We start from the raw sequence: 179,442 nt of genomic DNA, 5'->3' as shown, positions 1-179,442 counted from the left end.
TCATTTGTTACGTTGGCTTCATTTCAAAAGAAATGAATATTATTGTTTGTTGACGTTTTTGTTTGTTTAGTTTTCAAAGATCATTTTCTCTTGGTCACCCAAAAGCGACTTTATTAATATACCATTCATTCAGTACTTCGTCAACATCTTTTTTTATCTTTTTCTTTTCATAAGACAAAGTTCTTATGCCGACCTAAATGATTATATCAGGTTCTCCTCGGGGAATCAAGGATAAAATAAAAAGAGAGGAACAACTTAAGTGTTCCTCTTCGCCTCTATTATTATTCATCTTCTTCTTTAATCGGTTGAACCTCTTCAGATGTATTCTCATTCACTTCAAGGTTCCCTTCAACTGCACTTTCATTTGTATCATTTGCATCTTCATTTGTTTCTTCTTCTTCTTCTTCCTTTTCCACCTTCGCTACGGTTGCAACAAATTCATGTTCATTTTCTCTCATACTGATTAGTTTTACACCAATCGTATTTCTTCCCATTGTAGAAATTCCGCCAACATCTATACGGATTAGCACACCGCCAGTGGTAATGAGCATTAGATCTTCTTCACCGGTTACGGCCCTCATCGAGACAAGATCACCATTTTTCTCGGTAATATGGCAAGTCTTAATACCTTTCCCGCCTCTGCCTTGGATACGGTATTCAGCTGCCGGAGTACGTTTTCCATAACCATTTTTGGTTACAATCAGGACGTCGTTATTCTCTTCTAACACTTCCATGCCAACGACTTCATCATCACTTTCTAACGTAATTCCTTTTACACCTGTGGCTGTTCTGCCCATTGACCTTACATCAGTCTCTGGGAAGCGGATGAGCATCCCTTTTTGAGTTCCAATGATAATGTGCTTATTGCCATCCGTTAGGCGAGCTGAAATGAGCTCATCGCCCTCCCGTAAATTTAAGGCAATCAAGCCATTATTACGGATATGAGCGAATGACGTTAATGGTGATCGTTTTGAGATTCCTTCTTTAGTTGTAAAGAACAAGAACCAATCATCTACAAATTCCTCGACAGGGATGATTGCATTCACCCATTCTCCTTTTTCTACACCGAGCAGGTTAATAATTGGAATTCCTTTAGCCGTCCGGCTGTATTCAGGAATCTCATATCCTTTTGATCGATATACTTTCCCTTTGTTCGTAAAGAAGAGAATCGTATCATGTGTGGATGTAGTAATGAGATGTTCAACAAAATCATCTTCATTTGTTCCCATTCCCTGAATACCCCGGCCGCCCCGTTTTTGGGCACGATAAGTAGAGACAGGAAGGCGTTTGATATAACCATTATGTGTTAAGGTAATGACAATATTTTCACGCGGGATTAAATCCTCATCCTCAATATTTTCAATGCCGCCAACTGCAATTTCAGTACGGCGTTTATCATTAAACCGTTCTTTAATTTCTAGTAGTTCCTCACGAATAATTTCCAGAACCTTTTCTTCATCTGCTAAGATCGCTTTTAATTCAGCAATTAGCTTAACTAGGCTTTGATATTCATCCTCAATCTTTTCTCTTTCTAAACCTGTTAAACGCTGCAAACGCATATCTAAAATAGCTTGGGCTTGCTTTTCAGAAAGGTTAAATTGGGTCATTAAGCCTTCTCGGGCAATATCGGTTGTTTGCGAGCTGCGAATTAAGTTAATTACCGCATCCAAGTTATCTAAGGCAATACGCAATCCCTCTAAAATATGGGCTCGCGCTTCTGCCTTTCGCAATTCAAATTCAGTTCTGCGGCGAATAACTACCTTTTGGTGATCTAAGTAATAAACTAAACATTGTTTAAGATTCAATACCCTCGGATGTCCGTCAACCAGGGCCAATGTATTGATACCAAAGCTAGTTTGCAGCGCAGTTTGTTTATATAAGTTATTTAAAAGAACGTTAGCATTTGCATCCTTACGAACCTCAATAACAATACGCATCCCTCTGCGGTCGGATTCATCCCTTAGATCTGTTATCCCTTCAATTTTTTTATCACGGGCTAATTCAGCAATTTTTTCAATTAACTTTGCTTTATTTACTTGGTATGGTAACTCATTGACAATGATAACTTCTTTACCATTTGATTTTTGTTCTATTTCTACTTTTGCACGAACAGTGATAGAGCCTCTGCCGGTTTCGTATGCTTTGCGGATTCCACTTCGTCCAAGAATAATACCACCGGTTGGAAAATCTGGACCAGGAATAATTTCCATCAATTCTTGGGTCGTTATTTCCGGGTCATGACTGACAGCTAATACTCCATCAATGACTTCGCCAAGCTGGTGAGGCGGGATATTTGTTGCCATACCAACGGCGATCCCTGTTGTTCCATTGACTAATAGATTAGGAAATCTGGCTGGCAGAACAACTGGTTCTCTTTCTTCACCATCATAGTTTGGCTGATAATCAATGGTATCCTTGTTGATATCTCGTAATAATTCCATTGAGATCTTCGACATTCTTGATTCTGTATAACGCATCGCTGCCGCCGCGTCGCCGTCTACCGAACCAAAGTTTCCATGACCATCAACAAGCATATAGCGGTAGTTAAAATCCTGGGCCATCCGAACCATTGTTTCATAAACAGCTGAGTCGCCGTGGGGATGATATTTACCAATAACATCACCAACGATACGAGCCGATTTTTTATATGGTTTGTCTGAATGGATTCCTAGATCATGCATTGCATAAAGAATACGGCGATGGACAGGTTTCAGCCCATCACGTACATCTGGAAGTGCACGGGAAACAATGACACTCATTGCATAGTCAAGGAAAGATGATTTCATCTCCTGACTAATATTTATTTCTTTAATTTGAGGATTTGATGTTTCAGACATTTTTGAAAACCTCCTATTCGGGGTGAAAATAGCCTTGAAACGTTCACACTGATAGGCAGGTAAACGAAAAAAGGAGGATAGTGGTCACCCCTCTACCCTTTTAATCAATCTAGCATGTTGCTTTCTTTTCTTATTGTATTAGTTACAGCCCCTCGAGGCGCTGGAGCTTGTTTTAGATATCTAAATTCTTAACGTATTTTGCGTTTTCTTCGATAAAGTTACGGCGTGGTTCTACCTTCTCACCCATTAGCATTTCAAAGGTTTCATCCGCTTCTATCGCATCTTCTAGACTAACCTGAAGCATAGTTCTTGAAGAAGGATCCATGGTTGTTTCCCACAATTGTTCAGGATTCATCTCACCTAAACCTTTATAACGCTGAATATTAGGCTTTGGCGCACTTGGGAGCTCTGCAAAGATCTTATCAAGTTCTTTGTCATTATAGGCATACTCAACTCGTTTTCCTTGTTGGACTTTATACAAAGGAGGCTGAGCTATATAGATATAACCAGCTTCTAAAATCTGTCTCATATAACGGTAGAAGAAGGTTAAGATGAGTGTACGAATATGTGCTCCGTCAACATCGGCATCTGTCATAATGACTACTTTATGGTACCTGGCTTTTGAAATATCAAAATCTTCTCCAATGCCTGTTCCAATTGCCGTAATCATCGCTCTGACTTCGTTGTTAGATAGAATTTTGTCTAGACGTGCCTTTTCTACATTGAGAATCTTTCCTCTTAGCGGAAGAATCGCTTGGAAATGACGATCTCGGCCTTGCTTCGCTGAACCGCCCGCTGAGTCACCCTCAACGATATATATTTCACTCTCAGAAGGATCCTTTGAAGAACAATCCGCTAATTTCCCAGGTAAACTGGATACTTCTAAAGCACTTTTACGTCTCGTTAATTCCCTCGCCTTTTTTGCCGCTAGTCTTGCTCTAGCCGCCATTAAACCCTTTTCTACAATCTTCTTTGCTACTATTGGGTTTTCCAAAAGGAACTTATCAAAATGGCTTGCAAATAACGCATCTGTAATAGCTCTTACTTCAGAGTTGCCAAGCTTGGTTTTGGTTTGTCCTTCAAATTGCGGGTCAGGGTGCTTAATCGAAACGATAGCAGTTAGACCTTCCCGAACATCTTCACCTGAAAGATTGGCATCTGCCTCTTTAATTAAACCATTTTTCCGAGCATAATCATTTATAACCCTCGTCAAAGCGGTTTTAAAGCCCGACTCATGTGTTCCGCCTTCGTAAGTATGAATATTGTTTGCAAAGGAGTAGATACTCTCTGTATATCCCTCATTATATTGAAGAGCCACTTCGATACTAATTCCGTCACGTTCACCCTCGATATAAATTGGGTCTTCAAAAATGACTTCCTTTGTACGGTTTAAATGTTCAACATACGATTTAATACCGCCTTCATAATGGTACTCACTCTTTTTATTTTCAACACGTTTATCTTCAATGGTTATTCTTAAGCCCCTGTTAAGGAAAGCAAGCTCACGAATCCGTGTTGCAAGGGTATCGTAATCGTATTCCAATGTTTCGGTAAAAATTTCTCCGTCCGGTCTAAAACGTGTGATTGTACCGGTTATATCGGTTTCCCCAATGATTTTTAAATCGGCAACCGGAACTCCGCGTTCATATTTTTGATAGTGAATATGACCGTCACGATGAACAAAAACCTCAAGTTCTGTTGACAGTGCATTTACAACGGAGGCACCTACACCATGTAGCCCTCCGGATACTTTGTATCCGCCGCCGCCAAATTTCCCTCCGGCGTGAAGTACCGTCATGATAACTTCAACAGCAGGCCTTCCCATTTTTTCCTGGATTCCAACAGGGATTCCCCGGCCATTATCCTTTACGGTAATACTGTTATCTTTTTCAATGATGACATTAATTTCAGTACAATATCCTGCCAAAGCCTCATCAATACTATTATCAACGATTTCCCAAACAAGGTGGTGAAGACCTTTACCGCTTGTCGACCCAATATACATCCCCGGTCTTTTTCGAACAGCCTCAAGTCCTTCTAACACTTGTATCTGGTCGGCTTCATATGCTTGTTCTTGAACTGTGTTTTGTTCCATTGTCAAAGCTTTTCACCTGCACTTTCTTACAAAGTCAAACTATATTTCAAAAGTAGAAGATTATTTATACGTCTTTATAAATCTGATTGATTTTTTTGACTTGAACGTTTCTTTAAGGTCCCGGAAGCAATTGGGGATAAAAAAATTTTGTCGGAGGTTATCACGACCGACTTATAGGGGTTTTTTGAAAGGTTAATGACTTTATCTTCATGCTGAAGTAAAAACTCCTCTACCATCACAGAAGATTTTGCACTCTCTTTATCTAGAATCGAAATAATGTCCCTTGCCCTGATATTTAAATCCTCCCCAATATGAATATACACACTCCCACCTCAATCCACTTTCTTGATCACACCGGATTCTACTTCAAATGTTGAAGCATCTTTTAATGTTTGATGGTGAATTCCATCAACACTTGTTGTTGTTACAAATGTCTGAACCCTTCCTTGAATGGTATTAAGCAGATGTGACTGACGATAGTCATCTAATTCTGATAACACATCATCAAGGAGTAAGATTGGAAACTCGCCTATCTGTGAATGAATTAATTCAATTTCGGCAAGTTTAACAGAAAGAGCGGTTGTCCGCTGCTGCCCCTGTGATCCGAAGGTTTGCACATCCCGATTATTGACGAAAAACAATAGATCGTCACGATGGGGACCAAACAGAGTTGTCCCGCGTTCTATCTCTCTTGTTTTAACCTTGTTGAATTTTTCTTCAAAGGATGCTACCATTTTCGACAAATCTTGGCCTTCTAATACATCCACCGATGGTTTGTACTCAATTTTAAGCGATTCTACCCCTCTGGAGATGCCGCTATGGATAGGCTCTGCCCATTTTTGAAGCAGCTGCAGGAACTCAAATCGCTTATTAATGATTTTCACCGCTGTTTCAATAAACTGGTCCGTTAATATTTCGAGCATTGTTTGGTCAGACTGTTTTTTTATTTGCATCATTTTCAAAAAATGATTTCTCTGTTGAAGTATTTTTTGATATTGACTCATATCATGTAAATAGACTGGTGATACCTGACCAATTTCCATATCAATAAAGCGCCTTCTCACCTGTGGACTGCCCTTTACCAAGTTTAGATCCTCCGGCGCAAACATAACGACATTAAGGTTTCCGACATATTGACTCAATTTCTGTTGTTCAATGTGATTGCACTTTGCCTTTTTCCCCTTTTTGGAAATCACCAGTTGCAGTGGCAAAGAACTATACTGTTTTTGGATTCTACCTTCTATTTTAGCATACTCTTGATCCCAACGAATAAGATCTTTGTCATTTGAGGTCCGATGGGATTTAGCCATGGCTAAAACATAGATGGACTCCATTACATTGGTTTTCCCTTGGGCATTTTCACCCAAGATCACATTCACTTTATTTTCGAATTCAACGGATAATGTTTCATAGTTCCGATAATCTTTTAAGGCTAATTGTTCAATATACATGAACGTAACATCCTCTATTTTTCCGTAATAAGGAATTCTCCGAATCCAGGTATTTTCACCTTGTCCCCTCGACGAAGTTTTCTTCCTCTTCTTTGATCTTGTTCACCATTAATAATAATTTGATGCTCACTTAAAAACCATTTTGCCATTCCACCGGTTTGAATCACATCCGCTAGTTTAAGAAATTGCCCTAATGTAATAAATTCTGTGTCTATTTCTATTTTGGCAGACATAATTAATCACTCATTTCAAAAAATGATCTCAATACTTTATTTTACTAAAAAAATCAGTTAGATACAAAGAAATCTAAAAAAAGCTGCCATTTATTGTGGCAGCTCTATATTTTTTTATAAAAATTCATCCTGGACTTTGAGAATGACCCAGTCCAGCACTTAGGTCTTTTTAGTACGTTCTTACCGGTAAAATTAGTTGCAGGGTTGTTTCATCATGAAGCGGGCGAATAAGGAAGGGCCGCATCGCTCCGGTAAAACTGATACAAATATCAGTGCCCTCCAATGCTTTTAACGCATCCATCATATATTTTGCACTAAAGGAAATTTTTAATTCCTCGCCTTCAATCGATTGGCTTTGAATCTCTTCGACAACCTTACCAACCTCAGGTGTATTAGAAGAAACCTCGATGATTCCTCCCTCATTTGTTGTGAATTTAACAACATTATTTCTACCTTCACGAGCAAGCAAAGACGCACGATCAATAGCCTGTAAGAATGCCTTTGTATTTACAGTTACATCCGTTTTGCTTTCATTTGGAATCAATCGGGAAGTATCCGGATAGTTGCCTTCTAACAGTCTTGAGAAGAACAATAAATGTTTCGCTTTAAATAAAATTTGATTTTCTGTTATCACTATGTCAATTAATTCATTGGAATCATCAATAATCTTACTTAATTCATTCAAACTCTTTCCTGGGATTACCACATTATAGGTCTCACTATTTTCTGCTTCAATTCTTACTTTCCTTAATGCCAAGCGATGGCTATCTGTTGCAATACAGATTAACTCCCCGTTTTCGATCTTCCAGTTTACACCTGTCAAGATGGGGCGTGTTTCTGAGGTGGACACAGCGAACACCGTTTGCCTGATCATTGCTTTTAATAGATCTGTTGCAATATGGAATTTATTATTTTCCTCAATTTGCGGGAGGTGTGGATATTCCTCTGCATCAAGGCCATTTAAGTTAAATTCAGATTTTCCTGAGCGTATAACCGTTTGCAGCGAACCAAGTACTTCAATTTCAACTGTATCTGTCGGGAGTTTCTTTACAATTTCACTAAAAAACTTTGCTTGCAAAACAATGGCCCCGGTTTGTATGATCTCAACGATTTCATCCCCAGCCTCTTCTTTTGGAATAAAAGATTCAATCGATATATCCGAGTCACTTCCTGTTAGGGTAACCCCTTCCTCTGCAGCAGTAATTTTAATTCCCGTTAAAATTGGAATAGTTGTTCTGGAAGTGACTGCCTTCATCACATCTTGAACACTTTGAACGAGGCGGTCCCGTTGAATGATAAATCTCATTTTAGAAATTCCTCCGATTAAGCATATTTTTAATGACGATAACATATAATAATATTTTTTAAAAAAATAGTAGAAGTACTAGTAGGGCCTGTTGATATGTGGATAACCCTATTTTATCAAAGGAAACACAGCCTATCCACATGTGGACAGACTGTGCATGAATGGGTAAAAGTTATTCACATAATTAACCTTGTAATTTAAACCTTTAACAGTTCATTTAATTCTTTCATTTGCTTTTGCAGCTGTGAATCGCTTTGCAGCATTTTTGAAATTTTTTCATGGGCATGGATGACGGTAGTATGATCTCTGCCGCCAAACTCTTCTCCTATTTTTGGGAGGGAGTGGTCCGTTAATTCCCGTGATAAATACATCGCAATTTGCCTCGGGAAAGCAACTGACTTTGTCCGTTTTTTTGCTTTAAAATCCTCCAGCTTAACGCCAAACTGCTCACCAACAACTCTTTGAATATCAAGAATGGTAACCACCTTTGGTTTAGAGCTTGGAATGATGTCCTTCAATGCTTCTGCTGCTAAGTCTGCATTTATATCCTTATTAATTAATGATGAATAAGCGACAACCCGAATAAGCGCACCTTCGAGTTCACGGATGTTTGAATCAATTTGATTGGCGATGTACAACATGACCTCATTCGGAATATCCAATCCTTCTGCTTTTGCTTTCTTGCGGAGGATGGCAATCCTTGTTTCGAGATCAGGTGGTGTAATATCGGTAATGAGCCCCCATTCAAAACGTGAACGCAGACGGTCTTCCAAGGTTGGAATTTCTCTTGGTGGACGGTCACTTGAAATAATAATTTGTTTGCTTTCCTCGTGAAGAGCATTAAAAGTATGGAAGAATTCCTCTTGGGTCGATTCTTTTCCGGCCAAAAATTGAATATCATCTATTAGCAGGACATCAACATTTCGATATTTATTTCTAAAGCTTTCAGCTTTATTGTCACGAATCGAGTTAATAAATTCATTTGTAAATTTTTCTGATGATAAATAAACGACTTTTGCCGCTGGATTATGATCCAATACATAATGGCCAATCGCATGCATTAAGTGGGTTTTACCCAATCCTACTCCACCGTATATAAATAAAGGATTATAGGCCTTTGCCGGTGCTTCAGCTACAGCTAGCGATGCTGCATGAGCAAAACGGTTCCCTGAACCGATTACGAACGTATCAAAAAGGTACTTAGGATTTAAGATGTTTTGCGGAAAGTCATTTTGATCTTCTTCCTTTTTTGCCTTTTTTGGAGGCGCCGGTACATCCATTTCTTCCTCATTTTGATTATGCGGAATAATAAATTTCACAGATAGTTCTTCTCCGGTAATTTCATAGAGAATACCTGCGATTAACTGGGAATAGCGCTCCTCGAGCCAATCACGTGCAAATTCATTCGGTGCAGTGATTACAAGGAGATTTCCTTGTAGGGAATGAGCTTTTGTCGACTTGAGCCAGGTATCAAAGCTAGGCTTGCTAATTTTTTTCTCTATATTAGCCAGCGCTGCATTCCAAAGATCCGCAATATTTTCCAACGAGTTTCCCCTCCTTTTCAAAATGATAAATCGTGTAACTTCACTTTAGATAATAAAGTCTAGCCCCGAAAGTTCCGTGAAAAACCAAGTTATACAAGCTGTACAATCTATTAATTTATAAATATACGAAACAGTGGTTGTGGAAAAATATATAATAAGGAAATAAAGTGGAGTTTCGACAATATCCACTTCCTGTGGACAAGTTTCTGCAGTACACTTGAACAACCTATCCACAAGATATCCACAAACTGTGGATAAAGATAAATTAGGGCAAAGTTATTCAGAGTGAAAACACAAATATAATATCAAATAATAGCAAGAGGTGCAATGCTTTTTCGCAGTTTATCCACAAGAGGGGCATCCTGTGGGTAAAAATTGTCCACAAGTATTGGCTTTGTGAAAAAACTGTCGATAACTTGTGAAATGTGCAAAAAAAATGTCGATTACTTATCCACAAGCAAAAAATGAGAGGATAATCTGATCCTTGACTTTAGTTTTAAAAAAAAAAGCAAAATCATGTACGTTAAAAAAATTGGAAATAAGGAACAATAGCTCGAGAGTAGTTGACAATCTTATGTAGACGTCTTTATAATAAATAAGACTGTCAAAGGCATTAAACTTGATAGCTATTCCTCAGGGAGGTGTCATATAATGAAAAGAACATATCAACCAAATAAACGTAAGCACAGTAAAGTTCACGGTTTCCGCAGTCGTATGAGCTCAGCAAACGGACGTAAAGTTCTTGCTCGCCGTCGTCAAAAAGGAAGAAAAGTATTATCAGCTTAGACCACTGAAACGTCTCAGTGGTCTTTTTTCTAATTTAAGGGGAAAAATATTACTGAGACTATTCAGACTGAGGGTGTTTTGATGAGGAAAGAATTAAGGGTCAAAAAAAATAAAGAGTTTCAAGAAGCCTTTCAAAAGGGGTTTTCCTTTGCAAATCGACAATTTGTTGTCTACTCATTAAAAAAAGAGGGTCAGGAAAATTTTCGAATTGGCTTGTCGGTCAGCAAAAAAATTGGGAATGCCGTTACCAGAAACCAAATAAAACGATATATTCGGCAGGCAATTTTTGAATTAAAGGATCAGCTGCATGCAGAAAATGATTACATCATTATCGCGAGAAAGCCTGCAGCGGAAATGGACTTCTTTGAAGTAAAAAAGAGCTTAACGCATGTTTTAAAGGTAGGAAAGGTTTTAAAGAAACGTTAAAAGGACAATAATTTGAGTATTTCCCTTATTTACTTTGTAATAAGACTTTTTATACAAGAAAATGGTAAAATAATTTATAAGTTAAACATACATAAATAACATTTTTTACATTAAATATTTATTTTTTGGACAAGGAGGAAAATTTGGTTGAAAAAAAGAATATTACTTTTGTCGGGGATGCTTTCTTTATTCCTGTTCCTAACGGGATGCAGTCAGATTAAGCAGCCGATCACATCAGAAAGTACGGGATTTTGGAATCAATACATTGTTTATCCATTATCTTGGTTTATTAAAGAAGTGGCTCATTTGCTTGGCGGAAGCTTTGGATTATCGATTATTGTTGTTACAATCCTCATCCGCCTGGTTATTTTGCCGCTTATGATTAAGCAGACAAGAAGCTCGAAGGCGATGCAGGCGCTTCAGCCGCAGTTAACGGAACTTAGAAAAAAATACAGCTCTAAAGATCAAAAAACTCAACAAAAATTACAGCAGGAAACAATGGCACTTTTCCAAAAAAACGGTGTAAACCCAATGGCAGGATGTTTTCCATTAATCATTCAAATGCCGATTTTAATTGGTTTTTACCATGCAATCTCGAGAACAAGGGAAATCGCCCAGGACAGTTTTTTATGGTTTGACTTAGGTGAAAAGGATCCTTATTATATTTTACCGATCATTGCAGGGGTTACGACGTTTATCCAGCAAAAAATGATGATGGCCGGTACGGAAAACCAAAATCCACAAATGGCGATGATGGTTTGGATGATGCCGATTATGATTGTCATTTTTGCGTTTAACTTTCCAGCTGCACTTTCGTTGTACTGGGTAGTCGGAAATATTTTTATGATTGTTCAAACCTATTTTATTAAAGGCCCGGAACTTAAGTCGCAAGCCACGGGCAATGCGGGGGGAGCAAAGAAGTGAAACAGGTAACTGCTACAGGACAAAATGTCGAAGAAGCAGTAGAATCAGCTTTAGCTCAATTACAAACAACGAAGGACCGCGCAGAAATCGACATTATCGATGAAGGAAAAAAGGGGATTTTTGGCATTTTTGGTTCACGTCCGGCAGTGGTAAAGGTTACCGTAGTCATTGATCCAATTGAGGAAGCCCAAAATTTCCTGAAAAGCATCAGCGAACAAATGGGAGCACCGGTTGAAATTGAAGTAAAACGCGAAGGAAAACAAGTTAATTTTGTTTTAACAGGGGAAAAGATTGCTCTATTAATCGGAAAAAGAGGACAAACCTTAAATTCCTTGCAGTATTTAACTCAGCTTGTCATCAATCGCTCGTCCAATCGATATTTGACCGTTATTTTGGATGCTGAAGACTACCGAAACCGCAGGAATGAGACTTTAATTCAATTAGCTCATCGTCTTGCCCAAAAGGCTGTTAAGACTGGGAAAGATGTGGCACTGGAGCCGATGCCATCCTATGAACGCAAAGTTATTCATTCTGCGTTATCTGAAAATAAACGGGTTAAGACTTTTTCAGATGGAACTGAACCACATCGGTACATTGTGATAACTCCATCTAAATAAAAAAACAAAAAGGCACTTTATCAAATCGATAAAGTGCCTTTTTGTTTTTCGCTTATTCCTATTTCTTGTTTTTAAAAGCCTGTGCGTAACTTTTTTTGAGAAAATGTTTGTTTTATTGTTATTCACATGTGGATAAGTTAAAATATAAGATAAATACTTGTCGTTGTGGATAATTCTGATTGCTTTTTTAACTGAAACTGATGTGATATTCTAGTAATTTGGAGCAAAATATCATTTCTTCTATAGATTATTTTTTGCAAGTAAGAGAGGTGAAAACAATGGAGTTTGATACGATTGCGGCGATTTCGACACCGATGGGTGAGGGTGCAATCGCCATTGTACGATTAAGTGGTGATGATGCCTTTAACATTGCTAATAAGGTTTTTAAAAGTATCAGTGGGAAAAGGCTGGTTGATATGGCTTCCCATACGATTCATTATGGCCATCTAATTGATCCAAAAGATGGACAAGTGGTGGAGGAAGTAATGGTTTCGCTTATGAAGGGGCCAAAAACCTTTACAAAAGAGGATGTAGTTGAAATTAATTGCCACGGTGGAATCGTTTCTGTTAACCGGGTGTTGCAGCTTATATTAAATAATGGAGCACGGCTTGCTGAACCGGGTGAATTTACAAAGCGCGCTTTTTTAAATGGGCGCATCGATTTATCGCAGGCAGAAGCAGTTATGGATTTAATCCGGGCAAAAACAGACCGGGCAATGAACGTCGCATTGGGGCAGATGGAAGGAAGATTATCGCGATTGATTCGCGGTTTGCGCCAGGAAATTTTAGAAATCCTTGCCCATGTGGAAGTGAATATTGATTATCCTGAATACGATGATGTCGAGGAAATGACTCATAAAATGCTGAAGGAAAAAGCGGCTTATGTACGGGAAGAAATTAAGAAGCTTTTGCAAACCTCTCAGCAGGGGAAAATTTTACGTGAAGGCCTATCAACGGTTATTGTTGGCCGCCCAAACGTAGGGAAATCTTCGTTATTAAATAGTTTGGTTCACGAAAATAAGGCAATTGTCACGGATATCCCAGGGACAACCCGTGATGTCATTGAAGAATATGTCAACGTAAGAGGTGTACCGTTAAGACTTTTAGATACTGCGGGAATCAGGGAGACTGAAGATATTGTTGAACGGATTGGGGTTGAACGTTCCCGACAGGTTTTACGAGAGGCCGATTTAATCTTGCTCGTTTTAAATTATTCTGATGAGTTAACAATGGAGGATGAAAATCTATTTAAGGCTGTTGAAGATATGGATGTGATTGTCATTGTTAACAAAACTGACCTTTCGCAGAAAATTGATTTAGATCGGGTTAAGGACCTAGCTGCAAGGCATAGGCTCGTGACAACTTCTCTTCTCGAAGACCGTGGGGTTGACGAATTGGAAGAGGCTATCTCCTCATTATTTTTTGCCGGCTCAATTGATGCAGGGGATATGACTTATGTTTCAAACAGCCGCCATATCGCTTTATTGAATCAAGCAATACATTCGATTGAGGAAGCTATTGACGGAGTCGAGATGGGGACTCCGATTGATATTGTTCAAATCGATTTAACAAGGGTCTGGGAACTGCTTGGGGAAGTTATTGGCGATAGTGTCCATGAAAGCCTAATTGATCAGCTATTTTCACAATTCTGTTTAGGGAAATAAAATTAGAAATAAATTTTTTACATTCCGAGACATTCGGAAATTGGAGGAACCTTTAATGCAATACGAAGCAGGAAGTTACGACGTCATTGTCGTCGGTGCAGGTCATGCGGGCTGTGAGGCCGGTCTTGCGGCTGCACGGCTTGGCGCAAAAACATTAATGATTACCATTAATCTCGATATGGTGGCCTTCATGCCATGTAATCCTTCTGTTGGCGGACCAGCAAAAGGGATTGTGGTGCGTGAAATCGATGCACTTGGCGGGGAAATGGGTAAAAATATTGATAAAACCTATATTCAAATGAGGATGTTGAATACAGGGAAAGGTCCTGCAGTAAGGGCACTCAGGGCACAAGCTGATAAATTTGCCTATCAACATGAAATGAAAAATACGCTTGAAAATGAATCGAATTTAACTCTTTTACAGGGAATGGTTGAACGTCTGGTTGTCGAAGACGGAGTTGTTGTTGGTGCCGTTACCAAAACAGGTGCAACTTACCGTGCGAAAACAGTGGTAATTACGACCGGTACCTACCTTCGCGGGGAAATCATCCTTGGTGAATTAAAATATTCAAGTGGTCCAAATAACCAGCAGCCTGCTGTTAAGTTATCAGAGCATCTAGAAGAGCTTGGCTTTGAACTTGTTCGTTTTAAAACAGGGACACCACCCAGAGTTAACAGCCACACGATTGATTACAGCAAAACAGAGATTCAACCTGGGGATGAACACCCACGAGCTTTTTCATATGAAACAACCCAATACATTACTGACCAGCTCCCATGCTGGTTAACATATACGAATGAACAAACCCACCTATTAATCGACCAGAACCTCCATCGTTCACCGATGTATTCTGGAATGATTAAGGGGACAGGGCCGCGTTATTGCCCATCCATTGAGGACAAGGTCGTACGCTTTAATGACAAACCGCGCCATCAAATTTTTCTTGAGCCGGAAGGAAGAAATACACAAGAAGTATATGTTCAGGGATTATCAACAAGTCTGCCGGAAGATGTCCAACAGCAAATCCTAAAAACCATACCTGGTCTCGAAAATGTTCAAATGATGCGCTCAGGTTATGCTATCGAATATGATGCCATTGTACCAACACAGCTATGGCCGACACTCGAAACAAAGATTGTCAAAAATCTTTACACCGCTGGCCAAATTAATGGGACCTCTGGATATGAGGAAGCAGCTGGTCAAGGACTCATGGCAGGAATTAATGCCGGACTCAATGCTTTAGGCCTGGAGCAATTAGTGCTAAGCCGCTCAGATGCGTATATTGGTGTTTTAATTGATGACCTGATTACCAAGGGGACAAATGAACCCTATCGCCTGCTTACATCACGTGCAGAATATCGTCTTCTTTTACGACATGATAATGCTGACTTAAGGTTAACGGAAATTGGCCATGAAATTGGATTAATCCGTGAGGAACGATATCAGCAATTTTTAGCTAAAAAAGAAGCGATTGAACTTGAAAAGAAACGATTATGGTCATCAATCATCAAACCTTCAAAGGAAGTTCAGGATTTAATTAAAAGCCAGGGCGGCAGTGAACTAAAAGATGGCATTCGTGCATCTGACCTGTTAAAACGTCCCGAAATGTCCTATGAACATATTGAGGGTCTTACCCCTAGTGATGTTACTTTGGATACTGAAATTAAAGAACAAGTTGAAATCCAAATTAAATATGAGGGATATATTGAAAAATCACTTCAGCAGGTTGACCGCTTAAAGAAAATGGAGAATAAGAAAATTCCTGAAAATATTGATTATGATGCGATTAACGGATTAGCAACAGAGGCGAGACAAAAGTTGAAAAAAATTAAACCGTTATCGATTGCCCAAGCATCAAGAATTTCCGGGGTAAACCCTGCTGATATTTCCATTCTGCTTGTTTATTTAGAACAGGGCAGGATTGCCAGGGTAGCAAATGAATAAATAAGCGAGGAATTTCATCGATGAATGTTGAACAATTTGAATCCATGCTGGGGGAAAAGGGAATTACCCTTTCCTCAAGGCAGTTGGAGCAATTTGAAATATATTACGAAACTCTTGTTGAGTGGAACGAAAAAATGAATTTGACAGCCATCACGGATAAAGCCGATGTGTATTTAAAACATTTTTACGACTCCATAACCGCGGGCTTTTATTATGACTTTACAAAAACCTTTCATCTATGTGATGTCGGGGCGGGTGCCGGATTTCCGAGCATTCCTTTAAAAATTGCTTTTCCGCAAATAGAGATCACAATTGTTGATTCACTCAACAAGCGAATCTCATTTTTAAACCATTTAGCAAGTGTCCTAAAGTTGGAAAATGTCCAATTTATCCATGACCGCGCCGAAACATTTGGAGTGAATCCAAAATATCGAGAATCGTTTGATGTTGTTACGGCAAGAGCAGTTGCCAGAATGTCTGTTTTAAGTGAGCTATGTTTGCCGCTTGTGAAAATAGATGGTCATTTTATCGCAATGAAAGCTGCGCATGCCAAAGATGAATTAGAAGCAGGTCAAAAGGCCATTTCAACCCTCGGCGGAAAATTGGAAAAGGTGTTTACATTTACATTACCAATTGAAGAAAGTGAACGGAATATTTTGATCATTAAGAAAGAGAAACAAACTCCAAAGAAATACCCGCGTAAGCCAGGTACCCCTGGTAAAATGCCGATTGAGTAATAAAAAATGGAACAGAATCAATTTTTGAAAAATACCCTTGAATGGCAGGAAGATATTATTTGAATAGAGAATAAATAATAGGGAGTTTCGTAAAGGTGGTGTTGGGGATGAGGCATTCGTTTACACGCTTTTTTGGTCTTGGCGAAAAGGGAGAACAAGACCTAGAACTTGAGAAAGAACTTGAAATTGAAAGTGAAAGTGAAAGAAATGAAGAAATTAAGAAGATACCAATTGACAATATCTTTCCAAATCGTTTCCAGCCCCGGACGGTTTTTGATGATGAAAAAATTGAGGAATTGTCACGAACCATTCATATTCATGGAATTATCCAGCCGATTGTTGTAAGACAATTTGACAAAGATCGGTACGAAATTATTGCCGGTGAGCGGCGCTGGCGTGCCATGAAAAAGCTGGGGTGGGATGAGGTTCCTGCGATTGTTAAGAATATGTCGGATACTGAAACAGCTTCTGTTGCCTTAATTGAGAATCTGCAGCGGGAAGAACTTTCACCGATTGAAGAAGCAATTGCATATGGCAAACTGCTGGAGCTTCATAATTTAACCCAAGAGGCTTTAGCACAGCGTCTTGGAAAAGGGCAATCGACCGTAGCGAACAAGCTTCGGCTGCTCAAGTTGCCACAGGAGATTCAGGAAGCATTATTAAATAAAATTATAACGGAGCGTCATGCCCGTGCGTTGATTCCTTTGAAGAATCCTGAGAAACAGGTCCTGCTTTTACAGGAAATAATGGAGAGAAACTTAAATGTAAAGCAAACTGAGGACCGCGTTGTAAAACTGCTTGAACAAAAAAATCAAAAGCCAAAACCAAAAAGAAAAGCATTCAGTAAGGATATGCGAATTGCCGTAAATACAATTAGGCAATCCTTATCGATGGTTTCAGATAGTGGAATAGATCTTAATGCAGAGGAAGAAGAGTTTGATGAATTCTACCAATTCACCATTCGAATTCCGAAGAAAAAATAGAATAATGGACAGATGGATCAAACATTAATTGTTTGGTCCTTTTTTATGATCGATTGGATGATAATGGTATTTATTGAAATAATCCTTTGCATGAATATTTTTCGAAAAAAAACAAAAACAAATCTATTTCGTGATAAAATAGTTACCATGGCCATTTTGTTTTTGAAAATAGCAAATAGTCATTTTCTTTGTAATGGCAAATTAACAGTTTAATAGATGAATATTTGATAGAATATAAGTAAGAATTAGGATAAAAGGTAGGTGACATTGTGGGCAAAGTTATTGCAATCGCGAATCAAAAAGGCGGAGTCGGCAAAACGACTACCTCTGTCAACCTAGGCGCCTGCTTAGCATACATAGGGAAAAGAGTACTTTTAGTAGACATTGACCCGCAAGGAAATGCAACAAGCGGTATTGGAATTGAAAAGGCAGAAGTAGAACAGTGTATATATGATGTTTTAGTCGACGACGTTGAAGTGAAGAATGTCATAAAGCCATCGTCTGTTGAAAATTTATATGCTGTACCAGCAACCATTCAACTCGCAGGTGCGGAAATTGAGTTAGTACCAACCATTTCACGCGAAGTCAGACTAAAACGAGCTCTTGGTGAGGTAAAGGATCAATTTGACTATATTATTATTGATTGTCCGCCATCCCTCGGATTACTGACCATTAATGCCTTAACAGCATCTGATGCAGTGTTAATTCCCGTGCAGTGTGAGTATTATGCATTAGAAGGGCTAAGCCAACTTTTAAATACCGTTAGGCTTGTTCAAAAGCACTTAAATCAGGATTTAAAAATTGAAGGTGTTTTATTAACGATGCTGGATGCCCGCACAAATTTGGGGATTCAAGTAATTGAAGAAGTGAAGAAGTATTTTCAGGACAAGGTATATAAAACGATTATTCCGAGAAATGTACGTTTAAGTGAAGCGCCAAGCCACGGAGAACCAATTATCACCTATGATGCTAGATCCCGTGGTGCCGAAGTATATTTAGATTTGGCAAAGGAAGTGGTCTCGCATGGCTAAAGGATTAGGAAAAGGACTTGATGCATTTTTTCCTAATATGGAGGTTAATAAAGGTGAAGCGGTCCAAGAGATAAAATTGAAGGAATTGCGTCCTAATCCGTATCAACCTAGGAAAACCTTCCAACAAGAGGCCATAGATGAATTAAAGGCATCCATTTTAGAGCATGGCATCCTCCAGCCTCTTGTCGTCAGGAAAAGCATTAAAGGCTATGAAATTGTCGTGGGCGAGAGACGTTTCAGGGCGGCAAAGGAAGCAAAGCTTCAAGCGGTCCCTGCCGTTGTCCGCGAATTGTCAGAGCAGCAAATGATGGAATTGGCTGTAATTGAAAATCTTCAACGGGAAGATTTAAGCCCGATTGAAGAGGCAATCGCTTATCAAACCTTAATGGAAAAGTTAAAACTGACACAGGAAGAGGTAGCAAAGCGATTAGGAAAAAGTCGTCCGCATGTAGCGAACCATGTCCGTCTCCTCTCTCTTCCGGCTAAAATTCAAGAGTTAATTTCAAATGGGAAAATCTCCATGGGACATGGCCGTGCCTTACTTGGTCTACGTCAAAAGGAGAAGCTCCCAATTTTAGTTGAAAAGGTCATGAACGAAGGCTTAAACGTCCGCCAGCTTGAAAAACTTATTCAACAATTAAATGATAATGTTTCACGTGAAACAAAAAAGCCTGAAAAGAAAAAGGATGTCTTTTTACAGGAACGTGAGCATTTTCTCCGTGAGCGGTTTGGCACGACAGTTAATATTAAGCATTCGAAAAATAAAGGGAAAATTGAAATTGAATTCTTCTCACAAGAGGATTTGGAACGTATCCTTGAAATTCTTGACCAAGAATCCTCTGTCTAAACCATCAATAGATGGTTTATTTTTTTACCAACACAATATATTGTATGTTAGTTGTTGTTATCTTCAATATATTGTATTTGGTAATAATTTTAAAAATCTTTCATTTCAAAATAAAATATGATAATTTAATACTATTAAATACTTCGAGAGACGAATAATAGGGGAATCAGTAAATGTTTTTATTAGGAACGCTTGTAAATGGTGCATTAATTATTATTGGAAGTCTTCTTGGAAAGCTATTAAACCGGATTCCAGAGAGTATGAAAACTACCGTTATGTATGCGATTGGATTGTCTGTCATGGTTCTGGGGCTTCAGATGGGCTTAAAAAGTGAAAATTTCCTAATCGTGATCTTAAGTCTAGTTATGGGTGCTGTAATTGGGGAGCTTTTTAAATTAGAAGAAAAGCTGAATGATTTAGGGCACTGGCTGGAGAGTAAGGTGGGCTCTAATGGAAAAGGAAGTATCTCTGAAGGGTTTGTTACAGCAACCTTAATCTTTGTAATTGGGGCAATGGCGATTATCGGGGCACTTGACAGCGGAATCCGTGGGGATCACGATGTCCTGTACACCAAATCGATTATTGATGGATTTACGGCTTTGATTTTAACGACAACACTTGGAATTGGTGTTTTATTTTCGGCAGTTCCGGTCCTGCTTTATGAAGGGGTAATTGCCTTGTTTGCCACCCAAATTGACCGTTTTGTGCCGCATGCCTTAATGGATCAATTTATTGTTGAAATGACAGCTACTGGCGGGGTGATGATTTTTGCCATTGGTTTAAATCTTACCGGTATGATAAAAATTAAAGTCGCTAACCTCCTCCCTGGTATTCTCGTAACAGGAGTGATCGTTACAGTACTATATAATTATCATCATTTCTTTTAATCCATTTTAAAAAGCAATCGGCTGTTAATCACCGATTGCTTTTGTTTGTTCTTCTTCCCACTCCCAATTGACCTCATTCCAGCTTTCCTTTGGATTAGGAAGACTCGCTTGATAGATTCCACCTGCAATCGTCTTTGCCATTTTCATAACAAGGTTTAATCGTGTATTTTGCAAAACGAAAAACTCCATAAACCCGCTTACATTGACAATTCCGGTAATATGTAGCTCTCCTACTGCCGGAAGCTCTTTGTTCACGCCTGCGCCGGGCTTCACAGGTCCGTCTCCAAGCTGGATTACACCAACATTTTTAACACGGCCAAGGCAGGCATCAATTCCAATAATAAATGGGTTGTCATGCTTATTTTGAATTTCAGTTAATTTTTCTTTAAGATTTACCGCATGAATCGGTTCATCTAATGTTCCGTAAACGTAAAAGGATTGAAGGTTCTTCTCCTCTAACAGGCTTCCTACAAGAGGACCTAAGGAATCTCCTGTCGAACGATCCGTGCCGATACATACAAAAACAATAGGACGTTCAGACGAATCAGGAATTTTTAAACGTAATTCCTCAGCAAGGTTTTCCGCTGCATGGAAATCATCATAGCATATACGAGTTTTCGCTTTTCGATCAAAAAAACCTGCTTTGAGATTCATTAAGTCCCCTCCAAAATCTTGACAATATATTTTTATTAGTATACGGATTTTTTGGGAATTCTATACATGGAAGAATGCAAAACCCTTTTGAAACTCAGGACTATAATAAAAAATGAAAACTTGTTAAAATAGATGGATGATGGAAGTTAGGTAGGTGTATAGATGAGTTTTACTGAAAAAGGCATGCAAAAGATTATTGATAAATTTCAAAATGAAGATACATGGCTTACAATGGGTGAAGGCCTAATTAAAATCATTGCCATTTTAATCATTTCTAATATTTTAATTCGAATTGGTAAAGTCATGATTCATAACATCTTTAAAATTCGCAATCGTTCTCCATTCAGAACGGTTGAGCGCAGGGAAGAAACACTTTCAAGGCTTCTAGATAGCGTTCTATCCTATGTGGTTTACTTTATTTCCTTTTTGATGATCCTTTCCGTTTTAACAATCGATGTGAAGGCGTTGCTTGCCGGAGCAGGGATTGTCGGCTTAGCCGTGGGTTTTGGAGCGCAAAGTCTTGTTAAAGATATTCTTTCAGGATTTTTTATTATTTTCGAAGACCAATTTGCCGTTGGGGATCATATCCGGGTAGGAGAATTTGAAGGGAATGTCGAAACGATAGGATTAAGAACGACAAAACTTAAAAGCTGGACAGGTGAAATTCATATCCTCCCAAACGGAAGTATTACCCAGGTAACCAATTTTTCAATTAATAATAGTGTGGCTGTAGTAGACGTGGCCATTGCATATGGGGAAGATGTTGAAAAGGCGGAGAAGGTTATTGGGGAGCTGTTAGAGACATTACCGGACCATTATGAAGATTTAATTAAAACGCCAGAGCTGTTGGGAATTCAAAATATGAGTTCAACAGAGATAATTTTAAGAATAGTGGCAGAAACCCTGCCAACGAAGCAAGTCTATATCTCAAGAATGATTCGCAAGGAAATCAAGCTCCTATTGGATCAGCATGGAATTGAAATTCCTCTTCCCAAGCTTGTTGCCTATTCAAATAGTACAGAGCCTAAGAAATAAGGAAAGGAGTATAAGAACATGGAGCAAAAGGAATTTGCCCTCAATGATGTGGTCGAAATGAAAAAGCAGCATCCATGCGGAACCAATCGTTGGAAAATTATCCGAATGGGTATGGATGTGAGGATTAAATGTGAAGGCTGCGGGCACAGCGTATTAATCCCAAGAAAAGAGTTTTCCCGTAAAATGAAGAAAATTTTGGTGAAGCATGAGGAATAGTTCATGCTTCTTTTTTTTGTTATATTAAACTATAAGATAAAGATATATATTGGGGGTGGATAGTTTGGCAAAAGTTTATCAATCGGCTTGTCCGTTAAATTGCTGGGATAGCTGCGGCTTCCATGTGACAATTGAAGAAAATAAAGTCATCAAGGTGGACGGAGATCCAGCCCACCCCATTACAAAAGGGAAAATTTGCGGGCGCGGAAGGATGCTGGAAACAAGGACAAACTCACCGCAGCGCTTATTATATCCCTTGAAAAAAATAAATGGTGAATTCCAACAGATTTCTTGGAAACAGGCTCTTGATGAAATTTCAAATAAATTAAAGGATATTAAAGAAACCTATGGAGCTAAAGCTGTATTTCACAGCCATGATTACGCCAATAACGGGATTCTAAAAAACCTTGATCAACGATTTTTTAACTGCTTTGGAGGAGTTACGGAAATTGTAGGCTCTCTCTGCTGGGGGGCAGGAATTGAAGCCCAGGGCTGGGATTTTGGTGAAGCCTGGAGCCATGAACCTAATGATGTATTAAACAGTAAAAACATTGTCATTTGGGGCAGAAATGTCACACGCACCAATATGCATTTTTTTGAAAAATTGCAGGAAGCAAAAAAGCAGGGTGCGAAGGTATTTGTGATTGACCCAATTTATAACGCAACGGCTAAAATGGCAAATGAATATATTTCGATAAAACCAGGAATGGATGGCCTCCTCGCTGTCGGTATTATGAAGGAAATCCTTAGATTAAGCTTAGAGGACCGCGAATTCATCGAAAATTTCACATATGGATTTGATGATTTACTCGTGCTTCTAAATGGCATCACCTTAGAAAAACTAAGCAAAATGACCGAGGTACCAATCGAGGTGATGACCAGGTTAGCAAAGGTATTTGCGGATACACCAACAGCCGTGTTTATGGGGCTTGGGATGCAAAGGTATGAAAATGGCGGTAATTCGATTCGGTTAATAGATGCACTTGTCGCCATTAGCGGAAATATTGGAATTGCCGGGGGAGGCGCCAACTATGCGAATCGTCAAGTCGGTCAAAGCTTTGCCTTTGATGAATTGACTCTTGCTGACCGAAAACAACAACACCGACAGTTCCCAATTATGAAGCAGGCGGAGGAAATTCTAACGGCAAAAAACCCCGCTGTTCAAATGATTGTCGTTACCTGCGGGAATCCGTTGACACAGGTTCCGGATTCCAATACAGTTGCTAAAGCTTTTGCCTCTGTTCCAACACTTGTTGTGATTGAACAATTTATGACTGACACAGCTAAACTGGCGGATTATGTGTTACCGACAACAACCGTTTTTGAGGAGGAAGATCTTTATTATTCCTCTATGTACCATCATTATGTGAATTACGGTCCGAAGCTTGTTGACGCTCCCGGGGAAGCCAAGTCAGATCTTTGGATTTGGACCCAATTAGCTGAAAGACTAGGCTTCGGTGAAGAGTTTAATTTAACAAGGGATCAATATTTTGCAATGGCCCTTAAACCTTTAGAAGAAAAAGAGATTACCATCGAAAAACTAAAGGAAGACCACACGGTAGAACTGCCGGTCAAAATGATACCATGGCAGGATCGTAAATTTAAAACGCCTTCAGGTAAGTTTGAATTCACCTCAACCTTAGAGAGGTTAAAAGGTGATAGTGGCTTATTAAAGTTGTCCGTACCAGATGAGTCAAAATGGAGCAATCCAGATTTAGCTAATCGATATCCATATCATTTATTGACTATCCACCCATTGCGTTCCAATCATTCGCAAAACTATCAGGTGTGGAAGCAAACACCAAAGGTGAAAGTAGAAGTGGCTCAAAATATTGCAGCACACTTGCAGCTTGAGGAAGGAGATTATGTCCGGATTTGGAATGACCGTGGTGAAGTGAAAGGGTATGTTTCGATTTTACAAAGATCCCATCCGAATGTAATCAATATCGATGAAGGGATTTGGAAAGAATTTGGCGGGTCCGTTAATAATATGACCTCCAGCAGACCATCGGATAACGGACTAGGAAGTACGCTCTATGATTGTCTTGTCAATATTGAAAAAATTAACTAACTGCCGCTATGCCTGCGGCAGTTTTTCTTGTCCTTGTTTTTTTGCCGGTAGTTGCCTATAATTGTTAGAGGCTTTTTAATTAATTTTGAACTGATTTTTTATTATAGATAACATTTTTTGAGGAGTGACATGAATGGCTTTAACAGCTGGTATTGTTGGATTGCCGAACGTTGGTAAATCCACTTTATTTAACGCGATTACACAGGCAGGAGCGGAATCGGCAAACTATCCTTTCTGCACAATTGATCCAAATGTCGGAATTGTTGAGGTTCCAGACCACCGCTTAACAAAATTAACAGAGTTAGTACAACCTAAAAAGACGGTTCCAACGGCATTTGAATTTACCGATATTGCTGGAATTGTAAAGGGTGCGAGCAAAGGCGAAGGCTTAGGTAACAAATTCCTTTCTCACATTCGTGAAGTAGATGCCATCTGTCAGGTAGTTCGCTGCTTTGCGGATGAAAATATTACCCATGTATCCGGTAAAGTCGATCCAATTTCCGATATTGAAACGATCAATTTAGAGTTAATCCTTGCTGATATGGAAAGCGTTGAAAAGCGAATCAGCCGGGTTGAAAAATTGGCCAAGCAAAAAGATAAGGATGCGGCAGCTGAATTTGAGGTTCTTTCCATGCTTCGCGAAGCTTTTGAAGCAGAAAAACCAGCCCGCACCGTTGAATTTACGGAAGAACAAATGAAATTTGTTAAGCAATTACATCTCCTTACCATTAAGCCTGTTCTTTATGTGGCGAACGTCGGGGAAGACGATGTTGCTGATCCATCTGGAAATGAATATGTTCAAAAGGTTCGCGAATTTGCCGCTGCTGACAATGCAGAAGTGATTGTGATTTGCGCCAAAATTGAAGAAGAAATTGCGGAGCTTGAAGGGGAAGAAAAGCAAATGTTCCTTGAAGAGCTTGGTATTGAAGAGTCCGGATTAGACCAGTTAATTCGTGCAGCTTACAGTCTGCTCGGTCTAGCTACTTATTTTACAGCAGGTGTTCAGGAGGTTCGGGCCTGGACATTTAGAAATGGCATGAAGGCACCGCAATGTGCCGGAATCATCCATTCAGATTTTGAACGCGGTTTTATTCGCGCGGAAATAGTTGCGTATGAAGACCTGTTAGCAGCTGGCAGTCATAACGCAGCTAAAGAAGCAGGAAAAGTCCGCCTAGAAGGTAAAGATTACGTAGTAAAAGACGGAGATGTTATTCACTTCCGTTTTAATGTATAATTGAAGCTAGAAAATTTGACCCCGCACCTTTTGGCGGGGTTTTCTAATTCCAAATTTGGACAAACTGTGAATGCCGTTGCTTTTAATGGACAGCTATGCTATAATCTTAACTTGTGAGTAATGAATAATTGCTCCTTGCCCTATTAGGGGCCGTTTAGACCAAAAGGAGGTGACTGTGATGAATAAGTACGAAGTTATGTACATCATCCGCCCAAATATCGAAGATGAGGCTAAAAAAGCTCTTGTTGAGCGTTTTAACACAATTCTTCTTGACAATGGCGCGGAAACTGCTGAATCAAAAGATTGGGGTAAACGCCGTCTTGCGTACGAAATCAATGATTTCCGCGATGGATACTACCAAATCGTTAAAACAACATCTTCAGCTGCTGCAGTTCAAGAATTTTCTCGTCTTGCAAAGATCAGCGAAGATATCATTCGTCATATCGTAATTAAAGAAGAAGCGTAAGATTGATTTATATATATTTCTGGTACAAATGTTTCACATGAAACATAACCGGGAGAAAAGGAGTTGATACTGATGATGAATCGTGTCGTTCTTGTGGGCCGTTTAACAAAGGATCCTGATTTGCGTTATACGCCAAGTGGAGTTGCTGTTGCTACTTTTACCTTAGCTGTGAATCGTCAATTTTCAAATCAGTCAGGTGAACGTGATGCGGACTTTATTAATTGTGTTGTTTGGCGTAAACCTGCTGAAAATGTGGCCAACTTCTTGAAAAAGGGCAGCCTCGCAGGTGTTGATGGCCGTATTCAAACTCGCAACTATGAAGGACAAGACGGAAAACGTGTTTACGTTACTGAAGTTGTAGCAGAAAGTGTTCAATTCCTTGAGCCTAGAAATGCATCAGGCGGCGGTAACAGAAACGATAACGATATGTATGGAGCTCCTCCAAGGGAACCGCAAGGAAATCCTTATGGCGGCGGCAATCAGAATCAACGTCCAAACAATAACCAAGGCTTTACACGTGTGGATGATGATCCGTTCGCAGGTAATGGTCAAATTGACATTTCTGATGATGATCTTCCATTCTAGAGTAAACCTTAACGAACGATACTATAAAACATGAAGGAGGGAATTTTCATGGCAGGAGGACGCAAAGGCGGTCGTGCGAAGCGCCGTAAAGTTTGTTATTTCACAGCAAACGGCATCACTCGCATTGATTATAAAGATGTAGATTTACTTAAAAAATTCATCTCTGAGCGTGGAAAAATTTTACCACGTCGTGTAACTGGTACTAGCGCTAAATATCAACGTAAACTAACAGTTGCTATCAAACGTGCACGTCAAATGGCATTACTACCATTCGTGGCTGGAGAATAATAAATATGAAGGCAGCAGGGGTTCCTCCCTGCTGCTTTTTTTATGTCTAATTTTCCTTAAGAAAATATTAATGAAACAATGCTATGATAGAATATAATCAGATAAAGCGCTGCGAAGGAGGAGAAAAAGTTGAAAGTAAGAAAAGCCATTATTCCGGCTGCTGGCTTAGGGACAAGGTTCTTGCCGGCAACAAAAGCGCAGCCGAAGGAAATGCTGCCAATAGTAGATAAGCCAACACTTCAATATATAATTGAAGAAGCAGTAGCGTCCGGAATTGAGGAGATTTTAATTATTACCGGAAGAAATAAAAAATCGATTGAGGACCATTTTGATAAATCGGTGGAACTGGAGCTTGAATTAGAAGCAAGAGGTAAATTTGATTTGTTAGCCGAGGTTCGGCGAATTTCTGAAATGGTCAATATTCATTATATCCGTCAAAAAGAGCCAAAAGGGCTTGGGCATGCGATTTATTGCGCAAAAAGCTTCATTGGCAATGAACCTTTTGCTGTCCTCCTTGGAGATGATATTGTCTACTCTGAAAAACCGTGTTTAAAGCAAATGATTGAAAAATATGAAGAGTATAAAACGACCATTCTAGGCGTCCAAGAAGTGGCCGCGGAAGATACCGACAAATACGGCATCATTGAAGGCAAAGAAATTGAAGAGCGTATATACAAGGTTAAGGGTTTAGTAGAAAAACCTGCTTCAGATTCTGCTCCTTCAAATATTGCCATTTTAGGAAGATATATTATTAATCCGGCAATATTTGAACTTTTAGAGAAGACGAAACCAGGGAAAGGCGGCGAAATTCAGTTAACCGATGCCCTAAAAGAGCTCGCGCAAAAAGAAGCGATGTATGCTTATGTCTTTGAGGGGAAAAGATATGATGTGGGTGACAAGCAGGGATTCCTCCAGGCTACGGTTGAATTTGCCTTACGAAGAGATGACCTTCGGGAAGAATTTCTAAATTACTTAAAGAAAGAACTAAAGTATCAGGATTTACTAACAATTAAATAATTTCTTTGAAAAGGTCGGAGAAATCCAGCCTTTTTTAATTTATCTTGATTTATTGAATTGATTTGTTTTACTAGCTAAAATAAAAGGTACAGGTTTGAGAAATATTAGGGGTGAAGAAGTGAAAAATGCTCGTATTTTAACAGAGGGCGCAATCCTTTTAGCAGCCTTTACTGTTCTATTGTTATTAACAATTTATGTACCATTGCTAGCCGTCATCATCAACTTTGTTTTACCGCTGCCTTTTATCATGTTTACAGCGAAGAATCAGATTAAGTTTACGGCAGCATTCTTTGTTGCAGCCCTTTTTATTTCCTTTATTGCCGGTTCTTTAATGGGCCTGTCAATAACGCTGATATATGGAACAACTGGCGCTGTTATGGGATATTTTATTCAAAAAAATAAAGGGCGGACAAGTATCTTAATTTCAGGGACACTTACCTTTATGATTGGGGCGGTCATCCTTTATGTAATCAGCGTTGCCTTTTTCCAGTTCGATCTGTTTCATGAGATGCTGAAGGCTTTTAAACAGTCAACCATCCAATCACAGGAATTACTGAAATCAGGGATGAACAAAGAGCAATATAAAAAAATCGTAACCCAAAATGAGAACATGCTGGACATGCTTCAGGTCTTAGCCCCAAGTGTGTTAATCATGAGTTCAATTTTTTCTGTGTTTGTCATTCAACTCCTTTGCTTTCCGATTGCTAAAAGGTTTGGCATACCGACGCCGACATGGGGAAAATTCAGAGAGCTTTCTTTACCAAGAAGCCTGCTTTGGTACTATTTAATCGTGCTGGCGGCAAATTTATTATCTCATCCTCAAAAGGGTACTTATTATTATGCTGCCTTAATCAATTTAACGTACATATTAGAATTGTTCATGGTGTTACAGGGATTTGCCTTTTTATATTTTCTTTTTCATCAAAGGAATATTTCAAAAGGTGTCCGTGTGGTCGTAACTATCCTGGCGTTCATTCCAATTTTTCTTTCTATTATAAGAATTTTAGGTATAATTGATTTAGGTTTGGATTTAAGAAAGCGATTTGAGAAAAAAGAGTGATGACTACTGTTAGGAGCTGAAAAAATGCCTGCATTTTTGGAAAAGCGTTCCATTCGTTATCCCTTTTACGGGTTAATAGCCGTTACAGTGGTGCTGCTCATAATCCTGTTTTTATATAATTGGATTCTAAGTTTGGCCGGGCTGTTATTGATGCTTTTTCCGTTATACTATATGTTTGTCATTGACATTCGACAAAGAAAAGAAATAGAAGAGTATATCTCTACCCTATCGTATCGAGTGAAAAAAGTCGGCGAAGAGGCTTTGATGGAAATGCCGATTGGAATTATGCTCATTAATGAAGACTACTACATTGAGTGGGCAAATCCCTTCCTATCATCTTGTTTTGATGAAGATACACTAAATGGGCGCTCCCTATATGATATTGCCGATGCACTAGTTCCGTTAGTAAAGCAGGAAGTAGAAACTGAAATCATTACCCTTCATGATCGGAAGTTCAGGGTTATCCACCGGCATGAAGAACGTCTTCTTTATTTCTTTGATGTAACAGAACAAACAGAAATTGAGAAGAAATATCATGATGAGCGAACTGTGATTGCCGTTATCTTTTTAGACAATTATGATGATCTTACTCAAGGAATGGATGACCAGATGCGCGGCAGCATCAATAATTTGGTTACCTCTATCTTAAATAAATGGGCTCATGATAATGGGATATTCCTAAAAAGGATTTCTTCGGAACGGTTTATGGCTGTCTTTAATGAAAGTATTTTACATATCCTTGAAAAGGGAAAGTTTTCAATACTTGATGAAGTAAGAGAAATGACCTCCAAGCATAATGTATCCTTTACCTTAAGTATTGGCGTAGGTGCTGGGGTCTCCTCCCTTCCTGAACTGGGGTCGCTAGCACAATCCAGCCTTGACCTGGCACTTGGAAGAGGAGGTGACCAAGCGGCCATCAAGCAGCCAAATGGGAAGGTGAAATTCTTTGGCGGAAAGACGAATCCGATTGAAAAACGAACGAGGGTTAGAGCTCGGGTGATTTCTCATGCATTAAAGGATTTGATTCTGGCCAGTGATAAAGTCATCATTATGGGGCATAAAAATCCTGATATGGACTCGATTGGTGCCTCGATTGGTGTTTATAAAGTCGCACAGATGAATCAGAAAGATGCCTATATTGTCGTGAACACTCAGGCGTTAGAAACAGGTGTCAGCCGACTGATGGAGGAAATTCGTAACCATGAACGGCTTTCGTCCCGTTTTATCGGACCGGAAGAGTCATTAGAGATTGCAACAGATAAAACGCTTCTTGTGGTGGTTGACACCCATAAGCCTTCTCTTGTGATGGAAGAACGGCTGTTAAATAAAATCGATAATGTGGTGGTTATTGATCACCATCGCCGCGGGGAAGATTTTGTCCATAATCCAATTCTGGTCTATATGGAGCCATATGCCTCCTCTACCTCCGAGCTTGTGACGGAGTTTCTTGAATACCAGCCCAAGCAGGTCAAAATCGAAATGCTTGAGGCTACAGCATTACTTGCGGGAATCATCGTGGATACGAAGAGTTTTACCTTGAGAACAGGATCCCGAACCTTTGATGCAGCCTCTTACCTGCGGGCACACGGAGCAGATACTGTGCTGGTACAGAAGTTTTTACGAGAAAGCGTGGAAACGTATGTTAAAAGGTCCAAGCTAATTGAATCGGTATCCTTTTACAGGGATGGAATCGCCATTGCTGCCGGGGAAGAAAATGAGATCAATGATCAGGTTCTTATCGCCCAAGCTGCTGACACATTATTAGCCATGGAAGGCGTCATAGCCTCCTTTGTGATTTCCAAACGGGGTGAAGGAACGATTGGGATTAGTGCCAGATCCTTGGGAAATATAAATGTCCAAATTATTATGGAAATCATGCAGGGCGGCGGACATTTAACAAATGCAGCAACACAGTTGAACGGTGTTACAATAGAGGAAGCAGAAAAACAATTGAAACTAGCAATTGATGAATATCTTGAAGGGAGTAAGAAGGAATGAGAGTAATCTTTTTGAAAGATGTAAAAGGAAAAGGTAATAAAGGGGACGTCAAGAATGTAGCTGATGGCTATGCACAAAACTTTTTAATTAAGCAGGGGTTAGCGATTGAAGCAACACAAGCGAATGTTAGTACATTAGAAGGTCAAAAGAAAAAAGAAGCTAAGGTTGCTGCTGAAGAGCTGGCAGAAGCAAAAAGATTAAAAGAACAATTGGAAAAGGTAACGGTTGAATTAACCGCAAAGGCTGGCGAGGGCGGCAGACTGTTTGGCTCAATTACCTCCAAGCAAATTGCTGAGGAATTACAGAAAAGGCATGGAATTAAAATTGATAAACGCAAAATGGAATTGGGTGATGCAATTCGTACACTAGGCCATACAAAGGTACCTGTGAAGCTGCATCATGAAGTTTTGGCTACATTGGATGTTCATGTAAAAGAAATACACTAATTTTTGACAGTGCGAACTCATCCATAAACATGATAGAATAGAAAACGTGATGAAATGATGTGATCGGTTTTTTACTGGTCACTTTTTTCTTTGTAAGATAAAATATTGTAAAAATATCCTTCTCTAAATAGGAGGTTTAATAGATGAGTGATTTATTTGCAGATCGTCTTCCACCACAAAATATTGAAGCTGAACAGGCTGTTCTTGGGGCAATATTTCTAGAGCCTGCTGCTTTAACCTTAGCATCAGAAATTTTAATTCCAGAAGACTTCTACCGTGCCTCCCACCAAAAAATCTTTAATGTCATGTTAAAACTTAATGACCTTGGAAAAGCTGTTGACTTAGTCACGGTTTCAGAGGACCTTGCTGCTTCTAAACTTTTAGAGGATATTGGCGGGGTAATTTATTTAAGTGAATTAGCTGGTTCGGTTCCAACGGCAGCTAATATCGAATATTATGCGAGGATCGTAGAAGAAAAATCATTGCTGCGCCGGTTAATTCGCACAGCTACGACGATTGCCTCTGATGGGTATTCACGTGAGGATGAAGTGGAAACACTATTAAGTGAAGCGGAGAAAAGTATTCTTGAAGTAGCCCAGAGAAAAAATGCAGGTGCTTTTCATAATATTAAGGATGTCCTTGTACGGACGTATGACAATATTGAAATCATGCATCAACGTGCTGGTGAAATTACCGGGCTGGAGACAGGGTTCGTTGACCTTGATCAAATGACGGCAGGTTTCCAGCGAAATGACTTAATCATTGTCGGTGCCCGTCCGTCGGTAGGTAAAACGGCGTTCGCACTAAATATAGCTCAAAACGTTGCCCATAAAACGGGTGAAAATATTGCGATTTTTAGTCTTGAGATGGGTGCAGAACAGCTGGTAATGCGTCTGCTTTGTGCGGAAGGGAATATTGATGCGCAACGGCTTCGTACCGGCTCCCTGACAGAGGATGACTGGGGTAAGCTGACAATGGCAATGGGTAGCTTATCAAGCGCTGGTATTTTTATTGATGACACCCCAGGTGTCCGGGTTGGTGATATCCGTTCGAAGTGCCGCCGTTTAAAGCAGGAACATGGCTTGGGAATGATCTTGATTGATTACTTGCAGCTTATTTTAGGAAGCGGCCGCTCAGGCGAGAACCGTCAGCAGGAAGTATCGGAAATCTCACGTTCCTTGAAGCAGCTTGCCCGTGAGCTTCAAGTTCCGGTCATTGCCCTTTCTCAGTTATCCCGTGGTGTCGAACAGCGCCAGGATAAACGCCCAATGATGTCCGATATTCGTGAATCAGGTAGTATTGAGCAGGATGCGGATATTGTTGCCTTCTTGTATCGTGATGATTATTATGATAAAGAATCAGAGAATAAGAATATCATTGAAATCATTATTGCCAAGCAGCGTAACGGCCCAACTGGAACCGTTCAATTAGCCTTTGTAAAAGAATACAATAAGTTCGTAAACCTGGAGACACGCTATAATGATCCGCCAGGTGCGTAATATATGGTTAGCCTCTTTATATGGGGCTAGCCTTTTTATTTGTTACTAGATTACTATTTTATTACGAACATATTTTATTAAATATATATAAATTGTTCGTGTTTCGTTTGATTTTTCCTCGGTAAATTGTTAAACTGTGTGATGGGATAAATAAAATAATTAATGGTAGTAAATATTCGGAGGTGCCTTACATGTCATCAGTAGTAGTTGTTGGTACACAATGGGGAGACGAAGGAAAAGGTAAAATTACCGATTTCCTTTCTGAAAATGCAGAAGTAATTGCTCGTTATCAAGGAGGCAATAATGCCGGGCATACAATCCAATTTAATGGCGAAACCTACAAATTGCACTTAATTCCATCCGGAATATTTTCAAAAGAAAAAATTAGCGTGATTGGTAATGGGATGGTTGTTGACCCAAAAGCCCTTGTGACTGAACTTGCTTACTTACATGAAAGAGGGATTGCAACCGATAATCTTCGCATCAGTAACCGTGCGCATGTCATTCTTCCTTATCATATTAAATTGGATGAAGTGGAAGAGGCCAGCAAAGGCGATAATAAAATTGGAACAACAAAAAAAGGAATTGGCCCTGCTTACATGGATAAGGCTGCACGTGTAGGTATTCGGATAGCTGATCTTCTCGACCGTGAAGTTTTTGAAGAAAAGCTTGAGAGAAACCTTGCAGAAAAGAATCGCTTATTTGAAAAGATTTATGAAACAGAAGGATTCACAAAAGAAGAAATTCTTGATGAATATTTTGAATATGGACAACAGTTTAAACAGTACGTCTGCGATACTTCTGTTGTGTTAAATGATGCATTGGATGAAGGCCGCCGTGTTCTTTTTGAAGGTGCTCAAGGCGTTATGCTTGATATTGACCAAGGAACATACCCGTTTGTTACCTCTTCAAACCCTGTTGCAGGTGGAGTAACGATTGGCTCCGGTGTTGGCCCGTCTAAAATTACTCACGTAGTAGGGGTATGTAAAGCATATACTTCTCGTGTTGGTGATGGTCCATTCCCAACAGAATTATTTGATGAAATCGGTAACCAAATCCGTGAAGTCGGCCGTGAATACGGTACGACAACAGGCCGCCCACGCCGTGTAGGCTGGTTTGACAGTGTTGTTGTTCGTCACGCTCGCCGTGTTAGCGGTTTAACTGATTTGTCGCTAAACTCCATCGATGTGTTAACAGGCATTGAAACATTAAAAATTTGTACTGCTTATCGATATAAGGATGAATTAATTACAGAATATCCTGCAAGCTTAAAGGTATTGGCACAATGTGAGCCTGTATATGAAGAATTACCAGGCTGGACAGAGGACATTACAGGCTGCAAATCATTAGATGAACTTCCTGCCAATGCCCGCCACTATGTTGAGCGTGTAACGCAGTTAACAGGAATTCCTTTATCAACTTTCTCTGTGGGCCCAGATCGTAATCAAACAAATATTGTTCGCAGTCCTTGGAGACAAATCTAAATTGATTGTGAAAAGTCCTCCTCTTTAGGGGGACTTTTCAATTTTATAAAATATTTTATAAAAAAGTATTGCCTATTATATAGAGTACATGATATTATAAAAAGCGTCGTCACGAAAGATAACAAACGATATGATAAATTAGTTTGAGCCATTAGCTCAGTTGGTAGAGCATCTGACTTTTAATCAGAGGGTCGAAGGTTCGAGTCCTTCATGGCTCACCAAGGTTTTTTACGACAATAAAATAACCAGTTTTTTTACGAAAGTAAAATGGATTTCCATAATATGGCCCCTTGGTCAAGCGGTTAAGACACCGCCCTTTCACGGCGGTAACACGGGTTCGAATCCCGTAGGGGTCATCGGCATTTAGTGGTCAGTGAGTGACTGGCAAGGACAGTTTCCTTGCTGACTGCTATTAATATATATTTGGTCCGGTAGTTCAGTTGGTTAGAATGCCTGCCTGTCACGCAGGAGGTCGCGGGTTCGAGTCCCGTCCGGACCGCCATATAATTTCCTCAGTAGCTCAGTCGGTAGAGCACGATCGAATAAGCTACTTTGAATCAGCATCAGCGCACCCATCGAGCTGTTGCTTGAATAAGCTTTCTGAGATGGGGGCGAAGGACTTACAGCTATTTTGTTGTAGGGGAAAATATTAATATGGCTCAGTAGCTCAGTCGGTAGAGCAAAGGACTGAAAATCCTTGTGTCGGCGGTTCGATTCCGTCCTGAGCCATCCCAAAGAAGTTTGCTTAAGCAAGCTTCTTTTTTATTCCCTAAAAAGTAAAAAATTGCCTAATAAATACACCCCCAATGTAGGAAAATGTCAGTAATTATACAATTTTGTTACATTACCAAGAAGAATCTCCTTTATTACCTATATTATGGTAAGGTAAAGAAGTCGAAATTTGTAAGAAAATTTTTATTGAAAAATAAATTTAAATAGTGATTGTTTCTGTGATTTAGGGGGTATTACATGTTTCATCTCAATAAAAAATTCCGAATACTCAAAATGGCTGCGATATCAGCTATTGTTACATCCTCTTTGCTGCTTGCAAATGGGGCCAATACTTTTGCCGATTCCTCAAATTTAACGACCATACACTACGTATACCTAAACAATACATATATTGGTACAGTTTCAGACAAATCAATCATTGAAAAATTCATTTCAGAAAAAATAAAGGACTTGAAGAAAACCTACAAGGACCTTGATTTAAAATTCAATCCGCAAATTGAGTACATATCTGAAGAAGTTTTCCATTCAACGGCAAACGATCAGGAGACTATTAGCAATCTTGAAAATAGCAATCTATTACAGGCTGATTCCGCTGCTATTTTAGTAGAAGGAACACCTGTGGTCTATTTAGACAGCACCAAAGCAGCTGAAGATGTCATCCAAGAACTTAAACTTCAATATGTACCAAAGGATCAATTGAAAAGGTTAGAGAAAAGTAAAGCTTCAAGGGAGGCCTCTCTTTCGCCATTGAAGCAAAATGAAACTAGGTTACTCGATGTACACTTTGCCGAGAATGTCTCCATTCATTCAGAAAAGGCAACACCGGAAAAAATATTAACTGCGAAAAGGGCAGTTACCTTATTGCAAAAGGGGACCGTTGAAGAAAAAAAGTATGAAGTTAAAAAAGGCGATGTCCTCGGTTCAATTGCCAATGATCATAAGCTAAAACTTGAAGATCTTTTAGCCTTAAATCCAAAGCTGAAAGACAATCCCGTGTTAAAAATAGGTCAAAGGGTGAACATCACTGTACCTAAGCCTTATGTAAATGTGGTGGTTGAAAAAGAAGTAAGCAAGAAGGAAACCATTCCATATAAGAATGAAGTTGTTACCTCCTCCTCCCTGCCTAAAGGGGAAAAGAAGGAAAGACAAAAAGGTAAAAAAGGTTCACAAGCAGTAACGTATCAAGTTTTATTAGAAAATGGAAAGATCCTCAAAAAAGCGGTTACCAAACAAAAGGTTCTCCAAAAGCCAGTAAAGCATATTGTTGTAAAAGGGACAAAGGTAATCCCTTCCCGCGGTGAAGGCAGGTTTGCCTGGCCAACCGTTGGGGGCTATATTTCCAGCAAGGTGGGATATAGATGGGGACGTATGCATAAAGGGATTGACATTGCCCGTCCTAGCAATCGAACCATTAAAGCGGCAGATAATGGCGTAGTTATTTTCGCAGGCATGGATGGAAGCTTCGGGAATAAAATTGAAATTGATCATCGTAATGGCTTCCATACCATTTACGCGCATATGTCCTCCCTTAAGGTAAGCGCAGGTCAAACGGTTGAAAAGGGCCAAGCAATTGGCATTATGGGAGCAACAGGGGATGCAACTGGTGTCCATCTACATTTTGAAGTATATAAAAATGGTGCATTAGAAAATCCGCTATCTTATTTAAGAAGATAAATCGTGAAATGGTCTCTAGTGGTCTAGAGGCTTTTTCCATTTTGGCCATTATTGATGGCATTTGTAGCAAATACTACTAATAGATGATTTAAAACGGATTACATGATAAAGTAAAATAGAGTATATATGACTTTATTTAGATAAAGGAGCAATGGGTATGGAGAAAAAAATTCTTGTCGTGGATGATGAAAAGCCGATTGCGGATATCCTACAATTCAACTTAAAAAAGGAAGGCTACAATGTCTATTGTGCCTATGATGGTAATGAAGCAATTAAAATGGTCGAGGAAATCCAGCCGGATTTAATTCTTCTTGATATTATGATTCCTCAAAAAGATGGAATGGAAGTCTGCCGGGAAGTCCGCAAGAAATACGAAATGCCAATCATCATGCTGACAGCTAAGGACTCGGAAATTGATAAAGTACTTGGGCTTGAGCTTGGTGCAGATGATTATGTGACAAAACCTTTTAGTACAAGGGAATTAATTGCCCGTGTAAAGGCTAATTTACGCCGGCATCAGCAGTTTAACACCCCGCCGGAGGAAGAATCGGAAACAAATGAAATTGAAATTGGCTCGCTGGTAATTCATCCTGATGCCTATGTTGTTTCGAAACGCGGCGAAACCATAGAGCTGACACATCGTGAATTTGAACTGCTTTATTATTTGGCTCAGCATATTGGCCAGGTAATGACAAGAGAACATTTATTACAAACCGTTTGGGGTTACGATTATTATGGTGATGTCCGTACTGTGGACGTTACTGTCCGGCGTTTGCGGGAAAAAATTGAGGATAGCCCAAGCCATCCAACTTGGATTGTTACGCGAAGAGGAGTTGGATATTATTTGCGCAATCCTGAACAGGAGTAATGGCCTTCATGAGAAAGGTTGGTTTCTTTCGATCTATAAATGTTAAATTTGTTATCATCTATGTCCTGTTGATTTTAGTTGCGATGCAAATTATCGGGGTTTATTTTGTAAAGCAATTAGAAGAAACACTAAGGACCAACTTCCAAACCTCTTTAACAGAGCGTGTCAATTTGCTTGCTTATAATATTGTTGAAGAAATGGAAAAGGAACGGACACCTGAGGATCCAACACTTGAAGAAGATATAAAAAAGATCCTCAGGGACTTCTCAGCAGTGGATATATCAGAGGTGCGTGTCATTGATGGGCGTTCGATGAAAATCCTTGGGACCTCTGACCCCAATAATCAAGGGGTCGTTGGTCAGCGTTCGACAGAGCTTCGGGTGAAACAAACACTCACATTAGAAGAGGAACAGAGCAGTATTTTAATTGATCCGCAATCAGGGCACAGGATTTGGGTCCTCTCAAAGCCGATTAAATCGGGAAAAAAAGTCATTGGAGCCATTTATCTTGTTGCGAAAATTGAAAATGTCTTTGAACAAATGAAGACCATCAATGGTATTTTTGCAACGGGTACTGGTATTGCCTTAGCGATTACCGCTGTTTTAGGCATTTTACTGGCTCAGACCATCACAAGGCCAATTTCAGATTTGAAAAAGCAGGCCATAGCCATGACTAAAGGGAATTTCTCACGAAAGGTTAAAGTGTACGGAAATGATGAAATTGGTACTTTAGCGATGACCTTTAATAATTTAACGAAGAAACTTCAGGAAGCTCAGGCGATGACCGAAGGGGAACGCAGAAAGCTTTCCACCGTTTTATCGTATATGACAGATGGAGTAATCGCGACAGACCGGAAAGGCCGGGTTATTTTAATCAATGAACCCGCAGCTGAGATGCTGGATGTTTCACGTGAAACAGTTCTTTCGCAGCCGATTATATCACTTTTAGGGTTAAGTGACACGAATACCTTTGAAGATCTGCTTGAGGAAAAGGATTCGTTAATTTTGGATTATAGTACAAAAACAAAGCCCTATATCCTTCGGGCAAACTTTTCAGTGATTCAAAAGGAGACAGGCTTTGTTAACGGGTTAATTGCTGTACTGCATGATATCACAGAACAAGAAAAAATTAATACAGAGCGAAGGGAATTTGTGGCGAATGTGTCGCATGAGTTAAGAACTCCGCTTACAACGATGCGAAGCTACCTCGAGGCATTGGCAGATGGAGCTTGGAAGGATGAGGAGATTGCCCCAAACTTCTTAGAGGTCACACGAACAGAAACTGAAAGAATGATTCGGCTTGTGAACGATCTTCTCACATTATCGAAAATGGATAGCACGGATTATATGCTTTCTCCTGAATGGGTAAATTTTGTTAGCTTCTTCCACAGCATCATCGATCGTTTTGAAATGTCGAAGGAACAAAATGTTACCTTTAAAAGGATGCTTCCATCTAATCCAATTTTCGTGGAAATCGACGAGGATAAATTAACACAAGTACTCTATAACATTATTTCCAATGCCCTAAAGTATTCCCCTGAAGGCGGACAAGTCACGTTTTCCATTCAGGAGGAGGAAGGTAGAATTATTGTCAGCATATCCGACCAAGGGATGGGGATTCCGAAAGAAAATATCGGGAGGATATTTGACCGTTTTTATCGTGTTGATAAAGCAAGAACCCGAAAATTGGGCGGTACCGGTTTGGGCCTTGCCATTGCAAAGGAAATTATTAGTGCACATGGCGGGGGAATTTGGGCGACCAGCCAAGAAGGAAAAGGAACGGTTATCTCTTTTTCACTACCGTACGAGGGGTCCGAAGAGGATGAGTGGTCATGAGATACGAGAATATAAAGTCTGTAATATTATCGCTTTTGGTCTTAATTAGCATCGTGTTAACTTGGAATTTGTGGACATATCAGCCCAATTATGAAACGATGAAAAACACTAATACAGTTGCCGAAGTATCGTTAAGTGAGAAGCAGGAAGTTCAAAAAATCCTAAGGCCCGATCAAATTTTATATCATATCGGCGGCCATCATTATGGAACCTCTAATACAGATGCACTTGAGGAAATCATAAAGCAGTTAGGTCAGTGGACCTTTTTAAATGTTGAAAATTACACGGATAAGGCAGGAAATATAAATAATCTCGTTCATGGAAATGGTAAGGCGGAAATTATATTTCCTGGTGAGATTCCAATCTCTTTATATCGGAGTGTTCTTAATTTTGAAGAGCGTAAAATCCCATCCTTTAACTTTGACCGAATTGTGATTAATGTTGAAAATTCCAGCAAGGACTTCGGAACGGTTTACTTTGTATCTTCTGAACATCAACAGGTGTTTATCAGTCATATTTCATCTGCATTATTGAAGGGATTTCAGAAGGATTTTTATAAAAAGGCAGTGAATTTACCAAGGTATTTTGCCTATAAGCCCACAGCGAAACGGACGATTTTTTTACCTGAAAGTGAAACGGAAATGATGGAGTATCGCTATTTACCGATCACTCTAGATTCTAATGAATTTAAAGAGGCATTGTTTAGCGACCCAAGCTTTGTGCAGAAAAGCATGCTTCCGCACGGTGAAGAATATACGAATGATTCAAGTAAAATGAACGTCTATTATGACAGCAATATGCTAGTTTATGTAAATCCGACAGTAGATAGCGAATATACGTCCAATTCTTATGACTTAGTAAAAAAGAGTATTGATTTTGTGAATGAACATGGCGGCTGGACGGATCCTTATCGTTATGTTTCAAAGGATGATTATGAACAATCCGTCGTCTTTAGGTTATACAGTATGGACGGTTATCCTGTCCATAATGATCAGGGCGCATCAGAAATTAAGGAAGTTTGGGGAAAAAATGAAATTATGAAATATATAAGACCGAATATTTCCCTAGATTTGCCGCTTCGTTCTGAAACGAAGAAAATGATTCTCCCTTCCGGACGAGAAGCATTAAAATTTTTAGAAGACCGAAAGAATTTCAATCCTGATCTATTGAAGAAGATTGAGCTGGGATACAGGATGGAACGGGATTCAAAGGAAAACAAAATAATCCTCTTAGAACCTGCTTGGTTTTATCAGTATGATGATACTTGGGTGCAGATCACGATGGAAGACCAGGGAGGATTCAAGCATGGATTGGAGTAAAATAAAAACCATTTTTATTATAACCTTCTTAATTTTGGATGTTTATCTGCTCTTTCAATTCTTGAAAATCCGCGATGCGAACAAATATGAATTAATTACGGAAGCATCCTTTGAGGAAAAACTGAAGGCTGATGAAATTAAATATGGGGATTTACCGAAAGCACCCATTAAGGCGCAATATTACAGTGCAAAGCCAAAGAAATTCAAGAAGAGTGATTTAAACCGTTTAGATGGGGAAGCCGCTGTTCTAAAGGATGAGACAACGATCCAGGCGAAACTCGAAAACCCATTACAGCTGAGCTCAAAATTTGAACCAGCTGATCTTTCTGCTTTTTTAAAAAGCGATGTTCTTTACGGGGACCAGTATCAATTTTGGGAAGAAAATTATAAACAAAAAACGATTACCTATTTTCAACAATATGATAGTTACCCTTTATATCATAATATCAATGGTATGATTACGTTTCATTTGAATAAAGACAATCAAATTGTTTCCTACGAGCAGACTTATTTGGAGGGAATTGAAAAACTTACGGCTAAAGAGGAAATCCTCCCTCCTTTAAAGGCAATTGAAACCCTGCATCAAAAAGGGATTCTTAAACCAAAGAGTACGATTACAAAGGTTGAACTGGGATATTCCACCTTAATACAGCTTGCAGCCTCTCAAGTGCTGGCACCGACATGGCGTTTTGTTGTCGATGATAAAGAGAGCCTGTTTGTAAATGCATTTGAAGGACAGATTATTCAATTTAACAGCGACGAAAAAAATGTAGTGGAGTGAAATAGAATGTCATTGCGTTATAGCATATTAGCGAGTGGAAGTACGGGGAATGCACTATATGTTGAGTCCGATGAACATTCCTTTTTGGTAGATGCCGGGTTTAGCGGAAAACAGATGGAAGGACTATTTGGGCAAATTGACCGGGACATAAGTAAGCTCTCGGGGATTTTTGTTACTCATGAGCACAGTGACCATATTAAGGGTGTCGGTGTGCTTGCACGTAAATATAAGCTTCCTGTTTACGCAAATGAAAAAACCTGGCGGGCAATGGACGGTTTAGTAGGAGAGATTCCGACTGAGCAAAAATTTGTTTTTAACATGGAAACGGTAAAAAGTTTTGGGGCTGTAGACATTGAATCCTTTGGTGTTTCACATGATGCGGCAGAACCAATGTTTTATGTTTTTCACCATTCCGATCAAAAGCTTGTGTTGATTACAGATACAGGATATGTCAGCGACCGGATGAAGGGAATAATCACGAATGCGGATGCGTATATTTTTGAATCGAACCATGATGTGCAAATGCTGCGGATGGGCAGATATCCTTGGAATATTAAGCGGAGAATTTTAAGTGATGTCGGCCATGTCTCCAATGAAGATGCTGCAGTGGCAATGAGCGAAGTGATTGGTGACAAAACGCGCAGGGTCTATCTTGCCCATTTAAGCCTTGATAATAATATGAAGGACTTAGCGCGGATGTCCGTGTCGCAAACATTACAAAGCCGCGGTTTAATTGTTGGAGAGCAGTTTGACCTCTATGATACTGACCCAAAAACTCCTACTAATTTGACTGCCGTATAGAATAGCTGATTAACAAAAGAGCGGGGTGCAGTTCATCCTCGCTCTTTTTGTGTAAAAGTGAAGTCTAAATTGTGTCTAATAATGGAAGAAAACTGTAAGAAATTGCATTTTTTTATAAATCGCTGTTTAGAAGAGTATAATTGTACATATAAGCCAAAATAAACGATAGCAGCTTTTCGAAAGAGAGGGAATCGATAAATGGGTTATTATGATGATCATTCAAATGGACGTTATCGAGAAAAAAGAGGCAGAGGCGGCTTTTTCTTCTCCAGTTTGGTTGGAGCAGTTATTGGAGCCGTTTTGGTAGTTATGTTTATTCCGAACTTAGCAAATTCAGGCGTTCTCCCCTACGATATTCAACCTAAAAATCAAGTTTCAACCGAAACAGGCACGAATAACCAACAAGGTTTTGTACAGCAAAATGTGTCCTATAATGTAACAACCAATACTACAAAAGCCGTTGATCAAGCAGGTCCGGCAGTTGTAGGAATTACCAATATCCAATCGACTCAATTTTGGTCTGACAACGGGAAAAAGTCAGAAGAAGCAGCTGGGACCGGATCCGGTGTTATTTATAAAAAAGCTGGAAATAAGGCTTTTATCGTCACGAACCACCACGTGGTGGAAGGGGCTACAAAACTTGAGGTGAGTCTAACCGACGGGACAAAAATCCCTGCAGACCTTCTGGGCAGTGATATTTGGACGGATTTAGCCGTTCTTGAAATTGACGCCAGCCATGTTAAAAAAATTGCCCAATTTGGAAATTCCGATGAACTAAAAATGGGCGAACCGGTTATTGCGATTGGGAACCCACTTGGTCCTACCTTCTCCGGTTCGGTAACACAGGGAATTGTTTCAGGATTAAAACGGACAATTCCGGTAGATATCAATCAGGATGGGATTATTGATTGGCAAGCAGAGGTTTTACAAACAGATGCCGCCATCAACCCTGGTAATAGCGGCGGTGCCTTAGTCAATATTGCCGGCCAGGTGGTTGGAATCAATTCGATGAAAATATCTCAAGAGGCGGTTGAAGGAATTGGCTTATCGATTCCAATTAACTCCGCAAAACCGATTATCAATGATTTAGAGCAGTATGGAAATGTAAAACGGCCATATATGGGTGTCGATTTAAAATCCGTTTCTGAAATTCCCGCTTACTATCAAGAGGAGGCCCTCAAATTGCCGAGGGATGTAAACTATGGTGTAGCCCTTCGTGAGGTCGTACCGAATTCACCAGCCGATCAGGCAGGCCTAAAGGAACTAGATGTCATTGTAGAAATGGATGGAAAGAGGATAAATGATGTCTTAGACTTAAGGAAACATTTGTATCAAAGTAAGAAGATTGGTGAGCAAATGAAAATAAAGTTTTACCGAGGTGGGAAATTAAACGAAACAACGTTAAAACTGATCAGTGATAAAACACAGTAAGTTGTAAGGCAGGAGGTGAACGACCACCCTCCTGCTTTATTTTATGGTAACATGGATGAGGTTCAGTATGACTGATTGATTTAAAGTAAAAAATAAGGTAAGTGAAAATATTTTTCGAAGGGTGAAGTTAAGGATGATTTATTGCTGCGAGGAACATGTGGATATTGCATTGGATACGGTTGTGAACGAACATGAAACATTTCCGTTATTAACAAAACTAGATGTGGATAATTTATCAACAAGCTGTGAATATTGTCGAAATAGCGCTGTATATATAGTGGCGAACAAGTGATTCCATACAAGATGTGGATAAAAATTGTGTATATGTGGATAACTCCTGTGGATATCTTGTTTGTAAGCTGTTTGTAATCAATTTGAAAAGGGCTGTGAATTGTGAATATCTCGATTGTGACGGTTGGCAAATTAAAAGAGAAATATTTAAGGCAAGGAATTGATGAGTATTTAAAGCGATTGTCCGCCTATGCAAAGGTGGAAGTGATTGAGGTAGCGGATGAAAAGGCACCGGAGGAATTAAGTGAATCAGAAATGTTACAGGTCAAACAAAAAGAAGGCGAACGGATTTTGGCCAAAATCAGTCAGGATGCCCATGTGATTGCCTTAGCGATTAACGGAAAAATGCAATCTTCGGAGGAACTGGCAGATACATTAGATAAGTTAGCTACATACGGAAAAAGTAAAATTGCCTTTGTGATTGGTGGTTCGTTAGGGTTGAGTGACGAAGTAGTGCGGAGGTCGAATGAACAGTTGTCTTTTTCAAAGATGACTTTCCCCCATCAACTGATGAGGTTGATTTTGGTGGAGCAGATTTATCGAGCGTATCGAATAAATCGGGGGGAACCGTATCATAAATAGATGCAATTTTTAAGAATAATAATAAAGACCTTTGCCTTTATTATTATGACAGTGGTCTTTTTTTAAAATGAAAAGAATACATTATATTTTTCATTCTGAATCATGGAATCCCAATGACCTAGAGATTAGATTACTATATAATTTTATAGATTTTATTAATTCGCTTCCACCCCAATAGTGAAATGAATGCCGGAACAGGAGATATTTCTATGGATTGCAAGGAAAGATATGAGGCACTATTCAATAATATTAATCAGTATAATTCAGGTGAAGTGGGCATAACAAGAGTGGCCTATACAAATGAAGAGCAAACCTGCACCCATGCATTTATGCGTATGTGTAAGGCTGAAAACATGGATATTCGAATGGATAATTGCGGAAATGTGATTGCCAAAAGAAAAGGGAAAATAAAGGGACTGCCACCAGTTGTAATGGGATCCCATTTGGATACAGTCTATCAGGGCGGAAAATATGATGGTGTGGTAGGAGTTACAGCCGCATTGGAAGTAATTAAGCGGTTAAATGAAAAAGGTATTGAAACGGATCATCCGATTGAGGTTATTTCATTTGCTTGTGAAGAATCCGCACGTTTTGGTGTATCAACAGTAGGGAGCAAAGCGATGGCTGGTATGTTTGAAAAAGATAAATATCGGCATTTAAAAGATCGTGATGGAATATCAATGGAAAAGGCTTTTTCTTTAGTCGCACTTGATTATGATAGCGTTGATCAGGCAAGCAGGGTGAACGAAGACTTTAAGGCGTATTTTGAATTACATATCGAACAGGGGCCTGTCTTAATCAACAATGATAAAAAGATTGGCATTGTTACGGGAATAGCTGCACCAGTGAGATTTCTTATAAAAATTATCGGGAAAGCTTCACATTCCGGTACAACTCCAATGATTATGAGACAAGACGCTTTACTGGGGGCTTCTGAGATCGCATTGGAGCTTGAAAAGGCAGCTAAGAATGAACAAGATTATGAAACTGTTGCTACTGTAGGAGTAATGAACATCCAAAACGGTGCTATGAATGTGGTTCCAGGTGAAGTGGAAATGAAAATTGATATTAGGTCCACTTCGGTGGATTCAAGACAGCGAGTGGTAGATCAATTAAACGAATCAATTTCAGCAGCTAAATTGCAAAGACAATTGGAGATTGTATGTACGAAAATTATTGCTGAGGAACCAGTTTTGTTGTCTCCTGAAATTAATGATGTAGTAAAAATGAAATGCGAAGAAAAAAATCTGTCTTATCAATTTATGCAAAGTGGAGCAGGACATGATGCGATGAACATAACAAGATTATGTCCTGTAGGTCTTATCTTTGTTCCATCAATAGATGGACTTAGTCATCATCCAAATGAATATACAGAGATGGATGATATTTTAAAAGGTATTGATCTGCTTGAAGAAGTTGTTTTGCATTACGCAAATTCATAAAGAATCGCATATTAATTTTTCCAACATAATAAAAAAACAAAATGATTAAACATTGGTATCTTTAAAGTTATTTAAGCAAAAAGCCTCTCTGGAATGCAGAGAGGCAAAAAAATTAATAAATCTATACTAATATTTTACTATATTATTTTTAAGCAATTTCCTGCTGAAAACAAGGGTCATTAAAATATACAACCTCAGAGATAATTTTACTGCCCTTCATGTTTTTAAGAGCCTCTCTTGCTTCTTCTTCAGTTTCAAATTCAAACATGGAAATATTTGAATCTAAATAACGAGTTATAATCCACATAAAAATTCCTCCTATTTTTGAAATTATTTCTGTCCCCCAGACAGGACATCTATAAATATGGTTAAAGAGAAAATATGCTATGTTAAACCATAAAGGTGATTGGGTTATAATGAATCTCAATCTAGGGTAAAAAGACGATTATTAATTGCTACGGGTCAATGATAATGCAATAATGGAAATAAATAAAATGCTAAAAATTTATAATAAGATATAAAAAACTTTTATATGGCAAAAAATAGGAGGGAATCGTGGATTACCGTGATTGGGAGATACTGAAGGTCCTCTATAGTCAGAAGAACCTAACGAAAGCAGCAAGGCTTTTGTTTATTACACAGCCTGCATTAACCAATCGTTTAAAGCACATGCAGGAGGAATTAGGTGTCAAAATTGTAACCCGTGAAAGCAGAGGGATCCATTTCACCCCAGAGGGAGAATATCTTGTTCAGTGTGCCGATAATATCCTTGCTCAATATAACAAAATAGTAGAGCATGTCCGGAATATGAGTCAAACGTCTGGCAATGAAGTGGTAGGAACAATGAAATTGGGGGTATCCAACTTCTTTGCCAATTATGAACTGCCCTATATTTTGAAATTATTTAAAAGGCAGTATCCTCATGTGGAATTTAAAGTGATTACAGGCTGGAGTAAAGATGTAACAAAACTTATACACAATAAGGATGTTCATATCGGATTTGTTCGCGGTGACTATAGCTGCAGAGGACTGAAGAAGCATTTATTATTTGAAGAAACCGTTTCTGTTACGTCGAGGGAAGCGATTGATATTGCGGATTTGCCGAATCTCCCCAGAATTGACTATAACGGAGATTTCTTATTAAAATCATTAATTGATAATTGGTGGGCCGAAAATTTTTCACAGCCGCCTTTTATCAGTATTGAAGTGGACCAGGTTGATACATGTAAGGAAATGGTTATAAATGGTTTAGGCTATGGCTTCTTGTCCAGTCGTATACTTAATGAAATAGATGATTTATATAAAATAGTTTTAACCAACCAAAAAGGAAATCCTATTTTACGCAGAACATGGATGTATTACCATAAGGAATCCTTAGAATGGAATGTTGTGAAGGCTTTTGTGAACTTTATTGAGACATTGAATAATCCTGTGAATAATGAATTAAGGGAGAGCAATAGATGAATCGAAGAATAGTGGTTACTGGTATTGGGGCTGTCACTCCCTTGGGGAATGATGCGAAAACAACATGGAATAATATTAAAAATGGTGTATCTGGAATTGGCCCGGCAACGATATTGGATGCAGAAAAAGTTGATATTAAAATTGCGGCAGAAGTAAAAAACTTTGCACCAGAAGAATTTATGGATAAAAAAGAAGCAAGAAGAATGGGCCGTTATAGTCAGTTCGCTGTTGCTGCAAGTAAAATGGCTGTTAAGGATGCAGGGATTCACATCGGCGTGGACATTCAGCCCGAACGGGTAGGAGTTTGGATTGGGTCAGGAATTGGCGGTTTGGGTGAGTTCGAGGAACAACATCGGAAATTTCTCGAAAAAGGGCAAAGAAGGGTGAATCCGTTTACGATTCCGATGTTTATCCCAGACATGGCCGCTGGACAAGTTTCCATCGAACTTGGGGCAAAAGGAATTAACAATTGTTCCGTCACAGCATGTGCATCGGGCGCGAATTCAATCGGTGATGCCTTCCGCGTGATCCAAAAAGGCGATGTAGAAATGATGATTGCCGGAGGGACAGAAGCAACTATTACAGATATGACCGTGGCCGGATTTTCGAATATGACTGCTCTTTCGAAAAATCCTGATCCAACATCTGCAAGCCGGCCTTTTGATAAGAATCGTGATGGATTTGTTATCGGGGAAGGCGCTGGAATTTTGGTAATAGAAGAATTAGAGCATGCACTAGCTCGTGGTGCTCACATATATGGAGAACTGATTGGATATGGTGCTACAGGAGATGCACATCATATTACAACACCTGCACCAGAGGGAGAGGGTGCACAACGGGCCATGAAACTAGCCTTAGCGGATGCTGGAATTTCTCCGGAGCAGGTGGACTATATCAATGCTCATGGCACATCCACCTATTATAATGATTTGTATGAAACATTAGCGATCAAGGAAGTTTTCAAGGAACATGCTTATTCTCTTTCGGTAAGTTCGACCAAATCGATGACAGGACATTTGCTTGGGGCAACCGGTGCCATTGAGGCGATCTTTTCTCTATTAGCCATCAAGGAAGGGATCCTCCCTCCAACGATTAATTATGAAACACCTGATGAACAACTTGATTTAGATTATGTCCCAAATGTGGCTAAAAAGAAGGATATTCAGATCGTTCTCTCAAACTCATTAGGATTCGGCGGACATAATGCCACATTAATTTTTAAAAAGTTTAGTAAATAAGCCGAATAAATACAGATGAAAAACCAAGGACTTAAACCTGGCAAGAAGCTGGGTCTAGGCCTTGGTTTTACTATGTTTATAAGTCATGTGGATGGACTTTCCTCTTTTTACAAGCTTTTAAATACCTTAAAACCTATCAAAATATTTTAATCTTTAACTATTAGTGATACACTATATATAGGTTATAAATGAAATGATACAGAAAAGATGTGCGACTAGGTGCGCAGGCTTGCTGTAATGCCTAAGCGGAACCACCTACATCCTTTCTGCAATTCTTAGGGGATAAGGGACGGTAATAATGAGTAACAGACAAACTAATACAGACGTTATCTTAATTGGTGCCGGAATTATGAGCGCTACTTTGGGGACACTTTTGAAAGAATTAGTACCGGACTGGAAGATTACAGTGTTTGAGAAGCTCGACAAAGCGGGAGAGGAAAGCTCTAACGAGTGGAATAATGCAGGAACAGGGCACGCCGCCCTATGCGAGCTTAACTACACTGTTGAAAAACCGGACGGATCAATAGATATTAGCAAAGCCATTAGAATAAATGAACAGTTTCAACTTTCAAGACAGTTTTGGTCCTATCTTGTAAATAAAAATCTTATAGACAATCCGCATGATTTTATCATGCCATTGCCACATATGAGTTTAGTACAAGGGGAAGAAAATGTAGAGTTCTTGAAAAAACGTTTTCAAGCGCTTTCAAACATTCCACTGTTCGAAGGGATGGAATTTTCTGAGGATCCAGAGAAATTAATGGAATGGATTCCACTTATTATGGAAGGCCGTACATCGCAGGAAGCAATCGCGGCCACCAAAATCGACTCTGGAACGGATGTCAACTTTGGTGCTTTAACCCGCATATTGTTTGATCACTTAAAGAATCAAAACGTTGATATTAAATACAACCATCAGGTAAATGATATTAAACGTACTAGCGACGGCTCATGGGAATTGAAAGTGCGTAATGCTAGTGGCGAAGTTGAACGCCATACGGCAAAATTCATCTTTGTCGGCGGCGGTGGCGGATCTTTGCCGTTACTGCAAAAAACGGGTATTCCGGAAAGTAAACATATTGGAGGATTCCCTGTAAGCGGGCTATTCCTGGTTTGTAACAATCCGGAGGTTGTGAATCAGCATCATGCAAAAGTATACGGTAAGGCTAAGGTTGGTGCTCCTCCAATGTCTGTGCCGCATCTTGATACACGATTTATCGAAAACAAAAAATCGTTACTATTTGGACCGTTTGCTGGCTTCTCACCAAAATTCTTAAAAACTGGTTCAAATATGGATTTATTAAGTACGGTAAAACCGAATAATGTTTTCACGATGTTAGCCGCAGGTGCAAAAAACATTCCATTGACAAAATATCTGGTCCAGCAACTGATGTTATCGAAAGAACAACGGATCGAAGAGTTACGGGAATTTATTCCCAATGCGAAAAGTGAAGATTGGGATATCGTTGTAGCGGGCCAACGTGTACAAGTTATAAAAGATACAGAAGCTGGCGGTAAAGGGACACTTCAATTTGGTACGGAAGTGGTTAGTGCCGCTGATGGTTCTGTCGCTGCACTCCTCGGTGCTTCTCCGGGTGCTTCGACTGCCGTTCACGTCATGCTTGAGGTAATAAAAAAATGTTTCCCGCAACATCTAAAAGCGTGGGAACCGAAAATAAAAGAAATGATTCCTTCTTATGGAAAGTCACTAGTGGATAACCCAGAGCTTTTCCACGAAGTTAATAGTTTTACAGCGTGGATGCTTGGTCTAAGCAATGGTCGCTCACCTATTGACAATGAGAGAGATTTCCAGAAAGAGTTACGAGATTTAGAAAAAGAAACGGTATCAGTTTAAAACTGTTAGAAAAAGCATCTTTATAGATGCTTTTTCTTTTGTTTATAAAAGTAATCGTAAGCATTCATGTTGATACTAGATAAACAACATAATACTGTAAGGCGGCGGGGGCCATACCCCATTCTATCCTTTTATATCCACCGTTTCCCTCCTGAACCGCGGCAAGAAAGGCTTCCTCTGGACAATTAATCCCTTGTGTTTTCTCGAATGATATTCTAGTATTCCCTCACCTAATGAAACAAAGGATAACATGGATAGGGTAATAAATAACGAGCTAAATAGAGGGACCCATGGAAAGGCATCAAAATCGATTAGGACATCAAATAAAAACATCGGCCAGATCATGGCTGTGTTATCGATTAAGTAAGCACCGCTTATTTGTTGGACAAGGGCCTGGGAGATAAAAATTCCAAAGATTCCAAGCTGGCCTAGCAAAAATAACATACTCCCTAAATGCTGCACAAAGTAGGCAACCCACTGAGGATAGCAGCCGGGCCAATAATATTGTTTCCATAGTCCGAATGGTTTCGAACCGACCACAATTCCAGCCTCATAATAGGTTTCTTTTTGAATCAATAAGACCCCTTTGTAGACGACCTCTCCTACTTTTCCTAACTCAAATAGAATAAGAAAGCTAATCATCCAAATAGTGCGGTGAGGAGAAAGGATAAAAAATGGGATCGTTGACACGATAATAAAGTAAAAAAAGACAGGTATTCTTGAAAACAAATAATTCCACGCCTGTAAAAGCACCCTGAAAAAGGTCAAATGGGCAGAAGCTACACCGAATGGAATGGCAAGTAAAAAGGTGATCAAGGAAATCGTAAAAACAATACTTAAAGTCCCTCGCGTCCCCATAATGAGAGCACTATAGATATCCTTGCCAGATTTATCAGAGCCTAACAAGAATTCCTTATTTGGGGCAAAGGGCGGGAGGATAAAATCCAGATTGCTTTCGGGACCGACCACATATGTATGAGGGGTAACATTTTTATCAACATTCGGCAAATAGGGGCCAAGCATAAAAATGATGGCGAATAGACCGCAGCCTATAAGGCCAATCCACAAAGAAGGTATTTTTTGCATGATTATCTTTCCCCCTTTTTTGGATTCAGGAAAAACTCAAGGAGCTGTTGAGTCCATTGTGCGAAAAGTAAAAGAGCCATAATTAATAAACTAAAGCCGATAACGGCGGGGACATCAATCGGGAAAGCCTCCCCTGCAAAAAATTTACTTTTAATATGGATGGCCGCGATTAGGCGATACCCAATCCCATGATATGAGGTTAAAAATTCGACGATGAACATACCGGAAAATAATGTTAAAATAACAGGCATAAAATGCTGAAGCAATTTTGGATAGCAATTTTTTAGAATATGCCTCCAAAGAATCACCCGATCAGGAACCCCTTTTGCTTTTGCTGTCTTTATATAATCCTTTTCATCTTCCTCATCTAATGCTTGATAGGTGTACTTTGCGATAATAAATGCTGGATACATGCTTAAAAATAGGATGGGAAGAAAGATACTGTACCATTTGTCATTTCCATATAGGTCTACTCTTGGAAGAAGGCTGTGGCTTATGGCGAGAGATAGGAGGGTCTGAAAAAGGAAAATGAGGAAAAAGTCAGGAACAGCCTGCCCTAGCCAAGTAGATCCTCTCCCGAAGAATCGCCCTATTTTATTATTTTGAAACTGATAATCGAAGACACCTTTATAGATTCCGATCATGATACTAAGCAACATTGCGGGAAGGAGAATGGCAATGCTTCTTTTAAAATAAAGGAGAAGTTCTGTTTCGACTGGTTGATTAAACACCGTTGTTCCGAGGCTTTTCTTTGTTTTCACTTCTTTAACATAATCATAAATATTTTGTTTATAACCATCCCAAGTAAAATGGTAGGACATGACATCCTTAACACCTACTCGATGGGATTCCGTTTCCCGAGGCAATAAAACCACTAAAATGATGATAATGGCCATACATCCCCATAGTAAAAGACTGCCGAATAAGCGTAAAAAAAGATTCATCTATCCACTTACCTCCAAAATACAAGCCGTCGTTTTAAATTCTATTATTCTAGCAAGCAAAAACAACATGCATTTTCTGAAGGCAACATACTGTTTTTTGCTAAAAGTAGAACTGTTAATATCCTCCATTTTTAATCATTAATTACATAAATTTTACCATAAAATTGAAAAAACGTGCTATTTAAATTATTCTTTCTTTGTTCTTATCAAAGGTTGCTCGAGTGGTGACAGGCACTTCATTTACGGTATAGTAGGAGGAAAGAACCGATGAAATAGGAGGAATTTTTGTGGAGATAGGTTTGAGCACGTTTGTGGAAACAACTCCGGACGTTCAAACAGGTGAGGTCATCAGCCATGCCCAACGTATTCGTGAAGTAGTTGAGGAAATTGTCCTAGCCGATCAGGTTGGACTGGATGTTTTTGGAGTTGGTGAACATCACCGGAAAGATTATGCGGCTTCTTCCCCTGCCGTCGTGCTGGCTGCTGCAGCCTCACAGACAAAACGGATACGGCTGACAAGCGCCGTTACGGTGTTATCTTCAGCGGACCCGGTACGTGTGTTCCAGGACTTTGCCACGCTCGATGCTATTTCGAACGGGCGGGCTGAGATTATGGCAGGCCGGGGATCTTTTATCGAATCTTTCCCGCTGTTCGGCTATGATTTAAAAGACTATGATGAACTTTTTGAAGAAAAGCTCGAGTTATTATTGAGAATACGTGAATCTGAAAAAGTAACATGGGGCGGCGGGCATCGTCCGGCCATTCCAAATTTAGGAATCTATCCACGGCCGGTGCAAAATCCATTGCCGGTTTGGATTGGCAGCGGCGGGAATACACAATCGGCTATCCGAGCCGGAATGCTTGGACTGCCGCTTGTTCTCGCCATTATTGGCGGAAGCCCGCTGCAATTTGCACCGCTTGTAAAGCTTTATAAAAGAGCTGCAGAAAAGGCTGGTCATGATGTATCTAAGCTTCCTGTCGCATCACATTCACATGGCTTTATTGCAGAAGATACAGAGACGGCTGCAGACAAGTCTTTCCCATCCACCCAGCAGGCGATGAATGTGCTTGGGCGGGAGCGCGGCTGGGGGCATTACAGCCGGGCAAGCTTTGATGCTGCAAGAAGCTTTGAAGGGGCATTGTACGTTGGCGATCCGGAAACGGTTGCCGAAAAGATTATTCATCTCCGCAAACATGTAGGAATCACACGTTTTATGCTCCATACACCGGTTGGAACCATGCCCCATGAAGATGTCATGAAAGCAATCGAGCTGTTGGGGACAAAAGTGGCACCTCGTGTTCGAGAGAAAATTTCAAACTGGGAAAAGGAACTATAACTGGTAAAATCAAAATTTTTTAAATTAAGTAATTAATTTAGTTGATGGTTTAAAAGGAACTTGTTAAAATGGAGGAAATGAAAAGGCTATGTGTAACTGGCGAAGCGCGGAGAACCGTGAGGGAGCACATAGTATCGCAGCCGTTCGCCTGGGCAGAGGTAAGGGAATATACCCCTTGCCTCTTTCTGTTTATTAGGAGGAGATAAAAAGGAAATAACTGTTGACTAGCGTGAATATTTTTGATTATTTATAATAGTCTATAAGATTTTAAATCTAATAAAACAAAAGAGGCGAAACGTAAATGAGCACAGTAACAGTAGAAAAAATCAAAACGATTAAAACTTTAAATGCTATTGCAGAAAGCGGGCTAAAAGTTTTCAATAAGGATTCTTTTATAATCGACAATGAAAATGAAAATCCAGATGCATTTGTTGTTCGAAGCTTCAATATGCATTCATTAGAATTCGGCGATCAATTAAAGGCGATTGCTCGTGCCGGTGCAGGGGTAAATAATATTCCGGTTGATAAATGTACGGAGCAAGGAATTGTTGTTTTTAATACTCCTGGTGCCAATGCAAACGCAGTAAAAGAAATGGTCCTAACCTCTTTAATTGCTTCATCCCGTAATCTTTTTGCTGGTATTGCTTGGACAAAGGGGTTAGAAGTTGAAGGTGACCAAATTCCGAAGCTAGTGGAAGCAGGAAAGAAGCAATTTGTTGGAAAAGAAATTAAAGGGAAAACTTTAGGTGTCATTGGATTAGGTGCTATCGGTGCGCTTGTAGCAAATGATGCACTTGATTTAGACATGGATGTCATCGGCTTTGATCCGTTCATTTCTGTAGATACGGCTTGGAACCTGTCCCGCAATGTACAACGTGCTATGACAATTGAACAGTTGTACGCGGAATCTGATTATATTACAGTACATGTGCCATTTACTCCTGATACAAAAGGAATGTTTAATAAAGAAACATTTAGCATCATGAAGCCGGGTGTGCATATTTTGAACTTCTCCCGCGGTGAGCTGGTAAATGAAGTGGATATGGCGGTTGCGCTTGAAGATGGAATCGTTGGTGAGTACATCACAGACTTTCCGAATGAAAATGTATTGCAAATGAAAAATACCATTGCCATCCCGCATTTAGGTGCATCAACACAGGAATCAGAAGAAAACTGTGCGATTATGGCATCACGCCAGGTGAAAGAATTTTTGGAGACTGGAAACATTAAGAACTCTGTGAACTTTCCAAATGCATCTTTACCATACACTGGAAAGACACGAGTAACAGCTTTCCACCGAAATGTTCCGAACATGGTTGGACAAATAACTTCTGCTATTTCAAGCTATGAGTTGAACATCGCTGACATGGTAAACAGAAGCCGCGGTGACTATGCTTATACAATGATTGATATTGATAACGAAGTAAACGGTGATATTCTTCCTGCGATAGAAGAGAAAATTAATCAAATCGAAGGAATTGTAACAGCACGTATTATATAATCGGGAAAGCCTTAACTCTGTAAGTGAGTTAGGGCTTTTTTCCTTTTTTAATGCCAAATAGTGGTTCTTAATGGTTTCTTAACTTATCCTATGGTAGCATTTAATAGTATTTTAATTAAATTTTAATATAAGGGGTAAGTTTTTTATAATGAAAGATATTCTAATCAGATCGGGCATATCGCCACTTGATACATTTGATGCACCACATATGATTGTGAATAATTCCATCGGCGGAAACGTAGGGAATCTTGTTTATGCCTTTAGTGTGTTCCGTACATTAATGACAGAAGAAACAACGATTACACCGGATTATTATGATATTGACCCAGATAAGGCCGATGAAATCAATGAAAAGTATAGTTGTTACATTATTCCATTGGCTGATGCCTTCCGAAATGACTTTGTTTCATCCTTACGTAAATATACGAAATTAATCAAAAAACTGACAATCCCAGTTGTGGTGATTGGTGTAGGTTTGCGTGCTCCATTTGAACCAAAGCTAAATGAGGGCTTCCCTTTTGATGGTGATGTCAAAGCGTTTGTTAGTGCTGTACTAGAAAAGTCAGGAATGATTGGTGTCAGAGGCGAAATTACCTCTCAATATCTGTCAAAATTAGGTTTTCGCGAAGATATAGACCATACGGTTATTGGTTGCCCTTCCATGTATGCCTTTGGCAGAGAATTACAGATACGTGAAACGAATATCACAACCGATTCAATGGTTTGTGTTAATTCATCACGCCTTTCTCCAAAAAATGTACTTGATTTTATTACAAGAGGTATGGATGATTTTCCTAACCATTATTTTATTCCACAATGGCTGAAGGAAATGAGGCTTACTTTTGCCGGGGCGCCTGCTATAGCCGGATCCAGCAAAAATTACCCAGTTGCGATGTCGCATCCAACTTATATGAACAATAGGGTACGTTTCTTTTTAAATGTATCTACTTGGTTAGATTTTTTAAGGCAGGCCGATTTAAGTTTCGGGGCCAGGCTTCACGGGAATATTGCCGCAACCATTGCCGGAACGCCTAGCATTTTAATTCCAAAGGATGCTAGAATGAGAGAATTAGCTGAGTACCATAATTTAACACATGTGAATGCCAACGAAATTACAAGTAAAACAAGACTGAGCGATATAATTGAAAAAAGTGATTTTAGGGCACCTGTTAAAACACAAGCAGGAAATTTTGATAAATTCATCAGCTTTCTAAATAAAAATAAACTGGAACATATTTATAAAGATAATCAGACATCAGTTAGAGTTCCTTTGGATGAGAAATTAGCGGATATTCAGCCCCTCCCTCCTATTTCGCCAATCAGCAGTTGCGAATTGCAAGAAATAACAGAACGGTGGGAAAACCTTTATCTGCTGGAATCTGCCAATAAAGATGAAAAGTTGAAAGAACTTCAAACAAAGCTTAGTGAAAAAGATCGGACCATTAAGAAATTGCAAGGGACATTAAATCGAAAGTCTGTCCGATTCGCCCTAAAGACGGCTAATAAATTTAGTTTTAGATAAAAGGCACCCCCTTAGAGATTGAAATTCGCATCAGAAGGTTTCAAAATATATGTACACAACAAAGGGGGTTTTTTACGATGAAGGATCAGTTAAAAAAAGAATTAGAACTCTTGCGGCAAAGGTTATGGGAGATTAGTGATCACTTGTATCATCACCCCGAACTAGGAGATCAGGAATTTGAGTCGATGGAACTCTTAGTTGGTTTTCTTAAAGAGCATGGATTTACTGTTGAAAAAGGGATTGTTGGCCGCTCAACAGCTTTTAAAGCGGTGTATGACAGTAAAAAGGCTGGGCCCTCGATTGCTTATTTATCAGAATATGATGCATTACCCGGTGTCGGACATGGATGCGGCCACAATATGATTGGAACGATGAGTGCAGGGGCCGGGGTCCTCTTGAGTAAAGTGGTCAATGAAATTGGCGGTCGAATCGTGGTACTGGGAACTCCGGCGGAAGAAACGAATGGTGCAAAGGTTCCAATGGCAGAACAAGGAGTTTTTGCGGATATTGATGCGGCCATGATCCTCCATCCTGCTGATGAATCATATGAGAGCGGGGTTTCATTGGCAATGGACGCGATTCAATTTGATTTCCGGGGAAAATCAAGCCATGCTGCGGCATCTCCTGAAAAGGGGATTAACGCCCTTGATGCAGTGCTTCAATTATTCAATGGAATCAATGCTCTTCGTCAGCATGTGACGTCTGATGTCCGAATCCATGGAATTATTAAAGAAGGCGGCGTTGCGGCCAATATTGTACCCGATAAGGCCGTAGCACAATTCTATGTTCGCGCAGGCAACCGCAGCTATTTAAATGAAGTCGTTGAAAAGGTAAAAAATATCGCAAAAGGCGCTGCGCTTATGACAGGTGCGGAGGTCCATATCGATAATTACGAATTAAGCTATGATAATATGGTCACCAATCAAACATTATCACAGCTGTTTACGGAAAATCTGTTATCGGCAGGCATTAAGGAAGTCAAGAAGGCGAAGGAGTCGTACGGCTCAATTGATATGGGGAATGTTAGCCATGTCGTTCCGGCTATCCACCCTTATATTGGTTTAGATGCTCCAGGTCTTGTTGCGCATACAACGGAATTTGCAGATACAACCATTTCTGACAACTCCCATCGTATTCTTGCCAGCGGCGTTCTGGCTTTAGCTTTTACAGGATTTGACTTAATTACCGATAAAGAAGCGTTAGAAAACACGAAAAATGAATTTTTATCCAATTGTAAATAAATTTTGAGGCACCTCTATTTAATAGAGGTGCTTTTTTTGGGGATGATATTAGTATAGAAACTTTAGTGTATATTATAACGGTTTAATAAAAGTGTTTTCTGAATATTTCTATATTGGAAAAACATCTTTTCAAATAAAATAATCTGTGTTAATATTCATCTAGTTGAATAAAAATTCAAATTAAGTCAAAATAAAATAATCCATCTTCGTAGGAGGAGACATCATGAAAAAGACTTTATTATTTGCCACGATTATTTTTACATTAGTAGTTATGGCAGCTTGCGGTAAGAGCAATAATGAAGGTGCAAATAAAGAAAGTGGAAAAGAAAACAAAGTATTAACAATGGCAACATCAGCTGACTTTGCCCCATTTGAATCAAGAGATACAGCGGGAAATCCCCAAGGTTTTGATATTGATTTAGCGAATATGATTGCAAAAGAATTAGGATATAAGCTTGAAATTAAGGATATGAAGTTTGACGGTTTAATCGGAGCCCTGCAGGCTAACCGCGCAGACATGGTTCTTGCTGGTATGTCTGCTACCGAAAAACGTAAGAAAAATGTTGATTTCTCAACTGAATATAACCGCTCAGGTGAAATGTTTATTACTTTAAAGGGTTCTAATATTAAAACAGTAGATGATTTAAAAGGGAACACGGTTGGAGTTCAGCTTGGGACCATTCAAGAAGAAGGGGCAAAAGCACTTCAACAAAAGGTTAAATTTGACGTAAAGCCACTGGATAATGCGACTACATTAATCCAGGAGCTTTTATCAAAACGCATTCAAGTAGCCTATATGGATAAATCAGTAGCTACCGGTTATATTAAAAAACAAAATTTAGCAGGATTTGATGACCCAACAAGCAGTTCACCAGGAATGGCAGTTGCTTTTCCAAAAGGCAGCAAGCTTGTTGGTGATGTGAATGGTGTTCTTAAGAAATTAGAAGACAATGGAAAGCTTAAAGAATTGAAGGATAAATGGCTGAAGGATCAACAATAGTTTTCCATCAGTGTCAGACAAGCTTAGAATAAATATTGAAGTGAGGTGTAAGGCATGAATTTGGATTTTAGCCAAATTGTGCCTTATATTCCTTTTATGTTAAAAGGAATATGGGAGACGCTTAAATTCGTCATTGTAGCGATTATTTTTGGTTTTGCACTTGGTACAGTTTTTGCACTGTTTAAAATTTCACATATAAAAGCATTAAATTGGATTGGTGGTATTTATACCTCCATTTTTCGCGGCACGCCATTAATTTTACAATTAATGATTATATATTTTGCCGTTCCACAATTAACAGGCTATGATATCACTCCGTTTTTATCATCGATTTTAGCTTTCGGTTTAAATTCAGCAGCTTATGTTTCGGAAATTATTCGGGCAGGAATACAAGCAGTGGATAAAGGGCAGACAGAGGCTGCGCAGGCACTTGGTGTTCCCTATCGTCTAATGATGAAGGATATTATTCTGCCTCAGGCGATGAAAAATATTTTACCGGCACTTATGAATGAATTTGTTTCCCTTACAAAGGAATCAGCCCTTGTTTCGACGATCGGTTATTTAGACCTTATGCGCCGTGCCCAAGTGGTTGGCGCAGATATTTATCGGAATTTTGAACCGCTTATATTTGTTGGCGTTATTTATTGGGTAATGGTAATGGTGCTGACAACGCTTGGCAAACGGGTTGAAAGAAGGTTGAAATACAGTGATTAAGGTAGAAAACCTTTATAAACAATTTGGTAATACGGAAGTTTTAAAAAATATTTCGACTACGATTGAACGTGGTGAGGTGGTTTCGATTATTGGACCTTCGGGGTCTGGGAAGTCGACCTTCCTTCGTTGCTTAAACTTGTTAGAAACACCAACAAAGGGGAAGGTGTTGGTAAATAATCAAGATATTACTGATCCAAAGACAAATATTATGAAGGTACGAGAACAGATTGGGATGGTTTTTCAACACTTTTATTTGTTCCCGCATAAAACAGTTTTGAATAATCTAACGTATGCCCCAATGAAAGTAAAAGGGGAATCCCGTGAGATTGCTGAAAAAAAGGCACGGAATTTGTTAGCCAGCGTAGGGTTAACAGAAAAAGAATCGGCCTTTCCGAGTAATCTCTCCGGTGGTCAGAAACAGCGTGTGGCGATTGCTCGTGCACTGGCAATGGAACCAGAGTTAATGCTATTTGATGAGCCAACATCGGCGCTTGACCCTGAAATGGTCAAGGAAGTTCTGAATGTCATGAAAGATCTTGCTCAGTCCGGTATGACAATGGCCATTGTTACCCATGAGATGGGATTTGCAAGAGAAGTGGCCGACCGGGTTATCTTCTTAGATGAGGGGCAACTGCTTGAAGAAGGTTCCCCGCAGGAGTTTTTCAGTAATCCAAAGACAAGTAGAGCAAGGGACTTTCTAGAAAAAGTTTTGTAATAATGGAATCAACTAAAAAATCATTATACAATTGAAGCCAGCCCTTATTCTTGGGCTGGCTTCAATTGTGTATTATTATTTTTCTGCAGGCTAGAAACGTATTCAAATAAATGTGCTATGTATCTTGTAAGCTCAAACCCTTCATCACTAGTAAAATCCGTTAGCAACAACCTATTTCCCTCCATCACCAATCCCCCAATATACTGTCCTATCCTCATTCTTTCCAAACTATCATTCTCTTATACAATTAATAAAAAAAAATTATAGAGAGCGGCGTGGAACGATCTTTGTGAAACAAGAAAAATCGGGTGGTGACAGGTACCACCCGATTTTTGTCGAAAACTTTAACCCTACTGGGCTACTTGTTGGTTTTCTATTGTTTGACTTTTGACGGGACGATTAATTAAATAGATGCTTAATAGAATTAGTGCTAACCCTTTTAGTAGTGAGTAGGTAAATGGTTCATGTAAGAATAGGGTTCCAATGGCTACTGAGATGACGGGAACTAGGAAGGTGAAGGATGCAATCTTACTGGATTCACCTGTGTTCATCAGTTTGAAGTAGACGGCGGTTGCTGCGGCCATTCCAAAAATGGCACTGAATAGCAGGCAAGAAAGGTAAGGGATATTCAAGACAATCATAGAGGGGTTCTCAATCCCCAATCCGGTTCCTGTTAAGATGCTCCCCCCAATTATTCCTTGGATGGCCACAAGCCATAAACCATCTACTTGATTGTTGGTTTTCTTCACAAACACGACACTAAGTGCCCAGCCAACCCCCGTTATTAAGGCCAAAGAAATCCCCAGAATGGAGATGTCTCCTCGGATCCCTCCCAGGGATATTACAGCAACTCCCAGGAAACCTAAAATTAATCCAACTACTTTCATACTTGATAACGGCTCTTTCAGCCACATCCAGGAAAATAAAGTAACAAGAACAGGCTGTAAATAAACAATGACAGAAAATAAGCCTGAGGGTAAATATTGTAGTCCAATCGTCTGTACTCCATTGAAGATAACGGTATTTAAAAGGGCGACAATGAAATAGATGATCCAATTTTTCCGCCATTGGAGTTTTTTCCACTGTGGTAATAGGACTAGCGCTAATAGAATACCTCCTAATAGTGTGCGCATCCCTGCATATAAAAGTGGTGGCGTGTAGGGTAATGCATATTTGCTAACGGGCCAATTCATTCCCCAGATGATCACAACAAAGGAAATGGCGAGAGCTGTTTTTATTCGGAAAGGACTTTGCATTTTTCGTTATTTCCTCCTTGTCATCCTATTAAAATAAAAGCCGCTTTCCCTTCCATTCAAAGGAAAACCGGCTTTTAAGTAGAGTTGAATTTATTGCAGTCCGTAATAGTGGTCTTAACTCACTTTTTCCCTATTAGAACTCGCAGGTCCATTTTTCACAAATAAACTGCCAACCCCGTAGAAAACAGCTGCAGTTACAAGACCAACTACAGCAACTGAAATATGAGGTGCATAGAAGTTACAGTATAATGATATAGCTGCAGACAATATCCAAACAAAGAATGCCATTGGTCTCCAGCTAACTAAATTAGCGGATTCATTCTTACGTAAAACTAAGCGGTCCATAATAATAATTGCACCAATAGGCGGAATGATAACTCCAAGAAGAACAAGCCAATTGAAAAAGTGATTATATATTCCGGAAACAGCTACGATAAGACCAACGACACCGATAACAAGCGTGATAGGTCTCATTTTTTTACCAGTCATATGTGACCAGCCAACAGCGCCATTATATAAACAGTGTGTACCAACAGATCCTAAGTTAATAAAGACAAACAGGATAGATAAAATAGTTAGTAATGGACCATGTCCGGCTAATACTGACATGAAATCCCCGCCAGTTGAGGCAGGATTCGGAATAACACCAGTTGCAACAACAATTCCGCCTACAAGCTCTGCAATAAAGTTTCCAATAGGAAAAGCGAAAATGGTGGATAATAGACCTTGACGCCCATTCTTTGCCCAACGAGTAAAGTCTGCTGTCATTGTACCTGAATCTGCAAATCCAGCAAACACTAGAGTAACCGCAGCTCCAAATGACATGGCACCGGAGACATGTGGGTTGTAATGAAAAATATCTGAATTTCCATTCTTAACAGCCATAGCAATGGCAATAATCGCTATTAGAATATAAAATGGTGCTGCAATCCAACCTAATAATGACAGGGCTTTAATCCCTACATAGGTAATAGCGACATAGAGGATTCCTCCGATGATAGTCATCAATAATAGGCTGGCGCCAAAGGATCCATGCATCGTCGCACCCGTAAGTCCTACTTGAAGAGCAAACCATCCGATTACAACCGTTGAGAGTAAGCCTGAAACGATATAGTACCCAGAACGTCCAAATGTTTTTTGTGCAGTCAAGGAGAAGTTCATTCCTGTACGACCTGCATCGTAGCTAAGTAAGCCCACCATAATAAACAATAGCAAGTTACCAACCAGCATTGCGGCTGCACCAGTTTTAAAGCCAAGCTGAGCTGTGATGAGTCCGCCAATTACCGCGCTTGTTAGTACCATAGGGAAACCAAACCAAACTGCTGCTACTGAAGAAAGTTTTTTCCGGTATTCATTTGGCACAGGTGAGTGTTCAAACTCTGGGTCCAATAGTTTTTTATCTACATTATTGGTTGACATACCTTCCACCCCATTGATTATTTATTAATTTGGTTGTTCATTATCTCTAATTTTTAAAGCTGCTTCGAATCCAGCAACAATACCAAGTGCTATGTCTGTTCCGGAAGAAGATCCAATGGATAACACATTATTTAAAGATGAAATCAACTCTTGTTTATTCCCGCTTATAGCAGATTGGATTAAATGAATGATGGACTCTCTTACTTTCCCAATTGATGCTTTTTTTAAGGTCATATAGCTTATATCATTCGTTCTTGTTTTTGCCTGATTCACTACCTGCCCGCAAAATACCTTTAACGAGTAACATGGTGAATTCAGCATGTTAAATATGGTGAAAAATCCAGTCAAAAAATCGTCTCCCGAAGGAGTTAAACCAGGTCCTAGTCCAATTAGGCCAACTGCATACTCCAGTGCATATAAGATTCGCTTGTTAACTATTTCACAAACAAGGAGACGTGATCTCTCATTAAGCATTTTTGACATTTCTGCTTCAAAAATACCCATAGATTGAACATTGCTTTTCATCCCGCCACATTTACCATATTGGTCAATGTGATCTCTCATAATGGTCAAATTCATTTTTAAAATTTTATTATCCTCAGGAAATGGAGGTAACAAACCTTTCCATTGTTTGGTTTGTTCTATCTTAATGGCAAGACGATCTTCAATGAAGAGAACTCCTTTTTCCACAAAAAAGCGGTCATTCACTTTAAGATTAAAGTTTCGAAAATCAGAGACATCAATAACAAGTGAATTTGGCCCATTATCCAGCTTGCTGCAGGAGAGGGTAAATATATCACCAGTATGAGAGCACTTAATATTTACTGTTCGCTCAAAAATACTATGAATAAAACCAGTAAACTTTGAATTTCCAATTGCCTGAATAAATTCAACATCGCCAGATATAGCTTGTATCATTTTTTGTCACCTCTTGATCTGGAATGCATTGAATCTAATAAGAGCAAGTATGAAAGGCCGCCCCCTTTAATATTACTCATTATTTCCAAGTAAATCGCTTTCATTATGACCTTACACGCTTATTGTAGTGGGGTTTCCTTTGGTCGTCATTGTATAATAAGACTAAAAATTTCAGTAGTTCATTAGTTATAATGTACAATGATTAGCCAAATCAATAGGAAAGGGGGATGTAATAAATTAATAGAAAAATGCAAATAATATTGGCTCACTTTTTATTTATGAAAAAGGTCAATAAATGAAGGAGATAAAGATATGAACACAAAACATAGGATTGAAATTAAAAATGATCACCTTCATGCCACTTTCAGCAGAGACTACAAACCTATTTTAATCATTACTTCCGGTGATTCTGTGCAGTATAAAACGCCGGATATTGACTGGGGTTATACAACAAAAGAGGGGGATAGAACTCTTTTTGAATCAAGGGAAAAGGAAACAATTTGGGGCCATCCAATCATAGGTCCAATTGCTATTAAAAATGCTAAGCCGGGAATGACATTGGAAATACGAATAAATGATATTGTTCCAAGCTGGTATGGCTGGAATAGTGCCGGGGGTAATAATGACTGGCACAATGATAAGCTAGGCTTATCCGAACTAGATGCACTAAACGTGGATTGGGTTTTGGAATGGCAAAAAAATAAGGGAATTTGCACTAACAAAAATAAATCCTTTTCTGTTAAACTTAATCCCTTTATGGGGGTAATGGGAACTGCACCAAGTGAACCGGGCATTCATTCCACTATACCTCCAAGATATTGTGGAGGAAATATAGATTGTAAGGAATTAACGAAGGGAAGTATTTTATATTTGCCAATTGCAGTTGAAGGGGGATTATTCTCAGTAGGAGATGGTCATGCTGCACAGGGGGACGGAGAAGTATCGGGGACGGCAATCGAATGTCCAATGGAGCTAGTTGACCTTACCTTTATTTTAAGAAAAGACCTCTCTCTTCAATTGCCAAGGGCCTATACTCCCTCTGGCTGGGTTACATTTGGCTTTCATGAGGATTTAAATGAAGCCACCATAATGGCGCTTAATGAAATGCTGCAATTAATCCAGGAGCTCTATCATGTGGATAAACTAGAGGCAACTGCTTTAGCAAGTGTAGTTGTGGATTTAAGGATTACCCAGATTGTCAATAAAACAAAAGGAGTCCATGCTGTATTGCCACATGGCTCTATAGAGCAAAACTAATATTTCTTTACATATTTTTTTGGGATCGAAACAAGGTGTTCGATCTTTTTTGATTTATTTGAAAATTAGATATTTTCATCATTGTATAGTATGCCTAACCGTTCACTCTATTTTTTGGTTTGGTTATACAATGACGTTTTCCAGGCTCCCTTCTAGAATAATCGTGTAAGCATTTTTCAAAACAAAAGATTTTGAAAATGCAAGGCGAATATGTTTATCTCGCTCCTGCAAGAAGGAAGGGGTCTTGAACACACTTTTACTATATTGGGTTTAATTTTCAATCACTTCTTCAACGATAAAAATTGGAGGCTAGAATATGTCTATAAAAGTATTATTTAAGAAAAACACATATATTGATTCCGTATCCTTAATGACTTTATCAAACAGAGCTAATGATATTGATGGTGTAGAACAGGCCATGATTGCAATGGGTACAGATATGAATAAAGAGGTAATCAAAAATATTGGTTTGAACACACCAGAGATCGAGGGTGCAAATAGCGGCGATTTGATGATCGTGGTTAAGGCAGCTACGAATGAGCTTTGTGAGAGCGCATTCATTCAAATCGAAGAATTATTTACGAAGAAGAATAAAACAAAAGATACAAGTGAGATTAAATACTCGACCATTCCTTCTGCTGCAAAAGGCAATCCTGATGCTAACCTTGCAGTAATCTCTGTAAGTGGCGCATATGCGGCCAGAGAAGCAAAAAAGGCACTTGACAATGATCTTCATGTCATGCTGTTCAGTGATAACATCAGCCTTGACGATGAGATTAAGCTTAAAACGTTGGCACATGAAAAAGGCTTGTTGTTAATGGGACCTGACTGCGGTACGGCAATCATTGGAGATGTTGCACTATGCTTTGCTAACGCTGTTAGAAAAGGCACGATCGGAATTGTTGCGGCTTCTGGAACAGGCAGCCAAGAGGTGACCGTCCTTATTCATAACTTAGGCGGCGGAATCACGCAGTTAATTGGGACTGGAGGAAGAGACTTAAGTGAAGAAGTCGGCGGTATCATGATGCTTGATGGAATTAAGGCACTTGAGGAAGATGAAGCTACAAAGGTGATTGTCCTTGTGTCCAAGCCGCCTGCACCAAGTGTAGAGAAAAAAGTACTTGCCCAAATTAAAAATTGCTCTAAACCAGTCGTTGTTTGCTTTATGGGTGGAGAAGAAGCTGCAGCTGTTCAGGCTGGTGGGCATTTTGTTAAAACAACAGAAGAAGCTGCATATAAAGCAATCGCTCTTGCAGGCATAAACGGAACGAATAATAGCAAAAGTGAACTAGACCATTCATTGATTGAAGAGGTACGTTCAAAGTTATTACCAGAACAAAAGTATGTCCGTGGCTTATTCAGCGGCGGTACACTTTGTGATGAAGCTATGCATGCAGCAATGGAAAAATTCGATGATGTATACAGTAATATTCAAAGAGACCCTGAATTTCGTTTAAAAGACGTAAAGGTAAGTGAGGGACATACGTTTATTGATTTTGGAGACGACCAATTTACACAAGGTAAGCCCCATCCAATGATTGACCCGTCTACTCGTTTAGAAAGATTTATGCAAGAAGCAAAGGACCCATCGGTTGGTGTCATTGTCATGGACTTTGTTTTAGGCTTCGGTGCACACGAAGACCCAGCTGGTGCTTTTCTTCCTTCCATCATTGAAGCGAAGCAATTAGCTGAAGAAGAAGGACGACACTTGGAAATCATCGGCTATGTCCTTGGAACCGAATTAGATAGTCAAAATATTGAGGAACAAAAGGATAAATTATTGGCTGCAGGAGTTACGTTGGCAAGCAGCAATGCAAATGCAGGATTATTAGCAAGAGAATTTGTTGTGAAAGGAGCTTAACCATGAGTAAAATAAACGATCTTTTCAAAAGCAAACTAAATGTCATTAATGTAGGGATTGACCTATTTAAAGAGGATATGAAAAAGCAAAGTGCGACGGTCACACATTTAGAATGGACGCCTCCCGGTGGTGGAAATCCTGACCTTATCGCTGCACTTGATAAGCTTGAAAATCCCGAGATATTGGAAAAAATTGAAGCTGCAAATAAATTGGCTGTGGAGCGAATCATCAATTCACACCCTGTTCTAATCGGCTATGACCAAGCGATTAACGTGGTTCCTGGCATGACGAAGACAACCATTCTCCATGCGGGTCCTCCCATTACATGGGATCGAATGAATGGTCCTATGAAAGGTGCGGTAACAGGAGCACTTGTCTTTGAAGGCCTGGCTAAAGATGTAGCGGAAGCAGCAGAACTGGCTGCATCTGGTAAAATTACCTTCTCACCATGTCATGAGCATAACTGTGTTGGCTCAATGGCGGGTGTGACCTCTGCCTCTATGTTTATGCACGTGGTTAAAAATAAAACGTATGGCAATATTGCTTATACAAATCTATCAGAACAATTGGCGAAAATTTTAAGAATGGGTGCCAATGATGAAAGTGTTGTCAATCGTCTTATCTGGATGCGTGATGTATTTGGTCCAATGCTAAGAGATGCCATGAAAATCGCCGGTGAAATTGATTTACGCTTATTACTTGCACAAGCCCTTCACATGGGTGATGAATGTCATAACCGAAATGGCGCTGGAACTTTAGTATTACTTCAAGCGTTAGCTCCGCATCTTTTACAAACAGACTTCACAACCGAACAGAAGAAGGAAGTCTTTGACTTCATTGCCAGCAGTGATTATTTCTCAGGTCCAACTTGGATGGCTGTGGCTAAATGTGCACTTGATGCTGCACATGGAATCGAAAACAGTACTATTGTGACAACGATGTGCCGTAATGGTACAGATTTTGGTATTCGTGTAAGCGGTATGCCTGGGTTCACATGGTTTACGGGGCCTGCTCAAAAGGTAATCGGTCCATTATTTGCTGGATACAAGCCTGAAGATGCAGGGTTAGATATTGGAGACAGTGCCATCACAGAAACCTATGGTATTGGCGGATTTGCGATGGCTGCTGCTCCAGCGATTGTTCCACTGGTCGGTGGTACAGTGGATGAAGCGATTGGATATTCGAAAAAAATGACTGAAATTACTACGGCTGAAAATCCAAATATCACAATCCCATTATTAGATTTCCGTGGAATTGCAACAGGTATTGATATTCGTAAGGTTGTCCAAACGGGTATTCTTCCAGTTATCAATACAGCGATTGCCCATAAAGAAGCAGGGATTGGCATGATTGGTGCCGGTATTACGTACCCGCCAGCTGTTGCATTTGAAAAAGCCCTGCTTGCTATAACGGATAGAATAACTGAAACACAACCACAATTAGTGTAAATTATATGACATAACAAGGCCCCATTCATTGGGGTCTTGTCAATCAGGGGGAGAGTAGATTGAAAGAACTTGCGATTGTTGCAATCGGAGGCAACTCTTTGGTAAAAGAAAATGGCCGTGATACCGTTAAAGACCAATATGAAGCTGTATGTGAAACAGCGAAGCATATTGCAGATATGGTTCAAGATGGCTACGACATTGTCGTGACACATGGGAACGGCCCACAGGTAGGATTTGGGCTAAGAAGATCCGAAATTGCGAATGAAATGGCAGGAATGCCAGCTGTTCCGCTTGCCAATTGTGTGGCAGATACTCAAGGGGGAATTGGGTACCAAATTCAACAGGCATTAACCAATGAATTTGCTGTCAGGGGAGTTAAGAAGAAGGTTGCTACTGTAATAACACAAGTTGAAGTAAGTAAAAATGACCCTAACTTTAAAAATCCAACAAAGCCTGTAGGTTCATTCTTTACGCTTGAGCAGGCTGAAGAAATGAAAAAAGAACATTCAGATTGGATTTTCATTGAAGATTCGGGACGAGGGTATCGAAGAGTGGTTCCATCACCAAAACCAATTGATATTGTCGAAAAGGATGCAATTAAATCTTTGATTGATGCAGGCTTTGTTGTTATCGCTGTTGGCGGAGGCGGGGTGCCAGTCATTAAAAACGGTCCTAGTTCCTACGTTGGAGTTGATGCAGTCATTGATAAGGACTTTGCAACGAGTCTATTAGCAGAGCAAATCGATGCGTCGACGTTAATCATCACAACTGGTGTGCCACGAGTTTGTATCAATTTTGGGAAACCAAATCAAAAAGCTCTAGAAAAGATATCAGTGGAAGAAACCAAAAAGTATGTTAATGAAAACCATTTTGCAAAAGGAAGTATGTTGCCTAAGATTGAGGCCAGCTTAAGCTTTTTAGAAGGTAATGGTAAGCGGGTAATTATTACAAATCCAGAAAGTCTAAAGGAAGCAATTCATGAACAGGCAGGGACGCATATTGTAAAGTCTGACTTCCCAGGAAATGCTGCACTGGGGCGAACTGATTGTATACATGCAACTTTTTAAAAATTATAAAGGTTAAAGTTCCCCCATACTGGTTGAGTATGGGGGAATTTTATTGAGGGTGGAGATGATTTAATAATCGATAGATTTTTAAAGATAATTGGAATTGCAAAATCTCTTCTGGGTTTTTTAAATCAGTACTTAGGATTTCTTTAATTTTTTCAATTCTATAGATAAGAGTGTTTCTATGAATAAACATTGCTTTTGCCGTTTCACTCAAATTTTGATTATTATTAAAATAACTCTCTAAAGTAGTAAGGTAACTTGTGCCGTGTTCTTTATCATGGTCATAGATTTTTCCAATGCTTTTCATAAAAAAACCTTCTAACTCGGAAGTCTTGATATTTGAACTTAAAAAATGGTAGATGGAGTAGTCATCAAAATGAGAAACTCTTAAGCTGCCTCCAAATTGCTTCATCATCCTAATGGCTTCATTGGCCTCTGAAAAGCTCTTGTAAAGAGTAGTAATCGTTTTGTATTGGCTTCCAATTCCGATTGAAAAAGAAGCATTGGAGACTTCTTTATTTAGGATTTCATAAATGTGGTTTGAAAACTTTTTGGCCTCATCAATCGTGGAGGAAGGTTTGTATTCCTTTTTCCCAACGAGGGTAATAATCCGATTATTTCGGTAAAAGCAACTTATTTTTCCATTTACTTTATTGGAAGCATCATAAATCAAATGGACAGATTTCTTTGCGATATTTTCTAGTCTGTATTTTTTCGTTATCATATCGTCATCTTCTATTGATTTAATTGGTTCAGCATCAATCACAATACAGTAATACTTATAATCTGACTTTAATCCATGTAAATCACAAAGAGTTTGAATGGAGTCAATGGATGAAATTTTCCCTGTTAATAAATCATCAAAGAAGTCCTGCCTTATTTTTAATTTAACTTCCTCTATTTCCTTTGCCTTAATCCTTTCAAGTGCCAAAATGGTGGAGGCACTTTCTAAAACGACATAATCAAACGGACTCAATTCACGTACAGTCTGCCAAACCACAATATACCCATAAATATAATTGGAAACAGCTACCGGGACGACTTGGCATTTGACTTCTGAATCATTTGTATAGTAAATCCGTTTTATTGCCTTCTTAAATTCTTTAATTTTTTCTGGAATAGTGTCTGTAAAATCCTTAGAGAAGACAGGCCAATTTTTTTCAAGGCGAAGATTAGCCTTTAGTGGCAAAATATTCTCTTCAAGGTCTACGAAATGGAGTAAATTCCAATCACGATCAAGAAAGAGGATTGGATTATTGAGAGTATGGACTAATTCAGAAGCAAGCTTTTCCATGCCACCCCCTTCGAGTTCTATTCTAAACAATTTGTTATGTATGTCTAGAGATTGCCGGTTCATTAAATCATATCTTCCAGATGCTTTTTCGTTAAAGATTGAAATGACTTGTGATAGAGTGTACTTAAAAGGCAGCTCTAAAAGAGGGAAGCCATACTCATTCGCAAGATCTATCATGTTTTGCGGAATTTTATCAAAGTACCGTTTCATTTTAATACATAAACCCGAACAATTTATTTCTGCCAGCTCTTTAATAATTCGATTTTGGAGCTCCACATCATCTTTGAAAATATATCCCGTGGATAGAAGCAGTTCATTGGATGTCAACCAGTCGAAGGTATCTGGGTTTTCCATTATGTTAACAATTGATATTGGATTTTTAAGTCCCTTTTCTCCAGCAACAATTTTAATCCCTTCTATGGATTTAATCTGGAGGAGGTCTTCTACAGTCAGCATTTTGTTCACTCCTTAAAAGCTTTTTTTCATAAATGACTTTGAAGGAATTCAATTACCTGATGAAGTGCTTTTTGGACGACAGGATTATGAAAATCTTTCTCAAAGACATGCTCTCCGTTTGGAATGGTAATGAGCTTTGTTTCGATTCCTCTTTTAACTAAAGCACCTCTCATAAATACCGATTGTTCATACGGAACATCGACATCTTTCGTTCCATGTAATAATAATGTTGGCGGATAGGCGTCTGTAACAGTATGGAAGGGACAAAACGTTAGCAGTTTCTCTCTATCTGTTAAAGGACTAAAACCTGAGATCATTTGAATCCATTCACCGGTCTGTCTAGCGTATAAATAAAGGAGAAAACGTTCCTCAACTGTGCCTTCTGCAATCATTTGACTGGATAGAAGATTCATAGCATTTTCCCTAGAAACGGGTAATTTTTGACTATAGAATTTATTGGGTGTGGTTGCCCATTTGGCACTAATATCTCCATACCCATAAAAAGAAACGATGGCAAGTGGTTTATATGTAAAAGTTCCGGTACATAGTGCAAGAAATCCGCCGGCGGAACTCCCTATCACAGCAATTCGATTTGGATTAATTGAGAATTTTTTTGGTCCTTCAGATTGAATCCACATCAGTGCATCTTGGACGTCCTCTAGGATTTCTGGTAGTTTTGTTTCGGGAGCAAGCCGATAATCGATGGAAAACACTGAAAAGCCATTGTTGGTATAAAGCCGGACCATATCTTCTGTAATTTCCTCTCGTGTTCCCCAAAGCAGCCCTCCCCCATGGATATAAACAATCACTGGAGCATCATCATGCCCAGATGCATAAAAATCAGCCTTTATCATAAATTCATCATTTTGTTTATAAATAACAGTTTCTTTCACTAAAAAAACCACGTCCAATCAAAAAAAATAATGAATAGAATTAATATTTGTTTTAAAAATTAGCCCTATTCATCATAACAAATGTAGTCCACACTTTAAATAAAATAGTGTGAAACATTATTTGTGAAACAAGAAAAATCGGGTGGTGACAGGCACCACCCGATTTTTGTCGAATTTACGCTGTTGCTTTCTGTTTTTTCCCGAGTACATTCACGACGATGACGCCGGAGATGACGATGATGCCGCCGAGGATGGTGAGGTTGCTGGGCCACTCTTTTAGCCAAATCCAGGCGACGATGAGGACGACGACTGGTTCAATGTAGAGCATGCTGGTTACGGAGCCGGCTTTTCCTGCTGAGAGTGCGAGCGCCCATGTGACGTAACCGATGGCTGTTGGGAAAATTCCGATATATATGGCCGATAGATTTCCCTCCAATGATGCATGCTGAAGGTCTTGGAAAAGTCCGGGCATAAACAAAAGAAAAGGGATTGTTCCAGCCCATGAAAAATAAGCGGTTAACTCTATTGAGCTATACCGGCGTAAAAGCGGCTTTTGAAAAGCAAATAATACAGAGGTTGCCGCCGCTGCAATTACCACTAAAAAGGCCCCCTTTGAAATCGTTAAAGAAGGCCCTGCTGTTCCGATAGTAATTACAGCAATCCCAATAAAACCAATAGCTAATCCCAGCCAGCCGGCAAAACCCAAGCGCTCTTTTAATACAAACACGGCAATGAGTGCCGTAAAAATGGGTGCAGAGGCAACAAGCATCCCCGCGGTACCAGCCGAAACCGTTTGTTGACCAAAGGTAACCCCAATATGATAGATACTGATTCCAACCCATCCGAGTAATAAAATTCTTAAAAGATCCTCTTTTCGCGGCAATCGAAATCTAACACCGGGAAGCAGCGCATAAATCGCAAACAAACCGGAGGCAATTAAGTAACGAATGAGAACTAGATGACCCGCAGAATAGCCGCCATTCAAACCTGCACGGATTGCAGGAAATGTAGATCCCCAAATAGTGACTGTAATTAAGGCTAATACGAAAGCCCTGGTGTTCATATTCTCTCTCCCCCAAACACATACATAAACACAAGATTATCACGGAAGTCGAATTGTTGCAATTTTCCGGCGATGTGGTAAAAATTTGTATACTGAATAGGTATATTTAATTTAAAAAGAATGGGGAGGTAAAAGTTGACAAAGGATTTAGCTTATTAAATGTCGAATTTTCACGATATAATTGTAATTATAAATCCGAAAGGACCAATATCTATGTGGAAACGATATGCGAACCAATTACCTCTGTATCGCAAAATATTATTTTTTTCTTTTTTAATAACATTTGTGGTAGTAGTTTCAACAGCAGGATTCACATTTTATTATGTAACCAAGAACTTAGCAAATCAATTTACTGAGCGGGCAAAGGGAGTTGCTAGTCTTTGGAGTTATACGATACCCTATAAAGATGTGCTTCAAGCAATCCACTCTCATGACCCAAAAAGCCCTTCCTTAAAAAAGCTAAATCATTTGGTAGGGCTAGTACAGAGGGAAAATTCCGAATATTTACAAGGATATTTAATGGATGCAAAAATTGAGAATCGAAATGAATTGCACTTTTTAGCGGTGACGGAAACTGACCGTTTGGATGGTATCAATAATTTTAGTTCCTATCAAGCAGGAGGAGAATTTCTTCATGCCTTTAATGTTGCTATTAAGGAAAGGAAGGTAACCAGCAGCCGTCTTTATCATGATCAATACGGGGAATGGATTACCGCCTTCCATCCGATCACTGACGATAATGGCAAGGTAATTGCTGTGCTTGCAGTGGATGTTGATGCCTCTGCAATAAGCCGATTCAAAGAGAAAATTGGTTTATACGTTCTTTTCTCTTTGATTTTCATTACAATGTTAGTTTACTTTACCTTAAGATGGGGGATTCGAAGGGCTCTTGCTCCTGTAAATGAAATTATCTCTGGAATCAATGCGGTGAGTTCAGGTGATTTTAATGTAAAGCTGAATATCTCGAATCAATCTGACATGGTGAAACTTGGCGAAAAGTTTAACTATATGACCTCCCAATTAACCGTATTATTTGAACGTCTTGCAGATACCTATAAAGAATTTGGATCTATTCCAAAAAGTATTGGCAGCGTCCATCGGGTGGAAGAAGCCATTGGTGAAATGGAAAAGATTATTGAAAAGACGAAAATCCAGAAGGAATTGCAGCGAGCAGAGAAAATGAATGCAATTGGTCAGCTGGCTGCATCGGTTGCCCATGAAATACGCAATCCAATGACTGTAGTGCGTGGATTCTTGCAGATTTTTTTAACAAAGGATCATTTGGACGAAACCGAATTAAGCTATATTCAATTAATGATTGATGAATTAAACCGGGCGGAGAAAATTATTAATGATTACCTTTCGCTGGCGAAACCAGACCTTGAACATGTTGAAAAGGTTGATATAAGTGATCTATCAAAAAAAGTCGCAGATTTAATGAACACATTTGCCTTCATGTCTAAAAATATTTCTTTGAATACGATTTTAGAAAAAGAGGTTTTAGTGAAGGGGAATAAAAGTGAATTAAAACAAGTCATTATTAATATTGTGAAAAATGGTATTGAAGCAATGAGAAATGGCGGGGTTTTGACCCTAACCGTACGGAAAAATGATAGATACGGAGAAATTGTTGTAACGGATACGGGTATTGGAATGTCAGCTGAAGAAATTGAAAGATTAGGAACAGCCTTCTACTCCTTAAAAGAAAAAGGAACAGGAATGGGGTTAATGGTTTGTTATCAGATTGTTGAACGGATGAAAGGCAGAATTGATGTAGAAAGTGAAAAAGGTGTAGGTACCACCTTTAAAGTCTGCATTCCGCTTTGGGAAGAGGAAAATGGAGGATGCTAAAATAACGAAGTAAGAATTGGCAGCCGTTACTGGCTGTTTTTTTTTGACTTTTTGTATGTTTACAGAAGCGTTTACTTGTGTACTTATTGTAAACATTTGTAGACAAATTTGCACACATGTTTACAAATGCGTTTACATAGCTGTGTGAAAGTAAGTGTACGTATTTGTATTCCTTGTTTACAAAATATTAATTTTATCAAAAGGACTATTGGGACTAGTAAGTATTGATCGTAACTGAACGGAAAAATAATTAAATTATGGTATGGATTTGAGTATTGTATTGGAAAAGGTAATTTAGAAATAAAAGGAGCACCCTTCTGTTCCTTTAAGTATTAAGAACATGGGTGACCTCTATCAGTTTATGAAAGAATGAATTGCACGATTGATATAAGTCGGGAAAAGTTGTTAATACATCTATAAAGGCTACAACACACTCTGGTTAGAGGGGATGTAATTTTAGTGGAATCATATCAGGATGTCATCTTTATAGGAAAGTTCGAATGTTTACAAAATTGTTTGCTAGTGTACTATTTGTAAACAATTGTATACGACTTTGTTTACGTGTATTCAAATGTGTTTGCACGGCTATTTAACGGTTATTTGTACGGATTTATTAACATTGTTTATAAGATATTACTATTCTCTATAGGTCACATTTCAACCTCATTGTTGATATAGCCACTACACTGATTGGAGCGGAAATTGATTGGCAAGTTTAACAGAACCTTTCAAAAAAAGATAATATGCTCATTAGGAGCGGTCTGTATTACCCCTTACTGCGTAAAAAATAATCGATAAAGAAACTGCGTGGGGATGGTTAAGAAAATGGAGATGTGACCTAAGACCAAAAGGCTAGGAAGAGCATTCTACTCTTTTATATACGTACTAGGCATGAGGGGAATGGTTTGCTACCAGATTGTGTAAAAGGTGTTGGCAATACCTTTTTAATCTATATCCAATCTGGTATAAGGAAACTAACATTATTCGTTTAAAGAGTGCCGTGCTAAGCTGTCGAACTCACTAGAATTTTAGATGTTTACAAAAATGTTTACTTGTGTACTATTTGTAAACGATTGTACACATATTTGTTTACATGTCCACGATTTCGTATACATCGCTCTATAACAATATGTGTACAAAGTTGTCACCGATGTTTACAAAAATGTGTACAAGCAAGCTTTGGTTTACAGGTTGTTTACAGGTTTACAGTTTTGTATCTTTTCGCAAGATACTATTGAAGAATCTATGGTTCCCCTTTATCCTTTAAATAGGCAAACTTGAAATACATACCTTTTCATAATACTAATCTATTAACCTATAAGGAGAGAGATAAAAAGATGTCGAATGCTAGAATTGCTGCTGTGGATGTAGGAAATGATTCAATTAAGGCTATTTTTGGGGAATTAGACTTCCAATTAACGGTTCCCAACATTATTGCAAGGGATACAGAAGACCGCCCAGTAATCGGGATTGAAGAATTGGATAATAAAAACCCTCTTGATGGAATTCATATTAAGGTACACTCCCCTGCCCTGAAGGAAAACAACGCAATTTATCGTATCGGTAATTTAGCAACTAAAAGTAATAATGCTGCAGAATTAGATCCAGGCAGCAGCAAATCAGAGGAAGACCAAACATTAGTCATGCTGTTTGCAACACTTGCTTTAGATGCTGTAAGAGCAGAAAATGAAAAGATTTTTCCGCGTATGAAAAATGTGATTGATGCAAATTACAATCTTGGAACTGGTCTCCCCCTTCGTGAGGTGAAAGAGGGCAAGGATGTGGGCTACCGTTCTAAATTGATTGGTTCCGTCCATCAAGTAGAATTCCTCGTAACACCAAAATACCAAGGTTTAAAGGTAAATATTAAATTTAATGAAGTAAAGGTTTATCCAGAAGGCTTTGCTGCCTTTATTAACCTTGTTATGGATAACAACTTAAAAATTATCAATAAAGATTTAATTGATAAAAGAATATTAATTCAAGATATCGGAGGATTGTCGACAGATATCGCTGTCATCAAGAACCGTAATGTCGATGATGATAAGGCACAGGGCTTTAACCTCGGTGTGTCCGAATCATTGGAGGCCATTCGTGAGGAAATTCGGACAAAACATGGCGTTGAACTAGACAGCCGCCGCGATGTGGTTGAAATTATTACAAGAAAAAATGACCGTAATCATATTATGGTAAAAGGTAGCCGGACAAGTGTTCATGATATCACCGACCGCATTCTTGTCGAATTAGCCAAAAAGCAATATCGCTTATTGCGCAACGTTTGGCAAAGGAACTCACAAACTGAAATTTGCTATTTTGTTGGCGGGGGTTCAATTGTTCTAAAGGAGTATATTAAAACCTTAAACAATCATTTAGATGGCTATAACATTGAATTTTTTGAAGATGAGAAAGAAAGTATTTGGATGATGGCAAATGCTTATTACAAGCTCATCACTGATTTTGTCAAAAAAAGTGAAAAGCCAAAAGTGGTACAAGAACCAGTTAAAAAAGCCTAAAATAGGGTGATCCTATGAAAAAGTCCACTTTAAGTGAAATTAAGCGGGGGCAGGCCATCTCCTTTCGTATCCCTTCGGATACACCTGATCATTTAGTAAAGCAACTGCAAAGTTTAAAGGAGACCGAGAGAAGGAACTTTTCAAGTAAAATTGCTGACTTTGTTATGCAGGGTGTGGCGAGTTCTTATGCAAGGGAGAAGGAAACCATCACGATTCCCCTCCCCCATAAACTAAGTAAGTCACAGCGAGATTGGCTGAAACATGAACATTCCCTTGCCCTAATGGGAAGCATTGTTTATCATCTATTGGCCGACCCTGTAAGGTCAACAGCACTGCTTGCTTCGTTAAATAGCAGCTCATTAGATATTGACGAGGCCTTGTACCTTCAGGAAGAACCGAAAGAGGTCAAATCACCTGTCCGATCAACTTTTCCAACAATGGAAGAAACAGCAACTGCCATAGTGCTAGACCTCGAGGATGACTTAAACACCTTTGATTGGGAAAACGTATCGCAAGGTCAACCGCACGGCGCCGAAGAAGAAACAGAACAAGAAGTGGAAAGTAACCTAGACGACCTGCTCGGTGATTTCCTTGCGAGTATGAATAAATAATTCGACAAAATTCGGGTGGTGCCTGGCACCACCCGAATTTTGTCGAATATCATTTTCCAGTTGACGTTTTTCCACATGTTCTTTATGATTATGAGAGAATTATATACTCGTGTTTAACGGGAGAGGTTCATAGCGGAAACCCTCTATAAAAAACTATGGATACATGACGATTATGCCATGTCCATATAGGACATGGCTTTTTTGTTTGATATTTTTACAGGAGGTCTTTTTATGTCTGGCAGAAACCATGAAGAAGGTTTAAAGGATTTGACTTTATTAGGAAATCAGAATACACAGTATTCATTTGAATATGCACCTGAAGTATTAGAGGCAGTCGATAATCTCCATGTAAATCGGGATTACTTTGTAAAATTTAACTGTCCAGAGTTCACAAGTCTTTGTCCACTAACAAAGCAGCCCGATTTTGCAACCATGTATATTTCTTATATTCCAGATAAAAAAATCGTCGAAAGCAAATCATTGAAATTATACCTTTTCAGCTTCCGAAATCACGGTGATTTCCATGAGGACTGCGTCAATATAATTATGAACGACTTAATTAAGTTGCTTGATCCACGCTATATCGAGGTGTGGGGTAAATTCACACCGCGCGGCGGCATTTCGATTGACCCTTGGTGCAATTACGGAAAACCAGGAACGAAATATGAAGAAATGGCTCAATTCCGCTTAATGAATCATGATCTATATCCAGAAAAAGTAGATAACCGATAAAAATAAAGACAGTCACCAGTTTTAAAAGCTGGTGACTGTCTTTGTGTATATCTTGAGTTCGTTTTAAATACCATGTGCAATCATGGCGTCTGCTACTTTTATAAAACCTGCAATATTTGCACCGACAACCAAATTTCCTGGATAGCCATATTCCTCTGATGCCTTTACACTGGTATGGTAAATATTGACCATAATCTTGTGCAGCTTTTGATCGACTTCTTCAAACGTCCATGCTAGACGTGCGCTGTTTTGTGACATTTCTAATGCAGAAACAGCTACACCGCCGGCATTTGCAGCCTTTGCCGGAGCGAAAAGAACATCATTTTGAAGGAATATGTCAATCGCTGCAAGAGTCGATGGCATATTGGCTCCTTCACCGACTGCTTTAACACCATTGGAAACAAGAATATTTGCGGAAACTTCATCGATTTCATTTTGTGTCGCACATGGTAAGGCGATATCACATGGAATTGTCCAGATTCCATTGCAGCCCTCATAATAGTGGGCATGAGGATGGACATTTACATATTCACTAATTCTTTTTCTTTCGACTTCCTTTAACCGTTTTACGGTTTCAAGGTTAATTCCGCTTTCATCATAAACATAGCCGCTCGAGTCGCTGCAGGCAACAATTTTTGCACCTAATTGTGAGGCTTTTTCCATTGCATATATTGCAACATTTCCGGAGCCTGAAACAGCAACTGTACTTCCTTGTAGGCTAAGACCACGGTCTTTCAGCATCTCTTCTACAAAATAAACCAACCCGTAGCCTGTTGCTTCTGTACGCGCTAAACTTCCGCCATATCCAAGACCTTTACCGGTTAAGACACCTGCTTCAAAGCCACCGCGTATTCTTTTATATTGGCCAAAAAGGTAGCCAATTTCCCTTGCACCAACACCGATATCACCAGCTGGAACATCTACATCCGGCCCGATATGCCGATAAAGTTCGGTCATAAAGCTTTGGGTAAAACGCATAATTTCTCCATCAGATTTACCCTTAGGGTCAAAATCTGAGCCGCCTTTCCCTCCGCCAATAGGCAAACCGGTTAAGGAATTTTTTAAAATTTGCTCAAAGCCTAAGAATTTAATAATACTGGCATTTACGGAAGGATGAAAACGCAATCCGCCCTTATAAGGGCCGATGGTATTGTTAAACTGAACTCGGAAACCTCGGTTTACTTGGACTTTTCCTTTATCGTCAACCCATGGAACCCGAAAACTAATCGTGCGGTCAGGTTCAACCAGTCTTTCAAGAATGCCATGCTGCATGTATTTTGGATATTTTGCGAAAACAGGAATAAGTGATTCTGTGATTTCCTTTACCGCCTGATGAAACTCATCTTCATTTGGATTTCGCTTTTTTACCATTTCAAATACTTCTTTAACATATTCTTTTGCCAATAGGAGTTCTACCTGATTGACCTCTTCAATTGCCGCCATTCCTTTTCTCCCCCTACCACAATTTTTCTATTTATTTTTTAAATTATTGGAATTATTATTATGAAATATTTTATAATGGAGAAATAATCGAATCAATATAAATAATAGATTAGAATCATGCTGAATTGAGATGAATGGTGGTTAGTGCTGTGGAATTAAGGCAAATACAGTATTTTATCGAAGTTGCAAAGCGTGAACATATGACAGAGGCTGCGCAGAAGTTAAATGTAGCACAGTCCGCAATAAGCCGGCAAATTGTTAATTTAGAATCAGAGCTTGGGGTTGACTTGTTTTTCCGTGAAGGCAGGAATGTACGATTAACGCCAATAGGGAAAATATTTCTTGAACATATGGAACAAGCATTAACGGTGATTGAAAATGGGTTGAGAGAGGTTGAGGAGTATCTTGATCCGGAAAATGGGGTCATTCGAATTGGCTTTCCCAGCAGCCTTGCTGCCCATACACTGCCAACTGCCATTTCGGCATTTCGTGAACGTTATCCACTAGTGAAATTCCACCTGCGGCAAAGCTCCTACCATTCTTTAATTGATGGAGTGATCAAAGGAGATATTGATATGGCCTTAATTGGCCCGGTGCCAAAACATGAGGCGAAAGTAAAAGGAAGCACCTTATTCACGGATAGTATTGTCGCACTTTTGCCGGTGGATCATCGTCTTGCAGGGCAGCGTACTTTGGAGCTAAATCAACTGCGGGAGGAATCATTTGTTTTGTTCCCTCCGAAATTTATCTTAAATGAAATCATTGTAAATGCGTGCAGACAACTAGGGTTTGAGCCAAAGGTGTCATTCGAAGGAGAAGATATTGATGCAATTAAAGGCTTAGTTTCTGCCGGGTTGGGAGTGACGTTGATTCCTGAAATTACATTGGTGGACAGCCTGCCGCGCGGAACAGTTAAAATTCCTGTAATGGAACCGTCTGTGACTCGTTCCGTTGGGGTCATCATCCCCCGTGACCGTGAATTACTTCCAACAGAGAAGCTGTTTTATGAGTTTTTAAAGGAATTTTTCTCAATGTTGGAAGGATATCAAAACTAAAAAAGACCCTGTGCTTGTGCCCGATTAATTGGCCAGGGTCTTCCTTCTTACACTAGCTGGTGGTTTGTTTCGCTTACTTTTGCTCCATTCGTCGACGATAAACGGTTTCTGCCTAACTGTTTCGACTGCAGCAGCAATTGATCGGCATACACATATCCTTTTTCCATTGAGACTATTTCATTTACTTTAAAGAAATACAGTCCAAATGAAGAGGTATAGTGTATGGTGGCTGTTTCGCCCTTATACTCAACATTAACTTTACTACTTTCAAGGCTCTGCAGGATGGTTTCAATTAATGCGGCACATTGTTCAAAATGCCGATGCCGAAGAAACAACGTAAATTCTTCTCCGCCGCTCCGAAACAAATAATCGTCCATCAAAATATAGCTTTTTAATGTGGCTGCAAAATGCTGAATGACCTGATCACCGACAGCATGGTTATAGTTATCATTAATTTGCTTAAACTTATCAATATCAGCGACAACAATTCCGAGATATTCACCAGTTTGATTCAATTCCTCCATCTTTTTGTCCATAAAGGCCCGGTTAAACACCCCAGTCAAAAAGTCGGTATAGGCCATCTGCTCAAACCGATCCCTTTCAATCTTATTTTGAATATGCTGTGATTTTGAAACGAAGGAACGGCTGACTAGATAATTAAGAATAAACAGACTGATCAGCATCTCCCATTTTTGTTCCTGGAGGAATAAAAATAATAGACCGTTTGTGAACGATAATTTCCCCATATCAAGCACGCTTCTGCTTTTGAAAAAATCGATCGCTTCCTTACCCGTCTTAATATCCCCTAGGAAATAGAAGATTAAAACGAGATAAAGATCAGACAGGACTGAGGTAACTGTTACGAGTAAAAACATTAAAATCCAAAAGCCGAATGGGACTCCCTGAAATTTTGGATAGTAAGTATGGAATAAATAAAAAGCAATTGAATTATTCAATACAAAAGCACCGATATTATAAAATGTATCGGTAAATTCATGGGGATCGGCTGTTTTAGTTACTTTCTTATAAAAAAAGACAATAAAGCGGTAAAAGGTTTCAAAAATAAACAAGCCTAGTGGGCCGGTAAATAATCCAATCGATAAGCTATAGGAAATTCCATAATCAACGGAGGTACTTCCATTTTTGCTTGTAATCCTCAGGTGATGATAGAGGCAGGAAAATAACAAATACAAAAGAAAAGCCTTCATGTAGAGGTTATTTTCGATGCTAATAGGTCTGGAGCCTATTGCGGCAGCCAATGAAGCAAAAAATAGTAAAAACGTTAAGATATTGGCCTTTAACATCGTAATTTGCTTCCCCCTCCCCAGGCTATATCTCCCATTTTACCGTAAATCACCTAATGGTGCATAAGTATTTTCAGATAAATCAAACTTGCAAATTATGGAATATATCCAAAAGCCCTTCATATATATTGACGGTGCGTGCCGCCAATATATAGTCGGAATATTAATGCGAATAATGGTTTGAGGCAAGATTATTGTGCTATGATGGGTGCTAATCTTTATTTTAAGGATTTTACCTAAATAATTACAATTCTATTTTGGTTAAATTACTTTATAATAATGGAGTATCGTCATATAATATAGATGCTAAATTTTTCGAGCGTTTTTGCAAAAAGAATTATAAATCTTGTAATCTACCTCCAGATAGTGTTGATATAAATCGAATATTATAGAATGTGAGAACGGACTAGGGAACGAAGGAATGAGGAGATGGAAAAAGTGAGTAATAAGGCAGTCATTTTGGGGTGTAACTATTATATCGGGTTAAGTGTCATCCGCTGCTTGGGTGTGCACGGGATTCAAACAGTTGCGGTTGATTATTCAGAGGAAAATACGTACGGAGCCAAATCAAAATATACATCAGAGCGGCTGATCGCACCTCATTATAAAAATGAATCGGAACAATTCATTCAGTTTTTAATTGATTACGCAAAAAAACAAAATGCGAAACCGGTGTTATTTCCATGTCATGATTCTTATTTGGAAGTCATCGATGAATACTTAGATGAAATCAGAAAATACTACTTGATTCCGCAGACGGAACAAGGTTTATATACGAAGGCCATGAATAAAGAAGTATTGCACCGTATTGCGATGGAAAAAGGTGTGAATGTACCGGAAACGGTTCGGGTAAACGAAGAAAACCTTTTTGAAAAAGTAGAAAGCATCTTGAAATACCCATGTATTGTAAAACCAACCGATTCCCCTACCTTCGTGGCCAAATTTAGAAGGAAACTTTTTAAGGTCCATAATCGTCAAGAATTACAGGAAGCATTGGCCAAAGCTGAAGAAGCGGGCCTAGAAGTCATTATACAAAGGATTATTCCCGGCTTCGATGATCATATGCACACCTTTGATGCGTATTTAAACCAGGATTCGAAGGTGTCCCACTGGGCAACCTTCCAAAAGTTCCGCCAGTACCCAATCAATTTTGGCGCATCTGTTTATACCGGCCAAAAATATATTCCGGAGCTGTATGAAATTGGCGCGAAATTTTTAGAGGAAATCGGCTGGAAGGGGTTTGCCGAAATTGAATTTAAAAAGGATGCCAATACAGGTAAGTTTTATTTAATTGAAATCAATGCACGTACGACAAACTTTAATACGTTAATTAATAAAATTGGCTTGAATATGCCATACATCGCCTACCGCGAGCTAACCGGCAATCCACTGCCTCCTAAGGCAATTAAAGAAAATACCGGTCAGGTTTTCTGGTATGGCTATGAAGATATGCTTGCTGTGAAGGATTATATTAAAACAGGACAGCTGACCGTCCCGCAGGTTGTGAAATCGCTGTTTAAAAAACACGCCTACGCAATTTGGGATTGGAAGGATCCAAAACCAGGGTTATCTTATGCTGGAATCATTGCGGGAAAAGTTGCGAAGAAATTTTTAAAATAAAACTGGACCATGTGTGGTCCAGTTCATCTTTTTATTGTTTTTCTTAAAACTTACTAGAATAAAAATGGAGTTGATTACATGTTATTAACGGACGTTGTTAAAGACCTTGAATTTGAACCAATTAAGGGAGAGTTAGACAGGGAAGTAAACTCCATTGCCTATGATTCTAGGGAAGTAGTGGAAAATGGTCTCTTTGTCGCAATTTCAGGTTTTAAAGTCGACGGGCACCAATTTATTGAAAAAGCAATTGAAATGGGTGCGACAACTATTATTGTTGAAAAGGATATTTGGGTTGAAGACTATGTAACCATTCTAAAGGTGGCAGACTCCCGAAAGGCATTAGCCAGAGTTTCAGCTAACTTTTACAATAATCCAACAGAAAAATTAAATTTAATTGGGATTACGGGAACGAATGGAAAAACCTCAATCACCTATTTTCTGAAATCAATTTTTGAAGAAGCTAAAAAATCAGTGGGGCTGATCGGTACAATCGGAACAGTCATTGACAATAAACTCATGAAGAATCAAAACACAACACCGGAGTCGTTAAACCTGCAAAAAATCTTTACCGATATGGTTGAAGCAGGTACGGATGATTGCATTATGGAGGTCTCCTCCCATGCGCTCAGCCTAAACAGGGTTGCTTATAGCAACTTTAATACAGGGATTTTCACCAATCTTACCCCGGATCATTTAGAGCTTCACCACAATATGGAAGACTATTTTCAAGCGAAGGCTCTTTTATTTGATATGACGCAGGATTATAATATCATCAATAACGATGACCCTTATGGAAAGCGGCTCATTGATCAAATAAAGGATTACGATACTACCCTGATTACGTATGGCATGGATTCCGATGCCGATATCTATGCATCTGATATTCGCTATTTTGCTGATTATACTCTTTTTACAGCCAATACCCCAAGAGGAAACATCGAAGTAAGAGTGAACATTCCCGGGGATATTTATGTGTATAACAGTTTAGCTGCGATTGCTTGTGCGTACTGTCACAAGATTGATCTGCAAACTATTCAAAAAGGAATCCGCAACCTTGAAGGGATTAAGGGCCGGATGGAAGTGGTCTTTAAGGACAAGGATTATAAGATCGTGATTGATTTTGCTCATACAGAAGATGGACTGGAAAAGGCTCTCACATCGCTTAGACCTTACACAAAAGGCAAATTAATTGTGGTCTTTGGTGTCTATGCGCCAGATAGTGAAATCGGTAGATTGAAGCGTCGGGCGATGGGTAAAACAGCGGCCAAATTTGCTGATTTAGCCATTGTCACTTCCGACAATCCAAAGGATTTAGATCCGAATTTCATTATTGACGAAATTGTTGAAGCAGTTGAGGAAGAGAATGGAAACTATAAAGTTTTTGTTGACCGCTTAGAAGCTATTCAATATGCGATTCATGTAAGCACGGAAGAAGATACGATCCTGATTGCCGGAAAAGGCCATGAAACAGCCCAAATCGTCGGTAAAAAGGAAATTCCTTTTAATGAAGCGGAAATTGTAAAGGAAACGTTAAAGAATCGTAAACTATTAGTGTTTTAATAGAGATGGATAAAAAACTTTTACTATAATCCATAATTATTCAAAGCAGAACGAAAGGTGATAATTAACTATGTGTGGTTTTGTAGGCTTTGCCGATACAAGCACGACTGTAGATAAAGTAACGACAGTGAATAATATGATGGACACGATCATCCACCGCGGACCGGACAGCGGCGGTGTGTTTACCGATGAGCGTGTAGCCTTTGGCTTTAGACGACTTTCGATTATCGACTTATCTGAGGAAGCAAGTCAGCCAATGTACAATGAAGATAACAGCGTGGTGCTAATTTTTAACGGGGAAATTTATAACTTTGAAGAAATTCGCAAGGACCTCGTGGCAAAAGGACACCAATTTAGAAGCCATACCGACAGTGAGGTTATCCTACACGGCTACGAAGAGTATGGCGTTGATTTACTGCAAAAAGTGAGAGGAATGTTTGCCTTCTCGATCTGGGATCAGAAAAAACAAGAGATGTTCTTAGCACGTGACTTCTTTGGTATCAAGCCACTTTACTATACACAGAACACAACAGATAGCTCGTTTATCTTTGGTTCGGAAATTAAAGCATTTTTAAAGCATCCATCCTTTAAAAAGGAATTAAACAAGGATGCCCTTAAACCATACCTTACGTTCCAATATTCTGTACTTGATGAAACCTTCTTTAAAGGTGTATTCAAGTTAAAGCCTGGCCATTACATGATCTATAAAAATGGTAAGGCCGACATCAAGTCTTATTGGGATGTTAACTTTGATGAAAATCAAGACAGTTTAGAGCATTATGTGGAAAAAATAAAAACCACAGTCGAAGAATCCGTGAAGTACCATAAGATTAGTGATGTGAAAGTCGGCTCATTTTTATCCGGCGGGATTGATTCTAGCTACATCACTTCCCTGTTAAAGCCAAATAAAACTTTCTCTGTTGGCTTCCAGGACCATGAGGGAATCTTCAACGAAACCAATCTTGCCAAGGATTTATCAGATATTCTTGGAATTGAAAATCATAAATCTGTTATTAATGCAGATGAATGCTTTGAGAAGCTGCCAACGATCCAATACCATATGGATGAACCGCAATCCAACCCGTCCTCTGTACCGTTATATTTCTTGGCAGAGCTTGCAAGTAAGCATGTTACTGTCGTGTTGTCTGGTGAAGGTGCCGATGAAATTTTCGGTGGTTATGAGTGGTACCGCCCTACACCAGCAATGGCGAAATATGAAAAAATTCCATTTGCCCTCCGCCGCGCGGCTTCAAATGTGGCAAAGGCATTACCGCAGAACCGCATTACGGGCTTCCTTGTCAAAGGCGGCCAAACGGTTGAGGAAACCTTCATTGGCGAAGCAAAGGTTTGGGATGAAAATGATGCTTTAAAAGTATTAAAGGATGACTTTAAGAAGGGTCCTTCCGTTCGAAGCATTACACAAAAAGTCTATAATAAAGTGAAAAATAAAGATGATGTAACGAAAAAGCAATATCTTGATTTGAAGCTATGGCTTCCTGGCGATATTCTGTTAAAGGCAGATAAAATGAGCTGTGCGCACTCGATTGAGCTCCGTGTTCCGTTCTTGGATAAGGTAGTGATGGGAATGGCTTCACACATTCCTACACCGCTTCGTGTGAATCAGGAAAATACGAAATATGCACTGCGTACTGCAGCGAAGGAAGTATTGCCGGAAGAATGGGCTAATCGTCCAAAGGTCGGCTTCCCTGTGCCAATCCGCTATTGGCTGCGTGAAGAAAAGTATTATAATTTGGTCAAAGAAAGTTTTCAGTCCGATATTGCCAAAGAATTCTTTAACACTGATGAATTGGTGAAATTTTTGGACGACCATTACCATAACAGACACAACTATGCACGTTATATCTGGACAGCATATGTTTTCCTAGTTTGGTATAAAAAGTTTTTCGTAGAATTAGAGTCGGAAGCCCCTTCACAGAGCGCAAAACAAGCCGACGAGTTGGTTACGGTTTAATCTTTTTTAACGGATCGATAATTTTCAAGAAATGGAAGGTGGTTGAATGAAAAGTTTAGGTGTAATCGGTGGAATGGGTCCCAAGGCTACCTCTGTATTTTTCGATAAGGTGGTTGAAAATACAGTCGCTGATCGGGATCAAGACCATATCGATATCATGATCCTGAATCACGCCACCTTACCGGACCGTACCGAAGCCATTTTAAATGGCCGGGATGATTTATTTTTAGATGCAGTGAAAAAGGACTTCAAACTATTGGAGTTTGCCGGTGTTTCTCATATCGCGATTCCTTGTAATACTTCCCATTATTTTTACGATCAAATGCAGGCCATGACAGAGATTCCGATTATTCATATGGTTGATGAAACGCTAAAGGCGATTTATCAAAAATACGGTGAAAACGCTAAGGTGGGTCTGTTAGCAACAAAAGGAACGATCAGCAGCGGTATTTACGAAAAAGAATCCAGCAAATACAAGATGCAGATGTATGTTCCGAGTGAAGCCGTCCAAAAACAGACGATGGACATTATTTACAGCATAAAGGCGGACAAAATGATTGACCCGCTGGAGCTCGAAGAGATGATCCATCAGCTTATTTTTGATGAAGGATGTAACTGTGTCGTTCTTGCCTGTACGGAGCTATCTTGTGTAAGGATTGGTGATGAGGCAGCGCAGTACTGTGTAGATGCATTGGAGGTTCTCGTTGAACAGTCCATTACCCTTTCAGGCGGTACCTCGAAAAAACAAAATAGTGCAGCTGTGTATTCTTAATAGATTTGCATGCTACGGAGCGGAAGGTGGGATTTTCATGGCACCAACTGAAATGGAAAAATTAGAAACGTTTTTAGCAGAGTCGTTCTCGGACGGGGTAAGTTTTCGCGAGCTGCGATTATCTGACGAGGAAGTAGATTACTTACTAAGAAGGTATCCAAACGCCAGTGTTTTGAAGAGCACTGCTTTGGAATCCGAGGATAATAAAGCCTGGTATGAAGTCAATATATTGCCCACTTACGATGCTGAATCGAAGTTTGAAGACATTCAAAAGGAAAATGAACGGTTAAAGCAAGAAGTGGAAGCATTGAAAAAGGCATTGGTTACACAGGGATAATCGATATAAAAACACCTAGCCACAGGATGATGGGCTAGGTGTTTTCTTATTTATGCCAAGAGCCTGCTGATAACGAGGTTGGTTAAGTTTGGTACGACTTCTAGGGAGTAGGTCATTTCCATTCGTTCCAGTTTTTTATGGGCATCCACCCCATAAGGACCAATATTGATAACAGGAACATTTAACTCACGGATATCCTGATATTCTACATAGTGCTTGGTTCCCCAACCGGGATTATTTTTCGAAACGGCATTAATTCCCTCTTGATCATCACTTAAAGCAACAAAACTCATATCTGAAATATACGGGAAGAAGTTCCTTGTCACAATTGGGTGCTGATAGATAGGCTGTACCGCCTGCACTGCTTCATCCAAGGCGTCAATCAAGGCCTGCTCACGGCTTGTTTTCCCTGTTAATTCGATTCTCGGGGAATACAGTGAAGAGTAAAACAGAATGATGGCAGGATTTTTATCCTTCATCCATTTCCAGGCTTCCTCCACTACTCTTGCCGCAAACATCCGCGTATCAAGTTCTTGATTTTGCAACAATGTCTCTTTAAATTCATTCATATGACGAACGAACGCATCCCCATGTTCCGCTATAAGCATTTGTTCCATTTCCTCGTATGTAAACACTCGAGGTGCCCATGGCAGTTCTACATAAGGCTCGCCACTCGCCGCACTGTAACGTTTATAGCGTTCATCAAAAGATGCAAGTGCCCTTTCAAAGGCAATTAGTGCCTGCTCCTTTAACTTTTCCAGCACATCCTTTGGAGACCATGAGTGGATAAAAAAGTTGTAGTAAACATATGCAGATAGGGCGGTCTGTACGGTATAGGATGGTTTAAGGTCGGTTTGCTTTAAGGAAACAGGCGGTACCGTCGTCTCCCCAAATGCCTCGTTACAAAGCTCAGGGTTATAATTAATCTGTTTGGTTAGTTCTGCCGCAATAAAGTTCGGGTCTAAGCCCTCAAAGCAGGAGCCGACATGGGTTTCAGCGCCTGTGATAAAAAACGATGGCAGGAGCTTCCCAACCGTGCCTTTATAAATATAGCGGTTTATATCACCAGCATAGCGGGGCGATACGAAATCGGAATTAATGGCCGCAACATAATCAAAGTCATGTTCCTCCTTCCAATTTTTTAATACTTTTAAGGCAGATAAAATACCGTGGGAGCTGTCCTCCTCATCACATTCTGCTAAAAAGACAAGATTTCCGTCCAATTCCTCAGGATGCTCTGAATAGTATTGTAAAAGATAAAGATGGCTGGCGACACCGCTCTTCATATCAAGGACGCCACGTCCAAACAGCCAGTCCCCGGATTCCAAATGTTCTTTTGCAGAAACAGGGAGCTCTTCCTGCCTTAGTGCTTCCATTAACTCATCAGGAAAACACGCGCGCTCCTTTAATTGATTAAAATCATCGATTCCTACCGTATCAATATGACCCATTAAAATAACCGTTCGATTGCTTGTACCTTTTGTTCCCTTCACAAAGGCCAGCACATTGTAGCGTTCATGAATATCATTAATTGTCTTCTCTAATGTCAAGTAGGATGTGTTTTTGGAGAAATAAGGAAGATCTGCGATAATTTTATATAATGAATTGGCAATTGCCTTCTCGCCAGCTGTATTAACGATACTTTCTACATTCACGAGCTGAGTGGTTAAAGCAAGAACCGCTTCCCGGCTTTCAAGCATGGTACATTCCCCTTTTTGAATAAAATGTTTTTACAAAAATGTATACCTAAAGATTTTTGGCGTCAAGTAGTTTATTAATATAATATTTTTTGAATATTTATTATTGATTTTATCATATTATTTCGCTATACTAAAAACTGTTATTTGAAAAATAAAATAATAAATCCTCATCTTTTCAAGTTTTGAGATGGGGTAGAGGTCGCGATTTTTAAGAGTATCCTATTGGAGATTTAGTGAAATCTATGAAAATAGGAAAAAGGAATAATCGCCGAAGTCACTGAAATCACTAGTTTCAGGAGGCTGGGTCTGCACTCAAACAGGGGCAGAACTGTCACAATTTAGTGAATTGTGGAGAACTATCTTTTTCAAAGCTTAAAGATGAGGGTGTGCCAGGCACCGTCATAAGAATATGGCGGTGCCTTTTTTAATTTAAAGGAGGGAATATTGTGAAAAGAATAATGATTCTGCTAACAGTTGCGCTTGTATTTGTTTTATCAGCATGCGGAACGAAGCAAAATAACGAAACGGCTACAGCAAAAGGTTCTGACTTAAAACTAGTAAAGGATGGCTCGTTAACCTTTGCGATGAGCGGTTTATATCCGCCATTAAACTTTAAAAAGGATGGGAAATTGTCTGGATTTGATGTGGAAATTGGGAACGAAATTGCAAAAAGAATCGGTTTAAAGGCAAACCCTGTAACGAACCCATGGGAAACAATTATTCAAGGATTAAAAGCAAACAAGTATGACGCCATTATCGGAAGCATGACCGCAACACCTGAGCGGGACAAGCAGGTTGATTTTACAAACCCATACTATTTATCAGGCGCGCAAGTTTTTGTTGCAGACAGCAATAATGCTATTCAATCAAAAGACGATTTAAAAGGGAAAACCATCGGAGTGATCCAATCCAGCACATGGAAGGATATGGCGGTTAAATTATCCGATAAGGTAAAGGGCTATCCAAGTGATGTTTACGCCCTTCAAGACTTAGCGTTAGGCCGTATTGATGCAGTGATCACGGATAAAATTGTTGGTTTGAATGCCAAAAATGAAAAGCATTTAAAAATTAAAGCGGTTGGTGACCTGTTAAATGAGGACCGTGTTAGTGTAGCGGTAACGGAAGGAAACAAGGCGCTCACAGATAAAATCAACAAAGCCATTGCTGACATGCAAAAGGATGGCACCTATGAAAAGATCAGTAAGAAATGGTTCAATGAAAATCTTTTAGAAAAATAAAAAAGCTTTTTAGGGAGGCTGTAACATTGACATTTTTACACAATGTGACGGGGATCTTAAGTGAAAATGGTATGGCCTTCTTGAAGGCCACCTGGATGACCATCTCGATTACGGTTATTTCTTTAGTGTTTGCCATGATTATTGGAGTGATTTTTGCCGGATTTAAAATTTCCTCTATAAAACTGTTAAACCGCGTGGCAGACATCTATATTGGCCTTATCCGTGGTACACCGTTAATTGTTCAAATCATGTTTTTATACTATGGAATTGCCAATATGGTCACGCTGGACAGCTTTACCGCAGGCGCGTTGGCATTGAGTATTCATACCGGTGCTTATATTGCTGAAATTTTCAGGGGAGCGGTGCAGTCCATTGACCGCGGTCAAATGGAAGCGGCGAGGTCGTTAGGGATGCCGTTGCCGCTTGCAATGAGGAGAATTATTTTCCCACAAGCCTTCAAGCGTTCGATTCCTCCACTCGCCAATCAGTTTATTATCAGCTTAAAGGATTCATCATTGGTCGCCTATATTTCTGTTACAGACCTATTCAATACGGCACTGACGGTACAAGGTGAAAACTATATGCCGTTTGAAACTTATTTCGTTGTCGGTTTTTATTATTTAATCATTGTGCTAATCTTTACATGGTTAGCAAACCGGGTTGAGAGGAAGCTAGATGTCAGTAAACCGAAGGAGGCAGCAGTAGCGTGATTGAAATTAAACATTTATCCAAGTCCTTCGGTGAACTAGAAGTCTTAAAAAATATTAATTTGCAGGTTCAAGAAAAAGAGGTTGTCGTGCTGATTGGTGCTAGTGGTTCTGGAAAAAGTACACTGCTTCGTTGTATGAATTTCTTGGAGACCGCGAATAATGGCGAGATTATCATTGATTCGGAAAAGGTTGACCATGGGAAATCCAATCTCAATAAAATAAGGGAAAAAGTCGGAATGGTTTTTCAACATTTTAACCTGTTTCCTCATAAAACCGTGCTTGAAAATATCATCGAGGCGCCAATCTATGTGAAAAAAGAAACGAAGGCCCAGGCAACTTCTAAGGCATTGAATCTTTTGAAAAAGGTTGGATTATCCGATAAGGCTAATTTTTATCCGGATCAGCTGTCAGGCGGGCAAAAGCAGCGTGTTGCAATTGCCAGGGCATTGGCGATGGAACCAAAGGTGATGCTTTTTGATGAACCAACCTCTGCACTTGACCCGGAGCTGGTTGGTGAAGTCCTTCAGGTAATGAAGGAATTAGCTGAAGAAGGCATGACGATGGTGATTGTCACCCATGAAATGGGATTTGCACGCGAAGTGGCAAGCCGGATTATCATGTTGGCAGATGGGAATATCATTGAAGAAGGGTCTCCAAATGAAATTTTTTCAAATCCAAAGCATGAGCGGACCCAGCGATTTTTAAACAAGATATTATAATGAGATTGCCCCTATTGGGGGCAATTTTTTTAATTTGCATATCTAAAAAAGAACGTAATAAATATAATATGAGGTTAAATAAAAAAAAGTAATGTCAAAAATCAGAAAAATAGCACTGATCCTTCCTTTTCTACGTTAATACGATGCCGAAAGTGATGTCGTGATTAGCCATTTGAATAGTCAAAATGGAGGGTGAGAAAAGGATGATTTTTAAAGAAATGGAGAAGTTTGAAGAGTTTTTATCGAGGTCTTTTGCGGATGGAGTCAATTTCCGTGAATTAAGGCTTTCACAGGATGAAGTTTCATTAGTAAAAAAAAGATATCCCAAAGCGAATGTTAAGCAGTGTCAGCCAATGGAATCTGTAGATGGCAAGACCTGGTATGAAATCAATCTTTTATTCCCTGTCGTTTCAAAGGACGAAACAGAGATTGAAGCTGTTCAAAGGGAAAACCGAAAACTGCGCCAAGAGCTTGAAGCTTTGAGAAAATCAGTGGCTCTTTTTTAAAATGGAAAGTCCAACAAATTTGTTGGGCTTTTTTTAATGAATTGCATTTGCCTGAATAAAATGTACTAAAAGTGAGTTGGAGGAACTATGGATCGCCTTAAAAGACTAGTCCTTTCGAATGGGACGTTAAACAGTGAAAAAATCTATAAGAGTGAGAAGCTTTACCAAGGAATGAATGGCAAATTTGTTGAGCGCTTTTATCTGTCTCCGACTGAAAGTTTCATTTTTAAGCCATTAACCAATAACGAGCAGTTAGGGAAAGAGGTTTGGGTGTATAAGTATGTCCTCCCCTCTTTTCCGGAGATCTATCCTAAACTGCTGGCTCATTCGGTTGCTCCGGAGCTCGATGAGAATTGGATGATTTTTGAGGATCTTGGATCACTTCGTCATGATTTTCGGGAGGAAACAGTTTTAGAAGTGGTTAGGCTGATGGGGGGATGGCACTCCCTATCTGTTGAAGGAATGGTGGGACTTCCTGTGATGGGGCTTAAACCGAAAATGGAGGACATTGTTTTAGAACTTACTGAGAAAAAGGTTTTGGTTCAGGGCTTGGGGATGGGTGAGATTTTTCCTCTGCTTGATAGGGTTAATTTTTCAAAAAGGCTCGTGTTATCACACGGAGATCTCCATATTGGCAATATTGCAAGGGCGGGTGAGAAAGTGGTGGTGCTGGATTGGGAGCATACCCACCTGAATGCACCCTATTGGGATTTGTATCATCTGCTTGATCTAGCTCATCCTATTTTTCCGAAGCAGGTACCTCATCCGTTTCGGGAGTTGGCTTTGAAAACCTATTGTGAGCATGCGGGAATAGCGGACGATGCTTTTATAAGGGAATACTACCTATTCTCCGCTGCGTTCTCGATTTGGATGTTGTTATTAATTCGAAGTGACTTGGATTCGGGGCAGAAAAAATGGCCGAGAGAGCAGTTGGAGGAGCAGTTCGAGGAGACGTTGGCTACTTTAAGGGATTGTATCGGGGCACTGTTGAAATGAAAAAAGCTAACCCTGTTGGTTAGCTTTTTTTCTATTTATTAAGCCTTTTTCTCAAAGCTTTGCGCAATTCCAACGATTACATTTACCGATTTTTCCATGTTATCGACGGAAATAAATTCATATTTCCCGTGGAAGTTTTCACCGCCGGTAAAGATATTTGGTGTTGGCAGCCCCATATAGGACAACTGCGAGCCATCGGTGCCGCCGCGGATTGGTTTAATGAGCGGTTTGATGTCCAGTGATTCCATTACTTCCTGGGCAATATCAACGATTTGCTTAACCGGCTCAATTTTTTCTCCCATGTTGTAGTATTGGTCATTCAGTTCAAGAAGAACATTGTCCTCGCCGTATTTTGCTTTAAACTCATTGATTAGGTTTGTAATGGTTGCTTTCCGATTGTTGAATTTTTCTCGGTCATGGTCGCGAATGATGTAGTATAGCTTTGTTTGTTCAACATCCCCATTGATTGAAATGAGATGATAGAAGCCTTCGTACCCTTCTGTGTACTCAGGTGCCTCTTTTTCAGGAAGTTTGCTATGTAACTCCATCGCGATTTTGGCGGAATTGACCATTTTGCCTTTTGCCGAGCCCGGGTGAATATTGGTTCCTTTAATGGTAATCTTCGCTGCGGCTGCGTTAAAGCTTTCGTATTCTAACTCCCCTAGCGGACCGCCGTCGACGGTGTAAGCATATGTAGCGTCAAATAGGGCAACGTCAAATTTATGCGGCCCTCTGCCGATTTCTTCATCCGGGGTGAACGCAACGCGGACCTTACCGTGTTTGATTTCCGGATGTTTGATTAAGTATGCCATTGCGGTCATGATTTCTGCCACGCCGGCTTTGTTGTCGGCGCCAAGCAGGGTTGTACCGTCGGTGGAGATTAATGTATGGCCTTTGTATTCTGGAAGGCTTGGAAAGTCTTTTGGTGATAGGACAACTTTTAGGGCCTCATTTAATGTGATGTCGCCGCCATCATAGTTTTCATGGATTTGCGGGTTGACGTTTTTGCCTGTGAAGTCTGTCGCAGTGTCGACGTGGGCAAGGAACCCGATCGTTGGTACGTCTTTTTCGGTGTTGGATGGAAGCGTTGCCATTAGATAGCCGTTTTCATCGATGCTGACTTCTTGCATGCCAATTGACTTTAATTCTTCTTCAAGCATGTGGAGCAAGGTCCACTGCCCTGGTGTTGATGGACAAGTGCTGCTGCTCTCATCAGACTGGGTATCAATTTTTACATAGGAAGTAAATCTTTCAATGATTTCATTTTTCATGTTTGTTTGCACTCCCTTACTGTTTTAGTACATGTTTATAATAGCACTTTCGTGAGGAGGATACACTTTTTTAAATTAGTCGATGTGCTACTCTCGGATGGACTGGTAATACTCGTGGATGAGCGTGAGATACTCTAGGATGGGCTAAGAATACTCGTGGATAAACGTGTGATACTCTCGGATAAGCCAAATATACTCTCAAAAGTGGAAGCTACTCTCGGATGGACAGTGAATACTCGTGGATGAGTGTAAAATACTCTCGGATAAGCTAAGAATACTCTCAAAAGTGGAGGATACCCTTACCTGACTTTGCTCAAATCCATAATATATGACCTATTTTTAAATGTTCCTTCAATATCCATATTGGAGCTTTGCAAAATTCGGGTAGCAGTATGGATATTGTCAATCTGCAAGAACTCCCTGCATTCTCGATTCGTAATGGTTCTTTTAAAAAGTAGAAACCATTCCTGTAAGTTCCTCACATGGGCCAAATGATCAGTGGCCTGACAATACGGACACCACCAGGTCCGTCGGTGTTTCACCATTCCAATTCTATCGCACACCTTACAAATTACTCCTGGACGAATATCGCTAAATGGAATTTGATATGTCTCACAGATTGGTTTAGGAATATAGCGGCAATGACTTTCTAAAAGTTGAGAAGAGAGCCAATCAAACGTACCATGATCCAATTCCTTCGCTTGTTGCGGGATGCTGTTAATAAAGGCGGGAATCGAACTGGGGAATAAGATCTTAGCCTTCGATGGCGGAACCAACACAATTTGTTTAGGATAAGCAAGGACCACTGCACCGTAAATCGGAATAGAAAAACCACGCGACCTAAACCAGGCAGTCAATAATTCACGATTTCGTTCCAGCTGAACGACAGGGCTTTCAAACCCATCCTTTTGGCCATTCTCTCTTGTGCGGATTAATTGTGGCGGATTTTCCCTAAACTCCAAACTTCCGCCAATATTCTTCGTTTCAAAGACTAACCCGTAAGAAGGAGTCATAAAATAGGTATCCATTTGGAATTTCTCATCTGAGCTGGGGGATAAATCGTGGAAAATGTGGTGGTCAAATGGAAACGAGTGTTTTCTAAAAATTTCAGCTACCTTTTCTTCTCCGCCAATTCCTGCCTCCACTGATGCCTGCTTACTAGATAAAACAGGCAGAAATGGATGGTTCGCAGCTAACCGATTTTGAGCAGAAATGACACCTGCAAGAGTAAGAGATGGGTCTCTTTCTTTTAATATAAATATATCTTTTCACCTCCATATATTCAGCCTCGTAAGTATCTTAGCATAACCCTCAAACCCATACTAAGCTTACAAAGAAAAGTTCTAAAATTTGTAAAAAATATCCGTTGACCACTATTGACCAAGTTGGTCAACGGGGTTACAATGTCATTGACTGATATGGTCAACGCAATAAGAAAGAGGGCAGCCACAATGTTTTCTAAATTTCTCAACCTAGATCAAGAAAAACAAGACCGAATAATCAATGCAGCCATAAAGGAATTCGCCCAGAAGGGATATGATAACGCCTCAACAAATGAAATCGTAAAAGATGCGGGGATATCAAAGGGCTTGCTGTTTCATTATTTTGGAAATAAGAAGCAAATGTTTTTATTTTTATTTGATCACTGCTACAAAATCATTGCTGATGAATTTTACAAAAAAATCAATTTACAGGAAACGGACTTTTTTAGCAGAATTCGCGGAGCAATCTTAATTAAGACGGAATTATTAAACCAATATCCAAACCTATTTAAATTTATTGAAGAGGCTTATCTGGATGAATCATCTGAAATCAAAATTGAGATTGAAAAAAAGGTAAAGGAACTAAATAACATCAATTTTGGCAAAATCTATGAGGGTATTGATTTTTCAAAATTCCGATCAGATATGGACATCCAAAAGGTCTTAAAAATTATTACTTCTACTTTTGAAAAACTGGGTGAAGAGGAAATGAATAAGGTAAAGCTGTCCCCCTCTCACCAAATTGATTTCGAAAGAATTCAGGTGGAAATCGAAGAGTATTTTGAGATCTTAATGAAAGCTTTTTACAAATAAGGAGGTTCACGCGATGAATGTGATTGAACTGAATAACCTAACAAAGACCTATGGCAATTCGCGAGGCATTACAGATATCAGCTTTCATGTCGAGGAAGGAGAAGTATTCGGTTTTATTGGGCCGAATGGAGCCGGAAAGTCAACAACCATCCGCACACTTCTTTCACTTATCTACCCAACAAGCGGCAATGCCACGATCTTTGGCAAGGACAGCGTGAAGTGTGCTCCGGAAATCAAAAAAGAAATCGGTTATTTGCCATCAGAGGTCTTTTATTACGACAACATGAAAGTCAAAGACCTCCTGAAGTATTCGGCAAGTTTTTATAAAAAGGATTGCAGTAAACGGATGAAAGAATTAGCTGAAATCATGGACCTTGACCTTAATAAAAAAATCGATGACCTCTCATTTGGGAACAAAAAGAAAGTCGGGATTGTCCAAGGGCTCCTTCATGATCCAAAGCTTATCATCCTCGACGAGCCGACAAGCGGGCTTGACCCGTTAATGCAGCAAAAATTCTTTGATTTATTAAAAGAGGAAAATAAAAAGGGCAAGACGATTTTGTTTTCCTCCCATATCTTGAGTGAAGTGCAAAAAATGTGCGACCGCGTTGCGATTATTAAAGAGGGCCGGCTTGTAAAGGTGGAAAAAATCAGCACCTTACGTGAAAACAATCATAAGAAGTTCAAGTTAGAAACCAAGGCCCCACTTACGAATCTAACAATCGATGGGGTCACGAATTTTGAGGTGAAAGACAATATCACTAGCTTCCTATACAGCGGCAATATCAACTTAATTTTGAAAAAGCTTTCGGAGTTTGAGCTTGAGAACCTTTGGATTGACGAACCAGATCTTGAGGAAATCTTTATGCACTATTATGAAAAGGAGAGTTAAAACGATGAATATCTTTCTCCATGAACTAAAGGCATATCGGAAATCGACGGTAATCTGGACACTTTCTTTAGCAGCGTTGATTGTTTTCTTCCTATCAATGTTCCCTGGCTTAACACAGGATGCGGATCAGTTTAAAAAGCTGCTGGAGAACTATCCCGAGGCTGTGCGGAGGGCACTAGGTGTTTCTCTTGATAGCATCACATCCTTATTAGGCTTCTATTCCTACGGTTTTACCTATGTGCTTTTGTGTAGTTCCATTCAGGCTATGAATCTAGGAACCTCGATATTGTCAAAAGAGGTTCGGGAAAAAACAGCTGATTTCCTGCTCACAAAGCCTGTTACAAGGAAGCAAATTGTCACAGCTAAACTATTGGCAGTAGTAGCCTCCTTGATCATTACGAATGTTATTTACATTGCCATAGCAGTCATTACGGCATCAGCCGTTAGTGAGGATTCATTTGATATCACGACCTTTTTGCTGATTTCACTAACCGCATTTTTAATAGAATTGATGTTTGTCGCACTGGGAATCCTTATTTCTGCTGTAATCCCAAAAATTAAATCTGTTTTGCCGATTTCACTTGGTACCGTATTTGGCTTTTATATCTTAAATATGTTAGGTTCAGTGATTGGAGAAAATGCGATTCGCTACCTCACCCCATTTAAGTATTATGAAACAACTTATATTATCAAACATTCAAGCTATGAAGTTTCCTTTATTTTCATTGAAATGGTCTTTATTTTTGCAGCGGTTGCCGCTAGTTATGTGATTTATTCTAAAAAAGACATTCATGCGGTATAAGGGGGTGTGGTCATGAATTTATTTTTTCGAGAAATGAAGGCAAATCGGAAGTCATTGATTATTTGGTGTTTTGGGATACTATTCATGGTTGTAGCCGGGATGGGCAAATATGAGGGGTATTCTTCATCATCAGGTCAATCGATTAATGAACTAATGGCGAGTATGCCGAAATCCTTACAGGCGATGATGGGCGTCGGAGAGTTAGACTTTTCAACCCCAATCGGGTTTTACGGGATGCTATTTGCGTACCTTCTTTTAATGGCTGCGATTCATGCGTTAATGATTGGCGCCACTATCATTGCAAAAGAGGAGCGTGACAAAACAACGGAATTTTTAATGGTAAAACCAATCTCGCGTCGAAGGATTATCACATTTAAGCTATTGGCTGCCCTTGTGAATGTAGTTATTTTCAATTTTGTCACGTTAGTTCTTTCTGTGGGGATGGTATCCAAATTTAATAAAGCGGGTGATCCGCTGGATGTAATCTATACCTTAATGGCAGGAATGTTTATGCTGCAGTTTATTTTTCTATTATTAGGTTCGACAATGGCCGCTGTTCTCAAAAAACCAAAACGGGCTGCATCTATCGGAACGGCTATTCTTTTAATCTTGTATCTTTTATCGATTTTTATCGATCTAAACCATAAGCTGGATGGATTAAAGTACTTGACCCCCTTTAAATATTTTGAGGCTAAAAAGGTAATGGCGGATGCATCACTTGACCCTATATATATGAGTGTGTCTATCGCAGCAATAGTCTTGTTAACGGCAGTTACCTATGTTTTCTATCAAAAAAGGGATTTGAATGTTTAAAGACTAAATCCCGAGGTTATTTTTATGGAGTCATTAAATTAAGAATGAATAAAGTGCTTATCCAACAACTGAATCTAAAAAACTACTAAATTAATCATTTCTTTAACACTCGGAAGAATTTCATCCGGGTGTTTTTTTAGCATTTTAGTGGGAGAAATAGCGGAAAAGGAAGTATTATAGCTAAAAATAATATCCAAAATTTACAAATTATCCGTAAATTCGCAGAGCTGTGATGATAAAATTCTATTTGATTAAATTAAAATCTACTGCTAAAGACCTATATTTGTAGATTTTAAAAGAATAAGAAAAGGAGAGGCATTTTTATTCATTTTAAAAAATGGGGGGATAGGTAAATGGTAAAGTGGAAAAAGGTGCTCGGTTCTTCCTTACTTTCAGCCGGGCTTGCGTTTAGTTCTTTTGCACCGGCAACATTTGCAAAGGAAGTAAAGGGGAAAAACGTTCAGCTGCAGAATCCTCATAATATGGAATTTAGCCAGCCAACCGGTAATTCAGGCAAATTACCTTTTCTTGACCAACATACAGGAGGCCCATTTGACGAGGGGCTCATAAATGAAGACAAAGTACTTAAGCTATTAATTAAGCAGGGAATTGTAGACAAGAAAGCTTCCTTAGAGGAACAGCACAAACAAATGTATGATTATATTTCTAAAAGGGCTGAAAAGGCAGAAATTAAAGGAACCAATCAGCAAGAAATCAAAAGAGTCCGGGCAAAGCTACAGGAAAAGAAAAAGTTAAAACTTAAACCTGCAGGAGCGCTGATAGTCGACAAAAAAGTAAATCCAAAAGTGTCTTCCGGCAAAAAGGTAGGACCAATTCAGGAAGAAAAATGGACGGGGACGGAAAGAAAAGATAAGGTATTGGTGCTCTTAATTGACTATCCAGACTATCCGCATAATAGCATTAAACCGGAAGACGGCTCCTTTTTATACTATAAGGACTATACTCAGCAACACTATCAAGATATGATTTTTGGTGATAATGGATATAGCGGTCCTGATGGTCAAAACTTACTCTCTGTAAAACAATATTATGAGCAGCAATCAGGCGGCAGTTATACGATTGATGGCCAGGTTTCTAAATGGTATACCGCAAAGAATCCGGCAGCCTATTATGGGGGAAATGATCCAGCACAATATGACAACGATAAAAACCCGCAAGCTTTGGTGTTCGAAGCCTTAACAGCAGCGGCTCAAGACCCGGCTATTAATTTAGCTGATTATGATAAGGAAGATCAATACGATCTGGATGGGGATGGAAACTATCGGGAGCCGGATGGGATTATTGATCATTTAATGGTCATTCACTCCGGTATTGGTGAAGAAGCCGGCGGAGGGGCGCTTGGTAATGATGCGATTTGGTCCCACAGCTGGGATTTAGGCCAACCGGTTAAGATTCCAAATTCAGATTTTTATGGATACACATATACCATTGAACCGGAAGACGGAGCCTCTGGTGTCTTTGCGCACGAGTTCGGTCATGACTTGGGCTTGCCTGATGAATATGATACGGCGTATACCAAGGATGGTGTTGGTGCTCCAACCGAATATTGGACGATTATGTCCTCCGGAAGTTGGGCCGGAACCATTCCAGGGACAGAACCGACAGGCTTTAGTCCCTATGATAAGGAATATTTGCAAGGAGTCATGCCTGGGTCAAACTGGTTTAAAAATACCGAGTATAAATTAACCGATCTTAAGAGTGAAAAGAACGTTCTTTTAGATGAGGCAAGTGTCAAGGGAACAAACCAGGACGGAATCAAAATTCAATTACCAGATAAGCCGACAAAAGTCAATACACCTGCAAGCGGTAAGTATGAGTACTTTAGTGGAAGTGGAAATAATCTTTTCAATGGTATGATAACCGCTGTGGATTTAACAGGAAAAACTTCTGCACAGTTAAAATTTAAAACCTGGTATAACATTGAACAAGACTTTGACTATGCCTATGTGGGAGTATCATTAGATGGGGTTAATTTTACTCCGCTAAGTGGGAACATCACAACCACTAGCAATCCATACGGTGGTAATTTTGGAAATGGGATTACAGGCGATTCAAAGGGCTGGAAAGATGCTGTGTTTGATCTTTCTGCACTAAAAGGGCAAAAGTTTTATTTAGTTTTTGCTTATGTTGCTGACCCATACGTTGCGATGCCTGGTCTTTATGCAGATGATATCCAGGTAATTGCAAATGGCAAGACGATTTTAAGCGATAACGCAGACGGAGCACAATCGCTGTTTGAGCTTTATGGTTTTACGAAAAATAAGGGTATCACATTAACAGATAACTATTATTTATTAGAGTGGCGTAACTATGCGGCTGCAGATGAAGCGCTGAGACATTTAACGAATGCATATGGTATAACGTATGATCCAGGTGCACTGCTTTGGTATGTAGATAACAAATATACTGATAACTGGGTAGGCGATCATCCTGGGGAAGGATTCCTTGGGGTAGTGGATGCCCATCAGAGTACAGCTGATTTTTACGATAGTGCTACAAATGCAGATCTTGGAGTAGTCCCTTACTCATTATTCCAAATTCAAGATGCAGCCTTTTCCTTAAGTAATACGGATCCTACCTATATTGATCTTTCACAATATGGGGCTCCTTATTATGTTGCCTTAAATGCACAGCCGGCTGTCAATCTCTTTGATGATGCAAAGGATTACAGCAATCCAGGCCTCATTTACGCCGGTCGCAATGTACCGAAATTGGGATTAAAAATCCAAGTTACGGACCAAGCAGAAGATAAGTCTGTTGGCACCGTTAAGCTGTCAGCAAATATTTCAGAATCTGTGGCATTAAATCAATTGAGCAAATCTGTTTATTCCAATAAAGCCGGATATAACAAAGTAACCATTTCCGGTAAAATAAAAGGCTTAGTTGGAAGCAGTTTGAAGTATGAGGTTCTTAACAGCTCCGGTAAAGTAATCACTTCCTTTACTGATACATTAACAGCGATGGATCAATCCTTTAATGAAACACTGACATTGCCTGCAAATACCCCAACTGGAAACTATGCAGTGAAGGTAACGGCAGGTTCAGCTTCTAAGCAAGTGTCCTTTAAAGTTGACAACGATGCACCAAAAGTAACGGCATCACCAAACGGCAGCACGACACCTGTAAAAGAGGCTCAGACAAAGGTTACGGTTTCAGATGCCAATCTTGGCACATTGGGATATGTTTGGTCACAGAGTACAAAGGCTCCATCTTCAGGTTATAAATCATTTACGAACGGGTCCGTTCTAAAACAGCCAGGTAAAAACGGAAAATGGTACCTATATGTCCAGGCCAAAGATAAAGTAGGGAATTCAACAACCTGGAAATCAAATTCCTTCAACCTGGATAGTGCAAAGCCAACCTTAACGATTTCGCCAAACGGCAGCACGAAACCGGCAAAATCGGTATCGCCTAAGGTAACGGTTAAAGACTCGAACCTCAGCAGCTATGGATATGCCTGGACGAAGAGTGCAGCTGCACCGAAATCAGGATATAAATCATTTAAAAATGGTTCAAAGCTAACCCTTTCAAAGGTGACTGGAAAATATTATTTGCATATTTATGCAAAAGACAAAGCAGGTAACACGTTAACCTTTAATTCCAAATCATTTGCTTTAGATAACACAGCACCGGCCAAACCACAAGTTGATAAAATCATTAGTAAAAATAAATTGGTTACCGGTCATGCAGAAAAAGGTACGAAAATCACGATTAAAGCAGGAAAGACCACTGTAACTGGCTATGTTAACAGTAAAGGGAAGTATTCGATTAAACTGAAAAATGCCTTAAAAGTGGGGACGACCGTTTATGTAACAGCAACAGATACAGCAGGAAATAAGAGCTCCGCAGCAAAGACGACGGTAAAAAAGAAATAAAATTATAAAATAGAAGGCAGGAACCAACTGGTTCCGCCTTTTTATTGAGATTTTGAGAGTGAACTTTTCTTATGGTTTCAATAATGCTAAAATGGAAAAATAATCTATGCAAGGAGGAAATGATGATGACAGAAAACAATGCATTACCACCAAAGACATGTACAATTGACCGCATGATAACGGTAGCGGAAGACGTACAAAAAGTACTTTCAGGAGAAAAAACAGCAACGCGCCGTAACGGACGTTATGCCGATCCAGGGGAAATCATGACACTAGAGGGCCGTGAATTTGTCGTCGAAAAGGTCTACTCGCAATCTCTGGGTGAATTAACTGATGACGATGCACGCCGCGAGGGCTTCAATTCCCTAGAAGATTATAAGCAATCGATTCTTTCGATGCATCCGGGAATGCCATGGCTTCCACAAATGCGCGTCTGGGTTCATGAATTCCGCCCTGCAGAATAAGTACATACTAAAAGAGACAAGCAACATTCCGTATACGCGGAGTGTTGTTTTTTAATTTGAATAATAGTAAGTCCTAAAATTTGTTTAACAACCCGTGGCCTCATTATAATATACGTATCTAAATTTGATACTTCCTACATTTCCAGCAATTAGAGGTGAACAATGTCGTGAAATTTTTAGGCAAATATATAAGGAAGTATTGGAAACTCTTTTTAACCGCCGTATTATTTCTAACCTTCGAAGCCATATGTGACCTGCTGCAGCCGACCATTATGTCCAAGATCATTGACGTTGGTGTCGCCAAACGGGATATTCATTATGTATTAAAAATGGGCGGCATTATGCTATTGGTTACGGCCTTTGGTGCGGTGTCTGCCTCTACGAGAAGTATCGTGGCCAGTACGGTTTCACAAAATTTTGGCGCCGAACTCCGATCGGATTTATTTAAGAAAGTACAATCACTTTCTTTTAAAAATATCGACCGCTTTGACCGCGCGTCGTTAATCACCAGACTAACCAATGACGTAAACCAAGTCCAAATCTTTGTAAACGGGCTAATGCGGATGTTCGTAAAGGCCCCCCTCCTTGCCATTGGCGGGTTAATTATGGCCTCACGGTTAAACCTTCGCCTCACGGTGGTCCTTGCGGTCGTGGTACCAATCGTTGGAGTGTTGATTGTGATGAATATGAGGCTCGGATTCCCTCTATTCACCAAGGTGCAAAAGGCATTAGACCGGGTGAACAGTGTAATGAGGGAATATTTATCAGGAGTCCGCGTGGTAAAAGCCTTCAATCGAATGGATGTAGAAATTGCTAAATTCACGAAGGCTAATCATCAATTTCAGGACCAATCGATTTCAGCGACAAGACTAATGTCTATTTTCGGCCCCTCTATCATGCTGACGGTAAATCTGGGGATTGTCGCGGTTCTCTGGCTGGGAGGATTAGGAGTCGAATCTGGCCATATTCAAGTCGGTCATATTATTGCATTTACCAACTATATGACACAAATTTTATTTTCATTGATGATGATCTCCATGGTATTTAATATGTTCGTTCGTGCCAAGGCCTCAGCCGGTAGGATTGGCGAGGTATTTCAACAGGAAGACTTCCAGACCTGGAAGGACGAAGTGAACGAAAATCCAATAGAAAAGGGCAGAATTGACTTTGAAAACGTCTCATTTTCATATGAGGGAGCAAATGAACCTGTTTTAAAAGATATTAATCTTACCTTCCTGCCTGGGGAGACCGTTGGGATTATTGGTTCGACCGGATCGGGAAAAAGTACGCTTGTCGGCCTCATCCCACGCTTTTATGATGTCAGCTCCGGGACCATCAAGGTAGATGGTGAAAATGTTAACGAGGTTGATCCAAAAAGATTGAGAGAAAAAATCGCGATTGTACCGCAAAAGACGATTCTTTTTACCGGCAGTGTTGCTGAAAATATTAAATGGGGTAAAGAGGATGCCAGTGACGAGGAAATTGAAGCGGCAGCTGTGATTGCCGGTTCCCACGATTTTATATCGGCTTCTCCAGAAGGTTACCAAACCATCATTGGCCAGGGCGGCGTGAATTTCTCCGGTGGACAAAAACAGCGGATATCCATTGCCAGGGCATTAATTAAAAAACCAGAAATTCTTATTTTGGATGATAGTACGAGCGCCGTTGATGTGGCAACAGAGGCAAAAATAAAGGAATCCTTGAAAAAATACGCAAATGGCCTCACTTGTTTGTTAATTGCCCAGCGGATTACCTCTATTATCGATGCCGATAAAATTGTTGTGATGGAACAAGGTAAGGTAGTTGGAATCGGAACACATGAAGAACTGATTCACGAATGCAAAGTCTATCAGGAAATCTTCCAATCGCAGATTGGCAAGGAGGTGGAGTAGATGACGAAGGAAACAGAACAATCGCGTCCCACCCCGCCGCTTCCCGGTCCAGGAGGACGGCCCGGCGGCTTTGGCGGTGCCCATAGAAGAGGGCCTGTTGTGAAGCCAAAGAATTTTAAGGGAACACTGAAGCGGTTATGGCACTATGTAGGCAAAGAAAGGAAAATGCTTTCATTCATTTTTTTATTTATTGTGATTGATTCTGTCCTTACATTAATTGCCCCTTACCTAATCGGAAGAGCAATTGATGCGATGAGCCTCCATAGCAGGGTTGATTTTGGATTGTTAGAAAAGACAGTCATTATTCTAACTTCTGCATATGTCGCCGATGCTGTTTTAACCTTTTTACAGGGCTGGTTGATGGCGGGGGTATCACAGCGGATAGTCAAAAGCCTAAGGGATGCTCTTTTCAGAAAGCTGCAAAAGCTCCCTGTTGCGTTTTTTGACACCAGAACACACGGAGAATTAATGAGCAGATTGTCCAATGATGTTGATAATGTCAGCAACACAATTTCTCAATCAACGACTCAGCTTATGTCCGGGGCAATTGTCATTATTGGGTCCTTAATTATGATGCTGGTTTTGAGCCCGATTTTGACCTTGGTAAGTTTAATAACGGTTCCGTTAGTTTTTTTGCTCACCAAAACGATTGCCAAAAAGACAAGTGTGTTATTTAAGGAACAGCAGATCCAATTAGGAAAATTAAACGGTCATATTGAGGAGACTATATCTGGTCTGCATGTTGTAAAAGCTTTTAACCATGAGGATAAGGTCATCGAGGAATTTGATGAAGTCAACACCAAGCTCCGTGAGGTCGGCCTTAAGGCGCAAATTTGGTCGGGATTCCTGATGCCGATTATGAACGTAATTAACAATTTAGGTTTTACACTTGTAGCGGTTGTCGGGGGAATTCTTGCCGTTAAAAGCTTGATTACCATTGGTGCAATTGCCAGCTTTATCACGTATTCCCGGCAATTTGTTCGTCCGCTGAATGATCTTGCCAATATTTTTAATATCCTGCAGTCTGGTGTTGCAGGTGCAGAGCGGGTTTTTGAAGTTCTCGATGAACAGGAAGAGCCTGAGGATATGCCTGATGCAGTGGATTTAATTCATCCGAAGGGCCATGTTGTTTTTGAAAATGTAAGCTTCGGCTATCGGGAGGATGTCCCGATTTTAAAAAATGTTCATTTTGTATCATCTGAGGGCAGCAGTACGGCACTTGTCGGACCGACCGGTGCAGGAAAAACGACGGTGGTGAACCTGTTAACGCGATTTTATGATGTGACGAGCGGCCGGATTTTACTGGATGGCCGAGATATCCGCGAATATACGAGGGATAGTCTGCGGCGATGCTTTGGTTTTGTACTTCAGGATACCTATTTATTCTCAGGGACGATTAAGGAAAATATCAAATATGGAAAACCGGATGCGACGGATGATGAGGTGGCGGCAGCCGCAGGGATGGCCAATGCGGATGGCTTTATCAGACGCCTGCCTAAGCAATATGATACGGTGCTTGCGGAGAATGGCGGTAATTTAAGTCAAGGCCAACGCCAGTTGCTTGCAATTGCTAGGGTGATATTAGCAAAACCTTCCCTGTTGATATTGGATGAAGCAACCTCGAGTATCGATACTCGTACTGAGCTTCATATTCAGGAAGCACTGTTAACGTTAATGGAGAACCGCACAAGCTTCATCATCGCCCACCGCTTAAATACGATTCGAGATGCTGATACCATTATGGTGATCGATCAAGGGCAGATTATTGAAAAAGGCAGCCACGATGAATTAATGAAGCAAAACGGAAAATACTATCATATGTTTTTCAATCAATTTAAAAATATCGAAGGAGCACTGGACTAACAGTGCTCTTTTTTATCTTGGCTTAGTTAAAGGTCAATGTTGATTCTTGAAACAACGTTGATTGGAGCCTGTATCTTAAAAAGCACACACAGCGTACGTTTCCAATGAAGCATCAATCATATTTTTAAAAAAAATGTAGTGACTGCTGTAAAGACACCTGTTAGAATACAGTTGGACTTATTAAAAGAATGAGGTATTGGAAATAGTAAAAATAATATTTAGATCAGGAGGGTCCAAATGATTAACGAGCAGGATGTTTTTAACAGAGGCGCTGCGATGAAAAACAAGGATGTCTCCAGCCGGAAATTGCTGACCATTGCCGGTACGGGCTGGATGTTTGATGCCATGGATGTGGGGATGCTTTCCTTCATTATCGCGGCCCTAAAAGTAGAGTGGAATTTATCCGCGGAGCAAATGGGCTGGATTGGCAGCATTAACTCCATCGGTATGGCAGTCGGCGCCCTTATTTTTGGATTAATGGCGGATCGGGTGGGCCGGAAAAGTGTTTTTATAATCACGCTATTATTATTTTCAATTGGCAGTGGTGCTTCCGCCTTTACCACAACGATCACCATGTTTTTAGTATTGAGGTTTTTCATTGGGATGGGTCTTGGCGGTGAGCTTCCGGTGGCCTCCACCCTTGTTTCGGAAAGTGTCCCGGTTGAAAAGCGCGGAAGAATTGTTGTACTGCTTGAAAGCTTCTGGGCAGTCGGCTGGCTGGTTGCCGCAGTTATTTCCTATTTTGTCATTCCGAAGTTTGGATGGCAGGTAGCATTACTGATTAGTGCAATTCCTGCCATTTATACTCTCTATTTACGCATGGGCTTACCGGATTCTCCACGTTTCACCGAAGTGAAAAAGAAAGAGAAAATTTCAGTATTTCAAAGCATGGCAAAATTATTTTCCAAGGAATATGGCCGCCAAACCACAATGCTCTGGGTTGTCTGGTTCTGTGTCGTATTTTCCTATTACGGAATGTTCCTTTGGCTTCCAAGTGTTATGGTCATGAAAGGCTTTAGTCTAATTAAAAGCTTCGAATATGTACTGATTATGACTCTTGCTCAGCTGCCAGGTTATTTTACCGCAGCATGGTTTATTGAAAAATTTGGCCGGAAATTTGTATTGGCCGTCTATTTAACAGGAACGGCGATCAGCGCTTATTTCTTTGGAAATGCTGATACAACAGCTTTATTAATGATTTCAGGAATTCTGTTATCCTTCTTTAATTTAGGTGCATGGGGCGGACTTTACGCTTACACACCAGAACAGTATCCTACCATTATCCGCGGTACCGGTACTGGGATGGCAGCATCCTTTGGTCGAATCGGCGGGGTGCTTGGACCGCTGTTGGTCGGCTATCTAGTGGCAGGAAAGACGTCCGTTTCCATGATTTTCACTATTTTTTGTATTACCATACTAGTAGGGGCAGCTGCTGTAGTGTTTCTAGGAAAAGAAACGAAAAGTAAAGTATTAGAATAATTTTTTTACAAAAGGAGAATTCCATTTCAGGAGTTCTCTTTTTTTTCACTCTTTTTTTGAAAAATATTTTTGAAATGACTTACTTTTACATTCCATATAAATTTTAACGCTTCACAGTGCGAAAATCGCAATTGGACAAAGGTTAGCCTGAAATATTTATTATTTTAAAAATTATTTTAAAATAACGGACAATAGTACTAGACGAAAGGAAAATAATTTTGTACAATGTTTTCAGAATATTAATTGTTTTAGAAACAGTAAGAAAACTAATGGAAAAAATATCTAGCAGGGGGTATACCATGAGAAAGAGGAAAGTAGCAGGTGTAGTTGCATCCTTTTTAGTTGCGGCTAGCGTAATGGCAGGCTGCAGCAGCAGTTCATCAACCAGCGGCAATGCTTCAAGCAGTGACAGTAAGACGATTAAAATCGGAGCCAACCTTGAGTTATCCGGCGGCGTTGCTTCTTACGGCCAATCGATTAAAGAAGGTATTGATCTTGCCATCAACGAAATCAACAAAAAAGGAATTGACGGCAAGAAATTACAGCTAGTAAGTGTTGATAACAAATCAGATGCTGCTGAAGCAACAAACGGCGCAATCAAATTAATTACACAAGATAAAGTATCAGCGGTTATTGGTGCAGCAACAAGTACAGACACCCTTGCACAAGTACAAATTGCTAATGATAATAAAGTACCTATTTTGACTCCAACAGGAACCAACCCTACGGTTACTGTTAAAGATGGAAAATTAAATGATTATGTATTCCGTACTTGTTTCATTGACCCATTCCAAGGTACTGTAGCGGCTAACTTCGCTTCCAATGAATTAAAAGTGAAGAATGCAGCAGTCCTTATTGATAGCTCAAGTGACTATGCAAAAGGTTTAGCGGCTTCTTTCAAAGATTTCTTTAAGAAAAATGGCGGCAATGTTGTATCTGAAGAAGCATATGTTGCAAAAGATACTGATTTCCATGCTACATTAACTCGTATCAAAGCGAAAAAACCTGACTTTGTGTTTATCCCTGGATACTATGAAGAAGTAGGCTTAATCGTGAAGCAAGCGCGTGAAATTGGTCTAAATGTACCAATGATGGGTGCTGACGGCTGGGATTCTCCTAAACTAGTAGAAATCGCTGGTGCGAAAGCATTAAATAACACTTACATTACAAACCACTACTCTTCTGGTGATTCAGATACAAAAGTACAAGAGTTCGTAAAAGCATTCGAAGCGAAGTACAATGGCAAAACTCCAGATGCTTTTAACGCTTTAGGTTATGACTCAGCTTACTTTATCGCGGATGCAATTAAGCGTGCAGGCTCTGGTGACCCGCAAAAAATCCAAAAGGCTCTTGCTGAAACAAACGATTTATCACTTGTAACAGGATCAATGAAGCTTGACAAGAACCACGATCCAATCAAATCAGCTGTCATTCTTGAGTACAAAGATGGTAAGCAAACATTTAAATCAAAGGTAAATCCTCAATAAGATGAAACGAAAATGAATAGGGAGATTCATGTCTCCCTATTCCAATTTAATAGACTTGAATTTGATAGATTCAGCACTTAAATGCGTTTTTGAAGTGGAAAGTCCTTTTAAAAGGAGTGTAATACATGGAAATAATACAGCAGCTAGTCAACGGTATTTCTTTGGGCAGTATCTATGCTTTAATTGCCTTAGGGTATACAATGGTTTACGGTATTGTAAAATTAATCAACTTTGCCCATGGAGATGTCTTCATGGTAGGAGCCTTTATCGGCTTTTATTCAATCACATTTCTTCATATGAATTTTTTCCTTGCTTTAATTATATCAATGGTAGTTTGTGCGATCTTTGGAGTTCTAATTGAAAGAATTGCTTATAAACCTTTAAGAAATGCAACAAGAATTGCCGCTCTTATTACGGCAATCGGTGTATCATTATTTATTGAGTATGGAATGATTTATATTAGAGGTGCGCAGCCAGCTGCATATCCTGACAATCTTGTTCCATTTAAAAGTTTAGAAGTATTTGGCGTGGAAATTAGCGGCCAGTCCTTACTGATCTTAGCTACATCTATTTTCTTAATGATCTTACTGCAATTTATCGTTAAGAAAACTAAAATTGGGAAAGCAATGCGTGCTGTTTCACACGATATGGATGCAGCGCGGTTAATGGGTATAAATGTAAACAACACAATTTCAGCAACTTTTGCAATCGGATCAGCCCTTGCAGGTGCAGCAGGTGTAATCTTTGGTATGTACTATACAAAAATTGAACCGTTGATGGGAATTATCCCTGGTTTGAAAGCCTTCGTAGCCGCTGTATTAGGTGGAATTGGAATCATCCCGGGTGCAATGGCCGGTGGTCTTGTCTTGGGTGTAATCGAATCGCTTGTCAGTGCGTTAGGTTTCTCCTTATGGCGCGATGGCGTTGCCTTTGTTGTTCTTATTTTAATCTTAATTTTCCGTCCGGCAGGGTTATTTGGTAAAAATGTCAGGGAAAAGGTATAGGGGGTGGCTAAGCGATGAATACAATTAAACATACAAAAGGCTTCTGGAGTTCAATCGTTTTAGCCGTTGTTTTTTCAGTTGTAATCCAATTTTTAATTAATGGTGGAACACTGAATCAGTTTTATGTAAACACATTGTTTTTTATTGGAATTAATATTATATTAGCAGCAAGTTTACATTTAATTATCGGAATTACCGGCCAGTTTTCGATTGGACATGCCGGGTTCCTTGCAGTTGGTGCATATGCATCAGCGATTGTGACGATGAAATTAGGTCTTCCCTTCCCGGTAGCCATTTTAGTGGCAGGAGTAGCTGCAGCGATTACAGGACTAATCATTGGTATTCCGACCCTTAGACTTAAGGGAGACTATTTAGCGATTGCGACGCTTGGCTTTGGGGAAATTGTCAGGATTGTTTTATTAAATATCGACTATGTCGGCGGAGCAAGCGGGATGACCGTATCTCATTTCACTACATGGCCATGGCTTATAGGCTGTGTAATTTTAACCATTGTAGTAATTGTAAACTTTACGAATTCAACACACGGGCGTGCTTGCATTTCCATTCGTGAAAATGAAATAGCTGCCGATGCGATGGGAATCAATACGACGTACTATAAGGTTGCCGCATTTGCCATCGGTGCTTTTTTTGCAGGGGTTGCCGGTGCATTGTATGCTCATAACTTTTATATTATCCAGCCAACGAACTTTGGCTTCTTGAAGTCCTTTGATATCTTGATTTTCGTTGTACTTGGTGGATTAGGAAGTATGTCTGGGGCAGTCATTGCCGCGATCTTACTCACAATTATCTCAACATATTTGCAGGGCTTCCCTGAAGTTCGGATGATTGTATACAGCTTAGTTCTAGTAATCATGATGCTTTACCGTCCACAAGGATTGTTAGGAACAAAAGAAATAACCTCATTCTTTAAAGGTGGTAAATCCGTTAAAGGAGGAGTAAAAGGATGAATGCAAACACACCGTTGCTTAAAGTAGACAATGCCGGAATCCGCTTTGGCGGCTTAAAGGCCGTTTCTGATGTTAACCTTGAATTAAACCAAGGCGAGCTTGTCGGATTAATTGGACCAAACGGCGCCGGTAAAACTACATTTTTTAACCTCCTTACAGGGGTTTATGTACCAACAGAAGGAAGCATTTCTTTAGATGGGGAAAAATTAAATGGTTTGGCGCCCTATAGAATTACTAAAAAGGGAATTAGTCGTACCTTCCAAAATATTCGTTTATTTAGTGAATTATCTGTGCTTGATAATGTTAAGGTAGCCTATCATTCGCTTGCCAAGCATTCGATTTTAAGCTCAATCTTCCGTCTTCCTCCTCATTTTTCCGGTGAGAAAGAAATGGAGGAAAAGGCGATTGAATTCTTAAAGATTTTTAACCTGGATGGATTTATGCATGAAAAGGCGAAGAATCTTCCTTATGGTCAGCAGCGCCGTCTTGAGATTGCCCGTGCCCTTGCGGCCAACCCTAAATTGTTGCTTTTAGATGAGCCGGCAGCCGGGATGAATCCACAGGAAACAGAGGAATTGATGAATCTAATCGCGTTAATCCGTGAGCGTTTCTCCTTAACGATTTTGCTGATTGAACACGATATGGGACTTGTCATGGGCGTATGTGAACGAATCTATGTACTTGATTCCGGCCAACTTATTGCACAAGGAACTCCTGAGGAAATCAGAAATAATCCTAAAGTCATCAAAGCATACCTCGGCGAGGAGGTCATTTCATAATGTTAAATATTAATGATATCAATGTATACTATGGTAATATTCATGCCTTAAAAGGTGTTTCGCTTGAAATCAACCAGGGGGAAATTGTTACTTTGATTGGGGCGAATGGTGCGGGGAAGAGTACACTATTAAAAACGATTTCGGGCTTACTAAAACCGAAGAATGGTGAAATCCTTTTTGAAGGAAAGCCGATTGGCGGTAAAGTGGCCCAGTCCATCGTAAAAATGGGATTATCCCATGTTCCGGAAGGACGCCGTGTGTTTGCAAATATGTCGGTTGAGGAAAATCTTGAATTAGGTGCCTATCTTCGAAATGATAAGCAAGGAATTCGTGAGGACTTCGATAAGGTGTATCAGTTGTTCCCGCGCCTTCATGAGCGCCGCAAGCAATTATCCGGAACATTATCCGGCGGCGAGCAGCAAATGCTCGCAATGGGGCGTGCATTAATGGCTCGTCCAAAGCTGTTGTTATTGGATGAACCATCAATGGGACTTGCACCACTTTTAGTCAAAACAATTTTTAATATTATCGAGGAAATAAATAAAACAGGCACAACGATTCTCTTGATTGAACAAAACGCCAATATGGCCTTATCAATCGCCGACCGTGCCTATGTCATTGAAACAGGGAAAATTGTTGCATCAGGTTCTGCAGAAGAACTCACGGCAAGTGACCAAATTAAATCAGCCTATCTTGGGGGGCATTAGAAAAGGTATTGGGGAAACCCCATTACCTTTTCTTTAGCTGGTAAGAAAGTATAAACTTTTTCCAAGTTTATAATTTCTTCCTGCGCATAAGTGCAACTACGCCTCATGAACCGCCCTTAGGGCTCGCCAATCGGCGAGTTTTCTTTATTCTAAATCCAGATTCACTTGCTCCCTTAGTTTCGGGCTCAATTGATGTCTGATTTTAATCGCATAATCCTCACACAGCTGCTCGATCCCGACAGAGACAAGTGAAAAAATATTAGCATAATTCTTTTGGACTTCCCATTTCAATTCATTCTTCCCGCAAATACTATAATGGTTTAATTCCTCTATTTCTTTTTTTAGTTTTGCAAACTCTGCTGCTTGCAGCTCATCCGGCAGTTTAAGGATTTGATCAATTTTTTCAATATAGTTTAAAGATTGGACAATTTTTCGCTTAATATCGCAATAGGCTGCTCCGTCAATAAGGGCATATTTCAATTTAAACTCATTGAGTTGATGAGCCGCAGCGTATGTTGCGGAGACAATGTCATCTCTCGTCATCTCATTGGTCTCGTAGCTCAGCATATGCTTCCATGATGGCTGAGTGATCGCCTTGCGGTGGTCCTCAAGCGTATGACAGAGCTTTTTGTAACCGTACCTTTCCGGATGCTCAAAAGCAGGGCTTGCCGGGTCTAAAAAGGGAGCCAGCGGTGCTACAAAATAAAACAGCCTTGGGTCTCGCCCGCCGGCAAGATGAATTTGCTTGCAAAACGAGATGTTTTTTAAGGCACTTTCATACGTCTGCCCCGGTATACCTACCATGAAAAACAAATCAATTTTCTTACAGCCATGTTTTAAGGCAAAATTCAATGTGTCGATAACCTTCTGATTTGTACAGCTAAACTTTCCATTGTTCCGTCTTAGATTTTCATCATAGGTTTCAAGAGTAATTTCAATACTGTATTTTGGAACACTTGCCTGCAACTTTTCAAAAAAATACTCATCGGCATATTGGAATAATTCAAAGACGATCTCATTTTTCAGGTGGATGCTTTTCAGCAAACGAAAGAATTCATTAACATAGTCATCCCCTCCCTGGCGGATATCGTGCAGAATAAAAATGGGCGCCCGGCTGAAACGTTGAATAAATTGAATGTCACTTACGAGCTTGCCAGGTGACCTAAGCGCAAGTTGGCTGCGCTTACAATTTTCATTGTAGGCATCCCGCGATCCCCCGCAAATCAGACAATTTTGCGTGCAGCCCCGCGCTGTAAGCAAGGCCGTATTGGGGTATTGCAGCCAGCCATTATAGGGAAGCGGGTCCATAAAGTTACGGTATTTAAAAACGGAACGAATCGTATAGCGATAGCCAGGGACATCAAACTCATCTAAATCCTTTGGTACATACGTAATCGGATTAAAGCCCTTTTGGTTGTCTCTTTTCCAAGTAAGGTTCGGGATGTCTGCGTAATGGGTGTTCCCTGCCTCGAGTTTATTCATTAGGAGGAGCATCAGCTTTTCAGTTGAATCACCGCGCATCACGAAATCAATAAATGGGTATTCAATTAATTCTTTGTGGTAGTAGGTGGCAGATAATCCACCGAAAATGATGGGGGTGTCTGGATGGAGTTGTTTCACCACTTTGGCGAGTTCAATACTTCCATGGGCATGGGGCAGCCAATGCAGGTCAATCCCAAACGCTCTTGTGTTCAGGCTGCGCAATTTTTTTTTAACATTAAAGCTCGGATTCATCAGCATCCGATTGGCAATATTAATGATTCGGACTTTAAATCCGTATCGTTCTAAATAATCGGCGATACTTGTTAACCCAATTGGATACATTTCGAAAACCGGCGATGACGGAACAACATCACTAATCGGTCCAGCAAGCAAAGCATTTTCCCGAAAATCATAGACACTAGGTGCATGTAAAAGAACCAAATCGTATTTCAAACCAACCACCCTCAATCTAAATTGTCTGCAGGAATCTTGGAAGTTTTCTAATTTACTTCAGTTTACTACATCCATTGTTTTAGAGAGTGACAAACAGGTGACAGTTTTTGGATTATTTTGTGAGCGGATCCATCCGTATTTGGTATAATGGCAATAAAAAATTTTTTTAAGGATGATAATCATGGCACAAGGTAAAACAAACGCAATGCGGATTCTTGACGCAAAGAAAATTCCGTATGATATGCATACATACGAAAACAAGGACGGAAAAATCGATGGAGTATCCGTCGCCCATAAAATCGGCAGAGATCCAGAAGTAGTATATAAAACTCTTGTGGCCCAAGGGGCATCGAAAAACATCTATGTCTTTGTCATTCCCGTTGAGGCAGAATTGGATTTAAAAAAGGCTGCAAAAGTTTCCGGTGAAAAAAGGATTGAAATGATTCCGGTGAAGGACATCCAAAAATGGACAGGTTACATCCGCGGCGGCTGCTCACCGATTGGAATGAAAAAGGAATATAAAACCTTTATTGCAGAGGCCGCAAAACAGCTTGAAGTAATGGTCGTCAGCGCTGGGAAAATTGGCGTCCAAATTGTATTAAAGCCGGAGCATTTACAAGAAACGGCCAAAGCCGAATTTGCTGATCTCGTAAAATAAACCAAACAAAGATTTTAATCAAATTTTAATCTCCTCACTTCCAATAGGCATTCACCTATAAAAGACACACGCATATGATAAGGTGAAAATGTCAGAAAGAAACCTCGCCGACTGCGAATCCATAAGTGTGGTTCATGGGCGAAGTTGCACTTAATGCCAGATAGGAGGTTACATTTCCTATCGGCTGATAAAGGGAGTGTTGTTAAGTGGTAGGAAAAGTTAAAAATTATTTCGCCGGTGGAAATACAGCCAGGGGATTTCACAGTCTTTATGATTCCAACCTCCAGGGGCTTGATCGTTTATTTATTCTAAAAGGTGGGCCGGGAACAGGAAAATCCTCCTTAATGAAAAAAATCGGCAATGAATGGCTGGAAAAAGGCTACAATATTGAATTCCTCCATTGCTCCTCTGATAACAACTCGATCGACGGTGTGATCATTCCAACATTAAAAGTGGGAATTGTCGATGGAACGGCTCCGCATGTCATCGAACCGCAGGCACCGGGGGCAGTAGAAGAGTATATTAATCTTGGAGAAGCTTGGAATTCACAAAAACTCCGCTTTCATAAAAATAAAATTCAACGCCTGACAAATCAAATCAGTGAATCCTTCCAAACAGCCTATGCAACGTTTAAGCAAGCATTGGACATTCATGATGATTGGGAGAAAATTTACATCGGCAGTATGGATTTTAAAAAGGCCGATCAATTAACCAATAAACTCATTGAAAATTTCTTTGGGAAAATGAAATTGAATAAGAAATCCGATATTCGCCACCGCTTTTTAGGAGCGGCCACACCAATGGGTGCTGTTGATTTTGTACCGAATTTAACCGAAGAGATTACGAAACGTTATTTTATCAAAGGCCGGCCGGGTTCCGGAAAATCAACAACGCTGAAAAAGCTTGCGGCAGCGGCAGAAGAAAGAGGGGTCGATGCCGAAGTTTATCACTGTGGTTTTGATCCGAATAGCCTGGATATGGTCATTCTAAGGGAGCTTGGGATTGCCATCTTTGACAGCACCGCCCCGCATGAATATTTCCCAAGCCGCGATGGCGATGAAATTATTGATATGTACGAACTTTTGATTGAACCTGGAACAGATGAAATTTACGCAGATTTTATCACTGAAATTTCCGGGAAGTATAAAACGAAAATGACAGAGGCTACTTCCTATCTTGCAAAGGCAAAGGATTTGCATGATGAGCTTGAGGAAATCTATGTATCCGCTATGGATTTTACAGTAGTAGAAAAAATCCAAAGTGAAATTCGCGAAAAGATCAATGAGCTGGGGGACTTGGCAGAGGTTAATGCATAGGAAAATGGGCAGCAAGGGTAGTAAATCAGAAAAAACCATCTATATAATTCCTCAAAACAGTAAGCCAGGCGATGTCCGCCTGGCTTTTTATTGATGAGGATTGGTTTTGCTTTGCTGACTTTTTACGTTCTTTTTATTTCCCTTGCTGTTATCCCCGCTGACAAATTCACTGGCGAATTCCGCCTCAGCGTGTCCAGCCTGCGGCGAATTCTGATTGCCGCTGCCTTTATTATACTTCTTCGTCATGGTCAAGCTCCTTTCCTATTCACTAATCTATAGTTTGGCATGTGTTCAATTGTTTATACACACGATTGTTTCTTCCTAATAGTGGCAATAACTAGACTAACTATTTTAGAATGAGAGAAAGACCAATGCCAGGGGATGAGAAATTTGAACGATGCTGTCGCGTTATTAACCAATCTATTTGAACACAACCGTAATGAAGCAAATGCTGGGCCGATGGCGAAATACATGAAAAATCATTTTCCCTTCCTCGGGATTAAAACACCCCAAAGGAGAGAGCTAGAAAGGCAATTTTTCCATGAAACAGGAATTTTAAAAGAACCGTTAAATCCTGAGTTTGTCCTTGAGCTATGGAACAAACCAGAGAGAGAGTATCAATATACGGCATTAGGGTATCTGGAAAAATTACAAAAGAAACTGGGAAAAGAGGATGTAGCTTTTTTGGAAGGATTGATTACGACCAAATCATGGTGGGATTCAGTTGATGTCTTGGCACCAAAGCCGGTTGGAACGATTGCCCAAAAGTTTCCGGAAGTCATTGGTGAAACGATTGTGGGCTGGGCTGTACATGAGAATATGTGGCTGCGGCGGGCTTCGATTCTTTTTCAATTGAAATACAAACAAGAAACAAGGGAAGAAATTCTCTTTGAATACATAAGGAAAAATGCCGACAGCAAGGAGTTTTTTATCCAAAAGGCAATTGGCTGGGCCTTACGCGAATATTCGAAAACCAATCCGGAATCGGTAAGAAAGTTTATCGAAGGCCACAAGCTGGCACCATTAAGTTTCCGGGAAGGTAGTAAGTATATATAAAGGGATGTCAGCAATAACACCGACGGCAGAGGCAATCCTGGCCAAAATGACGATCCATTTTATCGTGTACGGCTAACAGTTTAAAATATCAGGCGGAAACAGTTAACAAGGCTCAAGCTTTGTTATATAATTTACCAAAAAGGCAGGGTAAGGATGAGTACAAAAAGCAATAAATTATTACATGGCTGGACCATTATTTCACATCCATCGTATCAAATTTTTTCGAATAAAAATGCTTACGTGATCATCGATGAAGACCATGACGTAGTTCTTCGCTTCTCCCTCCAGGAAAGTGAGATTGAAATTCTGGGCGGGAGCTGGAATTTAAATTACAAAATCAATCTCGGTTTTAAAACAATCAAAATCTTGAATGCACCTGAAGAATAAAAAGAAAGGCACGCTGCATATAAGTCAGCGTGCCTTCGTTGTTCCAAGGCCGTGCATGATGAACTGGATGATTCTCTCCGTCTCTACTTCATCATCCCATTCAGCATTAGGGAAAAGTAAATATTGAGCCATTAATGAACCGAAAACGGTAGTAATCGCAAGTCTTGCAGCACTTTCCGGCGGCATTTCAATCATCTGCCCCTTACCTTGGTAGTGTTGAATAACATTAACAAACCGATCAAAGGTTTGTTTCGCCACATGCTCGAAAAATTGCTCCCTTAATTCCGGCTGAAAGGGAATTTCCTGGAGCATGATTTTTAAAATAGAGATATGCTTTTTTAAAAATTCACGGCGGTTCTCCATCATGGCTCTGATAAAATCCTCTACCTGGTCAAACTCACGGTCTAAAACCTTATTTAAATCATTGATGATGAAAGGACCAATCAATTTAGCCATCATCGGGGCGACGATGGACATGAGCAGTTCCTTTTTTGTTTTATAATGGCGGAAGATGGTGCCCTCGGCAACACCCGCCTTTTTAGCAATTTCATTTGTCGAAGTACCGGCATAGCCTTTTTCCGAAAATGATTCAATTGCAGCGATGAGAATCTTCTTCTGCTTATCGGTTAGTTCATCTTTTTCAGCAAACAGCTGCTGGACTAACTCTTCTTCCTCTGACATAGGGGACTCCCTTCGGTTTTAAAGACTGTTATATTTTCCGATATTTTTTTAAAGCAAATACATTCAAGACAATAAAGACAAAAGCGAATCCGAGTAATACGAAGAGGTCGCTGCTAATGTTACTAAGTCCTTCCCCTCGATACATTACGCCCTGCAAGGCATCGCCGCCATAGTACATGGGCATGCATTTGGCAATGACCTGCAGCCAGTCTGCCATGCCCTCAACCGGAAAAATACCGGCAAAAAAGATTTGCGGAACGATGACAATCGGGATAAATTGCATCATCTGGAATTCAGAATTGGCAAAGGCGGATAATAAAATCCCAAGCGACAAGGCGACCAGCGCCAATGTTAAATTAATGAGAATCACATTCCAAATGGAGCCAACCAACATGATATCTAAAACTTTAACGGCAAAAAAGACAACAATGACCGTTTGAATGACGGCAAAAATTCCGTATCCGAGTAAATAGCCAAATACGATATCCCTTCTTTGAATCGGAGTGGCCATTAGCCGGTCCAATGTCCCGGTGGTTCTTTCCTTTAACAGGGCAATTCCGGAAATTAGAAAGACGAAAAAGAAGACGAAGAAGCCGATAAAAATCGCTCCGAGTTTATCAAAAAAGGTAGCATCCTTACTGCCATATACATAATCAGTCTGGATGGTCGGGGCCTTCGCCGAATCTAGTTTGATTGGCACACCCGGAAGCTTACTTTGGACCGTTAGGATAAATGTTTTCAGTTTTTCGGTCTGTTTTTTTGCATTTTCAGCAGCGATGGATTGCTGAATTTTTATTTGCAGCGGTTTTGCTGCAGAAGGGTCATCGTTTTTAAGCGTGAGATTGAACTCTTCATCCTTCAGCTGCAGCAGGGCGTCTAAATCATCCTTGATGACCGTGTCCTTTGGATTATTCACGTGATTATATTGTTTGATGATAAGGTCCTTACTTTTTAATTGTTTTACTAAAGAAGCGTCTGCGCCTGTTATACCGACCAAGGGCTTTACCGTGTTTCCGTTAAATAAATAATGGAGGAGGGTCATGATTAATAAAGGCGCCACCATCATTAATGCCAGTGCCCGTTTGTCACGGAGCATCTGCCGGAAAATTCTTTTTACGAGGGCTGTTACTCTCATGATTTTTTACCCCCTGCCTTTAAAAATACCTCTTCTAAACTGGTAATCCCGTATTGTTCCTTCAATTCTTTTGGGGAGCCGCTGGTAAGGATTTCTCCGTCACGGACCATGGCCAGATGGTCGCATTTTTCAGCTTCATCCATGACATGGGTTGTGACTAAAATCGTCTTGCCGGCGTCCTTTAAACGGTAAAGTTCAGACCAAATGGACAAGCGCAATTCCGGGTCAATTCCAACGGTTGGTTCATCCAAAATCAGGACATCAGGGTCTTGAATTAAGGCCACAGCAAGTGAAAGGCGGCGTTTCATTCCCCCTGAATACGCCTGGACCTTCTTTTTTAAATCTGCGGTAAGGTTGACTAGATCGGCCGCATAGGCAATCCGCTTTTTTTGATCCCGCTTTTTTACTTTAAAGAGGGCGGCAAAAAAGGCTAGATTTTCTTCACCAGTCAGGTCGTTGTAGAGGGCATCGGCTTGAGCCATATAACCAATTTTCTGTAAGAGTGTGAGATTTGGAACCGGAATGTCCAAAACACGGATCTTTCCTTGTGTTGGGCTGTCCATGCCAACAATCATCTTCACTAAAGTGGTTTTTCCCGATCCGGAAGGGCCGATTAAGCCGTAGATTTGGCCGGGTTCAATGACTAAGCTTACATCGTTTAAGACTTGTTTTTTTCCAAAGCTTTTGCTAACTTCATTCACAACAATCGAGGCTGTCATTTGTACTCCTCCTTTTTGGAAGTGAGTAATCACTCACTAATAGAATATGCGTTTTCGTTAAAAAAGTAAAGTGAGTAATCACTCACAAAATGGGTGAAGATTCGACAAATGTGAAAAACAAAAAGATAGGTTCACAATTTCACAAAGGTGCCAGGCACTGTGTGAAATAGGTAACAATGTAAAAGGCATCATGCGGACATGATGCCCTGGAATCCTATAAAATTACGATTTTTAGTGAATTAACCTGGGAAACGAGGAGGTCTTCGTATTTTTGCTGGGCCTCGTAGTATACTTCTTGGTCACCGGCTTTTGGGTTATCCTTTTTCGCCTCATCCAGCAAGTCCTCCTGTACTTGCTGGATGAGGACGATCGATTGATATTGCTTGCGCTCCTTGGCCCAAAATTTCTCCTCGCCATACTCTTTGATTAACTTTTTAGCAGATGTGTATTGGTTGTATTGATTCCGAACCTTTTGGATTTGCTGCTCTACCTTGGCGGGGTCAGCTTTATGACCTTTTTCTTCAGCCAACATCGCCATTGAGCGCATGCGAATGATTTGGGTTAAAAGCTGGTTCTTATCATCGAGCACTTTTTCCTGGGATTTCAGGTAGGTAAGCTCCTCCTCCAATTGCTTGCCGTTATATTGTTTCTTTGCTGATTCACGATTAATCTCGAGTTGAAGCTGGTTTATAAAGCGGTAAAAAGCTAAATCGTCATTTGTTATCCATTTACCATTAATGGAAGCAACACCCTGCGGCTTCTTCACATCAAAGTTGATGATCTTTTCTGTTTTCTCGCCGCCCTTTTCTAACGTAAACGCGGCTTCATATTTCCCGGGCATTTCAAGCTGAATATTTCCGGCATAAGTACCTGCTTTACCCTCTGTCAGTTTTGCTTTATAACTGCCATGGTCCATACTGGCCATCGATAATTCAACCGATACCTTTAGTCCTTTAACAGCCTTTTTGTTTTCCAATACTTTCATTTCAAATGGCATCGCTTTGTCCTTTTGGAAATAAAGCGGTTTTGTAACATCAATCTTATAATCAGGGCCGGAGCTGCAGCCCGCAAGCAGCGCTGCCAGCAAAACCAAAGCGAGCATGGTCCGCTTTATCATGATTCCATTCCTCCTAAGTTTTGTGTTTGTAAAAATTCCTTAACCGTGTATTTTTCTATTTTGCCATTGTTTAAATAGGCAACATGGGTGCAAATCTGTTTGATTTCATCCAGGTGGTGCGAAGAGAGCAGGATGGTTTTATCATGAAGTGATTTCAGCACCTCTAAAATTTCCTTTCTTCCCATCGGGTCAATCCCGCTTGTCGGCTCATCTAGGATGAGCAGGCTGGAATCCTGATATAGTGTGACCGCCAGTCCCAAACGCTGGAGCATCCCTTTTGAATATTGTTTTACCTGGATATCGCGGTCGTCCCAAAGACTGACTGACCGCAGCACTTCCTCGATTCGTATCGTATCAGCTTTTCCGGAAACGGCTTCGGCGAAAAATCTCATGTTTTCAAATCCAGTTAGCATCGGATAGAGCATGAATTTTTCCGGAAGATAAGCAATCGCTTTTTTCCATTCGTTATTTTTCTTGGATACTTCCAATCCATTTATTTTAATCGAGCCCTGTTTAACCGGGAGAAGACCTAGCAAACTGTTGATTAACGTTGATTTTCCCGCACCGTTTCGTCCTACAAGGGCACAGACCTCCCGCTCATGGATTTCAAGAGCAACTGAATCCAGGACAATTTTTTTCCCGAAGGATTGTTTTAAATTCGTAACAGAAATCATTCATAACCCTCCTTGCGATGAAAAATAACTGCCACTAATGATGAAAGGGCAAGCCAGAATACGAGATTTCCGAGAAGGAAAAAGCCCGGCTTCGTCCACATGAAGGCCTGCAGCAGTCTTGACATATGCCCAAAGGAATATACCCCTGTTCCCGTTTCGATAAACATCCTTATCGCTTGCAAAGGATTTAAAAAGTAGACAGCTGAAAATAGTTTCACATTTTCATGGGTTACATCAGGAAGAAACGATAAAAGAATAAAATCATGCAAGAAGAAAAAGTAAAACCAGATAAAGATCGTATAGCCGATAATTTGCATTCTTGAGCGGCTAAAGCTGCCAATCGCTGCCCCCATTTGCAGAAAGACGAGTGCCATACAAATAATGGCTAGTATAAAAATAAAGTACCCCTTAAAATCTAGCTGGAAATTAAATTTCAGTAAAAGTAAGTAAATGAAAAACCATACTAGTAGGGGGGCAAGAACGACCCCAGAAATTCCGATGCTTTTTTTCATCAAAAAGCTTGCGTAATGTTCCTTTTTTGTCAGCAGCATGATGAGTGTTTTTTGTTCCTTCTCCTGAAAGATTGAAAAGGCGCCGATAAACAAGCAAAGAATCGGAATAAAGTAAATAATCGTATCAAACAGGTTGATGATTAAAACATAAAAGCCATTATCGTAGGAAAGGGCAGTGGAACGAAACAAAATGCTGATTGAAATCAGTACGATAATACTAAGTGCGAGCCAAAGACCTTTTCCTCTTATATTTTCCTTCCATTCCTTCCAAATGTAATGCATAGTCGTTTTCTCCCCTTTATAAGCAGCCATAAAACAAGTAAAGCAATGGCGGTCAACCAAACTTTTGTGTGGCTGCCTTTTGCGCTCCCAACTAATGGGTGTGAATCACGAAACATCAATGCTTCCCCTGACAGCGCGGCATTTAATTTTTCATAGATTTTAATCGCCGGGCTTTTTAAAAATAAATTGGTTAATTCCTGGTCCTCAATCAGTTGGTGGAGGGAAGAATGATAGGTTACGGGAAAGTCGCCAATTCGGTCCTGATTTAAATCGGTAACCGGAAAAGCTGAGCCCCAGTCATTTCCCTTGCCATCCATGCTCCAGGAATTGTTTTCCCCTGTACCGCCAAGGGTAACAGCGGGAATCGTGTTATCAGTAATTCGATTTAACGTAAAGGTCTGATCATTGGAACTGGCCCAAAGCTCAATCCCGATTTGATTTTGGATTATGCGGTTGTGCCGAAATAGATTTCGTGTTGCTTGATCTATATATAAACCCCGTTGGTTCATGTAAAAGGTGTTATTTTCAATTTTATTATCATTGGCTTGAAGCAGCATCAAGCCAAACGATTGATTTCCATAGTTTACGATAAATTGGTTTCCATCCAATGTGAGATGGTTTGAATTCATAACAGCAGCGCCGCCCTGATTCATCGTGAAAATATTATTTTTAAAAACATTTTTGTCAGAATACATGTAATGCAATCCATAGCGGGTATGGCTGATTTTATTGGCAATGCTTCGATTTTTGTGAGCATAATCGAAAAACATCCCGTCCCGCGTGCCTTCTATGGTGTTCCCAATGAGCAGGTTTTCATGGGCGTAATAAACATGGAGCCCATTGCCCTGGGCGGCAATTTCGCCCTTGCCCATCCCTTTAATATGGTTATTTCGAATGGTATTATAGTGGGCCTTGCTTAAATAAATACCGTGAAAGGAATGTCGGATGGTAATGTGCTCGACAAGATTATGGTTACTGTAAATCTTAATGGCTGCGTATTCCTCCGCAGAATTGCGGTTCATGCTGCCGTCTGTCACGGTTAGATGACTCAGTGAAACACGCGGTGCCTTGATGGAAATAACATTTCCGCTTCCGTCTCCCTTGATCACGGTGTGCTTTGAGCCAATCAATGTAAGGGGCTTATCGATGACGATATTGCCTTCATAGGTTTGATTCTCAAGCTTTAAAACCGCTCCCTCTTTCGTGGAGTCGATCAAGGATTGCAAGTTTTCGGCTGCCATATTTTTCTCGGGTTTAATTAGAAAAAAGAGAGAAAAAACGAAAAGAAAGAGCGTCAATTTTTTCATTTTCTTTTTCGATCCTTCCATAGCGGAATGAGTAATAACACAAAGGCTGCTAATAAGAAATAAGTACCCGGTCCAAGCTGGCTGTGGGTAATAAAGTTTGCTACCTGGTTTTTCCCAACAATCGGCGGTACGAATGGTGCAATTTTAATCGGTGCATGCGGGCTTAAGTTGGTCCCAAAATCATGCAGCGCATTATGAAGGTCTAGGACACCAAGAATGCCGCCAATCACAATGACACCAATCAATATATAGAGAACAATCTTTTTTCTTAGAATCGCGGTTAAAAGGGTGATGGCCGCTAACCCCCATACAAGATAGGCGAGATAGGAAAGCTCAGGAAAGTTTTTTTCACTGAAGTTTCTCATTCCAATATAGTGGTTCAGCCCGTTCACAATATCAAGTTGTCCGTCAAGCTTGTTCGGATAAACGATAATGTTTAATCCTTCTGGATATTGTGGAGCCCAAAATACCATCTTCCACCATGGGAAAAAGATGGAGAAAACAAATAATACGGCGGCTAAAGCAATCAATAATGAAGAGGTGATCGATAATTTATTACTACTGGCATTCAAGTTAACCACTCCTTTTATAGGGGTAATGGGAAATGGATGAGGGTATCAATCGAAAAATTGATACCCATCATCAACTTTTTATTTTTTAGGCTTAACAAGGAAGTAACCATTCATTTCCTGATGCAGTGCAGAGCAGAAGTTTGTGCAATAGAGCGGGAAGGTACCTGCTTTATCAGCGGTAAACTCTAATGTATTCGTTTCACCAGGCTGAACTTCCATGTTTAAGTTATAGTCATTGATGGCAAAGCCGTGGGTAATGTCTTCATCCATATCAATATTGGTTAAGTGAATAAATACATGATCTCCTTCATTTACCTCAATCGTGTCAGGTCGTTTTGCTTTCGCGTCAAAGATAAATCTTGAGCGGAGTGCAACACCGTAGACATGGACCTCATTGCCCTCACGAACAATTCTTGTATCCGACTTTTTATAAACCGCATCCGAATTCTTTGTATCCTTTGGATACACATTAATGGACTTAATTTTGTCTGCCTTAATCATCTGTGCATAGTGTGGTTCAGGGTTTACCGGAACCGTATCCACTACCTTCATCTTGCCGCTGATATCAATTAACTGCATCGTTTCAGGGTGTGAAGGTCCCACAGATAAGAAGTTATCCTTTGCCAATTTGTTCAATGCGACAAGCCATTTTCCATCAGGTGCAACGGTGTCACCTTCAGCCGCAACAGAGTGTCCCGGTGAATACTGGACTGGTACGCGGTCTAATGTTTCACCCGTTTTAGGATTCCATTTTACGATTTCAGAAGAGATAAACATGGTTGTATAGGCCATACCCTTATTATCAAACTGGGTATGAAGCGGTCCAAGTGCATTTTCTGGGTTCACTTCTCGTTCCATAACCGATTTATAGTTTAGAATAGGAATGCCGTTTCTTTCACCAGAGAAATCCTTGTTTTCAACTGCCTTAAATGCCTTTTCAAATGAGAAAACAGTCATCGCAGGTGCTAGTTTTCCAGAAGCAATGAAATATTTGCCGTCCGGAGTTACATCCACACCGTGTGGCGACTTAGCAACAGGAATTAAATAGATTCCACCTTTTTGTTTTTCTGGGAAAATCATCTTTTGCCCGTTCACATCTGTGTATTTGCCTTCCTTGACCATTTTCGCAAGCTCTTTCCAGTTAAAAAGAACAATATAGTCGCGGTCTGCTTGGGACGCGTTGATTTCCATTGTGGTTGTTGATTCTTCTGTATTGTAAGTAGTCAACACAGCCCAATCTTTAGAGCTCTTCTTACCGGCATCGGAAAGGTCATAAGACCATGGCGGCAGAGCAACCTGATAAGCAATATTTAGCTTTTCTTTGTTTTGGTCAAAGGTGACAGCTGACATTACACCACGGTATTTTGAATGATAATCATCAAGAGATTCATATTTTTGCCCCAGCGGAACAGCAAAGCGAGTTGGTAAAAACATGTACTCGGTATTTTCCGTTACGAAGGCGGCACAGTGCGGCCCCGATGTATTTGGAACTTTAATAATGTCCCTTGTAGTCCACGTTTTTAAATCAACTGCAGCTGCACGACTGTTTCCTACATCGGTTGCAAATAGGAATTTACCATCGTAGTCCCCATTTGTTTCTGAAAGGGCTGGGTGGTGGAGATCGCCCCATGTATATCCGCCGAGCATTTTCTTTGTTCTACTGTCAAATCCATAACCTGTTGCCGGATCAGGCGAGAAAACCGGAATTGTTCGAATTTCCCGCATCGATGGAACACCATAAACAAACAGTTGTCCAGAGTGACCACCGGAATCAATCAGGTAATAATCATCTTTTTGCCCAAATGGGACATACACTTTTTCTGCATTGCTCTTTGTGCTGCTATTTGCCGCTTCGGTTGTTTTTGGACTTGATGAAAGGTCGGCAAAGGAAATGGTAGCTGCCACAAAGCCGGCAACAAGGCCGGAAGCAATTGGAATCCATTTTTTCATTTGGTTGCACCACCTTTTTTATTTAGCTTCTGAAGCTTTTTTTAGAATATCAAGAACTTGTTTTCGTTCTTCGTCTGTTAAAGGATTTTTGCCAATAACGCCTGACATAACAGCTGAGTCTGGTTTGGTTAAGAATTGTTCAATCGGCATGCCGTGTTTATCTTTTACTTCTACAAAGGCATGGGATAGATCCGGACCTACTTGGCCGCCTTTGAGGTTTAATGCTTCAACAGAGTGACAGCCTAAGCAGCCTCTTTTTGAAAGAATGTTGTCCTGGTCCACTGATGTTGTCGTTGCAGCCGTCTCTTTTGATTGTGAACCTTGATCCTTAGTGGTTGAGTTTGTGCTTGTATCTGATTGCGCCGCTACTTGAGGCTGTGATCCAGAATCCCCCGTAATCACATCAAACACTAAGTAACCAAGGCCAAATCCAATAACAAGACTAATAACGAAACTGATGATTGCCTTATTCACTTTTTTCCCTCCTTTTATGTCTAATCAACAGTTTTATCCTATGCTGTGAAGGCTTTCAAAAATGTGATGTTTCTCACATCTTTATTGGGCTGTGTGAACGTTCTGTGAAACGGCCCGTCAGGTATTGTAATGAAGCGGTTTCTGAAAAATGAACGTTTTGTGAAACCATTAGTGAAACTTGTCACTTCTTTTAAAAAAGAAATTTTATACAATGGGGGGAAGAATGGTTTCTAAGTTTTCAAACATGAAAAGGTGGTGGAAAAAAATGAATGGAAATGAATGTGTAAATGATCCACACTTAGTTGTCTTACGGACCACAAAAACGGAGGATTTTTTACGGAAAATCGGTATTTTTCAAGACTTGTCGCCAAGCTCACTGAAGCTGGTCGAGAAACGGGTTCAAACCTTTTCGTTTAAAAAAGGGGATAGGATCATGTCGGAGGATGATGTTGCACGGGGAGTTTATTTTGTTTATTCCGGTACAGTGAAGCTAACGAAGCAGGATGAAAATGGAAACGAAATCATTGTCTGCATCAAGCAAAAAGGGGATATGTTTGCGGAGGCGTGCTTATTTACGCAAAGAACACAATGCTATCCGGCAACGGCATCGATGCTTGAGGATGGGAAGATTCTCTTTTTGGATAAAAATGAGTTAGAAAGGGATTTGTACGACTATCCGGAGCTTTCGATCCAGATGATTCGTTATATGAGTGATTCGTTGCGGGAGATGACCGCTCAATTGCGTGATGTGGCCTTGCTCGATGTTTACGCAAAAACAGTTAAGACGTTAGAGCGCTTGGGGAAAAAGTTTAATACTGGTCAAAATCGCTGGGATATTGAAATTCCGCTAACCGTTCAGGAATTTGCCACGGTTGTCGGTACATCAAGGGAAAGTGTCAGTCGTGTATTTTCAAAATTAAAGAAACAGGAAATGATCGATATGAAATCAAGGAAAATCGTAATCCTTGACTGGTGCCGGTTCTGTACTTTGCTACATTCGGATTTATAAATGTTGGTAGTGGATTCGCGGATAAAATGTTTTGTACATTGGGAAATGACCTTTTTATGTTGCTGTTACAAATCAAATTTACAATAGCATTAAAAAAATAGAGGTACCCATTATGGGCAGCCTCTATTTTGTGAATTTATAAGTCCAAAATCGCTCATTGTTGATCCATGCCATAACTTGCGGGTCTTGATTTTTGAGTTTTTCAGTCATATCGCCCAGCATTTGCTCGGTTTGTGAGCGGTGCGCTCTCATGGCTGCAAGTTTTTTATCGGCAACCGCGGAAATATTATTGATAATATCGGCTTCGCCAAGCTCTTCTAAGCAATTATTGGAAAAGGCTACGCAGTGTAATTTTGGCCGTGCAGCAGCAGGAATTTTTTCGACAGCCCGAACGACGGCCGCACCGGTGGCCTCATGGTCGGGATGTACGGAATAGCCTGGATAGAACGTGATAATGAGTGATGGGTTTAACTCATCAATTAACGACGAAATAACGTTTGTCAGCTTTTCTTCATCCTCAAATTCTACGGTTTTATCACGGAAGCCAAGCATCCGTAAATCCTGAATGCCAAGGGCGTTGGCTGCGTTTTTCAGCTCTTCTTTTCTGATTTTTGGAAGATTTTCTCTGTTTGTGAAAAGGGGATTCCCCATGTTACGTCCCATTTCACCCAATGTTAGACAAGCATAGGTAACAGGGGTTCCATTTTCGACATGGGTGGCAATGGTGCCGGATACCCCAAATGCTTCGTCATCCGGATGCGGAAAAACGACTAAGACTTGACGCTCTTTTTCCATTACGGTGTTTCTCCTTTCCTTATTCAAATGGAGTGGTGCTGATTTCTAAGGCAACGGCAAGCTTTCCTTTGCTGTCGTGGCCGGCAAGCAACAGGCGGTTTTGTTCATCGATTTCAAAATGGGTGAGCCCTTCTGCATAGACCCAGCCAAGGTTGATTTTTAAGCCAATCCGATATGGGCCGTTTCCGGTGATTTTTCCTAGTTCATATTGAACAAGGGCATTGCGGATATAGGCACCAGCTGAAAAAAAGGATTGATCAAAGTGTGAGGCATAGGCACCATTGGTGGTTTCTAGGTGAAGATAGACATCTTTATGGGCATAGTGGTTGATTGCTTCCTGAACTTTGGCTACATCAATTGTTTCCATAACCTGTGGCTCCTTTCCCGATATTAAATGTATGATTTCTACTTTTCTATTGTAATTAATAATGTAACTATCATACTAAAATCAGTTGAAAAAAGCGAAGGGAACGCTTAAAAAAGTGGTGTAGCCTGGGTAAGGAAGTCAATTGTTGTTTAAGGTGCTGCGATTGCTGTATACGTGTTTTAATTGTCGTATGAAAAAAGCGAATGGCTCAAGCCATTCGCTCTACTATTTACTTGGTTCCTGCTGTTAATTAGGTACCAAGTGTATTAAAATGGGTAAAACAATTACTTATGGGGTGCACTATGAAGGCGGCGGCAATCATTTTATCCGGCGGTAAATCAAGCCGGATGGGTACAAATAAAGCCCTTTTAAAAATAAACGAAAAAACCAATATCGAGCGGTTGGTGGAGGAACTGAAGGGTTTTTTTTCAGAAATCATCCTTGTGACCAATCTTCCTGATGAATATCAGTTTTTAGGAGTAAAAATGGTTTCCGACCGATTTCCCGGACTGGGACCGTTAGCCGGTCTTCATGCGGGGCTGCAAGAGTCGACACAAGAAGTGAATGTGGCCGTGGCGTGCGATATGCCGTTTGTTTCTGGCGAACTTGCTGAAAAAATTGTAGCAAAACTTGACGGCTTTGATGCAGCTATCCCTGTCATTGAAGGAAAGAAACAACCATTATTCGCTGCCTATGGCAGACGTATTTTACCAGTGGTAGAGGCAAGTCTTGAAAAAGGAAACCTCCGGATGACGCAGCTTTTTGACGACCTTCAGGTTCTATATTTAACGGAAGAGGACCTTCCGGGATACAGCAAACCGATACTTGAGCGTACTTTTTTCAATATGAACTACCCGGAGGAATACGAAAAAGCAAAAAAATGGGCAGATGGAGATAACTGACAATTAAGATTATTTGCCGAGGCCGCTCTAAAGCAATATAATAACGATAAAATGGCGTGCAAAAGGGGTGATAAATTGAACTATAATATTTCGAAGGAGCCAATTCAAATTCAGGCAGTGATCGACAAGGTAATCCAGCGTGAGGCTGGAGCAATTACCACTTTTATCGGTACAGTCCGTGAATTAACAAAAGGCAAGAAAACCTTATTTCTTATATATGAGACCTATGAGGCAATGGCGTTGAAAAAATTAGAACAGATTGGACAAGAGATTGAACAGCGCTGGGAAGGCTCAAAGGTAGCCATCACGCACCGCGTTGGCAAGCTGGATATTACCGATGTCGCGGTCGTCATCGCTGTTTCAACGCCGCACCGTGCTGACGCCTATGAGGCGAACCGCTATGCAATTGAACGAATTAAAGAGATCGTTCCTATTTGGAAAAAGGAACATTGGGAAGATGGAGAAGAGTGGATGGGAAACCAACTTGAAACCGTTGCATACCCGTCCGGAAAACCGGAGGAGGAAGACTTACATGAATAAGGTGCTGTTTTTTGCACATTTACGTGATGTAGTGGGAGAAGAATCATTAGCATTAAACGCGGCTGGTAAAACGGTCTCCGATTTGAAAATTGAACTGACCGCAATCTACAATTTGCCGAAAATGGAAACCGTGATGACGGCCATAAATGAAGAATTTGCGTCAAATGATGAAGTCATCAGTGAAGGTGACGTTATTGCCTTTATCCCACCCGTTAGTGGCGGTTGATTTCTAGGAAGGGGTTTACAAATGAATGATCGTTATTCGCGGCAGATTCTCTTTCCAGGAATCGGACAAGATGGTCAGGAGAAGATTCGCCGTAAGCATGTGCTGATGATTGGCGCTGGAGCGCTTGGCTCAGGGAACGCCGAAATCTTGGTACGATCTGGTGTCGGGAAACTGACCATCATCGACCGTGATTATGTCGAGTCCAGTAATCTTCAGCGACAGCAGCTCTATACAGAGGAGGATGTTGCGGAAAAGCTTCCGAAGGCGGCAGCGGCTGAAAAACGCTTAAGAGCGGTTAATTCGGACGTTGAAATTGTCTCTGTAATTGGCGAAGCAACCGCCGAATGGCTTGAAGAAACAGCCCGTGAGGTCGACCTTATCATCGATGCTACGGATAATTTTGAAATCCGCATGATTATCAATGATGTTTCGCAAAAGTATAAGGTTCCGTGGATTTATGGGGCCTGCGTTGGCAGCTTCGGGATGAGTTTTTCGATTCTTCCTGGAAAAACACCTTGTTTAAATTGCTTGCTGCGTACGATTCCACTCCAGGGGATGACCTGTGATACAGGCGGGATTATTTCACCAGCTGTGCAGATGGTGATTTCCCATCAAACGGCGGAGGCATTAAAGATCCTTGTCGAGGATTGGGAAGCTGTTAGATCCTCGTTTGTCAGCTTTGATTTGTGGCGGAATCAATATACTAATATGAAAATGTCTAAGGCGAAATTTTCCGGTTGCTTGTCCTGCGGCGAGAGTCCGACCTATCCTTATTTGGATCAGGAAAATACCACGAAAACAACCGTGCTGTGTGGCAGGGATACGATACAAATCCGTCCAGCAAGTCAAAGGGAGCTTTCACTTGAAAAACTGGCGGATCAGCTTCGTTTATTAGGATATGCAGTAAAAGGAAACCCTTATTTGTTATCGGTTGAAATGGGGGAAGAGCGCATGGTGGTCTTTAAAGACGGCCGTGCCCTTATTCATGGAACAAAGGATTTGATGCACGCTAAATCCATCTATCAGCGGATTTTGGGATAGGAAGGGGAGACTGAATAATACAGTCTCTTTTTTATAGGATGCTAAAATATGACATGTTTCACGTGAAACATTAAGGATTGTGTCGTAAGATGTTAGGAAATGAGAGGTGTTAGGATTTTTGAATATTTCTGTTCAAAAGCTATTAGCGAAAATGGAAGATGAGTTGCAGTCTGCTAAGCAAAGCACCAAGGGCGAAAGCTTGCGGGAAAGGGTTTACTCTATTAAAATATTATGCGAACTCATCCTCGAAGAAAAAGCGGAAATGCGGGTGCAGGCAGCTGTAACTAATTCGCCTGTTGTTCAACAGCCGATGGTGGTGCAGCCTGCTTTTCAGCAGCCTATGTTTCAACAACAGTCCGCGATTAATCAACCAAAGAAACTAGATATGGGTGACGATGCGAACGGAGATTCACTGTTTGATTTTTAGGTGTTTGGCGTTCAATTAAAGAAAAGAGGGAAATCATATGAAGGCTTTCATTATCGTAGGGGCAATTAATGCCTTTTTGGCGGTAGCGCTGGGGGCTTTTGGGGCTCACGGACTGAAGGATAAGCTAGATGCGCATTATTTAGAAATTTGGAAAACGGGCGTTACCTATCAAATGTTCCATGCAATTGGAATTTTGGTTGTCGGTCTTCTGCTTGCAAAGGTGGCGGACAGTTCATTATTTACTTGGTCCGGCTGGCTGATGCTGATTGGCATCATTTTCTTCAGCGGCAGCTTGTATGTGTTAAGTGTAACGAAGATTGGTATTTTAGGGGCGATTACACCGATTGGCGGCGTTTGTTTTTTGGCAGCGTGGATTCTTGTAATCGTAGGGGCAGTAAAACATCTATAAAAAACAGGCATTGGGGCGGGCTCCAATGCCTGTTTTTAGGTTTATCTTGGCGGGTAGGTGCCTAGGTTCGGCGCACTACCGAATGGATATTCATATTCGATTTCCTCACTGAAGGTAATGTAGTCAACAGCTACCATTGGGATGAGGAAACGGGCGCCTGATTGTGGATCGCTAAGGATAACATGGTCACGCCCTGCGGCCTCAATGATGCCCTTAAAGCTTTTTGCGTTCCACTGGCTGTTTCCTTCAAAGGTGGCAAATACGGTGACGAGTTTGCCCTTATTTAATCGTAAAATGTTTTCGATGTATGATTGCTCAATCGGCAATTGGCCAGGCAGTTTTGGCCCTGCTGCACCGGGAGTGGTTGTTAAACCACCTCCAGGGCTGGCTGGTGGAAATGATGTAACGCCTGTTTGTGGGAAGAAGGCCTGCTGCGGAGGCTGTGCTCCCGGCTGTCCGGCTGCTCCTGTATAGGGCTGAAACCCTTGTGGATAGTATTGACTCATTATTTTCCCCTCCTAAATATGAATAAATCTAGGCTCAACATTCTATTCATACTCCACCCACCCCCATTTGGTTCCAGTGGGGCAGATGCAATTTTTATTGTCACCTCTCTTTACGAGATGGATAGAGTTTTTCTTAGACTCGCTGTTTTATAAGTATGTGGGGAGGAGAAAAAATATGACTTGCTTTAATTTATGAAAAATAAAAAAGTCCCCAGTGGCTGAGGACTTTTTTCTTATACGTGCAGGAAGCCGGATACGCGTTCTTCTTTAAGGATATTCCCGACGAAGAAGGCGCCAAATTCGCCATAGCGGGCACTGACTTCATCAAAGCGCATTTCATATATAAGCTTTTTAAATTGCAGGGCATCGTCCGCGAACAGGGTAACGCCCCATTCGAAATCATCAAAACCAACGGATCCAGTAATGATTTGTTTTACTTTGCCTGCATATGTACGGCCAATCATTCCATGGCTGCGCATTAAATTTTTGCGCTCTTCCATCGGAAGCATGTACCAGTTGTCATTGCCCTGACGGCGCTTATCCATTGGATAGAAGCAAACATGCTTAGCTTTAGGCAATTTTGGATAAAGGCGAGCTAACATTTGCGGGTTCTGGTATGGATCTTCGCCCTGTGGCAAATAGTTGCTGAGCTCAACAACGGAAACATAAGAATGAGCTGGAATCGTGAATTCAGCTAATTTTGTTTTGTTGAATTCGTTTTCAATTTCATTCAACTCTTCCATACTTGGGCGCAGGATCATCATCATAAAGTCAGCCTTTTGACCAACGATTGTATATAAGGCATGGCTGCCTTCATTGCGTTCCTGGGTGGTGTTCCACTTTTCAACTAGACTTAAAAACTCGTGGATGGCTGCTTGGCGTTCATCGCTGGAGAGCATTTTCCAAGTTGTCCAATCAATCGTGCGGAAATCATGCAGGCAATACCAGCCTTCAAGTGTTTGTGCTGCTTCACTCATTCATATCACTCCTTTAATCTCTAAACAATCTATACTATATCATAGTTTGACCAAGAGGCTTGAATAAAACACTTCATTGCATAAGAAAATGGATATTTTCATAAAAAAAGGCAAATAGTAAAAATTAGATTGTTTTGAAAACAAAAACATTTTTGTGAAAACGTTCTCTATGAGGGTGGCCCTTGAAAATTCATTTTGGTTTTGTAATTCTTAAAGAAGTAGAAGATAAAGGGAGGATTTATCGTGAGTGATTTATTTGAAGGTTTAAAACAAAAGGTTGCAGGCCGCGATTTGAAAATTGTATTTCCGGAAGGGCTTGATGAGCGGATTATCCGGGCTTGCGGCCGCCTTGCAGCGGAAAAATTAATGACACCGATTTTGGTTGGCAACATTGAACAAGTTCAAGCGAAGGCGAAAGAGCTTGGGGTTTCTTTGGATGCGGCGGAAATTTATGATCCAGCATCGTATGCCGGAATGGATGAACTTGTTTCGGCATTTGTTGACCGCCGTAAAGGTAAAGCTACCGAAGAGGATGCACGCAAGATTTTATTGGATGAAAACTATTTTGGCACAATGCTTGTGTATTTAAACAAGGCGAACGGACTTGTCAGCGGTGCGGCCCACTCTACGGCAGATACGGTGCGCCCTGCGCTGCAAATTATTAAAACAAAGGAAGGCGTTAAAAAGACTTCCGGCGTGTTCATCATGGTTCGCGGCGATGAGAAATATGTGTTTGCGGATTGTGCGATCAATATTGCCCCGGATAGCCAGGATTTAGCGGAGATTGCGATTGAAAGTGCGAAAACAGCTGCAATGTTTGATATCGACCCCCGCGTCGCGATGTTGAGCTTTTCAACAAAGGGTTCAGCGAAGTCTGAAGAGACTGAACGGGTGGTTGCTGCGGTCGAGGAAGCAAAGCGCCGTGAGCCATCGCTTGTTTTGGATGGTGAGTTCCAGTTTGATGCAGCCTTTGTACCATCTGTGGCAAAAAGTAAGGCTCCGGGTTCTGTGCTGCAGGGGGATGCGAATGTGTTTATTTTCCCAAGTCTTGAAGCAGGAAATATCGGTTATAAAATTGCGCAGCGCTTAGGCGGCTTTGAAGCAGTTGGGCCGATCTTACAAGGTTTGAATCAACCGGTAAATGATTTGTCCCGCGGCTGTAATGAAGAAGATGTCTATAAGCTTGCGCTGATTACAGCGGGGCAGGGATTATAATAGGTTGTGTGCGCTGGTCTCTATTAGGGGGCCGGCTTTTTTACGGCTTAAATGGAGAATTGTTGATATAGGTCTCAAAAGTGTTGATATCGGGGAAAAAGTGTTGATATTTGCTCAAAAAGTGTTGATATCTGTTCCAAAAGTGTTGATATCCACCAAAAAAGTGTCGATATCATCCCCAGATGGCTAATCCACCACACCATTTGATATACTAAATAAAGATTTTTGATTAAAAAGGAGTGACGTTGATGGAAAATACACTCCATTTACTGCACCAGCCGCAGTGGCGGGTCATCGATCAGTCGGCTACAGGCGTTCATTTCAATGCTTTGCAGTCATTTGGTACGGATGACACCCTTTGTGCCTCAGTTGGAACAGGTAATGCACCGGCGACTGCACGGACATGGGTCCATCATAACACCGTTGTCCTCGGAATCCAGGATACGAGGCTGCCGTTTTTGGAACAAGGCAGACAATATCTCGAGCAGGAGGGCTTCAAATCCATTGTCCGAAACTCCGGCGGCCTGGCAGTCGTCCTCGATGAAGGAGTTCTGAATATTTCTCTCATTCTTCCAGAAACAGAAAAAGGGATTGATATTAACCGCGGCTATGATACGATGTGGCATCTGATTCAGCAGATGTTTGCGGATTTCCCCGATCATCACATTGATGCAAGGGAAATCGTTGGTTCCTATTGCCCCGGCAGCTATGATTTGAGCATTGATGGGAAAAAGTTTGCCGGTATCTCACAGCGCCGTTTAAAAAAGGGTGTGGCGGTGCAAATTTACCTTTGTGTTAATGGCAGCGGCAGCAAGCGGGCCGGGATCGTTAAACAATTTTACGAGATTGCCCGAGGCGGTGAGGAGACGCGTTTCTCCTATCCAGAGATTGTTCCCGAGGTTATGGCCTCTCTATCAGAACTGCTAGATCAAAATTTTACGATTTCTGATGTGATGCTGCGGCTGTTAAACGAGTTAAAGCGGAACAGTGACTTTCTGTATGCCGGACAGTTAAATGACTATGAGCTTGAGCTCTTCCCCGGTTACTATCAACGGGTCATCGATCGAAATGAAAAAATGTAAAAAGCCGTAAACCAGATTTGGATTTACGGCTTCTTTTATAACGAGAATGTTGCACTTTTCTCCCTTTGCTTTTTCTAATTTCTACCTCCAGCGCCTAGCCCCTCGAGGGAAAAAATGAACTGCTTTTTTCCGAGGTCGCTTCGGCCCAGCCGATGAAGTCAAAGAACGACTTCACCGTCTGGGCTTCCAGCGCTTGCCTTAGGCTGACCAAGGCGCTTCCGCTTTTCGTTCTATTCCGCTACCTTTTCTAAATTACCATTACGGTCCATTTTGAATTTTGTAGCTGGGCGTTCTTCTTCTTCAAAAAGAACGAGCTTTCTGGCACGGTTCATAATTTTCATTAAGGTTTCATAATCTTCTTGAATGGTTTCGGTATTTTGCTCTAAACCTTCAATTTTCTTAGACATTTCATCGTTTTGTCGCTTCAATTCAGCGATTTCACGCTTTAATCTTTCATTCTCACTTTTTAGTGCTTCATTTTGAAGATTGGAATGATTAAAGTTTTGCAAGAAATCAATGACATGATCAATGGAAATTCCTGACGCTGATACCGGTGCGGTGCGGTAGGTTGTTTGTACCGCCGGTTTTGCATACGTCTCTTCAGCCATTTCCATGGTTAATTCCGGTAATTCCGGCAGTTCATATGACTCTGCTGCCTCAACTGGAACCTCCATGGTCACGAGCTCCTCTACTACCGGTGGATTGTAGAGCAGTTTCTTCTTACCGCCTTGGTCTTTCCCTAATATCCGCTGGCGCTGTTTGCGTTGTTTTTTCGATAATTGCAAGGCTTTTTCATAACGGTGGCGTACAACGGCATTCCATCTGAAACCACAGGCCGCAGAAGTCCGATTTAGTTTATCGCCAACCTCTTCAAATGCGTTCAACTGGGTACTGCCTTCCCTTACATGACGAAGGACCGTTTCGGCCAAAAGTAGATCATTTTCATCTGTCCATGCATCTTGACGAACTTTCATTTTTTCAACTCCCTTAAATATTTAGTACGATGAACTCGCTTGTGACGAGTTTTTAAAAGTTCTAGTCTTAGGATGGACAAGTTTTCCATGCTTTATACCAAATTGTTGCAAGGATAGTAGATTTTTTTAGAGTTTACTAAGGAGATGCACCTTGCATTCAAAAACAAGAAACTGTAAAATACCAATGGAGTTAAATGTCGATTTTTTTAATAAAAGTCTGATTTTCACTGCTAATAGTTGGTTAAAATAATATAAAGCTTTTGTTTAAAATGGAAAGAGGTTGTAAAAAATGTCCAATGAATTTCGTGTTTGCGATGACTGCCAGGCCGTAAATTTAAAGACATTAATCCCTCGTTTAAAAGAGATTGACCCGGATGCCGAGATTAAGATTGGCTGCCAATCGTATTGCGGACCAGGCCGGAAAAAGACCTTTGCGTTCGTGAACAACCGCCCGCTTGCGGCCTTATCGGAAGAGGAATTAATGGAAAAGATAAATAAAAAACTAAAATAAAATCACCTTCGACAACGTACCTGGGTGATTTTTCTTTTTAGTTGAGATTGTCGAAAAATACTGGGGGATTTTGCTGAAATTTGGGTGATTATCCCATAATTTGGAGCTATAATAGAAAGAAGAAAAGAGGAAGAGGGAATCAAATGGCATATTCGACGGAAAAACTGAGTGAAGAAAAAGTGTTTAAAGATCCAGTTCACCGCTATATCCATGTCCGCGACCGTGTGATATGGGATTTAGTCGGAACAAAGGAATTTCAGCGCCTGCGTCGAATTAAACAGCTAGGAACGACCTTTTTAACCTTTCACGGTGCAGAGCACAGCCGTTTCAATCATTCTCTCGGAGTTTATGAGATTGTCCGTCGCATCATTGATGATGTGTTTGCCGGACGTCCGGAATGGAACGACGAGGACCGCTTGCTCACGCTTTGTGCCGCACTCCTCCATGATTTGGGGCATGGCCCTTTTTCCCATTCCTTTGAAAAAGTGTTCGACTTCGACCATGAAGATTTTACCCGAGCGATTATTTTAGGAGATACAGAGGTAAATAAAGTGCTATCAAAGGCAGGAAAGGATTTTCCTGAAAAAGTGGCCGAAGTAATTGCGAAAACCTCTGAAAAAAAGCTGGTTGTTAGTTTAATATCCAGCCAGATTGATGCCGACCGGATGGATTACCTGCAAAGGGATGCCTATTTTACCGGGGTGAGCTACGGTCAATTTGATATGGAACGGATTTTGCGCGTGATGCGGCCAAGGGAAGACCAGGTCGTAATTAAAAAGAGCGGGATGCATGCGGTAGAGGATTATATTATGAGCCGCTATCAAATGTATTGGCAGGTCTATTTTCATCCTGTTTCCCGGAGCGCCGAGGTTCTTTTATCAAAAATCCTCCACCGCGCAAAGGATTTATTTGAGAGAAACTATACCTTTAAAAATAAGCCTGTTCATTTTTATTCGTTTTTTAATAATCAAGCCAAATTAGAAGACTATTTAAAATTGGATGAGGCTGTGATTTTATATTATTTTCAGATCTGGCAGGAGGAAGAGGATGCGACTTTAAGCGATCTTTGCCGCCGCTTTGTTAACCGAAATCTGTTTAAATATGCCGAATTTGATCCAGCGAAGGAATACAAAAAGCTGGCGCAGCTGACGAAGCTGTTTATCCAGGCCGATTTGGACCCGGAGTACTATTTGGTGGTCGACTCATCGTCTGATTTGCCTTATGACTTTTATCGCCCAGGCGAAGAAGGGGAGCGTCTTCCCATCCATCTATTGATGAAAAACGGGGAACTGCGCGAGCTTTCTAGAGAGTCGGAGATTGTTGATGCCATCTCTGGAAAAAGAAGAACAGACCACAAGCTCTATTATCCTGCTGATTTTCTTTTTGATGACACTGAAAATAAAGAGATAAAACAACAAATACGTGCCCTTTTAGAAATAGAGAACGATTGAGATTCGGAGTAGGAGATGTGAAGATGTTAAAAGATCACGCCAAGCTGATGCAGGCCGTTCTAGTATCCGGTGAAATTATCGGAAGAAAAAAGCTGCAAAAGATGATTTATATTGCGAAAAAAGTGTCTTTCCCATTCCATGAAAAGTTTCAATTTCATTTTTACGGCCCTTATTCGGAGGAACTGACTTTACGAGTAGAAGAATTGTGTAATATGGGATTTTTGAACGAGGTAAAGGAGAAAAAGGGAGGGTACTTCCAGTATCGCTATACGTTAACGGAAAACGGCCGCGAGTTTCTCAGCTTAAATGAAGTAGAGATGCCTTATTTGCAAGATTGCCTCGAGGATATGAACGATCAAAATGCTAGATTTTTGGAGCTTGTCTCAACGGTTTTATATTTTGATAATCTTCCAAAGGAAGAGGTTGCGAATAAAGTTTTTACGTTAAAAAGCAAGCAGCGCTATACGGAAGCGGAAATTGAGGAAGCGTATCAATATATTGAAAAACTTAAAGAAAAAGCTAAGACACAATGATGTCTTAGCTTTTTTACATGGCTTATTTATCAATTGCGCGGACGCCAGCGACTGCGTAATGATTTTTGGACATTTCCTCGATAATAATGGAAATACTCTCCTTCGGCGCACCCGCTGTTTCACTTACTGCTTCGGTAACTTTTTCTACTAGCGCGCGTTTCTGTTCATCAGAACGACCTTCAAGCATTTTTACTGTAATAATTGGCATATGTATATTCCTCCTTTTGATAGTAGTTTTTCATAAAAAATCAAAAAATTCAAGTTGGGTTGTTTTTTTCATTTTTCCAGCGGTTTCATGTATACTAAAAGGAAAATGAATACAGTGAATGGAACTATATAGACAGAGAATCGAATCGTAAAAGGAGAGGAGAAACCCAATTGAGTTTAGCTTACTCACTTAAGGAAATTCCGTATGTGGCGATTACGCTGATGATTGCCTTTACGTTCCATGAGTTTGCCCATGCCTATGTGGCTTATAAGTTCGGGGATATGACGGCAAAAAATCAGGGGAGGCTGACGTTAAACCCGCTCAAGCATCTTGACCCAATTGGAACCATCCTGATTTTTATTGCCGGGTTTGGCTGGGCTCGCCCTGTGCCGGTTAACCGCTTTTTCTTTAAGAACCCAAGGCTTGCAGGAATTCTTGTTTCGGTGGCCGGGCCGCTGAGCAATTTTATTTTGGCATCGGTAGGTTTTATCGTTTGGTATGCGCTATTACGCAGCGGGATGAATTTCCCGGACCAACTTTATGGGTTTTTTGACTTATTTGTCAGGCTTAATGTAGTCTTGTTTGTTTTTAATCTTTTACCGTTTCCACCACTGGATGGTTACCGCATTATAGAGGATTTGGCTCCAAATGGAGTACGGGCAAAAATGACGCAATATGAATCGTATGGTTCATTTATTTTTTTAATTTTAGTCATTACCCCGCTTGATCGTTATACGATTCAGCCACTCATGTATGGGGTGATCCCATCCGTATTGAAGGGGTTAAATGATTTTTATTATGGACTATTTTTCTAGGAGGACTTTTGGGATATGGAAGAAAAAAAGAAAAAAGTTGGTTTTAATATTATTAAAAGTGACCCAACAGACGGGCACCGCGGTTATGGCAAGGGGGCGCTGAGCCTTGATAATGTTTCCCCGGTAATGATTGATGTGGATGCCGGCGAGGCGGAAATTGATGTCGGTGCCATGCATGCCCGCAGTGCGGTCGAAAAGGGAATCAAGTTTCTGCCAAATAAGGATGAGGTGCCAAACGGAAAGCCTTACTGGCTTGTCTGGGTAACGATCGACCGAAACGAAGAAGGGCCATATTATGCCGGAGTGACGGCTTGTGAAATGACAGTGGACCGCGAAATCCGCCGCGGCTACAAATTGCTTCCTCTGCATGTAAACTACATGGATAAGTCACTCAAACGCCATATTATTGTTGAGCATATGGATGAAAAATCGAAAAAAGTGCTGGCTGAATTTTTGCGTAATCACAATGCGGATTTTTGGAAAAATTCATCGGAAGAACTAAAAAAAGGTTTAACGGCTGAGTAATTTTTTGTAAATCACTTGTAGTTTTACTGGAAAAAAAGTAAACTAATAGACAGCGTGAATACACGTAAAACTAGGACACGAAAAGCTCCGGAGGCATCCGGAGCTTTTCACATTGTGTTTTGTAGTAAACAGGTGAAAACTAATTCGCCCATTTAAAAATTCGTTTGTACCATGGGTCCTTGTGCTCGGTGTTCTTTTTCAAAGGATTTGATTCGGAACGGTCCATATGTTCGGTACAATATTCCGTCGGCTCGGTGCCTTTCACAAAGTAAGTGAACCTTCGCACCGGGCAGTCCTTGGTCGCGAGCTTGCCGTTTTCAGGATTGACATAGACACCAATGACGCCTTCCTTCGGAGGCTTAAAGGCCTTAACCGTCTTATCCTTCAATGCCTCCTCCATAAACTGCGCCCAAATATTTTTTGAATATGATTTTTCCGCCACATAATCAATTGGTTTACTTTCATCATAGCCTGACCAGACAGCCGTCACAAGCTGCGGTGAGAATCCAATCATCCAGCTGTCTGTTTCCGTTGAACCGGATTTACCGGCATAAGGCCGGGTCAATTCCTTGATGACCGTGCTTCCGGTCACTCTTGAATAACCGTCAAGCTTCGGATCAAAAATTCCAGTCAGCATTTGCGTCATAACGTAAGCTTTAGCAGGATCTAATACCTGTTTGTTGTCCTGCTCTTTTTCATAAAGGATCTTTCCATTATAGTCTTCAACGCGCGTAATCAAGGTTGGTTCCACCTTTTTTCCGCCATTGGCAAAAAGGCTGTAGGCACCTGCCATGTCAACCACACGAACCCCGGAAGTTCCCAGGGCAAGGGACGGCACCTTCGCCATTTTCGTGGAAATCCCAAACTTTTTTGCCGTTTTGATTAACGTTTCTTCTCCTAAAAATAAATGCGTTTTTACGGCATAAATATTATCGGATAACGCCAGTGCCTGGGCCAGAGTAATTTCCCCGCCCGCATACTTATTATTAAAATTATGCGGTGTATATTGGGAACCATCATCAAAATGAAAGGTCGTAGACTCGCTCCGCATCGTCGACGATGGTGTAAATCCATGGCTGAGCGCTGCGTAATAAAGAATCGGTTTAATCGTTGAACCCGGCTGCCGCTTTGCTTGGGTGGCACGGTTATACTGGCTCTTTTCATAATCACGGCCGCCAATCATTGCCTTAACGCCGCCCGTCTTCGGATCCATCGCCACAAGGGCGGTTTGGATTTCTGATCCGCTGGCGATGACGCTTTGTACTTGCTTTTCGGCCGCCTCCTGCTGTTTCAAGTCGAGCGTCGTATAGACCTTTAAGCCGCCAAGTGCAATCGTGCGGTCATCCAAATGCAATTGATTTTTTAACGCAATTTTAACCGCATCCTGAAAATACGGTGCAACCTTTACTTGTTGGTGCGGGTGTGCGGCAACAAAGGCAAGTGATTTCCCGGCTGCTGCCTTTGCCTGACTTTCCTTGATATAGCCGTTTTTCACCATTGTCATTAGGATGATTGACTGGCGGTGTTTTGCATTTTTAATCGAAACGAGAGGGGAGTAATACCCCGGACCCTTCGGAATACCTGCCAGCATTGAGGCCTCAGCAAGGGTTAAATCGGCTGCTTTTTTTCCAAAATAAAATTGACTGGCTGCTTCAACGCCGTAGGCACCATTGCCGTAATAGATTGTATTTAAGTAGCCTTCAAGTATTTGCCTTTTCGAATAATTCATTTCCAGGCGGATCGTATAAAATGCCTCCATCAGTTTCCTCGACCAAGTTTTATCGTGCTCGAGGAAAAGGTTCCGAGCGTATTGCTGGGTGATGGTACTGGCCCCTTGGACCTTTCCAAATGCCTGGATATCGGCCACAACTGCCCCGGCAATCCGCTTCATATCAAAGCCATGATGGTGGTAAAAATTTTTATCTTCAATTGATACGGTCGCATCCACTAAATCCGGAGAAATATCCTTTAAGGATACCCAGTAGCGCTTCTGGCCGCTGTTGCTTTCTCCAATTAATGTCCCGTCATCGGAAAAAAACAGGGTCGATTGAGGCACGGCAAGTGGCGGTGCTCCTAAAATTTTTGCATAGCCAAGAACGCCGAGAAAGAGAATGAGCATACAAACCATGCCGATCAAACTGATGATAATAATCGCACGCAAATACTTAATTGTTTTCCGAAACCCGTGATTCGTCATGATTTCCATAATATTCACCCCTTGTGCATTCAACGTTAGTCCCTGGAATTCATTCCGAGACCTTTTATCTAAAAATATTTATAGTAACAGTATGAAAAAAATGGATGCATTTTAAACATTTCCCAGAGAGAAATGAAAATTTTTCTTGAAATTTTGCTAGATTCCTCTATACTTTTTCTTGTTTGTAATTTAAGTGTTTGGGTAGGATAAAATGGAGTGGTACCTTCGTGATCAGATAAGTGAATAAATATTAGCTTTGGTGATTACTTAGTTAAAATTGAAAATAGATGAGAGGAAGATGAACATGACAATTTGGTTTACAGAAAAGCAAACCGAAAATTTTGGCATCACGATGAAAGTAAATAAGACTTTACATACAGAGCAAACAGAATTTCAAAAGCTGGATATGATTGAAACAGAAGAATGGGGTAACATGCTTCTTTTAGATGACATGGTGATGACTTCTGTTCGTGACGAATTTGTTTATCATGAAATGGTGGCGCACGTGCCTTTATTTACTCACCCAAATCCTGAAAATGTTTTGGTTGTCGGCGGCGGCGATGGCGGGGTTATTCGTGAAGTATTGAAGCACCCAAGCGTTAAAAAGGCAACGCTTGTTGATATTGATGGCAAGGTAATTGAGTATTCAAAGAAATTCCTTCCTGAAATTGCTGGCAAGTTAGACGATCCTCGTGTGGATGTTCGGGTGGACGACGGCTTTATGCATATTGCAAAAAGTGAAAATGAATATGATGTCATCATGGTTGACTCAACAGAGCCAGTTGGACCTGCTGTGAACCTGTTCACAAGAGGCTTCTACGCTGGAATTTCAAAGGCGCTAAAAGAAGATGGTATTTTCGTGGCTCAGTCTGATAATCCATGGTTTAAGGCAGATTTAATTCGCAATGTTCAACGCGATGTACGTGAAATCTTCCCGATCACCCGTTTATATGTAGCGAATATTCCTACCTACCCAAGCGGCTTATGGGCATTCACAATCGGTTCAAAAAAATATGACCCACTAGAAGTAAGCGACGACCGTTTCCACGAGATCGAAACAAAATACTACACTAAAGAACTTCACAAAGCAGCATTCGTGCTGCCTAAATTTGTGGGCGATTTAGTTAAATAATAAGTGGGGGTCTGACCCCCGCTTGATTAACCGGTAAAGTGATGGGGTGCTGACCCCATAAAAGAGGAGTGTTAAGATGCGTTTCGATGAAGCTTATTCAGGAAATGTCTTTATTAAGAGTCATCCGAATTTTGAGGAGAGTAAGGCGGTTCTGTACGGGATGCCGATGGATTGGACGGTAAGCTACCGACCTGGTTCCCGTTTTGGCCCGACTCGTATTCGTGAGGTTTCGATTGGTTTGGAAGAGTATAGTCCATACCTTGATCGGGAGCTTGAGGATGTTAAATATTTTGATGCTGGGGATATTCCACTGCCGTTTGGAAATCCACAAAAGAGCTTAGATTTAATTGAAGAATATATCGTCTCCTTGCTGGATGCCGGGAAATTCCCACTTGGCATGGGCGGCGAACATCTGGTTTCATGGCCGGTCATGAAAGCTGTCTTTAAAAAATATCCAGATTTGGCGATCATTCATTTTGATGCTCACACGGATTTACGTGAGAATTATGAAGGCGAGCCGTTATCGCATTCAACGCCGATTCGCAAAATTGCGGAATTAATTGGACCGAAAAATGTCTATTCCTTCGGGATTCGTTCTGGGATGAAGGAAGAGTTTGAATGGGCAAAGCAGGTTGGCATGCATATTTCTAAATTTGAAGTGCTTGAGCCGCTTAAGGAAATCCTTCCGACGCTTGCAGGGCGTCCGGTCTATGTAACGATTGATATCGACGTATTGGACCCTGCCCATGCACCGGGAACAGGTACCGTTGACTGCGGCGGAATTACTTCGAAAGAGCTATTGGCATCCATCCATGCAATCGCCCGCTCTGAAGTAAACGTTGTTGGCGGCGACCTCGTAGAAGTAGCACCAATCTACGACAACTCCGAACAAACCGCAAACACAGCCAGCAAACTCATCCGTGAAATGATCCTTGGCTGGGTGAAATAGGAAAAGCGGAAGCGCCCGTTTTTCGGGCGCTGGAGCTGGACAATTCTCAAAGTCGCAATCCTATATTGAGTTATAAGTGCCTGTCCTTTTGAAGGGGCAGGCTTTTTGAATCGACAAAATTCGGGTGGTGACAGGCACCGCCCGAATTTTGTCGATTTTGAATTGCCGCTTTAATATGGGTATAATAGAAAAAGTGAATTTGTGTTTAGAGGAGTGCGGTTTGTTTGTCAACGCCTGAGATACCGGTAAAGATAGTAGTGAGAACGACGATTGATCAACAGGAGACTTTTGAGTTGCAGTTGTTTGGTCAATATTTTGAAAAGGGCAATGCCTCTTATCTGAAGTATGAGGAAGCAAGGGAGGAGGGGAGCGTCCGGACAATTGTGAAAATGGCTGTTAAGGAAGGTTTGATTTTACGCGGCGGTGCCGTAAAAATGCGCCTGCCATTCGAGTTAAATCGAAAACTGAACGGCAGCTATGAGATGCCGTTTGGCCAGTTTGAGACGACTACCTTAACGAAAAACCTTGAACATTCTTTTGATAATGGCCAAGGCTTTATTGACATACTTTACGATTTTACCATGCAGGGCTCACCCGCAGGTACATACCATTTACAGATTACCTTCCAGGAGGATAAAAAATGAATATAGTGGAGCAGGTTCAAAATAAAATTAAAGAAGAAATTAAGGCAGCTGTTTTAAAGGCCGGTCTCGCCACGGAAGAGCAAATTCCTGATGTCATTCTTGAGACCCCAAAGGAAAAAGCGCACGGCGATTATTCTACTAATATGGCGATGCAGCTGGCACGCGTCGCAAAAAAGGCGCCGCGGATGATTGCTGAAGCACTCATTGAAAACTTCGACCGTTCAAAGGCATCGATTGAAAAAATTGAATTAGCAGGACCGGGCTTTATTAATTTTTATATGAACAACAGCTATTTAACCGATCTAATCCCAACGGTTCTAAAAGCGGGGGAAAAGTACGGAGAAACAACGGTAGGTAATAACCAAAAAATTCAGGTCGAGTTTGTTTCCGCAAACCCAACCGGTGACCTGCACCTTGGACATGCCCGCGGAGCCGCTGTCGGTGATTCACTCTCCAATATTTTGGCGAAGGCCGGATATGATGTGTCCCGTGAATACTATATCAATGATGCAGGTAACCAGATTAATAATCTTGCCAAATCAGTAGAAGCACGATATTTCCAAGCATTAGGTTTAGAAAAAGAAATGCCTGAAGACGGTTATCATGGTGAAGATATTATCAATATTGGAAAAACGCTTGCCGAAGAGTATGGCAATAAGTATGTCGAAGTGGATGAGGCTGAACGTTTTGAATTTTTCCGAGAATATGGTTTGACATATGAAATGGAAAAATTAAAGCGCGACCTCGAGGATTTCCGCGTCCGCTTTGATGTCTGGTTCTCGGAAACCTCTCTTTATAAAAATGGAAAAATTGACAAGGCACTCGCGGCACTGCGTAAAACCGGTTATATCTATGACGAGGACGGTGCAACCTGGCTCCGTTCAACTGATTTTGATGATGATAAGAACCGCGTACTCATTAAGCAGGACGGATCTTACACCTATTTAACGCCAGATATCGCTTATCATAAAGACAAACTGGACCGCGGCTTTGAAAAACTAATCAATATTTGGGGTGCGGACCATCACGGCTATATTCCGCGGATGAAGGCGGCCATTCAGGCCTTGGGCTATGCCCGTGATGCCCTCGAGGTCGAAATTATCCAGCTTGTTCACCTCTATAAAAACGGTGAAAAGATGAAGATGTCTAAGCGTACAGGAAAAGCGGTCACAATGCGTGATTTAGTCGATGAGGTCGGCCTCGATGCCACCCGTTACTTCTTTGCAATGCGCTCATCCGATACGCATATGGATTTTGACCTGGATTTAGCGGTTTCTGAGTCGAATGAGAACCCAGTGTATTATGCGCAATATGCCCACGCTAGGATTTCGAGCATTTTACGTCAGGGCGGAGAGGTGGATACGGAAGCCAACTTCTCTTTAATTGACTCTGAAAAGGAAATTGATTTATTGAAAAAGCTTGGCGAGTTCCCGCAGGCAGTAGGAGAAGCAGCTGTGAAACGTGTTCCGCACCGCGTCACAAACTATATCTTTGAACTGGCTTCAACGTTCCATAGTTTTTATAATGCGGAAAAAGTTCTTGATCCGGAATTTCCAGAGCGTTCCGCCGCTCGTTTGGGGCTAGTGAAAGCCGTAAAGATTACCTTACGCAATGCGCTCGCATTAATCGGTGTATCCGCTCCAGAAAAAATGTAGTTTATGTTGGCCAAGCTGAAAAGTCTAATTGGAATTTTTATCAAAAATGGATGAATATCATCCAAAAAATAGTAAATATTAAAATAGACTTTTTAGTTAGGAGTGATCTTCATGAATATAGGAAGAGCGAAGGAAATCTGCGAGTCTGCAGATGTGATACAGGTTACCTATGAGGGAACCCCGGTAATCATTCAGCATGTGGATGAAGCAACAAAAATGGCGAGAATTTATTCACGGAGTAACCCAGAAGAGGAAAGGGATGTTCCCGTCCTCAACTTAATTGAAGAACAATAGAAAAGCATCGGTGCAAATGCCGATGCTTTTCGCTTGTCCTGATTCAATTATGCTGGTTATTCGGAAGCTTTTTATCCGGATGTCCCTTTCCTTGGTGCGTTTTATTATAGTCTTGTTTCTTTTTGTCCTCAGCTAATTTTTTTACAAATTCACTTGTGTTCTCCATCATAATCCCTCCTTGATATTTGTTACTTTAACCATTCGCGGTTGAAATCATGCCCCGGAACATGTCTTATTTTTTTGCGGATAAAATCAGGAATTCCACCATACATAATGAGTAGGACAATTGAACGGATGGGGGCTTATATGTTTAAGGAGCGAATTAAAAATTATATAAATGAAAAAAGAACGGCCCATTTCTCCTTGTATAAGCGGGGTGGTGGGGTCTTAATCGGGGTTTCGCTTGTAGCGGCAGCCCTGCAGCTGCTATTAGTGAAAAATTACATTATTGATGGCGGAATTGTAGGAATTAGTATTTTGCTCGCTCATATCACCGACTATAAAGTGGGATTCTATATTTTCCTGTTAAATACGCCTTTTTTACTGCTTGGCCTACTTTATCTTGGAAAAAGGTTTTTGATTATCAGCCTCGGAGCACTTCTTTTTTTAAGCCTAGAATTGTATATGCTCGAGCCGTTTCCGGTGCTTACCAAAAACCCCATTCTCGTCATCTTCCTCGGTGGGATTTGCTTGGGAATGGGGGTGGGAATGATTATTCGCTTCGGTGGGTCCCTCGATGGTACGGAGATTTTAGCCATTATGTTAAGTCAGCGGACCCCTTTTTCGATTGGGCAATATGTGTTGTTTTTTAATTTCTTTATTTTTTTTAGTTCGATTTTTGTCTTTGGCCTACTTGAGGCGGTATACTCGTTGGCAACCTTTTGTATTGCCTGTAAAACGATTGATCTGTCCCTTAAAAATATTAGGTTATAGCAATGGCCGCCCCGCGAACCCTTTTAAAGCCGCGCAGCCTGCTCATGTCCTCCACCAGCTTTAGGCAGGCTTGGTCCTTGGCTTTTGCTTCAATCATAAAATCTACATCCCGTCCGATCCCGGTAAGTAACTTTACAAATGGCAGGATAAATTCCAAATCGACATAATCGGCATGGGAACGAAATTCCTTTTCGGATTTCGGAGACGAAATGTGAACCTTCGGCGGGAGTCCCACTCGCTCCCATGTTTGAAACAAACGCGGTAGCAATTCCTCTAAAGGATCCTCGCATAAATTCGCCATATGATGATGATAATCAAACACAAATGGAACCTGCTCCTTTTCACAGGAGGTTAAGGTTTCCGCAGTGTGATAGGTTTTATCGTCATTTTCCAAGGTCATCACCTGTTTAATCGGAAGCGGAAGGGCAGTCAAATTTTGATGAAATCGGGTCAGTGCCTCCGCTTTATTCCCATATGCACCGCCGATATGAATATTAATCAGCGACTCCTGTTCAAGCCCCATGGCCTCTAGCATCCGAAAGTGATACTCCATATCGATCACGGCATTTTCGGTAATTTTTGGATTCTTTGAAGTAAACAATGTAAATTGATTAGGATGAAAACTTACCCTTAGCTGGTTTTTACGGACAACCTCTCCAATTTCCTGCCATTCCTTTTGAAACGGAGTGACAAAATCCCAACGTACCTCCGGATGGGTGGCAAGCGGGACAAGGGAGCTGGAAAAACGGTAGAGTTCAATTTCATGGGCAATATTGTAGTGAAGCATTCGTAAGGTATGATCAAGGTTTTGCTTCGTCACTGAAAGTAGCTTTTCCAGTTGCTCCTTTTTTTGTAACTCCCTGTAACGTGTAAACGTAATCGTTTTTGATGGAGAGGCATCCCATAGGGTTGTCGCTTGCGAGACATATCCGAAACGAATCTTCATTTTTCAAACTCCTGTCGTTTGCTGCTATAAAAAATAAGAAAAAATTCCGGCGATGCCTTCTTTCACGGATCTGAAAAGGTTTGGTTTCGTTAATTCCTTCAGTGTCAATGGCCGTGAATCCTCGATATCTTTTTGCAAAACGGCCTTCAGCCGTTCAATGAATTCAGGATTATAAATATAGCAGTTAATTTCTTTGTTTAAAAATAAACTTCTTTTATCAAAATTGGCGGTGCCGATATCGCAAAGCTTATCGTCGATGACAATTGTTTTTGCATGGTAGAAACCATTTTTAAATTGGAAAACCTTTGCGCCCTCGCGCAAGAGTGTCTTAAAATAGCGATGGGATGCCTCCTGTACGAGAACATGGTCTGAGGTATAGGGAACGACAATCGCGAGTTGAACGCCTCTCTTCAAGACTGCACGTAATTCCTGAAAAAGCGGCTTGCTCGGAATAAAATAAGGGGTCCCAATAATAATTGACTCTTTTGCCATTTGAAGCAGTCCAAGATACTTTTTCTCCAGAGTAACAGCCTCTGTCGGCATCAATTGATGGCGGATCAAACCTTTTGAAACTTCAGGGAAATATTTAGAGTGATTCAATAAGTCTTCACTGGTATTTTCCCGCCAGTCAATTAGAAATTCGCTTTGTAAAAAGGTTGCGCCTTCACCGAGCAGTTTTAAATGGTAATCCCGCCACGGGCTGAGTTTTGGATCCTCGTTGATGTATTCCTTGCCAATGTTGTATCCGCCAAGATACCCAATTTTTCCATCGATAATCGTAATTTTCCGATGATTGCGTACCTGTGCCGAGTAAAAAAGATAGGGGAGCTTTACTCGGTTGCAATATGAAAAGTGGACGCCAGCTTCACGGAGTTCATTTATCGAATGTTTTTTTAAACGGATGCCGCCGATGCGATCAAGCAGAAGCCTGACTTCTACACCTTCCTTTGCCTTTTCTTTTAATAATTTTAAAAAAGTATGGCTAAACTTGTCATTTTTGATAATATAAAAGAGAATGTGAATATGCCGTTTGGCTTCTTTTATTTCTTTGAAATAATCGGCAAACAGCTCAGGCCCATGCGGGAAGATATCCAGCTGGCCATGAAGCATGGGAGTTTCACAATTTTTCATCTGTGAGTGATGTTTCTTTCTTCCTAGTCTAAAATCGAGGACTAGCCATATGATGATAAGAAGTAGTACTCCAACAAAAGTAACCGCAAATGTCATCTGGTATTTCCCTCCTCATCATATTTTTATGGTTTCCAATTGAAAACGCTTCTATGAATTTGAGTTTCTAAAATAAAGTTTGAAAAATTTCATTGACTGAATGCTCATTCATTATATAATAGAGATAAAGGATTCTGAAAATTTATTCGGTTTAAAATTTTCTTAAACAGGAAGTGAGAAAGGGGAGTTTTGATGTGACAGGTATTTTATGGGTAAACCTTATTGCCTTCTTAGTTGTAACCGCTTACGGAATTAGCCTATTCGCTTATGTAGTCAAAACGCGGATTGCCTACATTAAGCTCGGCAAAAAGGTTGAGTTTGACAATAACGTCAAAGAGAGGCTGCAAAAGATTTGGGTCAATGTGTTTGGCCAGAGTAAATTATTAAAGGACAAAAAGATGGGTGCCATCCACGTGGCCTTCTTTTACGGGTTCCTTTTGGTCCAATTTGGTGCAATTGATTTTATTTGGAAAGGAATTCATCCGGGTTCGCATCTGCCGCTTGGTCCGTTGTATCCGGCGTTTACCTTTTTCCAAGAGATTGTCACCCTTGTTATTTTAGTAGCAGTGCTTGGGGCATTTTATCGCCGTTATATTGAAAAATTGGTCCGTTTAAAGCGGGGCTTTAAATCAGGCCTTGTTTTGATTTTTATCAGCGGCTTAATGATTTCCGTTTTGCTCGGTAATGGGATGGGAATTATTTGGCACGGAGAGGACCCTTCTTGGTCTGAACCGGTTGCCTCTGTCATTTCCCTGGCGTTTTCATGGGTAGGGAAAACTGCGGCGATTGTCGTTTTCTACTTTGCATGGTGGGTACATTTAATTTTCTTATTATCCTTCTTAGTTTATGTGCCGCAAGGAAAGCACGCCCACTTAATTGCAGGTCCTGCGAATGTTTATTTTAACCGTTTAGAAAAGCCAGGTAAGTTAAAGAAAATTGATTTTGAAGATGAATCACAGGAATCATTTGGGGTTGGAAAAATTGAAGACTTTACCCAGCTGCAAATGATTGATTTTTATGCCTGTGTAGAATGCGGACGTTGTACCAATATGTGTCCGGCAACCGGAACAGGCAAAATGCTTTCACCAATGGATTTAATCGTGAAAATGCGTGATCACCTTACGAATTACGGTGCAGCGGTTACCTCGAAACAGCCGTGGGTGCCAACCTTCGCATTTGCGAATACAAAAGGAAATCAACTGGCACTTGCAGCAGCAGGTCAAGGTGCAGAAGAGGCAGCAGCAGCGGGTATTTATAGCCCAAGCCTGATCGGCGATGTCATCACGGAAGAAGAAATCTGGGCTTGTACGACCTGCCGTAACTGTGAAGATCAATGTCCAGTTATGAACGAGCACGTGGATAAAATTATCGACCTTCGCCGTTATCTTGTGTTAACAGAAGGAAAAATGGATGCGGATGCGCAGCGGGCGATGACGAATATCGAGCGCCAGGGAAATCCATGGGGACTTAACCGGAAAGAGCGCGAAAACTGGCGTGAGGTTCGCGAGGATGTTCATGTTCCTACAGTAAAGGAAATGAACAAGGCCGGTGAAGAATTCGAATACCTCTTCTGGGTTGGTTCGATGGGGTCTTACGATAACCGCAGCCAAAAGATTGCTCTTTCGTTCGCAAAATTAATGAACGAAGCTGGCGTGAAATTTGCGATCCTCGGCAATAAGGAAAAGAACTCCGGTGATACGGCACGCCGTCTCGGAAATGAATTCTTATTCCAGGAACTTGCAACGAAAAACATTGAAGAGTTTGAAAAGGCAGAGGTTAAGAAAATCGTTACGATTGACCCGCATGCCTACAATATTTTCAAAAATGAGTATCCAGATTTCGGATTAACGGCAGAGGTGTACCACCATACGGAGGTCCTTTATGAGCTTGTCCGTGATGGCAGATTGGTGCCAAAGCATTCTGTCGAGGAAACGATTACGTTCCATGACTCCTGCTATCTAGGCCGTTACAATGACGTCTATGATCCGCCACGGGAAATTTTAAAAGCAATTCCAGGCGTGAAGCTTATGGAAATGGAGAGAAACAGAGAAAAGGCGATGTGCTGTGGTGCCGGCGGCGGTCTAATGTGGATGGAAGAGGAAACAGGAAACCGCATTAACGTAGCAAGAACAGAGCAGGCCCTTGAAACGAATTCAACGGTGATCAGCTCCGCATGTCCATATTGCTTAACAATGATTTCAGATGGAACAAAGGCAAAAGAAGTGGAAGAAAAAGTGTCCACTTACGACGTTGCTGAACTTCTCGAAAAAGCAGTATGTGGAGGCCCGGCAGCTTAATGATTTAAATTTATTGAATAGTAGAGGTTGATTGTTTATTAAGAATTCATGAAATTTTAGAAATTTTGTGTAAAACAATTCAACTTCTACTGTTTTTTATGTAAAATAGAAGTAAGGATTAAAACGCTTTCATACTTAAAAACTTCATCACTTTAACCACAAAAATATCACATCAAAGAACTTCATCAAGTTCAGTACTTATTTCATTAATCTTTGCAGACTCTGATTGTCTGCGTCATTTTTTCGGCATTTTTCGAGCGAGCGTTCAGTCGCTTCCGAGAAACATATCATTATTTTTGTCAAAAACATAGGAAATGGGAGAGTGTTTGGAATGGGGAAAACAGTCATTTTAAGCGGAGTTCGTACACCTTTTGGAAAAATGGGCGGTACTTTAAGCAGCTTCACAGCATCGGAGCTTGGCGGAATCGCTGTAAAGGAAGCGTTAAACCGTGCGGATGTTAAGCCTGAAGAAGTCCAAGAGGTAATCCTTGGAAGCGTTTTGCAGGGAGGACAAGGACAAATCCCTTCACGCCAGGCAGCAAGACATGCTGGTCTGCCATGGGAAGTGAAAACGGAAACCATTAACAAAGTCTGTGCTTCAGGAATGCGCAGTGTTACTTTAGCTGACCAAATCATTCGTGCTGGTGATGAGGAACTGATTGTGGCTGGTGGTATGGAATCGATGAGTAATGCACCGTATATTCTGCCAAAAGCAAGATGGGGCTTAAAAATGGGTGACTCTTCCGTTAAGGATTTAATGATCCATGACGGCTTAAGCTGCAGCTTTACAGGCGCTCACATGGGAACGTACGGAAATGGAACCGCAAAGGAAATGGAAATCAGCCGTGAAGCGCAGGATGAATGGGCTTACCGCAGTCACGCACGGGCGATTGCTGCCATTGAAAGCGGGAAGTTTGCCGAGGAAATCGTGGCAGTTGAAGTGCCGCAGCGAAAAGGAGCGCCGGTCGTTGTTGAGCAGGATGAAGCACCGCGGAAAGATACCTCATTAGAAAGATTGTCAAAGCTTACGCCGGTATTTAATTTTGAAGGAACGATTACTGCCGGGAATGCGCCGGGCGTAAATGACGGTGCGGCGGCACTTGTGCTGATGAGCGAAGAGCGTGCAGAGCGTGAAGGCCGTAAACCGGAAGCGGTCATTTTAGGGCATGATGCGATAGCGGTGGAAGCAAAGGATTTCCCGAAAACGCCGGGACTTGTCATCAATGAAATACTACGAAAAACCGGAAAAAGCTTAGGAGAAATTGACTTGTTTGAAATCAATGAGGCCTTTGCAGCAGTTGCATTGGCGAGCAGCCAAATTGCCGGACTTGACTCGGAAAAGGTCAATGTGAACGGCGGTGCGGTTGCCCTCGGTCACCCAATTGGGGCAAGCGGCGCACGGATTATCCTGACATTAATGCATGAATTGAAGCGACGTGGCGGTGGAATTGGAATTGCTGCTATCTGCAGCGGCGGCGGCCAGGGCGATGCTGTGATGATTGAGGTTCCGAAGGCTTAACAGAAGCGGACAGTTTTTGAACGGGAATTTCGCATCGCAGATAAAATGGCGGTGTTCGCAGATAAATGGTTTCGTTACGCAGATAAATTCCTCTGTAAGGCAGATAAATCCATTTTTCCGCAGATAAAAGGCTAGTTTCATAGATCTTATATAAAAAGGGGCTGACCTAAGGAGCGGGCAGCCCCGCTTGGAGGGAAAATCATGAAGGTTGAAAAGGTAATGGTCATTGGTGCAGGGCAAATGGGCTCAGGAATTGCCCAAGTTTGTGCCCAAGCGGGATATCAAGTGTTTTTAAATGACTTGAAGTCGGAGTTCGTTGAGCGCGGTTTAGGCGTAATTAATAAAAACCTTTCAAGAAACGTGGACAAAGGCCGCTTAACGGAAGAGCAAAAGCAGGAAGTATTGGCAAGGCTGACGCCTTCTACTGACCTCCATGATGCAAGCGCTGTCGATTTGGTCATTGAAGCAGCGGTTGAAAACATGGAAATTAAGGCGAAAGTCTTTGCCCAGCTTGATGAAATTACCCCGGAACATGTCATTTTGGCCAGCAACACCTCCTCACTGCCGATTACGGAAATCGCTGCGGCAACGAAGCGTCCAGAAAAGGTCATCGGCATGCATTTCATGAATCCGGTGCCGGTGATGAAGCTTGTTGAAATTATCCGCGGATTGGCAACGGCAGATGAAGTGTATCAGGTAATTGAAGATATGACGAAAACATTGAGCAAAGTACCGGTTGAAGTGAATGACTATCCAGGATTCGTATCAAACCGCATTCTTATGCCGATGATCAATGAGGCGATTTATACGCTATATGAAGGTGTGGCAACGAAAGAAGCAATTGATGAAGTGATGAAGCTTGGTATGAACCATCCAATGGGACCGTTAACATTGGCAGATTTTATCGGCTTGGATACATGCCTGTACATTATGGAAACCTTGCATGAAGGCTTTGGCGATGACAAATACCGTCCATGTCCGCTGCTTCGTAAATATGTAAAAGCAGGCTGGCTTGGCAAGAAAACCGGACGCGGGTTTTACACATATGAATAGATAAAGGTAACACCGTAGAAATGGATTATAAAATAGAAAACATTTTAGGAAGGTCTTAACTGCAAACACCATAGGAATGGTTCGAAACATAGCCATGTAAATACAATCAAAATCCTCGGGAAGGGGAATGGACATGAACCTAACATTCACAGAAGAACAAGAAATGATGCGAAAAATGGTCAAGGATTTTGCAGCAAATGAAATTGCTCCATTTGTCGAGCGGATGGAGCAAGGTGAATTCCCGCGTGAGGTCCTCCGCAAAATGGGCGAACTAGGCTTAATGGGGATTCCGGTTCCGGAAAAATACGGGGGTGCGGCGATGGATTTCACTTCCTACATCATTGCGATTCACGAAATTTCCAAGGTGAGTGCGACTGTTGGGGTAATTCTTTCCGTTCATACTTCGGTGGGCACAAACCCAATTTTATATTTTGGCACGGAAGAACAAAAACAACGGTATATACCGAAGCTTGCAAGCGGGGAGTATTTAGGGGCGTTTTGCTTAACCGAGCCAAGCTCGGGTTCTGATGCTGCCAGCCTGAAATCGCGGGCCATCCGCGATGGTGATTACTATAAAATAAACGGCACGAAGGCGTTTATCACCAATGGCGGAGAAGCCGATGTCTATATCGTGTTTGCTTCCACGAATCCGGAAAAAGGTGCGCGTGGAATAACAGCCTTTATTGTGGAAAAAAACACCCCTGGTCTGATTATTGGTAAGGACGAAAAGAAAATGGGGCTGCACGGTTCAAGAACGGTTCAGCTTACATTTGAAGATATGTTGGTGCCGGTTGCCAATCGTCTTGGCGAAGAGGACGAAGGCTTTAAAATTGCCATGGCAAACCTAGAGGTTGGCCGTATTGGGATTGCGACCCAAGCCCTTGGAATTGCTGAGGCAGCTTTAGAAGCGGCTACAGACTACGCAAAGCAGCGTCAACAGTTCGGCAAGCCAATTGCAGCGCAGCAAGGGGTTGCTTTTAAGCTGGCCGATATGGCGACAAGTGTGGAGGCAGCAAAACTATTAATCTATCGAGCAGCGGATTTGCGCAAACGCGGTGTGAAATGCGGCTTCGAATCGTCTGTCGCTAAGCTGTTTGCTTCTCGAACGGCGGTGGAAGTGACGACTGAGGCGATTCAAGTATTTGGCGGGTACGGCTACACCGAAGATTACCCGGTTGAACGCTATTTCCGTGATGCGAAAATTACCGAGATTTATGAAGGAACAAGCGAGATTCAGCGCATTGTTGTGAGCAAGCATCTGTAAATTCTTGATAGGCAGATAAAATTTTAACTTTGTAGATATCGAACTGTATACCCAAGGAGGACTCGAAAATGAACTTTCAATTATCCGAAGAGCATGAAATGATTCGTAAAATGGTCCGGGATTTTGCCCGAAACGAGGTTGCGCCAACTGCGGCCGAGCGTGATGAGGAAGAAACCTTTGACCGCGCCATATTTGATAAAATGGCGGAGCTTGGATTAACAGGAATTCCGTGGCCGGAAGAGTACGGCGGCATTGGCAGTGATTATCTTGCTTATTGTATCGCAGTCGAAGAACTTTCCCGCGTTGACGCATCCATCGGGGTAACACTTTCTGCCCACACCTCGCTTGCGGGCTGGCCTCTATACAAGTTCGGATCTGAAGAGCAAAAACAAAAATACCTTCGTCCCATGGCAGAAGGATCAAAAATTGGCGCCTACGGCTTAACCGAGCCTGGAAGCGGTTCTGATGCTGGCGGGATGAGAACGACCGCTCGCTTGGAGGGTGACCACTACGTCCTGAACGGTTCAAAAATTTTCATTACCAATGGCGGGATTGCTGACATCTATGTCGTGTTTGCCTTAACGGACCCATCCAGCAGACAAAAAGGAACAACTGCCTTTATTATCGAAAAAGACTTCCCGGGCTTCTCCGTCGGTAAAAAGGAAAAGAAGCTTGGCATTCGTTCGTCGCCAACAACAGAAATCATTTTTGAAGATTGCAAGGTGCCGGTTGAAAACAGACTCGGCCAAGAAGGCGAAGGCTTTAAAATTGCGATGATGACGCTTGATGGCGGCCGCAATGGCATTGCAGCACAAGCGGTGGGAATTGCGCAGGGCGCACTTGATGCAGCGGTTGATTATGCAAAAGAACGCCACCAGTTTGGCAAGCCGATTGCAGCGAACCAAGGAATCAGCTTTAAGCTTGCGGATATGGCAACAGCTATTGAGGCTTCAAGACTATTAACCTATCAAGCAGCATGGCTGGAGTCAAACGGGCTGCCTTACGGAAAAGAGTCAGCGATGTCTAAATTAATGGCCGGTGACACGGCGATGAAGGTGACGACCGAAGCGGTTCAAGTGTTTGGCGGCTACGGATATACAAAGGATTACCCGGTAGAACGGTTTATGCGCGATGCAAAAATCACGCAAATCTATGAAGGTACACAAGAAATTCAACGCCTTGTCATCTCAAGGATGGTAACGAAATAGATAAGCAGAAATGCACTGAAAGACCAATATAACAGGAATTTGAAGGCTCCCCCGTTAAAGAAAGCAGGAAAACTCGAACACCTGCTTTTTTAGGAGGGCGCCGGGAACAAAAGGCGGTTTTGAACGTGACGAAAAAAAGGGAAGTACAGGCTTCGGTCAAGGATGAGCGTCTCGTTGAAAAAAGACGTGATCAAATGATTAAAGGGGCCGTTACACTTTTTAAAGAAAAGGGGTTTCATCGGACGACAACGAGAGAAATTGCGAAGGCGGCTGGATTTAGCATTGGGACGCTATATGAATATATCCGCTCGAAGGAAGATGTCCTTTATCTTGTCTGTGACAGCATTTATGAGCATGTCAGTGATCGCCTGCAGAAGGACCTCGACAATAAACAGGGGACATTGGCGAATTTAAAGCAAGGGATTGCGAACTACTTCCGGGTGGTAGATGAGATGCAGGATGAGTTTCTTGTCATGTACCAGGAAGTAAAATCGTTAACGAAGGATGCCCTTCCATATGTTCTCAACAAAGAAAAGGAAATGGCGGCGATGTTTGAAAAGCTGCTGGTCCTATGTGTGGAAAATGGAGAGCTGGATTTATCAGAAAAACAATTAAAGCTTATTTCCCACAACATAATTGTCGACGGGCATATGTGGAGCTTCCGACGCTGGTCCGTTCAGAAATTATATACCATCGATGAATATATTGAACTACAGACCGAGTTGATTTTATCCGGAATGAAGCAAAAAGGGGGAGCATGATGGAGATTTATAAGCCAAAACATCACATCCGATTTGTCACCGCATCCAGTCTCTTTGACGGACATGATGCCTCAATCAATATTATGAGAAGAATTCTTCAGTCAAGCGGGGCAGAGGTCATCCATTTAGGCCACAACCGTTCGGTAGAAGAGGTGGTAAACGCAGCGATTCAAGAGGACGTGCAAGGAATTGCCATTTCATCTTATCAAGGCGGCCATGTGGAATATTTTAAATACATGTATGATTTACTAAAGGAAAAAGGCGCACCGAACATCCGCATATATGGCGGCGGGGGCGGCGTTATTATCCCAAAAGAAATCAAGGAACTTCATGATTACGGAATTGCCTGGATTTTTTCACCGGAGGACGGCAGGAAGATGGGCCTTCAAGGGATGATTAACCGCATGCTTGAGGAATGCGATTTCCCTACCGTAACAACCAATGCGGCGGAGCAGATTGAGAAATTACAAACTGGCGATGTTAACGCCATTGCCAAGCTGATCACGCTTGCGGAGCTGCATGTGGATGACAATAAAGAAGTTGCTGCAGCGGCAGAGCTTGTTCTCGATCAAGTTAAAACGTTAACAAAAGCCATTCCGGTTGTCGGGATTACCGGTACAGGCGGTGCTGGAAAAAGCTCGCTGACAGATGAACTGATTCGTCGTTTTATTAACGAGCTTCCAGATAAAAGAATAGCGGTATTATCCGTTGATCCAACAAAACAAAAGACGGGCGGAGCGCTGCTGGGTGACAGGATTCGGATGAATGCCATATTCTCACCGAATATCTACATGCGCAGTCTTGCGACTCGATCATCGAAAACGGAATTATCCTTGGCTATCAAGGATGCCGTGTCCGTTGTTAAAGCAGCCGGATTTGATCTCGTTATTGTCGAAACGAGCGGAATCGGCCAAGGCGATGCGGAAATTACTGAGATTTGTGACCTTTCTATGTATGTGATGACAAGTGAATTCGGAGCGCCATCACAGCTTGAAAAAATTGATATGATCGACTTTGCTGATCTTATCGTGATCAATAAATTTGAACGCAAAGGCTCGGAGGATGCGAAGCGCCATGTGCAAAAGCAATACCAGCGCAGCCATATGCTTTTTGAAAAGGATCCATCCGAAATGCCGGTGTATGGAACAATTGCCAGTCAGTTTAATGACCTCGGCACCAACGCACTTTTTGCAGCATTAGTTGAAAAAATTAATGAAAAAATGGCTTCAGATTGGGAGACCTCCTTTAATAAGCAGGCAAAGGTTGAAAAACAAAGTGTCATCATTCCAACCGACCGCCGCTATTACTTACGGGAAATTTCCGATACCGTGCGCCGTTACCATAAGAAAGCGGAAGAACAGGCAGACTTGGCTCGGAAGCTGTTCCAGCTTGAAGGGGCAATTGCCGCTGTGAAGGAGCGGGAGGCTGGCAGTGAAATTGTTGCTTCTTTAGAAGCGATCAAACTAGAAACGGAAGAGAAGCTGACACCGGAATCGAAAAAAATCCTGAACGGCTGGTCGGCAACGAAGGAAGCTTATTCGAAGGATCAATTCGTAACGAGAATTCGTGATAAAGAAATTATTACGGTATTAAAATCGAAGAGTCTTTCCGGCCTCGACATTCCTAAGGTGGCCTTGCCGAAATATAAAGATTATGGAGAAATCCTTCGCTGGGTGTACCGTGAAAATGTACCTGGTTCATTTCCGTACACGGCAGGGGTATTTCCTTTCAAACGTGAAGGAGAGGATCCAAAACGGCAGTTTGCCGGGGAAGGGACACCGGAGCGCACGAACCGCCGCTTCCACTATTTATCGAAGGATGACCCGGCAAAACGCTTAAGCACAGCGTTTGACTCGGTTACCCTTTATGGGGAGGATCCGGATCACCGTCCGGATATTTATGGGAAGATTGGCACGAGTGGCGTTAGCGTTTGTACGCTTGATGATATGAAAAAGCTGTACGATGGATTTGACTTATGCCACCCATCCACATCAGTTTCGATGACGATTAATGGTCCGGCTCCGATTATTTTGGCGATGTTTATGAATACAGCGATTCACCAGCAGGTTAAGAAAAAAGAAGCGGAGCTTGGCCGCGTGTTGACGGTAGAAGAATTTGCTGAGGCTAGAGCCTATACATTGAAAACCGTCCGCGGTACGGTGCAGGCGGATATATTAAAAGAAGACCAGGGTCAAAACACCTGTATTTTCTCCACGGAATTTGCCCTAAGGATGATGGGCGATATTCAGCAGTATTTCATTGACCATCAGGTGCGCAATTATTATTCCGTTTCCATTTCAGGCTACCATATTGCTGAAGCAGGGGCGAATCCGATTTCACAATTGGCGTTCACGCTATCAAACGGGTTTACGTACGTTGAATATTATTTAAGCCGCGGTATGAAGATTGATGATTTTGCAGCAAACCTTTCGTTCTTCTTCTCGAATGGTTTGGATCCGGAATATACTGTAATAGGCCGCGTTGCCCGCCGCATTTGGGCAACGGTGATGCGCGATAAATATGGTGCAAATGAGCGCAGTCAAAAGCTGAAGTACCATGTGCAAACATCCGGGCGTTCACTGCATGCGCAGGAAATTGATTTTAATGATATCCGGACAACACTTCAGGCGTTAATGGCACTCCATGATAACTGTAACTCGCTTCATACGAATGCGTATGATGAAGCGATCACGACTCCAACCGAGGAATCTGTAAGAAGAGCGATGGCGATTCAGATGATTATCACGAAGGAGCATGGTTTAACTAAGAATGAAAATCCGCTTCAAGGTTCGTTTATCGTTGAAGAGCTGACAGATCTTGTCGAAGAGGCGGTTTTACAGGAATTCGAGCGGATTAATGACCGCGGCGGGGTGCTCGGTGCGATGGAAACGCAGTACCAGCGCGGAAAAATCCAGGATGAGTCGATGTATTACGAGATGAAAAAGCATACGGGCGAATTGCCAATTATCGGCGTCAATACGTATTTGAATCCAAATCCTCCATCTGAGGAAGAGGTAGACAATATGGAGCTGGCCCGGGCAACGGAGGAAGAAAAGGAACTGCAGATTCACAATTTGCGCGAGTTCCAAAGAGCCCATTCGGGTGCAGCAGAACAGGCATTAAAGGCATTAAAGGCATCAGCGGTCAACAATGGCAACATTTTTGCAGCATTAATGGAGACCGTCAAAGTAGCGAGTCTCGGACAGATTACAAAAGCGCTTTACGAGGTTGGCGGGCAGTACAGAAGAAATATGTGAATAGAAAAGCGGAAGCGCCTTGACCAGCCCCGACAATCGCTGGAGGGCCTGACGGTGAAGTCGTTCTTTGACTTCATTGGCAGGACCGAAGCGGTCGAGGGGCTAGGCGCTGGAGCTAGACAATTTTGGCAGACAATGGCTTATTTAGTGGCCATTGTCTATTTCTGTCAAAAAGTTTTTTTCCAAATGAAAGATTTTCTTATATAATCATAGTTGTTACATAATAAGGCTCCGGGTGGTGGAACAAATGAAGATGACGTATTTTATTGGAATTTTACTTGTTTTTGCCTGGCCCTTATATTATCTCTATGAGCTCCAGCTCGGGGCGGTTTCGTTTCTGCTGCTGGCGATTTTCTTTCTGGTGGTGTCCATCAAGGAGATGAAAAAGCTGCGATTGAATAAGGAAATGAATCCGGAACGGCAGAAAAGGCAAAAAATCAAGCGAAACAACAGATAGAACTAGCATAAACGGTAGGAATTTGTTTATAATGAAGAATATGGTTTTTTGGACAAATGCCCGTTATTCACTCGATTAGAGTGTTAAATAGTGAAAGGAAGTGCCAATATTGAGTTTAGCACAATACTCAAAAGAGGAATTAAAAGAGCTTTCCCTTATTGAAATGGCTTTTGAATTTTTAAAAAACAGCAAGCAGCCGATTTCATTTCATGAATTGGTAAAAGAAATTTCAGCTGCTGCGAGTATTTCGGAAGAAGAAATTCGGTCAAAGCTTGCGCAATTCTACACTGATATTAATATTGACGGCCGTTTTCTATCGTTAGGGGAAAACCGCTGGGGACTTCGCGTTTGGTATCCGGTTGATACGCAAGAGGAAGAAGTTGTTACCGTTGTGAAACCGAAGAAGAAAAAGGCGAAGAAGGTTGTCGACGAGGATGAACTTGACGATTACGATGAGATCGATGAAGAAGAATACGATGACCTCGACGATTATACCGATGATGAGGATGAAATTCTTGAAGATGAGGATGTCTTTGATGAGCTTGATGACGTCGATGAGATCGATGAGGATGAAGAGGTCATTGAGGACGATGAGGAATTTGAGCTCGACGATGAAGAACTCGATGATGACCTGGACGAAGATGAGGATGAGATAGCGGACGAGGAAGAAGACTTGAAATAGTCTTGACTTTTTATCTCCACCCTTGTATTATCTTTTTTGGGCTCCTTAAAAAAGGAACGATTCAATTAGTTGATGATATGCGCTCCCTTACATTATGTAAGTGGAGCGCTTTTTTGTTGTTTTTGGGGGTAAAAAAAGTTTCACTTCCCCGTCAACCAATCACCTTAGGGTAAGGCGAATTTTTTTTAAAAAATGCCTTAAACTATCTGGATAATGTACAAACTGTAAATATGAGGGGGAATCATTTATGACAAAGTATATTTTTGTAACAGGCGGCGTAGTTTCCTCGCTTGGAAAAGGGATTACCGCAGCATCTTTAGGACGTTTATTAAAAAATCGTGGATTGAACGTAACGATTCAAAAATTTGACCCGTACATCAACGTCGACCCGGGAACCATGAGTCCGTATCAGCATGGTGAAGTGTTCGTAACGGATGATGGTGCGGAAACAGATTTGGACCTAGGCCACTATGAGCGTTTTATCGATATTAACTTAAACAAATATAGCAACGTAACGACCGGAAAAATTTATTCCAGCGTGCTGCGTAAAGAGCGCCGCGGCGATTATTTAGGCGGAACGGTTCAGGTTATTCCGCATATTACCAATGAAATTAAAGACCGCGTGTTCCGTGCCGGCAACGAAACGAATGCGGATGTGGTTATTACCGAAATCGGCGGAACTGTTGGTGACATTGAATCATTGCCATTCCTTGAAGCAATTCGTCAAATTAAAAATGATGTCGGCCGTGACAATGTCTTATACGTTCATTGTACGTTAATTCCGTACATCAAAGCTGCCGGTGAAATGAAAACGAAGCCAACGCAGCACAGTGTAAAAGAACTTCGCAGCCTTGGAATTCAGCCAAATATTATTGTCGTTCGTACGGAAATGCCGGTTTCACAGGATATGAAAGATAAAATTGCCTTGTTCTGTGATATTGATTCAAAAGCAGTAATCGAGTGCCGTGATGCGGATACACTTTACTCTGTACCGCTTGCGCTTCAAGAGCAAAACATGGACCAAATTGTCTGTGACCACTTGAAATTGGTGACTCCGGAACCGGATATGACTGAGTGGAATGCATTGGTGGATAAGGTTCTTCATTTATCAAGCAAGACTCGGATTGGTCTTGTCGGAAAATATGTGGAGCTTCAAGATGCATATATTTCCGTTGTTGAAGCGATGCGCCATGCCGGCTATGCGTTTGACACGGATGTAGATATTAAGTGGATTAATGCTGAAGATGTGACAGCTGAGAATGTTGCAGAGTTATTGAGTGATGTCGATGGTGTCCTTGTTCCTGGCGGCTTCGGTGACCGTGGAATTGAAGGGAAAATCGAGGCGACTCGTTATGCGCGTGAAAATAAGAAACCATTCCTTGGCATTTGTTTAGGTATGCAGCTGGCAACGGTTGAGTTTGCCCGTAATGTTCTCGGACATAAGGGTGCGCATTCTGCTGAATTTATTCCAGAGACTGATTATCCAATTATTGATTTACTTCCTGAACAGAAGGATGTTGAGGATTTAGGCGGTACATTGCGTCTTGGTCTGTATCCGGCACGTCTTATGGAGGATACGAAGGCGTTTAGTGCTTATGAAGAGAAAGTGATTTATGAGCGTCACCGCCACCGTTATGAGTTTAATAATCAATATCGTCAGGAGATGGAGGAGGCAGGTCTTGTGTTCTCCGGTACAAGCCCTGATGGCCGTTTAGTGGAGATTATCGAACTGAAGGATCATCCTTGGTTCGTGGCGTCTCAGTTCCATCCGGAGTTTATTTCAAGACCAAATCGTCCACAGCCGCTATTCCGCGACTTTATTCGTGCGACGTTGAAATAAGTTTTTTAGACCATTCCCTTATTGTGGGGGAGTGGTCTTTTTTGTGGTTGTTGAGGGAAGATGTTGGGGGTGGGGGTAAGGGTGTTTACTTTCCAGTTTTAGAAGTTTACTTTCCGATTTTGGAAAAATACTTTCCACTTAGCTTGTTTTATGGACAAATACAATTAAAATGCCAGGCAAAAGCCTGGCACAGGTAACTCTCCATACTAATTAGAGATAGATTTAATAGATTTCGCCTAATAAATACCATTTTAAAAAAAGGGAATTCTGGTTTACTTTCCGATTTCAATAAAATACTTTCCACTTTTGCGAAAATACTTACCAGTTCCATCAAAATACTTTCCACTTTAAACGACGTGTCTCAGAAACTACTCCTCATATTCCCCTAAAATCTCGTCAATCGTAAATTTCAAACCATAATAGACGAACAATCCGGTCATCGAAGACGGATATCCGAAGCGCCCGCCAAACTCATCCGGCAATAATCCTTTTTTTAATCCCAAATCAATATGAACATCCGCCAGTTCTACAAGCGGACCCGCTTCCTCCCCAACACTTGAAACCGTGACAAACGGAATTCCTTTTTCCTGAAGCGCCCCCGCAAGCGTAACGGCCTCCTCATCTGCTGAAGTTCTTGTAAAAATCAACACACGATCCGCATCGGTTATCGAAGTCAAATCACCTAGCACTCTAGCACTCTTAAGCGGCTCCGCACCCTCCAAGGCTTCGAACTCTACCGCCTTCATCTCGCGAAATCCAACAAGATAGATGGTTCCATCGCCAACAGGTGCCTGGGCCAGCAATCGTGCCCCATCCTCGAAGGAAAACTCCTCTTTTTCATCAATTCTTTTAAACAAACCCATTAATTGAGTAGTAAACATTTTTAACATAAAAACCCTCCTTTTAGCACTTTCATTATAGACTTTTTTGCATAAATGCAAAAATAACAATTGAAATTAGCAGGAATTTCAAAATAAATGTAGAATTATATATGGAATTGAACTAATATATAATCATTTAAAAAGAAACACATCAAACGGGAAGAGGTGGAGTTATGAAAGAGAAAATATTAATCGTAGACGATCAATTTGGAATTCGAATATTACTTAATGAGGTATTCCAAAAGGAAGGGTATCAGACTTATCAGGCAGCGAATGGCATTCAAGCCCTTGATATTGTAAAAAAGCATGACCCAGATCTCGTTCTCTTAGATATGAAAATCCCTGGAATGGACGGAATTGAAATTTTAAAAAGAATGAAAGTGATTGATCCGGAAATTCGCGTCATCATCATGACCGCTTATGGTGAATTGGACATGATTCAAGAAGCGAAGGATCTTGGGGCCATCACTCATTTTGCGAAGCCCTTTGATATTGATGACATCAGGGCTGCAGTGAAGAAACACATACCTCAAAAAGCGAATTAACCCTTTTATTATACTGAAAAAACTGTACTACTATTGTTTGCGCTTTCATTATGACAGTTTTAAAAATTGGGATAGATTGATGGCAATTCCTCCTTCTTTTTGATATGATACATATGTACTTTTTCTGGTAGTTAAATCTTTTCGAAACATACATAATCCTTAAAATAGAGGGAAAACCTTTATATGGAAGTCTATTGCGAAAAGATACCAGCCTAAATTAAGGAGGAAGAAAAATGCCTTTAGTTTCTATGACCGAAATGCTCAAAAAAGCAAAAGCAGAAGGCTATGCTGTTGGGCAATTTAACATTAATAACTTAGAATTTACTCAAGCTATTCTTCAAGCTGCTGAATCAGAAAAATCACCGGTTATTCTTGGTGTTTCTGAGGGTGCAGGACGTTATATCGGCGGGTTCAAAACTGTTGTAAAAATGGTTGAAGGACTATTGGAAGATTACAATGTTACCGTTCCGGTTGCGATTCATCTTGACCACGGCTCTAGCTTTGACAAATGTAAAGAAGCAATTGATGCAGGCTTTACTTCTGTCATGATTGACGCTTCTCACGATCCATTTGAAGAAAACATCGCAACGACTTCTAAAGTGGTTGAGTATGCTCATTCAAAAGGTGTTTCGGTTGAAGCTGAACTTGGAACAGTTGGCGGTCAGGAAGATGATGTTTCCGGCAGCATTATTTATGCGGATGCAAATGAGTGTGTGGAATTAGTAAAACGTACTGGTATTGATTGCCTTGCTCCTGCTTTAGGTTCTGTTCATGGTCCTTACAAAGGCGAACCAAACCTTGGATTTAAGGAAATGGAAGAAATCGGTAATCTTACAGGTGTGCCATTAGTTCTTCATGGCGGTACTGGAATTCCAACAAAAGATATTCAAAGATCTATTTCGCTTGGAACAGCGAAAATTAATGTAAATACAGAAAACCAAATTGCTTCTGCGAAAGTTGTTCGCGAAGTATTGGCAGCAAAACCAAATGAATATGACCCACGTAAATACTTAGGACCTGCACGCGATGCCATTAAAGAAACCGTTATTGGCAAAATGCGTGAATTTGGTTCCTCTCAAAAAGCTTAATTCATGTATGCCCTTGAAATAAGCTATTGAAATAGTGTACGATTGTCAATGAAAGCGAAACCGCCCTTCCCAAAGAGGGCGGTTTCAGTGTGTTCGACAAAAACTGAAAATTTTGCCGAAATTCATCGAAAAATTGGAGGAAAACGTTGTGAAATTTTTTATTGATACAGCAAATCTAGATGAAATCCGTGAAGTACATGAGCTTGGTTTACTTTCAGGTGTAACAACAAATCCAACACTTGTCGCAAAAGAAGGAAATATTTCATTTCCCGATCGAATTAGAGAAATTGCCAGCCTTGTTCCTGGTTCAGTAAGTGCAGAAGTTATTGCCCTTGATGCAGAAGGGATGATTCGTGAGGGAAAAGAACTTGCAACCATCGCCCCAAATGTAACGATTAAAGTCCCAATGACACCAGATGGGTTAAAAGCAGTTCATGCTTTTTCACAGGAAGGCATTAAAACAAATGTAACATTGATTTTCAATGCTAATCAGGCACTTCTAGCAGCTAGAGCAGGTGCTACATATGTTTCACCATTTCTTGGAAGATTGGATGATATCGGTCAAGTAGGACTAGACCTTGTTTCACAGATTGCTGAAATCTTTGCTGTACACGGTCTTGAAACCGAAATCATTGCGGCATCCATCCGCAACCCAATTCATGTGACAGAAGCGGCTTTAAGAGGGGCACATATTGCGACAATTCCATATAAAGTATTGATGGGCTTATTCCACCATCCATTAACGGATAAAGGAATTGAAGCCTTCTTAAAGGATTGGAATGCTCGTTCTAACGCGTAATTTGGCGAAATTTCCAGTAATTTGATGTAACTTTTTTTAATATTAATACATGAAAATAGAATTTTCGTGTAAACTAGAGGATAGACAAGCTGTCGAAATATGCTTATTGCAATTGGAAAAAAATACCTGAAGCCGTTATTGGCATTAATTAAAATATGTCGACCCATGTGTAGGACGTGAGAAAGGCTTAGAAGGGAGTCGAAAATGGAAAAGCTAAAGATTGCGGGCGGTTACCCACTAAGAGGTACCGTAAGGATTAGTGGAGCCAAAAATAGTGCTGTTGCTCTTATTCCAGCGACGATTTTGGCGGAATCACCAGTAACCATTGAAGGATTGCCACATATTTCAGATGTAGATATTCTTAAAGACTTGCTCGAAGAAATTGGCGGAAAGGTTGAGCTGTCTGAAGATGAAATGACCATCGATCCTTCGAAAATGATCTCAATGCCACTGCCAAACGGGAAGGTCAAAAAGCTTCGTGCATCCTATTATTTGATGGGTGCGATGCTGGGCCGCTTTAAAAAAGCAGTCATTGGGCTTCCAGGAGGCTGCCATCTAGGCCCGCGCCCGATTGATCAGCATATTAAAGGGTTCGAAGCATTAGGTGCCAGCATCACAAATGAACAAGGCGCCATTTATTTACGGGCGGACGAGCTCCGCGGGGCACGGATTTACCTTGATGTCGTCAGTGTCGGCGCAACGATTAATATCATGCTTGCAGCCGTTCGCGCAAAAGGGCGGACCATCATTGAGAATGCGGCGAAAGAGCCGGAGATTATTGATGTTGCAACTCTTTTAACCAATATGGGGGCGAAAATTAAGGGTGCCGGAACCGATGTGATTCGGATTGATGGTGTTGACAGTCTTCACGGTTGCCGTCATACGATTATTCCTGACCGGATTGAGGCAGGAACTTATATGATTTTAGCTGCCGCAGCTGGCGACGGGGTTCTCATTGATAATGTGATTCCACAGCACTTAGAATCATTGATTGCCAAGCTTCGGGAAATGGGTGTTCAAATTGAATCCGGTGATGATCAGGTGTTTGTCTCGGGTGCTTCCAATTTGAAGACGGTGGATATTAAAACACTCGTCTATCCTGGATTCCCAACCGACTTGCAGCAGCCGTTTACTACGCTATTAACAAAGGCCGCCGGGACAAGCGTTGTAACGGATACCATTTATGGTGCCCGTTTTAAACATATTGATGAATTAAGAAGAATGAACGCCAATATTAAAGTAGAGGGTCGTTCAGCCATTATCAACGGTCCTGTCCAGCTTCAGGGAGCAAAAGTGAAGGCAAGTGACTTGAGAGCAGGGGCAGCCCTTTTTATCGCTGGTCTGATGGCGGAAGGAATCACCGAAGTAACCGGACTTGAGCACATCGACCGCGGCTATAGCGAATTGGTCGAAAAATTAAATGGCCTGGGAGCAACGGTTTGGCGCGAAGCGCTGACGAAGGAAGAATTAGAACACCTTAAGAATACTTGATTTTAAAAATATAATTTTTTTCAGCCATTGGAACAAGAAACTTACAGTACTAGTACACAACATAGGCAGCTCTCGGATGAGAGAATTGGGGGATGGAACTGATGGAAAGAAGTTTATCAATGGAACTTGTCCGTGTAACAGAAGCAGCAGCACTTGCTTCCGCTAGATGGATGGGCCGCGGAAAAAAAGACGAAGCAGATGGTGCTGCAACAACAGCAATGCGTGACGTGTTTGACACCGTACCAATGAAGGGAACCGTTGTTATTGGGGAAGGCGAAATGGACGAGGCACCGATGCTTTATATCGGAGAAAAGCTCGGAAATGGCTATGGACCCCGTGTGGATATCGCAGTCGATCCGCTTGAAGGAACCAATATTTTAGCATCAGGCGGCTGGAACGCTCTTGCCGTTCTTGCAGTTGCCGACCATGGTAACCTTCTTCATGCACCGGATATGTACATGGAGAAAATTGCGGTAGGACCGGAAGCAGTTGGTCTTGTCGATATCAATGCATCTGTTCTGGACAATTTAAAAGCAGTTGCCAAAGCGAAAAATAAAGATATTGAAGACGTGGTTGCAACGGTTTTAAATCGTCCCCGCCACGAACATATTATTCAACAGCTTCGTGAAGCTGGTGCCAGAATCAAATTGATTAACGACGGCGATGTTGCGGGAGCGATCAATACGGCTTTCGATAATACCGGCGTGGACATCCTCTTTGGTTCCGGCGGCGCACCTGAAGGGGTAATCTCTGCTGTTGCCCTAAAATGCCTTGGCGGCGAGTTAATGGGAAAATTAGTGCCGCAAAGTGACGCTGAAATCGAACGCTGTATAAAAATGGGCCTTGATGTTAACAAAGTTCTTCGCATGGAGGACCTTGTGAAGGGCGATGACGCGATTTTTGCCGCGACTGGTGTAACGGATGGTGAATTATTGCGCGGTGTTCAATTTAAAGGGTCTCATGGTTCTACTCATTCCGTTGTCATGCGGGCGAAATCAGGAACTGTCAGATTCATCGATGGCCGTCACAGCTTGAAAAAGAAACCGAATTTAGTCATTAAATAAAAATGATAGGGAGGCTGGACCTGCAAAGGTCTAGTCTCTTTTCTAAAAACTCCTCCTCTCTAAAATTTTCCAATTCCTAAATAATAGTTGATTAATTTTTTGTAAAGGGGGTACAATAGAAATTGTTTTAGACACAAAACTTTCTACAATTCTATTCATTTCTTCATTTACTTTCTCATCCTCCAATCACATATAACTCAAATTGGTGTGAAGAAAATCATAACAATCCCCCGCCGATTTTATTAATATTAATATAACCTGCGGACGAAAAAATCAAATAGAGTGGTGTACAAATGGACTTAACAATATCAAGTTTAGAAAACATGAAGCTGAAGGAGCTTTATGAGCTTGCGCGCGAATATAAAGTGACCTATTACAGCAAATTAACGAAAAAAGAATTGATTTTTGCCATCCTAAAAGCTCGTGCAGAACAGCAGGGTTATTTTTTCATGGAAGGCGTTTTGGAAATTATTCAGTCAGAAGGATTTGGATTCCTCAGGCCGATTAATTATTCTCCTAGTTCCGAGGATATCTATATTTCTGCATCACAAATCCGCCGCTTTGATCTTCGGAATGGTGATAAAGTTTCAGGTAAGGTTCGTCCTCCTAAAGAAAATGAACGTTATTACGGGTTATTACATGTAGAAGCTGTAAATGGGGAAGACCCGGAATCCGCGAAGGAACGCGTTTATTTTCCAGCGTTAACACCTCTGTATCCAAATAGACAGATGAAGCTTGAAACAACCCCAAAATCCCTTTCAACAAGAATCATGGATTTAGTTGCACCAGTTGGCTTTGGCCAAAGGGGCTTGATTGTCGCTCCGCCAAAGGCTGGTAAAACAATGCTGTTAAAAGAAATCGCTAACAGTATCACAACGAACCATCCAGATGTGGAATTAATTGTCTTGCTCATTGATGAACGTCCGGAAGAGGTAACGGACATTGAACGTTCCGTTGCCGGAGATGTTGTCAGCTCAACCTTTGATGAGGTACCGGAAAACCATATTAAAGTGGCCGAGCTTGTGTTAGACCGCGCAATGCGCCTTGTTGAACACAAACGGGATGTCGTGATTTTGATGGATAGTATCACTCGTCTTGCTCGTGCTTACAACTTGGTGATTCCGCCAAGCGGAAGAACCTTATCCGGTGGTATTGACCCGGCTGCCTTCCACCGTCCAAAGCGCTTCTTTGGTGCCGCTCGTAATATTGAAGAGGGCGGAAGCTTAACGATTTTGGCGACAGCATTGGTAGATACTGGATCACGTATGGATGACGTTATTTATGAAGAATTTAAAGGTACAGGTAATATGGAGCTGCATCTTGATCGTTCACTTGCTGAACGCCGGATTTTCCCTGCACTCGATATCCGTCGTTCCGGAACACGGAAAGAAGAGCTTATTCTTCCAAAAGATCATTTGGATAAATTATGGGCGATTCGTAAATCAATGTCTGATTCACCAGATTTTGCCGAGCGCTTCTTGAAAAAATTAAGACAAACAAAATCAAACGAGGAGTTCTTTGCGCAGTTGGGTGAGGAAATGAAGTCCCGCCGTTCATAGGTCGATTTTCTTTAACACGGTTGATTGGAGCGGAAATCAACATACAGTTTTTCCAAATAATCCTTGCTTGCAAAAATGAACACTCGTTGTTATAATGGGTACAGTGTGTTTTAAGTATTTCAGTGCCTGTTTAAGACAAGCACTTATGATAACTCTGTTTCGAAAGATTCAGGGCGGAAGGAGCTGAAAAAAATGAAAGCAGGAATTCATCCGAATTATAAAACAGTTAAGGTGACTTGCGCATGCGGTAACACGTTTGAAACTGGATCAGTAAAAAATGAGATCCGTGTTGAAACTTGTTCTGAATGTCATCCATTCTACACTGGTCGTCAAAAATTCGCTGAAGCTGGCGGACGTGTTGACCGTTTCAACAAAAAATACGGCCTTAAGTCACAACAACAGTAATTATGAACGCCCAAAACAGGCAAGAGCAACTTTACTTGCCTGTTTTTTATTGAAAAAATATAGATTTTTATTAGGTTTTGCTTTTAGGAAGGAGAGGCCGTTTTATGTATGTAATGAAACAAAGCGGATGGGTTGAGGTTATCTGTGGCAGTATGTTTTCTGGAAAGTCAGAGGAATTGATCCGTCGCGTAAGACGCGCTCAATTTGCCAAGCAAAAAATAGCTGTATTTAAACCAAAAATTGATAATCGCTACAGTGAGCAATCTGTAGTCTCCCATAATGGCTCTTCTTTTATTGCGAAGCCCATTTCCCACTCCATTGAAATTCTGCACCATATCGAGGCAGACATCGATATTATTGCGATCGACGAAGTTCAATTTTTTGATGAAGGAATTGTTCGCATTGTTCAGCAGCTTGCCGACAGCGGCCACCGTGTGATTGTCGCCGGCCTTGACATGGATTTCCGCGGCGAACCCTTTGGACAAGTACCAGCCCTCCTGGCCATCGCTGAACACGTAACAAAACTCCAAGCCGTCTGTACCGTCTGCGGTTCCCCATCAAGCCGAACCCAGCGCCTAATCGACGGCCGGCCTGCATCCTACCACGATCCCATTATCCTGGTCGGTGCATCTGAAGCCTACGAACCACGCTGCCGTCACCACCACGAAGTCCCAAAAAACGCCTATCGTGAACAGGAAGAAGCAGCTTCAAAAATGTAGATATTCGTTTCGACAAGATTCGGGTGGTGCCAGGCACCACCCGAATTTTGTCGAATGGAAAGAATTCTCTTGAGAAGTTAGTGAGGGCATGGGAATGATAGTAATGGAGGTGTAAACATTGAGAAAGTTTATTGTTCCTTCATTATTGCTTACCATGCTCTTTGCGGTGACGGGGTGTGGAAATGAAGCTGCAGATTATGATTTGCGCAAGGATCGCAGTGCCCCGAATGAGATGTCCAATAAGTATAAAAAGCCCATTGTTGGCCAGGATGTTCAGAATCAGAATCCGAATTTCCTTAACCTAGAGGGTACGAGTACCCGTGGTACTGGGGGCGGCCAGGATACCGGGATTGATGTAAGGAAGGCGAAAAAGGTCATTCGAGATACGCATGAATTCAGAACCGATTCGGTTTGGATTAATGGTGACCGAATGTGGGTGAATGTTTATAAAAACGGCATGCTGAATGATCAGCAGCGAGAGGATGCGGAAGCACGCCTTCATAAGAAATTAGTCCAGGCCTTGCCACGCTACAATATTGAAGTTCGAGTACAGGAAGACCGCAGATAACATGCTCTGATTTTTAGGGCATGTTTTTTTATTAAAATTTTTCCCGTAATATTTGGTTTTGACGCATGCATTTCACCTATACTATAATTAGAATGTTATGGACTAAAATTTGAGGTGAAGTAACTGTGTTTGATCGTCTTCAATCTGTTGAAGATCGCTACGAAAGGTTAAACGAACTTTTGAGCGATCCGGAAATTATCAATGATTCAAAAAAACTGCGTGATTATTCAAAAGAACAATCTGATATACAAGAAACCGTACAAACCTATCGTCAATATAAAGAAGCGAAGGAACAGCTTCAAGATGCGAAAGCCATGCTTGAGGATAAGCTCGATGCTGAAATGCGCGAAATGGTAAAAGAAGAAGTTCATGAGCTTGAAGCGCAAATCGAAGAATTGGAAGAGCGGCTCAAAATTCTTCTCATTCCAAAAGATCCGAACGATGACAAAAACGTAATCATGGAAGTCCGCGGTGCTGCGGGCGGTGATGAGGCAGCGTTGTTTGCCGGCACATTATATCGTATGTACAGCCGTTATGCTGAATCACAGGGCTGGAAAACAGAGGTGATTGATGCCAACGAAACTGGCCTCGGCGGCTATAAAGAAATTATCTTTATGATTACAGGGACAGGTGCCTATTCCAAACTAAAATATGAAAATGGGGCTCACCGTGTGCAACGTGTACCGGAAACCGAATCAGGCGGCCGCATCCATACCTCTACTGCAACCGTTGCTACTCTGCCGGAAGCAGAAGAGTTTGATATTGAAATCAACGATAAGGATATCCGCTTTGATACGTTCGCATCAAGCGGTGCCGGCGGACAGAGTGTTAACACGACCATGTCAGCCGTTCGTTTAACCCATATTCCGACTGGTATCGTCGCAACCAGCCAGGACGAAAGATCCCAGCATAAGAACAAGGATAAAGCCATGAAGATCTTACGTGCACGTGTATATGACAAGTTCCAACAGGAAGCTCAGGCGGAGCTTGACCAAGCGAGGAAATCTGCGGTTGG

168 protein-coding genes, 4 tRNA genes and 3 riboswitches (1 of these 175 running past the window's edge) are annotated in these 179,442 nt (G+C 40.8%); of the genes, 126 read left to right on the top strand and 46 right to left on the bottom strand.

Translation table 11 applies throughout. The annotated features are described in order from the left end of the window. Positions 1–281: 281 nt before the first annotated feature. The 7 genes from gyrA to dnaA form a co-directional block, all read right to left on the bottom strand. Positions 282–2,837, bottom strand: coding sequence for a DNA gyrase subunit A (gene gyrA / locus ACFQZ9_RS14040; protein WP_498944260.1), 2,556 nt, complete (start codon positions 2,835–2,837; stop codon positions 282–284). Between the two features lie 172 nt (positions 2,838–3,009). Then, positions 3,010–4,932: a DNA topoisomerase (ATP-hydrolyzing) subunit B gene (gene gyrB / locus ACFQZ9_RS14035; RefSeq protein ID WP_198311031.1), complete on the bottom strand. Its 1,923-nt coding sequence runs from the start codon at positions 4,930–4,932 to the stop codon at positions 3,010–3,012. Between the two features lie 74 nt (positions 4,933–5,006). Continuing rightward, positions 5,007–5,255, bottom strand: a complete 249-nt coding sequence (gene remB / locus ACFQZ9_RS14030) for an extracellular matrix regulator RemB (RefSeq protein ID WP_198311030.1) — start codon at positions 5,253–5,255, stop codon at positions 5,007–5,009. Between the two features lie 9 nt (positions 5,256–5,264). Then, on the bottom strand, positions 5,265–6,383 hold the full coding sequence (recF, locus tag ACFQZ9_RS14025) for a DNA replication/repair protein RecF (RefSeq protein ID WP_498944259.1): 1,119 nt from the start codon (positions 6,381–6,383) through the stop codon (positions 5,265–5,267). 14 nt (positions 6,384–6,397) lie between these two features. After that, on the bottom strand, positions 6,398–6,616 hold the full coding sequence (gene yaaA / locus ACFQZ9_RS14020) for an RNA-binding S4 domain-containing protein (protein ID WP_498944258.1): 219 nt from the start codon (positions 6,614–6,616) through the stop codon (positions 6,398–6,400). Between the two features lie 169 nt (positions 6,617–6,785). Continuing rightward, the gene (dnaN, locus tag ACFQZ9_RS14015) at positions 6,786–7,922 is read right to left on the bottom strand and encodes a DNA polymerase III subunit beta (RefSeq protein WP_198311027.1); all 1,137 of its coding nucleotides are present in this window, start codon (positions 7,920–7,922) and stop codon (positions 6,786–6,788) included. A gap of 197 nt (positions 7,923–8,119) precedes the next feature. Next, a complete protein-coding gene (gene dnaA / locus ACFQZ9_RS14010) occupies positions 8,120–9,466 on the bottom strand; it encodes a chromosomal replication initiator protein DnaA (protein WP_198311026.1) in 1,347 nt (448 codons plus the stop codon). A 651-nt stretch (positions 9,467–10,117) separates the two neighbouring features. On the opposite strand from dnaA, the gene rpmH reads away from it, so the two are divergent. The 11 genes from rpmH to ACFQZ9_RS13955 all read left to right on the top strand — a co-directional run bounded on the left by rpmH (position 10,118) and on the right by ACFQZ9_RS13955 (position 20,313). After that, a complete protein-coding gene (gene rpmH / locus ACFQZ9_RS14005) occupies positions 10,118–10,252 on the top strand; it encodes a 50S ribosomal protein L34 (protein WP_063255153.1) in 135 nt (44 codons plus the stop codon). A gap of 81 nt (positions 10,253–10,333) precedes the next feature. Continuing rightward, complete coding sequence (gene rnpA / locus ACFQZ9_RS14000) at positions 10,334–10,678, top strand: ribonuclease P protein component (protein WP_498944257.1); 345 nt, start codon at positions 10,334–10,336, stop codon at positions 10,676–10,678. Between the two features lie 147 nt (positions 10,679–10,825). After that, a complete protein-coding gene (spoIIIJ, locus tag ACFQZ9_RS13995; RefSeq protein WP_498944256.1) occupies positions 10,826–11,602 on the top strand; it encodes a YidC family membrane integrase SpoIIIJ in 777 nt (258 codons plus the stop codon). Then, complete coding sequence (gene jag / locus ACFQZ9_RS13990; protein ID WP_198311024.1) at positions 11,599–12,219, top strand: RNA-binding cell elongation regulator Jag/EloR; 621 nt, start codon at positions 11,599–11,601, stop codon at positions 12,217–12,219. Before spoIIIJ ends, jag begins: the two co-directional genes overlap by 4 nt. 278 nt (positions 12,220–12,497) lie before the next feature. Beyond that, entirely contained in the window at positions 12,498–13,883 is a 1,386-nt protein-coding gene (mnmE, locus tag ACFQZ9_RS13985; protein ID WP_498944255.1) for a tRNA uridine-5-carboxymethylaminomethyl(34) synthesis GTPase MnmE, read from the top strand. Between the two features lie 55 nt (positions 13,884–13,938). Then, positions 13,939–15,828, top strand: a complete 1,890-nt coding sequence (gene mnmG / locus ACFQZ9_RS13980) for a tRNA uridine-5-carboxymethylaminomethyl(34) synthesis enzyme MnmG (RefSeq protein ID WP_498944254.1) — start codon at positions 13,939–13,941, stop codon at positions 15,826–15,828. Positions 15,829–15,848: 20 nt separating this feature from the next. After that, entirely contained in the window at positions 15,849–16,565 is a 717-nt protein-coding gene (gene rsmG / locus ACFQZ9_RS13975; RefSeq protein ID WP_498944253.1) for a 16S rRNA (guanine(527)-N(7))-methyltransferase RsmG, read from the top strand. A gap of 107 nt (positions 16,566–16,672) precedes the next feature. After that, positions 16,673–17,548, top strand: a complete 876-nt coding sequence (gene noc / locus ACFQZ9_RS13970) for a nucleoid occlusion protein (protein ID WP_498944252.1) — start codon at positions 16,673–16,675, stop codon at positions 17,546–17,548. A 269-nt stretch (positions 17,549–17,817) separates the two neighbouring features. Next, positions 17,818–18,579, top strand: a complete 762-nt coding sequence (locus tag ACFQZ9_RS13965; RefSeq protein WP_026573823.1) for a ParA family protein — start codon at positions 17,818–17,820, stop codon at positions 18,577–18,579. After that, complete coding sequence (locus ACFQZ9_RS13960; RefSeq protein WP_198311018.1) at positions 18,572–19,426, top strand: ParB/RepB/Spo0J family partition protein; 855 nt, start codon at positions 18,572–18,574, stop codon at positions 19,424–19,426. Before ACFQZ9_RS13965 ends, ACFQZ9_RS13960 begins: the two co-directional genes overlap by 8 nt. A 173-nt stretch (positions 19,427–19,599) precedes the next feature. After that, positions 19,600–20,313 (top strand): DUF554 domain-containing protein, encoded by a 714-nt coding sequence (locus ACFQZ9_RS13955; RefSeq protein ID WP_498944251.1) that lies wholly within the window; start codon positions 19,600–19,602, stop codon positions 20,311–20,313. Positions 20,314–20,337: 24 nt separating this feature from the next. On the opposite strand, the gene yyaC is transcribed toward ACFQZ9_RS13955, so the two are convergent. Beyond that, positions 20,338–20,967, bottom strand: a complete 630-nt coding sequence (gene yyaC / locus ACFQZ9_RS13950; protein WP_498944250.1) for a spore protease YyaC — start codon at positions 20,965–20,967, stop codon at positions 20,338–20,340. 162 nt (positions 20,968–21,129) lie between these two features. Here yyaC and ACFQZ9_RS13945 point away from each other — a divergent pair, with 162 nt between their 5' ends. The 27 genes from ACFQZ9_RS13945 (at position 21,130) to ACFQZ9_RS13815 (ending at position 46,122) form a co-directional block, all read left to right on the top strand. Next, positions 21,130–22,002, top strand: a complete 873-nt coding sequence (locus ACFQZ9_RS13945) for a mechanosensitive ion channel family protein (protein WP_498944249.1) — start codon at positions 21,130–21,132, stop codon at positions 22,000–22,002. 18 nt (positions 22,003–22,020) lie between these two features. Next, on the top strand, positions 22,021–22,218 hold the full coding sequence (locus tag ACFQZ9_RS13940; RefSeq protein ID WP_133332798.1) for a DUF951 domain-containing protein: 198 nt from the start codon (positions 22,021–22,023) through the stop codon (positions 22,216–22,218). A 64-nt stretch (positions 22,219–22,282) separates the two neighbouring features. Then, entirely contained in the window at positions 22,283–24,289 is a 2,007-nt protein-coding gene (locus ACFQZ9_RS13935; protein WP_498944248.1) for a molybdopterin-dependent oxidoreductase, read from the top strand. 133 nt (positions 24,290–24,422) lie between these two features. Further along, positions 24,423–25,523, top strand: coding sequence for a redox-regulated ATPase YchF (ychF, locus tag ACFQZ9_RS13930; RefSeq protein WP_198311013.1), 1,101 nt, complete (start codon positions 24,423–24,425; stop codon positions 25,521–25,523). Positions 25,524–25,701: 178 nt separating this feature from the next. Next, positions 25,702–25,989 carry a 30S ribosomal protein S6 gene (rpsF, locus tag ACFQZ9_RS13925; protein ID WP_198311012.1) on the top strand — a complete coding sequence of 96 codons (288 nt, stop codon included), beginning with the start codon at positions 25,702–25,704 and terminating at the stop codon, positions 25,987–25,989. A gap of 72 nt (positions 25,990–26,061) precedes the next feature. Next, the gene (ssb, locus tag ACFQZ9_RS13920; protein ID WP_198311011.1) at positions 26,062–26,574 is read left to right on the top strand and encodes a single-stranded DNA-binding protein; all 513 of its coding nucleotides are present in this window, start codon (positions 26,062–26,064) and stop codon (positions 26,572–26,574) included. A gap of 48 nt (positions 26,575–26,622) precedes the next feature. Next, complete coding sequence (gene rpsR, locus ACFQZ9_RS13915; protein ID WP_007088219.1) at positions 26,623–26,862, top strand: 30S ribosomal protein S18; 240 nt, start codon at positions 26,623–26,625, stop codon at positions 26,860–26,862. A 129-nt stretch (positions 26,863–26,991) separates the two neighbouring features. Beyond that, complete coding sequence (gene galU / locus ACFQZ9_RS13910) at positions 26,992–27,879, top strand: UTP--glucose-1-phosphate uridylyltransferase (protein ID WP_498944247.1); 888 nt, start codon at positions 26,992–26,994, stop codon at positions 27,877–27,879. 118 nt (positions 27,880–27,997) lie between these two features. Next, a complete protein-coding gene (locus tag ACFQZ9_RS13905) occupies positions 27,998–28,939 on the top strand; it encodes a YybS family protein (RefSeq protein WP_198311009.1) in 942 nt (313 codons plus the stop codon). A 24-nt stretch (positions 28,940–28,963) separates the two neighbouring features. Next, complete coding sequence (locus tag ACFQZ9_RS13900) at positions 28,964–30,937, top strand: DHH family phosphoesterase (RefSeq protein ID WP_498944246.1); 1,974 nt, start codon at positions 28,964–28,966, stop codon at positions 30,935–30,937. Then, positions 30,934–31,383 carry a 50S ribosomal protein L9 gene (gene rplI / locus ACFQZ9_RS13895; protein ID WP_026573810.1) on the top strand — a complete coding sequence of 150 codons (450 nt, stop codon included), beginning with the start codon at positions 30,934–30,936 and terminating at the stop codon, positions 31,381–31,383. Before ACFQZ9_RS13900 ends, rplI begins: the two co-directional genes overlap by 4 nt. Before the next feature lie 143 nt (positions 31,384–31,526). Continuing rightward, positions 31,527–32,882: a replicative DNA helicase gene (dnaB, locus tag ACFQZ9_RS13890; RefSeq protein ID WP_498944245.1), complete on the top strand. Its 1,356-nt coding sequence runs from the start codon at positions 31,527–31,529 to the stop codon at positions 32,880–32,882. A gap of 191 nt (positions 32,883–33,073) precedes the next feature. Further along, complete coding sequence (locus ACFQZ9_RS13885) at positions 33,074–34,366, top strand: adenylosuccinate synthase (protein WP_198311005.1); 1,293 nt, start codon at positions 33,074–33,076, stop codon at positions 34,364–34,366. 145 nt (positions 34,367–34,511) lie between these two features. Next, positions 34,512–34,587: transfer RNA gene (locus tag ACFQZ9_RS13880), tRNA-Lys, on the top strand. A gap of 63 nt (positions 34,588–34,650) precedes the next feature. Further along, a tRNA-Glu gene (locus ACFQZ9_RS13875) sits at positions 34,651–34,722 on the top strand. Between the two features lie 69 nt (positions 34,723–34,791). Then, a tRNA-Asp gene (locus tag ACFQZ9_RS13870) sits at positions 34,792–34,868 on the top strand. Positions 34,869–35,022: 154 nt separating this feature from the next. After that, positions 35,023–35,095: transfer RNA gene (locus ACFQZ9_RS13865), tRNA-Phe, on the top strand. Between the two features lie 240 nt (positions 35,096–35,335). Continuing rightward, positions 35,336–36,772, top strand: coding sequence for a peptidoglycan DD-metalloendopeptidase family protein (locus ACFQZ9_RS13860; protein WP_498944244.1), 1,437 nt, complete (start codon positions 35,336–35,338; stop codon positions 36,770–36,772). Positions 36,773–36,929: 157 nt separating this feature from the next. Beyond that, positions 36,930–37,640, top strand: coding sequence for a response regulator YycF (gene yycF, locus ACFQZ9_RS13855; RefSeq protein ID WP_198311003.1), 711 nt, complete (start codon positions 36,930–36,932; stop codon positions 37,638–37,640). Positions 37,641–37,648: 8 nt separating this feature from the next. Then, positions 37,649–39,475 (top strand): cell wall metabolism sensor histidine kinase WalK, encoded by a 1,827-nt coding sequence (walK, locus tag ACFQZ9_RS13850; RefSeq protein ID WP_198311002.1) that lies wholly within the window; start codon positions 37,649–37,651, stop codon positions 39,473–39,475. Then, positions 39,472–40,794, top strand: coding sequence for a YycH family regulatory protein (locus tag ACFQZ9_RS13845; protein WP_498944243.1), 1,323 nt, complete (start codon positions 39,472–39,474; stop codon positions 40,792–40,794). Before walK ends, ACFQZ9_RS13845 begins: the two co-directional genes overlap by 4 nt. Continuing rightward, the gene (locus ACFQZ9_RS13840; RefSeq protein ID WP_498944242.1) at positions 40,781–41,575 is read left to right on the top strand and encodes a two-component system regulatory protein YycI; all 795 of its coding nucleotides are present in this window, start codon (positions 40,781–40,783) and stop codon (positions 41,573–41,575) included. Before ACFQZ9_RS13845 ends, ACFQZ9_RS13840 begins: the two co-directional genes overlap by 14 nt. Positions 41,576–41,581: 6 nt before the next feature. Continuing rightward, entirely contained in the window at positions 41,582–42,376 is a 795-nt protein-coding gene (locus ACFQZ9_RS13835) for an MBL fold metallo-hydrolase (RefSeq protein WP_498944241.1), read from the top strand. A gap of 198 nt (positions 42,377–42,574) precedes the next feature. Next, positions 42,575–43,807 carry a S1C family serine protease gene (locus ACFQZ9_RS13830; RefSeq protein ID WP_498944240.1) on the top strand — a complete coding sequence of 411 codons (1,233 nt, stop codon included), beginning with the start codon at positions 42,575–42,577 and terminating at the stop codon, positions 43,805–43,807. Between the two features lie 133 nt (positions 43,808–43,940). Then, on the top strand, positions 43,941–44,099 hold the full coding sequence (locus ACFQZ9_RS13825; RefSeq protein WP_081810707.1) for a CxxH/CxxC protein: 159 nt from the start codon (positions 43,941–43,943) through the stop codon (positions 44,097–44,099). Between the two features lie 101 nt (positions 44,100–44,200). Beyond that, complete coding sequence (gene rlmH, locus ACFQZ9_RS13820) at positions 44,201–44,680, top strand: 23S rRNA (pseudouridine(1915)-N(3))-methyltransferase RlmH (protein WP_198310997.1); 480 nt, start codon at positions 44,201–44,203, stop codon at positions 44,678–44,680. A gap of 209 nt (positions 44,681–44,889) precedes the next feature. Further along, positions 44,890–46,122, top strand: a complete 1,233-nt coding sequence (locus tag ACFQZ9_RS13815) for a Zn-dependent hydrolase (protein ID WP_498944239.1) — start codon at positions 44,890–44,892, stop codon at positions 46,120–46,122. Between the two features lie 148 nt (positions 46,123–46,270). Here the strand turns inward: ACFQZ9_RS13815 and ACFQZ9_RS13810 are convergent, their stop codons facing one another. Beyond that, entirely contained in the window at positions 46,271–46,429 is a 159-nt protein-coding gene (locus ACFQZ9_RS13810; protein WP_198310994.1) for a hypothetical protein, read from the bottom strand. 248 nt (positions 46,430–46,677) lie between these two features. On the opposite strand from ACFQZ9_RS13810, the gene ACFQZ9_RS13805 reads away from it, so the two are divergent. The 3 genes from ACFQZ9_RS13805 (at position 46,678) to ACFQZ9_RS13795 (ending at position 50,679) form a co-directional block, all read left to right on the top strand. Next, a complete protein-coding gene (locus ACFQZ9_RS13805; protein ID WP_498944238.1) occupies positions 46,678–47,586 on the top strand; it encodes a LysR family transcriptional regulator in 909 nt (302 codons plus the stop codon). Further along, positions 47,583–48,824 carry a beta-ketoacyl-ACP synthase II gene (gene fabF, locus ACFQZ9_RS13800; RefSeq protein ID WP_498944236.1) on the top strand — a complete coding sequence of 414 codons (1,242 nt, stop codon included), beginning with the start codon at positions 47,583–47,585 and terminating at the stop codon, positions 48,822–48,824. Before ACFQZ9_RS13805 ends, fabF begins: the two co-directional genes overlap by 4 nt. Before the next feature lie 298 nt (positions 48,825–49,122). Beyond that, positions 49,123–50,679, top strand: coding sequence for a malate:quinone oxidoreductase (locus tag ACFQZ9_RS13795; protein WP_498944235.1), 1,557 nt, complete (start codon positions 49,123–49,125; stop codon positions 50,677–50,679). A 123-nt stretch (positions 50,680–50,802) separates the two neighbouring features. Here the strand turns inward: ACFQZ9_RS13795 and ACFQZ9_RS13790 are convergent, their stop codons facing one another. Continuing rightward, on the bottom strand, positions 50,803–51,765 hold the full coding sequence (locus ACFQZ9_RS13790) for a hypothetical protein (protein ID WP_498944234.1): 963 nt from the start codon (positions 51,763–51,765) through the stop codon (positions 50,803–50,805). A gap of 2 nt (positions 51,766–51,767) precedes the next feature. Continuing rightward, positions 51,768–52,709 carry an ABC transporter permease subunit gene (locus ACFQZ9_RS13785; RefSeq protein WP_498944233.1) on the bottom strand — a complete coding sequence of 314 codons (942 nt, stop codon included), beginning with the start codon at positions 52,707–52,709 and terminating at the stop codon, positions 51,768–51,770. 287 nt (positions 52,710–52,996) lie between these two features. On the opposite strand from ACFQZ9_RS13785, the gene ACFQZ9_RS13780 reads away from it, so the two are divergent. From ACFQZ9_RS13780 to ACFQZ9_RS13750, 7 genes are all read left to right on the top strand, one after another. After that, entirely contained in the window at positions 52,997–54,046 is a 1,050-nt protein-coding gene (locus ACFQZ9_RS13780) for an LLM class flavin-dependent oxidoreductase (RefSeq protein ID WP_498944232.1), read from the top strand. Between the two features lie 82 nt (positions 54,047–54,128). Then, positions 54,129–54,207: riboswitch (ZMP/ZTP riboswitch) on the top strand. 140 nt (positions 54,208–54,347) lie between these two features. Beyond that, positions 54,348–55,547: a phosphoglycerate dehydrogenase gene (locus ACFQZ9_RS13775; protein ID WP_198310983.1), complete on the top strand. Its 1,200-nt coding sequence runs from the start codon at positions 54,348–54,350 to the stop codon at positions 55,545–55,547. 148 nt (positions 55,548–55,695) lie between these two features. Then, the gene (locus ACFQZ9_RS13770) at positions 55,696–57,069 is read left to right on the top strand and encodes a polysaccharide pyruvyl transferase family protein (protein ID WP_498944231.1); all 1,374 of its coding nucleotides are present in this window, start codon (positions 55,696–55,698) and stop codon (positions 57,067–57,069) included. Between the two features lie 77 nt (positions 57,070–57,146). Then, positions 57,147–58,310, top strand: a complete 1,164-nt coding sequence (locus tag ACFQZ9_RS13765; protein ID WP_498944230.1) for a M20 family metallopeptidase — start codon at positions 57,147–57,149, stop codon at positions 58,308–58,310. A 223-nt stretch (positions 58,311–58,533) separates the two neighbouring features. Then, positions 58,534–59,310: an ABC transporter substrate-binding protein gene (locus tag ACFQZ9_RS13760; protein WP_498944229.1), complete on the top strand. Its 777-nt coding sequence runs from the start codon at positions 58,534–58,536 to the stop codon at positions 59,308–59,310. Between the two features lie 54 nt (positions 59,311–59,364). Beyond that, positions 59,365–60,024, top strand: a complete 660-nt coding sequence (locus ACFQZ9_RS13755; protein ID WP_198310979.1) for an amino acid ABC transporter permease — start codon at positions 59,365–59,367, stop codon at positions 60,022–60,024. Then, a complete protein-coding gene (locus ACFQZ9_RS13750) occupies positions 60,017–60,739 on the top strand; it encodes an amino acid ABC transporter ATP-binding protein (protein WP_498944228.1) in 723 nt (240 codons plus the stop codon). The genes ACFQZ9_RS13755 and ACFQZ9_RS13750 overlap by 8 nt, the downstream gene beginning before the upstream one ends. A 44-nt stretch (positions 60,740–60,783) precedes the next feature. Here ACFQZ9_RS13750 and ACFQZ9_RS13745 read toward each other — a convergent pair whose 3' ends face one another. From ACFQZ9_RS13745 to ACFQZ9_RS13730, 4 genes are all read right to left on the bottom strand, one after another. Then, positions 60,784–60,924 (bottom strand): hypothetical protein, encoded by a 141-nt coding sequence (locus ACFQZ9_RS13745; protein ID WP_498944227.1) that lies wholly within the window; start codon positions 60,922–60,924, stop codon positions 60,784–60,786. 165 nt (positions 60,925–61,089) lie between these two features. After that, a complete protein-coding gene (locus ACFQZ9_RS13740; protein ID WP_498944226.1) occupies positions 61,090–61,995 on the bottom strand; it encodes a DMT family transporter in 906 nt (301 codons plus the stop codon). A 114-nt stretch (positions 61,996–62,109) separates the two neighbouring features. Beyond that, positions 62,110–63,414, bottom strand: coding sequence for a purine-cytosine permease family protein (locus ACFQZ9_RS13735; RefSeq protein WP_498944225.1), 1,305 nt, complete (start codon positions 63,412–63,414; stop codon positions 62,110–62,112). Positions 63,415–63,438: 24 nt separating this feature from the next. After that, positions 63,439–64,332, bottom strand: coding sequence for an oxamate carbamoyltransferase subunit AllH family protein (locus ACFQZ9_RS13730; RefSeq protein WP_498944224.1), 894 nt, complete (start codon positions 64,330–64,332; stop codon positions 63,439–63,441). A gap of 312 nt (positions 64,333–64,644) precedes the next feature. Here ACFQZ9_RS13730 and ACFQZ9_RS13725 point away from each other — a divergent pair, with 312 nt between their 5' ends. The 4 genes from ACFQZ9_RS13725 (at position 64,645) to arcC (ending at position 69,965) form a co-directional block, all read left to right on the top strand. After that, entirely contained in the window at positions 64,645–65,589 is a 945-nt protein-coding gene (locus tag ACFQZ9_RS13725) for an acetamidase/formamidase family protein (protein ID WP_498944223.1), read from the top strand. 316 nt (positions 65,590–65,905) lie between these two features. Then, the gene (gene fdrA, locus ACFQZ9_RS13720) at positions 65,906–67,450 is read left to right on the top strand and encodes an acyl-CoA synthetase FdrA (RefSeq protein ID WP_498944222.1); all 1,545 of its coding nucleotides are present in this window, start codon (positions 65,906–65,908) and stop codon (positions 67,448–67,450) included. Between the two features lie 2 nt (positions 67,451–67,452). After that, positions 67,453–68,898: a YlbE family protein gene (locus tag ACFQZ9_RS13715; RefSeq protein ID WP_498944221.1), complete on the top strand. Its 1,446-nt coding sequence runs from the start codon at positions 67,453–67,455 to the stop codon at positions 68,896–68,898. A 59-nt stretch (positions 68,899–68,957) separates the two neighbouring features. Continuing rightward, entirely contained in the window at positions 68,958–69,965 is a 1,008-nt protein-coding gene (arcC, locus tag ACFQZ9_RS13710; RefSeq protein ID WP_498944220.1) for a carbamate kinase family protein, read from the top strand. Positions 69,966–70,014: 49 nt separating this feature from the next. Here the strand turns inward: arcC and ACFQZ9_RS13705 are convergent, their stop codons facing one another. From ACFQZ9_RS13705 to ACFQZ9_RS13695, 3 genes are all read right to left on the bottom strand, one after another. After that, positions 70,015–71,718, bottom strand: a complete 1,704-nt coding sequence (locus ACFQZ9_RS13705; RefSeq protein WP_498944219.1) for a PucR family transcriptional regulator — start codon at positions 71,716–71,718, stop codon at positions 70,015–70,017. 26 nt (positions 71,719–71,744) lie between these two features. Further along, positions 71,745–72,611 carry an alpha/beta hydrolase gene (locus tag ACFQZ9_RS13700; RefSeq protein ID WP_498944218.1) on the bottom strand — a complete coding sequence of 289 codons (867 nt, stop codon included), beginning with the start codon at positions 72,609–72,611 and terminating at the stop codon, positions 71,745–71,747. A gap of 175 nt (positions 72,612–72,786) precedes the next feature. Continuing rightward, positions 72,787–73,674 (bottom strand): DMT family transporter, encoded by an 888-nt coding sequence (locus ACFQZ9_RS13695; protein WP_498944217.1) that lies wholly within the window; start codon positions 73,672–73,674, stop codon positions 72,787–72,789. 213 nt (positions 73,675–73,887) lie between these two features. Between ACFQZ9_RS13695 and ACFQZ9_RS13690 the strand changes: the two genes are divergently transcribed. The 4 genes from ACFQZ9_RS13690 (at position 73,888) to queF (ending at position 79,381) form a co-directional block, all read left to right on the top strand. Continuing rightward, on the top strand, positions 73,888–75,525 hold the full coding sequence (locus tag ACFQZ9_RS13690; protein WP_498944216.1) for an ATP-binding protein: 1,638 nt from the start codon (positions 73,888–73,890) through the stop codon (positions 75,523–75,525). A gap of 1,337 nt (positions 75,526–76,862) precedes the next feature. Beyond that, positions 76,863–78,038 carry a ParM/StbA family protein gene (locus tag ACFQZ9_RS13685; RefSeq protein WP_198310975.1) on the top strand — a complete coding sequence of 392 codons (1,176 nt, stop codon included), beginning with the start codon at positions 76,863–76,865 and terminating at the stop codon, positions 78,036–78,038. Between the two features lie 14 nt (positions 78,039–78,052). Next, positions 78,053–78,649 carry a hypothetical protein gene (locus ACFQZ9_RS13680; RefSeq protein ID WP_498944215.1) on the top strand — a complete coding sequence of 199 codons (597 nt, stop codon included), beginning with the start codon at positions 78,053–78,055 and terminating at the stop codon, positions 78,647–78,649. A 116-nt stretch (positions 78,650–78,765) separates the two neighbouring features. Continuing rightward, positions 78,766–78,812, top strand: a riboswitch (PreQ1 riboswitch). 68 nt (positions 78,813–78,880) lie between these two features. Then, entirely contained in the window at positions 78,881–79,381 is a 501-nt protein-coding gene (gene queF / locus ACFQZ9_RS13675; RefSeq protein WP_026573785.1) for a preQ(1) synthase, read from the top strand. A 63-nt stretch (positions 79,382–79,444) separates the two neighbouring features. Here the strand turns inward: queF and gdhA are convergent, their stop codons facing one another. Further along, entirely contained in the window at positions 79,445–80,824 is a 1,380-nt protein-coding gene (gene gdhA / locus ACFQZ9_RS13670; protein ID WP_498944214.1) for an NADP-specific glutamate dehydrogenase, read from the bottom strand. 149 nt (positions 80,825–80,973) lie between these two features. Between gdhA and gltC the strand changes: the two genes are divergently transcribed. Continuing rightward, on the top strand, positions 80,974–81,879 hold the full coding sequence (gltC, locus tag ACFQZ9_RS13665; RefSeq protein WP_198310972.1) for a glutamate biosynthesis transcriptional regulator GltC: 906 nt from the start codon (positions 80,974–80,976) through the stop codon (positions 81,877–81,879). Between the two features lie 47 nt (positions 81,880–81,926). Here gltC and ACFQZ9_RS13660 read toward each other — a convergent pair whose 3' ends face one another. Then, positions 81,927–83,183, bottom strand: coding sequence for a GGDEF domain-containing protein (locus ACFQZ9_RS13660; protein ID WP_498944213.1), 1,257 nt, complete (start codon positions 83,181–83,183; stop codon positions 81,927–81,929). Positions 83,184–83,612: 429 nt separating this feature from the next. Here ACFQZ9_RS13660 and ACFQZ9_RS13655 point away from each other — a divergent pair, with 429 nt between their 5' ends. The 5 genes from ACFQZ9_RS13655 (at position 83,613) to ACFQZ9_RS13635 (ending at position 89,444) form a co-directional block, all read left to right on the top strand. After that, positions 83,613–84,803: a carboxylate--amine ligase gene (locus ACFQZ9_RS13655; RefSeq protein WP_498944212.1), complete on the top strand. Its 1,191-nt coding sequence runs from the start codon at positions 83,613–83,615 to the stop codon at positions 84,801–84,803. Positions 84,804–84,881: 78 nt separating this feature from the next. Next, entirely contained in the window at positions 84,882–86,363 is a 1,482-nt protein-coding gene (locus ACFQZ9_RS13650; RefSeq protein ID WP_198310969.1) for a UDP-N-acetylmuramoyl-L-alanyl-D-glutamate--2,6-diaminopimelate ligase, read from the top strand. A gap of 70 nt (positions 86,364–86,433) precedes the next feature. Further along, positions 86,434–88,335, top strand: coding sequence for an asparagine synthase (glutamine-hydrolyzing) (gene asnB / locus ACFQZ9_RS13645; RefSeq protein WP_498944210.1), 1,902 nt, complete (start codon positions 86,434–86,436; stop codon positions 88,333–88,335). A 46-nt stretch (positions 88,336–88,381) separates the two neighbouring features. Beyond that, positions 88,382–89,107, top strand: a complete 726-nt coding sequence (gene cuyB, locus ACFQZ9_RS13640; RefSeq protein WP_498944209.1) for a cysteate racemase — start codon at positions 88,382–88,384, stop codon at positions 89,105–89,107. 37 nt (positions 89,108–89,144) lie between these two features. Continuing rightward, positions 89,145–89,444, top strand: a complete 300-nt coding sequence (locus tag ACFQZ9_RS13635; protein WP_498944208.1) for a hypothetical protein — start codon at positions 89,145–89,147, stop codon at positions 89,442–89,444. Positions 89,445–89,494: 50 nt separating this feature from the next. Here the strand turns inward: ACFQZ9_RS13635 and ACFQZ9_RS13630 are convergent, their stop codons facing one another. Further along, on the bottom strand, positions 89,495–91,144 hold the full coding sequence (locus tag ACFQZ9_RS13630) for a M20/M25/M40 family metallo-hydrolase (protein ID WP_498944207.1): 1,650 nt from the start codon (positions 91,142–91,144) through the stop codon (positions 89,495–89,497). Between the two features lie 185 nt (positions 91,145–91,329). After that, positions 91,330–91,511: riboswitch (Lysine riboswitch) on the top strand. Positions 91,512–91,602: 91 nt separating this feature from the next. Here ACFQZ9_RS13630 and ACFQZ9_RS13625 point away from each other — a divergent pair. The 5 genes from ACFQZ9_RS13625 to ACFQZ9_RS13605 all read left to right on the top strand — a co-directional run bounded on the left by ACFQZ9_RS13625 (position 91,603) and on the right by ACFQZ9_RS13605 (position 95,313). After that, the gene (locus tag ACFQZ9_RS13625; protein WP_498944277.1) at positions 91,603–92,382 is read left to right on the top strand and encodes an ABC transporter substrate-binding protein; all 780 of its coding nucleotides are present in this window, start codon (positions 91,603–91,605) and stop codon (positions 92,380–92,382) included. Positions 92,383–92,453: 71 nt separating this feature from the next. After that, the gene (locus tag ACFQZ9_RS13620) at positions 92,454–93,092 is read left to right on the top strand and encodes an amino acid ABC transporter permease (protein ID WP_498944276.1); all 639 of its coding nucleotides are present in this window, start codon (positions 92,454–92,456) and stop codon (positions 93,090–93,092) included. Next, positions 93,089–93,811 carry an amino acid ABC transporter ATP-binding protein gene (locus ACFQZ9_RS13615; protein ID WP_198310965.1) on the top strand — a complete coding sequence of 241 codons (723 nt, stop codon included), beginning with the start codon at positions 93,089–93,091 and terminating at the stop codon, positions 93,809–93,811. The genes ACFQZ9_RS13620 and ACFQZ9_RS13615 overlap by 4 nt, the downstream gene beginning before the upstream one ends. Before the next feature lie 203 nt (positions 93,812–94,014). After that, positions 94,015–94,317 carry a hypothetical protein gene (locus ACFQZ9_RS13610; protein ID WP_498944206.1) on the top strand — a complete coding sequence of 101 codons (303 nt, stop codon included), beginning with the start codon at positions 94,015–94,017 and terminating at the stop codon, positions 94,315–94,317. An 87-nt stretch (positions 94,318–94,404) separates the two neighbouring features. Beyond that, positions 94,405–95,313: a phosphotransferase gene (locus ACFQZ9_RS13605; RefSeq protein ID WP_498944205.1), complete on the top strand. Its 909-nt coding sequence runs from the start codon at positions 94,405–94,407 to the stop codon at positions 95,311–95,313. Positions 95,314–95,351: 38 nt separating this feature from the next. Here the strand turns inward: ACFQZ9_RS13605 and pepT are convergent, their stop codons facing one another. Together pepT and ACFQZ9_RS13595 are read right to left on the bottom strand one after the other, a co-directional pair. Next, complete coding sequence (pepT, locus tag ACFQZ9_RS13600; RefSeq protein WP_498944204.1) at positions 95,352–96,584, bottom strand: peptidase T; 1,233 nt, start codon at positions 96,582–96,584, stop codon at positions 95,352–95,354. A 299-nt stretch (positions 96,585–96,883) separates the two neighbouring features. Beyond that, the gene (locus tag ACFQZ9_RS13595; protein ID WP_498944203.1) at positions 96,884–97,729 is read right to left on the bottom strand and encodes a nuclease-related domain-containing protein; all 846 of its coding nucleotides are present in this window, start codon (positions 97,727–97,729) and stop codon (positions 96,884–96,886) included. 306 nt (positions 97,730–98,035) lie between these two features. Here ACFQZ9_RS13595 and ACFQZ9_RS13590 point away from each other — a divergent pair, with 306 nt between their 5' ends. From ACFQZ9_RS13590 to ACFQZ9_RS13525, 14 genes are all read left to right on the top strand, one after another. Then, positions 98,036–98,659, top strand: a complete 624-nt coding sequence (locus ACFQZ9_RS13590) for a TetR/AcrR family transcriptional regulator (RefSeq protein WP_498944201.1) — start codon at positions 98,036–98,038, stop codon at positions 98,657–98,659. Positions 98,660–98,672: 13 nt separating this feature from the next. Beyond that, the gene (locus tag ACFQZ9_RS13585; protein WP_498944200.1) at positions 98,673–99,551 is read left to right on the top strand and encodes an ABC transporter ATP-binding protein; all 879 of its coding nucleotides are present in this window, start codon (positions 98,673–98,675) and stop codon (positions 99,549–99,551) included. Between the two features lie 4 nt (positions 99,552–99,555). Continuing rightward, positions 99,556–100,353, top strand: coding sequence for an ABC-2 transporter permease (locus ACFQZ9_RS13580; protein WP_498944199.1), 798 nt, complete (start codon positions 99,556–99,558; stop codon positions 100,351–100,353). A 12-nt stretch (positions 100,354–100,365) separates the two neighbouring features. Next, on the top strand, positions 100,366–101,166 hold the full coding sequence (locus ACFQZ9_RS13575) for an ABC transporter permease subunit (protein WP_498944198.1): 801 nt from the start codon (positions 100,366–100,368) through the stop codon (positions 101,164–101,166). A 353-nt stretch (positions 101,167–101,519) separates the two neighbouring features. Continuing rightward, complete coding sequence (locus ACFQZ9_RS13570) at positions 101,520–105,062, top strand: immune inhibitor A domain-containing protein (RefSeq protein ID WP_498944197.1); 3,543 nt, start codon at positions 101,520–101,522, stop codon at positions 105,060–105,062. A 122-nt stretch (positions 105,063–105,184) separates the two neighbouring features. Next, entirely contained in the window at positions 105,185–105,526 is a 342-nt protein-coding gene (locus tag ACFQZ9_RS13565; protein ID WP_498944196.1) for an ASCH domain-containing protein, read from the top strand. 167 nt (positions 105,527–105,693) lie between these two features. Continuing rightward, positions 105,694–107,418: an ABC transporter ATP-binding protein gene (locus tag ACFQZ9_RS13560; protein WP_498944195.1), complete on the top strand. Its 1,725-nt coding sequence runs from the start codon at positions 105,694–105,696 to the stop codon at positions 107,416–107,418. Continuing rightward, positions 107,419–109,281 carry an ABC transporter ATP-binding protein gene (locus ACFQZ9_RS13555; protein WP_498944194.1) on the top strand — a complete coding sequence of 621 codons (1,863 nt, stop codon included), beginning with the start codon at positions 107,419–107,421 and terminating at the stop codon, positions 109,279–109,281. Between the two features lie 276 nt (positions 109,282–109,557). After that, complete coding sequence (locus tag ACFQZ9_RS13550; RefSeq protein WP_498944275.1) at positions 109,558–110,760, top strand: MFS transporter; 1,203 nt, start codon at positions 109,558–109,560, stop codon at positions 110,758–110,760. A 299-nt stretch (positions 110,761–111,059) separates the two neighbouring features. Then, positions 111,060–112,247: an ABC transporter substrate-binding protein gene (locus ACFQZ9_RS13545; protein ID WP_498944193.1), complete on the top strand. Its 1,188-nt coding sequence runs from the start codon at positions 111,060–111,062 to the stop codon at positions 112,245–112,247. A 125-nt stretch (positions 112,248–112,372) separates the two neighbouring features. Next, a complete protein-coding gene (locus ACFQZ9_RS13540; protein WP_198310953.1) occupies positions 112,373–113,251 on the top strand; it encodes a branched-chain amino acid ABC transporter permease in 879 nt (292 codons plus the stop codon). Between the two features lie 14 nt (positions 113,252–113,265). After that, a complete protein-coding gene (locus ACFQZ9_RS13535) occupies positions 113,266–114,219 on the top strand; it encodes a branched-chain amino acid ABC transporter permease (protein WP_198310952.1) in 954 nt (317 codons plus the stop codon). Further along, positions 114,216–114,998 (top strand): ABC transporter ATP-binding protein, encoded by a 783-nt coding sequence (locus tag ACFQZ9_RS13530; protein ID WP_498944192.1) that lies wholly within the window; start codon positions 114,216–114,218, stop codon positions 114,996–114,998. Before ACFQZ9_RS13535 ends, ACFQZ9_RS13530 begins: the two co-directional genes overlap by 4 nt. After that, positions 114,998–115,705 (top strand): ABC transporter ATP-binding protein, encoded by a 708-nt coding sequence (locus tag ACFQZ9_RS13525; protein ID WP_198310950.1) that lies wholly within the window; start codon positions 114,998–115,000, stop codon positions 115,703–115,705. The genes ACFQZ9_RS13530 and ACFQZ9_RS13525 overlap by 1 nt, the downstream gene beginning before the upstream one ends. A gap of 144 nt (positions 115,706–115,849) precedes the next feature. Here the strand turns inward: ACFQZ9_RS13525 and ACFQZ9_RS13520 are convergent, their stop codons facing one another. Next, positions 115,850–117,640 (bottom strand): TIGR04190 family B12-binding domain/radical SAM domain protein, encoded by a 1,791-nt coding sequence (locus ACFQZ9_RS13520; RefSeq protein ID WP_498944191.1) that lies wholly within the window; start codon positions 117,638–117,640, stop codon positions 115,850–115,852. Positions 117,641–117,821: 181 nt separating this feature from the next. On the opposite strand from ACFQZ9_RS13520, the gene ybaK reads away from it, so the two are divergent. Beyond that, positions 117,822–118,298, top strand: coding sequence for a Cys-tRNA(Pro) deacylase (gene ybaK, locus ACFQZ9_RS13515; RefSeq protein WP_198310948.1), 477 nt, complete (start codon positions 117,822–117,824; stop codon positions 118,296–118,298). Between the two features lie 206 nt (positions 118,299–118,504). Further along, on the top strand, positions 118,505–119,614 hold the full coding sequence (locus ACFQZ9_RS13510) for a PRK06851 family protein (RefSeq protein WP_498944190.1): 1,110 nt from the start codon (positions 118,505–118,507) through the stop codon (positions 119,612–119,614). Between the two features lie 87 nt (positions 119,615–119,701). On the opposite strand, the gene ACFQZ9_RS13505 is transcribed toward ACFQZ9_RS13510, so the two are convergent. Further along, positions 119,702–119,860, bottom strand: coding sequence for a hypothetical protein (locus ACFQZ9_RS13505; protein WP_197031369.1), 159 nt, complete (start codon positions 119,858–119,860; stop codon positions 119,702–119,704). A gap of 135 nt (positions 119,861–119,995) precedes the next feature. Between ACFQZ9_RS13505 and ACFQZ9_RS13500 the strand changes: the two genes are divergently transcribed. Together ACFQZ9_RS13500 and ACFQZ9_RS13495 are read left to right on the top strand one after the other, a co-directional pair. Beyond that, positions 119,996–120,670, top strand: a complete 675-nt coding sequence (locus ACFQZ9_RS13500) for a DNA alkylation repair protein (RefSeq protein WP_198310945.1) — start codon at positions 119,996–119,998, stop codon at positions 120,668–120,670. Between the two features lie 153 nt (positions 120,671–120,823). Continuing rightward, a complete protein-coding gene (locus tag ACFQZ9_RS13495) occupies positions 120,824–121,057 on the top strand; it encodes a hypothetical protein (protein ID WP_198310944.1) in 234 nt (77 codons plus the stop codon). 24 nt (positions 121,058–121,081) lie between these two features. Here the strand turns inward: ACFQZ9_RS13495 and ACFQZ9_RS13490 are convergent, their stop codons facing one another. The 10 genes from ACFQZ9_RS13490 to ACFQZ9_RS13445 form a co-directional block, all read right to left on the bottom strand. Then, positions 121,082–121,738, bottom strand: coding sequence for a TetR/AcrR family transcriptional regulator (locus tag ACFQZ9_RS13490; protein ID WP_498944189.1), 657 nt, complete (start codon positions 121,736–121,738; stop codon positions 121,082–121,084). A 28-nt stretch (positions 121,739–121,766) separates the two neighbouring features. After that, entirely contained in the window at positions 121,767–122,873 is a 1,107-nt protein-coding gene (locus ACFQZ9_RS13485; RefSeq protein WP_498944188.1) for an ABC transporter permease, read from the bottom strand. Further along, positions 122,870–123,592 (bottom strand): ABC transporter ATP-binding protein, encoded by a 723-nt coding sequence (locus tag ACFQZ9_RS13480; protein ID WP_198310941.1) that lies wholly within the window; start codon positions 123,590–123,592, stop codon positions 122,870–122,872. Before ACFQZ9_RS13480 ends, ACFQZ9_RS13485 begins: the two co-directional genes overlap by 4 nt. A gap of 214 nt (positions 123,593–123,806) precedes the next feature. Beyond that, positions 123,807–124,709: a FixH family protein gene (locus ACFQZ9_RS13475; RefSeq protein ID WP_498944186.1), complete on the bottom strand. Its 903-nt coding sequence runs from the start codon at positions 124,707–124,709 to the stop codon at positions 123,807–123,809. Beyond that, a complete protein-coding gene (locus ACFQZ9_RS13470) occupies positions 124,706–125,383 on the bottom strand; it encodes an ABC transporter ATP-binding protein (protein ID WP_498944185.1) in 678 nt (225 codons plus the stop codon). The genes ACFQZ9_RS13475 and ACFQZ9_RS13470 overlap by 4 nt, the downstream gene beginning before the upstream one ends. Continuing rightward, positions 125,380–126,177: an ABC transporter permease gene (locus ACFQZ9_RS13465; protein ID WP_498944184.1), complete on the bottom strand. Its 798-nt coding sequence runs from the start codon at positions 126,175–126,177 to the stop codon at positions 125,380–125,382. The genes ACFQZ9_RS13470 and ACFQZ9_RS13465 overlap by 4 nt, the downstream gene beginning before the upstream one ends. Further along, positions 126,141–127,484: a nitrous oxide reductase family maturation protein NosD gene (gene nosD / locus ACFQZ9_RS13460; RefSeq protein WP_498944183.1), complete on the bottom strand. Its 1,344-nt coding sequence runs from the start codon at positions 127,482–127,484 to the stop codon at positions 126,141–126,143. Before nosD ends, ACFQZ9_RS13465 begins: the two co-directional genes overlap by 37 nt. After that, a complete protein-coding gene (locus tag ACFQZ9_RS13455) occupies positions 127,481–128,056 on the bottom strand; it encodes a hypothetical protein (protein ID WP_498944182.1) in 576 nt (191 codons plus the stop codon). The genes nosD and ACFQZ9_RS13455 overlap by 4 nt, the downstream gene beginning before the upstream one ends. Before the next feature lie 78 nt (positions 128,057–128,134). Next, positions 128,135–130,006 carry a Sec-dependent nitrous-oxide reductase gene (gene nosZ / locus ACFQZ9_RS13450; protein WP_498944181.1) on the bottom strand — a complete coding sequence of 624 codons (1,872 nt, stop codon included), beginning with the start codon at positions 130,004–130,006 and terminating at the stop codon, positions 128,135–128,137. Positions 130,007–130,024: 18 nt separating this feature from the next. Further along, positions 130,025–130,480, bottom strand: coding sequence for a cytochrome C (locus tag ACFQZ9_RS13445; RefSeq protein WP_198310934.1), 456 nt, complete (start codon positions 130,478–130,480; stop codon positions 130,025–130,027). Positions 130,481–130,745: 265 nt separating this feature from the next. On the opposite strand from ACFQZ9_RS13445, the gene ACFQZ9_RS13440 reads away from it, so the two are divergent. Continuing rightward, positions 130,746–131,489, top strand: coding sequence for a Crp/Fnr family transcriptional regulator (locus tag ACFQZ9_RS13440; protein WP_498944180.1), 744 nt, complete (start codon positions 130,746–130,748; stop codon positions 131,487–131,489). Positions 131,490–131,612: 123 nt separating this feature from the next. Here the strand turns inward: ACFQZ9_RS13440 and bshB2 are convergent, their stop codons facing one another. Next, a complete protein-coding gene (gene bshB2 / locus ACFQZ9_RS13435) occupies positions 131,613–132,284 on the bottom strand; it encodes a bacillithiol biosynthesis deacetylase BshB2 (protein ID WP_198310932.1) in 672 nt (223 codons plus the stop codon). A gap of 19 nt (positions 132,285–132,303) precedes the next feature. Beyond that, on the bottom strand, positions 132,304–132,651 hold the full coding sequence (locus ACFQZ9_RS13430) for a YojF family protein (protein ID WP_133332876.1): 348 nt from the start codon (positions 132,649–132,651) through the stop codon (positions 132,304–132,306). Between the two features lie 302 nt (positions 132,652–132,953). Between ACFQZ9_RS13430 and mobA the strand changes: the two genes are divergently transcribed. From mobA to ACFQZ9_RS13400, 6 genes are all read left to right on the top strand, one after another. Continuing rightward, positions 132,954–133,553 (top strand): molybdenum cofactor guanylyltransferase, encoded by a 600-nt coding sequence (gene mobA / locus ACFQZ9_RS13425; RefSeq protein WP_498944179.1) that lies wholly within the window; start codon positions 132,954–132,956, stop codon positions 133,551–133,553. Between the two features lie 75 nt (positions 133,554–133,628). After that, positions 133,629–134,093 carry a molybdenum cofactor biosynthesis protein MoaE gene (locus ACFQZ9_RS13420; protein WP_498944177.1) on the top strand — a complete coding sequence of 155 codons (465 nt, stop codon included), beginning with the start codon at positions 133,629–133,631 and terminating at the stop codon, positions 134,091–134,093. Continuing rightward, positions 134,086–134,319, top strand: a complete 234-nt coding sequence (moaD, locus tag ACFQZ9_RS13415) for a molybdopterin converting factor subunit 1 (RefSeq protein ID WP_026572624.1) — start codon at positions 134,086–134,088, stop codon at positions 134,317–134,319. The genes ACFQZ9_RS13420 and moaD overlap by 8 nt, the downstream gene beginning before the upstream one ends. Positions 134,320–134,340: 21 nt before the next feature. Continuing rightward, the gene (locus tag ACFQZ9_RS13410; RefSeq protein ID WP_498944176.1) at positions 134,341–135,360 is read left to right on the top strand and encodes a thiazole biosynthesis adenylyltransferase ThiF; all 1,020 of its coding nucleotides are present in this window, start codon (positions 134,341–134,343) and stop codon (positions 135,358–135,360) included. Positions 135,361–135,478: 118 nt separating this feature from the next. Continuing rightward, a complete protein-coding gene (locus tag ACFQZ9_RS13405) occupies positions 135,479–135,787 on the top strand; it encodes a YwdI family protein (protein ID WP_498944175.1) in 309 nt (102 codons plus the stop codon). Positions 135,788–135,824: 37 nt separating this feature from the next. Continuing rightward, positions 135,825–136,196: a DUF423 domain-containing protein gene (locus ACFQZ9_RS13400; protein ID WP_133332881.1), complete on the top strand. Its 372-nt coding sequence runs from the start codon at positions 135,825–135,827 to the stop codon at positions 136,194–136,196. Between the two features lie 41 nt (positions 136,197–136,237). On the opposite strand, the gene gerQ is transcribed toward ACFQZ9_RS13400, so the two are convergent. Together gerQ and hemQ are read right to left on the bottom strand one after the other, a co-directional pair. After that, positions 136,238–136,702 (bottom strand): spore coat protein GerQ, encoded by a 465-nt coding sequence (gene gerQ / locus ACFQZ9_RS13395; RefSeq protein ID WP_198310927.1) that lies wholly within the window; start codon positions 136,700–136,702, stop codon positions 136,238–136,240. A 233-nt stretch (positions 136,703–136,935) separates the two neighbouring features. Then, positions 136,936–137,679, bottom strand: coding sequence for a heme-binding protein (gene hemQ, locus ACFQZ9_RS13390; protein WP_498944174.1), 744 nt, complete (start codon positions 137,677–137,679; stop codon positions 136,936–136,938). A gap of 243 nt (positions 137,680–137,922) precedes the next feature. On the opposite strand from hemQ, the gene pta reads away from it, so the two are divergent. Both pta and lipL read left to right on the top strand, forming a co-directional pair. Beyond that, positions 137,923–138,894: a phosphate acetyltransferase gene (pta, locus tag ACFQZ9_RS13385; protein WP_198310925.1), complete on the top strand. Its 972-nt coding sequence runs from the start codon at positions 137,923–137,925 to the stop codon at positions 138,892–138,894. A gap of 248 nt (positions 138,895–139,142) precedes the next feature. Continuing rightward, positions 139,143–139,976: an octanoyl-[GcvH]:protein N-octanoyltransferase gene (lipL, locus tag ACFQZ9_RS13380; protein ID WP_498944171.1), complete on the top strand. Its 834-nt coding sequence runs from the start codon at positions 139,143–139,145 to the stop codon at positions 139,974–139,976. 230 nt (positions 139,977–140,206) lie between these two features. Here lipL and ACFQZ9_RS13375 read toward each other — a convergent pair whose 3' ends face one another. After that, complete coding sequence (locus tag ACFQZ9_RS13375) at positions 140,207–140,950, bottom strand: RsfA family transcriptional regulator (protein WP_198310923.1); 744 nt, start codon at positions 140,948–140,950, stop codon at positions 140,207–140,209. A 289-nt stretch (positions 140,951–141,239) separates the two neighbouring features. Between ACFQZ9_RS13375 and ACFQZ9_RS13370 the strand changes: the two genes are divergently transcribed. From ACFQZ9_RS13370 to ACFQZ9_RS13360, 3 genes are all read left to right on the top strand, one after another. After that, positions 141,240–141,461 (top strand): YuzB family protein, encoded by a 222-nt coding sequence (locus ACFQZ9_RS13370; RefSeq protein WP_198310922.1) that lies wholly within the window; start codon positions 141,240–141,242, stop codon positions 141,459–141,461. A gap of 143 nt (positions 141,462–141,604) precedes the next feature. Further along, the gene (locus ACFQZ9_RS13365) at positions 141,605–142,912 is read left to right on the top strand and encodes an HD domain-containing protein (RefSeq protein ID WP_498944169.1); all 1,308 of its coding nucleotides are present in this window, start codon (positions 141,605–141,607) and stop codon (positions 142,910–142,912) included. A gap of 23 nt (positions 142,913–142,935) precedes the next feature. Further along, positions 142,936–143,445, top strand: a complete 510-nt coding sequence (locus ACFQZ9_RS13360) for a YwgA family protein (RefSeq protein ID WP_198310920.1) — start codon at positions 142,936–142,938, stop codon at positions 143,443–143,445. Positions 143,446–143,467: 22 nt separating this feature from the next. Here ACFQZ9_RS13360 and thmT read toward each other — a convergent pair whose 3' ends face one another. Beyond that, positions 143,468–143,659 (bottom strand): 2-hydroxymuconate tautomerase, encoded by a 192-nt coding sequence (gene thmT / locus ACFQZ9_RS13355; RefSeq protein ID WP_442852772.1) that lies wholly within the window; start codon positions 143,657–143,659, stop codon positions 143,468–143,470. Positions 143,660–143,874: 215 nt separating this feature from the next. On the opposite strand from thmT, the gene ACFQZ9_RS13350 reads away from it, so the two are divergent. Both ACFQZ9_RS13350 and ACFQZ9_RS13345 read left to right on the top strand, forming a co-directional pair. Further along, entirely contained in the window at positions 143,875–144,468 is a 594-nt protein-coding gene (locus ACFQZ9_RS13350) for a site-2 protease family protein (protein ID WP_498944274.1), read from the top strand. A gap of 15 nt (positions 144,469–144,483) precedes the next feature. After that, positions 144,484–144,993, top strand: a complete 510-nt coding sequence (locus ACFQZ9_RS13345) for a YwhD family protein (protein ID WP_498944168.1) — start codon at positions 144,484–144,486, stop codon at positions 144,991–144,993. 139 nt (positions 144,994–145,132) lie between these two features. Here the strand turns inward: ACFQZ9_RS13345 and ACFQZ9_RS13340 are convergent, their stop codons facing one another. Then, on the bottom strand, positions 145,133–147,199 hold the full coding sequence (locus ACFQZ9_RS13340) for a transglycosylase domain-containing protein (protein ID WP_498944167.1): 2,067 nt from the start codon (positions 147,197–147,199) through the stop codon (positions 145,133–145,135). A 295-nt stretch (positions 147,200–147,494) separates the two neighbouring features. Between ACFQZ9_RS13340 and speE the strand changes: the two genes are divergently transcribed. The 5 genes from speE to ACFQZ9_RS13315 all read left to right on the top strand — a co-directional run bounded on the left by speE (position 147,495) and on the right by ACFQZ9_RS13315 (position 151,864). After that, the gene (gene speE / locus ACFQZ9_RS13335; protein WP_198310917.1) at positions 147,495–148,322 is read left to right on the top strand and encodes a spermidine synthase; all 828 of its coding nucleotides are present in this window, start codon (positions 147,495–147,497) and stop codon (positions 148,320–148,322) included. 76 nt (positions 148,323–148,398) lie between these two features. Continuing rightward, positions 148,399–149,271 (top strand): agmatinase, encoded by an 873-nt coding sequence (gene speB, locus ACFQZ9_RS13330; protein ID WP_498944166.1) that lies wholly within the window; start codon positions 148,399–148,401, stop codon positions 149,269–149,271. A gap of 224 nt (positions 149,272–149,495) precedes the next feature. Next, the gene (locus ACFQZ9_RS13325) at positions 149,496–149,915 is read left to right on the top strand and encodes a YwiB family protein (RefSeq protein WP_498944165.1); all 420 of its coding nucleotides are present in this window, start codon (positions 149,496–149,498) and stop codon (positions 149,913–149,915) included. Next, positions 149,912–151,570 carry an arginine--tRNA ligase gene (gene argS, locus ACFQZ9_RS13320; protein ID WP_498944164.1) on the top strand — a complete coding sequence of 553 codons (1,659 nt, stop codon included), beginning with the start codon at positions 149,912–149,914 and terminating at the stop codon, positions 151,568–151,570. The genes ACFQZ9_RS13325 and argS overlap by 4 nt, the downstream gene beginning before the upstream one ends. Before the next feature lie 111 nt (positions 151,571–151,681). Continuing rightward, positions 151,682–151,864: an H-type small acid-soluble spore protein gene (locus ACFQZ9_RS13315; RefSeq protein WP_498944163.1), complete on the top strand. Its 183-nt coding sequence runs from the start codon at positions 151,682–151,684 to the stop codon at positions 151,862–151,864. Between the two features lie 43 nt (positions 151,865–151,907). Here ACFQZ9_RS13315 and ACFQZ9_RS13310 read toward each other — a convergent pair whose 3' ends face one another. Further along, positions 151,908–152,030 (bottom strand): DUF4023 family protein, encoded by a 123-nt coding sequence (locus ACFQZ9_RS13310; protein ID WP_081810635.1) that lies wholly within the window; start codon positions 152,028–152,030, stop codon positions 151,908–151,910. A 140-nt stretch (positions 152,031–152,170) separates the two neighbouring features. Here ACFQZ9_RS13310 and ACFQZ9_RS13305 point away from each other — a divergent pair, with 140 nt between their 5' ends. Beyond that, a complete protein-coding gene (locus ACFQZ9_RS13305; RefSeq protein ID WP_498944162.1) occupies positions 152,171–152,797 on the top strand; it encodes a YitT family protein in 627 nt (208 codons plus the stop codon). Here ACFQZ9_RS13305 and uvsE read toward each other — a convergent pair. After that, positions 152,787–153,743, bottom strand: a complete 957-nt coding sequence (gene uvsE / locus ACFQZ9_RS13300) for a UV DNA damage repair endonuclease UvsE (protein ID WP_498944161.1) — start codon at positions 153,741–153,743, stop codon at positions 152,787–152,789. The two genes, ACFQZ9_RS13305 and uvsE, sit on opposite strands and share 11 nt — an antisense overlap. A 24-nt stretch (positions 153,744–153,767) precedes the next feature. Further along, positions 153,768–154,970: a cardiolipin synthase gene (cls, locus tag ACFQZ9_RS13295; RefSeq protein WP_498944160.1), complete on the bottom strand. Its 1,203-nt coding sequence runs from the start codon at positions 154,968–154,970 to the stop codon at positions 153,768–153,770. A 194-nt stretch (positions 154,971–155,164) separates the two neighbouring features. Between cls and ACFQZ9_RS13290 the strand changes: the two genes are divergently transcribed. The 11 genes from ACFQZ9_RS13290 (at position 155,165) to pyrG (ending at position 169,308) form a co-directional block, all read left to right on the top strand. Next, positions 155,165–157,267 (top strand): (Fe-S)-binding protein, encoded by a 2,103-nt coding sequence (locus tag ACFQZ9_RS13290; protein WP_498944159.1) that lies wholly within the window; start codon positions 155,165–155,167, stop codon positions 157,265–157,267. 331 nt (positions 157,268–157,598) lie between these two features. After that, a complete protein-coding gene (locus ACFQZ9_RS13285) occupies positions 157,599–158,786 on the top strand; it encodes an acetyl-CoA C-acetyltransferase (protein ID WP_498944158.1) in 1,188 nt (395 codons plus the stop codon). Positions 158,787–158,987: 201 nt separating this feature from the next. Then, on the top strand, positions 158,988–159,839 hold the full coding sequence (locus ACFQZ9_RS13280; RefSeq protein WP_198310909.1) for a 3-hydroxybutyryl-CoA dehydrogenase: 852 nt from the start codon (positions 158,988–158,990) through the stop codon (positions 159,837–159,839). Positions 159,840–159,972: 133 nt separating this feature from the next. Next, entirely contained in the window at positions 159,973–161,103 is a 1,131-nt protein-coding gene (locus ACFQZ9_RS13275; protein ID WP_498944157.1) for an acyl-CoA dehydrogenase, read from the top strand. A 68-nt stretch (positions 161,104–161,171) separates the two neighbouring features. Continuing rightward, complete coding sequence (locus ACFQZ9_RS13270; RefSeq protein ID WP_327835360.1) at positions 161,172–162,311, top strand: acyl-CoA dehydrogenase; 1,140 nt, start codon at positions 161,172–161,174, stop codon at positions 162,309–162,311. Between the two features lie 125 nt (positions 162,312–162,436). After that, positions 162,437–163,072, top strand: coding sequence for a TetR/AcrR family transcriptional regulator (locus ACFQZ9_RS13265; RefSeq protein ID WP_498944156.1), 636 nt, complete (start codon positions 162,437–162,439; stop codon positions 163,070–163,072). After that, positions 163,069–166,329 (top strand): fused isobutyryl-CoA mutase/GTPase IcmF, encoded by a 3,261-nt coding sequence (gene icmF / locus ACFQZ9_RS13260; RefSeq protein ID WP_498944155.1) that lies wholly within the window; start codon positions 163,069–163,071, stop codon positions 166,327–166,329. Before ACFQZ9_RS13265 ends, icmF begins: the two co-directional genes overlap by 4 nt. Before the next feature lie 54 nt (positions 166,330–166,383). Beyond that, on the top strand, positions 166,384–166,536 hold the full coding sequence (locus tag ACFQZ9_RS13255; RefSeq protein WP_498944154.1) for a hypothetical protein: 153 nt from the start codon (positions 166,384–166,386) through the stop codon (positions 166,534–166,536). Positions 166,537–166,576: 40 nt separating this feature from the next. Then, positions 166,577–166,786, top strand: coding sequence for a hypothetical protein (locus tag ACFQZ9_RS13250; RefSeq protein WP_498944153.1), 210 nt, complete (start codon positions 166,577–166,579; stop codon positions 166,784–166,786). Positions 166,787–166,895: 109 nt separating this feature from the next. After that, complete coding sequence (rpoE, locus tag ACFQZ9_RS13245; protein ID WP_498944152.1) at positions 166,896–167,468, top strand: DNA-directed RNA polymerase subunit delta; 573 nt, start codon at positions 166,896–166,898, stop codon at positions 167,466–167,468. A 247-nt stretch (positions 167,469–167,715) separates the two neighbouring features. Beyond that, positions 167,716–169,308, top strand: coding sequence for a CTP synthase (gene pyrG / locus ACFQZ9_RS13240; protein ID WP_498944151.1), 1,593 nt, complete (start codon positions 167,716–167,718; stop codon positions 169,306–169,308). Positions 169,309–169,676: 368 nt separating this feature from the next. Here the strand turns inward: pyrG and ACFQZ9_RS13235 are convergent, their stop codons facing one another. Beyond that, positions 169,677–170,198, bottom strand: a complete 522-nt coding sequence (locus ACFQZ9_RS13235; RefSeq protein ID WP_498944150.1) for a DUF2529 domain-containing protein — start codon at positions 170,196–170,198, stop codon at positions 169,677–169,679. A gap of 164 nt (positions 170,199–170,362) precedes the next feature. On the opposite strand from ACFQZ9_RS13235, the gene ACFQZ9_RS13230 reads away from it, so the two are divergent. The 10 genes from ACFQZ9_RS13230 to prfA form a co-directional block, all read left to right on the top strand. Next, positions 170,363–170,734, top strand: coding sequence for a response regulator (locus tag ACFQZ9_RS13230; protein ID WP_198310900.1), 372 nt, complete (start codon positions 170,363–170,365; stop codon positions 170,732–170,734). Between the two features lie 233 nt (positions 170,735–170,967). Continuing rightward, positions 170,968–171,822, top strand: coding sequence for a class II fructose-bisphosphate aldolase (locus ACFQZ9_RS13225; RefSeq protein ID WP_198310899.1), 855 nt, complete (start codon positions 170,968–170,970; stop codon positions 171,820–171,822). A 148-nt stretch (positions 171,823–171,970) separates the two neighbouring features. Next, on the top strand, positions 171,971–172,621 hold the full coding sequence (gene fsa, locus ACFQZ9_RS13220; protein ID WP_026572660.1) for a fructose-6-phosphate aldolase: 651 nt from the start codon (positions 171,971–171,973) through the stop codon (positions 172,619–172,621). Positions 172,622–172,825: 204 nt separating this feature from the next. Continuing rightward, a complete protein-coding gene (murA, locus tag ACFQZ9_RS13215) occupies positions 172,826–174,112 on the top strand; it encodes a UDP-N-acetylglucosamine 1-carboxyvinyltransferase (RefSeq protein WP_498944149.1) in 1,287 nt (428 codons plus the stop codon). Positions 174,113–174,213: 101 nt separating this feature from the next. Next, on the top strand, positions 174,214–175,176 hold the full coding sequence (gene glpX, locus ACFQZ9_RS13210) for a class II fructose-bisphosphatase (protein ID WP_026572662.1): 963 nt from the start codon (positions 174,214–174,216) through the stop codon (positions 175,174–175,176). Positions 175,177–175,469: 293 nt separating this feature from the next. Continuing rightward, positions 175,470–176,735: a transcription termination factor Rho gene (gene rho, locus ACFQZ9_RS13205; protein ID WP_026572663.1), complete on the top strand. Its 1,266-nt coding sequence runs from the start codon at positions 175,470–175,472 to the stop codon at positions 176,733–176,735. Positions 176,736–176,927: 192 nt separating this feature from the next. Then, entirely contained in the window at positions 176,928–177,140 is a 213-nt protein-coding gene (gene rpmE, locus ACFQZ9_RS13200; RefSeq protein WP_133332912.1) for a 50S ribosomal protein L31, read from the top strand. Positions 177,141–177,244: 104 nt separating this feature from the next. After that, positions 177,245–177,859: a thymidine kinase gene (locus ACFQZ9_RS13195; protein WP_498944148.1), complete on the top strand. Its 615-nt coding sequence runs from the start codon at positions 177,245–177,247 to the stop codon at positions 177,857–177,859. 118 nt (positions 177,860–177,977) lie between these two features. Then, positions 177,978–178,427: a hypothetical protein gene (locus ACFQZ9_RS13190; protein ID WP_498944147.1), complete on the top strand. Its 450-nt coding sequence runs from the start codon at positions 177,978–177,980 to the stop codon at positions 178,425–178,427. A 125-nt stretch (positions 178,428–178,552) separates the two neighbouring features. Then, a protein-coding gene (gene prfA, locus ACFQZ9_RS13185) for a peptide chain release factor 1 (RefSeq protein WP_026572666.1) crosses the window boundary here: on the top strand, positions 178,553–179,442 show its 5' portion. 184 nt of this gene lie beyond the right edge of the window; 890 of the gene's 1,074 nt are visible here — the first part of the coding sequence; it begins with the start codon at positions 178,553–178,555; its stop codon lies beyond the right edge, outside the window.

It is taken from the genome of Neobacillus sp. GCM10027624 (assembly GCF_042675345.1).
GTDB classification, from domain to species: domain Bacteria; phylum Bacillota; class Bacilli; order Bacillales; family Cytobacillaceae; genus Neobacillus; species Neobacillus cucumis_D.
Note: the sequence above shows the minus strand (reverse complement) of the source record. Positions and strands in the feature narration are given on the sequence as shown.

Coding starts and splice junctions, on each gene's coding strand:
- gyrA (WP_498944260.1), bottom strand. CDS start 2,837: ATGTCTGAAACATCAAATCCTCAAATTAAAGAAATAAATATTAGTCAG.
- gyrB (WP_198311031.1), bottom strand. CDS start 4,932: ATGGAACAAAACACAGTTCAAGAACAAGCATATGAAGCCGACCAGATA.
- recF (WP_498944259.1), bottom strand. CDS start 6,383: ATGTATATTGAACAATTAGCCTTAAAAGATTATCGGAACTATGAAACA.
- yaaA (WP_498944258.1), bottom strand. CDS start 6,616: ATGTCTGCCAAAATAGAAATAGACACAGAATTTATTACATTAGGGCAA.
- dnaN (WP_198311027.1), bottom strand. CDS start 7,922: ATGAGATTTATCATTCAACGGGACCGCCTCGTTCAAAGTGTTCAAGAT.
- rpmH (WP_063255153.1), top strand. CDS start 10,118: ATGAAAAGAACATATCAACCAAATAAACGTAAGCACAGTAAAGTTCAC.
- rnpA (WP_498944257.1), top strand. CDS start 10,334: ATGAGGAAAGAATTAAGGGTCAAAAAAAATAAAGAGTTTCAAGAAGCC.
- mnmE (WP_498944255.1), top strand. CDS start 12,498: ATGGAGTTTGATACGATTGCGGCGATTTCGACACCGATGGGTGAGGGT.
- mnmG (WP_498944254.1), top strand. CDS start 13,939: ATGCAATACGAAGCAGGAAGTTACGACGTCATTGTCGTCGGTGCAGGT.
- rsmG (WP_498944253.1), top strand. CDS start 15,849: ATGAATGTTGAACAATTTGAATCCATGCTGGGGGAAAAGGGAATTACC.
- noc (WP_498944252.1), top strand. CDS start 16,673: ATGAGGCATTCGTTTACACGCTTTTTTGGTCTTGGCGAAAAGGGAGAA.
- ACFQZ9_RS13960 (WP_198311018.1), top strand. CDS start 18,572: ATGGCTAAAGGATTAGGAAAAGGACTTGATGCATTTTTTCCTAATATG.
- ACFQZ9_RS13955 (WP_498944251.1), top strand. CDS start 19,600: ATGTTTTTATTAGGAACGCTTGTAAATGGTGCATTAATTATTATTGGA.
- yyaC (WP_498944250.1), bottom strand. CDS start 20,967: ATGAATCTCAAAGCAGGTTTTTTTGATCGAAAAGCGAAAACTCGTATA.
- ACFQZ9_RS13945 (WP_498944249.1), top strand. CDS start 21,130: ATGAGTTTTACTGAAAAAGGCATGCAAAAGATTATTGATAAATTTCAA.
- ACFQZ9_RS13940 (WP_133332798.1), top strand. CDS start 22,021: ATGGAGCAAAAGGAATTTGCCCTCAATGATGTGGTCGAAATGAAAAAG.
- ychF (WP_198311013.1), top strand. CDS start 24,423: ATGGCTTTAACAGCTGGTATTGTTGGATTGCCGAACGTTGGTAAATCC.
- rpsF (WP_198311012.1), top strand. CDS start 25,702: ATGAATAAGTACGAAGTTATGTACATCATCCGCCCAAATATCGAAGAT.
- ssb (WP_198311011.1), top strand. CDS start 26,062: ATGATGAATCGTGTCGTTCTTGTGGGCCGTTTAACAAAGGATCCTGAT.
- rpsR (WP_007088219.1), top strand. CDS start 26,623: ATGGCAGGAGGACGCAAAGGCGGTCGTGCGAAGCGCCGTAAAGTTTGT.
- ACFQZ9_RS13900 (WP_498944246.1), top strand. CDS start 28,964: ATGCCTGCATTTTTGGAAAAGCGTTCCATTCGTTATCCCTTTTACGGG.
- rplI (WP_026573810.1), top strand. CDS start 30,934: ATGAGAGTAATCTTTTTGAAAGATGTAAAAGGAAAAGGTAATAAAGGG.
- dnaB (WP_498944245.1), top strand. CDS start 31,527: ATGAGTGATTTATTTGCAGATCGTCTTCCACCACAAAATATTGAAGCT.
- ACFQZ9_RS13885 (WP_198311005.1), top strand. CDS start 33,074: ATGTCATCAGTAGTAGTTGTTGGTACACAATGGGGAGACGAAGGAAAA.
- ACFQZ9_RS13860 (WP_498944244.1), top strand. CDS start 35,336: ATGTTTCATCTCAATAAAAAATTCCGAATACTCAAAATGGCTGCGATA.
- yycF (WP_198311003.1), top strand. CDS start 36,930: ATGGAGAAAAAAATTCTTGTCGTGGATGATGAAAAGCCGATTGCGGAT.
- walK (WP_198311002.1), top strand. CDS start 37,649: ATGAGAAAGGTTGGTTTCTTTCGATCTATAAATGTTAAATTTGTTATC.
- ACFQZ9_RS13845 (WP_498944243.1), top strand. CDS start 39,472: ATGAGATACGAGAATATAAAGTCTGTAATATTATCGCTTTTGGTCTTA.
- ACFQZ9_RS13840 (WP_498944242.1), top strand. CDS start 40,781: ATGGATTGGAGTAAAATAAAAACCATTTTTATTATAACCTTCTTAATT.
- ACFQZ9_RS13835 (WP_498944241.1), top strand. CDS start 41,582: ATGTCATTGCGTTATAGCATATTAGCGAGTGGAAGTACGGGGAATGCA.
- ACFQZ9_RS13830 (WP_498944240.1), top strand. CDS start 42,575: ATGGGTTATTATGATGATCATTCAAATGGACGTTATCGAGAAAAAAGA.
- ACFQZ9_RS13825 (WP_081810707.1), top strand. CDS start 43,941: ATGATTTATTGCTGCGAGGAACATGTGGATATTGCATTGGATACGGTT.
- ACFQZ9_RS13815 (WP_498944239.1), top strand. CDS start 44,890: ATGGATTGCAAGGAAAGATATGAGGCACTATTCAATAATATTAATCAG.
- ACFQZ9_RS13810 (WP_198310994.1), bottom strand. CDS start 46,429: ATGTGGATTATAACTCGTTATTTAGATTCAAATATTTCCATGTTTGAA.
- fabF (WP_498944236.1), top strand. CDS start 47,583: ATGAATCGAAGAATAGTGGTTACTGGTATTGGGGCTGTCACTCCCTTG.
- ACFQZ9_RS13795 (WP_498944235.1), top strand. CDS start 49,123: ATGAGTAACAGACAAACTAATACAGACGTTATCTTAATTGGTGCCGGA.
- ACFQZ9_RS13790 (WP_498944234.1), bottom strand. CDS start 51,765: ATGCAAAAAATACCTTCTTTGTGGATTGGCCTTATAGGCTGCGGTCTA.
- ACFQZ9_RS13785 (WP_498944233.1), bottom strand. CDS start 52,709: ATGAATCTTTTTTTACGCTTATTCGGCAGTCTTTTACTATGGGGATGT.
- ACFQZ9_RS13775 (WP_198310983.1), top strand. CDS start 54,348: ATGAGCACAGTAACAGTAGAAAAAATCAAAACGATTAAAACTTTAAAT.
- ACFQZ9_RS13770 (WP_498944231.1), top strand. CDS start 55,696: ATGAAAGATATTCTAATCAGATCGGGCATATCGCCACTTGATACATTT.
- ACFQZ9_RS13765 (WP_498944230.1), top strand. CDS start 57,147: ATGAAGGATCAGTTAAAAAAAGAATTAGAACTCTTGCGGCAAAGGTTA.
- ACFQZ9_RS13760 (WP_498944229.1), top strand. CDS start 58,534: ATGAAAAAGACTTTATTATTTGCCACGATTATTTTTACATTAGTAGTT.
- ACFQZ9_RS13755 (WP_198310979.1), top strand. CDS start 59,365: ATGAATTTGGATTTTAGCCAAATTGTGCCTTATATTCCTTTTATGTTA.
- ACFQZ9_RS13745 (WP_498944227.1), bottom strand. CDS start 60,924: ATGGAGGGAAATAGGTTGTTGCTAACGGATTTTACTAGTGATGAAGGG.
- ACFQZ9_RS13740 (WP_498944226.1), bottom strand. CDS start 61,995: ATGCAAAGTCCTTTCCGAATAAAAACAGCTCTCGCCATTTCCTTTGTT.
- ACFQZ9_RS13735 (WP_498944225.1), bottom strand. CDS start 63,414: ATGTCAACCAATAATGTAGATAAAAAACTATTGGACCCAGAGTTTGAA.
- ACFQZ9_RS13730 (WP_498944224.1), bottom strand. CDS start 64,332: ATGATACAAGCTATATCTGGCGATGTTGAATTTATTCAGGCAATTGGA.
- ACFQZ9_RS13725 (WP_498944223.1), top strand. CDS start 64,645: ATGAACACAAAACATAGGATTGAAATTAAAAATGATCACCTTCATGCC.
- fdrA (WP_498944222.1), top strand. CDS start 65,906: ATGTCTATAAAAGTATTATTTAAGAAAAACACATATATTGATTCCGTA.
- ACFQZ9_RS13715 (WP_498944221.1), top strand. CDS start 67,453: ATGAGTAAAATAAACGATCTTTTCAAAAGCAAACTAAATGTCATTAAT.
- ACFQZ9_RS13705 (WP_498944219.1), bottom strand. CDS start 71,718: ATGCTGACTGTAGAAGACCTCCTCCAGATTAAATCCATAGAAGGGATT.
- ACFQZ9_RS13695 (WP_498944217.1), bottom strand. CDS start 73,674: ATGAACACCAGGGCTTTCGTATTAGCCTTAATTACAGTCACTATTTGG.
- ACFQZ9_RS13690 (WP_498944216.1), top strand. CDS start 73,888: ATGTGGAAACGATATGCGAACCAATTACCTCTGTATCGCAAAATATTA.
- ACFQZ9_RS13685 (WP_198310975.1), top strand. CDS start 76,863: ATGTCGAATGCTAGAATTGCTGCTGTGGATGTAGGAAATGATTCAATT.
- ACFQZ9_RS13680 (WP_498944215.1), top strand. CDS start 78,053: ATGAAAAAGTCCACTTTAAGTGAAATTAAGCGGGGGCAGGCCATCTCC.
- queF (WP_026573785.1), top strand. CDS start 78,881: ATGTCTGGCAGAAACCATGAAGAAGGTTTAAAGGATTTGACTTTATTA.
- gdhA (WP_498944214.1), bottom strand. CDS start 80,824: ATGGCGGCAATTGAAGAGGTCAATCAGGTAGAACTCCTATTGGCAAAA.
- ACFQZ9_RS13660 (WP_498944213.1), bottom strand. CDS start 83,183: ATGTTAAAGGCCAATATCTTAACGTTTTTACTATTTTTTGCTTCATTG.
- ACFQZ9_RS13655 (WP_498944212.1), top strand. CDS start 83,613: ATGGAAAAAGTGAGTAATAAGGCAGTCATTTTGGGGTGTAACTATTAT.
- ACFQZ9_RS13650 (WP_198310969.1), top strand. CDS start 84,882: ATGTTATTAACGGACGTTGTTAAAGACCTTGAATTTGAACCAATTAAG.
- asnB (WP_498944210.1), top strand. CDS start 86,434: ATGTGTGGTTTTGTAGGCTTTGCCGATACAAGCACGACTGTAGATAAA.
- cuyB (WP_498944209.1), top strand. CDS start 88,382: ATGAAAAGTTTAGGTGTAATCGGTGGAATGGGTCCCAAGGCTACCTCT.
- ACFQZ9_RS13635 (WP_498944208.1), top strand. CDS start 89,145: ATGGCACCAACTGAAATGGAAAAATTAGAAACGTTTTTAGCAGAGTCG.
- ACFQZ9_RS13630 (WP_498944207.1), bottom strand. CDS start 91,144: ATGCTTGAAAGCCGGGAAGCGGTTCTTGCTTTAACCACTCAGCTCGTG.
- ACFQZ9_RS13625 (WP_498944277.1), top strand. CDS start 91,603: ATGATTCTGCTAACAGTTGCGCTTGTATTTGTTTTATCAGCATGCGGA.
- ACFQZ9_RS13620 (WP_498944276.1), top strand. CDS start 92,454: ATGGCCTTCTTGAAGGCCACCTGGATGACCATCTCGATTACGGTTATT.
- ACFQZ9_RS13610 (WP_498944206.1), top strand. CDS start 94,015: ATGATTTTTAAAGAAATGGAGAAGTTTGAAGAGTTTTTATCGAGGTCT.
- ACFQZ9_RS13605 (WP_498944205.1), top strand. CDS start 94,405: ATGGATCGCCTTAAAAGACTAGTCCTTTCGAATGGGACGTTAAACAGT.
- pepT (WP_498944204.1), bottom strand. CDS start 96,584: ATGAAAAATGAAATCATTGAAAGATTTACTTCCTATGTAAAAATTGAT.
- ACFQZ9_RS13590 (WP_498944201.1), top strand. CDS start 98,036: ATGTTTTCTAAATTTCTCAACCTAGATCAAGAAAAACAAGACCGAATA.
- ACFQZ9_RS13585 (WP_498944200.1), top strand. CDS start 98,673: ATGAATGTGATTGAACTGAATAACCTAACAAAGACCTATGGCAATTCG.
- ACFQZ9_RS13580 (WP_498944199.1), top strand. CDS start 99,556: ATGAATATCTTTCTCCATGAACTAAAGGCATATCGGAAATCGACGGTA.
- ACFQZ9_RS13575 (WP_498944198.1), top strand. CDS start 100,366: ATGAATTTATTTTTTCGAGAAATGAAGGCAAATCGGAAGTCATTGATT.
- ACFQZ9_RS13570 (WP_498944197.1), top strand. CDS start 101,520: ATGGTAAAGTGGAAAAAGGTGCTCGGTTCTTCCTTACTTTCAGCCGGG.
- ACFQZ9_RS13565 (WP_498944196.1), top strand. CDS start 105,185: ATGATGACAGAAAACAATGCATTACCACCAAAGACATGTACAATTGAC.
- ACFQZ9_RS13555 (WP_498944194.1), top strand. CDS start 107,419: ATGACGAAGGAAACAGAACAATCGCGTCCCACCCCGCCGCTTCCCGGT.
- ACFQZ9_RS13550 (WP_498944275.1), top strand. CDS start 109,558: ATGAAAAACAAGGATGTCTCCAGCCGGAAATTGCTGACCATTGCCGGT.
- ACFQZ9_RS13545 (WP_498944193.1), top strand. CDS start 111,060: ATGAGAAAGAGGAAAGTAGCAGGTGTAGTTGCATCCTTTTTAGTTGCG.
- ACFQZ9_RS13540 (WP_198310953.1), top strand. CDS start 112,373: ATGGAAATAATACAGCAGCTAGTCAACGGTATTTCTTTGGGCAGTATC.
- ACFQZ9_RS13535 (WP_198310952.1), top strand. CDS start 113,266: ATGAATACAATTAAACATACAAAAGGCTTCTGGAGTTCAATCGTTTTA.
- ACFQZ9_RS13530 (WP_498944192.1), top strand. CDS start 114,216: ATGAATGCAAACACACCGTTGCTTAAAGTAGACAATGCCGGAATCCGC.
- ACFQZ9_RS13525 (WP_198310950.1), top strand. CDS start 114,998: ATGTTAAATATTAATGATATCAATGTATACTATGGTAATATTCATGCC.
- ybaK (WP_198310948.1), top strand. CDS start 117,822: ATGGCACAAGGTAAAACAAACGCAATGCGGATTCTTGACGCAAAGAAA.
- ACFQZ9_RS13505 (WP_197031369.1), bottom strand. CDS start 119,860: ATGACGAAGAAGTATAATAAAGGCAGCGGCAATCAGAATTCGCCGCAG.
- ACFQZ9_RS13500 (WP_198310945.1), top strand. CDS start 119,996: ATGAGAAATTTGAACGATGCTGTCGCGTTATTAACCAATCTATTTGAA.
- ACFQZ9_RS13495 (WP_198310944.1), top strand. CDS start 120,824: ATGAGTACAAAAAGCAATAAATTATTACATGGCTGGACCATTATTTCA.
- ACFQZ9_RS13490 (WP_498944189.1), bottom strand. CDS start 121,738: ATGTCAGAGGAAGAAGAGTTAGTCCAGCAGCTGTTTGCTGAAAAAGAT.
- ACFQZ9_RS13485 (WP_498944188.1), bottom strand. CDS start 122,873: ATGAGAGTAACAGCCCTCGTAAAAAGAATTTTCCGGCAGATGCTCCGT.
- ACFQZ9_RS13480 (WP_198310941.1), bottom strand. CDS start 123,592: ATGACAGCCTCGATTGTTGTGAATGAAGTTAGCAAAAGCTTTGGAAAA.
- ACFQZ9_RS13475 (WP_498944186.1), bottom strand. CDS start 124,709: ATGATAAAGCGGACCATGCTCGCTTTGGTTTTGCTGGCAGCGCTGCTT.
- ACFQZ9_RS13470 (WP_498944185.1), bottom strand. CDS start 125,383: ATGATTTCTGTTACGAATTTAAAACAATCCTTCGGGAAAAAAATTGTC.
- ACFQZ9_RS13465 (WP_498944184.1), bottom strand. CDS start 126,177: ATGCATTACATTTGGAAGGAATGGAAGGAAAATATAAGAGGAAAAGGT.
- nosD (WP_498944183.1), bottom strand. CDS start 127,484: ATGAAAAAATTGACGCTCTTTCTTTTCGTTTTTTCTCTCTTTTTTCTA.
- nosZ (WP_498944181.1), bottom strand. CDS start 130,006: ATGAAAAAATGGATTCCAATTGCTTCCGGCCTTGTTGCCGGCTTTGTG.
- ACFQZ9_RS13440 (WP_498944180.1), top strand. CDS start 130,746: ATGAATGGAAATGAATGTGTAAATGATCCACACTTAGTTGTCTTACGG.
- bshB2 (WP_198310932.1), bottom strand. CDS start 132,284: ATGGAAAAAGAGCGTCAAGTCTTAGTCGTTTTTCCGCATCCGGATGAC.
- ACFQZ9_RS13430 (WP_133332876.1), bottom strand. CDS start 132,651: ATGGAAACAATTGATGTAGCCAAAGTTCAGGAAGCAATCAACCACTAT.
- mobA (WP_498944179.1), top strand. CDS start 132,954: ATGAAGGCGGCGGCAATCATTTTATCCGGCGGTAAATCAAGCCGGATG.
- moaD (WP_026572624.1), top strand. CDS start 134,086: ATGAATAAGGTGCTGTTTTTTGCACATTTACGTGATGTAGTGGGAGAA.
- ACFQZ9_RS13410 (WP_498944176.1), top strand. CDS start 134,341: ATGAATGATCGTTATTCGCGGCAGATTCTCTTTCCAGGAATCGGACAA.
- ACFQZ9_RS13400 (WP_133332881.1), top strand. CDS start 135,825: ATGAAGGCTTTCATTATCGTAGGGGCAATTAATGCCTTTTTGGCGGTA.
- gerQ (WP_198310927.1), bottom strand. CDS start 136,702: ATGAGTCAATACTATCCACAAGGGTTTCAGCCCTATACAGGAGCAGCC.
- hemQ (WP_498944174.1), bottom strand. CDS start 137,679: ATGAGTGAAGCAGCACAAACACTTGAAGGCTGGTATTGCCTGCATGAT.
- lipL (WP_498944171.1), top strand. CDS start 139,143: ATGGAAAATACACTCCATTTACTGCACCAGCCGCAGTGGCGGGTCATC.
- ACFQZ9_RS13375 (WP_198310923.1), bottom strand. CDS start 140,950: ATGAAAGTTCGTCAAGATGCATGGACAGATGAAAATGATCTACTTTTG.
- ACFQZ9_RS13370 (WP_198310922.1), top strand. CDS start 141,240: ATGTCCAATGAATTTCGTGTTTGCGATGACTGCCAGGCCGTAAATTTA.
- ACFQZ9_RS13365 (WP_498944169.1), top strand. CDS start 141,605: ATGGCATATTCGACGGAAAAACTGAGTGAAGAAAAAGTGTTTAAAGAT.
- ACFQZ9_RS13360 (WP_198310920.1), top strand. CDS start 142,936: ATGTTAAAAGATCACGCCAAGCTGATGCAGGCCGTTCTAGTATCCGGT.
- ACFQZ9_RS13350 (WP_498944274.1), top strand. CDS start 143,875: ATGATTGCCTTTACGTTCCATGAGTTTGCCCATGCCTATGTGGCTTAT.
- ACFQZ9_RS13345 (WP_498944168.1), top strand. CDS start 144,484: ATGGAAGAAAAAAAGAAAAAAGTTGGTTTTAATATTATTAAAAGTGAC.
- ACFQZ9_RS13340 (WP_498944167.1), bottom strand. CDS start 147,199: ATGGAAATCATGACGAATCACGGGTTTCGGAAAACAATTAAGTATTTG.
- speE (WP_198310917.1), top strand. CDS start 147,495: ATGACAATTTGGTTTACAGAAAAGCAAACCGAAAATTTTGGCATCACG.
- speB (WP_498944166.1), top strand. CDS start 148,399: ATGCGTTTCGATGAAGCTTATTCAGGAAATGTCTTTATTAAGAGTCAT.
- argS (WP_498944164.1), top strand. CDS start 149,912: ATGAATATAGTGGAGCAGGTTCAAAATAAAATTAAAGAAGAAATTAAG.
- ACFQZ9_RS13315 (WP_498944163.1), top strand. CDS start 151,682: ATGAATATAGGAAGAGCGAAGGAAATCTGCGAGTCTGCAGATGTGATA.
- ACFQZ9_RS13310 (WP_081810635.1), bottom strand. CDS start 152,030: ATGGAGAACACAAGTGAATTTGTAAAAAAATTAGCTGAGGACAAAAAG.
- ACFQZ9_RS13305 (WP_498944162.1), top strand. CDS start 152,171: ATGTTTAAGGAGCGAATTAAAAATTATATAAATGAAAAAAGAACGGCC.
- uvsE (WP_498944161.1), bottom strand. CDS start 153,743: ATGAAGATTCGTTTCGGATATGTCTCGCAAGCGACAACCCTATGGGAT.
- cls (WP_498944160.1), bottom strand. CDS start 154,970: ATGACATTTGCGGTTACTTTTGTTGGAGTACTACTTCTTATCATCATA.
- ACFQZ9_RS13285 (WP_498944158.1), top strand. CDS start 157,599: ATGGGGAAAACAGTCATTTTAAGCGGAGTTCGTACACCTTTTGGAAAA.
- ACFQZ9_RS13280 (WP_198310909.1), top strand. CDS start 158,988: ATGAAGGTTGAAAAGGTAATGGTCATTGGTGCAGGGCAAATGGGCTCA.
- ACFQZ9_RS13275 (WP_498944157.1), top strand. CDS start 159,973: ATGAACCTAACATTCACAGAAGAACAAGAAATGATGCGAAAAATGGTC.
- ACFQZ9_RS13270 (WP_327835360.1), top strand. CDS start 161,172: ATGAACTTTCAATTATCCGAAGAGCATGAAATGATTCGTAAAATGGTC.
- icmF (WP_498944155.1), top strand. CDS start 163,069: ATGATGGAGATTTATAAGCCAAAACATCACATCCGATTTGTCACCGCA.
- ACFQZ9_RS13250 (WP_498944153.1), top strand. CDS start 166,577: ATGAAGATGACGTATTTTATTGGAATTTTACTTGTTTTTGCCTGGCCC.
- pyrG (WP_498944151.1), top strand. CDS start 167,716: ATGACAAAGTATATTTTTGTAACAGGCGGCGTAGTTTCCTCGCTTGGA.
- ACFQZ9_RS13235 (WP_498944150.1), bottom strand. CDS start 170,198: ATGTTAAAAATGTTTACTACTCAATTAATGGGTTTGTTTAAAAGAATT.
- ACFQZ9_RS13230 (WP_198310900.1), top strand. CDS start 170,363: ATGAAAGAGAAAATATTAATCGTAGACGATCAATTTGGAATTCGAATA.
- ACFQZ9_RS13225 (WP_198310899.1), top strand. CDS start 170,968: ATGCCTTTAGTTTCTATGACCGAAATGCTCAAAAAAGCAAAAGCAGAA.
- murA (WP_498944149.1), top strand. CDS start 172,826: ATGGAAAAGCTAAAGATTGCGGGCGGTTACCCACTAAGAGGTACCGTA.
- glpX (WP_026572662.1), top strand. CDS start 174,214: ATGGAAAGAAGTTTATCAATGGAACTTGTCCGTGTAACAGAAGCAGCA.
- rho (WP_026572663.1), top strand. CDS start 175,470: ATGGACTTAACAATATCAAGTTTAGAAAACATGAAGCTGAAGGAGCTT.
- rpmE (WP_133332912.1), top strand. CDS start 176,928: ATGAAAGCAGGAATTCATCCGAATTATAAAACAGTTAAGGTGACTTGC.
- ACFQZ9_RS13195 (WP_498944148.1), top strand. CDS start 177,245: ATGTATGTAATGAAACAAAGCGGATGGGTTGAGGTTATCTGTGGCAGT.